At 67.0% G+C, this 227727-nt stretch carries 195 protein-coding genes, 11 tRNA genes and 1 pseudogene (2 of these 207 cut by a window edge); 129 read left to right on the top strand and 78 right to left on the bottom strand.

The genetic code is table 11. The features are described 5' to 3' along the window. A protein-coding gene (locus CFB39_RS12545; RefSeq protein ID WP_089473200.1) for a pirin family protein crosses the window boundary here: on the bottom strand, positions 1-833 show its 5' portion. The gene continues 40 nt to the left of window position 1, outside the view; the window shows 833 of its 873 coding nt (coding positions 1-833); its start codon is at positions 831-833; its stop codon lies beyond the left edge, outside the window. A gap of 122 nt (positions 834-955) precedes the next feature. Here CFB39_RS12545 and CFB39_RS12540 point away from each other — a divergent pair, with 122 nt between their 5' ends. Next, positions 956-1930 carry a LysR family transcriptional regulator gene (locus tag CFB39_RS12540; protein ID WP_069248441.1) on the top strand — a complete coding sequence of 325 codons (975 nt, stop codon included), beginning with the start codon at positions 956-958 and terminating at the stop codon, positions 1928-1930. A 415-nt stretch (positions 1931-2345) separates the two neighbouring features. Here CFB39_RS12540 and CFB39_RS12535 read toward each other — a convergent pair whose 3' ends face one another. From CFB39_RS12535 to CFB39_RS12495, 9 genes are all read right to left on the bottom strand, one after another. Next, on the bottom strand, positions 2346-2774 hold the full coding sequence (locus CFB39_RS12535; RefSeq protein ID WP_039370086.1) for a biopolymer transporter ExbD: 429 nt from the start codon (positions 2772-2774) through the stop codon (positions 2346-2348). Positions 2775-2787: 13 nt separating this feature from the next. Continuing rightward, on the bottom strand, positions 2788-3519 hold the full coding sequence (locus CFB39_RS12530) for a MotA/TolQ/ExbB proton channel family protein (protein WP_085043642.1): 732 nt from the start codon (positions 3517-3519) through the stop codon (positions 2788-2790). A gap of 36 nt (positions 3520-3555) precedes the next feature. Continuing rightward, complete coding sequence (locus CFB39_RS12525) at positions 3556-4287, bottom strand: energy transducer TonB (RefSeq protein ID WP_089473199.1); 732 nt, start codon at positions 4285-4287, stop codon at positions 3556-3558. Between the two features lie 218 nt (positions 4288-4505). Continuing rightward, positions 4506-4742 carry a bacterioferritin-associated ferredoxin gene (locus CFB39_RS12520; RefSeq protein WP_039370093.1) on the bottom strand — a complete coding sequence of 79 codons (237 nt, stop codon included), beginning with the start codon at positions 4740-4742 and terminating at the stop codon, positions 4506-4508. A gap of 150 nt (positions 4743-4892) precedes the next feature. After that, positions 4893-5753, bottom strand: coding sequence for a glutamate racemase (gene murI / locus CFB39_RS12515; protein ID WP_089473198.1), 861 nt, complete (start codon positions 5751-5753; stop codon positions 4893-4895). Positions 5754-5792: 39 nt separating this feature from the next. After that, positions 5793-6269 (bottom strand): bacterioferritin, encoded by a 477-nt coding sequence (gene bfr / locus CFB39_RS12510; RefSeq protein ID WP_011352652.1) that lies wholly within the window; start codon positions 6267-6269, stop codon positions 5793-5795. A gap of 194 nt (positions 6270-6463) precedes the next feature. Next, on the bottom strand, positions 6464-7987 hold the full coding sequence (locus CFB39_RS12505; RefSeq protein WP_069248436.1) for a fumarate hydratase: 1524 nt from the start codon (positions 7985-7987) through the stop codon (positions 6464-6466). A gap of 34 nt (positions 7988-8021) precedes the next feature. Continuing rightward, complete coding sequence (locus tag CFB39_RS12500) at positions 8022-8645, bottom strand: TIGR00645 family protein (RefSeq protein WP_089473197.1); 624 nt, start codon at positions 8643-8645, stop codon at positions 8022-8024. 113 nt (positions 8646-8758) lie between these two features. Then, a complete protein-coding gene (locus CFB39_RS12495; RefSeq protein ID WP_089473196.1) occupies positions 8759-9652 on the bottom strand; it encodes a DMT family transporter in 894 nt (297 codons plus the stop codon). Between the two features lie 317 nt (positions 9653-9969). Here CFB39_RS12495 and acs point away from each other — a divergent pair, with 317 nt between their 5' ends. From acs to CFB39_RS12475, 3 genes are all read left to right on the top strand, one after another. Then, entirely contained in the window at positions 9970-11952 is a 1983-nt protein-coding gene (gene acs / locus CFB39_RS12485; protein ID WP_069248434.1) for an acetate--CoA ligase, read from the top strand. Between the two features lie 83 nt (positions 11953-12035). After that, positions 12036-12380, top strand: coding sequence for a DUF4212 domain-containing protein (locus CFB39_RS12480; protein ID WP_089473195.1), 345 nt, complete (start codon positions 12036-12038; stop codon positions 12378-12380). A gap of 3 nt (positions 12381-12383) precedes the next feature. Beyond that, positions 12384-14399 (top strand): sodium:solute symporter family protein, encoded by a 2016-nt coding sequence (locus tag CFB39_RS12475; RefSeq protein ID WP_089473194.1) that lies wholly within the window; start codon positions 12384-12386, stop codon positions 14397-14399. A gap of 65 nt (positions 14400-14464) precedes the next feature. Here CFB39_RS12475 and CFB39_RS12470 read toward each other — a convergent pair whose 3' ends face one another. The 3 genes from CFB39_RS12470 to CFB39_RS12460 all read right to left on the bottom strand — a co-directional run bounded on the left by CFB39_RS12470 (position 14465) and on the right by CFB39_RS12460 (position 16415). Continuing rightward, entirely contained in the window at positions 14465-15067 is a 603-nt protein-coding gene (locus tag CFB39_RS12470; protein WP_089473193.1) for a hypothetical protein, read from the bottom strand. Positions 15068-15215: 148 nt separating this feature from the next. Continuing rightward, positions 15216-15824 carry a DUF2939 domain-containing protein gene (locus tag CFB39_RS12465; protein WP_089473192.1) on the bottom strand — a complete coding sequence of 203 codons (609 nt, stop codon included), beginning with the start codon at positions 15822-15824 and terminating at the stop codon, positions 15216-15218. A gap of 500 nt (positions 15825-16324) precedes the next feature. Continuing rightward, positions 16325-16415 (bottom strand) — tRNA-Ser (locus CFB39_RS12460). Positions 16416-16600: 185 nt separating this feature from the next. On the opposite strand from CFB39_RS12460, the gene CFB39_RS12455 reads away from it, so the two are divergent. From CFB39_RS12455 to CFB39_RS12420, 8 genes are all read left to right on the top strand, one after another. Continuing rightward, on the top strand, positions 16601-17230 hold the full coding sequence (locus CFB39_RS12455) for a LysE family translocator (RefSeq protein ID WP_069248425.1): 630 nt from the start codon (positions 16601-16603) through the stop codon (positions 17228-17230). Between the two features lie 45 nt (positions 17231-17275). Then, the gene (locus CFB39_RS12450; protein WP_089473191.1) at positions 17276-17692 is read left to right on the top strand and encodes a hypothetical protein; all 417 of its coding nucleotides are present in this window, start codon (positions 17276-17278) and stop codon (positions 17690-17692) included. A 347-nt stretch (positions 17693-18039) separates the two neighbouring features. After that, positions 18040-19149 (top strand): toxic anion resistance protein, encoded by a 1110-nt coding sequence (locus CFB39_RS12445; RefSeq protein WP_089473190.1) that lies wholly within the window; start codon positions 18040-18042, stop codon positions 19147-19149. A 20-nt stretch (positions 19150-19169) separates the two neighbouring features. Further along, positions 19170-19916 (top strand): VWA domain-containing protein, encoded by a 747-nt coding sequence (locus CFB39_RS12440; RefSeq protein WP_089473189.1) that lies wholly within the window; start codon positions 19170-19172, stop codon positions 19914-19916. Between the two features lie 44 nt (positions 19917-19960). Beyond that, positions 19961-20977 carry a DUF475 domain-containing protein gene (locus CFB39_RS12435; RefSeq protein ID WP_047852100.1) on the top strand — a complete coding sequence of 339 codons (1017 nt, stop codon included), beginning with the start codon at positions 19961-19963 and terminating at the stop codon, positions 20975-20977. A gap of 100 nt (positions 20978-21077) precedes the next feature. Next, positions 21078-21734: a TerD family protein gene (locus CFB39_RS12430; RefSeq protein WP_089473188.1), complete on the top strand. Its 657-nt coding sequence runs from the start codon at positions 21078-21080 to the stop codon at positions 21732-21734. A 51-nt stretch (positions 21735-21785) separates the two neighbouring features. After that, positions 21786-22658, top strand: coding sequence for a hypothetical protein (locus CFB39_RS12425; protein ID WP_089473187.1), 873 nt, complete (start codon positions 21786-21788; stop codon positions 22656-22658). A 142-nt stretch (positions 22659-22800) separates the two neighbouring features. Then, complete coding sequence (locus CFB39_RS12420) at positions 22801-23421, top strand: HAD family hydrolase (protein WP_089473186.1); 621 nt, start codon at positions 22801-22803, stop codon at positions 23419-23421. 9 nt (positions 23422-23430) lie between these two features. Here CFB39_RS12420 and CFB39_RS12415 read toward each other — a convergent pair whose 3' ends face one another. Then, positions 23431-24540 carry a fatty acid desaturase gene (locus tag CFB39_RS12415; RefSeq protein WP_089473185.1) on the bottom strand — a complete coding sequence of 370 codons (1110 nt, stop codon included), beginning with the start codon at positions 24538-24540 and terminating at the stop codon, positions 23431-23433. A 205-nt stretch (positions 24541-24745) separates the two neighbouring features. On the opposite strand from CFB39_RS12415, the gene CFB39_RS12410 reads away from it, so the two are divergent. Next, complete coding sequence (locus tag CFB39_RS12410; protein WP_089473184.1) at positions 24746-25783, top strand: AraC family transcriptional regulator; 1038 nt, start codon at positions 24746-24748, stop codon at positions 25781-25783. 61 nt (positions 25784-25844) lie between these two features. On the opposite strand, the gene CFB39_RS12405 is transcribed toward CFB39_RS12410, so the two are convergent. The 5 genes from CFB39_RS12405 to cysD form a co-directional block, all read right to left on the bottom strand. Continuing rightward, on the bottom strand, positions 25845-26894 hold the full coding sequence (locus tag CFB39_RS12405; RefSeq protein ID WP_089473183.1) for a beta-propeller fold lactonase family protein: 1050 nt from the start codon (positions 26892-26894) through the stop codon (positions 25845-25847). Next, a complete protein-coding gene (locus tag CFB39_RS12400) occupies positions 26881-28248 on the bottom strand; it encodes an MFS transporter (RefSeq protein WP_089473182.1) in 1368 nt (455 codons plus the stop codon). The genes CFB39_RS12405 and CFB39_RS12400 overlap by 14 nt, the downstream gene beginning before the upstream one ends. A gap of 302 nt (positions 28249-28550) precedes the next feature. Further along, entirely contained in the window at positions 28551-29738 is a 1188-nt protein-coding gene (locus CFB39_RS12390; protein WP_089473181.1) for a helix-turn-helix transcriptional regulator, read from the bottom strand. Positions 29739-29867: 129 nt separating this feature from the next. Further along, positions 29868-31790, bottom strand: a complete 1923-nt coding sequence (gene cysN / locus CFB39_RS12385) for a sulfate adenylyltransferase subunit CysN (RefSeq protein WP_089473180.1) — start codon at positions 31788-31790, stop codon at positions 29868-29870. Then, positions 31790-32770 carry a sulfate adenylyltransferase subunit CysD gene (gene cysD, locus CFB39_RS12380; protein ID WP_256991395.1) on the bottom strand — a complete coding sequence of 327 codons (981 nt, stop codon included), beginning with the start codon at positions 32768-32770 and terminating at the stop codon, positions 31790-31792. The genes cysN and cysD overlap by 1 nt, the downstream gene beginning before the upstream one ends. 130 nt (positions 32771-32900) lie before the next feature. Here cysD and CFB39_RS12375 point away from each other — a divergent pair, with 130 nt between their 5' ends. From CFB39_RS12375 to CFB39_RS12360, 4 genes are read left to right on the top strand one after another with little or no spacing between them, the layout of a single operon-like run. Then, positions 32901-34010, top strand: a complete 1110-nt coding sequence (locus tag CFB39_RS12375) for a DUF1214 domain-containing protein (RefSeq protein WP_089473178.1) — start codon at positions 32901-32903, stop codon at positions 34008-34010. Continuing rightward, positions 34007-35200 carry a sulfotransferase gene (locus tag CFB39_RS12370; protein ID WP_089473177.1) on the top strand — a complete coding sequence of 398 codons (1194 nt, stop codon included), beginning with the start codon at positions 34007-34009 and terminating at the stop codon, positions 35198-35200. Before CFB39_RS12375 ends, CFB39_RS12370 begins: the two co-directional genes overlap by 4 nt. Before the next feature lie 42 nt (positions 35201-35242). Then, complete coding sequence (locus CFB39_RS12365; protein WP_089473176.1) at positions 35243-36034, top strand: SDR family oxidoreductase; 792 nt, start codon at positions 35243-35245, stop codon at positions 36032-36034. 17 nt (positions 36035-36051) lie between these two features. Further along, the gene (locus CFB39_RS12360) at positions 36052-37032 is read left to right on the top strand and encodes an acetyltransferase (protein WP_089473175.1); all 981 of its coding nucleotides are present in this window, start codon (positions 36052-36054) and stop codon (positions 37030-37032) included. A 63-nt stretch (positions 37033-37095) separates the two neighbouring features. Here CFB39_RS12360 and CFB39_RS12355 read toward each other — a convergent pair whose 3' ends face one another. Beyond that, the gene (locus CFB39_RS12355; protein WP_089473174.1) at positions 37096-37548 is read right to left on the bottom strand and encodes a nuclear transport factor 2 family protein; all 453 of its coding nucleotides are present in this window, start codon (positions 37546-37548) and stop codon (positions 37096-37098) included. 13 nt (positions 37549-37561) lie between these two features. Continuing rightward, entirely contained in the window at positions 37562-38041 is a 480-nt protein-coding gene (locus tag CFB39_RS12350; RefSeq protein WP_089473173.1) for an SRPBCC domain-containing protein, read from the bottom strand. Between the two features lie 362 nt (positions 38042-38403). Here CFB39_RS12350 and CFB39_RS12345 point away from each other — a divergent pair, with 362 nt between their 5' ends. Next, a complete protein-coding gene (locus CFB39_RS12345; protein WP_089473172.1) occupies positions 38404-39882 on the top strand; it encodes a deoxyribodipyrimidine photo-lyase in 1479 nt (492 codons plus the stop codon). Between the two features lie 22 nt (positions 39883-39904). On the opposite strand, the gene CFB39_RS40795 is transcribed toward CFB39_RS12345, so the two are convergent. The 3 genes from CFB39_RS40795 to CFB39_RS12335 form a co-directional block, all read right to left on the bottom strand. Next, on the bottom strand, positions 39905-40027 hold the full coding sequence (locus tag CFB39_RS40795; protein ID WP_256991394.1) for a hypothetical protein: 123 nt from the start codon (positions 40025-40027) through the stop codon (positions 39905-39907). Beyond that, positions 40018-41247 carry an MFS transporter gene (locus CFB39_RS12340; protein ID WP_089473171.1) on the bottom strand — a complete coding sequence of 410 codons (1230 nt, stop codon included), beginning with the start codon at positions 41245-41247 and terminating at the stop codon, positions 40018-40020. The genes CFB39_RS40795 and CFB39_RS12340 overlap by 10 nt, the downstream gene beginning before the upstream one ends. A gap of 186 nt (positions 41248-41433) precedes the next feature. Further along, positions 41434-42375: a LysR substrate-binding domain-containing protein gene (locus tag CFB39_RS12335; RefSeq protein WP_089473170.1), complete on the bottom strand. Its 942-nt coding sequence runs from the start codon at positions 42373-42375 to the stop codon at positions 41434-41436. Positions 42376-42572: 197 nt separating this feature from the next. On the opposite strand from CFB39_RS12335, the gene CFB39_RS12330 reads away from it, so the two are divergent. Beyond that, complete coding sequence (locus tag CFB39_RS12330; RefSeq protein WP_089473169.1) at positions 42573-43616, top strand: alpha/beta fold hydrolase; 1044 nt, start codon at positions 42573-42575, stop codon at positions 43614-43616. 138 nt (positions 43617-43754) lie between these two features. After that, a complete protein-coding gene (locus CFB39_RS12325) occupies positions 43755-44510 on the top strand; it encodes a 4'-phosphopantetheinyl transferase superfamily protein (protein ID WP_089473168.1) in 756 nt (251 codons plus the stop codon). 21 nt (positions 44511-44531) lie between these two features. On the opposite strand, the gene CFB39_RS12320 is transcribed toward CFB39_RS12325, so the two are convergent. Further along, complete coding sequence (locus CFB39_RS12320; RefSeq protein ID WP_089473167.1) at positions 44532-45452, bottom strand: glutamate/aspartate ABC transporter substrate-binding protein; 921 nt, start codon at positions 45450-45452, stop codon at positions 44532-44534. A gap of 213 nt (positions 45453-45665) precedes the next feature. Between CFB39_RS12320 and hutH the strand changes: the two genes are divergently transcribed. The 11 genes from hutH to CFB39_RS12265 all read left to right on the top strand — a co-directional run bounded on the left by hutH (position 45666) and on the right by CFB39_RS12265 (position 58036). Then, a complete protein-coding gene (gene hutH / locus CFB39_RS12315) occupies positions 45666-47189 on the top strand; it encodes a histidine ammonia-lyase (RefSeq protein WP_089431278.1) in 1524 nt (507 codons plus the stop codon). A 4-nt stretch (positions 47190-47193) separates the two neighbouring features. After that, positions 47194-47889, top strand: a complete 696-nt coding sequence (hutC, locus tag CFB39_RS12310) for a histidine utilization repressor (RefSeq protein ID WP_069248398.1) — start codon at positions 47194-47196, stop codon at positions 47887-47889. A gap of 39 nt (positions 47890-47928) precedes the next feature. Next, complete coding sequence (gene hutU / locus CFB39_RS12305) at positions 47929-49617, top strand: urocanate hydratase (RefSeq protein ID WP_089425798.1); 1689 nt, start codon at positions 47929-47931, stop codon at positions 49615-49617. 2 nt (positions 49618-49619) lie between these two features. Further along, positions 49620-50231 (top strand): HutD family protein, encoded by a 612-nt coding sequence (locus tag CFB39_RS12300; RefSeq protein ID WP_089473166.1) that lies wholly within the window; start codon positions 49620-49622, stop codon positions 50229-50231. A gap of 4 nt (positions 50232-50235) precedes the next feature. Beyond that, on the top strand, positions 50236-51459 hold the full coding sequence (gene hutI / locus CFB39_RS12295; protein ID WP_011352606.1) for an imidazolonepropionase: 1224 nt from the start codon (positions 50236-50238) through the stop codon (positions 51457-51459). 4 nt (positions 51460-51463) lie between these two features. Further along, positions 51464-52840, top strand: coding sequence for a formimidoylglutamate deiminase (locus tag CFB39_RS12290; protein ID WP_089425796.1), 1377 nt, complete (start codon positions 51464-51466; stop codon positions 52838-52840). Between the two features lie 59 nt (positions 52841-52899). Next, positions 52900-53697, top strand: a complete 798-nt coding sequence (gene hutG / locus CFB39_RS12285) for an N-formylglutamate deformylase (RefSeq protein ID WP_089473165.1) — start codon at positions 52900-52902, stop codon at positions 53695-53697. Positions 53698-53741: 44 nt separating this feature from the next. Further along, entirely contained in the window at positions 53742-53897 is a 156-nt protein-coding gene (locus CFB39_RS40200; protein WP_179257671.1) for a hypothetical protein, read from the top strand. A gap of 559 nt (positions 53898-54456) precedes the next feature. Then, positions 54457-55263, top strand: a complete 807-nt coding sequence (locus CFB39_RS12275) for a gamma-glutamyl-gamma-aminobutyrate hydrolase family protein (RefSeq protein ID WP_089473164.1) — start codon at positions 54457-54459, stop codon at positions 55261-55263. A gap of 12 nt (positions 55264-55275) precedes the next feature. Next, positions 55276-56613 (top strand): glutamine synthetase family protein, encoded by a 1338-nt coding sequence (locus tag CFB39_RS12270; protein ID WP_089431274.1) that lies wholly within the window; start codon positions 55276-55278, stop codon positions 56611-56613. Positions 56614-56641: 28 nt separating this feature from the next. Continuing rightward, on the top strand, positions 56642-58036 hold the full coding sequence (locus CFB39_RS12265; RefSeq protein WP_089473163.1) for an aspartate aminotransferase family protein: 1395 nt from the start codon (positions 56642-56644) through the stop codon (positions 58034-58036). Between the two features lie 95 nt (positions 58037-58131). On the opposite strand, the gene CFB39_RS12260 is transcribed toward CFB39_RS12265, so the two are convergent. Further along, positions 58132-58206: transfer RNA gene (locus CFB39_RS12260), tRNA-Val, on the bottom strand. Positions 58207-58304: 98 nt separating this feature from the next. Next, entirely contained in the window at positions 58305-59207 is a 903-nt protein-coding gene (locus CFB39_RS12255) for a LysR family transcriptional regulator (RefSeq protein ID WP_089473162.1), read from the bottom strand. 173 nt (positions 59208-59380) lie between these two features. Between CFB39_RS12255 and CFB39_RS12250 the strand changes: the two genes are divergently transcribed. From CFB39_RS12250 to CFB39_RS12240, 3 genes are all read left to right on the top strand, one after another. After that, entirely contained in the window at positions 59381-61132 is a 1752-nt protein-coding gene (locus CFB39_RS12250; RefSeq protein WP_089473161.1) for an acyl-CoA dehydrogenase family protein, read from the top strand. Beyond that, a complete protein-coding gene (locus CFB39_RS12245; protein WP_089473160.1) occupies positions 61129-62331 on the top strand; it encodes a CaiB/BaiF CoA-transferase family protein in 1203 nt (400 codons plus the stop codon). Before CFB39_RS12250 ends, CFB39_RS12245 begins: the two co-directional genes overlap by 4 nt. Before the next feature lie 156 nt (positions 62332-62487). Then, complete coding sequence (locus CFB39_RS12240; RefSeq protein WP_089473159.1) at positions 62488-63906, top strand: MFS transporter; 1419 nt, start codon at positions 62488-62490, stop codon at positions 63904-63906. Positions 63907-64063: 157 nt separating this feature from the next. On the opposite strand, the gene CFB39_RS12235 is transcribed toward CFB39_RS12240, so the two are convergent. Further along, complete coding sequence (locus CFB39_RS12235) at positions 64064-64339, bottom strand: oxidative damage protection protein (RefSeq protein WP_006478357.1); 276 nt, start codon at positions 64337-64339, stop codon at positions 64064-64066. 49 nt (positions 64340-64388) lie between these two features. Beyond that, positions 64389-65768, bottom strand: coding sequence for an amino-acid N-acetyltransferase (gene argA / locus CFB39_RS12230; protein ID WP_039364826.1), 1380 nt, complete (start codon positions 65766-65768; stop codon positions 64389-64391). A gap of 23 nt (positions 65769-65791) precedes the next feature. Here argA and hrpA point away from each other — a divergent pair, with 23 nt between their 5' ends. The 5 genes from hrpA to CFB39_RS12205 all read left to right on the top strand — a co-directional run bounded on the left by hrpA (position 65792) and on the right by CFB39_RS12205 (position 73900). Beyond that, positions 65792-69988: an ATP-dependent RNA helicase HrpA gene (gene hrpA / locus CFB39_RS12225; protein ID WP_089473158.1), complete on the top strand. Its 4197-nt coding sequence runs from the start codon at positions 65792-65794 to the stop codon at positions 69986-69988. A 180-nt stretch (positions 69989-70168) separates the two neighbouring features. Further along, complete coding sequence (locus CFB39_RS12220) at positions 70169-71158, top strand: beta-propeller fold lactonase family protein (protein WP_089425787.1); 990 nt, start codon at positions 70169-70171, stop codon at positions 71156-71158. Between the two features lie 16 nt (positions 71159-71174). Continuing rightward, entirely contained in the window at positions 71175-72149 is a 975-nt protein-coding gene (locus tag CFB39_RS12215) for a sterol desaturase family protein (RefSeq protein WP_043190403.1), read from the top strand. A 111-nt stretch (positions 72150-72260) separates the two neighbouring features. After that, positions 72261-73088: an EI24 domain-containing protein gene (locus tag CFB39_RS12210; RefSeq protein ID WP_089425786.1), complete on the top strand. Its 828-nt coding sequence runs from the start codon at positions 72261-72263 to the stop codon at positions 73086-73088. Then, positions 73085-73900, top strand: a complete 816-nt coding sequence (locus CFB39_RS12205) for a molybdopterin-binding protein (RefSeq protein ID WP_089425785.1) — start codon at positions 73085-73087, stop codon at positions 73898-73900. The genes CFB39_RS12210 and CFB39_RS12205 overlap by 4 nt, the downstream gene beginning before the upstream one ends. A gap of 115 nt (positions 73901-74015) precedes the next feature. Here CFB39_RS12205 and CFB39_RS12200 read toward each other — a convergent pair whose 3' ends face one another. After that, complete coding sequence (locus CFB39_RS12200) at positions 74016-74480, bottom strand: rhodanese-like domain-containing protein (RefSeq protein WP_089425784.1); 465 nt, start codon at positions 74478-74480, stop codon at positions 74016-74018. A 405-nt stretch (positions 74481-74885) separates the two neighbouring features. Between CFB39_RS12200 and glnA the strand changes: the two genes are divergently transcribed. From glnA to CFB39_RS12180, 4 genes are all read left to right on the top strand, one after another. Next, positions 74886-76301, top strand: a complete 1416-nt coding sequence (gene glnA, locus CFB39_RS12195) for a type I glutamate--ammonia ligase (RefSeq protein ID WP_089425783.1) — start codon at positions 74886-74888, stop codon at positions 76299-76301. Between the two features lie 160 nt (positions 76302-76461). After that, positions 76462-77604 (top strand): nitrogen regulation protein NR(II), encoded by a 1143-nt coding sequence (glnL, locus tag CFB39_RS12190; protein ID WP_174975551.1) that lies wholly within the window; start codon positions 76462-76464, stop codon positions 77602-77604. Positions 77605-77650: 46 nt separating this feature from the next. Then, positions 77651-79168, top strand: coding sequence for a nitrogen regulation protein NR(I) (gene ntrC / locus CFB39_RS12185; protein WP_089473157.1), 1518 nt, complete (start codon positions 77651-77653; stop codon positions 79166-79168). A gap of 89 nt (positions 79169-79257) precedes the next feature. Continuing rightward, positions 79258-81372, top strand: a complete 2115-nt coding sequence (locus CFB39_RS12180) for a prolyl oligopeptidase family protein (protein WP_089473156.1) — start codon at positions 79258-79260, stop codon at positions 81370-81372. A 23-nt stretch (positions 81373-81395) separates the two neighbouring features. Here CFB39_RS12180 and xth read toward each other — a convergent pair whose 3' ends face one another. Further along, a complete protein-coding gene (xth, locus tag CFB39_RS12175; protein ID WP_089425780.1) occupies positions 81396-82172 on the bottom strand; it encodes an exodeoxyribonuclease III in 777 nt (258 codons plus the stop codon). A gap of 183 nt (positions 82173-82355) precedes the next feature. Between xth and CFB39_RS12170 the strand changes: the two genes are divergently transcribed. Next, positions 82356-82432 (top strand) — tRNA-Met (locus CFB39_RS12170). Positions 82433-82529: 97 nt separating this feature from the next. On the opposite strand, the gene CFB39_RS12165 is transcribed toward CFB39_RS12170, so the two are convergent. Then, complete coding sequence (locus CFB39_RS12165) at positions 82530-83222, bottom strand: aspartate/glutamate racemase family protein (RefSeq protein WP_089473155.1); 693 nt, start codon at positions 83220-83222, stop codon at positions 82530-82532. Between the two features lie 138 nt (positions 83223-83360). On the opposite strand from CFB39_RS12165, the gene dinB reads away from it, so the two are divergent. Then, positions 83361-84524 carry a DNA polymerase IV gene (gene dinB, locus CFB39_RS12160; protein ID WP_089473154.1) on the top strand — a complete coding sequence of 388 codons (1164 nt, stop codon included), beginning with the start codon at positions 83361-83363 and terminating at the stop codon, positions 84522-84524. 61 nt (positions 84525-84585) lie between these two features. On the opposite strand, the gene CFB39_RS12155 is transcribed toward dinB, so the two are convergent. The 4 genes from CFB39_RS12155 to fixL all read right to left on the bottom strand — a co-directional run bounded on the left by CFB39_RS12155 (position 84586) and on the right by fixL (position 91163). Then, a complete protein-coding gene (locus CFB39_RS12155) occupies positions 84586-86673 on the bottom strand; it encodes a M3 family metallopeptidase (RefSeq protein ID WP_089473153.1) in 2088 nt (695 codons plus the stop codon). Positions 86674-86912: 239 nt separating this feature from the next. Then, the gene (folD, locus tag CFB39_RS12150) at positions 86913-87773 is read right to left on the bottom strand and encodes a bifunctional methylenetetrahydrofolate dehydrogenase/methenyltetrahydrofolate cyclohydrolase FolD (RefSeq protein WP_089473152.1); all 861 of its coding nucleotides are present in this window, start codon (positions 87771-87773) and stop codon (positions 86913-86915) included. A gap of 238 nt (positions 87774-88011) precedes the next feature. Then, positions 88012-88650 carry an oxygen response regulator transcription factor FixJ gene (gene fixJ / locus CFB39_RS12145; RefSeq protein WP_006493245.1) on the bottom strand — a complete coding sequence of 213 codons (639 nt, stop codon included), beginning with the start codon at positions 88648-88650 and terminating at the stop codon, positions 88012-88014. Beyond that, positions 88647-91163, bottom strand: a complete 2517-nt coding sequence (gene fixL / locus CFB39_RS12140) for an oxygen sensor histidine kinase FixL (RefSeq protein ID WP_011352574.1) — start codon at positions 91161-91163, stop codon at positions 88647-88649. The genes fixJ and fixL overlap by 4 nt, the downstream gene beginning before the upstream one ends. 273 nt (positions 91164-91436) lie before the next feature. On the opposite strand from fixL, the gene aceE reads away from it, so the two are divergent. The 3 genes from aceE (at position 91437) to lpdA (ending at position 97881) form a co-directional block, all read left to right on the top strand. Further along, positions 91437-94133, top strand: coding sequence for a pyruvate dehydrogenase (acetyl-transferring), homodimeric type (gene aceE, locus CFB39_RS12135; RefSeq protein ID WP_089425765.1), 2697 nt, complete (start codon positions 91437-91439; stop codon positions 94131-94133). A 68-nt stretch (positions 94134-94201) separates the two neighbouring features. Beyond that, the gene (gene aceF, locus CFB39_RS12130) at positions 94202-95842 is read left to right on the top strand and encodes a dihydrolipoyllysine-residue acetyltransferase (protein WP_089473151.1); all 1641 of its coding nucleotides are present in this window, start codon (positions 94202-94204) and stop codon (positions 95840-95842) included. 278 nt (positions 95843-96120) lie between these two features. Then, positions 96121-97881, top strand: coding sequence for a dihydrolipoyl dehydrogenase (gene lpdA, locus CFB39_RS12125; protein ID WP_089473150.1), 1761 nt, complete (start codon positions 96121-96123; stop codon positions 97879-97881). A gap of 202 nt (positions 97882-98083) precedes the next feature. On the opposite strand, the gene CFB39_RS12120 is transcribed toward lpdA, so the two are convergent. Beyond that, positions 98084-98650 (bottom strand): phasin family protein, encoded by a 567-nt coding sequence (locus tag CFB39_RS12120; RefSeq protein ID WP_039364780.1) that lies wholly within the window; start codon positions 98648-98650, stop codon positions 98084-98086. 653 nt (positions 98651-99303) lie between these two features. On the opposite strand from CFB39_RS12120, the gene pbpG reads away from it, so the two are divergent. After that, on the top strand, positions 99304-100470 hold the full coding sequence (gene pbpG / locus CFB39_RS12115) for a D-alanyl-D-alanine endopeptidase (RefSeq protein WP_089473149.1): 1167 nt from the start codon (positions 99304-99306) through the stop codon (positions 100468-100470). Between the two features lie 92 nt (positions 100471-100562). Here pbpG and CFB39_RS12110 read toward each other — a convergent pair whose 3' ends face one another. Continuing rightward, positions 100563-101372, bottom strand: coding sequence for an IclR family transcriptional regulator (locus CFB39_RS12110; RefSeq protein WP_034183553.1), 810 nt, complete (start codon positions 101370-101372; stop codon positions 100563-100565). A gap of 183 nt (positions 101373-101555) precedes the next feature. Between CFB39_RS12110 and CFB39_RS12105 the strand changes: the two genes are divergently transcribed. The 12 genes from CFB39_RS12105 to iscX all read left to right on the top strand — a co-directional run bounded on the left by CFB39_RS12105 (position 101556) and on the right by iscX (position 110679). Further along, positions 101556-102278, top strand: a complete 723-nt coding sequence (locus tag CFB39_RS12105; RefSeq protein WP_069248359.1) for a (Fe-S)-binding protein — start codon at positions 101556-101558, stop codon at positions 102276-102278. 34 nt (positions 102279-102312) lie between these two features. Further along, a complete protein-coding gene (locus CFB39_RS12100; protein ID WP_089473148.1) occupies positions 102313-103725 on the top strand; it encodes a lactate utilization protein B in 1413 nt (470 codons plus the stop codon). Positions 103726-103854: 129 nt separating this feature from the next. Further along, on the top strand, positions 103855-104082 hold the full coding sequence (locus CFB39_RS12095; RefSeq protein ID WP_089425760.1) for a hypothetical protein: 228 nt from the start codon (positions 103855-103857) through the stop codon (positions 104080-104082). A 101-nt stretch (positions 104083-104183) separates the two neighbouring features. Next, complete coding sequence (locus CFB39_RS12090) at positions 104184-104666, top strand: low molecular weight protein-tyrosine-phosphatase (protein ID WP_089431262.1); 483 nt, start codon at positions 104184-104186, stop codon at positions 104664-104666. 114 nt (positions 104667-104780) lie between these two features. Then, positions 104781-105320 (top strand): Fe-S cluster assembly transcriptional regulator IscR, encoded by a 540-nt coding sequence (gene iscR, locus CFB39_RS12085; RefSeq protein WP_006401955.1) that lies wholly within the window; start codon positions 104781-104783, stop codon positions 105318-105320. Between the two features lie 64 nt (positions 105321-105384). Then, entirely contained in the window at positions 105385-106608 is a 1224-nt protein-coding gene (locus CFB39_RS12080) for an IscS subfamily cysteine desulfurase (RefSeq protein ID WP_046546057.1), read from the top strand. A gap of 68 nt (positions 106609-106676) precedes the next feature. Further along, the gene (gene iscU / locus CFB39_RS12075; protein ID WP_089425757.1) at positions 106677-107084 is read left to right on the top strand and encodes a Fe-S cluster assembly scaffold IscU; all 408 of its coding nucleotides are present in this window, start codon (positions 106677-106679) and stop codon (positions 107082-107084) included. 64 nt (positions 107085-107148) lie between these two features. After that, on the top strand, positions 107149-107472 hold the full coding sequence (iscA, locus tag CFB39_RS12070; RefSeq protein WP_012492710.1) for an iron-sulfur cluster assembly protein IscA: 324 nt from the start codon (positions 107149-107151) through the stop codon (positions 107470-107472). Between the two features lie 97 nt (positions 107473-107569). Next, positions 107570-108097, top strand: coding sequence for a Fe-S protein assembly co-chaperone HscB (hscB, locus tag CFB39_RS12065; protein ID WP_042973645.1), 528 nt, complete (start codon positions 107570-107572; stop codon positions 108095-108097). Between the two features lie 54 nt (positions 108098-108151). Further along, entirely contained in the window at positions 108152-110020 is a 1869-nt protein-coding gene (hscA, locus tag CFB39_RS12060) for a Fe-S protein assembly chaperone HscA (protein WP_089425756.1), read from the top strand. Positions 110021-110108: 88 nt separating this feature from the next. After that, complete coding sequence (gene fdx, locus CFB39_RS12055; protein ID WP_011352558.1) at positions 110109-110450, top strand: ISC system 2Fe-2S type ferredoxin; 342 nt, start codon at positions 110109-110111, stop codon at positions 110448-110450. 19 nt (positions 110451-110469) lie between these two features. Continuing rightward, a complete protein-coding gene (gene iscX / locus CFB39_RS12050) occupies positions 110470-110679 on the top strand; it encodes a Fe-S cluster assembly protein IscX (RefSeq protein WP_011352557.1) in 210 nt (69 codons plus the stop codon). Between the two features lie 130 nt (positions 110680-110809). Here iscX and CFB39_RS12045 read toward each other — a convergent pair whose 3' ends face one another. The 5 genes from CFB39_RS12045 to CFB39_RS12025 all read right to left on the bottom strand — a co-directional run bounded on the left by CFB39_RS12045 (position 110810) and on the right by CFB39_RS12025 (position 117544). Continuing rightward, positions 110810-111553 (bottom strand): glycine zipper 2TM domain-containing protein, encoded by a 744-nt coding sequence (locus CFB39_RS12045; RefSeq protein WP_089425755.1) that lies wholly within the window; start codon positions 111551-111553, stop codon positions 110810-110812. 347 nt (positions 111554-111900) lie between these two features. Then, positions 111901-113427 (bottom strand): lysine--tRNA ligase, encoded by a 1527-nt coding sequence (lysS, locus tag CFB39_RS12040; protein ID WP_089431260.1) that lies wholly within the window; start codon positions 113425-113427, stop codon positions 111901-111903. Between the two features lie 82 nt (positions 113428-113509). Continuing rightward, positions 113510-114614, bottom strand: a protein-coding gene (gene prfB, locus CFB39_RS12035; RefSeq protein ID WP_111941483.1) for a peptide chain release factor 2 whose coding sequence is annotated in 2 segments (ribosomal slippage) — positions 113510-114532 and positions 114534-114614 — 1104 coding nt in all. Because the reading frame shifts where the segments join, the coding sequence is not laid out codon by codon here. Between the two features lie 152 nt (positions 114615-114766). After that, complete coding sequence (gene recJ, locus CFB39_RS12030) at positions 114767-116464, bottom strand: single-stranded-DNA-specific exonuclease RecJ (protein WP_089425753.1); 1698 nt, start codon at positions 116462-116464, stop codon at positions 114767-114769. 15 nt (positions 116465-116479) lie between these two features. Beyond that, complete coding sequence (locus CFB39_RS12025; RefSeq protein ID WP_089473280.1) at positions 116480-117544, bottom strand: regulator; 1065 nt, start codon at positions 117542-117544, stop codon at positions 116480-116482. A gap of 162 nt (positions 117545-117706) precedes the next feature. Here CFB39_RS12025 and CFB39_RS12020 point away from each other — a divergent pair, with 162 nt between their 5' ends. The 9 genes from CFB39_RS12020 (at position 117707) to ftsB (ending at position 128829) form a co-directional block, all read left to right on the top strand. Further along, positions 117707-118960: a lipoprotein-releasing ABC transporter permease subunit gene (locus tag CFB39_RS12020; RefSeq protein WP_089425752.1), complete on the top strand. Its 1254-nt coding sequence runs from the start codon at positions 117707-117709 to the stop codon at positions 118958-118960. Next, on the top strand, positions 118953-119711 hold the full coding sequence (lolD, locus tag CFB39_RS12015) for a lipoprotein-releasing ABC transporter ATP-binding protein LolD (protein WP_372684011.1): 759 nt from the start codon (positions 118953-118955) through the stop codon (positions 119709-119711). Before CFB39_RS12020 ends, lolD begins: the two co-directional genes overlap by 8 nt. A 67-nt stretch (positions 119712-119778) precedes the next feature. Next, positions 119779-120567: a TatD family hydrolase gene (locus CFB39_RS12010; RefSeq protein ID WP_089473147.1), complete on the top strand. Its 789-nt coding sequence runs from the start codon at positions 119779-119781 to the stop codon at positions 120565-120567. Positions 120568-120624: 57 nt separating this feature from the next. Further along, entirely contained in the window at positions 120625-123108 is a 2484-nt protein-coding gene (locus CFB39_RS12005) for a DNA internalization-related competence protein ComEC/Rec2 (RefSeq protein WP_089473146.1), read from the top strand. 287 nt (positions 123109-123395) lie between these two features. Next, a complete protein-coding gene (locus CFB39_RS12000; RefSeq protein WP_089473145.1) occupies positions 123396-124241 on the top strand; it encodes an alpha/beta fold hydrolase in 846 nt (281 codons plus the stop codon). Between the two features lie 181 nt (positions 124242-124422). Next, positions 124423-126075, top strand: coding sequence for a CTP synthase (locus CFB39_RS11995; RefSeq protein ID WP_089431257.1), 1653 nt, complete (start codon positions 124423-124425; stop codon positions 126073-126075). A 2-nt stretch (positions 126076-126077) separates the two neighbouring features. Next, a complete protein-coding gene (gene kdsA, locus CFB39_RS11990; RefSeq protein WP_046546045.1) occupies positions 126078-126932 on the top strand; it encodes a 3-deoxy-8-phosphooctulonate synthase in 855 nt (284 codons plus the stop codon). A gap of 106 nt (positions 126933-127038) precedes the next feature. Continuing rightward, positions 127039-128322 carry a phosphopyruvate hydratase gene (eno, locus tag CFB39_RS11985; protein ID WP_011352544.1) on the top strand — a complete coding sequence of 428 codons (1284 nt, stop codon included), beginning with the start codon at positions 127039-127041 and terminating at the stop codon, positions 128320-128322. 81 nt (positions 128323-128403) lie between these two features. Beyond that, positions 128404-128829, top strand: a complete 426-nt coding sequence (gene ftsB / locus CFB39_RS11980; RefSeq protein WP_046546044.1) for a cell division protein FtsB — start codon at positions 128404-128406, stop codon at positions 128827-128829. A 90-nt stretch (positions 128830-128919) separates the two neighbouring features. Here the strand turns inward: ftsB and CFB39_RS11975 are convergent, their stop codons facing one another. The 3 genes from CFB39_RS11975 to CFB39_RS11965 all read right to left on the bottom strand — a co-directional run bounded on the left by CFB39_RS11975 (position 128920) and on the right by CFB39_RS11965 (position 130914). Further along, entirely contained in the window at positions 128920-129279 is a 360-nt protein-coding gene (locus tag CFB39_RS11975) for a hypothetical protein (RefSeq protein WP_089473144.1), read from the bottom strand. Positions 129280-129413: 134 nt separating this feature from the next. Further along, positions 129414-130364, bottom strand: coding sequence for an Hsp33 family molecular chaperone HslO (gene hslO / locus CFB39_RS11970; RefSeq protein ID WP_089425746.1), 951 nt, complete (start codon positions 130362-130364; stop codon positions 129414-129416). Between the two features lie 25 nt (positions 130365-130389). Beyond that, on the bottom strand, positions 130390-130914 hold the full coding sequence (locus tag CFB39_RS11965) for a gamma carbonic anhydrase family protein (protein ID WP_071334714.1): 525 nt from the start codon (positions 130912-130914) through the stop codon (positions 130390-130392). 149 nt (positions 130915-131063) lie between these two features. Here CFB39_RS11965 and CFB39_RS11960 point away from each other — a divergent pair, with 149 nt between their 5' ends. The 10 genes from CFB39_RS11960 (at position 131064) to CFB39_RS11915 (ending at position 140134) form a co-directional block, all read left to right on the top strand. Further along, positions 131064-131921, top strand: a complete 858-nt coding sequence (locus CFB39_RS11960; RefSeq protein WP_089473143.1) for a ferritin-like domain-containing protein — start codon at positions 131064-131066, stop codon at positions 131919-131921. A 179-nt stretch (positions 131922-132100) separates the two neighbouring features. After that, positions 132101-132991 (top strand): alpha/beta fold hydrolase, encoded by an 891-nt coding sequence (locus CFB39_RS11955; RefSeq protein ID WP_089473142.1) that lies wholly within the window; start codon positions 132101-132103, stop codon positions 132989-132991. Positions 132992-133072: 81 nt separating this feature from the next. Then, positions 133073-133903, top strand: coding sequence for a 3',5'-nucleoside bisphosphate phosphatase (locus CFB39_RS11950; RefSeq protein WP_179255063.1), 831 nt, complete (start codon positions 133073-133075; stop codon positions 133901-133903). Between the two features lie 72 nt (positions 133904-133975). Further along, positions 133976-134608 (top strand): L-threonylcarbamoyladenylate synthase, encoded by a 633-nt coding sequence (locus CFB39_RS11945; protein ID WP_089473141.1) that lies wholly within the window; start codon positions 133976-133978, stop codon positions 134606-134608. 49 nt (positions 134609-134657) lie between these two features. Next, on the top strand, positions 134658-135320 hold the full coding sequence (locus CFB39_RS11940; protein ID WP_069248339.1) for a site-2 protease family protein: 663 nt from the start codon (positions 134658-134660) through the stop codon (positions 135318-135320). An 8-nt stretch (positions 135321-135328) separates the two neighbouring features. Continuing rightward, positions 135329-136531 (top strand): tryptophan--tRNA ligase, encoded by a 1203-nt coding sequence (locus CFB39_RS11935; protein ID WP_011352534.1) that lies wholly within the window; start codon positions 135329-135331, stop codon positions 136529-136531. An 8-nt stretch (positions 136532-136539) separates the two neighbouring features. Continuing rightward, positions 136540-137142, top strand: a complete 603-nt coding sequence (locus CFB39_RS11930) for a bifunctional 2-polyprenyl-6-hydroxyphenol methylase/3-demethylubiquinol 3-O-methyltransferase UbiG (protein ID WP_089473140.1) — start codon at positions 136540-136542, stop codon at positions 137140-137142. A gap of 48 nt (positions 137143-137190) precedes the next feature. Further along, positions 137191-138096 carry a 4-hydroxy-tetrahydrodipicolinate synthase gene (dapA, locus tag CFB39_RS11925; RefSeq protein ID WP_011352532.1) on the top strand — a complete coding sequence of 302 codons (906 nt, stop codon included), beginning with the start codon at positions 137191-137193 and terminating at the stop codon, positions 138094-138096. Positions 138097-138207: 111 nt separating this feature from the next. Further along, on the top strand, positions 138208-139353 hold the full coding sequence (bamC, locus tag CFB39_RS11920; protein WP_089425741.1) for an outer membrane protein assembly factor BamC: 1146 nt from the start codon (positions 138208-138210) through the stop codon (positions 139351-139353). Between the two features lie 4 nt (positions 139354-139357). Continuing rightward, entirely contained in the window at positions 139358-140134 is a 777-nt protein-coding gene (locus CFB39_RS11915; protein WP_089473139.1) for an MBL fold metallo-hydrolase, read from the top strand. A 113-nt stretch (positions 140135-140247) separates the two neighbouring features. On the opposite strand, the gene CFB39_RS11910 is transcribed toward CFB39_RS11915, so the two are convergent. The 3 genes and pseudogenes from CFB39_RS11910 to CFB39_RS11900 form a co-directional block, all read right to left on the bottom strand. Further along, entirely contained in the window at positions 140248-140511 is a 264-nt protein-coding gene (locus CFB39_RS11910; protein ID WP_021162672.1) for a hypothetical protein, read from the bottom strand. Next, a pseudogene (locus tag CFB39_RS41150) lies at positions 140441-140687 on the bottom strand (hypothetical protein). The gene CFB39_RS11910 and the pseudogene CFB39_RS41150 overlap by 71 nt, the downstream one beginning before the upstream one ends. A gap of 56 nt (positions 140688-140743) precedes the next feature. After that, positions 140744-141964: a cupin domain-containing protein gene (locus CFB39_RS11900; RefSeq protein WP_089473138.1), complete on the bottom strand. Its 1221-nt coding sequence runs from the start codon at positions 141962-141964 to the stop codon at positions 140744-140746. A gap of 32 nt (positions 141965-141996) precedes the next feature. On the opposite strand from CFB39_RS11900, the gene CFB39_RS11895 reads away from it, so the two are divergent. Further along, a complete protein-coding gene (locus CFB39_RS11895; protein ID WP_059554208.1) occupies positions 141997-142539 on the top strand; it encodes a peptidylprolyl isomerase in 543 nt (180 codons plus the stop codon). On the opposite strand, the gene CFB39_RS11890 is transcribed toward CFB39_RS11895, so the two are convergent. Next, positions 142519-143790, bottom strand: a complete 1272-nt coding sequence (locus CFB39_RS11890) for a hypothetical protein (RefSeq protein ID WP_179257669.1) — start codon at positions 143788-143790, stop codon at positions 142519-142521. The two genes, CFB39_RS11895 and CFB39_RS11890, sit on opposite strands and share 21 nt — an antisense overlap. Next, positions 143771-146428: a DNA mismatch repair protein MutS gene (mutS, locus tag CFB39_RS11885; protein WP_089473137.1), complete on the bottom strand. Its 2658-nt coding sequence runs from the start codon at positions 146426-146428 to the stop codon at positions 143771-143773. Before mutS ends, CFB39_RS11890 begins: the two co-directional genes overlap by 20 nt. A gap of 483 nt (positions 146429-146911) precedes the next feature. On the opposite strand from mutS, the gene CFB39_RS11880 reads away from it, so the two are divergent. After that, positions 146912-148441, top strand: a complete 1530-nt coding sequence (locus CFB39_RS11880; protein ID WP_089473136.1) for a CYTH and CHAD domain-containing protein — start codon at positions 146912-146914, stop codon at positions 148439-148441. Between the two features lie 331 nt (positions 148442-148772). Here the strand turns inward: CFB39_RS11880 and CFB39_RS11875 are convergent, their stop codons facing one another. Together CFB39_RS11875 and CFB39_RS11870 are read right to left on the bottom strand one after the other, a co-directional pair. Then, entirely contained in the window at positions 148773-150395 is a 1623-nt protein-coding gene (locus CFB39_RS11875) for an NAD(P)/FAD-dependent oxidoreductase (RefSeq protein ID WP_089473135.1), read from the bottom strand. A 313-nt stretch (positions 150396-150708) separates the two neighbouring features. After that, positions 150709-151512: an inositol monophosphatase family protein gene (locus tag CFB39_RS11870; protein WP_089473134.1), complete on the bottom strand. Its 804-nt coding sequence runs from the start codon at positions 151510-151512 to the stop codon at positions 150709-150711. 280 nt (positions 151513-151792) lie between these two features. On the opposite strand from CFB39_RS11870, the gene CFB39_RS11865 reads away from it, so the two are divergent. Then, positions 151793-152617 carry an RNA methyltransferase gene (locus tag CFB39_RS11865; protein WP_089431252.1) on the top strand — a complete coding sequence of 275 codons (825 nt, stop codon included), beginning with the start codon at positions 151793-151795 and terminating at the stop codon, positions 152615-152617. 269 nt (positions 152618-152886) lie between these two features. Then, positions 152887-153690: a serine O-acetyltransferase gene (gene cysE / locus CFB39_RS11860; RefSeq protein WP_089473133.1), complete on the top strand. Its 804-nt coding sequence runs from the start codon at positions 152887-152889 to the stop codon at positions 153688-153690. A gap of 48 nt (positions 153691-153738) precedes the next feature. Here cysE and CFB39_RS11855 read toward each other — a convergent pair whose 3' ends face one another. The 4 genes from CFB39_RS11855 to CFB39_RS11840 all read right to left on the bottom strand — a co-directional run bounded on the left by CFB39_RS11855 (position 153739) and on the right by CFB39_RS11840 (position 156486). After that, positions 153739-154539: a UDP-2,3-diacylglucosamine diphosphatase gene (locus tag CFB39_RS11855; protein ID WP_089473132.1), complete on the bottom strand. Its 801-nt coding sequence runs from the start codon at positions 154537-154539 to the stop codon at positions 153739-153741. 23 nt (positions 154540-154562) lie between these two features. Then, positions 154563-155054 (bottom strand): peptidylprolyl isomerase, encoded by a 492-nt coding sequence (locus CFB39_RS11850; protein WP_006478428.1) that lies wholly within the window; start codon positions 155052-155054, stop codon positions 154563-154565. A gap of 88 nt (positions 155055-155142) precedes the next feature. Further along, positions 155143-155724: a peptidylprolyl isomerase gene (locus CFB39_RS11845; protein ID WP_011352517.1), complete on the bottom strand. Its 582-nt coding sequence runs from the start codon at positions 155722-155724 to the stop codon at positions 155143-155145. Positions 155725-155763: 39 nt separating this feature from the next. Next, positions 155764-156486: a tetratricopeptide repeat protein gene (locus tag CFB39_RS11840; RefSeq protein ID WP_174975570.1), complete on the bottom strand. Its 723-nt coding sequence runs from the start codon at positions 156484-156486 to the stop codon at positions 155764-155766. 234 nt (positions 156487-156720) lie between these two features. Between CFB39_RS11840 and cysS the strand changes: the two genes are divergently transcribed. From cysS to cyoD, 12 genes are all read left to right on the top strand, one after another. Next, positions 156721-158118 carry a cysteine--tRNA ligase gene (cysS, locus tag CFB39_RS11835; RefSeq protein ID WP_069248324.1) on the top strand — a complete coding sequence of 466 codons (1398 nt, stop codon included), beginning with the start codon at positions 156721-156723 and terminating at the stop codon, positions 158116-158118. Between the two features lie 43 nt (positions 158119-158161). Then, complete coding sequence (locus tag CFB39_RS11830; RefSeq protein WP_089425730.1) at positions 158162-158989, top strand: DNA-3-methyladenine glycosylase; 828 nt, start codon at positions 158162-158164, stop codon at positions 158987-158989. 103 nt (positions 158990-159092) lie between these two features. Continuing rightward, the gene (locus CFB39_RS11825; RefSeq protein WP_039364696.1) at positions 159093-160064 is read left to right on the top strand and encodes an acetyl-CoA carboxylase carboxyltransferase subunit alpha; all 972 of its coding nucleotides are present in this window, start codon (positions 159093-159095) and stop codon (positions 160062-160064) included. Positions 160065-160110: 46 nt separating this feature from the next. Then, positions 160111-161532: a tRNA lysidine(34) synthetase TilS gene (gene tilS / locus CFB39_RS11820; RefSeq protein ID WP_089473131.1), complete on the top strand. Its 1422-nt coding sequence runs from the start codon at positions 160111-160113 to the stop codon at positions 161530-161532. Positions 161533-161875: 343 nt separating this feature from the next. Then, positions 161876-163129: an aspartate kinase gene (locus CFB39_RS11815; RefSeq protein ID WP_039364692.1), complete on the top strand. Its 1254-nt coding sequence runs from the start codon at positions 161876-161878 to the stop codon at positions 163127-163129. Positions 163130-163239: 110 nt separating this feature from the next. After that, positions 163240-163333 (top strand) — tRNA-Ser (locus CFB39_RS11810). 163 nt (positions 163334-163496) lie between these two features. Further along, complete coding sequence (locus CFB39_RS11805; protein ID WP_089473130.1) at positions 163497-164885, top strand: hypothetical protein; 1389 nt, start codon at positions 163497-163499, stop codon at positions 164883-164885. Positions 164886-165342: 457 nt separating this feature from the next. Continuing rightward, positions 165343-166872, top strand: a complete 1530-nt coding sequence (locus CFB39_RS11800; protein ID WP_069248321.1) for a NuoM family protein — start codon at positions 165343-165345, stop codon at positions 166870-166872. Positions 166873-167148: 276 nt separating this feature from the next. Continuing rightward, positions 167149-168036 carry a ubiquinol oxidase subunit II gene (cyoA, locus tag CFB39_RS11795; protein WP_089425725.1) on the top strand — a complete coding sequence of 296 codons (888 nt, stop codon included), beginning with the start codon at positions 167149-167151 and terminating at the stop codon, positions 168034-168036. Positions 168037-168039: 3 nt separating this feature from the next. Next, on the top strand, positions 168040-170046 hold the full coding sequence (gene cyoB, locus CFB39_RS11790) for a cytochrome o ubiquinol oxidase subunit I (RefSeq protein WP_069248320.1): 2007 nt from the start codon (positions 168040-168042) through the stop codon (positions 170044-170046). Continuing rightward, entirely contained in the window at positions 170046-170654 is a 609-nt protein-coding gene (gene cyoC / locus CFB39_RS11785) for a cytochrome o ubiquinol oxidase subunit III (RefSeq protein ID WP_089425723.1), read from the top strand. The genes cyoB and cyoC overlap by 1 nt, the downstream gene beginning before the upstream one ends. Beyond that, positions 170655-170987: a cytochrome o ubiquinol oxidase subunit IV gene (gene cyoD, locus CFB39_RS11780; RefSeq protein ID WP_009692722.1), complete on the top strand. Its 333-nt coding sequence runs from the start codon at positions 170655-170657 to the stop codon at positions 170985-170987. Between the two features lie 107 nt (positions 170988-171094). On the opposite strand, the gene CFB39_RS11775 is transcribed toward cyoD, so the two are convergent. Continuing rightward, complete coding sequence (locus CFB39_RS11775) at positions 171095-171394, bottom strand: DUF4148 domain-containing protein (protein ID WP_039342572.1); 300 nt, start codon at positions 171392-171394, stop codon at positions 171095-171097. Positions 171395-171610: 216 nt separating this feature from the next. Between CFB39_RS11775 and CFB39_RS11770 the strand changes: the two genes are divergently transcribed. The 3 genes from CFB39_RS11770 to CFB39_RS11760 are packed head-to-tail and all read left to right on the top strand — an operon-like array spanning position 171611 to position 174372. Further along, complete coding sequence (locus CFB39_RS11770; protein WP_069248317.1) at positions 171611-172285, top strand: response regulator transcription factor; 675 nt, start codon at positions 171611-171613, stop codon at positions 172283-172285. A gap of 11 nt (positions 172286-172296) precedes the next feature. Further along, positions 172297-173688, top strand: coding sequence for a HAMP domain-containing sensor histidine kinase (locus CFB39_RS11765; RefSeq protein WP_089425950.1), 1392 nt, complete (start codon positions 172297-172299; stop codon positions 173686-173688). A gap of 18 nt (positions 173689-173706) precedes the next feature. Next, positions 173707-174372: a response regulator transcription factor gene (locus CFB39_RS11760; RefSeq protein ID WP_089473129.1), complete on the top strand. Its 666-nt coding sequence runs from the start codon at positions 173707-173709 to the stop codon at positions 174370-174372. Positions 174373-174445: 73 nt separating this feature from the next. Here the strand turns inward: CFB39_RS11760 and CFB39_RS11755 are convergent, their stop codons facing one another. The 4 genes from CFB39_RS11755 to CFB39_RS11740 all read right to left on the bottom strand — a co-directional run bounded on the left by CFB39_RS11755 (position 174446) and on the right by CFB39_RS11740 (position 180605). Further along, on the bottom strand, positions 174446-174703 hold the full coding sequence (locus CFB39_RS11755) for a DUF4148 domain-containing protein (RefSeq protein ID WP_089425721.1): 258 nt from the start codon (positions 174701-174703) through the stop codon (positions 174446-174448). A 110-nt stretch (positions 174704-174813) separates the two neighbouring features. Then, complete coding sequence (locus tag CFB39_RS11750) at positions 174814-176229, bottom strand: efflux transporter outer membrane subunit (RefSeq protein ID WP_089473128.1); 1416 nt, start codon at positions 176227-176229, stop codon at positions 174814-174816. After that, positions 176222-177397 (bottom strand): efflux RND transporter periplasmic adaptor subunit, encoded by a 1176-nt coding sequence (locus CFB39_RS11745; protein ID WP_089473127.1) that lies wholly within the window; start codon positions 177395-177397, stop codon positions 176222-176224. Before CFB39_RS11745 ends, CFB39_RS11750 begins: the two co-directional genes overlap by 8 nt. Then, positions 177387-180605, bottom strand: coding sequence for an efflux RND transporter permease subunit (locus CFB39_RS11740; RefSeq protein ID WP_089473126.1), 3219 nt, complete (start codon positions 180603-180605; stop codon positions 177387-177389). Before CFB39_RS11740 ends, CFB39_RS11745 begins: the two co-directional genes overlap by 11 nt. 297 nt (positions 180606-180902) lie before the next feature. Between CFB39_RS11740 and CFB39_RS11735 the strand changes: the two genes are divergently transcribed. From CFB39_RS11735 to CFB39_RS11710, 6 genes are all read left to right on the top strand, one after another. Beyond that, the gene (locus tag CFB39_RS11735) at positions 180903-181268 is read left to right on the top strand and encodes a hypothetical protein (RefSeq protein WP_089473125.1); all 366 of its coding nucleotides are present in this window, start codon (positions 180903-180905) and stop codon (positions 181266-181268) included. Positions 181269-181410: 142 nt separating this feature from the next. After that, complete coding sequence (locus CFB39_RS11730) at positions 181411-183282, top strand: extracellular solute-binding protein (RefSeq protein ID WP_089473124.1); 1872 nt, start codon at positions 181411-181413, stop codon at positions 183280-183282. Between the two features lie 52 nt (positions 183283-183334). Further along, positions 183335-184378: a microcin C ABC transporter permease YejB gene (locus tag CFB39_RS11725; protein ID WP_089425715.1), complete on the top strand. Its 1044-nt coding sequence runs from the start codon at positions 183335-183337 to the stop codon at positions 184376-184378. Between the two features lie 48 nt (positions 184379-184426). Beyond that, a complete protein-coding gene (locus CFB39_RS11720) occupies positions 184427-185524 on the top strand; it encodes an ABC transporter permease (RefSeq protein WP_011352500.1) in 1098 nt (365 codons plus the stop codon). Then, a complete protein-coding gene (locus CFB39_RS11715) occupies positions 185521-187143 on the top strand; it encodes an ABC transporter ATP-binding protein (protein WP_089473123.1) in 1623 nt (540 codons plus the stop codon). The genes CFB39_RS11720 and CFB39_RS11715 overlap by 4 nt, the downstream gene beginning before the upstream one ends. A 128-nt stretch (positions 187144-187271) precedes the next feature. Beyond that, positions 187272-187946, top strand: a complete 675-nt coding sequence (locus CFB39_RS11710) for a C40 family peptidase (protein ID WP_089425713.1) — start codon at positions 187272-187274, stop codon at positions 187944-187946. 148 nt (positions 187947-188094) lie between these two features. Here the strand turns inward: CFB39_RS11710 and CFB39_RS11705 are convergent, their stop codons facing one another. After that, a complete protein-coding gene (locus CFB39_RS11705; RefSeq protein ID WP_089425949.1) occupies positions 188095-189009 on the bottom strand; it encodes a patatin-like phospholipase family protein in 915 nt (304 codons plus the stop codon). Positions 189010-189288: 279 nt separating this feature from the next. Here CFB39_RS11705 and gltX point away from each other — a divergent pair, with 279 nt between their 5' ends. The 9 genes from gltX (at position 189289) to CFB39_RS11660 (ending at position 192673) form a co-directional block, all read left to right on the top strand. Beyond that, the gene (gltX, locus tag CFB39_RS11700; RefSeq protein WP_089473122.1) at positions 189289-190698 is read left to right on the top strand and encodes a glutamate--tRNA ligase; all 1410 of its coding nucleotides are present in this window, start codon (positions 189289-189291) and stop codon (positions 190696-190698) included. A 128-nt stretch (positions 190699-190826) separates the two neighbouring features. Beyond that, positions 190827-190902 (top strand) — tRNA-Ala (locus tag CFB39_RS11695). 138 nt (positions 190903-191040) lie between these two features. Further along, a tRNA-Glu gene (locus CFB39_RS11690) sits at positions 191041-191116 on the top strand. A gap of 79 nt (positions 191117-191195) precedes the next feature. Beyond that, positions 191196-191272, top strand: a tRNA-Asp gene (locus CFB39_RS11685). Positions 191273-191335: 63 nt separating this feature from the next. Next, positions 191336-191411, top strand: a tRNA-Glu gene (locus tag CFB39_RS11680). Positions 191412-191488: 77 nt separating this feature from the next. Then, positions 191489-191565, top strand: a tRNA-Asp gene (locus CFB39_RS11675). Positions 191566-191631: 66 nt separating this feature from the next. After that, positions 191632-191707 (top strand) — tRNA-Glu (locus CFB39_RS11670). A 73-nt stretch (positions 191708-191780) separates the two neighbouring features. After that, positions 191781-191857, top strand: a tRNA-Asp gene (locus CFB39_RS11665). Positions 191858-192208: 351 nt separating this feature from the next. Beyond that, positions 192209-192673, top strand: a complete 465-nt coding sequence (locus CFB39_RS11660; RefSeq protein ID WP_089473121.1) for a GNAT family N-acetyltransferase — start codon at positions 192209-192211, stop codon at positions 192671-192673. 26 nt (positions 192674-192699) lie between these two features. On the opposite strand, the gene CFB39_RS11655 is transcribed toward CFB39_RS11660, so the two are convergent. Further along, complete coding sequence (locus CFB39_RS11655) at positions 192700-193575, bottom strand: helix-turn-helix domain-containing protein (protein ID WP_089473278.1); 876 nt, start codon at positions 193573-193575, stop codon at positions 192700-192702. 258 nt (positions 193576-193833) lie between these two features. On the opposite strand from CFB39_RS11655, the gene CFB39_RS11650 reads away from it, so the two are divergent. Then, entirely contained in the window at positions 193834-194247 is a 414-nt protein-coding gene (locus CFB39_RS11650; protein ID WP_089473120.1) for a gamma-glutamylcyclotransferase, read from the top strand. A gap of 134 nt (positions 194248-194381) precedes the next feature. Here the strand turns inward: CFB39_RS11650 and aceB are convergent, their stop codons facing one another. Beyond that, on the bottom strand, positions 194382-195974 hold the full coding sequence (gene aceB, locus CFB39_RS11645; protein WP_089440461.1) for a malate synthase A: 1593 nt from the start codon (positions 195972-195974) through the stop codon (positions 194382-194384). Between the two features lie 67 nt (positions 195975-196041). Then, complete coding sequence (locus tag CFB39_RS11640; protein WP_089473119.1) at positions 196042-196803, bottom strand: haloacid dehalogenase type II; 762 nt, start codon at positions 196801-196803, stop codon at positions 196042-196044. Between the two features lie 154 nt (positions 196804-196957). Between CFB39_RS11640 and CFB39_RS11635 the strand changes: the two genes are divergently transcribed. Next, positions 196958-197863 (top strand): LysR family transcriptional regulator, encoded by a 906-nt coding sequence (locus CFB39_RS11635; RefSeq protein WP_089473118.1) that lies wholly within the window; start codon positions 196958-196960, stop codon positions 197861-197863. Between the two features lie 159 nt (positions 197864-198022). Then, complete coding sequence (locus CFB39_RS11630) at positions 198023-198457, top strand: universal stress protein (protein WP_089473117.1); 435 nt, start codon at positions 198023-198025, stop codon at positions 198455-198457. A gap of 199 nt (positions 198458-198656) precedes the next feature. Here CFB39_RS11630 and aceA read toward each other — a convergent pair whose 3' ends face one another. From aceA to CFB39_RS11615, 3 genes are all read right to left on the bottom strand, one after another. Further along, positions 198657-199964, bottom strand: a complete 1308-nt coding sequence (gene aceA / locus CFB39_RS11625; RefSeq protein ID WP_089473116.1) for an isocitrate lyase — start codon at positions 199962-199964, stop codon at positions 198657-198659. A gap of 411 nt (positions 199965-200375) precedes the next feature. Further along, the gene (locus tag CFB39_RS11620; RefSeq protein ID WP_089473115.1) at positions 200376-201926 is read right to left on the bottom strand and encodes a DEAD/DEAH box helicase; all 1551 of its coding nucleotides are present in this window, start codon (positions 201924-201926) and stop codon (positions 200376-200378) included. A 358-nt stretch (positions 201927-202284) separates the two neighbouring features. Further along, positions 202285-202554, bottom strand: coding sequence for an acyl-CoA-binding protein (locus CFB39_RS11615; RefSeq protein ID WP_089473114.1), 270 nt, complete (start codon positions 202552-202554; stop codon positions 202285-202287). 148 nt (positions 202555-202702) lie between these two features. Here CFB39_RS11615 and tsaB point away from each other — a divergent pair, with 148 nt between their 5' ends. The 4 genes from tsaB to CFB39_RS11595 are packed head-to-tail and all read left to right on the top strand — an operon-like array spanning position 202703 to position 205953. Next, positions 202703-203470, top strand: coding sequence for a tRNA (adenosine(37)-N6)-threonylcarbamoyltransferase complex dimerization subunit type 1 TsaB (tsaB, locus tag CFB39_RS11610; RefSeq protein ID WP_089425706.1), 768 nt, complete (start codon positions 202703-202705; stop codon positions 203468-203470). Then, a complete protein-coding gene (gene rimI, locus CFB39_RS11605; protein WP_089425705.1) occupies positions 203467-203967 on the top strand; it encodes a ribosomal protein S18-alanine N-acetyltransferase in 501 nt (166 codons plus the stop codon). The genes tsaB and rimI overlap by 4 nt, the downstream gene beginning before the upstream one ends. Next, positions 203954-204991: a uracil-DNA glycosylase gene (locus tag CFB39_RS11600; protein WP_089473113.1), complete on the top strand. Its 1038-nt coding sequence runs from the start codon at positions 203954-203956 to the stop codon at positions 204989-204991. The genes rimI and CFB39_RS11600 overlap by 14 nt, the downstream gene beginning before the upstream one ends. After that, a complete protein-coding gene (locus tag CFB39_RS11595; protein ID WP_089473112.1) occupies positions 204988-205953 on the top strand; it encodes a DUF1853 family protein in 966 nt (321 codons plus the stop codon). Before CFB39_RS11600 ends, CFB39_RS11595 begins: the two co-directional genes overlap by 4 nt. An 18-nt stretch (positions 205954-205971) precedes the next feature. Here CFB39_RS11595 and thiD read toward each other — a convergent pair whose 3' ends face one another. Together thiD and lplT are read right to left on the bottom strand one after the other, a co-directional pair. After that, positions 205972-206781: a bifunctional hydroxymethylpyrimidine kinase/phosphomethylpyrimidine kinase gene (gene thiD, locus CFB39_RS11590; RefSeq protein ID WP_089473111.1), complete on the bottom strand. Its 810-nt coding sequence runs from the start codon at positions 206779-206781 to the stop codon at positions 205972-205974. 58 nt (positions 206782-206839) lie between these two features. Next, on the bottom strand, positions 206840-208147 hold the full coding sequence (gene lplT / locus CFB39_RS11585) for a lysophospholipid transporter LplT (RefSeq protein WP_089425701.1): 1308 nt from the start codon (positions 208145-208147) through the stop codon (positions 206840-206842). Positions 208148-208365: 218 nt separating this feature from the next. On the opposite strand from lplT, the gene alr reads away from it, so the two are divergent. The 3 genes from alr (at position 208366) to CFB39_RS11570 (ending at position 211237) form a co-directional block, all read left to right on the top strand. Beyond that, the gene (alr, locus tag CFB39_RS11580; RefSeq protein WP_089473110.1) at positions 208366-209436 is read left to right on the top strand and encodes an alanine racemase; all 1071 of its coding nucleotides are present in this window, start codon (positions 208366-208368) and stop codon (positions 209434-209436) included. 11 nt (positions 209437-209447) lie between these two features. Next, positions 209448-210824: a DNA repair protein RadA gene (radA, locus tag CFB39_RS11575; protein ID WP_089473277.1), complete on the top strand. Its 1377-nt coding sequence runs from the start codon at positions 209448-209450 to the stop codon at positions 210822-210824. A 146-nt stretch (positions 210825-210970) separates the two neighbouring features. Beyond that, positions 210971-211237: a DUF2866 domain-containing protein gene (locus CFB39_RS11570; protein WP_039342663.1), complete on the top strand. Its 267-nt coding sequence runs from the start codon at positions 210971-210973 to the stop codon at positions 211235-211237. Between the two features lie 194 nt (positions 211238-211431). Here the strand turns inward: CFB39_RS11570 and CFB39_RS11565 are convergent, their stop codons facing one another. Next, positions 211432-213369 carry an ATP-binding cassette domain-containing protein gene (locus tag CFB39_RS11565; protein ID WP_089473109.1) on the bottom strand — a complete coding sequence of 646 codons (1938 nt, stop codon included), beginning with the start codon at positions 213367-213369 and terminating at the stop codon, positions 211432-211434. 136 nt (positions 213370-213505) lie between these two features. Here CFB39_RS11565 and CFB39_RS11560 point away from each other — a divergent pair, with 136 nt between their 5' ends. Then, positions 213506-213985, top strand: a complete 480-nt coding sequence (locus tag CFB39_RS11560) for a glutathione peroxidase (RefSeq protein WP_089473108.1) — start codon at positions 213506-213508, stop codon at positions 213983-213985. Between the two features lie 69 nt (positions 213986-214054). Here the strand turns inward: CFB39_RS11560 and cls are convergent, their stop codons facing one another. From cls to dapC, 6 genes are all read right to left on the bottom strand, one after another. Beyond that, positions 214055-215494, bottom strand: coding sequence for a cardiolipin synthase (gene cls, locus CFB39_RS11555; RefSeq protein WP_089473107.1), 1440 nt, complete (start codon positions 215492-215494; stop codon positions 214055-214057). 108 nt (positions 215495-215602) lie between these two features. Continuing rightward, complete coding sequence (gene prmB, locus CFB39_RS11550; RefSeq protein ID WP_089473106.1) at positions 215603-216511, bottom strand: 50S ribosomal protein L3 N(5)-glutamine methyltransferase; 909 nt, start codon at positions 216509-216511, stop codon at positions 215603-215605. A gap of 11 nt (positions 216512-216522) precedes the next feature. After that, positions 216523-217662: a succinyl-diaminopimelate desuccinylase gene (dapE, locus tag CFB39_RS11545; RefSeq protein ID WP_089473105.1), complete on the bottom strand. Its 1140-nt coding sequence runs from the start codon at positions 217660-217662 to the stop codon at positions 216523-216525. A gap of 90 nt (positions 217663-217752) precedes the next feature. Beyond that, a complete protein-coding gene (locus tag CFB39_RS11540; protein ID WP_039342680.1) occupies positions 217753-218121 on the bottom strand; it encodes an ArsC family reductase in 369 nt (122 codons plus the stop codon). Next, a complete protein-coding gene (dapD, locus tag CFB39_RS11535; protein WP_006478479.1) occupies positions 218121-218948 on the bottom strand; it encodes a 2,3,4,5-tetrahydropyridine-2,6-dicarboxylate N-succinyltransferase in 828 nt (275 codons plus the stop codon). Before dapD ends, CFB39_RS11540 begins: the two co-directional genes overlap by 1 nt. 43 nt (positions 218949-218991) lie before the next feature. Continuing rightward, the gene (dapC, locus tag CFB39_RS11530) at positions 218992-220224 is read right to left on the bottom strand and encodes a succinyldiaminopimelate transaminase (RefSeq protein ID WP_089425695.1); all 1233 of its coding nucleotides are present in this window, start codon (positions 220222-220224) and stop codon (positions 218992-218994) included. 157 nt (positions 220225-220381) lie between these two features. Here dapC and CFB39_RS11525 point away from each other — a divergent pair, with 157 nt between their 5' ends. The 4 genes from CFB39_RS11525 to ligA all read left to right on the top strand — a co-directional run. After that, positions 220382-221323 (top strand): DMT family transporter, encoded by a 942-nt coding sequence (locus CFB39_RS11525; RefSeq protein WP_089473104.1) that lies wholly within the window; start codon positions 220382-220384, stop codon positions 221321-221323. Between the two features lie 139 nt (positions 221324-221462). Then, on the top strand, positions 221463-224975 hold the full coding sequence (smc, locus tag CFB39_RS11520) for a chromosome segregation protein SMC (protein WP_089473276.1): 3513 nt from the start codon (positions 221463-221465) through the stop codon (positions 224973-224975). An 85-nt stretch (positions 224976-225060) separates the two neighbouring features. Further along, complete coding sequence (locus CFB39_RS11515) at positions 225061-226344, top strand: cell division protein ZipA C-terminal FtsZ-binding domain-containing protein (protein ID WP_089473103.1); 1284 nt, start codon at positions 225061-225063, stop codon at positions 226342-226344. Positions 226345-226510: 166 nt separating this feature from the next. Next, positions 226511-227727, top strand: the 5' portion of a protein-coding gene (ligA, locus tag CFB39_RS11510; RefSeq protein ID WP_089473102.1) for an NAD-dependent DNA ligase LigA. 859 nt of this gene lie beyond the right edge of the window; only the first 1217 of its 2076 coding nucleotides appear in the window; the start codon lies at positions 226511-226513; its stop codon lies off the right edge, out of view.

Below are 227727 nucleotides of genomic sequence, written 5' to 3'. Positions count from 1 at the left end.
ACGACCGCCTGCCGAATCTCTTCCTCGGTGTTCATCACGAACGGGCCGTAGCGGACGATCGGCTCGTTGAGCGGCACGCCGCCGATCAGCAGCAGGTCGAGCGACGTGTCGCCGGCGGCGAACGTGACGGTGTCGCCGTCATCGCAGTACACGACCATGTGTCGTGCGTCGACCGCCTGCCTGGCGGGCCCATAGAGGCCCGTTCCGTCGATCGGATAGGCGAACACACGATAGCCTGCCGGGACGGTCTGCGTGACCGTTGCGCCCGGTTGCAGCGTGAAATGCTGGTAGAGGATCGGTGTGCGTGTCTCGATCGCGGCGCGGACGCCGAACGCTTCGCCGGCGATCACGCGCACCCGTGCGCGGCCGTCAGGTGAGGTCGCGGTCGGGATGCGGTCGGCGGGGATCTCCTGGTAGCGCGGCGCGATCAGCTTGTCGCGGCGCGGCAGGTTGACCCACAGCTGGAAACCGTGCGAGCGGCCGCCCGTTTGCGCGAATTCCGGGTCCGGCATCTCGCTGTGCACGACGCCGGCGCCCGCCGTCATCCATTGCACGTCGCCCGGGCCGAGCGTGCCGGCATGGCCGGACGAGTCGCGATGGCGGAAGCGCCCGTCGAGCGCGTAGGTCACGGTCTCGAAGCCGCGATGCGGATGGTCGGGGGCGCCCTTGGCTTCGCCGGGCGCGTAGTCGACGGGGCCCATTTCGTCGAGCAGCAGGAACGGATCGAAATCCATCAGCAGTCGGGTCGGGAACGGGCGGTGAACCACGAAGCCGCCGCCTTCGGTCGTGCGAAGCGCGGGGAACGTACGGTCAAGCGAGCGAGCGGTCGTCATGCGGAAGCCCTCGAAATCAACGGAATAGCGTTATTTTTGAAACATAGCGCTATTATATTGGGCGTTTTACGGTTCAATTCGCGAAGGTTCGCAATGGATTGTTCTGAAATTGGAACGATGACATGAATATCGATGCACATAACCTGAACGACCTCATGTACTTTTCGCAGGTCGTCGAACATGGCGGTTTCTCGGCCGCGGAGCGCGTGCTGGGCATCTCGAAATCGCGCCTGTCGCGGCGCCTGACCGAACTCGAGGCGGCGCTCGGTGTGCGCCTGCTGCAGCGCTCCACACGCAAGCTCGCGCTGACCGAGGCGGGGGAGCTGTTCTACCAGCATTGCCAGGCGATGCTGGCCGAAGCGCAGGCGGCGATGAACGCGGTGCAGCAGTTGCGCTCATCGCCGCGCGGCTCGGTGCGCGTCAGCGTGCCCGTGACGCTGTCGCAGACGATGCTGTCGCGCATCCTGCCCGAATTCCTGCGTCGCTATCCCGAGGTGAAGGTGCACGTCCGCGTAACGAATCGCGTGATCGACCTGTTCGAGGATTCGATCGACGTCGCGTTGCGCGTGCGCTCGGAGCCGCCGCAGAACGCGAACATCGTCGTGCGGCCGCTGTGGCGCACCGAGCAGATGCTGGTCGGCGCACCGAGCCTGCTGAGCCAGAATGCGCCGCCGCTGGTACCGGACGACCTGAGCGGCTTCGAGACACTCGATACGCCGAGCGTCGACGGGCGGCACGTGTTCAACCTGATCGCGCCGGACGGAACGCGTCACGTGCACGAGCACGACCCGCGGCTCGTGACGGCCGACCTGATGACGATCCGTGAAGCCGTGCTCGATGGCCTCGGCATCGCGGCATTGCCGGAGATGATGTACGGCAACGCGCTGAGGGCGGGGCAACTGTCGCCGGTGATGCCGGGCTGGACGCTGCCGGTGCCGCAACTGTACGCGGTGTTCGTGTCGCGGCAGGGGATGCCGCCCGCGGTGCGTGCGTTCGTCGACTATCTGGTCGAGAAGCTCGATCATGGCGCCTACCAGGATCCGGGGTGCCCGGAACGCGCGAAGAAGGAAGCGGCGGCCGATGTTTCGGCGACCTGAACACGACGTGCACGGCGACGCAAATTTGTTTTGTCATTGAAGCGTCGCCTGCAATCGCAAGTTTCAATCGCCGGAACCTTGAATGCGCGTGCATGCGGGCCTATATTGAAATCCCATTTCGTGAAGGAAGTTCTGAGCGAAATCAGGTGGCCGCATATATTGTGAGCCAGATAGGGCAGAACGCGCAGTCCGTGCAGACCACGGCAGAGTCGCATTTGCGTTGCTCGAGGCGCAACCGATACCGCCAAAGAGCCCGCCGCCCGAAGGCGCCCGCGTGCGCATGAAAAAAGGCCTTCATCTGGCGATGAAGGCCTTTTACTTTGTGCGCGGCCGGCGAGGCGCGGCCGGCGAGGCGCGGCCGGCAAGGTGCGGCCGGCTAGGCGCCGGCGATGCGTTACCGCAAGACGTGCGCGCGTTACTTCGCTTTCGCGCCCGGCTCCGTCACGAAGCCGAGCTTCGTCAGGCCGCCTGCCTGCGCATCCGACATCACTTCCGCGACGTGTTCGTACGCGACCTTGCGATCCGCGCGAAGGTGCAACTCCGGCTGCGGCGTGCGCTTTGCCGCTTCCGCGATGCGTTCCTGCAATTGTGCGCGCGTGACCGTGTGGTCGTCCCACAGGATCGTGCCGTCACCCTGGATCGCGACGTCGACCGTCTGCGGCTTTTCGTCGACGGGCTGGCTGCTGGCGTGCGGCAGGTCGATCTTCACCGCATGCTGCATCGCCGGGATCGTCACGAGGAAAATGATCAGGAGTACGAGCATGACGTCGACGAGCGGCGTCATGTTGATCTCGCTCATCACTGCATCGTCGTCATCGTCGCTGAAACCGGTGTTCATTGCCATGGTTCACCCCGCCTCAGCTGGCGCGCGTCGCGAGACGCAGCCCGTCGCGCGTCGACGACGAGGCCAGGCTCGCGCCCGTCACGAAATACGCATGCAGACCGTGCGCGAAGCGACGCAGCTTGCTGACGACACCCTTGTTCGCGCGGGTGAGTGCGTTATAGCCGAGCACGGCCGGGATCGCGACGAACAGGCCGAAGGCGGTCATGATCAGCGATTCGCCGACCGGGCCCGCGACCTGGTCGATCGACGTCTGGCCGGATGCGCCGATCGCGAGCAGGGCGTGGTAGATCCCCCAGACCGTGCCGAACAGGCCGACGAACGGCGCCGTGCTGCCGATCGACGCGAGGATCGCGAGACCGCTCTGCATGCGCGAGATGCCTTCGTCCATCGTGTCCTTCAGGCAGCGCGTGACCCAGTCCGACACGTCCATGCGGTCGTGCAGGTGCGGTTGCGTCTGGTGGTGGTGATCGGCGGCTTCCTTGCCCGACAGCGCGAGCGCGAGGAACGGGTTGTCGTTCGGCGTCGATGCGGCGAGGCCGAGCTTCTTGACGCCGTCGTCGAAGTTGTCCGAATGCCAGAATGCCTGTTCGGCGTTCTTCGTCAGGCGGTTCAGGCGGATCACGTTCCAGCCCTTGATGACGATCACGATCCACGACAGGACCGACATCACGAGCAGCGTGATCGCGATGGCGCGCGTGACGAAATCACCTTGCGCCCAGACGTGCGCGATACCGTAGCTTTGCATTTTCTTGTTTCCTTTGAATCTACCGAATATGACGGGTTAGTCGTCAAGCGTGAAGTTGAAGGGCAGCGTATGGGCGGCGCGGATTGCCTGGCCGTTCTCGATATACGGCGGGCAGGTGCTGGCGCGCGTCGCGTCGAGCGCGGCTTCGTCGAGACGCGGGTAGCCGCTGCTCTTCTGCAGCTGGACGCTTTCGATCTTGCCCGTCACGCCGATGATGAAGTGAACATAGGCCGTGCCCGTTTCGCCGCGACGGCGCGACATCGACGGATAGGTCGGCTTGACGAAATTGCAGGTGAGCGCCGACACGTTCTTCGGCGCGCTGACCTGCATCGTCTCGCGCGCCGGGCCGGGTGCTGCAGCCGGTGCAGCGGGCGCCGGCGCGGCCGGAGCCGGTGTCGGGTCGGCCACTGCCGGCGCGGGCGTCGGCGATGGTGCCTGCGAGACGGGTTGAGGCGTCGGGACCGCCTTCTGCACCGGCTTCGGCTCGACCTTCGGCTTCACGCGCGGCGTGGGCTTGGGCGGCGTGGGCTGCTGCGCGGCCGACTGGACCGCGACCGGCTGGGCAGGAGGGGCAGGGGGAATGAGCTGCGCGGTGATCGACTGAACCTCGATCTCCTTCGGCGGCGGCGGCGCGTTGCGATGGAGCCAGGCGGCCGTCAGCATGATCGCATGTGCGGCAAGCACACCGACCGCGACGACGATCACTCGGGGATTCATACGTGGTGCAGCCGGCACGGCGCCGGCAGGAGCGAGATGCGAAGCCTGCATGTTAGCTTGAAAGAACGATGTCGCACCCGGGGCGCGGCGGGTGAATCGGCATCACTTGCGGAAGATCAGCAGCGAGATGCAAACGGTGGTCACAAATCCGATCAGCAATTCCATGACAGGCTCCTTGGCAGGTAAGCCGCTGGCTCGCGCAGACGGTGGCTTGCTGACGGTCAAAACAAAAAATGCGGCCTGGGCCGCATGCGCACACTCGGCGCCGGTCAGGCGGCCTTGCGTTCGTAGAACGTGACCGGGATCGGGTGAGCGTGATGCTCGACACCGCACCGGCTCGCGCAGACGCCTTGTTCGGCCATGAGGTCGCGTACGGACTCCTCGCACTTGCCGCAGCACGTGGCCACGCCAAGCTCGAACTGGAGTTCATCGAAAGAGTTCACGCCCTCTGCGAGGGACGCGCGAATCTTGCGATCGGAAACAGACTTGCACACGCAGACGATCATGATGAGTTGCGATAGCTAACGGTAATGCGAATTATTATCATTAAATTTGTGGACGTTGACAAGCCTGGGGCAGGCTTTTTTTAAGGGCATCGGACCCTTGAAACGTCGGGAGGGTGGAGCGGTACGCGGAAGAGGGCGTGCCGGGCGGTATCAGGCGGTCGCGCAGGCGCGCGCGTTCGGCGAGGAAATGGTGACGGATTCGACCGGCGCAGCGAGGCCGAGCAGCGTCGAGGCGAGCACCTGCAACTGGCGGCCGTCGCTGGTCGAGCAGAAGCGGGGCGGTGCCGCGCGCGTGCCGGCCGGTGCGCGCAGGTGGCGTTCGTCGAGCACCCGCACGAGCTGGCGCGCGATCGCGTCGCTGGTGTCGACGAGCGTCAGGCGGTCGCCCACAAGGTCACGAATCGTTTCCGTGAAGAACGGGTAATGCGTGCAGCCGAGTACCAGCGTATCGGCGCCGTCGTCGAGCATCGGCTGCAGGTAGCTGTCGAGCAACGCGCGCAACGCGGGCGAATTCGTATCGCCGCGCTCGATGGCCTCGACGAGCCCGTGGCCGGGCTGGCAGATGAAGCGGCGGCCGGCGCCGTAGCGGTCGAGCAGCGCCTGGAAGCGCGGGCTGTTCAGCGTCGACTGCGTGGCCAGGACACCCGCGACGCCGCTCGCGGACACGGCGGCGGCGGGCTTGATGCCCGGCTCGACGCCGACGAGCGGCATCGACAGATGTTCGCGGACCGTGGCGATCGCACGTGCGGTCGCCGTGTTGCACGCGATGACGAGCGCTTTCGCCCCTTCGCGGGCCAGCCACTCGCCGATTGCCAGCGTGCGTTCCGTAATGAACGCCTCGTCGCGCGGACCATACGGCGCATGGTGCGAATCGGCGACGTAGATGAACGATTCGTCGGGCAGCTGCGCGCGCACGGCGCGCAGCACCGACAGGCCGCCCAGCCCTGAATCGAAGATGCCGATGGGCGCGACGGTCGTGGCCGTCGCAGGAATAGCGGAAGGTGTCGACATGAACGGGCTGGGGGCGGTAACGGGAAGCGTGGAGCGAGTTTACTCCGGCGACCCCATCATCGTTTGCTGGTAGTTCTGCAGGCCGACCTTGCCGATCAGGTCGATCTGCGTTTCCAGCCAGTCGATGTGCTCTTCGGTGTCGTCGAGGATCTTTTCGAAGATCTCGCGCGACACGTAGTCACGCACCGATTCGCAGTAGGCGATCGCTTCCTTGCAGGTGGACTGCGAGATCTGTTCGAGCTTCAGGTCGCACTTCAGGATCTCTTCGGTTTCCTCGCCGACGAGCAGCTTGTGCAGGTCCTGCAGGTTCGGCAGGCCGTCGAGCATGAAGACGCGCTCGATCAGCCAGTCGGCGTGCTTCATTTCGCCGATCGACTCGTCGTACTCGTGCTTGCCGAGCTTCTCGAGGCCCCAGTGCTTGTACATGCGCGCATGCAGGAAGTACTGGTTGATCGCCGTGAGTTCATTCTTCAACTGGGCGTTCAGATATTCGATGACTTTCTTGTCGCCTTGCATGGCTTGTTCCTTGTTCAGTGGGGCTTCAGAAACCGAACGATAATCGCTCGAACGAGAAAAGCCAAGCCTCGAAGCCTTGCCGGGCCTGCCTTTTGCGTGTAATGAGAATCAGCCTCGAATAACCGGCTACGCACAATAATGAGAATGAGAAGTAAAAAGGCCGGACTCGCGTCCGGCCTTTCGTTCGATCGCGCTTAAGCGGCTGCGACCGGGATCTTGCCGATCTTCGCTTGCCACTCCTTCGGACCGGTCTGGTGCACCGACGTGCCCGACGAATCGACGGCGACCGTCACCGGCATGTCCTGCACGTCGAACTCGTAGATCGCTTCCATGCCGAGGTCTTCGAACGCGAGCACCTTCGCACCGCGGATCGCCTTCGACACGAGATAAGCCGCGCCGCCGACGGCCATCAGGTAGGCCGCCTTGTGCTTCTTGATCGCGTCGATCGCGACCGGGCCGCGCTCGGCCTTGCCGACCATCGAGATCAGGCCGGTTTGGGCGAGCATCGTCTCGGTGAACTTGTCCATGCGCGTGGCCGTCGTCGGGCCTGCCGGGCCGACCACTTCGTCGCGGACCGGATCGACCGGGCCGACGTAGTAGATCACGCGGTTCGTGAAGTCGACCGGCAGCTTCTCGCCCTTCGCGAGCATGTCGGCGATGCGCTTGTGCGCAGCGTCGCGGCCGGTGAGCATCTTGCCCGACAGCAGCAGCGTCTGGCCCGGCGTCCAGCTCGCGACTTCTTCCGGCGTCAGCGTGTTCAGGTCGACGCGCTTGCTGGTTTCCGTGTTCGGTTCCCAGTTGACCTTCGGCCATGCGTCGAGCGACGGCGCTTCAAGCTTGGCCGGGCCCGAGCCGTCGAGCACGAAGTGCGCGTGGCGCGTCGCCGCGCAGTTCGGGATCAGCGCGACCGGCTTCGATGCCGCGTGCGTCGGTGCCGCCATGATCTTCACGTCGAGCACGGTTGCCAGGCCGCCGAGGCCCTGCGCGCCGATGCCGAGCGCGTTGACCTTCTCGTGCAGCTCGACGCGCAGTTCCTCGACCCAGTCCTTCGGGCCGCGCGCGATGATTTCCTGGATGTCGATCGGCTCCATCAGCGATTCCTTCGCCATCAGCATCGCCTTTTCGGCGGTGCCGCCGATGCCGATCCCCAGCATGCCGGGCGGGCACCAGCCCGCGCCCATCGTCGGGACCGTCTTCAGCACCCAGTCGACGATCGAGTCGGACGGGTTCAGCATCACGAACTTCGACTTGTTCTCCGAGCCGCCGCCCTTCGCCGCGACCTGCACGTCGACCTTGTCGCCCGGCACGATCTCATAGTGGATCACGGCCGGCGTGTTGTCCTTCGTGTTCTTGCGGGCGCCTTCCGGCGGATTGACGATCGACGCGCGCAGCACGTTGTCCGGGTGCGTGTAACCGCGGCGCACGCCTTCGTTGATCATGTCGGTGAGGCCCATCGTCGCGCCGTCCCAGCGCACGTCCATGCCGACCTTCACGAAGATCGTGACGATGCCGGTGTCCTGGCAGATCGGGCGCTTGCCTTCCGCGCACATGCGGCTGTTCGTGAGGATCTGCGCGATCGCATCCTTCGCGGCCGGGCTCTCTTCCAGTTCGTACGCGCGGCCGAGGGCCTGGATGTAGTCGAGCGGATGGTAGTAGCTGATGTACTGCAGCGAATCCGCGATGCTCTGGATCAGGTCTTCCTGTTTGATGACGGTCATGGCTGAGACTCTGTGGGGACAGTGGGGAATGCGTTTATGCGTTGACGGCTGCGTCGGCCGGCTTGCGGGGCTCGTTCGCCGCGGGCGCGTGCGCGCCGTGGGCGTGCGGCTCGTGGAAATGGGCCGGGTGCGTGTGCGTCGTCAGGCGGTCGACCCACGCCATCACGAGCGCCGACACCAGGAACGACACGTGGATGATCACCTGCCACATGATCGCGTGCATCGTGTGCTGGTCGGGGTTGATGAACGTCTTCAGCAGGTGGATCGACGAAATGCTGATCAGCGCCATCGACAGCTTGACCTTCAGCACGCCCGCGTTCACGTGGTCGAGCCACTCGGGCTCGTCGGGGTGGCCCTCGATGCCGAGGCGCGACACGAACGTCTCGTAACCGCCGACGATCACCATGATCAGCAGGTTCGAGATCATCACCACGTCGATCAGGCCGAGCACCGCGAGCATCACGCTGATTTCGTCGAGGCTCGTCGCATGCGACAGCAGGTGCCAGACTTCCTTCAGGAACAGGAACACGTAAACGGCCTGCGCAACGATCAGGCCGAGGTAAAGCGGAACCTGGAGCCAGCGGCTCATGAAAATCAGCGCGGGAAGCGGGCGAAGCGGGCGACGCGTGGGGCGGCCGGGCGAATGCGGGGCAGACATGGTGGACAGTCGGGCGCGGTGCGCAGGTATCGGGGGTAATCTTGAAAAGGCGCGCTATTGTAACGCGTCGGCCGGCGCGACTGCAGTGACGCGCCGGCGCTGCCGGGGACGGATCAGGAGGCGGCGGCCGGCACGCGTTTCACGCGCAGGCTGGCCAGCACGATGCCGGTGACGACGCACGCGAGCGCGATGCCGTGGGCGAGCGTCGGGCGCTCGCCGAGGAACGCGATGCCATACGCGGCGGCCGCGACCGGCAGCACCGCGCTGAACACGCCGGCAAGGCTGCCCGGCACGTGCCGGATGCCTTTCATCCACAGCCAGAACGAGAAGATGCTGGCCGACAGGCCATACCAGACGACGAGCGCCCAGGTGCCGGCCGGCACGCTCGCGTAATCGAAATGCCACATGGCCGTCGCGCCGAGCGGCAGCATCAGGCACAGGCCGAACAGGTGCGTGTACGCGCAGATGTCGATCGGCGCGAGCGTCTGCGTGAGGCGGCGCGACAGGATCACGTAGATCGATTCGCAGCACACCGCGCCGAGGATCAGCAGGTTGCCGGTCAGCGACGACGTGCCGTGCCCGGCCGCGCTGGCGTTCGCGAGGTTGATCGTCACGACGCCGGCGATCGCGAGTGCGATCGACACGAGCGCACGGCCGTTCGGTTTTTCACGCAGGATCAGCCACGCGAACAGCGCGACGATCGCCGGGATCGTGCTGGTGATCACGCCGGCCGCGACCGCGCTCGTGCGCTGCACGCCGTTCAGCATCAGCAGCGTGAACATGAAGGTGCCGAAGAACGCCTGCAGGAACAGGTTCAGCCATTCGCCGCGCTTGACCGTGCGCATTTTCACCGGGCTGAACAGCGGCCACAGCACGGCGATCGCGATCACGAAGCGCAGCGTGGCGAGGATGGCGACGGGGACGAAGACGACGATCGATTTACCGATACCGACGTTGCTGCCGACGAACAGCATCGACAGCACGAGAAAGAAAGCGTAGCGATTCAAGCTGGAATCCGGAAGGCGAGTTCAGTTAGGATTGTAGGGTCGCGCTCGTTACAGCGTAAAGCTGCAAGCGGGCGCCGCCCGAAGGGCGAAACGGCCGTGCCGCGTAAGTGACGGGTAAGTTCGAGCGCTTATCGTGGAAACTGTCGGGTCGCCCGGTCGCCTTCGTGCGACGTGGTGCGGCGCAGCATCGCGCAGCGGCCTTCGGGCCGTGCGCGGGTGGTGGGTAGGAGACAGCGGCGCGCTTGCGCCGGCCAAGACGCGCGGCGCGCACGATCGCGCCGCCATGCAGAGGATTCATGTTCACCAAGGGGTAGTCGATGTCTGCGATTGAATCGGTTCTTCACGAAACCCGTCAGTTTGCGCCGCCCGCGGCGCTCGAACAGGCGGCGACCATTTCCGGCATGCCGGCCTATCGTGCGCTCGCCGCCGAAGCCGAAAACGATTACGAAGGATTCTGGGCGCGTCTCGCGCGCGAGGGTCTGGCGTGGCACAAGCCGTTCACGAAAGTGCTCGACGAGTCCAACGCGCCGTTCTACAAGTGGTTCGACGACGGCGAGCTGAACGCGTCGTACAACTGCCTCGACCGTCACGTCGAAGCCGGTAACGGCGAGCGCGTCGCGGTGATCTTCGAAGCCGACGACGGCACCGTGACGCGCGTCACCTATGCGGATCTCCTCGCACGCGTATCGCGGTTCGCGAATGCGCTCAAGAAGCGCGGGATCGGCAAGGGCGACCGCGTCGTCATCTATATCCCGATGTCGATCGAAGGCATCGTCGCGATGCAGGCCTGCGCGCGCATCGGCGCGACGCATTCGGTCGTGTTCGGCGGCTTCTCCGCGAAGTCGTTGAACGAGCGGCTCGTCGACGTCGGCGCGACGGCGCTCGTCACGGCCGACGAGCAGGCGCGCGGCGGCAAGACGCTGCCGCTGAAGAGCATCGCGGACGAAGCGATCGCGCTGGGCGGCTGCGAGGCCGTGAAGAGCGTGATCGTCTATCGCCGCACCGGCGGCAAGATCGACTGGCACGCCGAGCGCGACCTGTGGATGCACGAACTGACGGCCGGCGAATCCGACCAGTGCGAGCCGGAATGGGTCGGCGCCGAGCATCCGCTGTTCATCCTGTATACGTCGGGCTCGACCGGCAAGCCGAAGGGCGTGCAGCACAGCACGGGCGGCTATCTGCTGTGGGCCGCGCAGACGATGAAGTGGACCTTCGACTGGAAGCCCACCGACGTGTTCTGGTGCACGGCCGATATCGGCTGGGTCACCGGCCACACGTACATCACGTACGGCCCGCTCGCATGCGGCGGCACGCAGGTCGTGTTCGAAGGCGTGCCGACCTATCCGGACGCCGGGCGCTTCTGGAAGATGATCGGCGACCACAAGGTCACCGTGTTCTACACCGCGCCGACCGCGATCCGCTCGCTGATCAAGGCGGCCGAGGCCGACGACAAGGTGCATCCGAAGAGCTACGACCTGTCGAGCCTGCGCATCATCGGCACCGTCGGCGAGCCGATCAATCCGGAAGCATGGATGTGGTATCACAAGCACGTCGGCCAGGAGCGCTGCCCGATCGTCGACACGTGGTGGCAGACCGAGACGGGCGGCCACATGATCACGCCGTTGCCGGGTGCGACGCCGACCGTGCCCGGTTCGTGCACGCTGCCGCTGCCGGGCATCATGGCCGCGGTGGTCGACGAAACCGGCCAGGACGTGCCGAACGGGCAGGGCGGGATCCTCGTCGTCAAGCGCCCGTGGCCCGCGATGATCCGCACGATCTGGGGCGACCCGGAGCGTTTCAAGAAGAGCTACTACCCCGAAGAACTCGGCGGGCGCCTGTATCTGGCCGGCGACGGCACCGTGCGCGACAAGGACACCGGCTACTTCACGATCATGGGCCGGATCGACGACGTGCTGAACGTGTCGGGCCACCGGCTCGGCACGATGGAAATCGAATCGGCGCTGGTCTCGCACGAGCTCGTGGCCGAGGCGGCCGTGGTCGGCCGTCCGGACGATACGACGGGCGAGGCGGTGGTTGCGTTCGTGGTGCTGAAGCGTTCGCGTCCGGAAGGCGAGGAAGCGGCGGCGCTGGCGAAGACGCTGCGTGACTGGGTCGGCAAGCAGATCGGGCCGATCGCGAAGCCCAAGGACATCCGCTTCGGCGACAACCTGCCGAAGACGCGCTCGGGCAAGATCATGCGGCGCTTGCTGCGTTCGCTCGCGAAGGGCGAGGCGATCACGCAGGACACGTCCACGCTCGAGAACCCGGCCATCCTCGAGCAGCTCGCCGAAGTGCGCTGATCGTACCGGTTGCGCATCACGCGCACGAGCCCCTGCGCGGCAATCCCGATTGCCCGCGCAGGGGCTTTTTGTTACATAACGGCATGACCGTTCCGACCCGTCCCGCGCCTGCCGCGCCACCTCCCGTTCCCGCGCCGCTCGCGCGTGCCCACGCACGCTACTGGCGCTTCAACGTCGCGCTGATCGCGGTGCTGATGGTGATCGGCTTTTCGGTATCGTTCATCGTGCCGTTCTTCGGGCCCGCGCTCGCCGGGATCCGTTTCGCCGGGTTCAGCCTGCCGTTCTACGTCGGCGCACAGGGCGCGATTCTCGTGTACCTCGTGCTGATCGTCGTCTACATCGGGCTGATGCAACGCGCGGACCGCACGCTGCGCCGTGCGTACGACGATCATGCGGCACGCGCCGGCCACGCGAACGGTGGGCGCTGATCCATGCTGACGCGCCGACTGATCCGCGCCTACGCGCTCTACACGCTGGGGTTTCTCGGGTTCGTGCTGCTGATGTGGCGGATCGAGCGGGCCACCGGCTCCGGCGTCTGGATCGGCTACGTGTTCCTGTTCGTGCCGATCGCCGTGTATGCGGTGATCGGGCTGCTGTCGCGCACGTCCGATCTCGTCGAATACTACGTGGCCGGGCGGCGCGTGCCGTCTGCCTTCAACGGGATGGCGACCGCGGCCGACTGGCTGTCGGCCGCATCGTTCATCGGCCTGGCCGGATCGCTGTACGCGACCGGCTACGATGCGCTCGCCTACGTGATGGGCTGGACGGGCGGGTTCTGCCTCGTCGCGTTCCTGCTCGCGCCTTATGTGCGCAAGCTCGCGCGCTACACGATTCCCGATTTTCTCGGGACGCGCTTTTCGAGTACGGCCGTGCGCGCGCTGGCGGCCGGTGCGGCGATCCTGTGTTCGTTCGTGTACCTGGTCGCGCAGATCCAGGGGATCGGCCTGATCGCGACGCGCTTCATCGGCGTCGATTTCGCGATCGGGATTTTCTGCGGGCTCGCGGGCATTCTCGTGTGTTCGTTTCTCGGCGGGATGCGCGCGGTCACGTGGACGCAGGTCGCGCAGTACATCATCCTGATCAGCGCGATCCTGATTCCGGTTTCGCTGATCGCGATGAAGAACGGGCTCGGCCCCGTGCCGCAGTTCAATTACGGCAAGCTGATGGAGCGGGTCGCGGCGCGCGAGGCGCAGGTGCGCGATGCGTTCGACGAGCAGCAGGTGCGCGACACGTACCGCCGGCAGGCCGCGGATATCCAGACGCGGCTCGACCGGCTGCCGGCATCCCATGCGGACGCCCGCCGGCATCTCGCCGACCAGCTGGCCGACCTGCGGCGCCACAACGGGCCGCTGCGCGAGATCAGCCAGCGCGAGCGCGAACTGGCCGATTTCCCGCGCGATCCGGCGGCGGCGCGCGTCGCGTGGACGCAGGCGCGCGACGATCTGCTGGCCCGTGCCGAGCCGCCCGTGCCGATGCACGAGCCGTTTCCCGCCGCGAGCGAAGACGAACGCAAGCCGCGCGAGCGGAATTTCCTTGCGCTGCTGCTGTGCCTGTCGCTCGGCACCGCGAGCCTGCCGCACATCCTGACGCGCTACAACACGACCACGTCGGTCGCGTCCGCACGGCGCTCGGTCGGGTGGACCTTGTTCTTCATCGCGTTGTTCTACCTGAGCGTGCCGGTGCTCGCGGTGCTGATCAAGTACGAGATCCTCGCGAACCTCGTCGGGCGGCCGTTCGCCGAATTGCCGGCGTGGGTCACGCAATGGCATCACTTCGAGCCCGACCTGATCAGCGTCGTCGAGGTGATTCGCGACGGCATCGTGCACTGGTCGGAAATCCAGATGCAGCCGGACATGGTCGTGCTGGCCGCGCCGGAGATCGCTGGGCTGCCGTATGTCGTGTCGGGGCTGATCGCAGCCGGTGCGCTTGCCGCGGCGCTGTCGACCGCGGACGGGCTGCTGCTGACGATCGCGAACGCGCTGTCGCACGACGTTTACTACTGCATGGTCGCGCCCGATGCGTCGAGCCAGCGGCGCGTGACGATCTCGAAGGTGCTGCTGCTCGGGGTCGCGCTGTTCGCGTCGTATGTCGCGTCGCTCAATACCGGGAAGATCCTGTTTCTCGTCGGCGCCGCGTTCTCGCTGGCGGCCTCGAGCTTCTTTCCGGTGCTCGTGCTCGGCGTGTTCTGGAAGCGCACGACGACGCGTGGCGCGATCGCGGGGATGGTGACCGGGCTCGCGGTGTGCGTGTACTACATCGTGTCGACCTATCCGTACTTCACGCAGCTGACGGGGTTCGCGGGGAGTACGTGGTTCGGGATCGAGCCGATCAGTTCGGGAGTGTTCGGGGTGCCGGCGGGTTTTGCCGTGGCGATTGTGGTGAGTTTGTGCGATCGAAAGCCGGACGAATATACGCGGGCGCTGGTGGATTACATCCGGCATCCGTGACGCGAGTGTCGTTCGGCATTGCTCAAGTGCCGGGACCCGTCCGTGTTGGCGCCATGACGGGCGGGTCAGAGCGCTGAAATGCCGAGCTCGGCTCCCTTGGTCGTCTGCACCCGGCTGAAATCACAGCTTCCATCCGTCACGCCTTTGGCGTTCGGGATGGCGACGCAGACATAGGCACGGATGCCGTGCGGCAAGGCCACGTGGCGGAACTCGCCAACCTTGATCGTCGCGACCCGATCGACGGCAAATCGATCGTTGATCGGCGTTACGCCGGACGGGATCGACATGGTCACTTCCGACGTGGCGTTCCCGGTTTGCGATGTCAGGGTCTGGCTGCTGCCGATTTCTCCGTTGACCGAGAAGCGTATTGATGCCTGTCCCTCGGACACGCGCTGGACCGTGACCGCGAGCGTCGGCTTGGCAATTCCCGCTGCGCATTTGCCGGCGGCGCATTCGCGAACGGAAAGAAGCGTGCGGAATTGGGATGCGGGCTGACCGATGACCGACAGGTCGGTCGACGATCCGCCGTCGCGCAGCGATTTTTCGAGCGGCGGGGGAGCGGTCACCGCGATGGTGGTGCTGATCGACGCGGGCGAAAATGCCGTCGCGCAAGCTGACAGCATCGTCGCAGCAACAGCCAGCATGGCGAACCGTGGACTCAATCGCATGGATCTGACTCGCGGTGATGAAACCCTGGATATCGTCAGGAGAATACACATCTTTAGCGTGCGGTGTTCGGGGGTTGCGGTGCGCCGCACGCTCAGATCAAGCAGGGAAGCGGGCCGGCTGCGCAGGGCGGGGGCCGCTTCCTGGTGATCAGTTTGAACCGAATTTGTCGATCGGCAGATTAACTGCGCTCAGCTTCCAGGACCAGAGGCCGTCACGCTTGAGGATGAATGTCACCTCGTCGTCCGTTCCTTTTCGCGCAGTTGCGGTGACGGTCGACCAGTTCTTGTAGCCGGCCGAATAGTCGGCTTTCGGCTTGCTGTTCGATGTTTGCGGCGCGGTGCCGCCGTCGGACCCCGGTTGGGCCGTTTCCGATGGTTCGGGAGAGGAGGCCTGCACGCTGGAGCGTGCAGGCTTGGCTGCGCCCTGGGCCATCATGGTCATGACGCCCGCCGGCGTAACCATCGTGTCGATGGCTTGATTCACGAAACCCATCGCCATCACCATTCCCAGATCGGCGAATGGATTGCCGTTCATCTCGGGGGAATTCGCCATTTTCGCCTGCATCATGGTTATGAGTTGCGCACGCAGGCTTTCTCGCATCGATGGAAAATCGACATAGGAAGAAAACGAGTCGGCATCGTTGTCGGCCAAGGCCGATCGCATCTGATACAGGGTGATATACGGGCTCGCATAACTGGACGCCACGCCCGCGGCTATTGCGATCCCGGCGATCGCCAGCAGTTTCTTATTTTTCATGGTCTCTACACGCGTTCATATTGTTTATCGGGACGTTATTTTAACGGTCACATACCGGGAACTTGAGTGGCCGACAATCCGCGATGCGAATTTACGATCGTTATTCCATTTCGAATGACGGACTGAATGGGCGTCGTCGGGCCGAACAAGGCAATGCGGCGACGAGAAACGCATTGAATTGCCTGGCCGTCGCCCGCGCTTGATGCCTGATGACGGAATCGAGGTGAAGCGCCTGATGGCGAGCGTGTCTGCGTAGCGCGCATCGGGGGCGCGGCCAACGGTCGCCACACCGGCCGACGATCGGCGGACGCTTCAGCGTGCAGAAATGAAAAGCGGGCCAAGCGCCCGTTTTTGCGGATGTCCGGGGGATGCGCCCACACGAGCGCGGGCCGCGGGTTCGCTTGCAGGCGAATCCCTTCGAATCCCCCGTGCCAGCCGACCTGTCGGCTGGCTTCTCTCTGGAAACGAAAATGCCCGCTGGCGCGGGCATTTTTGAATACTGGCGGAGAGAGGGGGATTCGAACCCCCGATAGGCGATTAACCTATACACGCTTTCCAGGCGTGCGACTTAAACCACTCATCCATCTCTCCGGAAGACCGAGAGTATAGCAAACTCCGGGGACAGTCCGCCACCCCGTCCGACGAGCCACGCAAATCGGACGGAGCGCGAGGTCGGCGGCCCGCCAGACAACCGTCGAGCGGGCGGTCGCGCCATCATGCGATCATGCTCCGTCCGCCTGCATTTTCCAGCCCTTCGTTCAACAGGAACGCCCGCCATGTCGCTGTCCGCCTTGCTCGCATTTGCCCTGATCCTGTCCGTCGGCGTCGCGACGCCCGGCCCGACGGTGTTGCTCGCGATGAGCAACGGCTCGCGGTACGGGTTGCGTCACGCGATGGTCGGCATGCTGGGGGCTGTCACGGCCGATGTCGTGCTCGTTGCGCTGGTCGGGTGCGGTCTCGGGATGCTGCTCGACGCGTCGGAAACGGCATTCGTCACGCTGAAGCTGGCCGGCGCGGCGTGGCTCGCCTATGTCGGCGTGCGGATGCTGCTGTCATCCGGCGGTTCCGCCGCTGCGCAGGCGCTCGATCACGCGACGCCCGATCGCCGGACCGCGTTCCTGAAGAGCTTTTTCGTCGCGATGAGCAACCCGAAGTACTACCTGTTCATGTCCGCGCTGCTGCCGCAGTTCGTCGACCGGTCGCATGCGATCGCGCCGCAGTACGCGATCCTCGCGGCGACGATCGTCGCGATCGACGTTATCGGGATGACCGGCTATGCACTGCTCGGCGTGCATTCGGTGCGCGTGTGGAAAGCCGCGGGGGAGAAGTGGCTGAACCGCGTCAGCGGGTCGCTGCTGCTGATGCTCGCGGGCTACGTCGCGCTGTATCGCAAGGCCGCGAACTGACGCGGCGATGCATCGGGAACAAGACCTTCACCAACTGGCTCGGCGATGAAGCCGATCGAGCGCTTCACGCTCGAAACGCACGACGGTCCGTATGAAACGTGGCCGTCGCGCACGCATGTGCTCGTGAACGGCGAACGTTGCGGCCTCGCCGTTTCCGGCTATGTGCTGCTTCGCCAGTTCGAAACGCCGGCCGCCTATCTGCTCGTCACCGACTACGACTGCCTGTTCGAGGAGGCCGTCACGTTCACGCTCGTGTCGAAGGATCCGTTGGAGGAATTCGCGCGGCGCACGGTCGGCGCGATGTACGCGTCGTGCCATCTCGACGACATGACCTGGACCGACGACCGCCACTTCAGCGCGACGTTCGTGGACATCGAAGGACGGTGGGATTTCACGATTCGTGACCGATCGGTGCCGTTCCTCCTGCCTCGGCTCGGGATGAATCGCGTGCAGGATCGCTAGCGCGGCACTCGCGCGCGTCTCGTCCACGTAGGCGCGTCGTCTGAAACCCGCCGGAACAGGCGGTTTCATTTCTCTTTCACATTGATCTGACATGTAAGTTTCGACGCGCTCGAATCTTGCGTGACCTGCATGCATGACGGCAGAAGTGGCGGCGATCGGGCTTCGCGTCTACCCAGTACATTACAAAATGAATGGAAATTGAAAGAATTCCTTCCCTTGACGCAAGGCGCTCGGGCCATTTATTGTCCGTCTGCCGCACGTGAGAGAGCACGGCGGCAATCGCGGATGCGCGCCTCGCGCGCATGACAACACGCAGCAGAAAGCAGAAAAGGAAACGTGGTAGCCACATGAAGCCGCTCTTCGACGACAAGAATTCCGATGCGGTCAGCGATCGTCCTTCCACCCCGTCTTCGTCATCCGTTGCAGCGCCCGTCGCCGTGCCCGCCGCCGCCGTCGCCGTTGCCGTGCCGGCGGCACGCCCGACTGAGAACGTGCGCCTGATCACCGTCGACGAGATCGACCAGCTCGGCGCGACGCAGGGCACGCGGATCGCCGCCTTCTCCCAGCAGATTCTCGCCAGCGTCCGCGCGTCGGATGCCGACCAGTTCGGCGACAAGCTCAACGAACTGATCGCGACCGCGAAGGGGCTCGACCCGCGCGGCGCCGACAAGGGCGGGCTGCTCACGCAGGTCACGCGGCTGTTCCGCTCGACCAAGGGGAAGCTGCTGTCGCAATACGAGTCGGTGAGCAAGCGGATGGACACGCTCGTCGTCGAGCTCGAGAACCATGCGCAGCGCCAGAAGGCCGGCATCGACGAGCTCGAGCGGATGTACAACGACAACTACGCGCTGCACCAGGAGCTCGCGCAGTCGAAGGCGCACGGCGAAACGGCGCTCGCGGCGCTGCGTGCGCATCTCGCGGCCGGCCAGCAGCCGGTGGACGACGCGTTCGCCGCACAGCGCCTGCTCGACGTGAAGCGCAAGGTCGACGCGCTCGAAAGCAAGCTCGACGACCTCGACCGCGCGATGCTGATGTCGAAGCAGCTCGCGCCGCAGATCCGGATGGAGCAGGACCAGAAACGCACGCTGACGTCGAAGTTCATGACGATCAAGACCGTGCTGATCCCCGCGTGGACCAACGCGTTCGCGCTCTACCTGGAGCAGCTCAGCACGAAGCGCGCGGCGGCGCTCGCCAATGCGACGTACGACGCGGCCGACGAGGCGATCCGCGCGCAGGCCGACCTGAACCGCCAGAACGCGCAGGAAGTCGCGAAGCTGAGCCAGCGCCCGGTGATCTCGACCGACACGTTCGAACACGCGCAGCAGCAGCTGTTCGGCGCATTCGACGACATCACGCAGATCATCGCCGACGGCCGTCGCCAGCGTGAGCAGGACGCACCGCGCCTGCGCCAGCTCGAACAGGACCTGATCACCCGATTCGCTCCGAAGCACAACTGAAAGAACCGAGAGAACACCGCATGATTACGCTTGAGAAACGCGCGGCGAAGGTCGCGATCGTCCTCGAAAAACGCCAGATCCTGAAGCCGCCCGTCGTGCGCGTCGGGGCGGCGCTCGACATCTCCGGCTCCGCGAAGCCGCTGTACCAGTCGGGCGTGATCCAGGACACGCACGACCGGATTCTCGGCATCGCACTGAAGTTCGACGACAACGGCGAAGTCGATACGTGGACCTTCACCGAAGGCTACGACCGCCTGCCGACCGCAACGCCGGACAACTACGGTTCGTATATTTCCGACCACGTGCTCAACGCGCGGATCGACAAGTGGGGCGGCACGCAGTATGCGCCGGTGATGAACGACATCGTCGACTTCTTCTTCCGTGCGCCGGCGCCGTCGCCGAAGCGCGAAGAGAAGCGCGGCTTCCTGAGCCGGCTGTTCGGCGGCGCGGACGAGGCGCCCACGCCGGCCGCCGCCGCGCCGGTGAACGGCCATCTGCCCGCATGGGTGCTGTTCGTCACCGACGGCCAGAACCCGAAGAACGACCGCAAGCGCGTGCGCCAGCTGCTCGCCGAGTCGCAGCACTACCCGCTGTACTGGTCGCTCGTCGGCGTCGGCGATCCGAGCGAATTCGGCTTCCTCGCGGAAGTCGCGGACGAGATGCCGAACGTCGGCTTCCTGCATCTCGAATCGCTCGACGTCAGCGACGAACAGATCTACGAACAGCTGATCACGCAGGAATTCTGCAACTGGGTCCGCACGAAGTAAGCGCAGCCCGCCCGCCTCTTATCCCGAACTCGATTACCCCCATCATGTTGAAAGACTTCAAGATCCCGTTGTCGCTCACGGTGCTCGCGCTGATCGCGGCCTATCTCCTCGGCGGCGTGAAGGACATGCTGATCGTCGCGGTCCTGTCGGTGCTCGAAATTTCGTTGTCGCTCGACAACGCGGTCGTCAACGCCTCGGTGCTCAAGAACTGGTCGGAGAAGTGGCGCAACCGCTTCATGGTGTTCGGCCTGCCGGTCGCCGTGTTCGGCATGCGGCTCGTGTTCCCGCTGCTGATCGTCGCGGTGATCGGCCACATCGGCATGTGGGACGCGCTGAAGCTCGCGATCGAGTCGCCGGCGCAGTACGCGTCGATCCTCACGTCCGCGCATCACCAGGTCTCCGCATTCGGCGGCGCGTTCCTGCTGATGGTGTTCTTCAAGTTCATGCTCGACACCGGCAAGGACGAGCACTGGATCGGCTTCCTGGAAGGCCCGATGAGCCACCTCGGCCGCATCACGGCGCTGGAAGTGGCACTCACGCTCGCCATCGTCATCGTCGCGTCGCTCTACGTGCCGGCAGCCGAGCAGGTGGCCTTCCTGCTCGCGGGGGCGTTCGGCGTGATCAGCTTCGTGATCGCGCACGGCATCGGCGACCTGATCGGCGGCGAGGAGACGGGTACGCGCGTGGTGCGCGAGGGCGTCGCGGGTTTCATGTATCTCGAAGTGCTCGATTCGTCGTTCAGCTTCGACGGCGTGATCGGTGCCTTCGCGCTGTCGAACAACATTTTCCTGATCGCGCTCGGCCTCGGCGTCGGTGCGGCCTATATCCGGGAGATGACGCTCGTGCTGCTGAAGAAGGGCACGCTCGCGCAATACCGCTATCTCGAGCACGGCGCGTTCTGGGCAATCGGTGCGCTCGCAACGATCATGTTCCTCGGCGTGAAGTTCGAGGTGCCCGAGGTCATCACCGGCCTGGTCGGTGCGGCGATGATCGCGGCGGCCGTGTGGTCGTCGATCGTCGTGCAACGCAAGGAAGACCGCACGGCTGTAGCGGGCGAGTGACCCCGCGTCACGTGCAGATCGAACACCATCAACGAGGGGCCGCGCAGGGCGGCCCGGCATTGCCGCCGGCGCAACGGCGGTTCCAGCAGAAGAGGTTCAGATGATCAATTTGTCGAAAGGCGGTCGCGTCAACCTGTCGAAGGAAGCGCCTGGCACGCAGAAGTTCCGCATCGGTCTCGGTTGGGATGCGAACGCGACGGACACGGGTACGGACTTCGATCTCGACGTGTCGGTGTTCCTGTGCAAGTACGACGCGCAGAGCAATCCGAAGCTGATCTCGGATCAGCACTTCGTGTTCTACAACAGCGAAGTGCGCACGATGGAGCGCAAGGACACCTTCATCCAGCCGGGCGACGATTTCCCGAAGCGCGGGATGCCCGCGTCGAAGTGCCTGGGCGTCGTGCATAGCGGCGACAACCGCACGGGCAGCGGCGACGGCGACGACGAGGTGATCTTCATCGACATGACGAAGTTGGCCGCGGACATCGAGGAAATCTCGGTGGTCGTGACGATCGACCAGGCCGAAGCGCGTCGCCAGAATTTCGGCCAGGTGCGCAACAGCTACATCCAGATCGCCGACGAAGTGTCGGGCGCGGTGATCGCGAAGTACACGCTCGAGGAAGACTTCTCGATGGAGACGTCGGTGCAGGTCGGCAGCTTCTATCGCCGCGACGGCCACTTCATGTTCAAGGCGGTCGGCGCCGGCTACAACCGTGGCCTGGGCGACTTCGTGCGCGCGTACGGCGGCGCGGTCTGACTGGCGGCAGCCCGGCCGGCGGGATACCGCCGCGCCGGGCAGGAAGCAGCGATGACGAATCCGTCCGACGAGCCGAAGCGGCTCGAGTTCGATACGACGCCCGAGCGCACGCCCGGGCGTCTTGCGTTCGACGCGCCGCCCGCGGCCGCGGCGCCGGTTGCGCGCGGGCCCGAGCGGCCGGCGCCGCAGGCGCTCGACTTCGGGCCGGCGCCCGCGTCCGGCAAGACCGTGCGCACGGCGCCGGCCGAGGCGGTCGGCCGTGCGGTATTCGGCGAATCGAACCATCCGCAGCTCGAAGCGTGCTTCCGCGCCGCGCAGGCCAGCTTCCCGAATCTCTATCCCGACTACGCGCCGCGCATCGAGCGGCACATCCGGCAACTGGTGCCGCTCAAGTTCGCGACGATCGCGACGATCGGTGACGGCGCGCTGGAGACGGCGGGCAACCTCGTCGAAGCCGTGGCGGCCACGACGCGCGAATTCAACGAACTCGGCGCGGCCGACATGATGGCCGGCATGCTCGCGCAGGCGACGCGCAAGGCCGGCATGTTCGAACGCTGGTTCGGCGCGGCGACGGGCCATGTCGACTACCGCGCGGCGATCGGGGCGCTCAAGCAGTCGCTCGGCTTCTTCCCGCGCCGCACCGAAGAACTCGCCGCGAAGGTCCGCCATGCGGAAGAAAACCTCGTGGTCGTGCTCGCGGCGCTGAGCGCGGTGTCGGACGTCGTGCGCGCGCCGGACGACGCGGGTGTCGAGCGCACGCTGTTCGACCGCCGCAACATCGTCGGGCAGGCGGTGCAGCAGATCCGCATGCAACCCGCGCAATTGCGCGGGCTCGACGAGCGCGTGACCGATCTGCTGTCGCGCGCCGATCATCTGATGAACGTCGTGCTGCCGGCGGCGTTGGCTGCGCGGCCGCAGCGCTGAGCACACGGCGCGACGGGCACGAACGCGTGCGCTGCGGCGCGCGTGTTCGCTGCGCAGGCCACGCCGCGTCACGTCATTTCACGTGCGCTGGCCCGAGTCTGCTATCTTCCCGGGCATCTCATCGCTTTCCCGCCGATTCTCCATGACTGACCGCATCGTTGCCGCATTCGATTTCGACGGCACCATCACGACCACCGACAGCTTTCGCCATTTCGTCCGCTATGCGGTCGGCACGCCGCGCTTCGCGTGGGCCGGATTGCGCGCGCTGCCGTGGATCATTGCGATGAAGGCCGGGCTGCTGTCGCGTGGCGACGCGAAAGCGAAATTCGCATCGTTCGCGTTCGGGCCGGTGCGCGAGGATGCGCTCGATGCGCAGGCGCGCACGTTCGTCGACACCTATCTGCCGAGCCTCGTGCGCCCGGAAATGCTCGAACGCATCCGCGAGCATCGGGCACGCGGGCACGAAGTCGTGCTGGTGAGCGCGTCGCCGTCGCTGTATCTGGAGAAGTGGGCGAAGACGGCCGGCTTCGATGCGGTGCTCGCGACGCGGCTGGCGTTCGAGCGCGGTGCCTTCGCCGGTCGGCTCGACGGCGAGAACTGCTGGGGGCCGCAGAAGGTCGTGCGGCTGCGCGGGTGGTGGGGCGACCGGCCGCCGAAACAATTGTTCGCGTACGGCGACAGCCGTGGCGACAAGGAAATGGCCGAGCTCGCGAACTGGTCGTGGATCCGCGGGCAAGGGCCGATGCCGCCGATCGGCGGTTGAGGTGGTGCGTTACGCGTCGGCCTGAGCCTGGCGCGTGCCGCGCGCCGGACGATAACTGCCCCAGCGATTCGCCCGCGCGAACGTGCCGACGTCGTTGAAGCGCACGCCGACTTCACGCAGCGCCGCATGCGCGGTGCGTGCGGTCAGCTGGCGGATGTAGAACGGGTCGCGCACCACGAAGTGATGGATCGCATGCGTGCTGCCGAAGTTGAAGCAGAACAGCTGGAACGGCAGCATCCACCACGGGTTGAGCACCTGCGTCTGCTGGATCACGTTGCGTGAATCGATATCGCCGAAGTAATGCATGTTCGAGCTGACGAAGTTGATGCAGAAGCTGCGCACGAAGTTCGGCCCGAGCCACACCACGGCCAGGAAATCGACGACGCTCATCACGCGCTCGACCATGGCCGGCACCGTCACCGGGTAGCCGAACGCATGCAGCGCGAACAGGCCGACGTGATAGACGATGAACGCGTGCCACAGCACGTAATACAGGTGACCGACCGGCATGTACGACGACACCTGCTCGACGCGCAACTGCAGGCGTTCGGACGGATCCTGCACCGGCTGCGCGGCCACGTACTGCTTCACCTTGCGGCGCATCGCGGTGGGCCGCAGCACGACGGCGAGCATGCCGTCCGCGATCATCAGCAGGCGCTTCACGCCCCAGCGCTCGCCATTGGTGATGCCGAATTCCTCGAGATCCGATTCGCCGCCCGACACCTTGTGGTGATGCAGGTGCATGCGCCGCCGCGTCCACGGGTTGATCGTGCCGGGCCGCGTGAGCCAGCACAGCGCCATCATCAGGTGATAGGCCCACGGTGTCTTCTTGAAGTACATCAGGTGGATCAGATCGTGCTCGAGCTCGTGGATCAGCGACGTGACGAACGCGGCGAGCGGCAGCGCGACGTACCACGCGATCGCTCCGCGCGCATAGAGCCACGCGATCGCGAGCATCGCGCTCACCGAGACGGCCATCACGGTCGCGCCGACGAGGTTCTGGTTGTCGAGCAGCGGAAAGCGCGCGCGGATCGCGTCGCTCGCGGCGTTGACCTCGCGGCGGACGTACGCGACCTTGTCCGCGTCGTGGCGAAAGGCGGTTCGTGCGGGTTGGCTCATCGACCGGGATTCCTGCGGAAAGGGTGGGGCGCAATGCCGATGTGACAAGCATAGGCGCGCACCGGACCGCACGCGAGGGCCGCCGGTGCCAATGGGGGTGTCATTTCGGGCCACGATGGCCGGCCGGCGCGGCTAGAGTCACGCCCCGGTGTCATTGCGGGCCAGCGACGCTACAATCCGCCGAAACCGCTCCGGAGTCCGCCGCATGGTCCTGTCCGTCCCGGATGCCGCCCGCCAGCTGAACAAGGCGACGGTGTCGTCCGCGTATGCGCTGTTCATGCTGATGCTGGCCGAGGAGCGCGGCATCGACGGCGGCCGCGTGCTGGCCGGTTCGGGCGTCGAGCGCGACCGGCTCGCGCAGCCCGATGCGCGCATCACGCCGCTGCAACAGGCGGCGATCGTGTTCAACCTGCTCGACGCGACGGACGACCCGTCGATCGCGATCGAGATCGGCCTGCGCAGCAGCCTGACGAAAGCGGGACTGATCGGCTTCGGGCTGATGAGCTGCGCGACGCTCGGCGAGGCGATCTCGCTCGGCATCCGCTATCTGCCGACGCGCGTGCCGTTCTTCTCGGTGCGGCTCGCGCAACTCGATGGAATCGTCGACATCGACGTGTTCGAAGCGTTTCCGCTTGGCCGGCTGCGCCAGTTCGCGGTCGAGAACTTCCTGGTCGAGACGGCGATCCTGTTCAACTCGCTGCTGCATCCGGTGCCGGGGCGCACGCTGCAGTCGCGTGCCGAACTCCATTTCGAATGGCCGGAGCCGCCGTGGTTCGAGCGTTATCGCGCGCGGCTGCCGCGCTGTCATTTCGACGCGAGCGCGAACCGCATCCGCTGCGATGCCGCGTTGCTCGACGAGCCGATCGGCACCGCGAACGCGCATACCGCGCAGATGATCGTGCAGCAGTGCGAGGCCGAGCTCGCGCGGCTCGGCTATGCGGAAAGCATCGTCGAGCGCGTGCGCAACCTGCTGATCTGCGGCGAAGGCGGCTATCCGTCGGTTGACGACGTCGCCCGCGAGCTGCATGTGTCGGCGCGCACGCTCAAGCGCAAGCTCGCCGAGTACGGCGCGACCTATTCGACGCTGCTCGACGAGATCCGGTTGCGCGACGCGCTGCGGCTGCTCGAAGGCACGCGGCTGCCGGTCGACGAGATCGCCGCGCGCGTCGGCTATACGGATCGCGCCAATTTCACGCGCGCGTTCAAGCGCTGGACGGGCGTCGCGCCGAGCGAGCGGCGCTGAACGCGGTTATGCACCGGCCTGCGTGGCGGGCCTGCCGCGTCATGCGCCGCGTGTCACGGCTTCAGACGATCGCGACCCAGTTCGCCCCGCGTCCGCCCGGCACGCGTGCGTGCGGCGACAGTGCGCCGTCGTCCGGCGCGATCGCATACACCGACACGAATTCAGACTGTTCGCCGCAGGCGACGAGCCAGCGTCCCGAGGGGTCGATCGCGAACCCGCGCGGCTGCGTTTCGGTGGCGGTCGCGTGCGCGGGTTCGAACGTGCCGTCTTCGCTGCGGCGATAGCAGAGCAGGCGGCTCGATGTGCGTTCGCTGACGTAGGCGAAACGCTCGTCGGGCGTCAGGTGCAGGTCGGCGGCCCAGACGGACGGTTCGGTGGGCGCGGGCGGCCGCGCATGGCCTTGCGCGAGTTCGGCGACGGCCGGATGGCGCGCGCTCACGCGAGCATCACCGAGCCGGCCGGTTTCAGGGTCGCGCGCGAACGTCGCGAGCGTGGCCTGGAATTCGCTGACGCAGACGAGCGTGCGGCCGTCATCCGCGAATTGCAGGTGACGCGGGCCGAACCCGGCCGGCACGCGCGTTTCGCCATGTTCGAGCGCGCGCAGGCCGGCCGCGTCCTCGACGAGCGCGAAGCTGAACACGCGATCCGAGCCGAGCGAGCTGACGTACGCGAAACGGTTGTCCGGCGACACGATCACCGCGTGCGCGTTCGCGATGCCGCCCGTGACCTGCAGCGGCGTGCCGTCGCCGTCGCGCACGCGCGCGGCGTCGTAGAGGCTCAGCGAATTCCCGCCGTACGACGCGCCGAGCAGCCAGCGGCCGCTGCGGTCGAGCGACAGGTACGCATGGCTCGCGTCGATCGCGGTGGTGCCGATGCGCACGAGCGCGCCGGTGGCGGGCACGACGCGGAACGCGACGATCGTCGGTTGTTCGCCGCGCGTCGCGACGTAGAGCCGCGCACGGTCGGCCGGCACGGCGATCGGCATCGCGACGTCGGCCGCGGGATAGCGGGTGAGCGGCGCAAGCGTGCCGTCGGCCGCGAGCGAGAAGGTGGCGAGGTCGCCGTCGGCGGCATTCGAGACGACGACGGTCAGGCGGTCAGTGTTCGGCATGGCGGAGCATCGCAGCGTTCGTGAAGGATTCGTCGGCCGGCAGGCCGCGCGGCGGATCGCTGCGCCGGTGCGTGCGCGCGAACAGCGCGGCGACCGCGGCGACGAGCGAAGCGATCGCGAGCGCGTACAGTCCGCCCGTGATCGAACCCGTATGTTGCTTCAGATAGCCGAACGCCGTCGGTGCGACGAAGCCGCCGAGGTTGCCGACCGAGTTGATCAGCGCGATCACGGCCGCGGCCACGCGCGTGTCGAGATAGCCCTGCGGGATCGGCCAGAACAGCGACGAGGCGGCCTTGAAGCCGAGCGCGGCGAAGCAGATCGACGCGAACGACCATGCCGGATCGTGCGACGTCGACGCAAACAGCCCGCACGCGGCGAGCACCAGCGCGACCGCGAGCCAGCGCTGCGGATGCTTCCACTTCGACGACAGCACCGCGAAGCCGTACATCGCGCCGATCGCGATCATCCACGGAATCGTGTTGTACAGGCCGACCTGGAAATCGGTGAGCCCGCCCATTTTGCGGATGATCGTCGGCAGCCAGAACGTGGCCGCGTAGATCGTCAACTGGATCGAGAAATACAGGAAGCAGAACAGCATGATCTGCGGGTCGCGCAGCAGCGCGGTGGCGCGCACCGGCACGTTCGAGCGGACGTCGCGCGTCGCGCGCTCGTCGTCGAGCGCGTTCTGGAGCGCCGTGCGTTCTTCGGCCGTGAGCCAGGTCGCGTCGCGGATGTGCGATTTCAGCAGCAGCCAGCTCGCGCCGCACAGAGCGACCGAGAACAGCCCTTCGATCAGGAACATCCATTGCCAGCCTTCGAGGCCGAAACCGCGGATCGACAGCAGCGCGCCGGTAACGGGCCCGGACAGCACCGACGCGAACGCGGAGCCGCCGAGGAAGATCGCCATCGCCTTGCCGCGCTCCTGCGGCGGCAGCCATTGCGACAGGTACAGCACGACGCCGGGGAAGAAGCCGGCCTCGGCCGCGCCGAGCAGGAAGCGCAGCGCGTAGAACGACGTGTCGTTCCACACGAACGCCATCGCGGCCGCGACGATGCCCCAGGTCGCCATGATCCGGGCCAGCCAGATGCGTGCGCCGTAGCGCTGCATCAGCAGGTTCGACGGCACCTCGAACAGCGCGTAGCCGACGAAGAACAGCCCGGCGCCGAGGCCGTACGCGGCCGCGCCGATGCCGATCGACGCCTCGAGGTGGCGATCGACGAAGCCGACGTTCACGCGGTCGATGTAGTTCGCGATGAACATGATCAGCACGAGCGGCAGCACGTGCCACTTCACTTTCGAGACGGCGGACGCGAGCGGGTCGCGTCCGGGCAGAGTGTGCGAGGGCGGGTTCAAGCGTGTCTCCGGTCGGGCGGCGGCGGACGGGGCGGTGGCCCGCGTCGGCATCCGGGTGGCGGTCTATGTAGTATGTCGTCGTATGACATGGTACGCCTGAGCGTCGATGAAGACGTCGCGGGTTTACCCGGAAATTTCCCAGAAATTGGGGAATTTCATGAGGAGCGCCAGTGATTTTTCATGTCTGATGACGTATGACATGAGACGGGTAGGCGCCAATTGCCGCGTCTTCGGTCGCGGCCCGCGCTGCGTGCGCGGGGGGCATCGGCCGGCAGCCCGTCCGGCGGCTGCCGTCGCCTCTGCTACGCCATCGATACGACGCTGTTGAGCAGCGTCTTCACGAGCACGGCCTGCCGTGTCGCGCCCGTCTTCGCGAAGATGCCGCGCAGGTGCGCGCGCGCGGTGTTCTTCGTGATGCCCGTCGCGGCGGCCGCTTCGTCGAGCGTCAGCCCGTCGACGAGCAGCAGCGCGATTTCGGTTTCCATCGGCGTGAGCCGGAACAGCCGGTGCAGCATGTCGCGCGACGTTTGCGGCGACGACGCAGGATCGCGCACGAACACGGCGACGGCCGGCCGGTGCTGCCGGTCCTCGGCGCCGCGGTAGGGCGCGAGCGGGCGCAGCAGCACGCTCAACGGCAGCGCGCCGCCGGGGCGCGACAGCGTGGTGGCTTCGATGCGCGCAAGCGCGCCCGCGCGGAAATGCTCGAGCGTGGCCTGCAGCGCCTTCTGCAGCCGGCGTTCGTCGAGCGGGCACGATGCGTGGAGCCGCTCCTGGCGCACGCACAGCCCGTCCTGCTGCTCGATCAGCCGCTCGGCGATGCGGTTGCGCTTGATCACGCGGCCGTCCTCGTCGACGATCGCGGTGCCGACGTCGAGCCGGTCGACGGTGCCCGCATACAGCGCACGTTCGGCATCGAGCACGTCGAACGCCGCGTGCAGCTCGACTGCCCGCTGCAGGTGCGGCAGTAGCGTCGCGACCTGCGCGCGCTCGGCCGCGTCGAAATCGTGGCCGCCGTGCGCGCGGCTCACGAAGAACGCGCATTCGACGCCACGTTCGCCACGCAGGTTCGCGCCGAGGATGTAGCGCAGGTCGAGCGGCTGCAGGTACTGCCGGTAGAAATCGTGCGCGCGCCACGCGGTTTCGCCGAACAGCCGGTCGGCCGTGAAGACCTGGCCGGGCGGCTGGTCGAGAAACGGGCACAGCGCGTAGAACTGCTCGCTGTATGACGGCTCGCCGGGCAGCAGCGGGCCATGCGCCGACGCGTTGATGATGAGCCCGTGCCGTGCGCCGCCGGGGTTGCGCAGCACCAGCGTCGTGAAGCGCGCGTCGAGCCGCGCGCGGACCGCTTCGAGGAAGCCGGCCCACGGGGTGGGCTCCGACGGGCCCTGATAGACGAGCCCGAGCCACGCGCTGAGTTCGCGCGCCGTCCACGCCGCGTCGTCGAAACCGTCGTGCGCGGCCGGGTCGCCGGGCGCCAGCGCGATGGGCATGCTCGTGTTCTCCTGGTCGGGATGAAGGATTCCCGGACCAGCATACCGGCCGCCCGGCGGCCCGCGTCATCCGAACGGAGTAGGCGACGCGGGCAGTCGGCCAACTGCCGGGCTGCCCGCCTGCCGCGCTTACGCCGCGCGCTCGCGCAGCAGGTACGCGACGATCCGATCGGCCGCTTCTTCCGGCGACTCGGCGACCGTGTCGACGCGCAGTTCGGGCTGCGCGGGCGGTTCGTACGGCGAATCGATGCCCGTGAAGTGCTTCAGCTCGCCGCGCCGCGCCTTCTTGTACAGGCCCTTCGGATCACGCTCCTCGGCCACCGCGAGCGGCGTGTCGACGAATACCTCGACGAACTCGTCCTGGCCGACCCGCGCGCGCGCCATGTCGCGCTCCGCGCGGAACGGCGAGATGAACGACACGAGCGTGATGAGCCCCGCATCGAGCATCAGCCGCGCGACTTCGGCGACGCGCCGGATGTTCTCCACGCGATCGGCCTCGGTGAAGCCGAGATCGCGATTGAGCCCGTGCCGCACGTTGTCGCCGTCGAGCAGGTACGTGTGCTTGCCGAGTGCATGCAGGCGCTTCTCGACGAGATTCGCGATCGTCGACTTGCCGGCGCCCGACAGGCCCGTCAGCCATACGATGCGCGGCGTCTGCGCCTTCTGCGCGGCACGCGCGGCGCGGTCGACGTCGACCGCCTGCCAGTGCACGTTGTGCGCGCGGCGCAGCGCGAAGTGCAGCATCCCGGCGCCGACCGTGTCGTTGGTGACGCGATCGATCACGATGAAGCCGCCCGTGTGGCGGTTGCGGTCGTATGGGTCGAACGCGACCGGCCGGTCGAGGCTCAGGTTGCACACGCCGATCTCGTTGAGCGCGAGCGTGCGCGCCGCGAGATGCTCGCGCGTGTTCACGTCGATCTTGTACTTCGGCGTCGCGCAGGTCGCGCCGACTGTCTGCGTGCCGAGTTTCACGAGATACGGGCGGCCGGGCAGCAGCGGCGCGTCGTGCATCCACACGAGCGTCGCCTCGAACTGGTCGGCCACTTCAGGCGGCGCGTCCGCGCGCGCGATCATGTCGCCGCGGCTGATGTCGATCTCGTCGGCGAGCGTGAGCGTCACCGCGTCGCCGGCGCGCGCGAGGTCGCTTTCGCCGCGTTGCGTGATGACCGACGCGACGCGGCTCTCCTTGCCGGACGGCAGCACGCGCACGCGCTCGCCGACGCGGATCTCGCCCGATGCGATGCTGCCCGCGTAACCGCGGAAGTTCAGGTGCGGGCGGTTGACCCACTGCACCGGCAGCCGGAACGGCTCGTCGCGCGTCACGCGCGCGGCGAGCGGCAGCGTGTCGAGATGCTGCATCAGCGTCGGGCCCGCGTACCACGGCATCCGCGCGCTTGGCGTGATCACGTTGTCGCCGCGCAGCGCCGACATCGGGATGCTGACGATCTCCGCCAGCCCGAGCTCGGCCGCGAACGCGCGATAGTCGGCGTCGATGCGCTCGAACACGGCGCGGTCGTAGTCGACGAGATCCATCTTGTTGATCGCGAGCACCACGCGCCTGATGCCGATCAGTGCGACGAGATGACTGTGGCGGCGCGTCTGCGTGAGCACCCCCTTGCGCGCATCGATCAGGATCACGGCGAGATCGGCGGTCGACGCGCCGGTGATCATGTTGCGCGTGTACTGCTCGTGGCCGGGCGTGTCGGCGACGATGAACTTGCGTCGCGCGGTCGCGAAGAAGCGGTACGCGACGTCGATCGTGATCCCTTGCTCGCGCTCGGCCGACAGGCCGTCGACGAGCAGTGCGAAATCGAGTTCGCCGCCCTGCGTGCCGACCTTCTTCGAATCGGCCTCGAGCTGCGTGAGCTGGTCGTCGAACAGCATGTTCGATTCGTAGAGCAGGCGGCCGATCAGCGTGCTCTTGCCGTCGTCGACGCTGCCGCACGTGATGAAGCGCAGCAGGTCCTGGGCTGGTGCGTGCGCTTCGTCGGCGGCGCTTGCCTCGGGTGCGTGGTGCGCGAGCGCCTCGGGCGCGGTGAGAACGTGTGCCATCAGAAATATCCCTCCTGTTTCTTCTTTTCCATCGAACCGGCCGAATCGCTGTCGATCAGTCGTCCTTGCCGTTCGGACGTGCGCGTCTCGCGCATCTCCTGCAGGATGTCGTCGAGCGAGCTCGCGTCGCTGTCGATCGCGCCCGTCAGCGGATAGCAGCCGAGCGTGCGAAAGCGCACCTTGCGCATCTGCGGCACTTCGCCTTCGCGCAGCGGCAGGCGTTCGTCGTCGACCATGATCAGCGCGCCGTCGCGTTCGACCACGGGCCGTTCCTTCGCGAAGTAGAGCGGCACGATCGGGATGTCGTGAAGCTGGATGTACTGCCAGATGTCGAGCTCGGTCCAGTTGGAGATCGGGAACACGCGCAGGCTTTCGCCCTTGCGCTTGCGCGCGTTGTACAGCGACCAGAGCTCGGGGCGCTGGCGCTTCGGGTCCCAGCGGTGCTGTTCCGAGCGCAGCGACACGATGCGCTCCTTCGCGCGCGACTTCTCCTCGTCGCGGCGCGCGCCGCCGAACGCGGCGTCGAAGCCGTAACGATCGAGCGCCTGCTTGAGCCCCTGCGTCTTCCACACGTCGGTGTGCACGGCCGAGCCGTGCGTGAACGGATCGATACCGTTCGCGATGCCTTCGGGGTTGATGTGCACACGCAGGTCGAGGCCGAGGCGCGTGGCTGTCTCGTCGCGAAACGCGATCATCTCGCGGAATTTCCAGGTCGTATCGACGTGCAGCAGCGGAAAGGGCGGCTTCGCCGGGTAGAACGCCTTCATCGCGAGATGCAGCATGACCGAGCTGTCCTTGCCGATCGAATACAGCATCACCGGGTTCTCGCTCTCGGCGACCACCTCGCGCATGATGTGGATGCTTTCGGCCTCCAGCCGCTCCAAGTGGGTCAACATCGTTCGTCTCCTTGTTTCATGCCGGCGCCGCGCGACATGTGCGGCGTTTCGTGCATGACACCGACGGTATCGGGCGAGCGGCATGCCGCTCTTCGTCCGGGTGGACTAAGCCGCGGGATGGCGGTGGCGCGGATCTTTCCTTAGTCCACCCGGACGAAGTGGCGCGCGACGGCGACGCTTAAGGTGAGCGCTCGACCATCGGCGGAGACGACACATGACGGACGACACACGTGCCACGCAATTGCTTTCAGGCCAGACCTGGGCCGACTTCTGCGACACCCTGAAACGCAGCGGAGAGCAGATCCTGCGCGCCGAGGCGCCGGACGATCCGCTGACGCGCGCGGAAGGATTTCGCTACCTGAGCCGGCTGATGCGCATCGCGCTCGAAATGCACGTCGAGTTCGCGGACGGTGCATGGCCGGGCTTTTTCTCGCCGTCGCACGAGACCGCGAAGATCGGTGCCGACAATCCCGACAACCTGTACCAGTACGCGCGTCTCGACGGCCGCTGCGAATATCGCGTGACGGGGCGGCGCGGCACGGTGGCCTATCTGAGCTTCGGCACGCAGAAGGGCGGCTACGAGACCGACGGCAAGATGCTGCAGACGGGCTTTCTCGACGCGAAGCAGCTCGAGATCGCACCGGACGGCAGCTTCGATATCGTGCTGAGCGAGACGCCGCGTGCGGGCAACTGGGTGCGCATGGAGCCGGGCACCAACGCGTTGCTGGTACGCCAGACCTTCCTCGACCGGCGCGCGGAAACGCCGGCACAACTGAAGATCGAGCGCATCGGCAGCGACGATCGCCCGGCGCCCCTCGACCCGCTCGTGCTGCAGGGTGGTCTCACGCGCGCCGCGCAGTTCGTCGAGCAGACGTCGAAGCTGTTCGCGGACTGGGCCGCGAGCTACCGGTCGCACGTGAATGCGCTGCCGCCCGCCGACCAGGCGCTGTGCCAGTCGGTCGGCGGCGATCCGAACATCTATTACTACCACTCGTGCTGGTCGCTGGCCGACGACGAAGCACTCGTGATCGACGTCGACACGGTGCCCGACTGCGATTTCTGGAACGTGCAGCTCAACAACTACTGGATGGAATCGCTCGATTACCGGCACTTCGATATCTGCGTGAACAAGCACAGCGCGCGGCGGAATGCGGACGGCGGCGTGACGGTGGTCGTCGCGGCCGCGCGGCCGGGCGATGCGAACTGGCTCGATACGGCCGGGCATCGCACCGGCACGATCTGCTGGCGCTGGGTGGGCGCCGCGCAGCCGGTGCATCCGCGCACGCGGGTGGTGAAGCTCGCGACGCTGAAGGAGGCCGCATGAACGCGCCGCTGGATCGAACCCGCACGCTGCTCGCGCCCGACGGGTTGATCGCCGAAGCCGTGTCGCGCGCGGGCGGACTGACCGCATTCGGTGACGGGCCGTATCGCGAAGCGCTCGACGTGATGTGCGCGTCGCTGATCGACGAAGCGAAGCTGTCCGCACGCGGCGCGGAGATGATGCGCGAGAAGCTCGTCGGCCAGCTCGTGAACCGGCTCGTCATCGAGGATTACTTCCGGCGTCATCCGGAAATCGCGGAGATCGCGATCGACGATCCGCTCGTGATCGTCGGCCTGCCGCGCACGGGTACGACGCTGCTGCAGCGCCTGCTGGCCGTCGACCCGCGCTTCCATGCTGCGGCGTGGTGGGAAACCCGCTACCCGGCGCCGCTTGCAGGCGAGACGCTCGCCGAGCCGACGGTGCGCATCGCGCGTGCGCAGGCCGAGGTCGCGACGATGATCGACTGCATTCCGCAGATCCTGACGATCCATCCGCTCGATGCGATGCTCGCCGACGAGGAGTTCATGCTGATGGAGCATGCGTTCGTGTGCGCGATGGATTCGTATGCGAACGTGCCGCGCTACACGGCGTGGCTCGCGCGGCAGGATCTCACGCCGGTCTATACGTACCTGAAGCGGATGCTGCAGTTCCTGCAATGGCAGAAGGCGCAGCGCGGCGTCGCGCCGGCCGCGCGCTGGCTGCTTAAGACGCCGCAGCACCTGCATGCGCTCGACGTGCTGTGCCGGGTGTTTCCGCGTGCGCAGGTCGTGCTCACGCACCGCGATCCGGCGCAGACGATTCCGTCGATGGCGAGCATGGCGCACACGTTGTGGCAGATGTATGCGGACGATCCCGATCCGCTTGCCGTCGGCGCGCAGTGGAACGCGGGGATGGCACGCGCGATCGGTGCGGCGATGGCCGCGCGCGACGCGTTGCCGGCCGACCGCTTCCTCGACGTGCGCTTCGAGGACACGGTGTCGAATCCGCTCGGCGTTGCCGAGGCCGTGTACGCGTTTGCCGGGATGCCGCTCGATGCGCGGCAGCGCGCGGCGATGACGGCCTGGATGGCGCGCAACGGCCGCGACAAGCGTGCCCCGCACGACTATTCGATCGCGCGCTTCGGCTTCACCGATGCACAGCTCGCGCGCGACTTCGCCGCGTATCGTGCGCGGCACCTGCGGGTGGCCGGCTGACGGCCATTGCTCGCGAGAGCAACGACAACCAGGAGACAACCCATGTTGCTGAAGGACAAGATCGTCGTGATTTCCGGAATCGGGCCGGGACTCGGCGTGAAGCTCGCCGTCGAGGCCGCGCGCGAGGGGGCGCGCGGCGTGGTCGTCGCGGCGCGCACGCTGGAAAAGCTCGACGACGCCGAAGCGCGAATCCATGCACTCGGCGTCGACTGCGACGTGCTGAAGGTGCAGACCGACATCACCGACCGTGCACAATGCCGCCAACTCGCGACGCAGGCCGTCGAGCGCTTCGGCCGGATCGACGCGCTCGTGAACAGCGCATTCGTGCACGGGACGTTTCCGGAACCGGTGGAGGAGGCTGACCTCGACGGCTGGCGCGCGGTGTTCGACACCAACGTGTTCGGCACGATGGCGCTCACGCAGGAAGTCGTGCCGCACATGAAGCGGCACCAGCGCGGCGCGATCGTGATGATCAACACGCAGGCGACCCGCAAGCCGTTTGCAGGGGAAGGCGGCTACGCTGTATCGAAGGGGGCGCTCGCGGTTGCGGCAAAATACCTGGCGCGCGAACTCGGCGTGCACGGCATTCGCGCGAACAGCATCCACATGGGGTGGATGTGGGGCGTGCCGACCCAGACGTATTTCCGGCAGGCGGCTGCCGAGTACGGCATGACGGAAGAGCAGGTCATCGCGCCGATCGCGTCGAACATCGCGCTCGCGAAGCTGCCGACCGACGACGACTGCGCGCGCGCTGCGCTGTTCCTCGCGTCGGACTATGCGAATGCGGTGACGGGCGCGACGCTCGACGCGAATGGCGGCGATTTCATGCCCTGACGATGGAGCGAAGGATCATGCAGGACAACCACGACACACACCACTTCTTTGCCTTCAACGGCGACGCGGACGGGCTGTGCGCGCTTCAGCAACTGCGGCTTGCGGAGGGCGTGCACGGCACGCTCGTGACCGGCGTGAAACGCGACATCAAGCTGCTCGAGCGGATCGACGCGCGGGCGGGCGACATCGTCACCGTGCTCGACGTGTCGCACGACCAGAATCGCGACGCGTGTGCGCGGCTGCTGCGCGACGGCGTGACGGTCCGCTATTTCGACCATCACTTCGCGGGTGAACTGCCCGACGATCCGCGCTTCGACGCGCATATCGACACGGCGGCCGACGTCTGCACGAGCGCGATCGTGAACCGCTATCTCGACGGCCGGCACGTGCGCTGGGCGATCGTCGCGGCGTTCGGCGACGAGTTGCCGGCGCTCGGCCACGCGCTGGCGAGTGAGCACGGGATCGACGAGGCGCAACGCGACACGCTCGCCGAACTCGGGCTCTACCTGAACTACAACGCGTACGGCGAATGTGTCGGCGATCTGCATTTCGCCCCGGCCGCGCTCGCCGATGCGATGCTGCCGTGCGTCGACCCGCTCGATTTCGTGCGCGAGACACCCGTGTTCGCCGCGCTGCGCGACGGCTACCGCGACGACATGGCGCGCGCGTGCGCACTCGCGCCGCTGCGCGAGGTGCCCGGTGCGACGCTGGTCCGGATGCCTGATCATCCGTGGGCGCGGCGCGCGACCGGCATGCTCGCGAACGAACGGATGCGCAACGCGCCGCATGCGGCGCTCGCGGTGCTGTCGCCGCGCGCGGACGGCGGGCTCGTCGTCAGCGTGCGCGTGCCCGATGGCCGGCCGCTCGGCGCCGACGAATTCTGTCGCGGCTTTCCGACCGGCGGCGGGCGCAAGCGCGCGGGCGGCATCAACCATCTGCCGGAAACCGAGTTCGACGCGTTCGCCGAGCGATTCGAGGCCGCGTTCAGGCTCGATTGACGCAGCGGGCTGCGACGATGCGTGCGCCGTGCACCTTCGCACGACGCGCGCATCGCGAATGGATCAACCGGTCGCGCCCGCCAGCACGGCCGGCACGTTGTGACCGTAGCAGCGTTCCTCGACGCGCTCGGCGATGCGCCAACCTTGCGCAGTGCGCGCGAATCGGTCGACGTACCAGAGCCCGAGAAACATCACCTGCGTGCCGCCGTCCGGCAGCGCGACTTCCATCGGATTGAAGCAGATCGTGCGGCCGCGTGCGGTATCGCCGTCGAGCCGGATCGACAGGTTGCCGACCATGTGCTGGTATTGCGGAAACTGCGGCAGCACGGTGCGCAGCCAGGCCTTCACCTCCGGATAGCGGCCTGCGACGCCGCCCATCGCGCGATAGTCGATCGCGGCATCGGGTGTGAACACCGCGTCGAGCGCGTCGAAGTCGCGCGTATCGATCGCGCTCGAATACGCGACGATCAGCTCGCGGATGTCGTGATGGTCGGACAGCGTTTGCAGATCGGGCATCGGCGTCTCCCGGTCACGCGCCGTTGCGCCGGCGTGCCGCGTGGAGCGCCTCGGCGCGCTGCTTCACGTCGCGTGCGCACTGGTCGAAACCCTGTTTCACCCAAGCACCGTGGTTCTGCATGATCGTGTCCGCGTTGACGCCGAGGAACTGGTCGGTCGTGAAATAGCGGCAGCGCTCCGCGCCGATCGCGTCGATGTACTGGTCGCGGCGCGCGGCGTCCTTGTTGTCGTCGGTCGGGCGCTGCTCCCACGACAGCAGGCGTTCGGGTTCGTACGCGACGAGGATCTCGTTGACGGGAATCACGGTTTCCGTGCCCGGGATGCGCACCTGCATGTGCACGAAATCGCCGAGCCTGCCGGTCGTTTCGAAGCCGATGCAGAACGTGTTCCATTCGCCGTAGCGCGGGAAGTCGGTCAGCACGTCCCAGACGACGGAGGCCGGTGCGTCGATGTCGACGGTGATCGAGGTGACGAGATTCGAGGGTTTGGTCATGGCGATGTATCGGATCGGATGAAACCGCGCCTACCCGGGTGGCGGGACGCGTCGCGGCAGTCGCAAGGAGTCGCGCCGGTATCGGTAGGCGCGCGTGACGGGTGTGGCTCGGGACGTGCGGGGGCGTTTTCGCCGGCACGTGCCGCGCAGCGCAGCGCACCCGACATCGAGCGTAGGCCGGCACACGCGGCGAAGAATCGTCGGAATGGACTAAGGCGTTTCACCGGGGCGGCAGGGGGGTGCGATCGCCGCGACGGTCGGCGGCAGGGGCGCGCCGGCGCATCATGCACGCAGAACGTCGACATCACGCAGCGCAGCCGCGACAATACGGGTCTCTTTCCGCTTTCGTCATCGAGGTGCCTGTGTCCGCCAAGTCGTCCGTTGCTCCCGCGATCGTCTGGTTCCGCGACGATCTACGCGTGACCGACCAGCCCGCGCTGACGCGCGCGATGGAATCGGGCCGGCCGCTCATTTGCGTATTCGTCGACGACACGGGCGACGGCGCCGGGCGCGCGCTCGGTGGTGCAGCGCGCTGGTGGCTGCACGGGTCGCTGGCCGGGCTCGACGCGGCGCTCGCGCGTCATGGCGGGCGCCTGCTGCTGTTGCGCGGCGACGCGCCGCGCGAGATCGACCGCATCGTGCACGACACGGGCGCGCAAGCCGTGTACTGGAACCGTCGCTACGCGCAACCGCAGCGCGACGCCGACGCGGCGCTGAAGGCGTCGCTCAAGGCGCGCGGTGTCACGGTCGAGAGCAGCAACGGCAGCCTGCTGAACGAGCCGTGGGAGGTGCTGACGGGCGGTGGCACCCCGTATCAGGTGTTCACTGCGTACTGGCGTGCGGCGCGACGGGATCGCACGGTCGCCGCGCCGCTGCCGGAACCCGAGCGGATCGCGTTTCATCCGTGGCCGAAAACCCTGCGTGACCGCGCGCTGGCGCTCGACGCGCTTGCGTTGCGGCCGCATTCGCCGGATTGGGCCGGCGGCCTGCGCGATGCGTGGCCCATGCCCGACGAAGCCGGCGCGCACGCGCAACTCGACGCGTTCCTGACGACATCGCTCGCCGGCTATGCGGACGCGCGCGATCTTCCCGACCGTCCCGCGACGAGCCGGCTGTCGCCGTTCCTGCGCTTTGGCAACGTGTCGCCGCGACAGGTGTGGCACGCGGTGCAGGGTGCCGCGAGCGCAGGCGGCGCGGCGGTTGCCGCGGACGCCGACAAATTCCTGAGCGAACTCGGCTGGCGCGAATTCAGCTACGCGCTGCTGTACCACTTCCCGGCGCTCGCGACCGACAACTTCCGCGCGCAGTTCGACGCGATGCCGTGGCGTGACGATCCCGCCGCGCTGCGCGCATGGCAGCGCGGGCTGACCGGCTATCCGCTCGTCGATGCGGGCCTGCGCGAACTGTGGACGACCGGCTGGATGCACAACCGCGTGCGGATGGTCGTCGCGTCGTTCCTCATCAAGCATCTGCTGATCGACTGGCGTGCGGGCGAAGCGTGGTTCTGGGACACGCTGGTCGACGCCGATCCCGCGAACAACGCGGCGAGCTGGCAGTGGGTGGCCGGCTGCGGCGCCGACGCCGCGCCGTATTTCCGCATCTTCAATCCGGTCGCGCAGGGGCAGAAGTTCGATCCGGACGGCGCGTACGTGCGGCGCTGGGTGCCCGAGCTTGCCGGCCTCGACAACGCATCGATCCACGCGCCGTGGGAAGCGTCGCCGCTGGCACTCGACGCGGCCGGCGTGCGGCTCGGCGTCGATTACCCGGCGCCGCTCGTCGAGCATGCGGCCGCGCGTGCCCGTGCGCTCGATGCGCTGGCGGCGTTGCCGAAGCGCCGCTGACCGTACGCTCCGGATGGCCGCATCAATTGCAGAGCGCGACGTGTTCGAGCAGCGCGTACGCGACGCCCGAGCTGAAATAAGCGGCGCCGCACCACGCGACGAACGCGAGCGTGCCGGCGGCCAGCGCCGCGCGGATCATGCCCATGCCGCGTTGCCCGATGCCGGGCGCGCGACGCGCGCGTCGTTGATCGGCAGATGCAGCAACGCCGCGAGCACGCCGAGCGCGATCGAGCCGATCCACAGCGGCAGGTACGAATGCGTCGCGTCGTACACCACCGCGCCGAGCCAGACGCCGAAGAAGCTGCCGAGCTGGTGCCCGAAGAACACGAAGCCGAACAGCGTCGCGATGTAGCGCACGCCGAACACCTGCGAGATCACGCCGTTCGTCAGCGGCACGGTGCCGAGCCACGTGAATCCCATCACGGCCGCGAACACGTAGACGCTCGCGGGCGACAGGGGGGCTGCGACGAACGCGGCCATCGTGAGCGCCCGCACGAGGTACAGCACCGACAGCACGTACTTGCGCCGCAGCAGCCCGCCGAGATGGCCGCACGCATAGGTGCCGGCCACGTTGGTCAGCGCGATCAGCGCGAGCGCGACGCTCGCGTGGCGTGCCGGCAGCCCGTGGTCGAGCAGGTACGCGGGAAGATGCGTCGCGATGAACGCGAGCTGGAAGCCGCATGCGAAGAAACCCGCGTTCAGCAGCCAGAAGCCGCGATGCGCGAACGCCTCGCGCACGGCCTCGCCGATCGACTGGTCGGGGCCGGCGGCGCCGGCAGCCTGCGTGGGTCGGTCGCGTAGCAGCAGGGCGAGCGGTGCAAGCAGCGCCGCGACGAGCGCCAGTGCGATGAACGCGTGCCGCCAGCCGATGCCGCCGATCAGCGTCTGCGCGACGGGCACCATGCAGAACTGGCCGAGCCCGCCGATCGCGCCCGCGACGCCGAGCGCCCAGCCGCGCCGGTCGGGCGGAAACAGGCGGCTCAGCGCGCCATAGATCGACGCGAACGCCGAGCCCGACAGCGCGATGCCGATCACGAGCCCGGCGCCGACCGTGAACATGCCGGTCGTCGCCGCATGCGCCATCGTGACGAGCCCGGCCGCATACAGCAGCATCCCGGCGACGATCACGCGCAGCGAGCCGAAGCGATCGGCGACCATCCCGGTGAACGGCTGCGCGACGCCCCAGATCAGGTTCTGCAGCGCGAGGGCGAGCCCGAACGCTTCGCGCGACCAGCCGTGGTCGAGCGACACCGGCGCGAGGAACAGGCCCTGCACGTGGCGGATGCCGAGCGCGGCGCCCATGATCAGGCCGCCGGCCAGGACGGGCAGCCAGCGGCGGCGGACTTCCTGCTCGATCGGGGTCATGCGTGTCTCCGGATGAACGCGCGCGGCAACACGGCCGCGCTCGATCCGATTAGACGACCGGGCCCGTCGTCGCTCAAGCGATCATTCGGTCAGGTTGGCATGCGTGGCAGGAATGCGATGTGGGGCGCGCGGAGTGGGGCGGAGCGCCCGCCACAGGTCGGGATCGTTTGCTGACGCCGTGCTGGCTTAAACCGACGCGGTGCCGTGCGCACGCATCGCGGTATCGCATTCGGCCGCTTCGGCGAGCATCCAGTCGCGCACGTCGGCGACTTCGCGGCGCGGGGCCGGATCGTGCTGGAACAGCCAGTAGCCGTACGCATCCGTCAGCGCCTGCGTATGCGGCCCGAGCACCGCGAGCCGCCCGTCCGCGAGCATCGGCGCGACGAGCGCGAGCCGGCCGAGTGCGACGCCCTGGCCCGCGATCGCCGCCTGGATCACCTGGTCGTACTGGTTGAAGCGCAGCACGCCTTTCGGGCGCACGTCGCCGAGCCCGGCCGCGTGCAGGTGCGCGCGCCACTGCAATTGCGGCTGCGGTGGCCCGTCGAATTCGAGCAGCACGTGGTCGGCGATCGCGGCCGCGTTCGTGACGGGCCGCGCGGCGAGCGCCGGATGCGCGACCGGCACGACGATCTCGTCGAACAGGCGCAGCGCGCCGGCCGGCGCGCGGTCGCGCGGACAATAGCGGATGCCGAGGTCAATGCTTTCGGCGCGCAAATCGAGTACCTTGTCGTTCGCGGCGACGCGCAGGTCGATCTCCGGCAGGCGCGCCTGCAGCCGCCCGAGCCGCGGCAGCAGCCACAGCGCGGTGACGCCGATGCTCGCGGTGATCGTGACGGGCTGGCGCTCGCGCGTGGCCGCGAGCGAGGCGACGGTGTCCTGCAGCCCGTGCAGTGCCGCATCCGCGACGCGAAACAGCCGCTCGCCTTCCGGCGTGAACGCGATCTTCCGGTAGCCGCGCTGCAGCAATGTGACGCCGAGGTGCGCTTCGAGCGCGTGTACCTGGCGACTGACCGCCGATTGCGTGACGCAGAGGTCCCGCGCGGCGAGCGTGATGCTCATGCGGCGGCCGACGGCGACGAAACCGCGGACGAGGTCGAGCGACGGGAGGCGGACGAGCGGCGTTGACATGCGCGTGACTCATGCGAACGGAGCAGCAAGATTGGTTGAGAACGCGGGGCGCGTCAAGTTCAATGGAGGCTGGCGCGGGCGGTGAAGGGGGCGCAGGCGCACGTGCGTTGACGCCCCGGCCGGCTGCGAAGCATGGACGTGGGCAGGCACTGACGCGCTCACCCGGACGGACCGCGAAGCATGGGACCGGAGACACGATGACGATTTCGAACGAAGGCAGCGAAAAGACGCAGGGCACCCGCGCGGCGGACGCATTGCCGCCCGAGCCGGTGACGCTGCGCGCGGCCGACGGTTACGCATTGCGCGGCCATGTATGGCGCCATCGCGGCGGCAGTGTCGTGCGGCCGGTGACGGTCATCAATTGCGCGACGTCGGTGCGTTGCGACTACTACTTCCGTTTCGCGGCCTGGCTGTTCGCCCAGGGGCGCGACGTGCTCGTCTACGACTATCGCGGCATCGGCGGGTCGCGCCCGGCGCGGCTCGCGAAGCTGCGCGCGAACTGGCTCGACTGGGGGCGGCTCGATTGCGAAGCCGCGCTGCACTACGCACGCGACGCGTTTCCGGGCCAGCCGATCGACGTCGTCGCGCATAGCATCGGCGGGTTCGCGCTCGGGCTCGCCGCATCGAACGTCCACGTGCGGCATGCGGTGACGGTCGGCGCGCAGTATGCGTACTGGCGCGATTACCGGCCGGCCGAACGGCGCCGCATGTGGTGGAAGTGGCACGTCGCGATGCCGGTGCTCGCGGCCGTGTTCGGCTACGTGCCCGCGAAGCGGCTCGGCTGGATGGAGGACACGCCGCGTGGCGTCGCGTTGTCGTGGGTGCGCTCGCAGGCACGCTTCGAGGAGGGCTATACGAGCGGCCTGCTCGCCGAACCCGCCGCGAACCGCGCCGCGTTGCCCGTCCGCTTCGCGGGGCTGTCGGCGCCGATGCTCGCGATTGGCCTCGACGACGACGGGTTCGGCACGGTCGCGGCGATCGAGCGGCTGGTCGGCTACTACACGGGCAGCGACGTCACGCATCTGCGGATCGCGCCGGCCGACATCGGTGTCGACGCGATCGGCCATTTCGCGTTTTTCCACAGCCGCTTCACCGAAACACTGTGGCCGCTCGCGCTCTACTGGCTGCAACATGGCGTGCTGCCGGCCGATGCGCCGGGCAACGTGCATGCGATTCACCCGGCATCGCGCGGGCGTGGGCCCGGCAGCGGCGTGCCGGGCGTTGCCGCGAACGGGCGATAGGGCGGCCTCGTCATGCTTGGCACATGCCGAGAGGACAAGCGCCGGCGCTCGGCATCGACGCCGGCGGGCCGCAACGGTTCGCCATATCGCCTGATCGATTAACATCGGACGTTTCCTTCTACAGGCTGCCGCACGTCGATGCTCGTCCCGCCCGATTCCGTTTTTCCGTCTGAAAGCCCCAGCGCCTGGCGCATGCAGCGGCTCGACGTGCCGGCCGCCGCGGCCCGCGCCGGCGTGCGGCTCGCGCGCGTCGATTTCGACTGGCGCGTGCCGCTTGTGTCGCCCGCATATGCGGCACTGAGCGACGGCGAGCGCGCGCGGGCCGCACGTTTCATGCGGCATGAGGATGCGGTGCGCAGCGCCGCGACGCGTGCCGCGCTGCGCGACGTGCTCGGCACGGCCCTCGGCATCGCGCCGCGGGCGGTGGCGATCGTCGTCGACGCATCAGGTCGGCCGTCGCTGGACGGCGCGCATCGCGCGTCGCTCGACTTCAACGTGTCGCATGCCGGCGATCATGCGTTGATTGCGTGGGCCCCCGCGGGGCGCGTGGGCGTCGATATCGAGTGCTGCAACCGCGCGACCGACTGGCGCGCGCTGACGCGCGAAGTCTGCGCGCCCGCCGAGGCCGCCTATCTCGACAGCCTGCCGCCGGCCGAACGGGCCGGCGCATTCATGCGCGTCTGGAGTGCGAAGGAGGCGCTGCTCAAGGCGCTCGGCACGGGCATCGTCGGCGGGCTGAGCGCGTTCGCGGTCATGCCGCCGCGCGATGGCGCGACCCCCGCGACGACGATCGTCGAGCCGGCCGCGCCCGCCGCCGGCGTCGCGACGTTCGATGCGGCGTGGCTCGACGCGGCGCCCGGCTATGCGGCATGCGTCGCGTGGACGCGTGCGTGAGCCGCGGTCAGCGCGCGGCGCTCATTCGAGCGGCGCGTCGTTCGGCGCTGCATAGCGCGCCTTGATCACGTCGCTCATCGCGAAGTCGAACGACAGCCCCTTCGGCGGCACCGGCTTCATGAACCACTTGTCGTACAGCGCGTCGATCTCGCCGCGCTTCATCAACTGCACGAGCACGTCGTCGACGAGCGCCTTGAACTGCGGATCGTCCTTGCGCAGCATGAAGCCGTAGGCTTCCGACGATTGCGGCGTGCCGACGATCCGCCAGTCGGCCGGCTTCGCGGCGAGCTGGCGCACGCCCGCGAGCAGCACGTCGTCCATCATGTACGCGGCCGCGCGGCCCGATTCGAGCGTGAGGCGTCCTTCGCCGTAGTCCTTCGCGCTGATGATCTGCATGTTCATCTTCTTTTCCTCGTTCATCTTGCGCAGCAGGCGCTCGGACGTCGTGCCCTGGTTCGTCACGACCGTCTTGCCGGCGAGATCGGGGAAGTCGCGGATGCCCGACGTCGTGCGCGTGAGCAGGCGCGTCGTCGCGACGAAGAAGGTGGTCGAGAACGCGACCTGCGCGTGACGCGCGGCGAGGTTGGTCGTCACGCCGCATTCGAGATCGACGGTGCCGTTCTGCACGAGCGGAATGCGGTTCTGCGACGTGACCGGGATGAAGCGCACCTGCAGGTCGGGCTTGCCGGTGCGCGCCTTCACCGCGGCGATCACGCGGTCGCACAGATCCTGCGAGAAGCCGATGACCTTGCCGTTCGCGTCGGCGTAGGAGAACGGCACCGACGTTTCGCGGTGGCCGATCGAGATCAGGTTGCTCTGCCGGATCTTCTCGAGCGTGCCGGACAGCGGCTCCGCGGCGAGCGACGCGCCGCACGCGAGTGCGCACGCGGCGAACAGCAGGGGGCGGCCGAACCGGATGGCGAGTCGTGACGGGAAGGACATGGCGGTCTCCGCGGCGAATGGTGATCCGTATGTTGCCAAAAACAAAATAATTGCAACAACTGTTAAGCGCCGGATCACACGGGCCGATGCGGCGGGCCGCGCCGGGTATCAGGGAAACTCCCGAGTCGAAATCGGTGAAAAACGGGTTGTCTAGACAAGTTGGCGTGGCTACACTTCAATCCATTCCGAACTTGTCTAGACAGGATTGCTCACATGATTACGTTGACCCCCGGCCATCTGACCCTCCCGCAACTGCGCCAGATCGCACGCGAATCCGTGCAGCTCGCGCTCGACCCGGCCAGCTTCGCGAAGATCGACGCCGGCGCGAAGGCCGTCGCCGACATCGCCGCGAAGGGCGAGCCGGCCTACGGCATCAACACGGGCTTCGGCCGCCTGGCCAGCACGCACATCCCGCACGACCAGCTCGAACTGCTGCAGAAGAACCTTGTGCTGTCGCACGCGGTCGGCGTGGGCGAGCCGATGGCACGCTCGTCGGTGCGCCTGCTGATGGCGCTGAAGCTGTCGAGCCTCGGCCGCGGCCACTCGGGCATCCGTCGCGAAGTGATGGACGCGCTGATCAAGCTGTTCAACGCGGACGTGCTGCCGCTGATCCCGGTGAAGGGCTCGGTCGGCGCATCGGGCGACCTCGCGCCGCTCGCGCACATGTCGGCCGTGCTGCTGGGCGTCGGCGAAGTGTTCATTCGCGGCGAGCGTGCGAGCGCGCTCGACGGTCTGCGCGTCGCGGGCCTCGCGCCGCTGACGCTGCAGGCGAAGGAAGGCCTGGCGCTGCTGAACGGCACGCAGGCATCGACCGCGCTGGCGCTCGACAACATGTTCGCGATCGAAGACCTGTACCGCACCGCGCTCGTCGCCGGCGCGCTGTCGGTCGACGCGGCTGCCGGCTCGGTGAAGCCGTTCGACGCACGCATTCATGAGCTGCGCGGCCACCAAGGCCAGATCGACGCGGCCGCGTCGTATCGCGACCTGCTCGAAGGCTCGCCGATCAACCAGTCGCACCGCGACTGCGACAAGGTGCAGGACCCGTACAGCCTGCGCTGCCAGCCGCAGGTGATGGGCGCGTGCCTGGACCAGATGCGCCATGCGGCCGACGTGCTGCTGGTCGAAGCGAACGCCGTGTCGGACAACCCGCTGATCTTCCCGGATACCGGCGAAGTGCTGTCGGGCGGCAACTTCCACGCCGAACCCGTCGCATTCGCGGCCGACAATCTCGCGCTCGCCGCAGCGGAAATCGGCGCACTGGCCGAACGCCGCATCGCGCTGCTGATCGATGCGACGCTGTCGGGCCTGCCCCCGTTCCTCGTGCGGGACGGCGGCGTGAACTCGGGCTTCATGATCGCGCACGTGACGGCGGCCGCACTCGCATCGGAAAACAAGACGCTCGCGCACCCGGCGTCGGTCGACTCGCTGCCGACCTCGGCGAACCAGGAAGACCACGTGTCGATGGCGACGTTTGCCGCGCGCAAGCTCGCCGACATCGCGGACAACACGAAGCACATCCTCGCGATCGAACTGCTGGCCGCCGCACAAGGCGTCGACCTGCGCGCGCCGTACCACACGAGCCCGAAGCTGGCGCCGGTGATGGAAACGATCCGCGCCAAGGTCGCGCACTACGAGCTCGATCACTACTTCGCACCGGACATCGCCGTGATCGCCAAGCTGGTCGGCGAGCGGGCGTTCGCGAAGGTCGCGCCGTTCTCGTTCGCGTCGGAACAGTAAGCCCATGAGCGCGCCGGTCTACCAGGAGATCAAGGATTTCATCCTGGCCCGCATCCACGCAGGCGAGTGGGAGGAGGGCGATCAGGTGCCGTCCGAGAACGAGCTGGCGCGCGAATTCAAGGTGGCGCGCATGACCGTCAACCGCGCGCTGCGCGAGTTGACGGCCGAGCAGGTGCTCACGCGCATGAAGGGGGCGGGCACCTACGTCGCGCGGCCGAAGTACGAGTCGACGCTGGTGGCGATCCGCAGCATCTCGGAGGAAGTCGGCGCACGCGGGCATGCGTATCACGCCAGCGTGCTCGGCCTCGACACGATCCGCGCCGACGACGCGCTCGCCGACGAGATGCAGGTCGCCGTGCGCACGAAGCTGTTTCATTCGCAGGTGCTGCACTTCGAGAACGACGAGCCCGTGCAGCTCGAAGAACGATGGGTGAATCCGGCGGTCGCGCCGGATTACGCCGAGCAGGATTTCACGAACACGACGCCGAACCTGTACCTGATGCGCGCGGCTCCGCTGCAGCGCGTCGAGTACCGGATCGAAGCGGCGGCCCCGGCGCCGGAGCGGCGCGAGCAGCTGCGGATGGACGACGTCGAGCCGTGTCTGGTTTTACATCGACGCACCTGGTCGCAGGGCGTCGTCGCCTCGGTGGCGAATCTGTGGCATCCCGGCAGCCGTTATCGCTTCACCGGGCATTTCTGATTCCTATTTGATAGTCATTTTCCTTCGGGAGCAGTCGTCATGAACCATCCGAAACACATCGATCCCCGTCTCGATCCGACGCGCACGATCCGCGCGCCGCGCGGCAGCGAGAAAGTCTGCAAGACCTGGCTGGCCGAAGCGGCCTACCGGATGATCCAGAACAACCTCGACCCGGAAGTCGCCGAGCACCCGCATGCGCTCGTCGTGTACGGCGGCATCGGCCGCGCGGCACGCAACTGGGAATGCTACGACCAGATCCTCGCATCGCTGAAGGATCTCGAAGAGAACGAGACGCTGCTGATCCAGTCGGGCAAGCCGGTCGGTGTGTTCCGCACGCACAAGGATGCGCCGCGCGTGCTGCTCGCGAATTCGAACCTCGTGCCGCACTGGGCGAACTGGGATCACTTCCACGAGCTCGACCGCAAGGGCCTGATGATGTACGGCCAGATGACGGCAGGCAGCTGGATCTACATCGGCAGCCAGGGCATCGTTCAGGGCACCTATGAAACGTTCTTCTCGGTCGCGAACCAGCACTTCAACGGCGATCCGTCGGGCCGCTGGATCCTGACGGGCGGCCTGGGCGGCATGGGCGGCGCGCAGCCGCTGGCCGCGACGATGGCCGGCTTCTCGATGATCGCGGTCGAATGCGACGAGACCCGCATCGACTTCCGCCTGAAGACGCGCTACGTCGACAAGAAGGCGACGACGCTCGACGAGGCGCTCGGCATGATCGAGGAAGCGAAGCGCACCGGCAAGCCGGTGTCGATCGGCCTGCTCGGCAACGCGGCCGACGTGTTCGCGGAACTCGTCACGCGCGGCATCACGCCGGATTGCGTGACCGACCAGACGAGCGCACACGACCCGATCAACGGCTACCTGCCGCAAGGCTGGACCGTCGCGCAATGGCGCGAGGCGCAGAAGGTCGATCCGCAGAGCATCGTGAAGGTCGCGAAGCAGTCGATGGCCGTCCAGGTGCGCGCGATGCTCGCGCTGCAGGAACGCGGCGCGGCGACGCTCGACTACGGCAACAACATCCGCCAGATGGCGCTGGAAATGGGCGTCGAGAACGCGTTCGACTTCCCGGGCTTCGTGCCGGCCTACATCCGCCCGCTGTTCTGCGAAGGCAAGGGCCCGTTCCGCTGGGTCGCGCTGTCGGGCGATCCGGAAGACATCTACAAGACCGACCAGAAGGTGAAGGAGCTGATCCCCGACGATCCGCACCTGCACAACTGGCTCGACATGGCGCGTGAGCGCATTGCGTTCCAGGGCCTGCCGGCACGGATCTGCTGGGTCGGCGTGAAGGATCGCTATCGCCTCGGCCAGGCGTTCAACGAGATGGTCAAGAACGGCGAGCTGAAGGCGCCGATCGTGATCGGCCGCGACCACCTCGACACCGGCTCGGTCGCGAGCCCGAACCGCGAGACGGAATCGATGAAGGACGGTTCGGACGCCGTGAGCGACTGGCCGCTCTTGAACGCCCTGCTGAACACCGCAGGCGGCGCATCGTGGGTGTCGCTGCACCATGGCGGCGGCGTGGGCATGGGCTTCTCGCAGCACTCGGGCGTCGTGATCGTCGCCGACGGTACCGCCGAAGCGCACGAGCGTCTCGGCCGCGTGCTGCTGAACGACCCGGCGACGGGCGTGATGCGCCATGCGGATGCCGGCTACGAACTCGCGCAGCAGACGGCCCGCGAAGCCGGCCTGAAGCTGCCGATGCTCGGCCGCTGAGCATGACGGCGCTCCACCCGGCGCCGGCGATTGCGACGATGATCCGCGCAGCGGATCTCGTCGCGTCGCCCTGGAAGAACGGCGGCGGCGTGACGCGCGAGATCGGCGCGTTTCCGCCGGGGGCCGCACTTGACGCGTTCGCGTGGCGCGTGAGCGTCGCCGACGTCGGCACGGCCGGGCCGTTCTCGCGTTTCGACGGGATCGACCGCACGCTGGTGCTGCTGTCCGGCGCGGGCATGACGCTCGCCGAGGCAGGCGGCGCCCGCCACGTGCTCGACGCACCGCTGGCCCGCGCGGATTTCGCGGGGGAAGCGGCGATCGACGCGACGCTGCACGACGGCGCGACGCGCGACTTCAACCTGATGACGCGCCGTTCGGCCGCGCGCGGCGCGCTCGACGTATGGCGCGCAGGCGCGCACCGCATCGAGCATGCCGATACCGTGCTGCTGTATTGCGCGGCCGGCGACGCCGCAGTCGAAATCGACGGCACACGCTACACCCTGGAAGAAATGGACACGCTGCGGCTCGACGGGCCGCGGCGTGCGTTTGACGTCGTCGTGAGCGGTAGCGGCGCGTTGCTCGCCGTGTCGCTCGCCATCGGCGAACGAGACTGAACGCATGAAACCGACTGTCTGGCATCACCTGAGGCTGTGTCCGCACGGCCATCCTGACGAGACGATCGACGACGCGGCGATCGCCGTCGACGAAACCGGCACGATCGTCTGGCTCGGCGCGATGTCCGCGCTGCCGCACGGTTACGCCCACTGGCAGCGCGAGGATCTGCACGGCGCGTGGGTGACGCCGGGCCTCGTCGACTGCCATACGCACCTCGTGTACGGCGGCACGCGTGCCGACGAATTCGCGCAGCGCCTCGCGGGCGTGAGCTACGAGGAAATCGCGCGGCAGGGCGGCGGGATCGTGTCGACGGTGCGCGCGACGCGCGCGGCCGACGAGACGACGCTGTTCGTGCAGGCTGCAGCCCGCCTGCAGCCGCTGCTCGCCGAAGGCGTGACCGCGATCGAGATCAAGTCGGGCTACGGGCTCGACCTCGCGAGCGAACGCAAGATGCTGCGCGTTGCACGCCAGCTCGGCGAACGCTTTCCGGTCACCGTCTACACGACTTTCCTCGGCGCGCACGCGCTGCCGCCCGAATATGCGGGCCGTGCGGATGCGTACATCGACGAAGTGTGCGACCGGATGCTGCCGGCGCTGGCCGACGAAGGGCTCGTCGACGCGGTCGACGTGTTCTGCGAACGCATCGGCTTTTCGCTCGCGCAGACCGAGCGCGTGTTCGAGGCCGCGACGCGGCGCGGGCTGCCCGTGAAGCTGCATGCGGAGCAACTGTCGAATGCGGGCGGCACGGCGCTTGCCGCGCGCTATCGCGCGCTGTCCGCCGATCACCTCGAATTTCTCGACGAAGCCGGCATCGAGGCGATGAAGGCAGCCGGCACGGTTGCCGTGCTGCTGCCCGGCGCGTACTACTTCATCCGCGAGACGCAACTGCCGCCGATCGAGCTGCTGCGCAAGCACGGCGTGCCGATCGCGCTCGCGACCGATCACAACCCCGGCACGTCGCCGCTCGAATCGCTGCTGCTGACGTTGAACATGGGCTGCACGCTGTTCCGCATGACGGTGCCCGAAGTGCTGCAGGGCGTCACGCGCCATGCGGCCGCGGCACTCGGCCGCGCGGATCGCCACGGCGCGCTCGAGGTCGGTCGCCAGGCCGACTTCGCCGCGTGGTCGGTCGGCTCGCTGGCGGAGCTCGCCTACTGGATCGGCCGGCCGCTGTGCGAGCAGGTCGTACGCGGCGGCACGACCGTGTTTCGCCGGATGAATGGATAGCCTCATGACCGACACCACGTTGTTCGCAGACCATGCGTACCTGCCCGATGGCTGGCGCCGTAACGTCCTGCTGCGCTGGGACGCGGCCGGCACGCTGACCGGCGTGACGCCCGACACCGACGCACCCGCGGGCGTCGCACGCGCGGCCGGGCCAGTGCTGCCCGGCATGCCGAACCTGCACTCGCACGCGTTCCAGCGCGCGATGGCGGGGCTCACCGAATACCGCGCGAATCCGTCCGACAGCTTCTGGAGCTGGCGCGACCTGATGTACCGCTTCGCGCTGAAGATCACGCCCGACGCGCTCGCCGCGATCGCGCGCTGGCTGTATGTCGAGATGCTCAAGTGCGGCTACACGTCGGTGTGCGAATTCCACTACGTGCATCACACGCAGGACGGCTCGCGCTATCCGCAGATCGCCGAGCTCGGCACGCGCGTGATCGACGCCGCGCGCGCGGCCGGCATCGGCATCACGATGCTGCCGGTGTCGTACCAGTTCGCCGGTTTCGGCGACAAGCCGCCGCGTGACGACCAGCGCCGCTTCATCAATACGCCCGACGGCCTGCTCGAGCTGCTCGACGCGATGCGCCGCGTGGCGCCGGAGCACGGCGGGCTGCGCTACGGCGTCGCACCGCACTCGCTGCGGGCGGTATCCGAGAACGGCTTGCGCGTGCTGCTCGCAGGGCTGCCCGACGATGCCCCCGTGCATATCCATATCGCCGAGCAGACGGCCGAAGTCGACGACTGCGTGCGTGCGTACGGCGCGCGCCCCGTGCAATGGCTGCTCGATCGCTTCGACGTCGATGCGCGTTGGTGTCTCGTGCACGCGACGCACGTCGACGCGGCCGAAACGGCGGCGCTCGCGAAGCGTCGCGCGGTCGCCGGCCTGTGCCTGACGACCGAAGCGAACCTCGGCGACGGCGTGTTCCCCGCTGTCGACTATCTCGCGCAGGGCGGCGTGATCGGCGTCGGCTCGGACAGCCACGCGTCGGTCGACTGGCGCTCGGAGTTGCGCCTGCTCGAATACGGGCAACGGCTCGTGCATCGCGCGCGCAACGTGCTGGCGAGCGAGTCGCAGGCGCATGTCGCCGATCGCCTGTTCGACGCGTCGCTCGCGGGCGGCGCACAGGCCAGCGGGCGGCGCGTCGGTGCGCTGCGTGAAGGGTGCCGCGCCGACTGGCTCGTGCTCGATCCCGATCATCCGGCGATCGCCGAACACGACAGCACGTCGTGGTTGTCGGGTATCGTGTTCGCGGAGCACGGCGACACGCCGGTGCTCGACGTCTACACGGGCGGCGAGCGCGTCGTGAGCGGCCGCCGTCATCGCGACGAAGCCGTCGCGTATGCCGACTACCGCGCCGCGCTGGCGCAACTGCTGCGCTGACGCGCGCAACCGGCGCACGCCGCAAGCGTGCGCCGGCAGACCTCCAACGGTGATGCGACATGACTGAACAACCGGCTGTATTCACGCTGAAGCAGGGCACGCTGCCGCTGCTGATCTCGATTCCGCACGCAGGCACGTACATTCCCGACGACATCGCCGCGACGATGACGGCCGACGCGCGCTTCGTCGACGATTGCGACTGGCATCTCGAACGGCTGTATGGATTCGCGGCCGACCTCGGCGCATCGATCCTCGTACCGTCGCATGCGCGTTACGTCGTCGACCTGAACCGTCCGCCCGACAACGAGAACCTGTACCCGGGGCAGGACACGACGGGGCTCGTGCCGGTCGATACGTTCGACAAGGCGCCGCTGTATCCGGCGAACGCGCTGCCCGGCAACGACGAGATCATGCGTCGCCGCGATCGCTACTGGCTGCCGTATCACGAGGCGCTGCAAGGCGAGGTGGCACGCCTGAAGCGCGAGCACGGCCGCGTGCTCGTGTGGGAAGCGCATTCGATCCGCTCGCACGTGCCGCGCTTCTTCGACGGCCGCCTGCCTGACTTCAACTTCGGCACGTCGAGCGGCGCGAGTGCCGCGCCGGGCCTGGCCGAGGCGCTGGCCGCGCGCGTGCTCGAACAGGGCGGCTATACGGCGGTCGCGAACGGGCGCTTCAAGGGCGGCTACATTACGCGTCACTACGGCGTGCCCGCTACCGGCGTCGAGGCCGTGCAGCTCGAGCTCTCGCAGATCACCTACATGGAAGAGACGCGTCCTTACGCGTATGACGAAGCGCGTGCGGCGCGGATTGTGCCGCTATTGCAGTCGCTCGTCGAAACCGCGCTCGCGCATCGTTGAACGCGGGCCGCACGGATGCGGCAGCGCGGCGGAGCAGGCGCGTCATGACCCGCCTGCACACAGCATGCCGCACCGATGCAGTGCACAACACGGCATCGATCCACGGGATCGATGCCGTTTTTTTTCGCATGGCTTTCGTCTGTTCGATGACGTCATCGGCACCTGAAAATTTGACGCAATTTTTAGGTGATATAAGCTGAATGTCAGGAAGTCGTCACGCCCGCACGTGCGGCGGGGCCATCGATCGTGGCCGCAACTCGCCGGAATGCGTTGCGAGACACCTTGCCGACGTGTCGCCGCGCGGCATTGCCGCATGCGCTTGATCGCGACACGTGTCCTGCCTTCATCAGTCAGTCGAGTACGATCGTGAAAGCCGCCAGCCCTTCGATACGCCGGACGCGAAGTCCGTCGGCGGGCGCGCCGCCTCAGGCCGGGCCGTCCCGGCATGCTGATCGCGGCACGCGTGCCGCCTTTTTGCGCGAGCCTCGTTTCTTCGCCGTTTCCCATCGCGGCCTGCGCCGCTTCAATCTCGTGTCCGCGCATGTGTTCAGCGCGGTGCAGTGCGACGGCAGCGCATCGTTGTTGCCCTAGCGTCGTTTTCCGTTTCCGTTCCGGGTCGCACCGCCTGTTGCCGCATCGTCCGCGCGGCAGGATCGCGCATGGACATGCGCCGCGTCATGGTGCGCGCGTGCGGCGCCGGCGCGAACCGTCAACGTCCCGCGTGCGAACGAGTCGCGCGCGATTACCGGAGAGCCGCCCATGCGTGCGCGCCCGATCGTAGCCGTCACCGCCGACCGCATCCTGCGCGGTGCGCATCCGAACCACACGGCGGGGGAGAAGTACCTGGCCGCGCTCGTCGACGGCGCCGGTGCGCTTGCGTTCGTGCTGCCCGCGCTCGGCGCGCGCCAGCCGGCCGATGCGATCGTCGCGGCAGTCGACGGCTTGCTGTTCACCGGCAGCTATTCGAACGTCGAACCGCATCACTACGGCGGCGCCGCGAGCGCGCCCGACACGTTGCACGACCCCGCGCGCGACGCGACCGCGCTGCCGCTGATCCGTGCGGCGATCGACGCGGGCGTGCCCGTGCTGGCGATCTGTCGCGGCATGCAGGAGCTGAACGTCGCCTACGGCGGCACGCTGCATCAGCGGCTGCACGCGACCACCGGCTTCGACGATCACCGCGAGCGGGCCGCCGATCCGCTCGAACGGCAGTACGGCCCCGCGCACGTCGTGCAGTTCGCGCCGGGCGGCCTGCTGCAGCGGGTCACGCGCGGCGCGCACGAAGCGACGGTCAATTCGCTGCACGACCAGGGCATCGCGCAACTCGGCGCGGGGCTCGTCGTCGAAGCCAGTGCGCCCGACGGGCTGGTCGAGGCCGTCAGCGTGCGCGGCGCGCGCGCGTTCGCGCTCGGCGTGCAGTGGCATCCCGAATGGCGCTACGCGGAGCAGCCGCTGTCGCGCGACATCTTCGCGGCATTCGGCGCGGCGTGCCGCGCGCGCATGACGCATCGCGTTCATGCGGCCGGCGGCGCGATGCCGTCGCCGGCCGCATCCGACGTCGACTGATAGAGGCCGATCATGCAACCCGAACTGAGCGAATTCTTGCGACAGCACCGCATCACCGAGGTCGAGGCGATCATTCCCGACATGGCCGGCATTGCGCGCGGCAAGATCATTCCACGCAACAAGTTCGAATCCGGCGAATCGATGCGCCTGCCGCAGGCCGTGATGGTGCAGACCGTCACCGGCGACTATCCGGAGGATGGCACGCTCACCGGCGTGACCGACCCCGACATGGTGTGCGTGCCCGATCCGTCGACGATCTGCCTGATTCCGTGGGCCGTCGACCCGACCGCGCAGGTGATCCACGACTGCGTGCACTTCGACGGCTCGCCGGTCGAGATCTCGCCGCGCTACGTGCTGCGCCGCGTGCTCGACCTGTACAAGGCGAAGGGCTGGCAGCCGGTCGTTGCACCCGAGCTCGAGTTCTATCTCGTCGACATGAACGCCGATCCCGACTTGCCGCTGCGTCCGCCCGTCGGCCGCACCGGGCGTGCGGAGACCGGCCGACAGTCGTATTCGATCGAGGCCGTGAACGAGTTCGATTCGCTGTTCGAGGACATCTACGAATACTGCGAGATGCAGGGGCTCGATATCGAGACGCTGATCCACGAGGTCGGCGCCGCGCAAATGGAGATCAACTTCGTGCATGGCGATGCGCTGTCGCTCGCCGACCAGGTGTTCCTGTTCAAGCGCACCGTGCGCGAGGCGGCGCTGCGCCACAACATGTACGCGACCTTCATGGCGAAGCCGATGCAGGACGAGCCGGGCTCGGCGATGCACATCCACCAGAGCCTGGCCGACGCGCGCACCGGGCGCAACCTGTTCTCCAACGAGGACGGTACGGTGTCGCCGATGTTCCACAGCTATCTCGCGGGGCTGCAGAAGTACACGCCCGCACTGATGCCGATCTTCGCGCCGTACATCAACTCGTATCGCCGCCTGTCGCGCTTCATGGCCGCGCCGATCAACGTGCAGTGGGGCTACGACAACCGCACGGTCGGTTTCCGCATTCCGCAGTCGGGCGCGTCGGCGCGCCGCATCGAGAACCGGATTCCGGGCGTCGACTGCAATCCGTACCTCGCGTTCGCCGCGACGCTCGCAGCCGGCTATCTCGGCTTGACCCAGCAGCTCGCACCGACCGAGCCGATCGCGTCGGACGGCTACAACCTGCCGTACCAGCTGCCGCGCAATCTCGAGGAGGGCATCTCGCTGATGGCGGCCTGCACGCCGCTGGCCGGCATTCTCGGCGACAAGTTCGTGAAAGCGTACCTGGCGCTGAAGGACACCGAATACGAAGCGTTCTTCCGCGTGATCAGCTCGTGGGAGCGCAGGCATTTGCTGCTGCACGTCTGAGCGTGCGGCACGGTTATCCGGAGGAAACATGACCGATAGAAATGACGCTGTATCGCCGCAATCGACCGCGGATTATCGTGCGCTCGACGCCGCGCACCACATCCACCCGTTCTCCGACATGGGCGCGCTGAATCGTGCAGGCAGCCGCGTGATCGTGAAGGCCGACGGCGTCTACCTGTGGGACTCGGACGGCAACAAGGTGATCGACGGGATGGCCGGCCTCTGGTGCGTGAACGTCGGCTACGGCCGCAAGGAACTCGCCGACGCCGCGTATCGCCAGATCCAGGAGCTGCCGTTCTACAACACGTTCTTCAAGACCACGCACCCGCCGGTGATCGAACTCTCCGCGATGCTCGCGGAAGTCACGCCGGCCGGCTTCAACCACTTCTTCTATTGCAACAGCGGCTCGGAAGGCAACGACACCGTGCTGCGCCTCGTGCACCAGTACTGGCGCGTGCAGGGCCAGCCGCAGAAGAAATACGTGATCTCGCGCAAGAACGGCTATCACGGCTCGACGATCGCCGGCGGCACGCTTGGCGGGATGGGCTACATGCACGAGCAGATGCCGTCGAAGGTCGAGCACATCGTGCACATCGACCAGCCGTATTTCTTCGGTGAAGCGGCGGCCGGCGAAACGCCGGAAGCGTTCGGCCTGGCGCGCGCGCAGCAGCTCGAAGCGAAGATCCTCGAACTCGGCGCGGAGAACGTCGCCGCGTTCATCGGCGAGCCGTTCCAGGGCGCGGGCGGCGTGATCTTCCCGCCGTCGACGTACTGGCCGGAAATCCAGCGGATCTGCCGCAAGTACGACATCCTGCTGGTGGCCGACGAAGTGATCGGCGGCTTCGGCCGCACCGGCGAATGGTTCGCACACCAGCACTTCGGTTTCGAACCCGATCTCATCACGATGGCCAAGGGCCTCACGTCGGGCTACGTGCCGATGGGGGCGGTCGGCATTCGCGAGCGCGTCGCGCGGCCGATCATCGACAACGGCGAATTCAACCACGGCCTCACGTACTCGGGCCACCCGGTCGCGGCGGCCGTCGCGGTCGCGAACCTGAAGCTGCTGCGTGACGAAGGGATCGTCGAGCGCGTGAAGAACGATATCGGGCCGTATTTCCAGCGCCGGCTGCGCGATGCGCTGGGCGACCATCCGATCGTCGGGGAGATTGCGGGAGCGGGGCTGGTCGCGGGTGTTCAGCTTGCGCGCGACCGGGAGCGGCGCGAGCGGTTCGGTGCGAACGTCGATATCGGCACGATCTGCCGCGACTTCTGCTTCAACGGCAACCTGATCATGCGCGCGACCGGCGACCGCATGCTGCTGTCGCCGCCGCTCGTGATTCGCGAGGCGGAGGTCGACGAGATCGTCGACAAGGCGAAGCGCGCGTTCGATGCGACGGCGGAGCGGGTGGGGCGCGCGGAGTAAGTAAGTCGGCGCAGCATCGCGTGCTGCGCCGAGGAGCAAGCGCGGCACCAAAACGAAAAGGCCCTGCGTCGTGAGACGCAGGGCCTTGAATTCTTTGGTGGGCGGTACTGGGATCGAACCAGTGACCCCTGCCGTGTGAAGGCAGTGCTCTACCGCTGAGCTAACCGCCCAAAGAAGCTGAAATTATGTCAGGGCTTTGAGGGTCTGTAAAGCACTTTCTGCAAATATTTTTCAGATACCCGCACATACCTGCCAGCCGGGCGTTCGCTCAGCCTGCGAGCGCGGGCAGCGCGTCGATCGACGCGCGCACGTAATCCGCGAAGCGCAGCGCAACCGGCTCGGCGGTGCCGCTACGCTTCAGCGCGAGCGTGCGCGATTCGAGCGACGCATCCTTCAGCGGCCGGAACGCGAGCCGCTCGCTCTTTACCTGCTGCAGCACGCGCGGCACGAGCGCGATGCCCATCCCGAACTCGATCATCGACAGGATCGTCTGCCACAGCCGTGCCTCATGGCGGATCAGCGGGCTGAAGCCGGCATTCACGCACTGCGCGATGATCAGGTCGTGGTAGTGCGGCGCCGCTTCGCGCGGGAACAGGATGAACGGTTCCGCGGCCAATGCGGCGAGCGCGACCTGCTTGCGCTTTGCGAGCGGATGCGCGGCCGGCAGGCAGCACACGAACGGTTCCGCATAGACGGGCGTCGATTCGACCTCGGGCGGGAAGTGGCCCCAGTGCGCGTAGCCGAGATCGATCTGGCCGCGCTGGATCGCCTGCACCTGCGCCTGCGTATTCATTTCGCTCAGCACGACTTCGACACCGGGATAGTCGGCCTCGAAGCGTCGCACCGCATCGGGCAGCCCGCGATACAGCATCGAATGAACGAAGCCGATCCGCAGCCGGCCCGCGAGCCCCGACGCGGAGCGCACCGTCAGGCGTTCGGCCTCGGCCGCCTGCAGCAGCAGCCGGCGCGCTTCGCCGAGCAGCACCTCGCCCGCGTTGGTCAGCGCGACGGTCTTGTTGGTGCGCGAGAACAACTGCACGCCGAGCGCGTCCTCGAACTTGCGGATGTCGAAGCTCAGCGCCGGCTGCGAGATGAACAGGCGTTTCGCCGCGCGCCCGAAATGCAACTCCTCGGCGACCGCCACGAAGTAGCGCAACTGCCTCAGTTCCATCGTGTCTCCTCGCGGCGTCGGCATCGATAAGCGATATCTATCGTACCGGATAAATCCTGTATTGGACGCTTATCGATCGCGCGCCTACGCTCTGCGGAAGGCTTTGCACGGGACTGGCCGGGCGCCGCGGCGCCGCGCCCAGCCGACGTGCGGGCAACCCAGGAGACGCACGCATGAACGACACCGCTCGCACGCCGGAGCCCGGCGCATCCAATATTCCCGACAGCCGGGGCATCAATTTCTTCACCGTCGATCCCGATCTCGGCGCGTTGCTGAAGCTGCATCTCGGCGATGCCCGCTATGCCGAGCTCGAGCCGCAATTGCGCGCGCTCGGCGCACGCGTGTCGGGCGAACTCGACGAATGGGCGTCGCGTGCAGACAAGCACCCGCCCGTGCTCGAGCATCGCAACCGGCGCGGCGAGGCCGTGCAGCGGATCGACAAGGATCCCGCGTATGTCGCGCTCGAACGCGTCGCGTATTCCGAGCTCGGGCTCGCGTCGCTGAGCCACGGATCCGACTCGGTGCCGCCGCTCGTCAAGTACGCGCTGACGTTCCTGTTCGTGCAGGCGGAATTCGGGCTGTGCTGCCCGGTCAGCATGACCGATTCGCTGACACGCACGCTGCGCCGTTTCGGCGATCCGGCGCTCGTCGCGCGTTACCTGCCGATGCTTGCGTCACGCGACTTCGACACGCTGTACCAGGGCGCGATGTTCATGACCGAGCAGGCGGCGGGTTCCGACGTCGGCCGGATCACGACGCGGGCGACGCGCGAGACCGGCGCGCATGGCGAGACCATCTGGCGCCTGACCGGCGACAAGTGGTTCTGCTCGAACGCGGATGCCGAGCTCGCGATGGTGCTCGCGCGGCCCGACGGCGCGCCGGACGGCATCAAGGGCCTCGCGCTGTTCATGCTGCCGAAGACGCTGCCGGACGGCACGCGCAACCGCTACCGGATCGTGCGCCTGAAGGACAAGCTCGGCAGCCGTTCGATGGCGAGCGGCGAGATCGCGCTGGAAGGTGCACAGGCGTACCTGATCGGCGAGATCGGCCGCGGCTTTCACCAGATGGCCGACATGATCAACATGTCGCGGCTGTCGAATGGCGTGCGCGCGGCGGGACTGATGCGGCGCGCGCTGAACGAGGCGCTGCACGTCGCCGCGCACCGCGAGGCCTTCGGCCGCAAGCTGATCGAGATGCCGCTGATGCAGCGCCAGTTGCTGAAGATGCTGCTGCCGGCCGAGGCCGCGCGCGCGATGTTCATGCAGATCGCGCTGCTGCTGCCGCAGGCCGATGCGGGCGACGAGCAGGCCGCGCGCTGCGTGCGGATCCTGACGCCGCTGATCAAGTTCCGCGCGTGCCGCGATGCGCGGCGCGTGACGGGCGATGCGATGGAAGTGCGTGGCGGCACCGGCTACATTGAGGAGTGGAGCGACGCGCGCATCGTGCGCGATGCGCATCTCGGCTCGATCTGGGAGGGCACGAGCAACATCGTCGCGCTCGACGTCGCGCGGGCCGCGCAGCGCGAGCACGCGCTCGATGCGCTGCGTGCGTACCTTGGCGACCGCCTCGGCGCGGCGCCGCTGCCCGATGCGAGCCGCGCGGCGCTGCGGCGCATCCTCGCGCGTGCCTGCGACGCGCTCGCGCGGGTCGCTGACGAAGGTGACGACGCGCGCGTGCGGCAGGCCGCGTCCGCGCTGTACTACGCGAGTGCGGCCGTGCTGATGGCGTGCGAGGGCGTGCGGCTCGCGCCGGATTTCCGGCGGCTCGCGCTCGCGCATCTGGTCGTGCGCCACAAGCTGCTGCCGGTCGATCCGCTCGCACCGGCGTCACGCGACGACGAGTCGCCCGCATACGCAGCGCTGCTGCGCGGCACGCCGATCGCGCTCGATACCGCGCTCGACCTGCTGCCGGAGGTCGAACGATGAGCACGACGCGTGGCGCACTGGACGGCCTGAAGGTCGTCGACCTGAGCCGCGTGCTTGGCGGCCCGTACTGCACACAGGCGCTCGCCGACCATGGGGCGACGGTGGTCAAGATCGAGCCGCCGGACGGCGACGAGACGCGCGGCTGGGGGCCGCCGTTCCTCGGCGATACCGCGTGGTATTTCATGGGCGTGAACCGCAACAAGGAAGGGCTCGCGCTCGACCTGTCGCGCGACGAGGGGCGCGCGATCCTGTGGCGGCTGCTTGAAGAGGCCGACGTGCTCGTCGAGAACTTCAAGCCCGGCACGCTCGCGCGCTGGGGGATGGACTACACGCGCGACCTGCAGCCGCGCTTCCCGCGCCTCATCCACTGCGCGGTGACGGGCTTCGGTGAAGGCGGCCCGCTCGGCGGGCTGCCCGGCTACGACGCGGTGATCCAGGCGATGGCGGGGCTGATGAGCGTCAACGGCGAGCGCGACGGCGATGCGACACGCATCGGTCTGCCGATCGTCGACATGGTCACGGGCCTCAACGCACTGGCCGGCATCCTGCTGGCGCTCGCCGAGCGCGAGAAGAGCGGGCGCGGGCAATCGATCGACATCGCGCTATACGACTGCGGCGTGTCGCTGCTGCATCCGCACCTGCCGAACTTCTTTGGTTCCGGGCGCGTGCCGGCGCGCAGCGGCAATGCACATCCGAACATCGCGCCGTACGACAGCTATCGCACCGCGACCGTGCCGATCTTCCTCGCGGTCGGCAACGACCGGCAGTTCGCGCGGCTCGTCGCGCATCTCGGCGTGCCGGCGCTCGCCGGCGATCCGCGCTTCGTCGACAACCGCAGCCGCTGCGCGCACCGGCCCGAACTGAAAGCCGAACTGGAAGCACGGCTCGCCGAGCATGCCTGCGAGCCGCTCGCGCGTGAGCTGATGGCGGCCGGCGTGCCGTGCGGGCCGGTGCGAACGGTCGCCGACGTCGCGCACGATCCGCATGCGCTGCACCGGAACCTGTTCGTCGAGATCGGTGCGTATCGCGGCACGGCGTCGCCGGTGAAGCTGTCGCGCACGCCGGCCACCTATCGTTCGCCGCCGCCCGCGCTGGGCGGCGACACGCGCGCGGTGCTCGAGCGCCTAGGCGTCGATCCCGCGCTCCAGCAGCAACTGCTCGACGCCGGCGTGCTGAAGATCGCACCCGACGAGACGTGACCGACCGACGCGCGCGCCGGTGAGCAAGGCCGGCCGACGAAACGGAACGTCAAGCAACGCAACGTCAAGCAACGCCGCCGGCCGGCGGCGCGATGCCGGCCACCCGGAAAAGGCGCGCGACAGTCGCGCCTCCGACACACCAACATGGAGACATCGATGAGCCGCCAGCAATCCCCGACCGCCGCGCCGCAACTGCGGCCCGGCCGCGCCGCCTTCGCGGCGTTCGTCGGCACCACGATCGAGTGGTACGACTTCTACATCTACGGCACGGCCGCTGCGCTCGTGTTCGGCAAGGTGTTCTTTTCGAGCACGATGGATCCTGGCGTCGCGACGCTGCTCGCGTTCGTCACGTTCTGGGCCGGCTTCGCCGCGCGGCCGCTCGGCGGCATCGTGTTCGGGCATCTCGGCGACCGCGTCGGCCGCAAGACCGCGCTCGTGATCACGCTGGTGATGATGGGGCTGGCGACGACCGGCATCGGCCTGTTGCCCGGCTATGCGCAGATCGGCGTCTGGGCGCCGGCTGGCCTCGTCGTGCTGCGCGTGCTGCAGGGCATCGCGGTCGGCGGCGAGTGGGGCGGCGCGGTGCTGATCGCGAGCGAGAACGCGCCGAAGCATCGCAGCATCCTGTATGCGGCGTTCGCGCAGCAGGGCTCGCCCACCGGCAACCTGCTGGCCACGGCCGCGTTCTTCGCGCTGAGCGCGCTGCCCACCCCGTCGTTCCTGATGTGGGGCTGGCGCATTCCGTTCCTGCTGTCGGCCGTGCTCGTGATCATCGGCATGGTGATCCGGCTGAAGCTCGAGGAGTCGGCCGACATGCAGCGCGTGCTCGCGCGCAAGCGCACCGTGAAGCTGCCGCTGCGCGACGTCGTGCGCGATCACTGGATCGTCGTGCTGCTCGCGGCCGGCACGCTGCCGGTGATCAACGTCACGTACTTCCGCAGCACGTTCGCGCTGTCGTGGGCGACCAAGGAGCTCGGTTACGCGCAGGGCACGTTCCTCGGCATCCTGTCGATCTCGCTCGTCGTGCAGTTCCTGATGCAGCCGGTCGGCGCGTGGTTCGTGTCGAAGGTCGACATGCGCCGCGCGATGTGCTGGATCCTGATTCCGGAAATCGTGCTGATGCCCGTGATGTTCCATGCGCTCGCAACGCGCTCGTACTGGGTGGCCGTCGCGGGCATGTGCATCTCGACGATTCCGTCGGCGATGTTCTATGGCGCGGTCGGCGGCGTGCTCGCGCGCGTGTTTCCGGCCAACATCCGCTACACGGGCCTGTCGCTCGCGTACCAGTTGAGCGCGCTCGTCGTCGGCGGCGGCACGCCGGTGCTCGCGCAGGCGATCCTCAATTCGACCGGCAGCATCGTCGGCGTCGCGATCGCATCGGGGCTTTACGCGCTCGTGTCGCTCGTGTGCATGCTGGCGCTGCTGAATCGCACCGGGTATCGCGCGGACGAACTGTCGACGGCCGAACGCAGCGACGCGGCCGAATGGGGTACGGAAGGCGCCGCCGTTGACACCTCGGCCGGGGGTGTGGTCCCGCCGCCGGAGGATCGCGGCACGCTGAAGCCGGTGGCTTGAATCGGTCGGTGTGACCCGGCGGTATCGAATGCCCCGGCCGTGTCGCATCGCATCGGTTCGGATGCGCCAAAAGCAAACGGCACCGTGCGATGACACGGTGCCGTTTGTCGTTTCCCGCGAAGTGACCGGCGCGGCCGGCCGTCGCGAATGATGCCGGTCAGCCTTCCGTCGGCGGCACGTAGCCGGACGCCTGGTCCGCGCCGTCGCCGAAGAAGTACTTTTCGGTCTGCTTCATCAGGTACTGGCGCGCACGCGGGTCGGCCATGTTCAGGCGGTTTTCATTGATCAGCATCGTCTGCTGCTTGAGCCAGCCTTGCCACGCTTCCTTCGAGACGCTCTCGTAAATGCGCTTGCCGAGTTCGCCCGGCAGCGGCGGGAAATCGAGGCCTTCGGCTTCCTTGCCGAGCTTCGCGCATTGGATCATTCGAGCCATCGTGTACTTCTCCTGTAATCGGACTGGGGGAGGGCAGTCGTGCCTGCGCTCAGAGCTGTTTCATCAGCACGAGCGACTTGCGCTGCCAGTTATAGAGTTTGCGGCGGTCTTCCGGCAGGTCGTCGACGCTGACCTTGACGAAGCCGCGCTTGAGGAACCAGTGCTCGGTGCGCGTCGTGAGCACGAAGATATGCGTGAGGCCGCGCGCGCGGGCACGCTGCTCGATGCGCTTGAGCAGGCGTTCGCCGTCGCCCGAGCCCTGCGCTTCCGGCGCGACCGTCAGGCACGCCATCTCGCCGATCTTCTCCTGCTGGTACGGATACAGCGCCGCGCAGCCGAACAGCACGCCATCGTGCTCGATCACCGAGAAGTGGTCGATGTCGCGTTCGATCTGGTGGCGGCCGCGCCGCACCAGCGTGCCGTCCGACTCGAGCGGCTCGATCAGCGACAGGATGCCGCCGACGTCGTCCGGTGTCGCTTCACGCAGGCTCTCGAGGTTCTCGTACGAGATCATCGTGCCGACGCCGTCGTGCAGGAACAGTTCGAGCAGCATGCTGCCGTCGAGCGATTGCGGGATCAGGTGCGCCCGGGTCACGCCGCCGCGGCACGCGCGGATCGAATGCTTCAGGAAGAACGCGTCGTCGCCCTGGACGTTGCCGGAATCGAGCAGCTCGGCCGCCGCGTCGAGCGACATTTCACGCACCAGCTCGCCTTCGTCGTCGACGATGCCGGGCGCTTCGGTCAGGAAGATGATCTTGTCGGCGCGCAGCGCGATCGCGGCGGCCGACGCGACATCTTCCATCGACAGGTTGAACGCTTCGCCGGTCGGCGAGAAGCCGAGCGGCGACAGCAGCACGAGCTTGCGGCTCGCGAGCGAATGACGGATCGATTCGGCGTCGATCTTGCGCACGATGCCCGTATGCGCGAAATCGACCCCGTCGAGAATCCCCACCGGCCGTGCGGTCACGAAGTTGCCCGACACGACGCTGATGTGCGCGTGCGCCATCGGCGAGTTCGGCAGACCCTGGCTGATCGCGGCCTCGATGTCGAGACGCACTTCACCGGCCGCTTCCTTCGCGGATTCGAGCGCGCGCGCATCGGTGATGCGCAGACCGTGCGAAAACTCGGATTCGACACCGTGCAGGCTCAGCTGCTCCTCGACCTGCGGGCGCGAGCCGTGCACCAGCACGATCTGGATACCCATCGCCTGCAGCAGCGCGATGTCGGACACGAGCGCATTCAGCAGCCCCTGCTGCACCACCTCGCCGCCAAACCCCACGACGAACGTGCTGTTGCGGAACTTGTGGATATAGGGCGCGACGGAGCGCATCCAGTCGACGAACTGCGCGTGGCTGGCGGCCGAGTCGTCGGCAGCCGGCGGCGTCGTGGCGCCGGTCTGGGCGGGAGGGAGGTCGGTTTGGGAATTCATGGGCGGGATTATAATGCGCCCCCATGTCGAATGTACCTAAAAGTCCCGCGCCGACGCGGGCCAAAGCGCCGTCGGCCCGGCACCCGGATGGTGCGGCCGATGCACGCCAGCAGCAGGGCCAGCCGCCGCGCCGGCCGCAGGAACAGCAGGCGGGCAAGCCTGCACACGCGCCGCGCGGCGACGCATCGCGCGACGCGCGCCAGCCGGCCGCGAAGGATGCGTCCGCTGCGACGGGCGAGCGCGCGCCGCGCCGCGAGCGTCCGCCGCGCGCGGTCGTCGCGCCGAACCCGGTCCCGCCGATCACGTACCCCGAAAGCCTGCCGGTGTCGGGCAAGCGCGACGAAATCGCGCGCGCGATCGCCGGTCATCAGGTTGTCATCGTCTGCGGCGAAACCGGCTCGGGCAAGACCACGCAGTTGCCGAAGATCTGTCTCGATCTCGGCCGCGGCCTCGGCGCCGGCGGCACGGGCCTGATCGGCCATACGCAGCCGCGCCGCCTCGCCGCGTCGTCCACCGGCCGGCGGATCGCCGAGGAACTCGGCACGCCGTTCGGCGAAGTGGTCGGCTACAAGGTGCGCTTTACCGACAATCTCGCGCCGGGCGCGTCCGTGAAGCTGATGACGGACGGGATCCTCCTCGCCGAGACGCAGACCGACCCGTTGCTGAAGGCGTACGACACGCTGATCATCGACGAGGCGCACGAGCGCAGCCTGAACATCGACTTCCTGCTCGGCTACCTGAAGGAAATCCTGCCGAGGCGGCCGGACCTGAAGCTGATCGTCACGTCCGCGACGATCGACGCCGATCGCTTCGCGCGCCATTTCGGCACCGACGAGCGCCCGGCGCCCGTGATCGAGGTGAGTGGGCGGCTGTATCCGGTCGAGATGCGCTACCGGCCGGTGGCCGAGGATCGCCCGGCAGTCAAGCACGCCGAAGGCACGGGCGGCCGCGACCGCGTGAAGACCGCGCGCGAAGCCGAGCGCGACCTGATGGACGCAATCGTCGACGCGGTCGACGAGCTGTGCCGCGAAGGCCCCGGCGACGTGCTGGTGTTCCTGCCCGGCGAGCGCGAGATCCGCGAAGCGGCCGAGGCGCTGCGCAAGCACCATCCGCCGCACACCGAGATCCTGCCGCTGTTCGCGCGGCTCTCGGCGGCCGACCAGGACAAGGTGTTCAAGGCGTCGAACGCGCGCCGGATCGTGCTCGCGACCAACGTGGCCGAAACCTCGCTGACGGTGCCGGGCATCCGCTACGTCGTCGACACCGGCCTTGCGCGCGTGAAGCGCTATTCGTACCGGAACAAGGTCGAGCAGCTGCAGGTCGAGTCGATCTCGCAGGCGGCCGCGAACCAGCGCGCGGGCCGTTGCGGCCGCGTGGCCGACGGTGTCTGCATCCGCTTGTACGAGGAAAGCGATTACCAGGCGCGCGCGCGCTTCACCGATCCGGAAATCCTGCGCTCGTCGCTCGCGTCGGTGATCCTGCGGATGAAGTCGCTGCACCTGACGGCGATCGAATCGTTCCCGTTCCTCGAGCCGCCGCCCGGTCGCGCGATCGCGGACGGCTACCAGTTGCTCAACGAGCTCGGCGCGGTCGACGACGACAATGCGCTGACGCCGCTCGGTCGCGAACTCGCGCGGCTGCCGCTCGACCCGCGCGTCGGCCGGATGATTCTCGCCGCGCGCGACCAGCAGTCGCTGCGCGAGGTGCTGATCATCGCGAGCGCGCTGTCCGTGCAGGACCCGCGCGACCGCCCGATCGAAGCGCAGGAGCAGGCCGACCAGGCGCACCGCCGGTTCGCCGACGAGCGCTCCGAATTCCTGCAGTGGCTGAAGATCTGGGCGTGGTTCGAAGAGGCGGTCGCGCACAAGAAGTCGAACCGCCAGCTGGTCGACGCGTGCCGGCAGAACTTCCTGTCGCACCTGCGGCTGCGCGAGTGGCGCGACGTCCATTCGCAGCTGCTGACCGTCGTGCGCGAGCACGGCTGGCGGCTGAACGAAGTCGAGGCGACCTACGAACAGGTCCATCTGGCCCTGTTGACGGGCCTGCTCGGCAACCTTGGCCTGAAGGCCGACGACGATCCGCACTATCTCGGCGCGCGCGGGATCAAGTTCTACCTGTGGCCGGGCTCCGTGCTCGCGAAGAAGGCCGGCCGCTGGGTGATGGCGGCCGAGCTCGTCGAGACGAGCCGGCTGTACGCGCGCTGCCTCGCGAAGATCGAGCCCGAATGGGTCGAGAAGATCGGCGCGCACCTGCTGAAGAAATCGCTGTCGGAGCCGCACTGGGAAAAGCGCCCGGCGCAGGTCAGCGCGTACGAGCGCGCGACGCTGTACGGGCTGCCGATCTACCACCGCCGGCGCGTCGCGTTCGGCAAGCAGGATCCGGCGCGGGCGCGCGAGCTGTTCATCCGCGGCGCGCTGGTCGAGGGCGAATTCGACACGAAGCTCGCGTTCTTCGCGCACAACCGCAAGCTGCTCGCCGACATCGAGCAGCTCGAGCACAAGTCGCGCCGGCAGGACGTGCTGGTCGACGACGAGCTGATCTACGCGTACTACGATCAGGCGATTCCGGAAGGGATTCACACGGGCGCCGCGTTCGAGCGCTGGTATCGCGACGAGGTGAAGAAGGGCGGCCAGCCCGAGGACAAGCTGCGGCTGCTGTACCTGTCGCGCGACGACCTGATGCGCCACGAGGCGGCCGGCGTGACGACCGAGCTGTTCCCGAAGCGGGCGACGATGGCCGGCGTCGAGATGGCGCTCACGTATCACTTCGAGCCCGGCACGCCGCGCGACGGCGTGACGCTCGCGGTGCCGCTGTATGCGCTGAACCAGGTCGATGCGCGCCGCTGCGAGTGGCTCGTGCCGGGGATGCTGAAGGAAAAGGTGCAGTTGCTGCTGAAGTCGCTGCCGCAGAAGCTGCGCCGGCATTGCGTGCCGCTGCCCGAGTACGCGGCCGGCTTCGTCGAGCGGATGGGCCGCGAGCGCTTCGGCGCGGGCGGGCTCGTCGAGGCGCTGATCGCCGACGTGCGGGGTGAAACGCAAATCGCGATGAAAACGGCCGACTTCAAGCTGGAAACGCTGCCCGCGCACCTGTTCATGAACTTCAAGGTGATCGACGAGCACGGCCGCCAGCTCGCGATGGGGCGCAATCTCGCGCAGCTTCGCCAGGAGCTGGGCGCGCAGGCGCAGCAGCAGTTCCAGAAGATCGCGGCGGCGTCGACGATCGCGGCCGGTGGCGATGCCGACGGCGGCGAGCCGATCGGTCAGGCGCCGGCCACGGCCGCGACGACGGGTGCCGCCGGCCGCCACGCGAAGGCTGGCAAGGGCGCGGCGCCGCAGACGGCCGCGCCGGCGGAAGCCGGTGCGACCGCGCTGTACGAGAACCTGACGACGTGGAATTTCGGCAAGCTGCCCGAGCTGCTGGAGATCCGCCGGCGGGGCCAGACGCTGTACGGCTACCCGGCGCTCGTCGATCGCGGCACGCATTGCGACGTCGAGGTGTTCGATTCGCCGGAGGAGGCCGCGCGCATCCACCGGGCCGGCCTGCGGCGACTGTTCGCGCTGCAGCTGAAGGAGCCGATCAAGTTCCTCGAGAAGAACCTGCCGGGCCTGCGCGAGATGGCGATGCAGTACATGTCGCTCGGCACGCAGGACGAGCTGCGCGACCAGCTGATCGACACGGCGCTCGACCGCGCGTGCCTGCAGGACCCACTGCCCGACGACGACGCGAGCTTCCACGCGCGCCGCGACGAGGGCCGGAGCCGCCTGAACCTGCTCGCGCAGGAAATCGCGCGGCTGGTCGGGCAGATCCTGGCCGAATACGCGGGGCTCGTGAAGAAGCTCGCGCAGGCGAAGCCGTTCGCGCAGGCGCATGCGGACCTGCAGCAGCAGCTCGCCGCGCTGGTCGGCAAACGCTTCGTGATCGATACGCCGTACGCGCAACTGGCGCACTTCCCGCGCTACCTGAAGGGCATCGCGCTGCGGATCGACAAGCTGAAGGCCGACCCGGCGCGCGACGCGAAGCAGTCGGCCGACCTGTTGCCGCTCGCCCAGCAGTACCAGCGCGCGGTGTCGCAGCGCGGCGGCGTCGCCGATGCGCGGCTCGCGGAATTCCGCTGGCTGCTCGAGGAACTGCGGATTTCGCTGTTCGCGCAGGAACTGCGCACACCGATGCCTGTCTCTGTCAAGCGTCTGCACAAGGTCTGGGAGTCGATGCAGCGCTAGCGCAACATCGGTTTCCCGGGCCCGCACCGGTGGCCGGCCCCGGCCGGCCGCGCGGCGCCTGCCGCGCGGGCCGACCGGGCCGCCCCGGCGTGCGTCGAAGTGGCGCAATGCCGGCTTCGGTCAACCGGCGGGGCCGGTTGAACGTTTTACAATGACGGTTGTTCCTCGACGTGAGTCTTCATGCGCACTTTCCTTTCCCTCGGCCGCACGCTCGCGCTGGCCGCCGCCGTGCTGGCGCCCGCCGCACACGCGAATAACGTCATCATCCTCAATTCGGCCGAAGCGACGCTTTCCCTGATCGACCAGCAGACCCGCGAAGTCGTCAGCACGATGCCGACCGGCAAGGAACCGCATCACCTGATGGCGACGCCCGACAATTCGTCGCTGATCGTTGCAAATTCGGTCTCGAACAGCCTGATGTTCCTCGATCCGAAGACGGGCAAGCTGCAGCGCACCGTCGAGGGGATCGACGATCCTTACCAGCTCGGCTTCTCGCCCGACCGCAAATGGTTCGCGGCGGCCGGCCTGCGGCTCGACCGCGTCGACATCTACGGCTACGACGGCCGCGACCTGAAGCTCGTGAAGCGCGTGCCGCTCGCGGTGATGCCGAGCCACCTCGCGTTCACGAAGGACAGCAAGACGCTGCTCGTGTCGCTGCAGGTCTCCGGCGAGATCGCGGCGATCGACCTGCCGACGCAGACGGTCAAGTGGAAGATGAAGGTCGGCAAGGTGCCGGCCGGCCTGTGGCTCACGCCGGACGACAAGTACCTGCTCGTCGGGATGACCGGCGCGGATTACGTCGCGGTGGTCGACTGGCGCAACCAGAAGGTCGTCAAGCAGATCTACACGGGCAAGGGCGCGCACAACTTCCGCTCGCTCGCCGACGGCACGCACGTCGCGGTCACGAACCGGGTCGCGAACACGATCAGCATCATCGACGAGAACACGCTCACCAACGTCGGCGACATCACCGGGCTGCTGCCGGGCCCGGACGACATGGAGCTGTCCGCCGACAAGAAGACGCTGTGGGTGACGTTCCGCTTCGCGAAGAAGGTCGGGATCATCGACCTGGCGTCGCGCAAGCTGGTGCAGACGATCGCCGTCGGCCGCTCGCCGCACGGCATCTATTTCTACGACCGCGCGCCGTGGCGCGCCGCGAACGGCGCGTGACGGGCGGGGGAGAACGATGCTGCACCTGATCGATGCATTCGTCTCGGACATCCAGACCTGGCTGTACGTCGACGTCGTGCAGCCGCTCCTCTTCAAGTTCAACCTGATGGACTATGACGAGGACACCTACGACGCGCTGTACTGGGTGATCGTCGGGGCGCTGCAGATGGTGCTGATGTTCGTGCTGCTGCGCCCGCTCGAGGCGCTGCTGCCCGTCGAGCGCTGGACGAACCGCCGGGCCGTGCGGGTCGACGTGATCTACACGGCGATCGCGAAGCTCGGCATCTACTCGCTGTTCTTCTTCTTCGCGCTGCAGCCGCTGTTCGACAACTTCCAGGCGTGGCTGCGCCTGCACGGCGTCGCGAACCTGAACCTCGACTACCTGTGGCCGGGCGTGACCTCGAAGCCGATCGTCACGTTCGCGATCTATCTCGTCGTGCTCGATTTCGCCGGCTACTGGTATCACCGCTGGCAGCACAAGTTCGGCATCTGGTGGGAGCTGCACGCGGTGCATCACAGCCAGCGCCAGATGTCGCTGTGGTGCGACGACCGCAACCACGTGCTCGACGACGTGATCCAGTCGTGCTTCTTCGCGGCGATCGCGCTCGTGATCGGCGTGACGCCGTCGCAGTTCGTCGTGCTGACCGCGTTCACGAACTTCATGCAGAGCATTCAGCACACGAATGCACGGCTGCCGTTCGGCTGGCTCGGCGAGCGCCTGCTCGTGAGCCCGATCTTCCACCGCCGCCACCACGCGGTCGGCTATGGCCACGAAGGCACGAAGTACGGCTGCAACTTCGGCGTGCTGTTCCCGTGGTGGGACATGATGTTCGGCACCGCGTCGTGGAACCGCACGGTCGAGCCGACCGGCATCCGCGACCAGGTCGAGGGCGTGTCCTACGGCGAAGGCTTCTGGGCGCAGCACGGCCTCGCGTTCGTGCGGATCTTCCGGCGCCTGTTCCCCGCCAAGCGCGGCGCGGCATCGGCCTGACCCGGCCATTCCCACGTTGAGCGGCTCTCCCACGCGGCCCGCATGTGCTTTGGCGCATGCGGGCCGCGTGGTTTATCCTTTCCCCGTTTTTCTCCGTCGATACAGGCTCGCATGAACGACTTGCTGCGTTCCTTCGTCCGGGCATTGGCGAGTGCACTGCATCCGCGCATGCTGTGGCTCACCCTGATGCCGTTTCTCGTCTCGGCCGTCCTGTGGGGCGTCGTGCTGTGGTTCTCGTGGCAGTCGCTGCTGGACCTCGCACGCGGCGCGCTCGACGGTTTCGTGCTGACGGCCATGCTGTACCGTGCGTTCGACGCGATCGGCATGTCGCAGCTGCATGCCGTCGTCGCGCCGTTCGTGGTCGTGTCGCTCGCGATTCCGCTGATCGTGCTGACCGTGCTGCTGCTGATCGCGACGATTTCGATGCCGGTCGTGATCAAGCACCTCGCGAACCGGCAGTTCGCGGCGCTCGAGGCGAAGCGGGGCGGCACCTTCTTCGGCAGCGTGTTCAATTCGCTGTGGGCGGCGCTGGCCGGCGTCGTCGTGCTGGTCGTCACGATCCCGCTGTGGTTGATTCCGCCGTTCTTCGCGCTGTTGCCGCCGGTGATCTGGGGCTGGCTCACCTACCGCGTGATGACCTACGACGCGCTTGCGCTGCACGCGAGCCGCGACGAGCGCCGGGCGCTCGTGCGGCAGCACCGCTGGCCGCTGATCGGCATCGGCGTCGCGACCGGGCTGCTCGGCACCGTGCCGACCTTCGTGTGGGTATCGTCGGTCTGGATGATGGTGCTGTTCCCGTTCGTCGCGGCGGCCATGATCTGGGTATACGCTTTCATCCTCGTCTTCTCGGCGCTGTGGTTCGGGCATTACTGCCTGCGCGCGCTGGAGGACCTGCGTGCGAGTTCGCGCGCCACCGCAATCGACATGGGGCAGGCATGAGCATCGGCATCATCATCATCGGCGACGAAATCCTTTCGGGCCGCCGGCAGGACAAGCATCTGGCGAAGGTCATCGAGCTGCTCGGCGCGCGCGGCCTCACGCTCGACTGGGCCGAATACGTCGGCGACGATCCGGCGCGCATCACGGCGACCCTCGCCCGCGCGATCGCGTCGGGCGACATCGTGTTCTCGACGGGCGGCATCGGCGCGACGCCGGACGACCACACGCGCCAGTGCGCGGCCGCCGCGCTCGGCGTGCCGCTCGAGCTGCATCCGGAAGCGAAGGTGCTGATTTCCGAGCGGATTCGCGAAACGCACACCGATCCGGCCAAGCCGGTCGATTTCGAGTCGCCGGAGAACCAGCACCGCTTCAACATGGGCGTGTTCCCGGTGGGCGCGACGATCATCCCGAACGGCTACAACCGGATTCCCGGCTTCTCGGTCGGCGACCTGCACTTCGTGCCGGGCTTCCCGGTGATGGCGTGGCCGATGATCGAATGGGTGCTCGACACGAAGTACGCGCACCTGCATCACGCGACGCCGCACGCGGAGCGCTCGCTGTACGTGTTCGAGCTGCCGGAATCGACGCTCACGCCGTTGATGGAGCGCATCGAGCGCGATTTCCCGGGCGTGCGCGTGTTCAGCCTGCCGAGCGTCGGCGATGCGGAGCGCGGCGGGATCTACGCGCGCCGCCACATCGACCTCGGCGTGAAGGGGGAGCCCGAAGCGGTCGCGGCTGCATACGTGAAGCTGCGCGAAGGCGTGCACCTGCTCGGCGGCGACGTCGTCGAACCCGATACGCCGCGCGCCTGAGCGGCCCCTCGATCAGCCGCACAAAAACCACGGGCCGCGCAACGCGGCCCGTCATCGGCATGTCATCGCCCGGCTCGACGATGGGGTTGTCGCAACCGGCGGGCGCGGCGTGCCGTCAGGCGCCGATCCACGGCAGTTTCCGGAAGCACCAGCCTTCGACCGTCTTGCGGTGGCCTTCGGCGTCCTTCGCGCCCTCGAAGCCTTCGAGCAGGTCGAACGCCTTCGTGAAGCCGGCCTGCGTGGAGGCGACCGCGGCGAGCTTCGAGCGCGCGGCGCTGCGGCACAGGAACAGGATGGGCGTATCGGCCGGGAGGGCCGCCTTCAGTTCGTTGACGAATTCGGCGTTCGGCACGCCGCCCGGGTAGCGCGTCCATTCGAGGTGCAGGTACTGGCCGTCGCCGACGAGCGGGCGGCCGATCCAGTCGAGTTCGGCGCGGGTGCGCACGTCGACGAGGCGCGCCGACGGATCGAGCTGCAGCAGTTCGAAGGCCTCGGCCGGCAGCAGCGCCCCGGCGTAGTTGAGCGCGGCTTGTGCGCGGCGTTCGTCGGCCTTCGCGTAAAGCTGGTCGAGCGTACTCATGGCAGGGAGTCTCCTATCGGTCAAACGAACATTCTAGCGCGGCGTCGCGGCACGGATGTCCGCGTGGGGTGCGGTGTGCGCACCCCACACGCGTTCACCAAAAGCGTGCAGAATGGCGCGCATGCACCAAGATGATTCCGTGGACGGAGCACACTGCGATGATTGCACCATCGCGGTGCTTCCGGTTGGCAGGCGGTGGGCAGCCGAGCCCCGGAATTGCGCAGCACAGCCCCGTCGCGACGAGCGCTGGCGCGATTCGCGCCAATCTCGCGCATAGGTGGCACGGAAGCTGCTTTATAGGATTCGGTCGAATCGGGGCGCGCTGCGCCAAAGCAAGACCCCGGTCAGCTCGATAAACGAGGCGGTTCCCAGTCCGCCGGAATTGTTCAATCAGGAGAAGAGGTTATGAGTAAAACCGTCGCCGACGTCATGCAGCTCGTGAAGGACGAGGACGTCAAGTTTGTCGATTTCCGCTTCACGGATACGCGCGGCAAGGAACAGCACGTGTCGGTGCCGGTTTCGGCGTTTGACGAAGACAAGTTCGAAAGCGGCCATGCATTCGACGGCTCGTCGATCGCGGGCTGGAAGGGCATCGAGGCGTCGGACATGCTGCTCATGCCGGACCCGACCGCTGCCTTCGTCGACCCGTTCTATGAAGAGTCGACCCTGGTGCTGACCTGCGACGTGGTCGAGCCGGCCGACGGCAAGGGCTACGAGCGCGACCCGCGTTCGCTCGCGAAGCGCGCGGAAGCGTACCTGAAGAGCACGGGCATCGGTGACACGGCCTACTTCGGTCCGGAACCGGAATTCTTCATTTTCGACTCGGTCCAGTGGAACACGGACATGTCGGGCTGCTTCGTGAAGATCAACTCGGAAGAAGCACCGTGGTCGGCTGGCAAGGAATTCGAAGGCGGCAACACGGGCCACCGTCCGGGCACGAAGGGCGGCTACTTCCCGGTCGCGCCGGTCGACACGTTCCAGGACATGCGTTCGGAAATGTGCCTGCTGCTCGAACAGCTCGGCATCCCGGTCGAAGTGCACCACCACGAAGTGGCGGGCCAGGGCCAGAACGAAATCGGCACGAAGTTCTCGACGCTGGTCCAGCGCGCCGACTGGACGCAATGGTCGAAGTACATCATCCATAACGTCGCGCACTCGTACGGCAAGACGGCAACCTTCATGCCGAAGCCGGTCGTCGGCGACAACGGTTCGGGCATGCACGTTCACCAGTCGATCTGGAAGGACGGCCAGAACCTGTTCGCGGGCAACGGCTACGCCGGCCTGTCGGAACTGGCGCTGTTCTACATCGGCGGCATCATCAAGCACGCCCGTGCACTGAACGCGATCACGAACCCGACGACGAACTCGTACAAGCGTCTGGTCCCGCACTTCGAAGCACCGGTCAAGCTCGCCTACTCGGCACGCAACCGTTCGGCATCGATCCGCATTCCGCACGTGTCGAACCCGAAGGGCCGCCGTATCGAAACGCGCTTCCCGGATCCGATGGCGAACCCGTACCTGTTGTTCTCGGCGCTGATGATGGCCGGCCTCGACGGGATCCAGAACAAGATCCATCCGGGCGAAGCCGCGGACAAGAACCTGTACGACCTGCCGCCGGAAGAGGATGCAAAGATCCCGACCGTCTGCGCGGGCCTCGACCAGGCAATCGAAGCGCTCGACAAGGATCGCGAGTTCCTGACCCGTGGCGGCGTGTTCACGGACGGCATGCTCGACGCGTACCTCGCGCTGAAGGAGCAGGAGCTGGCGAAGTTCCGCATGACGACGCACCCGATCGAGTTCGAGATGTACTACTCGCTCTAATCGGCGATGGCGCTTCGATTCAGCGCCGTCATGCCGGTTCGTTCCCGTCGCGCGGCCTGCGGCGGGAACGGCGGAGTCTGAAAGGGGCGGCGTCCAGCCGTCCCTTTTTTGTTCCCGTGATTTTCCTTTTCTGGCCCGTTGAGGCGCGACAAGCACGCAGATGGTTCTGAAGAATCTGATCAAGGCGAGAACGGGGCAGCCCGAGCGACTGACGGACGACGAGCGGCTCGCACGCTCGGGCCTGCTGGCGGGGCTGGAAGCGCTGCCGACGGTCGTGATCGTGCTCGACCGCAAGACGCTGCGGATCGCGTTCGCGAATCCGTCTGCCGAGGCGATGCTCGACATCTCGCGCCGGCAGCTCGCGCAGCGGCCGTGGGGCGAGATTTTTCCCAATGCGAACGAGCTGGCATCGACGATCACCGCGATCGGCGAGGAACGCTTTCACGCGACGCACCTCGATACCGTGCTCGACCGGCCCGGCCGCGAACCGCTGCATGTGCACGCGATCGTCGGCTTTCTCGAGACCGCGCCCGATTTCGTGCTCGTCGAGCTGTTCGAGAACGAGCGGCAGTCGCGCACCGATCGCGAGGAACGCATCCACGACCTGACCGCGGTCAACAAGCAACTGATCCGCAACCTCGCGCACGAGATCAAGAACCCGCTCGGCGGCATTCGCGGCGCAGCCCAACTGCTCGAATTCGAGCTCGGCGAGCGCGAGCGCGGCGAGTTGCGCGAATACACGCAGGTGATCATCAAGGAGTCCGATCGCCTGCAGACGCTCGTCGACCGGTTGCTGGAGCCGCACCGGCACCCGCACATCGTCGGCGACGTGAACATTCATGAAGTATGCGAACGCGTGCGCGCGGTGATGCTCGCGGAATTCCCGCGCGGGCTGACGATCGAGCGCGACTACGACGTGAGCGTGCCGGACCTGCGCGGCGACAAGGAGCAACTGATCCAGGCGCTGCTCAACATCGTGCGCAACGCCGCGCAGGCGCTGCGCGAACGCATCGCGCAGGGCGACGCGAAGATCGAGCTGCGCACGCGCATCGCGCGCAAGGTGACGATCGCGAAGCGCCTGTACCGGCTGGCACTGGACTTGCACGTGATCGACAACGGGCCCGGCATTCCGGAGGAAATCCGCGACCGGATCTTCTACCCGCTCGTGTCCGGGCGCGACGACGGCAGCGGCCTCGGCTTGACGCTCGCGCAGACGTTCGTGCAGCAGCATGACGGGACGATCGAGGTCGAAAGCCGGCCCGGACGTACCGAATTTCAGATCCTGCTGCCGCTCGACCATTGAGCGGCGGCATGGCGATTCACCAGATTTACCCATATCTGACCGACCTATGAAGCCGATCTGGATAGTAGACGACGACCAATCGATCCGCTGGGTGCTCGAAAAGGCGCTCGCCCGGGACAGCTTCGCGACGAAGAGCTTCGCGAACGTGCGTGACGCGCTGGCCGCGCTCGACCACGAGACCCCGCAGGTGCTCGTATCCGACATCCGGATGCCGGGCGGCTCGGGCCTCGAGTTGCTGCAGGCGATGCACGAGCGCCTGCCGGGCCTGCCCGTCATCATCATGACGGCGTTCTCCGATCTAGACAGCGCCGTCGCGGCGTTCCAGGGCGGCGCGTTCGAATATCTCGCGAAGCCGTTCGACGTCGACAAGGCGGTCGAACTGATTCGCCGCGCGGTGGAAGAAAGCCTGCGCGGCGGCGCGCCGCAGGACGAGCGCGTGGCCGAGGCGCCCGAGATGCTCGGCCAGGCGCCCGCGATGCAGGACATGTTCCGCGCGATCGGCCGCCTGTCGCACTCGGCCGCGACCGTGCTGATCACCGGCGAATCGGGCACCGGCAAGGAGCTCGTCGCGCGTGCGCTGCACCGTCACAGCCCGCGTGCGAACGGGCCGTTCATCGCGCTGAACACCGCGGCGATTCCGAAGGACCTGCTCGAATCCGAGCTGTTCGGCCACGAGCGCGGCGCGTTCACCGGCGCGCAGACGACGCGGCAGGGCCGCTTCGAGCAGGCCGAGAACGGCACGCTGTTCCTCGACGAAATCGGCGACATGCCGTTCGACCTGCAGACGCGCCTGTTGCGCGTGCTGTCGGACGGGCAGTTCTATCGGGTCGGTGGCCACAACCCGCTGCGCGCGAACGTGCGCGTGATCGCCGCGACGCACCAGAATCTCGAATCGCGCGTGCGGCAGGGGCTGTTCCGCGAGGACCTTTACCACCGGCTCAACGTGATCCGGCTGCGCCTGCCGCCGCTGCGCGAACGCAGCGAGGACATCGCGCTGCTCACGCGCCACTTCCTGCAGAAGAGCGCGCGCGATCTCGGCGTCGAGCCGAAGCGCGTGTCCGACGAAGCGCTGGCTTACCTCACGTCGCTGGCGTTTCCCGGCAACGTGCGCCAGCTCGAGAACCTCGCGAACTGGCTGACCGTGATGGCGCCCGCGCAGACGGTCGAGATCAAGGATCTGCCGCCCGACCTCGTGCCGGCCGGCGCGCCGGTCGCTGCAACGGGCGATGGTGCGGATGCGCACGGCAGCGGTGGCGAGACGGCGCTCGCGCAACCGGCGACCGGTGTGGCAACGGTGGCGTCCGCGCCCGTCGGGGCGGCGCCGAACGGCGGTGTGCCGGCCGGTTATCCGCTGTGGGAGCATGGCCTGCGCACCGAGGTCGCACGGCTGTTGCGCGAGAACTCGGCCGATGTGATGGACGAACTCGCACGCCGCTTCGAGGCGGCCGTGATCCGCGAGGCGCTCGACTTCACGCGCGGCCGCAAGGTCGAGGCCGCGGAGCGGCTCGGCATCGGCCGCAACACCATCACGCGCAAGATCCAGGAACTCCATCTGGAGCCCTGAGCACGATTTGCGGCATGCGCGGGCGTCGCGCATGCCGCGATCGGACATAATCGCGGTTTGCACGCCGTTTGCCATTCCGCCGATCCTCAATGTCCGATTCCTTCCGCTGGCCCGCCGGGGCCGACCCGTTCCGTTTCCTCGAATCACTCGACAGCAAGCGCGCCCGCACGTGGGTCGACGAGCAGAATGCGCGCACGCGCGCCGCGCTGCGTGACGACGACGCGTATCGCGCGCTGACGGCGCGCCTCGCCAAAGCGTACCTGCCGCGCGAGCGCCCGGTGATTCCGACGCGCTGGCGCGACTGGGCCTACGACCTGTGGCAGGACGATCTCCATCCGAAGGGGCTGTGGCGCCGCACGCGCTGGGACGACTGGCGCGCGGGAAAACCGGCGTGGGAAACGCTGCTCGACGTCGACGCGCTCGGTGCGGAGGAGGGCGAGTCGTGGGTGTTCGAGCAGGACGCGATCCTGTACCCGGACGGCGATCGCGCGCTGCTGTCGCTGTCGCCGGGCGGGGCCGACGCGGTCGTCGTGCGCGAATTCGATCTCGTCGAACGCCGTTTCGTCGACGGCGGTTTCACGATCGACGAGCCGGGACATCACACGGTCGGCTGGATCGATCGCGATACCGTCTACGTGAGCTGGGATCGCGGCGAAGCGCATGCGACCGCGGCCGGCTATCCGTATGAAGCGCGGCGCTGGGTGCGTGGCACCGCGCTGGCCGACGCGCCCGTCGTCTTCCGCGGCGAACCCGACGACATCAGCGCGGGTGCGGGGTTCGATCCGATCGACAACCGTCACGTCGCGTGGCGCAGCGTCGATTTCTTCGACGCACACGCGTACCGCTTGACGGAGGCAGGCGAGTGGGTGCGCTACGACGTACCGACCCACGTCGAGGTCGGGTTCTGGGAAGGCTGGCTCATGCTGGAGCCGCGCCTCGACTGGGATTGCGACGGCGTGCGCCATGCGGGTGGTTCGCTGCTCGCGATCCGCGAGCAGGCGTTCCTGGCCGGGTCGCGCGAACTCACGACGCTGTTCGCGCCGCAACCGTCGACGTCCGCATGCACGTGGACGCACACGCGCACGACGCTGATCGCGAGCTGGCTCGACGACGTGCACAACCGCACGATGCTGTGGCAGCCGAGCCAGGCCGATGACGGTACGTGGACGTGGGACGCGCGGCCGTTCGAGTGGCCGGGGCCGGGCGATACGCAGATCGACGTCGAGCCCGTCGAATCGACGCTGAACGACGAGATTTACGTGGACGTCGACACCTATATCGATCCGCCCGAATGCTGGCTGGCCGACCTTGCGGATCGCGCGGACGATGCGCCGTCGCGTCGCGTGCTGCTCGACCGGCCGCCGGTGCAGTTCGGCGCGGCCGGGCTCGTCGTGCGCCGCGCGAGCGCACGCTCGCAAGACGGCACGATCGTGCCGTACACGCTGATCGGGCCGCGCGATGCACTCGACGTGGCCGACGGTGCCGCGCGTGTCGCGCGGCCGTGCCTGCTGTCGGGCTATGGCGGCTTCGCGATCCCGAACCTGCCGGGCTACAGCGATGCGTTCGGTATCGGGTGGCTCGAGCGCGGCGGCGTGATGGCGTTCGCGCACATCCGCGGCGGTGGCGAGTTCGGGCCGCGCTGGCACGTCGATGCGCAGCGCGAACATCGCCAGCGTTCCTTCGACGATTTCATCGCGGTGGCCGAGGATCTGGTCGCGACCGGCGTGACGACCGCCGCGCAGCTCGGCATCGAAGGCGGCAGCAACGGCGGGCTGCTGGTCGCCGCGTGCATGGTGCAGCGGCCGGAGTTGTTCGGCGCGGTGCTCTGCCGCGTGCCGCTGCTCGACATGCAGCGTTATCCGAAGCTGCACGCGGGCGCCGCATGGCTCGACGAATACGGTGACCCGGACGATCCGCACGAAGGTGCGGCGCTAGCCGCGTACTCGCCGTATCACCGTGTGCGCGAAGGCGTCGCGTATCCGCCGCTGTTGCTGACGACGTCGACGCGCGACGACCGCGTGCATCCGGCGCACGCACGCAAGATGGCCGCGCGCATGCACGCGCTCGGTCATGAACGGGTGTGGTACTGGGAGAACACCGACGGCGGCCACGGCAGCGCCGACGATCTGGAACGCGCGGAGGCCGATGCGGCCGAATTCGGGTTCCTGTGGGCTCATCTCGGGCCGGCGCCCGCGCGGCGCTGAACGCGCGCGGGCTGCCCGGAAGATCAGCCGACGACCGCGACGACGGGCGTGTGGTCGGACGGCTGTTCCCACGTGCGCGGCGTGCGATCGACTTCGCACGACGTGCAGGTTTCCGCGAGCGCCGGCGACAGCAGCACGTGGTCGATGCGCAGCCCCGCGTTGCGGCGGAACGCCATCATCCGGTAGTCCCACCACGTGAAGGTCTTCTCCGGCTGTTCGAAGCGGCGGAACGCGTCGACGAAGCCCAGCTCGATCAGCTGCGCGAAGTGGGCGCGCTCCTGCGGCGACACGAGGTTCTGGCCTTCCCATTTCGCCGGGTCGTGCACGTCGCGGTCTTCCGGCGCGATGTTGTAGTCGCCGAGCAGCGCGAGCTTCGGGTAGCGCTGCAGCTCGGTGCGCAGCCATGCCTGCAGCGCGTCGAGCCATTGCATCTTGTAGACGAACTTGTCGGAGTCGGGCGCCTGGCCGTTCGGGAAATAGGCGGACACGATGCGCACGCCGTCGACCGTCGCGGCGACCACGCGCTGCTGCGGGTCGTCGAAGCCCGGGATGTTGCGCACGACGTCCGATTCGTCGACGGACAGCGTGTCGCGCGCGAGGATCGCGACGCCGTTGTAGGTCTTCTGGCCGGTGAACCAGCTGCGGTAGCCGACCGCCTCGAGATCGGCGCGCGGGAATTTCTCGTCCGGCAGCTTCAGTTCCTGCAGGCACAGCACGTCGGTTCCACTTTGCGCGAGCCAGTCGAGCACGTGCTGCTTGCGGACGTTGAGCGAGTTGACGTTCCAGGTGGCGATTTTCATGAACGGGAGTGTGCGTGCGGGGTGAATGCGAAGGCCGCCATCTTACCGCGAGCACGGGGCGCGAACGCGCGCTTCGTGCGGGGCGGGGGAGGCGCCGCGCGCGGCCGTTTCGATGAATCGAGAAGAAATTGTGACAAAAGTATTGACGTGAGTACTCCCTCACCCTATAATTTATTTCTCTGACGCGGGGTGGAGCAGTCTGGCAGCTCGTCGGGCTCATAACCCGAAGGTCGTAGGTTCAAATCCTACCCCCGCAACCAAGCACACCAGACGATGTGCAGCGCAAGTGACCGATGCGCGCTTCGTCGACAGGAACCCGGCCCCGTGCCGGGTTTTTTGTTTTCCGCGCGGCAGCGATCAGCGCGCCGCCCACTCGACCGCCGCCTTCGCATGCAGCGCGGTCGTATCGAACACCGGCAGCGGCGAGTCGTCCGCGCCGATCAGCAGCGTGATTTCCGTGCAGCCGAGGATCACGGCCTGCGCACCGCGCCGGGCCAGTTCCTCGATGATCGTCACGTACGTCGCGCGCGATTCCGGCGAGACGATGCCGTGGCACAGCTCGTCGTAGATGATCCGGTGCACGTCGTCGCGCCCGCGTTCGTCCGGCACGAGCACCTCCATCCCGAACTTCCCGCGCAGCCGCTCCGCATAGAACGGCAGCTCCATCGTGTAGCGCGTGCCGAGCAGCGCGACGCGCTCGACGCCGGCATCGCGCAGCGCGGTGCCGGTCGGATCGACGATGTGCAGGAACGGCAACTTCACCGCGGCTTCGATCGCATCGCATACGCGATGCATCGTATTGGTGGTCAGCACGACCAGATCGGCGCCGGCCGCTTCGAGCTGTCGTGCGGCGCCGGCCATCCGTTCGCCGAGCGCGGCCCAGTCGTGCGTGCGCTGCAGCGCTTCGATCTCCGCGAAATCGACCGTGACCAGCACGCTCTTCGCGTTGTGGTGCCCGCCGTGCAACGCCTTCGAATGGCGATTGATCATCCGGTAGTACTCGGCCGACGATTCCCAGCTCATCCCGCCGATCAGTCCGATCGTCTTCATCTGTCACCTTTTGCGTTTCGTGTTTTGCGGCAGACGAGTATAGGCGCCGCTGTTCGTGCCCGGCCGGTACGATCCGCGCAAGGCGGGCCAGTACGGCGCCGCCGGCTACGGCCGCACGCGACAGTTGAAACCGGCACTGTGTTTTTGTACAGTATCGGCACCGTGAACCCGACCATCATTCCGCCTGCCGATCCGCACGTGCCGCCGCCCGGCGACGCGCAGCCGCGCATGCGCAAGATCATTCACTGCGACTGCGACTGCTTCTACGCGTCGGTCGAGATGCGCGACGACCCGTCGCTGCGCAACCGGCCGCTCGCGGTCGGCGGCCGGCCCGATCAGCGTGGCGTGATCGCGACCTGCAACTACGAGGCGCGGCGCTACGGCGTGCATTCTGCGATGTCGTCGGCGCTGGCGATGCGCAAGTGCCCGGACCTGCTGATCCTGCCGACCGCGATGGACAAGTACCGCGCGGCATCGCGGCAGATCATGGCGATCTATCGCGACTACACGCCCGACGTCGAGCCGCTGTCGCTCGACGAGGCGTACCTCGACGTCAGCGGGTCGGAGCGGTGCCAGGGGAGTGCCACGCTGATTGCGCGGGAGATCCGCCAGCGCGTGTTCGACACGGTCGGCGTGACCGTGTCGGCCGGCGTTGCGCCGAACAAGTTCATCGCGAAGATCGCGTCCGACTGGAACAAGCCCGACGGGCTGTTCGTCGTGCGGCCGCACGAGATCGACGCGTTCGTCGCGGCGCTGCCGGTGCGCAAGCTGCACGGCGTCGGCAAGGTGACGGCCACGCGGCTCGACCGGCTCGGCATCCAGACCTGCGCGCAGTTGCGCGACTGGCCGCTGATCGACCTGCACCGCGAATTCGGCGCGTTCGGGCGGCGGTTGTACGAACTGTCGCGCGGGATCGACGAGCGGCGCGTGCAGGCCGACCAGGAGCGCAAGTCGGTCAGTGTCGAGACGACCTACGTGACCGACCTGACGACGCTCGAGCAGTGCGCGGAGGAAATCCGCCGCCTCGTCGTGCAACTCGACGCGCGAATCGAACGGGCGGGCGCCGCGCGCTCGATCCGCAAGCTGTACGTGAAGATCCGCTTCGCCGATTTCCAGCGCACGACGGTCGAGTGCGTAGCCGATGCGACGAATGCGGACACGGCCGTCACGCTGCTCGCGAAGGGCCTGCAACGGCGGGCGCAGGCGGTGCGGCTGCTCGGCGTCGGCGTGCGTATCGACGAAGATACCGCCGAGCGCCACGGGCAGTTCTCGCTGTTCGACGACGAGTCGCCCGCGCCATGAAAAAAGGCACCGCCGAAGCGGTGCCTTTGCTCACATGCAGCCGAAAGCGCTGGCGGCCCGCTTAGTGCGCGGGCGCGGCCATCCCGTTGTGGCGCAGCAGCGCATCGATCTGCGGCTCGCGGCCGCGGAATGCCTTGAACGAATCCATCGCCGGGCGGCTGCCGCCGACCTCGAGGATTTCGCGGCGATAGCGCGTGCCGGTCGCCGCATCGAGCACGCTGCCGCTCGTGGCCGCCGCTTCCTCGAACGCCGCGTACGCATCGGCCGACAGCACCTCGGCCCACTTGTAGCTGTAGTAGCCGGCCGCGTAGCCGCCCGCGAAGATGTGGCTGAACGTGTTCGGCCAGCGCGAGAACGCGGCTTGCGGGATCACGTGATAGCGCTCGTTGATCTCGCGCGCGAACGCGGTCACGCCGGTGGCGCCCGCCGGGTCGAAGTCGACGTGCAGCAGCATGTCGAACATCGAGAACACGATCTGGCGCAGCGTGCCGAGCCCGCTCTGGAAGTTCTTCGCCGCGATCATCTTGTCGAACAGCTCGCGCGGCAGCGCGGCGCCCGTGTCGACGTGCGATGACATCGACGACAGCACGTCCCATTCCCAGCAGAAGTTTTCCATGAACTGCGACGGCAGCTCGACGGCATCCCATTCGACGCCGTTGATGCCCGACACGCCGAGTTCGTCGACGCGCGTGAGCATGTGGTGCAGCCCGTGGCCGAATTCATGGAACAGCGTGATGACTTCGTCGTGCGTGAAGCACGCGGGCTTGCCGCCGACCGGCGCCGAGAAGTTGCAGGTGAGATAGGCGACCGGCGTCTGCACGGAGCTGCCGCGCTTCGCGCGCGAACGCGCGTCGTCCATCCATGCGCCGCCGCGCTTGCCTTCGCGCGCGTACAGGTCGAGATAGAACTGCGCGACGAGCGAGCCGTCGCGATTCTCGACGCGGAAGAAACGCACGTCCTTGTGCCACACCGGCGCGTCGTCCGGCTTGATCTGCACGCCGAACAGCGTCTCGGTGACGGTGAACAGGCCCTTCAGCGCGGCCGGCTCCGGGAAGTACTGCTTGACCTCGTTTTCCGAGAACGCATAGCGCTGCTGGCGCAGCTTTTCGGCCGCGAATGCGACGTCCCACGGCGCGAGTTCGGCGAGGCCGAGTTCCTTCGCGGCGAACGTGCGCAGCTCGTCCCAGTCCTTGTCGGCGTGCGGGCGCGCGCGCGTCGCGAGATCCTCGAGGAACGCGATCACCTGCTGCGGCGATTCGGCCATCTTCGGCGCGAGCGATACTTCGGCGAAGTTGCGGAAGCCGAGCATCAGCGCCTCTTCGCGGCGCAGCTTCAGCGCATCGGCGACGATCGCCGTGTTGTCCCATTCGGCCTTGCCGTCACCGTACTGCGGCCCGAGTTCCGACGCGCGCGTCGCATAGGCGCGGTAGAGCGTCTCGCGCAGTGCGCGGTTGTCCGCGTATTGCAGCACCGGGAAGTACGACGGGAAGTGCAGCGTGAATTTCCAGCCTTCCTTGGCATCCTTTTGCGCGGCTTCGCGGGCGGCCTCGATCGCGTCGCCGGGCAGGCCGGCCAGGTCGGCCTCATCCTGCACGAAATATGCGTACGCGTTGGTCGCGTCGAGCACGTGATCGGAGAAGGCCTTCGACAGCGCGGCCTGCTGTTCCTGCAGTTCGGCGAAGCGCGGCTTCTGGTCCTCGGGCAGCTCGGCGCCCGACAGGCGGAAATCGCGCAGCGCGTTGTCGAGGATCTTCTTGCGTTCGGTGGACAGCGTCGCGTATTCGGCGCTTGCGGCGATCGCCTTGTACTTCTCGTATAGCGCGAGGTTCTGGCCGACGCTCGACCAGAATTCGGTCACGCGCGGCAGATTCTCGCCATAGGCGGCCCGCAGTTCGGGCGTATCGGCAACCGCGTTCAGGTGGCCGACGATGCCCCACGCGCGACCGAGCGGCTCCGTCGCTTGCTCGACCGTCTCGACGACGGCTGCCCAGGTTGCCGGCGTCGCGGCCGCGCTTGCCGTCTCGACCGCGCGGTTGGCGTCATCGAGCAGCGTGTCGAGCGCGGGCGTCACGTGTTCCGGGCGGATCTCGCCGAAGCGGGGCAGGCCCGAGAAATCGAGCAGCGGGTTGGTGTTGGCGCTGGCGGACATAAGACTCCCTGTCTGTGGCCGGATGAACCGGAGTGAAAAGGGTAAGGCGCGCAAGGCAACGCGGCGCCCGATATCGACATTATTGGGGCGCATCGCGCGCTTTCCAATCGTTAGTTTCTAACGACGCGATTGACGCGGGGTCGGATGCGGGGTGGAGGCGTCGGGTGGCGCGGCCGACAGAATGCGGCCGGCAAGGCGCCGGCGTGCGGAACCGCACGCCGGCTGAACGGGGCAAGCGCTCAGGCTGCCGCGTCGGCGGCGCGCTCGGCGGCTTCGATCGTGTTGATCAGCAGCATCGTGATAGTCATCGGGCCGACACCGCCCGGCACCGGCGTGATGTGGCCGGCCACTTCCTTCACGCCAGCGAAGTCGACGTCGCCGCACAGCTTGCCCGCGTCGTCGCGGTTCATGCCGACGTCGATCACCGTCGCGCCGGGCTTCACCATGTCGGCGGTCAGGATGTTGCGCTTGCCGACCGCGGCGACCACGATGTCGGCCTGCCGCGTGTGCGCGGCGAGGTCGCGCGTCTTGCTGTGGCAGATCGTCACGGTCGCGCCGGCGTCGAGCAGCATCATCGCCATCGGCTTGCCGACGATGTTCGAGCGGCCGATCACGACCGCGTTCGCGCCCTGCAGCGGGATGTCATGCGCCTCGAACATCTTCATCACGCCGTACGGCGTGCACGGGCGGAACAGCGGCTTGCCGGTCATCAGCGCGCCGGCGTTCGCGACGTGGAAGCCGTCGACGTCCTTTTCCGGTGCGATTGCCTCGATCACCTTGTGGCTGTCGATGTGCTTGGGCAGCGGCAGCTGGACGAGGATGCCGTGGATCTTCGGATCGCGGTTCAGCGCGTCGATGTGCGCGAGCAGGTCGGCTTCCGACAGCGTGTCCGGGTACGCGTCCTTCAGCGAGAAGAAACCGTTGTCCTCGCACGCCTTGATCTTGTTGCGCACGTAGACTTCGCTTGCCGGGTTGGCGCCGACGAGGATCACCGCGAGACCGGGCTGGTGGCCGCGTGCGGTCAGGGCGGCGGTGCGTTCGGCGGCCTGGGCGCGCAGGGTCTTCGAAAGGGCGTTGCCGTCGATGAGGAGGGCTGTCATGGTGGTGGTCCTGCCGGGAAGTTGGAATGCGGTCGTGCGGCGCCCGAAGCGTCGCAGCAAAGCACGCGATTATACCGTTCGCCTGCCGCCGTCCGACAGCGAATAAGCAGGAAGCGTCATGGCCGCGGCGCTCGCGCGCCGGGAGAAAGGCCGCCGCCGCGCGAGTGGGCCGCATCGCGCGGGGCGGCCAGGGCTGGCTGAGGGCCGGGCGGGCAGTGCCGCCGCGGCCGGCGCTCGCTCAGGCCTGCTTCTTCGACAGCGCGAGGCGCAGCAGGTCAGCCACCGTGTTGACGTTGAGCTTTTCCATGATGTTCGCGCGGTGCGCTTCGACCGTCTTGATGCTGATGCCGAGATCGTCGGCGATCTGCTTGTTCAGGCGGCCCGCGATGATCCGTTCGAGCACCTGCTGCTCGCGCGCGGTCAGCTTCGACAGGCGTTCGCTCGCGGCACGCTGTTCCTGGACGCTCTTGCTTTCGCTTCGGGCCTTGTCGAGCATCCGCTCGACGAGCTTGCGCAGCTCGGCTTCGTCGAACGGTTTCTCGATAAAGTCCATCGCACCCTTTTTCATCGTCGAGACGGCCATCGGCACGTCGCCGTGACCCGTGACGAAGATGATCGGCAGCGCGGCATTGTCGGCAATCAGGCGCTCCTGCAGTTCGAGGCCGCTCATGCCCGACATCCGGACGTCGAGGATCAGGCACGCGATCTGGCCGGCCTGCTGGGCAGGCTGGTAGGCATCGAGGAACTGCTCGGCGCTCGAGAAGCATTGCACGCGATAGCCGTTCGCCTCCAGCAGCCAGCGCAGCGAGTCCCGTACGGCCTCGTCGTCGTCAACGACAAAGACGGTTTCCTGAGTGGTGGTGACAGGGCTATTCATAGTTCTCCCGTAACGGTATGTGATGCCGATGCCTCGCGCCCCCCTTGGCCGAGATCAGCGGGTTCCCCAATGGGCAGGCTGCAGTGGAACGTTGCGCCGGATATGCGGCCATCCGGCTCGACGTTGTTGACCACCCACAGACGCCCCCGATGCGATTCGATGATCGAACGGCAGATGTTCAGCCCCATGCCCATGCCATCGGACTTGGTGCTGTAAAACGGTTCAAACAGGCGCTCGGCGGTCGCTTCGTCGACGCCCGGGCCCTGGTCGATCACGCGGATGTCGACGAAGCCCGCCTCGATGTCGGCGACGACGCGGATCACGCCGTCCACCGACGCCGGCTTCACGTCGGCCATCGCTTCGGCCGCGTTCTTCATCAGGTTCACGAGCACCTGCTCGATCAGCACGGGGTCGACATAAATAATAGGCATTCTTGCGAGGATTTCCGTGACGATCCGGATCCTGCGCTTCCTGGCCTCGATTTCGGCGAGCCCGACCGCGTCGGCGACGATGTCCGCGACCCGCGCCGGCTGGCGCTTCGGCTCGCTGCGCTTCACGAATTCGCGGATCCGCTTGACGATCATCCCCGCACGCAGCGCCTGCTGCGCGGTCTTTTCCAGCGCGGGCTGCAGCGTCTCCGGCGTGCCGCGGCCGCTCTTCACGAGCGCGAGCGTGCCCGAGCAATAGTTGTTGATCGCGGCGAGCGGCTGGTTCAATTCGTGAGCAATCGACGACGCCATTTCACCCATCGTCATCAATCGGCTCGTGAACTGCAGCTTCTCTTCCTGCTGGTGCGCGAGTTCCTGCGCTTTCTTGCGGGTCGTGATGTCGGTCGCGATCTGCATCTGCGCGAGGTGGCCGTCCACCCACTGGATGTACTGGCGGCGCACCTCGAACCACTTCTGGATGCTCTCGACGTACACCTCCTGCGCGTCCGCCGTGCTGCTCGTCAGCGCGGCGGCCGGCAGGCCCGCGAACGCGTCGACCATGTCGATCGAGTCGGATGAGGCCTGCGCGCGGTCGAAGCCGCCGCCCGACAGCTCGAGATGGCCGTCCGGACGAATGCCGAACAGGTGGCGGTAGTAGCGGTTCGCGAACAGCAGCTCGGCTTCGTCGGCGGCCAGCACCGACACCGCGGCGTCGAGGCTTTCGAGCACCGTCGTGAAGCGCTCGTGCGCGGCCGCGAGTTCCTCGCGCGCGCGCTTCGGCTCGGTGATGTCGGTCATCGACGACATCCAGCCGGTCTGGCGGCCCGAGCTGTCGATCAGCGGCGACACGTACAGGCGCGCATGGAACAGCGTGCCGTTCTTGCGCCGCACGCGCAGCTCGAAGCCCGAGCTCGGCGCCTTGCCGCGCAGCGTCATGTCGAGCTGGCGCTGCATTTCCGGGTACGCGTCGCGCGGCCAGTACGGGAACGGCGCGACCTTGCCGACGAGGTCGGTTTCGTCCCAGCCGGTCATCCGGCAGAACGCGGGGTTCACGTGCGTGATGCGGCCGTGCATGTCGAGCACGCGCATGCCGATCAGCACCGAGTTTTCCATCGCGCGGCGGAAGAACGCTTCCGCGTACAGCGCCTGCTGCGCCTCGAAGCGCTGGCGCGTGTGCTTCCACAGGCTCCAGAGGCTCCACAGCACGAAGCACGACAGGCCCGCGACGAGCCATACGAGCGTATTGTTGGTCAGGTTCGTGAGCTGCGGGAATGCGTACACGCGCACGGTCAGCCCCTGGCCGGGCGGATCGAGCGGCAGGTCGTAGTGCGAGTCGCGCGGCAGGCGCGGGCGCGTCGACGTGGACGACAGCTCGCGGTTGTTCGCGTCGGTGATCGAGATCTTGTACTTCGACGACAACTCCTGCGGGATGTCGTGCTTCAGGATGCCTTCGACCGAGAACACCGCGGCGATCGAGCCGAGGTACTCGCGGTCGCCGCGCATCACCGGTGTCTGCAGCGTGATGAAGCCGTTGCCGAAGTCGTCGTAGATCAGCGGTGAATAGGCCTGACGGCGCGTGCTGCGCGCCTCGTCGTACGCGCCGCGCACGGCGTCCTGCATCTGCGCTTCGCCGGGCTTCGCGAGCCGCTGGCCGAGCAGCGGCGGATGCACGGTCGGCCAGCGCTGCACGCCGGGCGACGTGTACCAGTTCAGGTAGAGGATTTCCGGATGCGTTTGCATCACGTCCGCGACCGCCATCTGGAACGCGTTCTGGTCGAGGCGGCCGGAGGCAAGATCGCGCGACAGCGCCTGGAGCTGTTCCTGCGCGCCCGTCATCGACAGGCGGATCTGCTGCTGCGCCCATGCGACGTTACGGAAGAGGGTGTCTTCCTGCTGCTGCTGTTCGCGGCGATTGAGGCTCCACAGGATGAGGCTCATCACCACCAGGAACACCAGGATCGACAGCAGGGGCGTCAGCAAATAGGAATTGGACCACCACGGTCCGTGGTGCCAACGGGACGGCTGCGACTCCGCCGGCGGGCCCGACGGTCGCGCCGAGCGTGCGAAAAGCCGATCGGTCAACATGGCAGGATTGTAGCGCAGCGCAATACATGGAAAACCTATACCGGATATGTTGAACGGAAACGGATTTGTTCAGCCGCGACGCGCCGGAGAGCCCCGAAATATGGGTGCAGCGCAGCAATATTCCGCATTGCGAGAAAAGATCTCACAATTCGAAAATTTTGTTGCGCATGCCCGCGCACGCTCATTACAATCCGTCGGAGCTTGCCCGCAGCCGGTCGCGTCGCGTCGTCTGCACGAGAGCGATCCTCACATTCCAGGACCCAGGAGACGAGAATGTCCGCTGTACCGAACGAAGTGATGAAATATGTCGCCGCCGAACATGACGACGACCCGCAGGAAACCGTCGAATGGCTCGAGTCGCTCGACGGCGTAATCTCCTCCGTGGGCACTGGCCGCGCGCACTACCTGATCGAAAAGCAGATCGAATTCGCCCGCATGCACGGCGAACACCTGCCGTTTTCCGCGAATACCCCGTACATCAACACGATCCCGGTCGCCGCGCAGGCGAAGATCCCGGGTGACCAGGACATCGAGCACCGCATCCGTTCGTACACGCGCTGGAACGCGCTGGCGATGGTGCTGCGCGCAGGCAAGGACACGAACGTCGGCGGCCACATCGCATCGTTCGCATCGGCCGCGACGCTCTATGACGTCGGCTACAACCACTTCTGGCACGCAGCGTCCGAGCAGCATGGCGGCGATCTCGTGTTCGTGCAGGGCCACTCGTCGCCGGGCGTCTACTCGCGCGCGTTCCTGCTCGGCCGCCTGAAGGAAGAGCAGCTCGACAACTTCCGCCAGGAAGTCGACGGCAACGGCATTTCGTCGTACCCGCACCCGTGGCTGATGCCGGACTTCTGGCAGTTCCCGACCGTGTCGATGGGCCTCGGCCCGATCATGGCGATTTACCAGGCCCGCTTCATGAAGTACCTGGAAGCGCGCGGCATCACGAAGACGGAAGGCCGCAAGGTGTGGGCATTCCTCGGCGACGGCGAGACGGACGAACCGGAATCGCTCGGCGCGATCGGGATGGCGAGCCGCGAGAAGCTCGACAACCTCGTGTTCGTGATCAACTGCAACCTGCAGCGTCTCGACGGCCCGGTGCGCGGCAACGGCAAGATCATCCAGGAACTCGAATCGGAGTTCCGCGGTGCCGGCTGGAACGTGATCAAGGTCATCTGGGGCAGCCGTTGGGACGCGCTGTTCGCACGCGACAAGTCGGGCGCGCTGATGCGCCGCATGATGGAAGTCGTCGACGGCGAGTACCAGACGTACAAGTCGGAATCCGGTGCGTTCGTGCGCGAGCACTTCTTCAACACGCCTGAGCTGAAGGCGCTCGTCGCCGACTGGTCGGACGACGACATCTGGGCGCTGAACCGCGGCGGCCACGATCCGCACAAGATCTACGCGGCTTTCCACGAAGCCACGAACACGAAGGGCGCGCCGACCGTCATCCTCGCGAAGACCATCAAGGGCTACGGGATGGGCGAGTCGGGCCAGGCGATGAACATCACGCACCAGCAGAAGAAGCTGCCGGTCGAGCAACTGAAGAAGTTCCGTGACCAGTTCCGCCTGCCGATCACCGACGAGCAGATCGCCGACGTGCCGTACCTGAAGTTCGAGGAAGGCTCGAAGGAACTCGAATACATGCGCAAGCAGCGCATGGACCTCGGCGGCTACCTGCCGCACCGCCGCGAGAAGGCGACGTCGCTGCCGGTGCCGGCGCTCGACGCGTTCGAGCCGCTGCTGAAGGGCACGGGCGAAGGCCGCGAGATCTCGACGACGATGGCGTTCGTGCGGATCCTGAACATCCTGCTGAAGGACAAGGCGCTCGGCAAGCGCGTCGTGCCGATCGTCCCGGACGAATCGCGTACGTTCGGCATGGAAGGCCTGTTCCGCCAGATCGGCATCTGGAACCAGCAGGGCCAGAAGTACGTGCCGGAAGATTCCGACCAGCTGATGTTCTACAAGGAATCGGAAACCGGCCAGATCCTGCAGGAAGGCATCAACGAAGCGGGCGGCATGTGCGACTGGATCGCGGCGGCGACGTCGTACTCGACGCACGGCGAGATCATGGTGCCGTTCTACATCTTCTACTCGATGTTCGGCTTCCAGCGGATCGGCGATCTGGCATGGGCCGCGGGCGACATGCGTTCGCGCGGCTTCCTGCTCGGCGGTACCGCGGGCCGCACGACGCTGAACGGCGAAGGCCTGCAGCACGAAGACGGCCACTCGCTCCTGTGGGCGGCATCGGTGCCGAACTGCGTGAGCTACGACCCGACCTTCGGCTACGAGCTCGCGGTGATCGTCCAGGACGGCCTGCGCCGCATGGTGGCGGACCAGGAAGACGTGTACTACTACATCACGGTGATGAACGAGAACTACGAGCACCCGGCGATTCCGCAGGGCGAGCACGTGGCGGCCGACATCATCAAGGGCATGTACGCGTTCAAGAAGGCCGACGCCGACAAGAAGGCGCCGCGCGTCCAGCTGCTCGGCGCGGGCACGATCTTCAACGAAGTGATCGCTGCCGCCGACCTGCTGAAGAACGACTGGGGCGTCGCCGCCGACCTGTGGAGCGTGCCGAGCTTCACCGAGCTCGCGCGTGAAGGCCACCAGGTCGAACGCTGGAACCTGCTCCATCCGACCGAAGAGCGTCGTCTGTCGCACGTGCAGAAGTGCCTGAAGGACACGCAGGGCCCGGTCATCGCATCGACCGACTACGTCCGTGCGCTGGTCGACCAGATCCGTGGCCAGATCGATCGCCGCTTCGTCGTGCTGGGCACGGATGGCTTCGGCCGCTCGGATACCCGCGAGAAGCTGCGTCACTTCTTCGAAGTCGACCGTCACTGGGTCACCGTCGCCGCGCTCAACGCGCTGGCCGACGAGGGCACGATCGAGCGCAAGGTGGTCGCTGACGCGATCGCCAAGTACAACCTCGATCCGTCGAAGCCCAACCCGATGACCGTTTAACGCACACGCCGTGTGATGCCGCGCGCCGCTCCCGCGAGGGGCGCGCGCGGCCATGGAGACAGAAACAGATGAGTCAAGCGATCGAAGTGAAGGTGCCGGATATCGGCGATTACAAGGACGTGCCGGTGATCGAGATCGGCGTGAAGGTCGGCGATACCGTCGAACCGGAGCAGTCGCTCGTCACGCTCGAGTCGGACAAGGCGACGATGGACGTGCCGAGCCCGGTCGGCGGCGTCGTGAAGGAAATCAAGGTCAAGGTGGGCGATTCCGTGTCGGAAGGCTCGCTGATCGTCCTGCTCGAAGGCGGCGCCGCGGCGCAGGCGAACGGCGCGGCCGCGCCCGCAGCTGCTCCGGCGGCAGCACCGGCACCGGCTGCTGCAGCACCGGCGGCCGCACCGGCAGCAGCCGGCGGCACGCTCGAAGTGAAGGTCCCCGACATCGGCGACTACAAGGATGTGCCGGTGATCGAGATCGGCGTGAAGGTCGGCGACACGGTCGAGAAGGAGCAGTCGCTCGTCACGCTCGAGTCGGACAAGGCGACGATGGACGTGCCGAGCCCGGCCGCCGGCGTCGTGAAAGAGATCAAGGTGAAGGTGGGCGATTCGGTGTCGGAAGGCACGCTGATCGTGCTGCTCGAAGCCGCAGGCGCAGCGGCTGCCGCACCGCAGGCGAGCGCACCGGCTCCGGCCGCCGCCGCGCCGGCTCCGGCACCTGCCGCCGCACCGGCGAAGGCCGCCCCGGCCCCGGCTGCTGCTGCGCCGGCTCCGGCCGCCGCGTCGGGCGAATACCGCGCGAGCCACGCGTCGCCGTCGGTGCGCAAGTTCGCACGTGAGCTCGGCGTCGAAGTTGCACGCGTGCAGGGCTCGGGTCCGAAGGGCCGCATTACGAAGGAAGACGTCACGGGCTTCGTGAAGGGCGTGATGACCGGCCAGCGCGCAGCACCGGCCGCGGCAGCCGCGCCGGCAGGCGGCGGCGAGCTGAACCTGCTGCCGTGGCCGAAGGTCGACTTCTCGAAGTTCGGCCCGTTCGAGGCGAAGCCGCTGTCGCGCATCAAGAAGATCTCGGGCGCGAACCTGCATCGCAACTGGGTGATGATCCCGCACGTCACGAACAACGACGAAGCGGACATCACCGAGCTCGAAGCACTGCGCGTGCAGCTGAACAAGGAGCACGAGAAGGCGGGCGTGAAGTTCACGATGCTCGCGTTCGTGATCAAGGCGGTCGTCGCCGCGCTGAAGAAATTCCCGACGTTCAACGCGAGCCTCGACGGCGACAACCTGGTGTTCAAGCAGTACTACCACATCGGGTTTGCCGCCGACACGCCGAACGGTCTCGTCGTGCCGGTGATCCGCGATGCGGACAAGAAGGGGCTCGTCGACATCGCGAAGGAAATGGCCGAGCTGTCGAAGGCCGCACGCGACGGCAAGCTGAAGCCGGACCAGATGCAGGGCGGTTGCTTCTCGATCTCGTCGCTCGGCGGGATCGGCGGCACGAACTTCACGCCGATCATCAACGCGCCGGAAGTGGCGATCCTCGGGTTGTCGCGCGGCCAGATGAAGCCGGTGTGGGACGGCAAGCAGTTCGTGCCGCGGCTTACGCTGCCGCTGTCGCTGTCGTATGACCATCGTGTGATCGATGGCGCCGAAGCCGCGCGGTTCAATGCGTATCTCGGTGCGTTGCTCGCCGATTTCCGTCGCATCATTCTTTGATGAGCGGGGGGGCTCGCGGGGGCGTGGTTTTTTTGTTTGTTATCCATGCCCTGTCGTTGAACCTGTTTTGCTAACGGTCTATTAGCGTCGCCCCTGCGCGGGGCGGCGGTCACTTTTCTTTGTCTTCCAAAGAAAAGTAACCAAAAGAAAGGCGCGTCCTTGGGCGGACGGCAAAGGTGGTCCTGCCCAGGTTCGCGTTCTCTTGTCAGGCCGTAGTCTTGGGTTCTTTTGCGGGTTTCTCCCCCCTCTGTCTGCAGCTAATCAAGAAGGGGACAGTAATGAGTCTCATCGAAGTCAAGGTTCCGGATATCGGCGATTTCAGCGGCGTCGATGTCATCGAAGTCAACGTCAAACCCGGCGACGTGATCGAAAAAGAGCAGACGCTCATCACGCTCGAATCCGATAAAGCCTCCATGGAGGTGCCCAGCGACGTCGCCGGCACCGTCAAGGAAATCAAGGTCAAGGCCGGCGAGAAAGTCTCGCAAGGCACCGTCATCGCCATCGTCGAAGCATCAGCTGGCGCCGCCGCACCCGAAGCGGCCAAGCCCGCAGCTGCTGCACCGGCACCGGCACCGGCCGCCGCCGCTCCGGCACCCGCGCCGCAAGCCGGCAGCTACGCCGGTGCAGCCGACATCGAATGCGACATGCTCGTGCTCGGCGCCGGCCCCGGCGGCTACTCGGCCGCGTTCCGCGCCGCCGACCTCGGCATGAAGACGGTGCTCGTCGAACGCTACTCGACGCTCGGCGGCGTGTGCCTGAACGTGGGCTGCATCCCGTCGAAGGCGCTGCTGCATACGTCGCTGGTCGTCGAGGAAGCCGCGGCGCTCGCGTCGCACGGCATCACGTTCGGCAAGCCGGAAGTCGATCTCGACAAGCTGCGCGACTTCAAGGGCGGCGTCGTCAAGAAGCTGACGACGGGCCTCGCCGGCATGGCAAAGGCACGCAAGGTCGAAGTGGTCACGGGCGTCGGCGCATTCGTCGATCCGTTCCACATGGAAGTGCAGGGCGAAAACGGCAAGAAGGTCGTCAAGTTCAAGCAGGCGATCATCGCCGCGGGCTCGCAGGCCGTGAAGCTGCCGTTCATGCCGGAAGACCCGCGCGTCGTCGATTCGACCGGCGCACTCGAACTGCGCCAGCTGCCGAAGCGCATGCTCGTGATCGGCGGCGGCATCATCGGCCTCGAAATGGCCACGGTCTACTCGACGCTCGGCGCCGAGATCGACGTCGTCGAAATGATGGACGGCCTGATGATGGGCGCGGACCGCGATCTGGTGAAGGTCTGGGAAAAGTACAACGCGAAGCGCTTCGGCAACGTGATGCTGAAGACCAAGACGGTCGGCGCGGAAGCGAAGGAAGACGGCATCTACGTGAAGTTCGAGGGCGAGAAGGCCCCGGCGGAAGCGCAGCGCTACGACCTCGTGCTCGTCGCGGTGGGCCGCAGCCCGAACGGCAAGAAGATCGGCGCCGACAAGGCGGGTGTCGCGGTCACGGATCGCGGCTTCATCGACGTCGACAAGCAGATGCGCACGAACGTCCCGCACATCTTCGCGATCGGCGATATCGTCGGCCAGCCGATGCTCGCGCACAAGGCCGTGCATGAAGGCCACGTCGCAGCGGAAGCCGCACACGGCGAGAAGGCGTACTTCGACGCACTGCAGATCCCGTCGGTGGCGTACACCGATCCGGAAGTGGCGTGGGCCGGCAAGACGGAAGACCAGTGCAAGGCCGAAGGCATCAAGTACGGCAAGGCCGTGTTCCCGTGGGCCGCATCGGGCCGCGCGATCGCGAACGGCCGTGACGAAGGCTTCACGAAGCTGATCTTCGACGAGGAAACCCATCGCGTGATCGGTGGTGCCATCGTCGGCCTGAACGCGGGCGACCTGATCAGCGAAGTGTGCCTCGCCGTCGAGATGGGCGCGGACGCGGAAGACATCGGCAAGACGATCCATCCGCACCCGACGCTCGGCGAATCGGTCGGCATGGCCGCCGAGCTGTACGAAGGCGTCTGTACCGACCTGCCGCCGCAACGCAAGAAGTAACGCGACCGGCTCGGCCGGCAGTGTGCCGGCCATGAAAAAACGCCGCCTCCCGGGCCATCCGGGCGGCGGCGTTTTCTTTTATGCGCGGCCGATGCTCAAACGACCGTTCGAGAATGGTTGGCAACGTGCCGGTTCCAGCATGTTCCGGCGCCAGAAACGAAAAAGCCGCGCTGGGCGCGGCTCTTTCAGGAGCAGGGGACGCTTACGCGGCCGGCTTGCTCGTACGACGTGCAGCAGCGGCGGTAGCAGCCTTCGTTGCGACGGCAGCAGCAGCGTTGAAGTTCGTTTCAGCGATTTCGACGGCTTGCTTCGTGGCCTTCTGAACCGTTTCGTACGTGGTGTTCGCAGCGTTCAGTGCCGACTTCAGTGCAGCGACAGCCGTTTCCGAACCGGCCGGGGCGTTCTTCGCGACGTTGTCGACGAGTGCCTGGACCTTCTTGTTCTGCTCTTCGAATTGCGCTTCGGCAACCTTCGCGAACTCGGCTTGCGTCGACGATGCGATTTCATACAGGTGACGGCCGTACGACAGCACCTTTTCCGCGACCGGCTGCGACAGGCTGGCTTGCAGCGCGATCAGTTCCTGTGCGTCCTTCACCGACAGCAGGCGCTGCGCGTTTTCCTGGCCTTCGGCCAGCGTCGACTTCACGACCTGCAGGTTGAGTTCGATCAGCTTTTCGACGCCTTCGAACGCCTTGGTCGTCAGACCGAACAGGCTTTCGAGGTTGGCTTTCTGGGCGGCGGCGATTTGCTCGGGGGTCAGCAAGGACATGTCAAGCTCCTGAAAAGCGATCGCGTCGATCGCAGGGTAAAGGGCACTACGCTGGGGAACCTCGGATGCGCGTGCTTTGTGCAACGCAGCAATGAGGCTTATTTTAGGGCAGAGAAAACCAATGTCAAGTATTTTTTGTGCGTTGCACAATCGTGACAAATTATCGATAAAACAACGAGTTATCGTGCCTGTTCGGAATCGGTTTCATGCCGCGATCCCAGATGGTGCGCACGGCTGAGGGGCAGGCGCGGCGCACCATGATCATGCACAGGTAAACCTGACAGGCCTGTGGAACGTTATCCTTCTGTTCCTGTCGAAAACGCGCCGTTTCGATGCGCGTCCCGTGGCGACGTGCCGCCGCCACGGCCGAGACCGGCGCCCCTGGCACCCCGAGCGCCGGATACGTAGTTTCCCCGCTTTAAATCGCCTCCGAAGTGACGTTATCTCAATTAACCGTGTGTAATCGGGAGACGGGTACTGTCGGGCAGCGCGTCCCATGGATTTTTTCGATGGGAGCGGGAGGGTTCATTGGTCAGAGGTTGGCCGACCCTTACATTCCGGTTTAACGACGATCGGTAAGTGCCTAATATTGCTCTTTTTTTCAGCTTTAACTACACTTGCGGAAACCTCCCGCCCGCTTTGTCCAGACCCCAATGAAAGCCGAATCGTTTTCACCGCGCAGATTGTTGCAGAGCATGACGCTCGGCACGGCTGTGTCGGTCGCAGTCGCCTTGCTGGCGACCACCGCGTCCGTCGCGCCTGCTGACGCCTTTGCCGCCACTGCGAAGACCCAACAAGCCGCCAAGAAAAAGGCTGTCGCTCCTGCTTCGTCCGCGAAGAAGAAGTCGGCCAAGGCCAGCTCCGACAAATCCGCGAAGGTCGCGGCCGCCGACGCGCCGCGCGTGAAGGCGTCGCGCAAGCGCGTGACGCTCGCGTCGAACGTTCATGGCGTCCATCACGGCGCGGTCCGCAAGGTCGCGTTCCAGCCGCGCCGGCCGACCGTCGGCCAGGCGTTCGGCCTGCACGACACGCCGGACGCGCTCGCGCTGCGTTCGAGCGTCGCGTACGTCGTCGACCAGAACTCGGGCGAGCCGCTGTTCGACAAGAATTCGCACGCCGTCGTGCCGATCGCGTCGATCTCGAAGCTGATGACGGCGATGGTCGTGCTCGACTCGAAGACGCCGATGACCGACCAGCTCGAAGTCACGGACGAAGACCGCGACTACGAGAAGGGCACGGGCTCACGCCTGTCGGTCGGTTCGGTGCTGTCGCGTGAAGACATGCTGCACATCGCGCTGATGGCGTCGGAAAACCGCGCGGCCGCCGCGCTGTCGCGTTACTACCCGGGCGGCCGTCCGGCGTTCATCGCCGCGATGAACGCGAAGGCGAAGTCGCTCGGCATGACCGACACGCACTTTGAGAATTCGACGGGTCTGTCGAGCTCGAACGTGTCGAGCGCACGCGACCTCGTGAAGATGGTCAATGCGGCGTACCAGTACCCGATGATTCGTCAGTTCTCGACCGATCGCACCTACGAGGTGTACACGGGCAAGCGCAACCTGGTCTACAACAGCACGAACGCGCTGATTCGCGGCAATGGCTCGTGGGACATCGGTCTGCAGAAGACGGGTTTCATCAACGAAGCGGGCGAGTGCCTCGTGATGCAGGCGACGATCCACGGCAAGCCGATGGTGATGGTGCTGCTCGATTCGTTCGGCAAGTATTCGCGCTTCGCCGATGCGGCGCGCCTGCGCAACTGGCTCGATGCCGGCGGCGGCGAGCGCCTGACGGCGGCCAACACGCCGAGCGGCGGGACCTGATCGCACGATGGCGTGGCGGTTCGCCGCCGCGCCGATGGCTGAAAAAAAGCCCCGCAATCGCGGGGCTTTTTCATTGGGCGCGCGGGAGCGGCTTACGCCTGCCGCTGCAGCCCGTCCGCATCCTTCGCGGGCGCCGGCCGGTAGCCGAGCGATTCCGAAATGGTGAGGGCCGTACGGCTCAACTGGCCGAGCCACGCATCCTGGAGGCGATCGGCCGGCGCCGACAGCGACAGGCCCGCGACGAGCTTGCCCGAATCGTCGTAGATGCCGGCCGCGATACAGCGCACGCCGAGCTCCAGCTCCTCGTTGTCGCGCGCGCACGATTGCTGGCGCACGATCGTCAGCTCGCGCTCGAGCTTCGCGATGTCGGTGATGCTGTTCTGCGTATGGCCGGACAGCCCCGTACGCGTCGCATACGCGCGCACGCGTGACGTTTCGTCGGCCGCGAGGAACAGCTTGCCGACCGACGTGAGGTGCAGCGGCGCGCGGCCACCGATTGCGCGGACGACCTGCATCCCCGAGCGCTCCGAATACGCACGCTCGATGTAGACGATCTCGTCGCCCTGGCGTACCGACAGGTTCACGGTCTGCCCGGTGAGGCGGTGCAGTTCGCGCATCGGCATCAGCGCCGCGTCGCGTACCGACAGGCGCGCCTTCACGAGGTTGCCGAGCTCCAGCAGCCGCATGCCGAGGCGGTACGTGCCGGGATCGGAGCGGTCGACGAGACGGCAGGTCACCATGTCGTTGAGGATGCGGTGCGCGGTCGACGGGTGCAGCTCCGTCCGCTGCGCAAGCTCCTTCAGGCTGACAGGGTCGCTGTGCGCGGCGAGCGCGTCCAGCAACCGCATCATGCGTTCGATCACCTGGATCGACGTTTTGGAATCCGGGGTGGGTTGGCTCATGTCGGGGGAGAAATCGGTTGACGCGTCAAGCGGTGTTGGAACGATTGTATCTCGTATTGTGAAAAAAGCGAACGCCGTTCGAGGAAATCCTCGTTTCGCGCCGTGCGGGCTTGCGTGAGCGCCGGCGTTGGTCTTGCTGGCCAAACGGCGGATAATGAGAGCCGTTTTCTCGAAGGAGCACGTATGCGAGTCGGTTTGTTCGTGACCTGCCTGGTCGATCTGATGCGCCCCGAAATCGGTTTTTCGGCGCTCAAGCTGATTCGCGACGCCGGCTACGAGGTGATCGTGCCGCCGGCGCAGACTTGCTGCGGCCAGCCGGCCTACAACTCGGGCGACCGTGCGCTCGCGCGTGATCTCGCGGAAAAGACGCTGCGCGAGTTCGAGCAGTTCGATTACGTCGTCGCGCCGTCGGGTTCGTGCGGCGGGATGATTCGCGCCCACTATGGCGACCTGTTCCGCGACGACCCCGAACTGATGGGGCGCTACACGCGGTTCCAGCAGAAAGTCTACGAACTGACCGATTTCCTGGCGAACGTCGCGAAGGTGTCGCTCGCGCCGGGCGAATTCACGGGGCCCGTCACCTATCACGATTCGTGCTCGGGCCTGCGCGAACTCGGCGTGAAGGCGCAGCCACGCGCGCTGCTCGCGCAGCGCGGCATCGCGGTCACCGAAATGAAGGACTGCGAGCACTGCTGCGGCTTCGGCGGCACGTTCGCGGTCAAGTACGGCGACATTTCGGCGGCCATTGCGGACGAGAAGTGCGCGAACGTGCGCGCGTCCGGCACGGGCGCCGTCGTGCTCGGCGATCTCGGCTGCATGCTGAACATCGAAGGGCGGTTGCGCCGCACCGGCGACCGCGACACGCGCGTGCTGCACGTCGCGCAGGTGCTGGCGGGCGACGTCTGACGCCCGGTTCCGCTCACTTTTCCCCGATACCGCGATGCAAGTCCAATCGATGCATTTCAAGGCGCGCGCCGGCCAGAAGCTGGCCGACCAGCGCCTGCAGCAGAACCTGAAGAAGCTGTCGACGAAGTTCGTGTCCGCGCGCGCCGACGCGATGACCGCGATCGACTTCCCGGCCACGCGCGCCGCGCTGAAGGATCGCCGCAACCGCGCGCTGGAGAACCTCGACGTGTGGCTCGAGGCGTTCGAGCGCGAGGCGACGCGGCGCGGCACGACGGTGCTGTTCGCCGAAACGACCGAGGATGCCGCGCGGCTCGTGGCCGACATCGCGCGCCGTCACGACGTGAAGAAGGTCATCAAGACCAAGTCGATGGTGTCCGAGGAAATGCGCCTGAACGCGGTGCTCGCCGAAATGGGCGTGCAGTCGATCGAGACGGATCTCGGCGAATACATCCTGCAGATCAACGACAACGAGCCGCCGAGCCACATCATCGCGCCCGTCGTGCACAAGGACAAGGACGAGATCGCCGACCTGTTCGCGCGCACGCACCATCGCGAGCGGCTCACCGAGATTCCGGACATGACGCGCGAGGCGCGCGAGGTGCTGCGCCCGCATTTCATGTCGGCCGACATGGGCGTGACGGGCGGCAACTTCGTGATCGCCGAGACCGGTTCGGTCGCGATCGTGACGAACGAAGGGAACGAGGGGATGTGCACCGTGATGCCGCGCGTGCATGTGGCGGTGACGGGCATCGAGAAGGTGCTGCCGACGCTCGAGGATCTCGCGACCGCGATGCGCCTGCTGCCGCGCTCCGCGACCGGGCAGAAGACGTCGAACTATTTCTCGCTGCTGACCGGGCCGCGCGGGCCGGACGACGAGGACGGCCCCGAGCACAACTACGTGGTGCTCGTCGACGGCGGCCGCACGGGGCTGATCGGCGGCGAATTCCAGGAGATGCTGCGCTGCATCCGTTGCGGTGCATGCATGAACCATTGCCCGGTATATCAGAAGGTCGGCGGCCACGCGTACGGCTGGGTCTACCCGGGGCCGATGGGATCCGTGCTGACGCCGAGCTACGTCGGGCTCGACCGCTCACTCGACCTGCCGCAGGCCGCGACACTTTGCGGGGAATGCGACAGCGTGTGCCCGGCCGGGATTCCGTTGTCGCACCTGTTGCGCACGCTGCGCGAGAAGCAGGTCGAGCGGCACCTGCGGCCGTGGCGCGAGCGGGCGGCGCTCGCCGCATGGGGTTTCTTCGCGCGCCGGCCGATGCTGTACGCGCTCACGACCAAGCTCGCTGTGCGCATCCTCGAGCGGCTGGGCGGCAACGGGGGTACGCTGCGACGCCTGCCGATGATGGGCGGCTGGATGGACACACGCGATATGCCGACGCCGACCGGGCGCACGTTCCGCGAGCTGTACGCGGCGTCGCAAAGCCACCTCGGCTGACGACTGTTCATCGGGCGACAACAGTGCGTTCGCTATTTGTATATTTATCTCGATAGATGCGGTCTATAGAATCCTGTCTGTAGTCCCCGGAATTGGGTTTCGGGGTACGAGGTCAAGGAGGTCCGCATCATGAAAAAGACAATATCGATGTACTGGCCGCTGGCAATCGTCGTTCCGCTGGCCGCGGCTGCCTATCTGCATGCGATGGCCGAGGCGCCGTCGCGTGGCCCGCTCGCCGTTCACCAGGCATCCGCCGAGCTGGCGCGTGCGGTGTCGTTCGGGCTGGTCGACGATGCGGCGAAGCCGCTGCCGGCGGCGTCCGGCGACGTCGTGCTCGCCGTGCCGAAGGCGCTGTAAGGCATGGCGCCGTCGCTTTGCGCGGCGGCGCGATTTCGGCCGCCTTTGTATAATGGTGGGCTGTTCTCCCACGCGGTTCGCCGCGGCTTTCCGATAGTGCGATGACCCGCGTTTCGATCTGTTTCGTCTGTCTCGGCAACATCTGCCGTTCGCCCACCGCGGAAGGCGTGATGCGTCACCAGGTCGACGCGGCCGCGCTGGCGGACCGGATCGCGATCGATTCGGCCGGTACCGGCGACTGGCATGTCGGCGAGCCGCCGGATACGCGTGCGCAGGCGGCTGCTCGCGGCCGCGGCTACGACCTGTCGGCGCTGCGCGCACGACAGGTGAGCGCGGCGGATTTCGAGCGCTTCGACCTGTTGCTCGCGATGGACGAGGCGAATCTCGCAGAGCTGCGCCGCCGCTGTCCGCCGCAGCATCGCGACAAGGTGCGCCTGCTGATGGAATTCGCGCCGGATTCGGCCGAGACCGAGGTAGCCGACCCCTATTTCGGCGGTACGCAGGGCTTCGAGCAGGTGCTCGATCAGGTCGAGCGCGCGTGCGCGGGCCTGCTGGAGACGCTCAGGGCCCGTACGGAGCGCTGATCGCGCGGTTTTCAGCGATCTGCGAATACCCTTTCAAAGACATGGATACTTGACTAAAAACGTCAAATATTTATACTTGACCAAAATCGTCAAGATTGCAGTCCCCTAGACACCATGAGACTCACCACCAAAGGCCGTTTCGCCGTCACGGCGATGATTGACTTGGCACTGCGCCAGGAGCAGGGCCCGGTGACGCTTGCAGGCATCAGCCAGCGCCAGCGGATTTCGCTCTCGTATCTCGAACAGCTGTTCGGCAAGCTGCGCAGGCATGAAATCGTCGAATCCGTGCGCGGCCCGGGCGGCGGCTACAACCTCGCGCGTCGCGCGCAGGACGTCACCGTTGCCGACATCATCATCGCGGTCGATGAACCGCTCGACGCCACGCAGTGCGGCGGCAAAGGCACGTGCGACGGCTCGAAGCAGCCCGACGGCCATTGCATGACGCACGAGCTGTGGTCGACGCTGAACCAGAAGATGGTCGAATACCTCGATTCGGTGTCGCTGCAGGATCTCGTCGATCAGCAGCGCGCTCGCGAGGGCGCACCTGCGGTGCTGCGCGACCGGCGCGCGCCGGAGCCCGTTGCGGCGCCGGCCGAGCCGGTTCGCACGATGCCGCTCGGCCCCAATTCGGTGTTCAACATCGCGAGTTCGTGAGCGCGAAGGCGCCGCCATACCCCATAACGCACATAGTCCCTGCACAGAATTCCCGGAGCGACAGATGACCCAAGACACTCTCCACCTGCCCATCTATATGGATTACAGCGCGACGACGCCGGTCGACCCGCGCGTGGTCGACAAGATGGTGCCGTACCTGCGCGAGCAGTTCGGCAACCCGGCGTCGCGCAGCCACGCGTATGGCTGGGACGCGGAGCGTGCGGTCGAGGAAGCGCGCGAGAACGTGGCCGCGCTCGTGAACGCGGATCCGCGCGAGATCATCTGGACGTCCGGCGCAACGGAATCGGACAACCTCGCGATCAAGGGTGCCGCGAACTTCTACAAGGGCAAGGGCAAGCACATCATCACGGTGAAGACCGAGCACAAGGCCGTGCTCGACACCTGCCGCGAACTCGAGCGCGACGGTTTCGAAGTCACCTACCTCGACGTGAAGGATGACGGCCTGATCGACCTCGACGTGTTCAAGGCCGCACTGCGCCCGGACACGATCCTCGTGTCGGTGATGCACGTGAACAACGAGATCGGCGTGATCCAGGACATCGAGACGATCGGTGAGATCTGCCGCGAGAAGGGCATCGTGTTCCACGTCGACGCCGCACAGTCGACCGGCAAGGTCGCGATCGACCTCGCGAAGCTGAAGGTCGACCTGATGTCGTTCTCGGCGCACAAGACCTACGGCCCGAAGGGCATCGGCGCGCTGTACGTGCGCCGCAAGCCGCGTGTACGCATCGAAGCGCAGATGCACGGTGGCGGCCACGAGCGCGGCATGCGTTCGGGCACGCTGGCGACGCACCAGATCGTCGGCATGGGCGAAGCGTTCCGTATCGCACGTGAAGAAATGGCGACGGAAAACGAGCGCATCCGCATGCTGCGCGACAAGCTGCTGCGCGGCCTGTCGCAAATCGAGGAAACGTACGTGAACGGCGACATGGAGCGTCGTGTCCCGCACAACCTCAACATCAGTTTCAACTTCGTCGAAGGCGAGTCGCTGATCATGGCGATCAAGGACGTCGCGGTGTCGTCGGGCTCCGCATGCACGTCGGCGTCGCTGGAGCCGTCGTACGTGCTGCGTGCGCTCGGCCGCAACGACGAGCTGGCCCACAGCTCGATCCGCTTCACGGTCGGCCGCTTCACGACGGAGCAGGAAGTCGACTTCGTGATCAACCTGCTGAACAGCAAGATCGCGAAGCTGCGCGAACTCTCGCCGCTCTGGGAAATGCACCAGGAAGGCATCGATCTGTCGACGATCGAATGGGCCGCACACTGAGCGCCGGATTGAACATACCCGCGGGCGGATTCGCGCACGCAGACGTAACGAGTCAAGGAGTCTGAGTCATGTCTTACAGCAACAAGGTTCTGGATCACTACGAAAACCCGCGCAACGTCGGTTCGTTCGCGAAGGACGACGACACGGTCGGCACGGGCATGGTCGGCGCGCCGGCCTGCGGCGACGTGATGAAGCTGCAGATCCGCGTCGGCGCGGACGGCGTGATCGAAGACGCGAAGTTCAAGACCTACGGTTGCGGTTCGGCGATCGCATCGAGCTCGCTCGTCACCGAATGGGTGAAGGGCAAGACGCTCGACGAAGCACTGTCGATCAAGAACACGCAGATCGCGGAAGAACTCGCGCTGCCGCCGGTGAAGATTCACTGCTCGATCCTCGCGGAAGACGCGATCAAGGCAGCCGTGGCCGACTACAAGAAGCGTCACGACACCACGGCAGGCGATCAGGCAGCAGCCTGAGCGGCATCGAGCGGCTTCAGAAGGAACGCGGCGGGCCCCGGTGGCGCGCCGCGGCAAGGACATCATGGCAATTACACTGACCGAAAAAGCAGCACAGCACGTCCAGAAATACCTCGTCCGTCGCGGCAAGGGCATGGGCCTGCGGCTTGGCGTTCGCACGACCGGGTGCTCGGGGCTCGCGTACAAGCTCGAGTATGTCGACGAGCTCGCTCCCGAGGATCAGGTGTTCGAGAGCCATGGCGTGAAGGTGATCGTCGATCCGAAGAGCCTGGCCTACATCGACGGCACCGAGCTCGACTTCGCACGCGAAGGCCTGAACGAAGGGTTCAAGTTCAACAACCCGAACGTGAAGGACGAGTGCGGCTGCGGCGAATCGTTCCGCGTGTGACCACGCGGATCTCCGCGCGATGCGGGCAAGAGGCGGCACGGGCCGCCTTTTTAATGTGCGGCGTTTGCCGCGCGACGAACCGGAATTGAACGCGACGATGGTCTCGCTGAAAGACAGCCACTTCGACCTGTTTCACCTGCCGGCGCAATTCGCGCTCGACGAGACGGCGCTCGACGCCGCGTATCGGACGGTGCAGACGCAGGTGCACCCGGACCGCTTCGCGGCGGCCGGCGACGCGCAGAAGCGCATCGCGATGCAATGGGCCACCCGCGCGAACGAGGCGTATCGCACGCTGCGCGATCCGCTGAAGCGCGCGTCGTATCTGCTGTCGCTGCGCGGTGTCGACATCGGCGCGGAAAACAACACCGCGATGGAGCCCGCGTTCCTGATGCAGCAGATGGAGTGGCGCGAGGGCATCGAGGATGCCGCGGCCGCCCGCAACGTCGACGCGCTCGACGCGCTGCTCGCCGAGTTGCGCGAAGAGCGGCGCGTGCGGGTGGAGCGCCTCGGCACGTTGCTCGACAGCGGCGCCGATCAGGCGGCCGCCGAGGCCGTGCGCCAGCTGATGTTCATCGAACGGGTCGCGTCGGAAGTGGGCGCGCAGATCGAGCGCCTCGAAACTTAACCGCGTGCCTTGCGGCACGCGCAGCAAACGGGCCGAGCGCCCGAACGAACCAAGATGGCTTTACTGCAAATTTCCGAACCGGGCATGGCGCCGGCGCCGCATCAGCGGCGACTCGCCGTCGGGATCGATCTCGGCACGACGAATTCGCTCGTCGCGGCCGTGCGCAACAGCGTGCCTGAAGTCCTGCCGGACGAAACGGGCCGCGTGCTGCTGCCGTCGGTGGTCCGCTATCTCGAGAAGGGCGGCCGACGCATCGGCCACGAGGCGAAAGAGCAGGCCGCCACCGATCCGCGCAACACGATCGTGTCGGTCAAGCGCTTCATGGGCCGCGGCAAGGCCGAGGTCGAAGGCGCGGCGAACGCGCCGTACGAATTCGTCGATGCGCCGGGCATGGTGCAGATCCGTACCATCGACGGCGTGAAGAGCCCGGTCGAAGTGTCGGCCGAGATTCTCGCGACGCTGCGTTATCGCGCGGAAGATTCGCTTGGCGACGACCTGGTTGGCGCGGTGATCACGGTGCCCGCGTATTTCGACGAAGCGCAACGCCAGGCGACCAAGGATGCCGCGCGCCTCGCGGGCCTCAACGTGCTGCGCCTGCTGAACGAACCGACCGCCGCGGCGATCGCCTACGGTCTCGACAACGGGGCCGAAGGCCTCTATGCGGTGTATGACCTCGGCGGCGGCACGTTCGACCTGTCGATCCTGAAGCTGACGAAGGGCGTGTTCGAAGTGCTGGCCGCGGGCGGCGATTCCGCGCTCGGCGGCGACGATTTCGACCATGCGCTGTTCGATCACGTGCTCGCGCAAGCCGGCATCGACGCGAAGACGCTCGCGCCCGAAGATGTGCGCCTGCTGCTCGACCGTGTGCGCGTGCTGAAGGAAGCGCTGTCGTCCGCCCCGGAGGCGTCGCTCGACGTCACGCTGTCGGGTGGCGCGCACCTCGTGCAGACGATCTCGCACGACACGTTCGCGTCGCTCGTCGAGCCGCTCGTGCAGCGCACGCTCACGCCGACCCGCAAGGCGCTGCGCGACGCGCAGGTCACGCCGGCCGACATCAAGGGTGTCGTGCTCGTCGGCGGCGCGACGCGCATGCCGGTGATCCGCGACGCGGTCGCGAAGTATTTCGGCCAGCCGCCGCTCGTGAACCTCGATCCGGATCAGGTTGTCGCGCTCGGCGCGGCGATCCAGGCCGACCTGCTCGCAGGCAATCGCGGCACCGGCGACGACTGGCTGCTGCTCGACGTGATTCCGCTGTCGCTCGGTGTCGAGACGATGGGCGGCCTCGTCGAGAAGATCATTCCGCGCAACTCGACGATTCCGATCGCGCGCGCGCAGGAATTCACGACCTTCAAGGACGGCCAGACCGCGATGGCGATCCACGTCGTGCAGGGCGAGCGCGAGCTCGTCGCCGACTGCCGGTCGCTCGCGCGCTTCGAGCTGCGCGGCATTCCGCCGATGACGGCCGGCGCCGCACGCATTCGCGTGACCTATCAGGTCGACGCGGACGGCCTGCTGTCGGTGTTCGCCCGCGAGCAGCTGTCGGGCGTCGAGGCGTCGGTCGTCGTGAAGCCGTCGTACGGTCTTGCCGACGACGACATCGCGAAGATGCTCGAGGACAGCTTCAAGACCGCCGAGATCGACATGCGCGCCCGCGCGCTGCGTGAAGCGCAAGTCGAGGCCGAGCGGATGCTCGAGGCGACGCAGGCCGCGCTGGCGGCCGACGGCGAACTGCTCGACGCGGACGAGCGCGCGCAAGTCGACACGCTGGCCGCGGCGCTGCGCGCGGTGGCGCAAGGCGACGATACGAACGCGATCGAAGCGGCGACCAAGGCGCTGGCCGACGGCACCGACGAATTCGCGGCGCGCCGGATGGACAAGAGCATCAAGCGCGCGCTGTCGGGCCGCCGGCTCGACGAGATCTGAACTTACGAACTGCGCATCGGCCGGCAACGGCCCGCGCGACAATGAACCGTGCGGCGCCTGGCGCCGCACCCTGACTGACGGAACGGACATGCCTCAACTGGTGGTGCTGCCTCACGTCGAACTGTGCCCGGATGGCGCAGTGATCGACGCGACGCCCGGCAAGAGTATCTGCGACAACCTGCTCGAACACGGGATCGAGATCGAGCATGCATGCGAGAAGTCGTGCGCGTGCACGACGTGCCACGTGGTGATCCGCGAAGGCTTCAACGATCTGACGCCGTCCGAGGAGGACGAGGACGATCTGCTGGACAAGGCGTGGGGCCTCGAGCCGACGTCGCGCCTGTCGTGCCAGGCGATCGTGAAGGAAGATTCGGACCTGGTGGTCGAGATTCCGAAGTACTCGATCAACCACGCGAAGGAAAACCACTGACAGGAACCGGAGGCAGGCGATGAAATGGACCGATTCGCGTGAAATAGCCATTGCGCTGGCGGACAAGCACCCGGACATCGACCCGCAGCGGATCAACTTCGTCGACCTGCGCCAGTGGGTGCTCGAGCTCGACGGCTTCAACGACGATCCGACGCACTCCGGCGAGAAGATCCTCGAAGCGATCCAGGCCCACTGGATCGACGAATCTGACTTCGACGACGAAGACTGAACCCCGCGTGCGCCGCAACGGCGCAGACGGCGGTCAATGAAAAAACGGCTCGTGAGCGATTGCACACGAGCCGTTTTTCGTTTTCAGGCCGCTTGCCCGCGCACGTTGCGCGGGCAGGGGAGTCACGCGATCACGCGCCGACCAGCGTGCCGTTCTGGATCCGCACGCGCTGGCCCTGGCCGAACGGCGGCGGGTTGCGGTACGTGAACGTGCGCGTCGCGCCGCTTTCCATCTGCACTTGCACCTGGTAGTCGGTTTCCGCGCGCACCTGCTTCTCGACCTGGTTGCCGGCGAGACCGCCGCCCAGTGCGCCGATGATCGTCATCGCCGTGCGGCCGTTGCCGTTGCCGAACTGGTTGCCGAGCAGGCCGCCGGCTGCTGCGCCACCCACGGCGCCGATCCCCGAACTTTGGCCCGGCGTGCGCGTCTGCGTGATCGCGACGACCGTGCCGCAGCTCTGGCAGTACGACTGCGCGGGCGCCGACGGCTGCTGTGCGTATTGCGGCGGCTGCGGTGCCGTGGTGTGACGGCGATGCGGTGCAGCCGGACGCGGCGCGGGCTTCGGTTCAGCCTGCGCGACGGCAGCCTTCTGCTCGGCGGCCTTCTGCTGCGCGGCGGCCTGTTCGGCCGCCTGCTGCTGGGCCTGCGCGGCCAGTGCGGCGCTGGCGGCCGCTGCCGTATCGACCGCCGGCTGCGACGCGATCAGCGCGGCCTGGGTCTGGCCGTTCTGTTCGTTGCTGCTGGTGGCTTTCGGGAAGACGCCCGTGATCGCTGCCGTCGCCGCGAGGCTGGCGACGATGACGGCGCCGGCCGCGGTGGCGATCAGCGGGTGGAGGCGTTGCTTTTGCGGCGTGGTCTGATTCTGGTTGTCCATTTTGTTCTCCAATGTCGATCCGGATCGGCGCGCTGCGCCGGAGCAGGATCCCACGCTCGGGAGCGAGCAGACTCGGCGTTCCGGCGCCTCGTTCTGGTCCCGTGGTCATGCGTGGTGACGCAACAGGAGTGTCGTCCACGGCCCAGCGGCGCGCCGTATCAAGGTGTAACGAATTGCAGCGGAGCACCGGCAGCCATGACAGGGAAAACCCGGAAAAGGCCGTCGCGACGAGGGGATAAAACGGGGGAGGATCGAAAGCCGGCGGACGCCGGCTGGCGGGATTTACGCGTCGTTACAAAGCTGACGCGTGCGCGCCGCAGGGCGCGGCGCACACGCGGGCGCAGCGATCAGTCTTCGCGGCGCAGGTGCGGGAACAGCAGCACGTCGCGGATCGTCGGGCTGTCGGTCAGCAGCATCACGAGGCGGTCGATGCCGATCCCGCAGCCGCCGGTCGGAGGCATCCCGTACTCGAGCGCGCGGATGTAGTCGGCGTCGAAGAACATCGCTTCCTCGTCGCCCGCATCCTTCTGCTCGACCTGCTTCTTGAAGCGCGCGGCCTGGTCTTCCGGATCGTTCAGCTCCGAGAAGCCGTTCGCGATTTCGCGGCCGGTCATGAACAGCTCGAAACGCTCGGTGATGCCCGGCACCGTATCCGATGCGCGTGCGAGCGGCGACACCTCGACCGGGTAGTCGATGATGAAGGTCGGCTCCCACAGCTGCGCTTCGGCCGTTTCCTCGAACAGCGCAAGCTGCAGCGCGCCGATGCCCGCGTTCAGGAACGCCGGCTGCGACACGTCGACGCCGAAGCGCTTCAGTTCGGTGCGCAGGAACGCGTCGTCGGACAGCTGGCCGTCGGTGTAGTCCGGTGCGTACTTCTGGATTGCCTGCGTGATCGTCAGGCGGTGGAACGGCTTCGCAAGGTCGAGCTCGCGGCCCTGGTACTGGATCGTCGCGGTGCCGAGCGCATCGATCGCCGCCTGGCGGATCAGCTGCTCGGTGAAGTCCATCAGCCAGCGGTAGTCGGTGTACGCGGCGTAGAACTCCATCATCGTGAATTCCGGGTTGTGACGCGGCGACACGCCTTCGTTCCGGAAGTTACGGTTGATTTCGAACACGCGTTCGAAGCCGCCGACGATCAGGCGCTTCAGGTAGAGCTCCGGCGCGATGCGCAGGAACATCTGCATGTCGAGCGCGTTGTGATGCGTGACGAACGGCTTCGCGGCCGCGCCGCCCGGGATCGGGTGCAGCATCGGCGTCTCGACTTCCATGAACTCGGCGTTGTCCATGAACTTGCGGATCGACGCGATCGTCTTGGTGCGGGCGCGGAACGTGTCGCGCGTTTCCGGCGTGACGATCAGGTCGACGTAGCGCTGGCGGTAGCGCATTTCCTGGTCCGACAGGCCGTGGAACTTGTCCGGCAGCGGGCGCAGCGCCTTCGACAGCAGGCGCAGTTCCTTGCACTGGACCGACAGCTCGCCCTTGTTGGTGCGGAACAGCACGCCGCGCGCGGCGACGATGTCGCCGAGGTCCCACTTCTTGAATGCGTCGTAGGTTTCCGCGCCGACGTCGTTCGGCGTCACGAAGAACTGGATCTGGCCCGAACCGTCCTGCACCGTCGCGAAGCTTGCCTTGCCCATCACGCGCTTGAGCATCATGCGGCCGGCGACCGACACCTCGACCGGGTTCGCTTCGAGCGCGGCCTTGTCCGAGTCGGCGAATTTCGTCTGCAGATCGGCTGCGTGATGTTCCGGGCGGAAATCGTTCGGGTAGGCGACGCCTTGCTCGCGCAGGGCGCGCAGCTTCTCGCGGCGCTCGGCGATGATCTGGTTTTCGTCCGCGGTGACGGCGGGCTGCGTTTGGGTCGGTTCGGTCATGATGGTCGGAATTCGGAGTGGGTGCGGCAACGCAAACGGGAAGGGCAAGGGGGCGCGACCCGGCAGGGTCGCGCCGCGGCGCTTACACGCCCTGTTTGAGGCTCGCGCTGATGAAGTCGTCGAGGTCGCCGTCGAGGACGGCTCGCGTGTTGCTCATTTCGACGTTCGTGCGCAGGTCCTTCACGCGGCTCTGGTCGAGCACGTACGAACGGATCTGGTGGCCCCAGCCCACATCGGTCTTGCTCGATTCGAGCTTGTCCTGTTCGGCCTGGCGCTTGCGCATTTCAACTTCGTACAGGCGCGATTTCAGCATCGCCATCGCTTCGGCGCGGTTGCGGTGCTGCGAGCGGTCGTTCTGGCACTGCACGACGATACCGGTCGGCATGTGCGTGATCCGCACCGCGGAGTCGGTCTTGTTGATGTGCTGACCGCCCGCGCCCGATGCGCGGTACGTGTCGATGCGCAGATCGGCCGGGTTGATCTCGACTTCGATCGAATCGTCGATTTCCGGGTAGACGAACACCGACGAGAACGACGTGTGGCGGCCGCCCGACGAGTCGAACGGCGACTTGCGCACGAGGCGGTGGATGCCCGTTTCGGTGCGCAGGAAGCCGTACGCGTATTCGCCCGAGACCTTGACCGTCGCGTTCTTGATGCCGGCGACGTCGCCGTCGGACTCTTCGAGCACTTCGGCCTTGAAGCCCTTGCGTTCGCAGTAGCGCAGGTACTGGCGCAGCAGCATCGATGCCCAGTCGCACGCCTCGGTGCCGCCGGCGCCGGCCTGGATGTCGATGAAGCAGTTGTTCGGGTCGGCCGGGTTCGAGAACATCCGGCGGAACTCGATGTCGCCCACGCGTGCCTCGAGCTTCGCGGCGTCTTCTTCCGACGCAACGAGCGTGTCCTCGTCACCTTCCTCGCGGGCCAGCTCGAACAGGTCGAGCGCGTCGCGCAGGTCGCCATCGAGCGCGGTGAGCGTCGTGACGACGCCCTCGAGCAGCTTCTTCTCGCGGCCGAGCGCCTGGGCGTTCTTCGAATCGTTCCAGACGTTCGGGTCTTCGAGTTCCTTGTTGACTTCGGTCAGACGCGCAGCTTTGGCGTCGTAGTCAAAGATACCCCCGAAGCTCGCCCGCGCGATTGCGCAGGTCGAGCAGGGAGCTTTCGATCGCGTTGAGACGTTCCGCTTCCATGATCGTTCGCTGTTCCGGCTTCGTAAAAAAGCGGAATTATAGCCGATCGGCAGGGTTGCCCGGTGACGCAAACGGTGCTTGCACGTGTGTCGACGGCCCTGTCCGGCGCGGCGCGCATGCGTGCGGCGGCGCGTCGTGGGACGGTCGGCCGCTCAGCCGGCCGCGTGTTCGACGATCAGTTGGACGCGCGTGACGCCGTTCCACGTGTCAGCGACGAGGCGGTAGGCGACCAGTGCGCGCTCCGGCAGCGGCTCCGTGTGGTTGAACCAGATCGCGTTGAAGCGCTGGCGGCCGCGCGCCAGTTGCAGCTTCAGGTGCTTTTCCTTAACGAGCGACTGCGACACGACGTCGAATTCGCCGGAGAAAAGCGGGGCCGGAAAGCCTTGCCCCCAGACGGCCTCGTCGAGCAGCCCGACGAACTGCGGCGTGAAGTACGCATCCTCGAGTTCGCCGTCGGTCTCGATCACGCGGGCCAGCGCGTCGTCGGACAGCCATTCGCGCGCGACGGCCTCGAACGCGGCCGCGAAGCGCGGCACGTTCTCGGTGTCGAGCGTGAGGCCGGCCGCCATCGCGTGGCCGCCGAACGCGACGATCAGGTCCGGTTCGCGTTTCGACACGAGGTCGAGCGCGTCGCGCAGGTGGAAGCCGGGAATCGAGCGGCCCGAGCCCTTGACCCGCTTGCCTTCGTCGTCCGCGTGCGCAAACGTGAACGACGGGCGGTGGAATTTTTCCTTGAGCCGGCCGGCGACGATGCCGATCACGCCCTGGTGCCACTCGGGGTTGAAGAGGGTGATCGTGCACGCGTCGGCCGGATCGACGTCGGCGAGATCGGCGAGCGCCTGCTGCTGCATGCCGGCCTCGATCTCGCGGCGTTCGCGGTTCATCACGTCGAGCTGCTGCGCGAGATCCCACGCGCGGCCGATGTCGTCGGTGATCAGGCACTCGATGCCGAGCGACATGTCGGACAGCCGTCCGGCGGCATTCAGGCGCGGGCCGAGGCCGAAGCCGAGGTCGAAGCCCGATGCCGTACGCGCTTCGCGCGCGGCCGCGCGGAACAGCGCGGCGACGCCCGGCTGCATGCGGCCGTTGCGGATGCGCTGCAGCCCCTGCGCGACCAGCACGCGATTGTTGCCGTCGAGCCGCACGACGTCGGCGACGGTGCCGAGCGCGACGAGGTCGAGCAGGCCGTCGAGGCGCGGCTCGGCTTCCTTGCTCGCGAACGCGCCGCGGCGGCGCAGCTCGGCGCGCAGCGCGAGCAGCACGTAGAACATCACGCCGACGCCGGCGAGGTGCTTGCTCGGGAACGCGCAGCCGGGCTGGTTCGGGTTGACGATCGCGCGCGCGGCGGGCAGCGCGTCGCCGGGCAGGTGGTGGTCGGTCACGAGCACGTCGATGCCGCGCGCGTTCGCGGCTTCGACGCCCGTGACGCTCGCGATCCCGTTGTCGACGGTGATCAGCAGGTCGGGCTTGCGCGCGGCGGCGAGTTCGACGATCTCGGGCGTGAGGCCGTAGCCGTATTCGAATCGGTTCGGCACCAGGTAGTCGATCTGCGCGCCGAACATCCGCAGGCCGCGCACCGCGACCGCGCATGCGGTCGCACCGTCGCAGTCGTAGTCGGCGACGACGAGCAGGCGCCGCTTGTCGGCGATCGCGTCGGCGAGCAGCGATGCAGCGTCGGCGCAGCCTTTCAGCTCGGTGGGCGGAACGAGTCGCGCCAGCGCGGTTTCGATGTCGGCGGGGGACTGCACGCCGCGCGACGCGTACAGGCGCGCAAGGACGGGATGCAGGCCGTGGCGCGCGAGCACTTCGGCGTCGGCGGGCGCGACGGGGCGGGTAACGATCCGGGTCATACGGGGTCTGCTTTGTTATTCGAACAGGGAGGCCAGCGCGCGGCGGCGCCAGAACTTGCGCAGGTCGCCGCGCGTCGCGTGCAGCGTCACGGAACTCGTGTCGCCGCACAGCGTGAAATCGACGCTCGCGAGCTCGCCGTTCTGCACCGCGGCAAGGGCCGGCGCGAACCAGTCGCGCTCGAGCGCGGCGAGTCCGTCGTGCCAGCGCGCCCAGTCCTGCTCGATGAATGGGGTGGTCAGCGCGGGCAGTTCGACGAGCGTCGCGCCATCGGCGGCGGGCAGCATGCCGAACGCGGCCGGCGGCGCGCCGGCGTCGGCGTGCGCGGCGCGCGCGAGGCCGAGCGCCGCGGGCGACGCGGACAGCACGCGCGCGAACGGCTTGCCGACCGGCTTCAGCGTGCCCTGCGCATGGAACCAGATCGAATTGACGGCCGGCAGGCCACGCGCCTCGCGGGCCTCGTTGACCGGATGCTGGAACCACGCCATCTGCACTTCGTTCTGCAGCTTCATCCACATCCGCGAGCGCTCGCCCGTATGCGCTTCGTGCGGCAGCCAGATCTCGATGTTGCGGCCGCTCGCGCGCAGCGGCGCGGCGCCGGCGAGGCGGGCGAGCTGCTCGCTCGACAGGTACCAGCGTGACGGGTTCGGCGCCTCGAGCCGGACGCCGAGCTCCTCGATCAGCGGCCGCGCGACTGCGAGCAGCGCGGCGGCGTCGCCTTCGTCGAGCGCGAGGGCCGCCGGATCGACGAGCACCAGGTGATCGTGCGCGATTTCGACGTGGACGGGCTCGACGCAGGCCCACGCTTGCGCGCCGGGGTCGCCGCCGTCCGCCAGCAGCATGTAGGGCGCGAGCGGCGCCTCGTCCGCGGCGTTGCCCTGGGTGGCGCCGAACTGGCGGGCCAGCCAGCGTTCGTGCGGCAGCGTGCGCTGGAAGTCCTCGCCGGCCACGCGCTCGACGAGGCTGGCGCGGGCGAGCAACTTTTCGAGCGCGGGGCTGTCCAGCGTGTGCAGGGACGAGGCCGCATCGGCCGCCGACGGCAGCGCGAACGGAACGAGAAAATGGAGGCGTCGGTCGTGCATGATGGTGCGCATTGTATGGCAAACTGCGCGCGTGATCGGGCCGGCTGACGGCCCGTTCGCGTCCGGCGGCCGTTTTTCGACCGTGCCCGGGCCGGTGGCCGCCACCGGGCGGCGGTCCGGCCGCGGGGCGCCTCCCCGCCGTAACCAGCAGAAAGGATTCGCTTGAAACTTCCGTACGAATGGCAGATCGGCTGGCGCTACACGCGCGCCGGCAAACGCACGACCGGTAACGGCTTCATTTCCTTCATCGCGCTCGTGTCGATGCTCGGGATCGCGCTCGGCGTCGCGGCGCTGATCGTCGTGCTGTCGGTGATGAACGGCTTCCAGAAGGAAGTGCGCGACCGCATGCTGTCGGTGCTCGCGCACGTCGAGGTGTTCTCGCCGACGGGCTCGATGCCCGACTGGCAACTGACCGCGCAGGAAGCGCGCCGCAATCCGTCGGTGATCGGCGCGGCGCCGTACGTCGACGCGCAGGCGCTGCTCACCCGCCAGGACGCGGTGAGCGGCGTGATGCTGCGCGGCGTCGAGCCGGCGCTCGAGCCGCAAGTGTCGGATATCGGCAAGGACATGAAGGCGGGCCAGCTCGGCGCGCTGGTGCCGGGCCAGTTCGGCATCGTGCTCGGCAATGCGCTCGCGGGCAATCTCGGCGTGACGGTCGGCGACAAGGTCACGCTGGTCGCGCCGGAAGGATCGATCACGCCGGCCGGCATGATGCCGCGGCTGAAGCAGTTCACGGTCGTCGGCGTGTTCGAGTCCGGGCACTACGAATACGACAGCACGCTCGCGATGATCAACATCCGCGACGCCGAGGCGCTGTTCCGGATGGCCGCGCCGACCGGCGTGCGGCTGCGGCTGAAGGACATGCAGAAGGCGCCGGACGTGGCGGTGGAGCTGTCGCATACGCTGTCGGGCAGCCTGTACATCCGCGACTGGACCCAGCAGAACAAGACGTGGTTCTCGGCCGTGCAGATCGAGAAGCGGATGATGTTCATCATCCTCACGCTGATCATCGCGGTGGCCGCGTTCAACCTCGTGTCGTCGCTCGTGATGACGGTGACCAACAAGCAGGCCGACATCGCGATCCTGCGCACGCTCGGCGCGCAGCCGGGGTCGATCATGAAGATCTTCGTCGTGCAGGGCGTGACGATCGGCTTCGTCGGCACGGCGTCGGGCGTCGCGCTCGGCTGCCTGATCGCGTGGAGCATCCCGTGGCTGATCCCGATGATCGAGCACCTGTTCGGCGTGCAGTTCCTGCCGCCGTCCGTGTACTTCATCAGCGAGCTGCCGTCCGAACTCGTCGCGAGCGACGTGATTCGGATCGGCCTGATCGCGTTCGCGCTGTCGGCGGTCGCGACGCTCTATCCGAGCTGGCGCGGCGCGAAGGTGAAGCCCGCGGAGGCGCTCCGCTATGAATGACCGCGCGACCGCATTCGCGGATGCAAAACAACACAACAGACAGGATTCGGCAGGTATGCAGGAATACGTGCTTCAGGCGCGCGGGATCACGAAGGCGTTCGTGCAGGGCGGCTTCAACGTGCAGGTGCTCAACAATACCGAGCTGACGGTGCGGCGCGGCGAGAAGCTCGCGGTCGTCGGCGCGTCGGGCTCCGGCAAGAGCACGCTGCTGCACGTGCTGGGCGGGCTCGACGAGCCGAGCGCGGGCGAGGTGTCGTTGCTCGGCAAGCCGTTTACGCAACTCGCCGAGCGCGAGCGCAACGAGCTGCGCAACCGTGCGCTCGGCTTCGTCTACCAGTTCCATCACCTGCTGCCCGAGTTCACCGCGCTCGACAACGTCGCGATGCCGCTGCGCATTCGCCGGATGACGACCGAGGACGCGCGCGAGCAGGCGCAGGCGATGCTCGAACGCGTCGGTCTCGGCCCGCGGGCGAAGCACCGGCCGGGCGAGCTGTCGGGCGGCGAGCGGCAGCGCGTCGCGATCGCGCGCGCGCTGGTCACGAAGCCCGCGTGCGTGCTCGCCGACGAGCCGACCGGCAACCTCGACGGCACGACGGCCGATACGGTGTTCAACCTGATGCTCGAGCTGTCCGAGACGCTCGAAACGAGCTTCGTGATCGTCACGCACGATCCCGATCTCGCCGCGCGCTGCGACCGCATCATGCGGCTGCGCGACGGCGTGCTGCACGAGGAGCCGGCGCTGCCGGTGTAAGAAGCGAACGCGCTTGGCCTGCTGCCGGGATGGTCCCGGTGCGGCGCCGGGGCGCAGGACTGCCGCCATGTGGATCGACACGCACTGCCATCTCGATGCCGCCGAGTTCGACGCCGACCGCGATGCGGTCGCGCACGCGGCGCGCGCGGCCGGCGTGTCGCGCATCGTGATCCCGAGCGTCGGGCGCGATAACTTCACGACGGTGCGCGAACTCGCGCAACGCACGCCGGGCGCGGTCTACGCGCTCGGCATCCATCCGATGTTTACGCCACGTGCACGTGACGAGGATCTCGACCGGCTGCGCATGGAGATCGAGGCGAGCCTCGACGATCCGCGCTTCGTCGCGATCGGCGAGATCGGTCTCGACTATTTCGTGCCGGGGCTCGACGAAGACCGGCAACAGTTCTTCTACCAGGGGCAACTGAAGCTCGCGCGCGAATTCGACCTGCCCGTGCTGTGCCACGTGCGCAAGTCGCAGGATCGCGTGCTCGCCGGGCTGCGCCGTTTTGGCGTGCGGCACGGTATCGCGCATGCGTTCAACGGCAGCTTCCAGCAGGCTGAAGCGTATCTCGCGCATGGGCTGCATCTCGGCTTCGGCGGCAACGTGACCTTCACGCGCGCGCTGCAGATCCGCCGGCTCGCGGCGCAGCTGCCGCTCGAGGCGATCGTCGTCGAGACGGACGCACCCGACATCGCGCCCGAATGGGCGTACAAATCCCGCAACACGCCCGACCAGGTGCCGCGCATCGGCGACGTGCTCGCCGAATTGCGCGGGATCGACGCCGGCGCGGTGTCCCTATGCACTTCGGCTAACGCGCTCGCCGCGCTGCCGCGACTCGCACTTTCATCCGCATAATCGTTGCCCTGAGGCGCTGCATGCTCGATGGTGGCGCCGGGTCGACGAGGAGGGGCGATGCGCGTGTGGTGGATCGCGTTCGCGCTCGGCGTGGTCGTACTGCAGCGGCAGGCGGCGCTGCCGGGTGCGCTCGCATGGACGATCGGTGTGGCCGTGCTCGCGGGCTGCGCGGGGCTGAGCGTGTGGTGCATGCGTCGCCAGCGTACGCGCAAGACCGCCATGTTCGGATGGTTGCTGTGTGCGCTCGCGGCCTGCGATGCAGGGTTCGGCTATGCGGCCGCGCGGGCCGAATGGCGGCTGCGCGACAGCCTGCCCGTCGAGTGGGAGGGGCGCGACATCGTCGTCACCGGCGTGATCCGCGGGCTGCCCGTGATCGACGAGACAGGCGCGCGGCTGCTGTTCGCGGTCGAGTCGAACGATGCGGGGCTGGCCCGCTTTCCGCCGTTGATCCGGCTGTCGTGGCGCGCCTATGGTGCGTCGGCGACACGCGATCCACTTCCCGATCTGCGCGCCGCGCAGCGCTGGCGTTTCGTCGTGCGCCTGAAGCGCCCGCATGCCGAGGCCAATCCCGGTGTGCGCGACAGCGAGGCGGCGTGGCTGGCCGCAGGCATTCGCGCGATCGGTTATGTGAGCGCGCCCCGGCGGGCGGAATTGCTCGATGCGCGCGCAGCGGGATGGCGTGCGTCGATCGATCGGCTGCGCGACGCGCTGCGCGCGCGTATCGACGCGTCGCTCGGCAGCGACGCCGGCCATCGCGGCATCGTCGCCGCACTGGCGATCGGCGACCAGTCGGGCATCGGCGACGATGACTGGCACGTGCTGCGCAGCACGGGTACGAGCCACCTCGTCGCGATTTCCGGCCTGCATGTCGGGCTCGTCGGCGCGATCGCGGGCGGGCTCGTGTCGATGGTCTGGCGCCGCCTGCGCTGGCGCACTCGGGCCGCAACGCTCATGTTTCCGGCGCCGTACGCGGCAGCGCTCGCCGCGCTGGCAGCCGCGGCCGGCTATGCGGCGCTTGCCGGCTTCAACGTGCCGGCGCAGCGCGCATGGTGGATGATCGCGGCCGGCGGCATTGCGTACCTGGCCGGGCGCAGCGTGCCGACTTCCGCGGTGCTGTGCGCGGCGCTCGGCGGCGTGCTGCTTGCCGATCCGTGGGCCGTGCTGTCGGCCGGGTTCTGGCTGTCGTTCGGGGCGGTCGCCGTGATCCTGATGGCCGTCGCCGGCTGGCGTGGCGTGCGTGAGGTTGATACGGAAAACGAGGAGGGCGACGGCACGGCCGGCTTGTCGAGCCGGTTGCGCGCGTGGGGTGCCCGCGCCGGGCGCCGGATCGCCGAGGCCACGCGCGTGCAGTACGCGGTGACGATCGGTCTCGCACCGCTCACGGCCGCCTGGTTCGCGCAGATATCCCTGTCGGGCCCGTTCGGCAATGCGTTCGCGATTCCGTGGGTCAGCTCGGTCGTGACGCCCGTCGTGCTGGCCGGCATCGCGCTGCCCGCGCCGCTCGATGCGTACGCGTTCCGGCTTGCGCACGCGGCGCTCGAACCGATGATGGCGCTGCTCGGATACCTTGCCGACTGGCCGGCCGGCGTGTTCTGGCTGCGCATGCCCGACTGGCCGGTGCTGGTGCTGGCCTGCGTGGGCGTCGCATGGGCGCTGATGCCGCGCGGCTGGCCGCTGCGCTGGGCGGCCCCGCTCACGTGGCTGCCGCTCGTCGCGCCGGCATCTGATGCGCCGCCGCCGGGCGGCTTCCGGCTGACCGTTTTTGACGTCGGGCAGGGCGCGTCGGTACTGGTGGAGACCGCGCGGCGTACCTTGCTGTTCGATGCGGGGCCGGGCGCGGAGTCGACCCACGCCGGCGCGCGGATCGTCGCGCCGGCGTTGCGTGCACGCGGCATCGCGGTGATCGATTCGCTCGTGCTCAGTCACGCGGATGCCGATCACGCGGGCGGTGCACCGGCCGTCTATGCGGCAGTCGACGTGCGCCAGCTGCTGGCCGGCATCGTGCCGAACAGCCGGCTGTGGCGCGATGCGGCCGCCGCCGGCGTCGCCGACCGGCTGCCGTGCGCGGCCGGGCAGCGCTGGACCTGGGACGGCGTCGCGTTCACGATGCTGTGGCCGCAAGGCGGCCCGGGCGCGGGCTCGTCGAACGGGCGGTCGTGCGTGCTGCGCATCGACGCGGGCGAGACGTCCGCGCTGCTGACGGGTGATGTCGATGCGCGCGGCGAACGCCGGCTCGTGGACGCTGCACGCGACGCGCTGGCCGCACAGATCCTGGTCGTTCCGCACCATGGCAGCCGTACGTCGTCGGTCGAGCCTTTCCTCGATTCGGTCGGGCCGCGCGTCGCGGTATTTCCTGTAGGCTATCGCAATCGTTTCGGTCATCCGCACCGGACGGTGCTCGCCCGTTACGAGGCGCGCGGGATCCCGCTGCCGCGCACCGATCGCGACGGCGCCGTGCGGTTCGACGTCGCGCCGACCGACGGCGGGTTTGCCTTCGAGCGTCATCGCGACGTTTGGCGACGGTACTGGATGGATCGGTGAGCGCGGCGAAAGCCGGCGTATCAATAAAGATGGCCCGGATCCGCGCTCAATGCCGAAGCGTGGGCCCGGCAGAAGGCGAAGCATGGGGCGAGAGCAAGCGCTAAAGCACTCACTCTCGTCGACTGCGAAGCACGGGACCGGAGTAGGCGCTGAAGCGCCAACTCGGGTCGACCGCGAAGCATGGGACCGGAGTAAGCGCTGAAGCGCCAACTCGGGTCGACCGCGAAGCATGGGACCGGAGTAAGTGCTAAAGCACTAACTCCGGTCGACAAAGGAGACATCGGCGTTTGAAGGACATCCTCCACTTCTCGCATGCGAACGGCTTTCCGGCATCGACGTACCGCACGATCTTCGCCGAACTGGCCGACGACTACGAGCTGCGCTACATCGAACGGATCGGCCACGACCGCCGCTACCCGGTGACGCGCGACTGGCCGCATCTCGTCGAGCAACTGCTCGACGACATCGGCAGCCGCTACGAGCGTCCCGTCTGGCTTGTCGGCCATTCGCTCGGCGGCTACCTGTCGCTGATGGCCGCGCTGAAGAAGCCGCAGTGGGTGCGCGGCGTCGTGATGATCGATTCGCCGATCATCGCGGGCTGGCGCGCCGGCGCATTGCGCGCGAGCCAGTGGGCGGGGCTCGACGAGCGGCTGTCGCCGGCCGCCGCGACGCGCAACCGGCGTACGCACTGGGTCAGCCGTGACGAAGTCTGGCGGCACTTCCGCGAAAAGCCGGCGTTCGCCCGCTGGGACGAACGGATGCTGGCCGACTACATCGACTACGGGATTCCGCAGGTCGGCGCCGACGGCGAGCGCTCGCTCGCGTTCGACCGGCAGGTCGAATACCTGATCTACCGGACGCTGCCGCATACGCTCGGCCCGCGGCTCGCGCACGGCGCGCCGGTGCCGCTCGGCTTTCTCGCCGGTACGCGTTCGCGCGAGGTGCGCCAGGTCGGGCTCGATGCGACACGCCGCGCGGCGCGCGGCCGCGTCGAATGGCTGGAAGGCAGCCACCTGTTTCCGATGGAGCGGCCGCTCGAGACCGCCCGCGCATTGCAGCGGATGCTGAATTCGCTGAAGGCGGCGGAGGGCGATGTGTCGCAGGGCGTCACCCCGCTCGCGAGGCGCGCCTGACGCAGGGTTTGGCGGCCGGGGCGCCGCCTCCGGCACGCGCGGTTTCACCGGCCGGCGGGCGGTTGCGTCCCGGCGCGCACGGCCGGTGCGGGGCGGCGCGAAAGGGCGCGATCATCGAGTCAATTGCTGAGAGAAGGGCGGGCTTTACGGTATAATCCGTTTTTCCCGCGAGCATCCAGCGATGACCAAATATGTTTTCGTCACCGGCGGCGTAGTTTCTTCCCTTGGCAAGGGTATTGCCGCCGCTTCCCTCGCCGCGATCCTTGAATCGCGCGGTCTGAAAGTCACCCTCCTCAAACTCGATCCGTACATCAACGTCGACCCCGGCACGATGAGCCCGTTCCAGCACGGCGAAGTGTTCGTGACGGAAGACGGAGCGGAGACCGACCTCGACCTCGGCCACTACGAGCGCTTCATCAGCACGAAGATGCGCAAGGCCAACAACTTCACGACCGGCCAGATCTACGAATCGGTGATCCGCAAGGAGCGCCGCGGCGACTATCTCGGCAAGACCGTGCAGGTCATTCCGCACATCACGAACGAAATCCAGGCGTTCATCGAGCGCGGGGCCGCGTCGGCCACCTGCGGTGAGCCGGATGTCGCGATCGTCGAGATCGGCGGCACGGTCGGCGACATCGAATCGCTGCCGTTCCTCGAAGCCGCGCGCCAGATGAGCCTGCGCCTCGGCCGCAACAGCGCGTGCTTCGTGCACCTGACGCTGGTGCCGTACGTCGCGACGGCCGGCGAGCTGAAGACGAAGCCGACCCAGCACAGCGTGCAGAAGCTGCGCGAGATCGGCATCCTGCCGCACGTGCTGCTGTGCCGTGCGGACCGCCGCATTCCGGACGACGAATCGAAGAAGATCTCGATGTTCTCGAACGTGCCGGAAGACGCCGTGATCTCGGTGTGGGACGCCGACAGCATCTACAAGATTCCGCAGATGCTGCACGACCAGGGCCTCGACCGCATCATCTGCGAGGAACTGAAGCTGTCGCCGAAGGACGCGGACCTGACCATGTGGTCGGAGCTGGTCGAGAAGCTCGAGAACCCGAAGCACGAAGTGACGATCGGCATGGTCGGCAAGTACGTCGACCTGACCGAGTCGTACAAGTCGCTGATCGAGGCGCTGCGCCACGCATCGCTGCACACGTCGACCAAGGTCAACATCGAATACATCGACTCGGAAGAGATCGAGACGAACGGTGTCGACAGCCTGAAGCATCTCGACGCCGTGCTGGTGCCGGGCGGTTTCGGCCGTCGCGGCACGGAAGGCAAGATCGCGGCGATCCGCTATGCGCGTGAAGCCAAGGTGCCGTATCTCGGCATCTGCCTCGGCATGCAGCTCGCGGTGATCGAATTCGCGCGCGACGTCGTCGGCCTGAAGCAGGCGAACAGCACGGAATTCGAGCCGGACACGCCGGAACGCGTGGTCGCGCTGATCACCGAGTGGTACGACCGCGACGGCAAGGTCGAGACGCGCACCGAGGAGTCCGATCTCGGCGGCACGATGCGCCTGGGTTCGCAGCGCTGCCCGATCAAGCCGGGCACGATGGCGGAAGAGATCTATGGCAAGGACGTGAACGAGCGCCATCGCCACCGTTATGAAGTCAATAACCGCTTCGTGCCCCAGCTCGAAGCCGGCGGCCTTATCATCAGCGCCCGTACCCCGAGCGAGGATCTGCCGGAAATGATGGAACTGCCGCGTTCGATGCACCCGTGGTTCGTCGGCGTCCAGTTCCACCCGGAATTCACGTCCACGCCGCGTGACGGTCACCCCCTCTTCAAGTCGTTCGTCGAAGCTGCGCTTGCCAACAAGCAAGCGCGCGGAGTGTAAGCATGAAGCTGTGCGATTTCGAGGTCGGTCTCGACAAGCCTTTCTTCCTGATCGCGGGTACCTGCGTCGTCGAATCGGAGCAAATGACGATCGACACGGCGGGCCGCCTGAAGGAGATCTGCGCGAAGCTGAACATTCCGTTCATCTACAAGTCGTCCTACGACAAGGCGAACCGCAGCTCGGGCAAGTCGTTCCGTGGCCTCGGAATGGACGAGGGCCTGCGGATCCTGTCCGAGGTGAAGCGCCAGCTCGGCCTGCCGGTGCTGACCGACGTGCATTCGATCGAAGAGATCGAGCAGGTCGCGTCGGTCGTCGACGTGCTGCAGACGCCGGCGTTCCTGTGCCGCCAGACCGATTTCATCCATGCGTGCGCGCGCTCGGGCAAGCCCGTCAACATCAAGAAGGGCCAGTTCCTCGCGCCGCACGACATGAAGAACGTGATCGACAAGGCGCGCGAAGCGGCCCGTGAAGCGGGGCTGTCGGAAGACCGTTTCATGGCGTGCGAGCGCGGTGTCTCGTTCGGCTACAACAATCTGGTGTCGGACATGCGTTCGCTCGCGATCATGCGCGAGACGAGCGCCCCGGTCGTGTTCGATGCGACCCACTCGGTGCAGCTGCCGGGCGGGCAGGGCACGAGCTCGGGCGGCCAGCGCGAATTCGTGCCGGTGCTCGCGCGTGCGGCGGTCGCGACGGGCGTCGCGGGCCTGTTCATGGAGACGCACCCGAATCCGGCCGAAGCAAAGTCGGATGGCCCGAACGCGGTGCCGCTGAACCGGATGAGTGCGCTGCTGGAGACCCTCGTCACGCTCGACCAGGCGGTGAAGCGCAATCCGTTCCTGGAAAACGATTTCAATTAAAGATCGAATGAACCTTGCGACGGCTTCGCGCGTCAGTAGCGAAAGCGGTTCAGGCGCGCGCGCCGTCGCAGTTTGAAGAATCCATCGTCATTCTCAGAGGAAACCCATGAGTGCAATCGTAGATATCATCGGCCGCGAGATTCTGGATTCGCGCGGCAACCCCACCGTCGAATGCGACGTGCTGCTCGAATCGGGCACGATGGGCCGCGCGGCGGTGCCGTCGGGCGCGTCCACCGGCTCGCGTGAAGCGATCGAACTGCGCGACGGCGAAGCCGGCCGCTACAACGGCAAGGGCGTGCTGAAGGCAGTCGAGCATATCAACACCGAAATCTCCGAAGCCATCATGGGCCTCGACGCGTCGGAACAGGCGTTCCTCGACAAGACGCTGCTCGAGCTGGACGGTACCGACAACAAGTCGCGTCTCGGCGCGAACGCGATGCTGGCCGTGTCGATGGCCGTCGCGAAGGCAGCCGCCGAAGAGGCCGGCCTGCCGCTGTACCGCTATTTCGGCGGTTCGGGCGCGATGCAACTGCCGGTGCCGATGATGAACATCGTCAACGGCGGCGCGCACGCGAACAACAGCCTCGACATCCAGGAATTCATGATCGTCCCGGTGAGCCAGCCGACGTTCCGTGAAGCCCTGCGTTGCGGCGCGGAAGTGTTCCACGCACTGAAGAAGATCCTGAGCGACCGCGGCATGAGCACGGCAGTCGGCGACGAAGGCGGCTTCGCGCCGAACTTCGGCAGCAACGACGAGTGCCTGTCGACGATCCTGCAGGCGATCGAGAAGGCCGGCTACCGTGCCGGTGAAGACGTGCTGCTCGCGCTCGACTGCGCGGCATCCGAGTTCTACCACGACGGCAAGTACCAGCTCGCGGGCGAAGGCCTGCAACTGTCGTCGGCCGAATTCACCGACTACCTCGCGACGCTCGCCGACAAGTTCCCGATCGTGTCGATCGAGGACGGCATGCACGAAAGCGACTGGGAAGGCTGGAAGCTGCTGACCGATCGCCTCGGCAAGAAGGTGCAGCTGGTCGGCGACGACCTGTTCGTCACGAACACGCGCATCCTGAAGGAAGGCATCGAGAAGGGCATCGCGAACTCGATCCTCATCAAGATCAACCAGATCGGTACGCTGACCGAAACGTTCGCGGCAATCGAAATGGCGAAGCGCGCGGGCTACACGGCCGTGATCTCGCACCGCTCGGGCGAAACGGAAGATTCGACGATCGCGGACATCGCGGTCGGCCTGAACGCCGGTCAGATCAAGACGGGTTCGCTGTCGCGCAGCGACCGCATCTCGAAGTACAACCAGCTGCTGCGCATCGAGGAAGATCTCGGCGACATCGCAAGCTACCCGGGTAAATCGGCTTTCTATAACCTGCGCTAACGCGCTACTATCGGGTTCGTCATATCGACGCCGCTCTGTGCATGTGCGCGGAGCGGCGCTTCTTATATCTGCGGTTCTTACATGCGGCTTGTCACTGTCGTCCTGATTGCCTTGCTGGCGCTCATTCAGTACCCCCTATGGTGGGGACACGGCGGCTGGCTGCGGGTGCATGAATTGCGTCAGCAGCTCGACGACCAGCTCCAGAAGAACGCGGACGAGAAGCTGCGCAACGAGCGCACCGCAGGCGAAGTACAGGATCTGCAGGGCGGCACCGCGGCCATCGAGGAGCGCGCGCGCTACGAGATGGGCATGGTGAAGGACGGCGAGGTATTCGTGCAGTTCGTGTCGCCGAATGCGCCTGCCGTCCCGCTGAACAACACGCCGTCGAATACATCGACGCGCGGCGCCGTCTCCGCGGCACCGGTGCGTGTCGTGCCGAATCCGCAGTCGATCGCGAAGCCGTCGCGGCATCATGGCGGCGACAAGGGCAAGGCCGCGCATCACTGATGCACGATTGCTCGAACCCATTGAAAAAGCGCGGGAAATGCCGCGCTTTTTTATTTCCTGCCGGTAGTCAATTGGCTGAGCGATGCACGCTCACCACCACCATCCCGGGTAGCCGTAGCTGATGCCCGAGCCCCAGCGATTGCCCCATCCGCCGTAATACCCGCCGTAGACCGTCACCGGCGGCGGCGAGTAATAGGCCCATGCGCGCGCGGCGGCCTCGGCTGCCATCGCGCTGTTCTGTTCGCGCAGCACCTGCTGGTCGATCTCGTCATAGCGCTTGCGTTCGGCGCTCGACAGCGCGGGCGGCTGGCCGCCCGATGCACCGGGTTCGGGCAGGCGGCTCAGGATCGTGGAAGTCGGCGGCGGCATCGCGCAGCCGGCCAGCGCGAGCGTGCCGGCGGCAACGCTCGTCAGGACGATGGTGCGGAACGGACGATGAAGCGGGCTCATGTGTTTCTCCTGCTGCGCGCCGACGACGGGAAGCGGCTTGCGCCGAAGTGCGTGACCTCGGCGCCGGAGCCTTGCGTGCGACGCTTGTGCGTCATTATGCGCCCGTGCCCGGATGGCGGGCATCGGGCCACTGATCAGTGACGCTGCTCGGTCGCGGGCGCAATGCCCGTCTCGACGCCGGGTGCCGCGAACAGCTGCGCGACATCGACCGGATCGAATTCATAGCGCTGGTTGCAGAACTCGCAATGAATCTCGACATGGCCGCGCTCGACGATCACGCTGTCGACTTCTTCACGGCCGAGCATGCGCAGCATCGCGCCGACCTTCTCGCGCGAGCACGAGCACTGGAAACGCGTGCCGGCCGGTTCGAAGTGCTGCACGTTTTCCTGCCAGAACAGCCGGCGGAACACGACTTCCGGTTCGACCTCGAGCAGTTCCTGCGCGGACAGCGTGCCGCCGAGCGTGCAGACGCGCTCCCACGTATCGGTATCGGTTTCGGCGTTACGCGGCACGATGCCGCCGTCGCCCGGCAGCTTCTGCAGCAGCATGCCGACCGCGCGGTCGCGATCGGCCGCGAGCCACATCCGCGTGTCGAGCTGTTCCGAGTGATGCATGTAATGCTCGAGCACCTGCGAGACGGATTCAAGCGGGCCTTCGACGCCGTTCAGCGGCACGATGCCCTGGTACGGCTGCTGGCCCGGCAGCTTGTCGGCCGGGTCGAGCGTGATCACGCAGCGGCCGTGGCCGCTCGCGTTGACGAGCGACGCGAAGCGCGTGTCGTCGCCGATCGTCTGGGCGGAGTCGCCGGCGAACTTCGCGGTGGCCCGCATCGACAGATCCGAACCGCACTGGACGACCAGCATCTGGACCGGCCCGTCGCCGAAGATCTGCATGATCAGGGTGCCGTTGAATTTCAGGTTCGCGGACAGCAGCGCGCACGCGGCCATCATCTCGCCGAGCACCGTGCGCACCGGGGCAGGGTAGTCGCGGCGGGCGAGCACTTCCTGCCACGTATTGCGCAGCGAAACGATCTCGCCGCGCACGGGCGCCGCATTGAACATGAATTTCTGTAACTGGTCGCTCACTCTTCTTCCTTGAAATCCGTGCGAATCACCCGATCCGCACGAGTTGCTCCTTGAAATGCGCACGCCGCTCGACGTATGTCTTCGCGTTCGTGCGCAGCCGCGCAATGTCTTCCGCCGACAGCTCGCGCACGACTTTCGCCGGTGCGCCGAGAATCAGCGAGTTGTCCGGGAACGTCTTGCCTTCCGTCACGACCGCGCCGGCACCAACCAGACAGTTGCGGCCGATTACCGCGCCATTCAAGACCACCGCCTGGATACCGACCAGCGAACCCTCGCCGATCGTGCAGCCGTGCAGCATGGCCTGGTGCCCGATCGTCACGTTTTCGGCAATCGTCAGCGGAAAGCCGGGGTCCGTGTGCAGGACCGCGCCTTCCTGGACGTTGCTGCCAGCGCCGACGGTGATCGTCTCGTTGTCGCCGCGAATCGTCGCGCCGAACCAGACGCTCGCGTTCTCCTCGAGCACGACCTTGCCGATGATGGCCGCCGTATCGGCGACGAATACGCTTTCGTGGATCGTCGGGGCCGTATCGCCCAGCTTGTAGATCGTCACGGAGTCTCCTTGTCTCTTCGATAATGGGCGCCGGTAGAATGGCGCGTCTGGTTTGCCCGGCGCATGCGCATTGCGCCGCGGAACAATCGCCTATTGTAAACCGTCGCGTGCGTGCGCTCCCGCGATGCGCACGCAGGGTGTCCCCGTTTATGAGCATGGAGTCTTCTTCTTTCGGCAATGCGTCTGCCTGTGTGCGCCGCACCGCGCTTGCCGCGCTGCGTGACGCCGAACCCGTGGCGAAGGCCGCCCAGGTGCGCGCGCTCTACGATGCGCTGCGGGCCGGGCAGGGGGCGATCGCGCCGTCGCTCGAATTGCCCGAGCCGGCCGATCTGCCCGGCCGGCCGGCGCGCCCGCCGCTCGTCGAGCCGCGCCAGCTCGAGCGACGCAGCATGCGTTCGCCCGAAGGGCGCGCGGTGCTGCTGCACGCGCTTGCCCATATCGAGTTCAATGCGATCAACCTGGCCCTCGACGCGGTCTGGCGCTTCGCGGGCCTGCCGGCTCCGTTCTATGCGGACTGGCTGAAGGTGGCGGCCGAGGAGGCCTATCACTTCACGCTGCTGTCCGAGCGCCTGGCGGCGTTCGGGCATGCGTACGGCGATTTTCCCGCGCACAACGGCCTGTGGGAGATGTGCGAGCGGACCAAGGGCGACGTGCTGGCGCGCATGGCACTCGTGCCGCGCACGCTCGAGGCCCGCGGGCTCGACGCATCGCCGCCGATCCGCGCGCGGCTCGTGCAGGCGGGCGACGATGCGTCGGCCGCGATCCTCGATGTGATCCTGCGCGACGAAATCGGCCATGTCGCGATCGGCAACCGCTGGTTCCGGCATCTGTGCGACGAAGCCGGCCGCGATCCGGTGCCCACCTACCGGCAGCTCGCCGAGCAATACCACGCGCCGCGGCTGCGCGGCCCGTTCAATTTCGATGCGCGCCGCGATGCCGGATTCGAGCAGGCCGAACTCGACGAACTGGCCGCGCAGGACGTGGCGGACGGCAACGCGCCACGCTAGCCGGCGCGCGTTCGGCCGCGCTTCGACGTGCCGCCCGCCGTCCCGGGGGCCCGGGACATGGTGCTTCACCGCGGCCCTGGGCTTACGCGCGCCGCTAGAGCGGCACCTCGATTGCCAGACGCCGGAAAGAGTGCGGCGCCGCTATAATCGAACGATCATTCTTTTTTCTGGCGGCTGCAATGAGTGCATCGAGTTCTGTTTCCGATTTCGTCACGGTGCGCGGCGTCCAGCTGCATGTCCGGCGCTGGGGCCGGCCCGATGCGCCGACGCTGTTCATGCTGCATGGCTGGATGGACGTCTCGGCATCGTTCCAGTTCGTTGTCGATGCGCTCGCGGGCGACTGGCAGGTGATCGCGCCCGATGCGCGCGGTTTCGGGCTGTCCGGCTGGCCGGTCGCGCGGCAGGGCGGCGGTCATTACTGGTTCCACGAGTACCTGGGCGACCTCGATGCGCTCGTCGACCACTATGCGCCGGCCGGCGAAGTCAACCTGGTCGGGCACAGCATGGGCGCGAACGTCGTGTGCCTGTATGCCGGCGCGCGGCCGGAGCGCGTGCGGCGCGTGGTCGATCTCGAGGGTTTCGGGCTGGCGCCCGCGCGGGCCGAGCAAGCGCCGCGCCGGTTGCGCGGCTGGCTGGACGAGTTGCGCGAACCGCCCGTGCTGCGCCCTTACGCGTCCCTCGACGACGTGGCGGCGCGCCTGATCAAGACCAATCCGCGGCTCGACCCGCGCCGTGCGGCGTTCCTCGCCGCGCACTGGTCGAAGCGCGGCGACGACGGCCAGTACCACCTGCTGGCCGACCCCGCGCACAAGATGCCGGGCCCGCAGCTGTACCGGCTCGACGAAGTGATGGCCACCTGGGCGCAGGTGCGCGCGAAGGTGCTGCACGTCGAAGCCGTCAATTCGCCGACGCTGGCCCACATCGCCGGTGACATCCCGTTGCCGGAATTCAAGGCGCGCTTCAACGCGTTCCCCGACTGGCGCGAGAAGCTCGTCGAGGACGCCGGACACATGGTGCATCACGACCAGCCCGAGCAGATCGCGGCGCTGATCGAGGCGTTCTGCGCGTAAGCGCGCGGCGGCAGCGGCGGGGCACGCGGGCGGCGCATTGCCGCGTTGCAGTAGAATGAAGCCTTACCTGCCATGCCGACAATGAACGCCGATCTCCACTGCCATTCGAATGTTTCCGACGGGTTGCTGCCGCCTGCCGACGTCGCGCGCCGCGCTCATGCCGGCGGCGTGACCCTGTGGGCGCTGACCGACCACGACGAGATCGGCGGCCAGGCAGCGGCGCGCAGCGAAGCGGAAGCGCTCGGCATGCGCTACCTGAGCGGCGTCGAGATTTCGGTCACGTGGGCGTCGCGCACCGTGCACATCGTCGGCCTGAATGTCGATCCCGCGAATCCGGTGCTGGTCGACGGCCTGTACCGCACGCGCCACGGCCGCGCGGCGCGCGCGGTGGCGATCGGCGAGCAGCTCGCCACGCTCGGCATTCCCGGTGCGTACGACGGCGCGTTGAAGTATGTGTCGAATCCCGACCTGATCTCGCGCACGCACTTCGCCCGCTTCCTCGTTGAAAACGGTCACGCCACGTCGACATCCGATGTGTTCGATCGGCTGCTCGGCGACGGCAAGCCCGGATTCGTCCCGCACCGCTGGGCGACGCTGCCCGACGCCGTTGCGTGGATTCGCGCGGCCGGCGGCGAAGCGGTGGTCGCGCATCCGGGCCGCTATCGCTATACGCCCGTCGAATTCGACGCGTTCTTCGGCGAGTTCATCGATCTGGGCGGCCGCGCGATCGAGGTCGTCACGGGCAGCCACACACCCGACCAGTACCGCGAATATGCGGACGTCGCACGCCGCTTCGGCTTCGAAGCGTCGCGCGGCTCGGATTTCCATGCGCCAGGCGAGGGCCGTGTCGAGCTCGGCAGCCTGCCGCCGTTGCCGCCCGACCTGACACCGGTCTGGGAGCGCTGGCTCTGACACCGGGCGGCGGCCTGCCACCTGCGTTGCTGCCGGCCGCGCGCATCCGATTTCTCCCCCTTTACGCCCCCCATGTCCCAGTTCTTCAGGATTCACCCGGATAATCCGCAGCCGCGCCTGATCAAGCAGGCCGTGGAAATCGTCAGCAAGGGCGGCGTGATCGCGATGCCGACCGATTCGAGCTATGCGCTCGCGTGCCATCTCGACGACAAGGACGCGGTCGAGCGCGTGCGCCGGATTCGCGGCCTCGACGAGAAGCAGCACCTGTCGCTGCTCGTGCGCGACCTGTCGGAGCTTGCCAACTTCGCGATGGTCGACAACCGCCAGTACCGGCAGATCAAGTCGGTGACGCCGGGCCCGTACGTCTTCATCCTGCAGGCGACGAAGGAAGTGCCGCGCCGGCTGTCGCACCCGTCGCGCAAGACGATCGGCCTGCGCGTGCCCGATCACGCGATCACGCTCGCGTTGCTCGAATCGCTCGGCCAGCCGCTGCTCGGCACGACGCTGATCCTGCCGCCGGACGACGAGCCGCTGAACGACCCCGACGAAATCCGCGAGCGGCTCGAGAAGCAGGTCGACCTCGTGATCGACGGTGGCGCGTGCCCGCGCGAGCCGTCGACGGTGATCGACCTGACCGGCGACGAGCCCGAGCTCGTGCGCGCGGGGCGCGGCGCGCTCGAACCGTTCGGACTCTCGGCCGCGTAAGCGCGCCGTTCCATTTTTTGCGCGAGTGCGCTTGTTACAATAACGCGATATGGATGCTTCCCTGATACAGACCATCGCCGTCTACGCGCTGCCCGTGATCTTCGCGATCACGCTGCACGAGGCCGCGCATGGCTACGCCGCCCGCCTGCTCGGCGACAACACTGCCTACATGATGGGGCGCGTGTCGTTCAACCCGATGCGTCACATCGATCCGCTCGGCACGATCGCGATCCCGCTCGCGATGTATTTCCTGACGGGCGGCGCGTTCCTGTTCGGCTATGCGAAGCCGGTGCCGGTGTCGTTCGGCAACCTGCGCGATCCGCGCTGGGGCAGCCTGTGGGTATCGCTCGCGGGCCCGGCCTGCAACTTCGTGCAGGCGCTGATCTGGGGCGTGCTGACCCTCGTGCTGCCCGCCGTCGGCGTCGACGAGCCGTTCTTCACGCGGATGGCGTTTGCCGGCGTCAGCGCGAACCTCGTGCTCGGCGTGCTGAACCTGTTTCCGTTGCCGCCGCTCGACGGCGGCCGCATCCTGGCGGCGCTGCTGCCGACGAAGCAATCGATCGCGCTGTCGCGCATCGAGCCGTACGGTTTCATCATCGTCCTCGTGCTGGTCGCGACGGGCGTGCTGACGAACTTCTGGCTGCGCCCGCTCGTCAACGTCGGCTATGCCGTCCTGAGCGCCATCCTGTCCCCATTCGCCTCGCTTCTCTAACGACAATCATGTTCCCTGAACGTATTTTCTCCGGCATGCGACCCACCGGGTCGCTGCACCTCGGTCACTACCACGGCGTGCTGAAAAACTGGGTGAAGCTGCAGTCCGAGTACCCGTGCTTCTTCTGCGTCGTCGACTGGCATGCGCTGACGACGCACTACGAGACTCCCGAGGTCATCGAGAAGAACGTGTGGGACGTGCTGATCGACTGGCTCGCATCCGGCATCGATCCGGCGCAGGCCACGCTGTTCATCCAGAGCAAGGTGCCGGAGCACGCCGAACTCGCGCTGCTGCTCGGCATGAGCACGCCGCTCGGCTGGCTCGAACGCGTGCCGACCTACAAGGAGCAGATGGAGAAGCTGAAGGACAAGGATCTGTCGACCTACGGCTTCCTCGGCTATCCGGTGCTGATGGCGGCCGACATCCTGCTGTATCGCGGCTCGCTCGTGCCGGTCGGTGAAGACCAGGTGCCGCACGTCGAGATGACGCGCGAGATCGCGCGCCGCTTCAACTACCTGTACGGCCGCGAGCCGGGTTTCGAGGAGAAGGCGCTCGATGCCGCGAAGAAGCTCGGCGGCAAGCGCGCGAAGCTCTATCACGAGCTGCGCAACGCGTATCAGCAGGAGGGCGACGACGAGGCGCTCGAACAGGCGCGCGCGATGCTGCAGGAATCGCAGAGCCTGTCGATGAGCGACCGCGAGCGCCTGTTCGGCTATCTCGAAGGCGCGCGCAAGATCATCCTGGTCGAGCCGCAGGCGCTGCTGACCGAAGCATCGCGGATGCCGGGCCTCGACGGGCAGAAGATGTCCAAGTCGTACGGCAACACGATCGGCCTGCGGGAAGACGCCGAGACGATCACGAAGAAGGTCCGCACGATGCCGACCGATCCCGCGCGCGTGCGCCGCACCGATCCGGGCGATCCCGACAAGTGCCCGGTGTGGCAGCTGCATCAGGTCTATACGGACGAAGCGACGCACGACTGGGTGCAGAAGGGTTGCCGCTCGGCGGGCATCGGCTGCCTCGACTGCAAGCAGCCGGTCGTCGAAGGCATCCTGCGCGAACAGCAGCCGATGCTCGAGCGCGCGCAGAAGTACATGGACGACCCGTCGCTGCTGCGCGCGATCGTCGCGGACGGTTGCGACAAGGCGCGCAAGTACGCGACCGAAACGATGCGCGACGTGCGTGACGCGATGGGCCTGTCGTACAACTGATCGGCCGCATGAGCGCATCCGTCATTGCCGCCGCGGGCGGCCACGTCGCCCAGGCCGAGCCGTCGCGCTGGGTCGCGCAATGGTCGCGGCTCGTGTCGCCGGGCGGCGCGGTGCTGGATGTCGCCGCGGGCGGCGGCCGCCATGCGCGCTGGTTCGCGTCGCACGGCCATCCGGTCGTCGCACTCGACCGCGACCCGGCCGCGCTGGCCGCGTTGCGTTCGATTCCGGGCGTCGATGCCCGTGACGCCGATCTCGAAGGCGCGCCGTGGCCGTTGCCGGCCGGCGAGCAGTTTGCGGCGGTGGTGGTCACGAATTATCTGCATCGTCCGCTCTGGCCCCATCTGCTCGATGCGGTGGCGCCGGGCGGCGTGCTGATCTACGAAACCTTCGCGCAAGGAAACGAAACGATCGGGAAACCGTCCAACCCCGCGTTCCTGCTCGCCCCGGGCGAGCTGCTGGACGCCGTGCACGGCCGCCTGCGGGTGGTCGCGTACGAGGACGGGTTCGTCGCCGCGCCGCGCGAGGCATTCGTCCAGCGTCTCTGCGCAGTGCGCGAGGGCGCGACCCCGAAGGCGGGGGCGGGAATTCCACGTTACGAACTGCCCGGCTAATCCGCTACAATCTCAATGTTTACCGGTACATAATCTCATTCGCGTTTCATGGCTAACGGCACCCAAGACGGCATTCAAATCCGCGGCAGCATCCCCGCGATCGTCACCCCGATGCTCGAAGACGGCAGTCTCGACCTGCCGGCGTTTCGCAAACTGATCGACTGGCACATCGCGGAAGGCACCGATGCGCTGGTCGTGGTCGGTACGAGCGGCGAGTCGGCAACGCTCAACGTCGAAGAGCACATCCTGATGATCCGCACGGCGGTCGAGCATGCGGCGAAACGCATCCCGATCATCGCGGGCGCGGGCGGCAACTCGACCGCCGAGGCGATCGAGCTGACGAAGCACGCGAAGGCTGTCGGCGCGGACGCGACGCTGCAGGTCGTGCCGTACTACAACAAGCCGACGCAGGAAGGCATGTACCGTCACTTCAAGACGATCGCCGAAGCGGTCGACCTGCCGGTGATCCTGTACAACGTGCCGGGTCGCACGGTCGCCGACATGGCGAACGAGACGACGCTGCGCCTCGCGGAAGTCCCGGGCATCATCGGCGTGAAGGAAGCGACCGGCAACATCGATCGCGCCGCGCACCTGATCAAGGCCGCGCCGAAGCATTTCGCGATCTACAGCGGCGACGATCCGACCGCGATCGCACTGATGCTGCTCGGCGGCCACGGCAACATCTCGGTCACGGCGAACGTCGCACCGCGCGCGATGAGCGACCTGTGCCGCGCGGCGCTGGCCGGCGACGTACAGACGGCTCGCGCGCTGCACATGAAGCTGCTGTCGCTGCACAAGAACCTGTTCATCGAAGCGAACCCGATTCCGGTGAAGTGGGCGCTGCAGGCGATGGGCAAGATGCAGGGCGGCATCCGGCTGCCGCTCACGGCGCTCGACGAGCGCTGCCACGAAGCCGTGCGTTCGGCCCTCGTCGAGGCCGGCGTCCTCGCCTGATGCCGAGGCGGCCGCGTCCTGCGGCCGCCGGCTCGAACCCTGATCAACCCGCACCGGCCGGCTCCGTCCGGCGCCGCTCCTGACGAGCGTTCTAGCAAGACGAAGGATTTCATGAAACGTTTCGCCTTTTCCTCTCGCGCCATCCAGATGTCGGTGATGGCGCTGGCGCTGGGCGCGCTCGCCGGCTGCGATACGCTGAACGACTACCTGGCCCCTGACCGGGTCAACTACAAGAACACCGGTTCGGCGCCGCCGCTCGCGGTGCCGAGCGACCTGAAGCCGGTGCCGACGACGCAGCAGTTCGTCGCGCCGCCGAGCAACGCCGGCCTCGGCACGCTGCCGCCGCGGGTCACGACGCAGGCGGGCAACGCGACCGACGGCATCCCGAGCGCGCAGGATCCGCTCGGCATGCACATCGAGCGCGACGGCGATCGCCGCTGGCTCGTCGTCGATGGCCGCACGCCCGAGCAGCTGTGGCCGATCCTGAAGGAGTTCTGGCAGGAGAACGGCTTCTCGCTGAAGACCGATGCGCCGTCGACGGGCATCATGGCCACCGACTGGGCTGAAAACCGCGCGAACATCCCCGACGACTGGTTCCGCCGTACGATCGGCAAGGTCATCGACTTCGCGTACTCGTCCGGCACGCGCGACCGCTTCCGTACGCTCGTGAACCGCACGTCGGACGGCAACACCGATATCTCGATCACGCACAGCGCGATGGAAGAAATGATGGTCGGCCCGCAGGGCGGCACGTCGTCGCGCTGGGAAGAGCGTCCGCGCAACCCGGTGCTCGAAGCCGTATTCCTGTCGAAGCTGATGCAGAAGTTCGGCCTGACCGATGCGCAGGCGAAGCAACTGCTGACCGATGCCCGTCCCGCGACGGCGCCGGCGCAGGTCAGCGACACGAGCAGCGGCGGGGCGACGCTGCAACTGGCCGAGTCGTTCGATCGCGCATGGCTGCGCGTGGGCCTGGCGCTCGATCGCACCAACTTCGCGGTCGACAATCGTGATCGCGAGAAGGGCGTGTACACCGTGCGCTATGCGAACACGATGGAAGAGCTCAAGCGCGACGGCCTGTTCGGCAAGCTGTTCTATGGCGGTCCGTCGGCCGCGAAGCCGGGCAAGGAGTACCTCGTCAACGTGCGCGCGCAGGGCAACGGCAGCACGCTGGTTGCGGTGGTCGGCGCAAACGGCCAGGTCGACAACTCGTCGGACGCTCAGCGGATCATTTCGCTGCTCCACGCGCAGCTGAACTAAGCGCGTGCGATTCTCCAGCCTCGGAAGCGGCAGCGAAGGCAACGCGCTGGTCGTCGAGGCCTCGAGCGGCACGACGACCACCCGCGTGCTGCTCGACTGCGGCTTTTCCGCCAAGGAGGTCGAGCGCCGGCTCGGCCGACTGAATCTCAGCATCGGCGATCTTGATGCGATTCTCATTACCCACGAACACAGCGACCACGTCGGCAGCGCTTTGACGCTCGCCCGCCGCGGATCGCTGCCGCTCTACATGAGCTGGGGTACCGCGCGCGCGGTCGGCGCGGACGAGGCCGATGTCGATCTCCACGTGCTGTGGGGCGACGAGACGGCCGCGATCCGCGATCTGGCCGTGATGCCCTATACCGTCCCACACGACGCGCGTGAGCCGCTCCAGTTCGTCTTTATGGACGGCGCCAGCCGGCTCGGTGTGCTGACGGACGTCGGGATGGCCACGCCGCACATCACGGCCGTCCTGAGCGGCTGTGACGCGCTGGTGCTCGAATCCAACCACGATACCGCGATGCTGGCCTCGAGCCGCTATCCGCAGTCGCTGAAGGCGCGTATCGGCGGCAACCACGGCCACCTGAGCAATGACGCGGCAGCGGACATCCTCGCGTCGCTGGAGCGCAGCCGCCTCAAGCACCTGGTCGCGGCGCACCTGAGCCAGCAGAACAACCTGCCGGAACTGGTCCGCCAGGCGTTTGGCGGTGTACTGGGGACGAGCGGGGACGACGTGGTCGTGGCCACGCAGGATGCGGGCTTCGACTGGCTGGCGCTCGGATGAGCGGGGCAGGGCCGCCGCGGCGGCCCGGTGCGACTGCCGTGCGATAGACGCAGAAACGACAGACGTAAAAAAACCGGCCCTCGGGCCGGTTTTTTTTCAGCTGACGCTGAGGCTTACTGGCTTGCGCCCGAAGCCGGAGCAGCCGTCGCTGCCGAAGCAGCCGACGCCACTGCAGCAGCAGCGTCGCTCGCAGCAGCCGTTGCCGACGAAGCAGCAGCCGAAGCGTCGCTCGCAGCACCAGCAACTGCCGAAGCAGCCGACGAAGCAGCAGCAGCCGCGTCGCTTGCAGCCGACGAAGCAGCTTGATCAGCGCTCTTGTTGCAAGCAGCCAGTGCAACAGCAGCCAACAGGGAAGCTACGAGGAGGGATTTCTTCATGATCACGTCCTTTTATGGTTAAAGGTAAGCAACAGCGCGAAACAATACCGGTAATGTGCTCCAACACCGACCTGGGCCGCTGGTGGAGATGCACTTCTTAGAGCGTGAATCTTCCCTACGGCTTGGGCGGAAATTATATGCACTTTCCTATCGACCGTCGACAAATGCGGGGTCAATACGTTGTCTTTCCCATACAGAATTTGATCCGTACGGGCATACGGGGCGACTCACACTAAATCCGGTTTCCGACCCGTATCCAGCCCGCACGATACCACTCGTGCAACAAGGCTGTCATCGAGGGAACCCGGGATAGTGTTACAAACCGTTTCGCCTCCATCTGGCGTTGATTGGCCAGTTCGGGCAGCCATTCGCCGGCCTGCTCGAGCGGTCCTTCTTCACCATTAATGAAGTACGAGCGCGCGTTATACATCAATGCGGCCCTTCTGTCGAGACACACGCCACGGCGTGACGCTTGCGTGACGAACGCGGCCTCGGACAGCGGGCGCGCGGGCGGGTCGAAAACGACGTTCGGCTTGGGCTCGCTCAGGTAGCAGCCGAGGAATTCGGCGACGTCCCGCTTGCGCCAGCGGATCGCGTCCACGATCTCGGCCACGCGCTCGACCATCGCCGGAGGCAGCTGGGCGGGCGTGTCGACGGCCGGCTGCTTCGGATCGCGGTAAAGATCATCGCCGCAACCGTCGCGCAGGCCGCCACGCTCCGCGAGATAGTACAGGAACTGGGCGCCCAGCTCGCCGGCGGACGGGGCACGGAAGCCGATCGAGCAGGTCATGCATTCGCCTTCGGCGACGCCATCGTGCGCGATGTGCGGCGGCAGGTAGAGCATGTCGCCGGGTTCCAGCACCCATTCGTCGCTCGGCTCGAAATTTTCGAGGATCTTCAGCGGCACGTCCGGTTGCAGCGACAGGTCTTTCTGCGCGCCGACGCGCCAGCGGCGCCGGCCTTCGACTTGCAGCAGGAATACGTCATACGAATCGAAGTGCGGACCGACGCCGCCGCCGTCCGTCGCATAGGAGATCATCAGGTCGTCCAGACGCGCATCGGGGATGAAGCGGAAGCGGTCGAGCAGTGCGCGCGCGGCATCGACGTGCAGGTCGAGCCCCTGCACGAGCAGGGTCCAGGCCTTGCGCGTGACGGCCGGCAGCGAGCCGGGCTCGAACGGGCCCTGCTCCAGTTGCCACTTGTTACGAAAATGGGTGATCAGTCGCGATTCCGCGTCATAGTCCGCTGCGAGCTCGAACAACGCGTCGCGCGAGACCGGCGATGCGACGCCGGGGATGGCCTGGCGGATCAGGAGCGGCTTCTTCTGCCAGTAGCCGCGCATGAATTGCGCCGGCGTAAGACCGCCGAGCAGCGGTGTGGGAAGATCGGAAGGCGGCGCGCCGAACGGGGCGGCAGCGGCATCCCGCGGTTCGGCTTGAGACCGGTTGCGCATCGTATAATGAGATTTGTATTTGGGAGAATTGGATGAAAATCGCAAAAAACACCGTCGTGTCGGTCACTTACAAGCTGTCCGATGCACAGGGCAATCTGATCGAGGAAAGCGACGAGCCGATGGTCTATCTGCACGGCGGCTATGATGGCACGTTCCCCAAGATCGAGGAACAGCTCGACGGCCATGAGCCGGGCTACGAGGCGCAGGTTCAGCTCGAGCCGCAGGACGCGTTCGGCGACTACGATCCCGAACTCGTGAAGATCGAGCCGCGCGATCGTTTTCCCGAGCCGCTCGAAGTGGGCATGCAGTTCGAAGGCACGCCGGAAGACGGCGACGAGGAAGTCGATTCGCTGATCTACACGGTCACCGACGTCGCCGAAGACAAGGTTGTGCTCGACGGCAATCACCCGCTGGCCGGCATGGCGCTGCGTTTCGCGCTCACCGTGAAGGACGTTCGCGAAGCCACCGAAGACGAAATCGAGCATGAGCACGCACATGGCGCGGAAGGGCTCGAGATCGTCGACGAGGACGACGACGAAGACGGCGAAGCGCCGTCAGGGCGTACCCTGCACTGAGCTCGCAGGCAAGCCGGGTGCCGGCCCCGACGCAGGGGCGGGCGCCGGCCACGACGCGCCGCCCGGTGCGGCGCCGTCACCCTGCAATGGCGGCGCGACCGACGACGAGTCGGGCAGCGCCGGCAACGCAGGGATTTCCGGCATCTGCGGCAGCGGCACGTCGTCACGCGGCACGAGCGGCAGCGCGGGTGGCACGGGCAGGTTCTTCGGCACCTCCTGCAGGCTCACGTTGAAGATCGTCTGCCGTGCCGGCGACACGCTCACCTTGACCCACTGATTCGTCGGATGGCGCGGTCCGATCGCGACGCGCGTCACATTACCCACCAGTTCACCGTCGTCTGCCCGCAGCGGGCGGTCGATCAGAAAACCGTTCGCAAGCGGCTCACCGCTCGCGTGCATCACGAGTATCGGGCCGCGGAACGTCGCCGCCGCCTTCACCAGCGTTCGTTTCAGCTCACGGAAGCCGTCGCGCACACGCGGCCGGTTGAAACGCAGCCAAGCGAAACGTTCCGCGCGTTCATAGCGTTCGAACTGCGGATCGCCTTCGAACATCACCACCATCGCGCGTGCCTCACGCCGCTTCGCGTATTCGGCCGCGTGGTCGATCCAGAAACCGTTCGCGATGATGCGGTCCTCGAATTCGCCGTTGCGGCCGCCGGCCGTCAGGTAATGGTTGTTCGGCGCCGGCGCGTTGAGCGCGACGTAGACGATGTCGTCGCGCATCCAGCGGGCGTTCTCCCGATACGGTCGGAACCGTGCGACTTCGCTTTCCCGCGTGATCTGCAGCGCGCCGGGGTCGGGCAGTGCCGAATCGGCGAGCAGCGTCTGCCGCAGGAAGTCGAGCCGCTCGACCGGATCGTAGCCGCCGCCGGCCGCGGTGTTGCACGTTACCCAGTCGTCGTGGCCGGGAATGAACACGAGCGGCACGCGTGCCGCATCCAGGATCGCGCCCCGCTGCGAATACAGTGCATCGCGGCACGCTTCCTTCGAACCCTTGAGATCGCCCGCATACACGACGAACGCGAGGTTGCGCTCGCGCGCGATCGCATCGAGCAGCCGCTGGGCGGCCGGTTCGTCGCCAGGGGCGTTGATCACGCCCGACACGACCGCGAACGAGTAGGGCGTGGTGCTGCGCTTCGGCGGCGCGGCCAGCGCGGTGGCCTGCGCGAGCGCGAGCGCCGCCGCGACGAGCATGGCGGCCGTGCGAGCCGGCAGGCCGCACAGGATGCGCTTACGCGTGTCCGTCGACATCGTGCGACCGGACCAGCGTGCGCAGTTCGTACAGCAGGTCGAGCGCCTCGCGCGGCTTGAGATCGTCAGGATCGATATCGCGCAGTTTTTCGAGCGCCGGATGCGGTGTGTCGGGCAGCGCCGGCGCGTCCGCGCATTCGAGATCGTCGGCGGGCGCCGGCGGCGCGCTGAACAGGTCGAGCTGCGGCGTGTGCTGCGACGCCGACTGCTGTTCGAGATACGCGAGGTGCTTGCGCGCGGCGCGGATCACGGGCGCCGGAACGCCTGCGAGCTGCGCGACCTGCAAGCCGTAGCTCTGGTTGGCCGGGCCTTCGTTGACCGCGTGCAGGAACACGATGCCGTTGCCGTGCTCGACGGCCGACAGGTGGACGTTGGCCGCTTGCGGGAATTCGGCCGGCAGTTGCGTCAGCTCGAAGTAGTGCGTCGCGAACAGCGTGTAGCACGCGTTGTGCGCCAGCAGGTGGCGCGCGATGGCCCACGCGAGCGCGAGGCCGTCGAACGTCGACGTGCCGCGGCCGATCTCGTCCATCAGCACGAGGCTTTGCGGCGTCGCGTCGTTGAGAATCGCTGCGGCTTCGGTCATCTCGACCATGAACGTCGAGCGGCCGCCCGCGAGATCGTCCGCCGCGCCGATCCGTGTGAAGATCCGGTCGATCGGGCCGAAGCATGCCGACTTGGCCGGCACGTAGCTGCCCACGTAGGCCATCAGCGCGATCAATGCGGTCTGCCGCATGAACGTCGACTTACCGCCCATGTTCGGGCCGGTGATCAGCAGCAGCTTGCGCTCGGTGCCGAAGCGGCAGTCGTTCGCGATGAACTGTTCGACCTGCGCTTCGACGACCGGGTGGCGGCCCTGTTCGATTTCGATGCCAATTTCGTCGGTGAAGGTCGGTGCGACCCAGTCGAGCGCGCGGGCGCGTTCGGCGAATGCGGCGAGCAGGTCGAGCTCGGCGAGCGCCGATGCGACGCGCTGGCACTCCGGGATGAACGGCAGCAGCGCCTGCAGCACCGCGTCGTACAGCGCGCGCTCGCGCGCCAGTGCGCGTTCCTGCGCGGACAACGCCTTGTCCTCGAAGGTCTTCAGCTCGGGCGTGATGTAGCGCTCGGCGTTCTTCAGCGTCTGGCGCCGACGGTAGTCGTCGGGCACCTTGTCGGTCTGGCCGCGCGTGACCTCGATGTAGAAGCCGTGCACCTTGTTGTATTCGACGCGCAGGTTCGCGATGCCGGTGCGCGTGCGCTCGCGCGCTTCGAGATCGATCAGGAACTGCCCGCAGTTCTCCGAGATGTCGCGCAGCTCGTCGAGCTCGGCGTCGTAGCCGCGCGCGATGACGCCGCCGTCGCGCACCATCGCGGCCGGCTCGGGCGCAATCGCGCTCGTCAGCAGGTCGAGACATTCGGCAGGCGGTGCGAGTGCTGCGTCGACGCGGGTGAGTGCGTCCGCGTTCGCGACGATCGCGCTGATGCGCTCGCGCAGTGCCGGCAGCGCGGCGAACGTGTCGCGCAGGCTCGACAGGTCGCGCGGGCGCGCGGACAGCAGCGCGAGACGCCCGGTGATCCGTTCGACGTCGGCGATCTGGCGCAGCGCGCTGCGCAGCGCATCGAGGCTTGCGTTTGCCGGTGCATCGAGCAATGCACCGATTGCCTGCTGGCGCGACTGCGCGGCGACCGACGCGCGCGGCGGGTGATGCAGCCAGTGCCGCAGCAGGCGGCTGCCCATCGTCGTGCAGCACGTGTCGAGCAGCGAATACAGCGTCGGCGACTCGGTGCCGCGCAACGTCTCGGTCAGTTCGAGGTTGCGGCGCGTGGCCGGATCGAGACCGATGTACTCCGTTTCGTTCTCGACCTTCAGGCTGCGCACGTGTCGCAGTTGCTGGCCCTGCGTGGCGGCCGCATAGAGCAGCAGCGCGCCGGCTGCGCCGCACGCGCTCGTGAGCGAATGCGCACCGAAACCGTCGAGGCTCGCGACATCGAGCTGGTCGCACAGGCGCTGCGTGCCCGACGCGATGTCGAAGTGCCATGCCGGTACGCGCTTGCTTGCGCCCGCGCTGGCCGGCACGGCATCGGTCGCGCCGTCCGGCGTCAGGATCTCGGCCGGCCGGATGCGTTCGAGCGCGGCCGCGAGCTGGTCGGGTTCGATTTCGGCGAGCCGCAGTGCGCCGCTGGCGAGGTTCAGCCATGCAAGGCCGACGTTCACCGCGACGCCGCGCTTGTTGTGGCCCGTGCACATCGCGAGCAGGTAGACGTCGTTCTTGTCGGACAGCAGCGCGGCATCGGTCAGCGTGCCGGGCGTGACGACGCGCACGACCTTGCGCTCGACGGGGCCCTTCGACGTGGCGGGATCGCCGATCTGCTCGCAGATCGCGACCGATTCGCCCATCTTCACGAGCTTCGCAAGATACTGCTCGACCGCGTGATGCGGTACGCCGGCCATCTTGATCGGCGTGCCGGCGGTGGCACCGCGTTGCGTGAGGGTCAGGTCGAGCAGGCGTGCGGCTTTCTCCGCGTCTTCGAAGAACAGCTCGTAGAAGTCGCCCATCCGGTAGAAGACAAGCGTGTCGGGATGGTCGGCCTTGATGCGCAGGTACTGCTGCATCATTGGAGTGTGGCCGGCGAAGGCGTCGGGCGACAGCGTGGTCATAAGTCAGGCGTGAAGTTGTTGCTTTGGTTGCCCGAGTTTACCAGTGGCTTCACGTGCGAGCGCGAAGTTGGCCGTTTGGCCGGTTACGGGTGATGGCGTGGGGAGGCGAAGCGTCTCCCAACCCTCGCTGCAACAGACGCCGAATATGGAATCACAAATCGGAGACGGACCATCAGTACACACCTTCGCGCCGCTCGCAGCAGGGCAAAGGTATCGAGGGCATCGTAAATGTCACACCGCCTGCTTGATCCCGGCCCGATGGATATACGAGCCTTGCGTCTGGGCCGAAACCAAAGACGACAAACCACCGAGCGTCCGATGCGGTGGAGCGGGATTTACCGCCCCTGGAGGACTAAAAGAAAGTGGCTGTCGACAATCGCCTATGCTCAACACGTACGGTGCCAAGACGTGGTTCCACGCTCGAAGTTCGGACTGAAACTTGCTAGACCCAGAGCACGGGTGACATCCCGAACGGAGGCAGCCATGGAACAGGAGTTGAAGTTACGAATCCCCCCCGAGCACCTTGGCAAGCTTCGTCGCGCGCCTCTGCTTGTGCATGGTCGCACTGAGGCTAATCCATCGAAACTCCTGACCAGCACCTATTTCGACACGCCGGATCTGGCTCTACACGGGTACGGCGCGTCGCTGCGTGTGCGGGCCGACGGCCGGCGGCGGATCCAGACATTGAAGCTCGGGGGCGCTATTGATGCGGGGGTTTTCGACAGGAGTGAGTTCGAAATGCCAATCAATGGCGACGCGCCTGACCTCACGCTGCTGCATGAGGCGATACCCGCCGACACGGATTGCGGAAAGCTGATTCGTGATCAGGCTGTTGCCGCGTGCCTCGCTCCCGTTTTCGTCACGCGCATGAATCGAACCGCGATCCCGATACATCTTGCGTCGGAAGACGAAATCGAAGTAGCCGTAGATGAGGGAACCATCGAGGCGAAAACGGGCTCCGTGTCCCTTGCAGCAGTCGAACTCGAACTCAAGCAGGGCAACCGGCAAGCCCTCCATGCGACGGCGCTCGAACTCCTGAAGGCTGCACCGTTGCGAATCGACCATCGCAGCAAGGCCGATGTCGGTTACGAATTGCTTGTCGCGGAGCATGTGGAAGCCGTAAGAGCAAAGCCCGTCCGCCTCGGCAAGAGTGCTTCAATTGAAGATGCGTTCTGCACGATCCTGCGTAACTGCCTTGATCAGGTTCACGCCAACGCGCGCGGGGTCGTTTCCGGTCACGATCCGTCATGCGTGCATCAGATGCGGGTGGGACTCCGGCGTTTGCGTTCGGCGTTGGACTTGTTCGCCAAGGTGCTTCCCGCATACTCCGGACTCGACGACGAACTGCGCTGGATTGCGGCAGAACTCGGTGCGGCGCGCGATTGGGGAGTCCTGGCCGGGGCCACGCTCGATCATGCCGGAGCTGATAGCAATGAAGAAGAGCTGGGGCCGATTCGGCGGGCTTGCACGCAGATGGCAGTGGCCAACCGCAAACGAGCGGCGACCGCGGTCGAGTCGGTTCGCTACACGCGGCTGATACTGGAGTTCACGCTATGGCTGGAAGTCAAAAGATGGCGCGACGCGATGACCGACGAACAGCGCGCGGCGATCGAAGGTTCCGCGAGGAAGTTCGCCGTTGAAGTGCTGCACAGTCGGCACCGGAAGCTGATCAAGCGTGGCAAGAAGCTTGCCGATCTGGACAACCACCATCGGCACCGCGCCCGTATCGCGGCGAAGAAGGTTCGCTACGCGACGGAGTTTTTTCAGTCATTGGTTTCCAAAAGGGCCGTGCGTCACTACGTCGATGCACTGACGGACCTTCAGGACGATCTTGGGTGGCGCAACGATGCGGTTGTAGCGGATAAACTCCTGCGCATCGTGTCGCGGAAGTCGACCGAAGCCGATCGTGGCGCGGCTTTCGTCAGAGGCTATCTGGCTTCACGCGTTGCCGCCGATCATCGAAGGCTAAGTAAGGTGTGGAAGCGTTTTGAAGGCATATCGCCACCGCACTAAATCGGATCGGGATTGGGTTGGCGATCGGATGCAAACATGTCCCACACGCCAGATAAGCCGCAGGTACTGCTGCATCATTGGAGTATGACCGGCGAAGGCGTTGGGCGACAGCGTGGTCATAAGTCAGGCGTGAAGTTGTTGCTTTGGTTGCCCGAGCTGACCAGTGGCTTCGGCATGCACGCGCGACGTTTGCCATTCGGCCAGATTGCCGGAGATTGTGCGACCGGCGGCGGTCGTTCTCACGCCGCCGTCCGACCGCGCTCCTGGCCGGCCATGCGAAAGTCGGCGCCGCTCAGGTCGAGAACCTTCGCGTGCCGACTCGTTTCGTACCTCAGGCCGCTTGCCCCGACGTCATGCTGAGCGCCACCGCCTGCGCGACTTCGATCCCGTCGATGGCCGCCGAATAGATGCCACCCGCATACCCCGCACCTTCACCCGCCGGATACAGCCCCTCGACGTTCATGCTCTGGTAATCGTCCTTGCGTCGAATCCGGATCGGCGACGAAGTGCGCGTCTCGACACCGGTGAGCACCGCATCGTGCATCGCGAAGCCGGCGATCTTCTTGTCGATCTCGGGGAGCGCTTCGCGGATCGCTTCGATCACGTAATCCGGCAGCGCGGTGCTGAGATCGGTCGGGTTCACGCCCGGCTTGTACGACGGCTCCACGGAGCCGAGCGACGTCGACGGCCGGCCTGCGATGAAATCGCCGACCAACTGGCCCGGCGCACGGTAATCGCCGCCGCCGAGTTCGAACGCGCGCTCTTCCCATTTGCGCTGGAACGCGATGCCCGCCAGCGGGCCGCCGGGATAGTCGTCCGGCGTGATGCCGACGACGATGCCCGCATTCGCGTTGCGCTCGGCCCGCGAATACTGGCTCATGCCGTTGGTGACCACGCGGCCCGGCTCGGAGGTCGCCGCGACCACCGTGCCGCCCGGGCACATGCAGAAGCTGTAGACGGCGCGGCCATTGCTGCAGTGGTGGACCACCTTGTAGTCCGCCGCGCCGAGCTGCTTGTGGCCCGCGAACTTGCCGAAGCGGCTGCGATCGATCAGCCCCTGCGGATGTTCGATACGGAAGCCGAGCGAGAACGGCTTGGCTTCGATATAGACGCCGCGATCGTGCAGCATCTGGAAGGTGTCGCGCGCGCTGTGGCCCACGGCCAGCACCACGTGGTCGCACTGCAGCGTTTCGCCGTTCGAGAGCTTCAGCGAGCGTACCTTGCCCTGATCGATCTCGATATCGTCGACCCGCGTTTCGAAACGCACTTCACCACCCAGTTCGTGGATGGACGCGCGCATCTTTTCCACCATGCTGACGAGGCGGAACGTGCCGATGTGCGGCCGGCTCAGATACAGGATGTCGTCTGGCGCACCGGCCTTGACGAATTCGTCCAGCACCTTGCGGCCATAGTGGTTCGGGTCCTTGATCTGGCTGTACAGCTTGCCGTCGGAAAACGTCCCGGCACCGCCTTCGCCGAACTGCACGTTGGATTCGGGGTTGAGCACGCTCTTGCGCCACAGGCCGAAGGTGTCCTTGGTGCGCTCGCGCACGGCCTTGCCGCGTTCGAGGATGATGGGGCGGAAACCCATCTGCGCGAGGATCAGCCCCGCGAACAGGCCGCACGGCCCCATGCCGATCACGACCGGGCGCAGGAAATTGCCGTGCTCGGGCGCCTTCGTGACGAAGTGGTACGCCATGTCGGGCGTCACGCCGCAATGCGGCTTGCCGGCGAGGCGCTTGATCGCGGCTGCCTCATCCGTGACTTCGACATCGACGATATACGTGAGCTTGATGTCGGCGCGCTTGCGCGCATCGTGCGCACGGCGGAACACGGTGTAACGGAGGAGCCCGTCCGCGGCCACGCCAAGCTCCGCGAGGCGCGCGCGAATCGCGGTCTCGAGCGCGCTTTCGGGGTGGTCGAGGGGGAGTTTAATTTCGCTTAGCCGTAACATGGGGACTCGGATGCGATTGCCACGGCGTCGTGGCGGTGTTGATACGGTCGGGGGCCGGCTGGCCGGCGGTGTTGTCCGCCGTGCGGGCATGCCGGACGCAAACCCATCATTGTCATTGCGGGAAGGGCCGTGCAAGCGGCAGTACGCTGACCGGCCCGTACAACTCAGGCAACTTCAGGATAGGCGCACGAAGCGACCCTTGTGCGGGAAGATTGTCTCGCCTCCCGGCAACCGGGAGGCGAACGGTGCGCCGTCATGACGATGCCCGCGAGCGGCGTGCGCGCAAGCCGCGCCATGCAGGCGCGGCCGGGGCTTACTCCGCTGCCGGATGCACGCGGGTGTAACCCTTCAGGATCGGGATCATCTGCGCGTAGATCTTCGGGTTCGCGGCGACGATTTCATGGCGATGCAGGAAGTCGGCGTCGCCCGTGTAGTTGCCGACGAGGCCGCCGGCCTCGGTGATCAGCAGGCTGCCCGCTGCCATGTCCCACACGTTGATGCCTTGCTCGAAGAACGCGTCGAGGCGGCCGGCCGCGACGTTCGCGAGATCGAGTGCGGCCGCGCCCGGACGGCGCAGGCCCGTGCAGGCCTGCGTCATTTCGGTGAAGAGGCGCGCGTAGGCATCGACGCCGTCCTTTTCGCGGAACGGGAAGCCCGTGCCGACCAGTGCGTCCGACAGGCGGTCGCGGCGGCCGACGCGGATGCGGCGGTCGTTCAGGTACGCGCCGCGGCCGCGGGTGGCCGTGAACAGGTCGTTCTTGTTCGGGTCGTAGACGACAGCCTGCGTGACGACGCCCTTGTGCTCGAGCGCGATCGATACGCAGTAGTACGGGAAGCCGTGGATGAAGTTGGTCGTGCCGTCGAGCGGATCGATGATCCACTTGAATTCGGATTCGTTCTCCGATTCGCCCGATTCTTCCGCGAGGATCGCGTGGTCGGGGTAGGCGGTCTTCAGCGTCTCGATGATCGCGTCTTCGGCGGCCTTGTCCACTTCGGTGACGAAGTCGTTCTGCTGCTTCTTGCGGATCTCGATCAGGTCGAGATCGAGGGACGCGCGATTGATGATCTGTCCGGCGCGGCGCGCAGCCTTGACAGCAATGTTGAGCATGGGATGCATGAGCCTGGATCCTGTAGCTGGCGGCACGGGCCGCCACGAAGTGGAACAACCGCCCGGCACGGCGCAAGCGTGGCAGGCGAGATGAGACGCGAATTGACAAAGAACGGGGTACGACCCGCGCCGCACGGAGTGCGACGCGTAAAGGCATGATTTTACCCGATTTTTGTCGGTTTCAGGCGACCGGCGTACGGGGAAACCCCCACTATCCGTCCGGACGAGTGGGTTTGCCGCGGCGATGGCGATACCATACTGCCATTCTGATGAACCGAGTCGTATCGTAGTGGAAACCCCGCAGATCACCGCCGCGCCGTCCGAGCCGGGCGCGGCCTCGTCCCAGCCGCCGTCCGGCGGGTTCACGTCCACCCGTTTCGTGCTCGTCGAGCCGAGCCATCCCGGCAATGTCGGGGCGGCCGCCCGCGCGCTGAAGACGATGGGCTTCTCGCGTCTCGTGCTGGTCGCGCCCCGCGTGCCGCACGTGCAGAGCGATCCCGAGGCGATCGCGATGGCCAGCGGCGCGGACGACGTCCTCGCGTCCGCCCATGTCGTGCCGACGCTCGGCGACGCGCTGTCCGGTGTTCACTGGTCGATCGCGCTGACCGCGCGCACGCGCGAATACGGGCCGCCGCGCCTGGCGCCGCGTGCCGCCGCCACGCAGGCGTGCGCGCAGGTCGGCACGGGCGACATCGCGCTCGTGTTCGGCAACGAGCGCACGGGCCTCGCGAACGAGCATGTCGAGCAGTGCAGTGCGCTGGCGCACATCCCGGCGAACCCGGCCTACAGTTCGCTGAATCTCGCACAGGCCGTGCAGGTGCTTGCGTACGAGCTGCGTGTCGCGTTGCTCGAGCAGGCGAGCGAGCCGTCGGCGCAACCGTCGGCCGAAGCCGGCACGCTTGCGCAGAGCGACGAGATCGAGCGGATGTACGTGCACCTCGAGAACGCGCTGATCGCGCTCGATTTCCTCGATCCGCGCAACCCGAAGAAGCTGATGCCGCGGCTGCGGCGCCTGTTCGCGCGCACGGGCCTCGAGCGCGAGGAGGTCAACATCCTGCGCGGCGTCGCGAAGCACATCCTGCTGAAATCGGGCAAGCCCGACGGCGACGCGTAAGCGGTCGGCGCACGGGGTGGCGGATGCGTCGGCGCCTGGGGCAACCACCCCGTCGGCAGGTGCCGGGTCGGCCGCCGAACGCGCCGAGGCCGATCACTTCACTTGGTCGATCACCCCGCCAACCCGGTAACAGCAGGCGTTCCGCCCGAATACCCGTGCCGGCGGCGGGGTGAACTGGCGAGCGCGTGCGGCCGTTCGTGACTCGCCCTACAATCGCCGAACGTCATAAGTAAATTACCGGGCGCGATAACGGCCGGTCATTGCCGGCGATGCGCGCCGGCCTTTCCCCAGACCACATCATGTTCACGAGACTGCGCGAAGACGTTGCAACGATTCGCGAGCGGGATCCCGCCGCTCGCAGTGCATGGGAAGTGCTGACCTGTTATCCGGGGTTGCATGCGCTCGTGCTGCATCGCTTCGCGCACGCATGCTGGCGCGCGAAGCGCTACTGGCTCGCGCGTTTCGCGTCGCAGGCCGGCCGGTTCCTGACGGGGATCGAGATTCACCCCGGCGCGACGATCGGCCGGCGCGTGTTCATCGATCACGGGATGGGCGTCGTGATCGGCGAGACGGCGATCGTCGGCGACGACTGCACGATCTATCAGGGCGTGACGCTGGGCGGCACGTCGCTTACGCGCGGCGCCAAGCGTCACCCGACGCTCGAGGCCGGCGTGATCGTCGGCGCGGGCGCGAAGGTGCTCGGCGGCTTCACGGTCGGTGCGGGCGCGAAGATCGGTTCGAACGCGGTCGTCGTGAAGCCGGTGCCGGCAGGCGGCACGGCGGTCGGCAATCCGGCGCGCGTCGTGATGCCGGCGCAGCCGAAGCCGCAGCCCGAGCGCGCGGCGTTCTGCGCATACGGGATCACGCCGAATGCCGATGATCCGATGTCGCTCGCGATTCACGGGCTGATCGATCACGCGGCGAAGGAAAGCCGCCGCGTCGACGAGATCGTCGCGGCGCTCGAACGGCTCGGCACGCATCTGGAAACACTGCAGGGCGCCGACGCGGCGCGCCTCGATCTGCGCCGGCTGTCGGCCGTGCTGGAAGGCAAGTCGGTCGAACGCCAGGCGTAATTCAATGGATGCACGCCGCTGCCGGTTGTTGCGACGGCAGCGGCGGTGTCAGTCGAGCGGCATCGCGTGGATGCCTTCTGCGTCGACGCGCAGGTAGCCGCCGCGCGGCTTGCCGTGGTCGAGATCCCAGTCGGGCAACACCCAGCGGATGCCACCCGGTTCCATGTGCCGGGCAGGGCGGTGCGTATGGCCGTGAATGATCACGCTCGCGCGGCTTTTCCGGAACAGCGCGGCCACGCCTTCACGCGTGACATCGTAGATCGCCGAAGCAGGGCGCATCCGGCCCGCTTCGCTGTTCGCGCGCATGCGCTGCGCGAGCGCACGGCGCCAACGGAACGGCCATGCGAGAAACAGCCATTGCGCAGCGCGGTTGCGGGCGAAGCGACGGAATACCTGGTAACCGCGGTCGGCCGTGCATTGCGCGTCGCCATGTGCGAGCACGATGCGCTGGCCGAACGCCATGATCAGCGAAGGATCGGGCAGCAGCATCGCGCCGGCTGCCTTCATGAAGCGCCGGCCGAGCAGGAAATCGCGGTTGCCGTGCATCACGTAGAGCGCAATGCCGCGCTCCGAGAACGTGTGCATCAGCGCGGCCATGCGGGCCGCGAACGGATCGTCGTCGAGGATGTCGTCGCCGATCCAGTATTCGAACAGGTCGCCGAGGATGAACACCGAGTCGGCGCTGTCGGCGGTGTATTTCACGAAATGCTCGAACGCGGCGACCGTCTTCGGGATCGCTTCGCTCAGGTGCAGATCGGAGAGAAACAGGAACGGGCGTGCGGCTTGCGCGTATTCGCGCTCGCCCGGCACGCCCGCGGAGACGCTTCGCGGCGGACTCTCCTGCAACATCGAAGTGCCTCCGTAACTGCGCGTCAGACCACGACGGCCTTCTCGATCACGACGTCGTCAGTCGGCACGTCCTGGTGGAAACCAGCGTTGCCCGTCTTGACGCCCTTGATCTTGTCGACCACGTCCTGGCCTTCGACGACCTTGCCGAACACCGCGTAGCCCCAGCCTTGCGGCGTCGGCGACGAGTGGTTCAGGAAGTCGTTGTCGTTCACGTTGATGAAGAACTGGGCGGTCGCCGAGTGCGGATCGTTCGTGCGTGCCATCGCGACCGTGTAGTTGTCGTTCTTCAGGCCGTTGTTCGCCTCGTTGTCGATCGGCGCATCGGTCGGCTTCTGCTTCAGGCCCGGCTCGAAGCCGCCGCCCTGGATCATGAAGCCGTTGATCACGCGATGGAACACGGTGCCGTCGTAGTGGCCCTTCTTCACGTAGTTCAGGAAGTTCTCGACCGTCTTCGGTGCCTTCGCGGCGTCGAGCTCGAGCTTGATCACGCCGTGGTTCGTATGCAGTTCAACCATGATGAATTCCTTCGGTGAGGCGGTTTAAATGGCACGCGGCCGGTCGTGCGACGCGGCCGCGTGAGGCGCCGGACGTGCCGGCAGGTTCTTACTTCGAGACGATGCTGGCCGATTCGATCACGATCGGTTGCGCGGGCACGTCCTGCATCGGGCCGCGCGAGGTCGTCGCGACGCCTTCGATCTTCTTCACGACGTCGAGACCCGACACGACCTTGCCGAACACCGCATAGCCGTTGCCGTCCGGGTTCGGGTAGTCGAGGCCGCTGTTGTCGACGGTGTTGATGAAGAACTGCGCGGTGGCCGAATTCGGATCGCTCGTGCGTGCCATCGCGATCGTGCCCGTCAGGTTCTTCAGACCATTGCGGCTCTCCAGCGGGATCGGCGCGCGGGTCGGCTTCTCCTCGAAGTTGGTCTTGTAGCCGCCGCCCTGGATCATGAAGCCCTTGATCACGCGATGGAAGATCGTGCCGTTGTACTGGCCGGCCTTCACGTAATCGAGGAAGTTGGCGACGGACTTCGGCGCCTTCTCCGGGTAGAGCTCGACGCGGATGTCGCCCTGCGAGGTCTTCAGCTGCACGACGGGGTGCGCGGTAGCCGATTGCGCGAACGCAGGTGCGGTCGCGGTCGCGAGAAGGGCGGCGCCGCCAAGCGCCAGCAACAGACGTTTCATTGCGATCCTCAGGTTGGGAGGGAAAGAAGGCCGCGCCGCTTATTGCGACGGCGCGACGTACGGCGCCGCCAGTGCGCCCGACGGACCGCTGAACTGGAACGTCGGCGACATCGGCAGCGTGGTGGTGCTCACGTTCGCGGCTGCGCGGTCGGAGTAGTCGCGCGTGGCCGGTGTGGCAGCGCGGGCATTCGGCGCGGCCTTCGGCGGCGACACGATCTTCTGGAGATCGGCGAGGCGCTGCGCGGTCGCGCCGCTCGTGCGGCCGAGCGACTGCGCGCGCTTGTACGACTCGGCCGCGAGGCGCAGGTAGAGATCGCCGAGGTTCTCGTAGGCGAGCGAGTAGCCGGGGTTCGATTGCGTCGCCGTGACGAGCGCGGTGCGCGCCTCGTCGTAGCGGCCATGCTTCGCGTAAAGCGCCGCAAGGTTGTTGTACGGCTCGGGCAGTTCGGGGTACGCCTGCGTGATCGCGACGAACTGCTGGATCGCGTCGTCATCGCGGTTCAGGCGCGCGAGCACGGTGCCGCGCTTGAACTGCGCCTGCACGTCGCGCGGGTTCGATGCGATGCGCGCGTCGAGCTGCGCGAGCGCCTGCTTCCACTGCTTGCCGGCGATCGACGCGTCGATTTCGGGCGTGCCGTCGGCGGTGGCCGGGGCCTTCTGCGCATGCGCCGCGGGAGCCGCGAAAAGCGTCAGCGCGACGCCCATGACGGTGGTCGCAACGAGGGTCGCAGCGCTCTGCGCGCGGCCGCGATGAGGTTTCATAGGCGTAAATCGGAATGTTATACTCCGAGCCATTCTAACAAAACGTCTGCGCGTTCCGGCGAGCGTCAGACAGTCTTTCTTTGCCTCTCGTGGCCGTCACCGCTGTGCTTGCAGCCTGACCGCCCCATGTGATATCGAGGACGCTCGGCCTGGTGCCGCAGCAGATGGTCCGTCCGTTTCGCATGCTGGGCGAGCTTCGCCAGGGCGGTTTCCTTCGGCTCACGGTTCATCTCTATGGAATCACTGCGCATCTACAACACGCTCGCGCGTGACAAGCAAGTCTTCGTGCCGCGCCAGGCTGGCGAAGTGCGGATGTACGTATGCGGAATCACCGTATACGACTATTGTCACGTGGGCCACGCGCGCATGCTGGTCGTGTTCGACCTCGTCCAGCGCTGGTTGCGTGCGATCGGCTACCGGGTCACGTATGTGCGCAACATTACCGACATCGACGACAAGATCATCCGCCGCGCGGTCGAGAACGGCGAGACGATCAAGTCGCTGACCGACCGGTTCATCGGCGCGATGCACGACGATGAAAGCGCGCTCGGCATCCAGCGGCCCGACATCGAGCCGCGCGCGACCGAGTTCATCCCGCAGATGCTCGGCATGATCGAGACGCTCGAGACGAACGGCTACGCGTATCAGGCGACCGACGGCGACGTCAATTACTCGGTGCGCAAGTTCGCGAACTACGGGAAGCTGTCGGGCAAGTCGCTCGACGACCTGCGCGCGGGCGAGCGCGTCGCCGCGAACGACGCGAAGGAGGATCCGCTCGATTTCGTGCTGTGGAAACGCGCGAAGCCGGAAGATCCGGAAGGCACGTCGTGGGCGTCGAAGTACGGGATGGGGCGCCCGGGCTGGCACATCGAGTGCTCGGCGATGGGCTGCACGCTGCTCGGCGAGCATTTCGACATCCACGGCGGCGGGCAGGATCTGCAATTCCCGCACCACGAGAACGAGATCGCGCAGAGCGAAGGCGCAACCGGCCAGACGTTCGTCAATTACTGGATGCACAACGGCTTCGTGCAGGTCGACAACGAGAAGATGTCGAAATCGCTCGGCAACTTCTTCACGATCCGCGAAGTGCTCGAACGCTACGATGCGGAAGTCATGCGCTTCTTCATCGTGCGCACGCACTACCGTTCGCCGCTCAATTACAGCGACGTGCATCTCGACGATGCGCGCGCGTCGCTCACGCGTCTCTATACCGCGCTGAAAGATGTTGAAGCCGACACGCTCGCGCTCGACTGGAACGAGCCGCACGCGCAGCGTTTCGCTGCCGCGATGAACGACGACTTCAACACGCCGGTCGCGGTGGCTACGCTGTTCGAACTGGCGGGCGAGGTGAATCGCACGGGCGACGCATCGCTCGCGCGGCAACTGAAACAGCTGGCGGGCCTGCTCGGCCTGCTGGGCCGCGAACCGCGCGCGTTCCTGCAGCAGGCGTCCGGCGCCGCGCAGGCGGGCGGACTCGCCGCCGACGAGATCGAAGCGAAGATCGCCGCGCGTGTCGCGGCGAAGCAAGCGAAGGACTATGCCGAAGCGGACCGGATCCGGGCGGAACTGCTCGAGACCGGTATCGCACTTGAAGACAAACCGGGCGGATCGACCGAATGGCGTCGCGTATGAGCGCGGTGCGTTCCACTGACCGATCCGTCAGGTAGGAGGCAAGATGGCAACGGCCAGAAAAGCGCCGGTCAGGCGCGCGACCCCGGTCGCCGCGCGTCCGGCAGCCAAGCGCGTGCCGCCGGCGAAGACGGACGCGACGCGCGCCGTGCCGAACGGCGCGCTCAACGGTCATGCGCAACCGGCGGCGGTGCCGCCGGCCGCCGACGCGGCCCGCAAGGCCCGTGCGTCCGAAGCGGACGGCGAGGAGGTGGTCGTGCGTCCTGCTTACTGGGACAAGGCATGCGCCGACCTCGTCAAGCGCGACCGGATCCTGAAGAAACTGATTCCGAAGTTCGGTCCCGCGCATCTCGTGAAGCGCGGCGACCCGTTCGTCACGCTCGCGCGCTCGGTCGTCGGCCAGCAGATTTCGGTGCCGTCGGCGCAGTCGCTGTGGGCGCGCATCGGGGATGCCTGTCCGAAACTCGCGCCGCAGCCGGTGATCCGGCTCGGCGCGGACAAGCTGATCGCGTGCGGGCTGTCGAAGCGCAAGACGGAATACATCCTCGATCTCGCGCAGCATTTCGTGTCGGGCGCGCTGCACGTCGACAAATGGACGTCGATGGACGACGAGGACGTGATCGCGGAACTCACGCAGATCCGCGGCATCAGCCGCTGGACGGCCGAGATGTTCCTGATCTTCAACCTGTCGCGGCCGGACGTCCTGCCGCTCGACGACCCGGGCCTGATCCGCGCGATCAGCGTCAATTACTTCAGCGGGGAACCCGTCACGCGCAGCGAGGCGCGCGAAGTTGCCGCCAACTGGGAGCCGTGGCGTACCGTCGCGACCTGGTACATGTGGCGCAGCCTCGATGCGCCGGACGCCGACGCCTGAGCGGCGGCTATCGGGTTTTAAACATCAATAGTTGAGAGCCGGTTTTGAGCGTCGCCCGCGCGGGTAGAATACGCGCTGCCGCAAGACCCAAGGATTCGAACACATGAAGACCACGTTTCTGGATTTCGAACAGCCGATCGCCGAACTCGAGGCCAAGATCGAAGAGCTGCGATTCGTGCAGGACGACTCGGCTGTCGACATTTCGGAAGAAATCGAGCGGTTGTCGAAGAAAAGCCAGCAACTGACGAAAGACCTCTACGCGAACCTGTCGCCGTGGCAGGTCTCGCAGATCGCGCGGCATCCGCAGCGTCCGTACACGCTCGATTACGTTGCGGAACTGTTTACCGATTTTCACGAGCTGCACGGCGACCGCGCATTCGCGGACGACGTGTCGATCGTCGGCGGCCTCGCGCGCTTCGGCGGCCATCCGTGCATGGTGATCGGTCACCAGAAGGGCCGTGACACGAAGGAGCGCGCCGCGCGCAACTTCGGGATGCCGCGTCCGGAAGGCTATCGCAAGGCCGAGCGCCTGATGCGTCTCGCCGAGAAGTTCGGTCTGCCGATCTTCACGTTCGTCGACACGCCGGGCGCGTACCCGGGCATCGGCGCGGAAGAGCGCGGCCAGTCGGAGGCGATCGGTCGCAACCTTTACGTGATGGCCGAGCTGAAGACGCCGATCATCACGACGGTGATCGGCGAGGGCGGTTCGGGCGGCGCGCTCGCGATCGCGGTGGCCGACACCGTGATGATGCTGCAATTCTCGACCTACTCGGTGATCTCGCCGGAAGGCTGCGCGTCGATCCTGTGGAAGAGCGCCGCGAAGGCGCCGGAAGCAGCGGAAGCGCTGGGCCTGACCGCGCACCGCCTGAAGGCGCTCGGCCTGATCGACAAGATCATCAACGAGCCGCTCGGCGGCGCGCATCGCGATCCGAAGGGCATGGCTGCGTTGCTGCGCCGTGCGCTGGCCGATTCGCTGCGCCAGTTCCAGGGGATGAGCATCGATGCGCTGCGCGAGCGCCGCTTCGAGCGCCTGATGGCCTACGGCAAGTTCAAGGAAACCACGCCGGGCGCATGACCGGCTGCGTCCTCCAATCGCGCGCCGCTGCGCGCGCGTTCCTCTCGTGATTCCGCCCACCGAATTCTCCGCCGACCGCGTCGTTCTCGACGCGGTCGGCGTTGCGCTTTCCGGCATGCCGCCCGATGCACGCATCGCGATCGCGTACAGCGGCGGCCTCGACTCGACGGTGTTGCTCGATGCGGCCGTGCGCGTCGCGGGCGCGTCGCGCTGCGTCGCGCTGCACGTGCATCACGGGCTGAGTGCGAATGCCGACGCGTGGGTTGCGCACGCCGAGGCGAGCGCCGCAGGGCTCGGTGTCGCGTTCGAATCGATGCGCGTCGACGTGCCGCGCGACAGCGGCCTCGGTGTCGAGGCAACGGCGCGCGAGCGGCGCTATGCGGCGCTCGACGAGATGTGCGAGCGCCACGGCGCGGCCGCGCTGTGGCTCGCACAGCATGCGGACGACCAGGCCGAGACCGTATTGCTGCAGTTGTTGCGCGGCGCGGGGATCGCGGGGCTGGCCGCCATGGCGCCGCGTTACCGCCCTGACGGCGTGAGCGTCGAGCGGGTGCGCCCACTGTTGCGATTGTTGCGTGCGCAACTCGAGCGCTATGCGACGCAGCGCGATCTGGCATGGATCGACGACGAATCGAACAACGACACGCGTTACGCGCGCAATGCGCTGCGCATCGACGTGCTGCCGGCGCTGGCCGTGCATTTCCCGGGCTTTCGCGATGCGCTCGGCCGCGCGGCCCAGCATGCGGCGGCCGCGCAGCGACTGCTCGACGATCTGGCCGAACTCGACTTCGCCGTTGCCGCGCGCGATGACGGGCAGGCACTGTCGCGCGACGCATTGGTCGCGTTCGACGACACGCGCGGCGCGAACCTGCTGCGCTTCTGGATGCGCCGGCTCGGCTTGCCGGGCGCGTCGGCAGCCCGGCTCGCCAACATGATGCGGCAGTTGCGTGCCACGCATGTCGCCCATGCGCTGCGCGTCGATCACGCGGGGCAATGCCTGCGCCTGTATCGCGATGTCGTCTACTGGGAAGCGGGCGACAGCAGCGAACCGGCCGATGACGGCACCGGGAGCCCGCATCCGGAAGCGATGCTCGCGTGGGACGGGCAGGAAGTCTGGCACCTGCCGGGGTGGCGCGGCACGTTCGTGTTCGCGCCGGCCGAGGCGGGAAGCGCCGACGCGGTGCCGGAGGCGCTGCTGCGCGGCGCGCGGCTGGCGGCGCGTGCCCGCGCGGGCGGTGAGCGGATGCGCACGTCGCCGGGCGGCCCGGGCCGTACGCTGAAGAACCTGTTCCAGGAGCGCGGCGTGCCCGCCTGGCAGCGCGACGTGCCGCTGCTGTTCGCTGGCGACTTGCTGATCTACGTGCCGCGCCTCGGCGTGAATCGCGATGCCGGCTTGTGCGGCGGCGGGGCGCCCGGTGACGGCGCGTGGCGCCGGATCGAGTGGCGCGCCGACTTGCTGATCGCATAGCGTCGGCGGGCCGCCTGGCGGCGCGATGGCACGCGCATTTTCACCATTTGGTAAACAGCGCCGGAACGGCCCCGGACGCGGCGAGCGGCTTGTCAAGCGGGCCTCTATCGGGTACGCTCGGTCGTTTGCTCGGCTCGATTTTTGAGCGATTTGTGCAGGTTTTCCGCGTGACGTACCCGGTTTGCGCGGCCTGATCGGCCTTCCGGGCAAAATCCGTCACGCTTGCGTGTTGCGTCCCAGCCGTCCCCCTCGTCGTCCGTCCACAGCCACAAGCCGCGTGACCGAACGGCTACGCGGCCTGCCCAGCGCGCCCGTGCGGTTTCTCCTCCAGTTCAGAACGACAATGGCACTCATCGTACACAAATACGGCGGCACTTCGATGGGCTCGGTCGAGCGCATCAAGAACGTCGCGAAACGCGTCGCAAAATGGCATCAGGCCGGGCACCAGATGGTGGTCGTGCCTTCGGCGATGTCCGGCGAAACCAACCGTCTGCTCGGTCTTGCGAAAGAGATTTCGAGCCAGCCGAGCCCGCGCGAGCTCGACATGATCGCGTCGACCGGCGAGCAGGTCAGCGTCGGCCTGCTGTCGATCGCGCTGCAGGAAATCGGCGTCGAGGCCGTGAGCTACGCCGGCTGGCAAGTGCCGATCAAGACCGACAGCGCGTTCACGAAGGCGCGCATTCACTCGATCGACGATGAACGCGTGAAGGCCGATCTGAATGCCGGCAAGGTCGTGATCATCACGGGCTTCCAGGGCGTCGATCCGGACGGCCACATCACGACGCTGGGCCGTGGCGGCTCGGATACGTCGGCGGTGGCGGTTGCAGCTGCGCTGGGTGCCGAAGAGTGCCTGATTTATACGGACGTCGACGGCGTCTACACGACCGATCCGCGCGTTGTCGAAGAGGCGCGCCGCCTCGATCGCGTGACGTTCGAGGAAATGCTGGAAATGGCCAGCCTCGGCTCGAAGGTCCTGCAGATCCGCTCGGTCGAATTCGCCGGCAAATACCAGGTGAAGACGCGTGTGCTGTCGAGCCTGACCGATCCGCTGATTGCGCTCGACGAAGAAATGCGCTCGGGCACCCTGATTACTTTTGAAGAAGACGAGACCATGGAAAAGGCAGTCATTTCCGGCATCGCGTTCCAGCGCGACGAAGCACGCATTGCTGTGATGGGCGTGCCCGACAAGCCGGGCATCGCGTATCAGATCCTCGGCCCGGTCGCGGATGCGAATGTCGACGTCGACATGATCATCCAGAACCAGAGCGTCCAGGGCAAGACCGACTTCACGTTCACGGTCGGCCGCGGCGACTACCAGAAGGCGATGGACATCCTCACCAACCAGGTGAAGGGCCACGTGAGCGCCGAGCACGTGCAGGGCGACCCGAAGGTGTCGAAGGTGTCGGTCGTCGGCGTCGGCATGCGTTCGCACGTGGGCGTCGCGAGCAAGATGTTCCGCACGCTGTCGGAAGAGGGCATCAACATCCAGATGATCTCGACGTCCGAAATCAAGATTTCGGTGCTGATCGACGAGAAATACATGGAGCTGGCCGTCCGCGCGCTGCACAAGGCATTCGAACTCGACCAGGCATCGTGAATTTTTCGTGATGCATTGAAGAAAATGCATCACGGAAATTGACGCGCGGTTCGAAACCCTATATTATTTCGTTCTCGTCGCACTGCCTCCCTGGTGCGAGCGAAAGTTTGGGAGACGTGGCCGAGAGGTCGAAGGCACTCCCCTGCTAAGGGAGCATCTGGGCCAAAACCTGGATCGAGGGTTCGAATCCCTCCGTCTCCGCCAAAAGCGGTGACAAAGCCCCGCAAGTTCTCGGACTTGCGGGGCTTTTTCTTTTTCGGGCCCGTCAAGCGCCGGGCACACGATGCGGCCGGTCACGCCATGAGTACTCGACTTGAGCGGTGATAGTGGGTTACATATCGCCTATCGTTTGATGCGACTTGGGGTGATGCGCTTGGCCAGCCCGCATTCTGTTCTGACTTTCCTTTCTCATCGGCCTGTCGACGGACTTGTCGACAACCACGCGCGCTATGCGCAGTTGCACGGCTACCGGCATGTGACGGTCGACGGCACGCACGTGTATGGCGAGCGCCAGCCGATCCTGCACAAGTACCACGTGATCGTCGCGCAGCTCGTCGCGATGGAGCCCGACGCGTTGCTGCTCGTGCTCGACCCGTTTTCCGTCGTGTTCGATCCGCACGCGCTGCAGGATGTCGCGCAGGGTTACGATGCAATCGTCACGACGCAGACGCCGAAGTCGGCGCTGCCCGCTGCGAGCGGCATGATCTTCCGCAACGTGCCCGGCGTGCGTGAGCAGTTGCGCAAGCTGGTGGTCGAGCTGGGCAAATGGGCGATGTACCTTCCGGAGCGGCGGCACGCGTGCGAGGCGACTCTGCTGGCAGAGCACTTTGCGCCGCTGCCGTTCGATATGCCGCTCGCGAACGGTCATTTCGCATCGGTCCAGACGATCTGGAGCGACGGGCTCGCGATCGATTCGATCGCAGGCGCCCGGCCGCTCGTGGCGCACCAGGCGCCCGAGTGGCGGCAAGTGGAGGACGTCTGGGCGCCGACTGCCGACTACGATTTCCGCTATGTGGCGGCGCTCGTCGACGATGCCGAGCGATACCAGCACGGCGATCGCCCGCACGCAATGGACGACTGGCGTGCCGCGCAGCAGAGTGAGCGCGATGCGGAGCGGCACGTGAATCCGCAGGCCCCGATTGCGTTCGTGAGCCTGCATACGTCGCATATCGCGGGATATGGCGATCTGCACGAGGAGAATTTTGCTCGCTACTGCACGCGGCATGGTTACGCGTATCACACGTATCGCGAACCTCCCGCATTTCTGCCGGACGGCATCGGTGCGAACTGGGCGAAGCTGCATCTGATTCGCGAACATCTGCCGCATCACGCGTTCGTCTTCTGGGTCGACGCGGACATTCTGGCGATCGACCAGAGTCAGGCCATCGACAGTACGATCGACGGCCGCGATTTCGTGATCGGTACCGATCACACGGCATGGGCGATCAATTCGTGCATGATCGGCGTGCGCAACGTGGCGCCGATGCGCGACCTGGTCGAGCGCATCTGCGCCCGCATCGAGAGTTTCGGCGATCGTTCGTCGGTCTATGCGAGCGGCGGCGACCAGCAGGCGATCTATGTGGAGTTGCTGCAGTCCGGCATGATCGACGCACGCCATATCGTCGATGCGATGACACTCGCGGCGTCGCCGGTCTACGCCACACGCGACAGCCGCTTCGTCCATTTTCCCGCGCAACACAATCACTATCGCGCGGTGACGATGCGCATCTGGGATCGCCTGAGCCGTCAGCGGTAGGGGCGAGCCGGTCTGCCCGTCGTACGGCCTGCGCAAGGCAAGGCCGTTTGTATTGAAAATGAAAGGTGTAGTGTAAGGATGGAGGGCCACTCGTTCACAGCCCTGCCATGCTTCAATTAGCGCCCTACGACCCTCCGAAACAACAAGCCGACGTCAAAAATGCGGCACTGCGTCGATTTTTACGATCGGCCTCATCGGGCAATACAAAAAATTACGCATAAAAATCAGTGGCATAGGATCGCGCTGAAAAACGACGCTCTGCTGCGCTGCAGAAAATAATCAATCGTCTTATGCTGGTTAACCCGATCGCATTTGAGCGGCGTCAAGTTTTCCGGTGATGCCGCTTTACATTTTGCCAACACTGGCGATTCACGAAATCTACCTGTCGATTTGATTTCGTTCCTTTCGTCTCGCCTGTCCCCGATGCAGTGCGCGACTTCATCAAGGCCTCGTTGACATGCATGATTTTCCCTTCCTGAGCCTGGCCATCTGGGCTCCGATCCTGTTCGGCGCGTGCCTGCTGCGCGCCGGTTCCGATCATCATCCACGCCGTACGCGGCTGATCGCGCTCGTCGGCGCGCTGGTGGGGCTTGCGGCGGTCGTGCCGCTGGTTGCCGGTTTCGATGCGCACTCGGCCGCGATGCAGTTCGTCGAAAGCCGCAACTGGCTGGCGGCGTTCAATTCCGGATGGCGGGTCGGCATCGACGGCGCGTCGCTGTGGCTCGTCGTGCTGACCGCGTTCACGACGCTCGTGGTCGTGGTGGCGTCGTGGGAGTCGGTCACGGTACGCGTCGCGCAGTACTACGCGTCGTTCCTGATCCTCTCGGGGCTGATGGTCGGCGTGTTCGTCGCACAGGACGGGCTGCTGTTCTTCATCTTCTTCGAGGCGACGCTGATCCCGCTGTACCTGCTGATCGGCACGTGGGGGCGCGAGCGTCGTGTGTACGCGGCCGTGAAGTTCTTCTTCATCTCGTTCGCCGGCTCGCTGCTGCTGCTGATGGCGATGCTGTACCTGTACGCGCAGTCGCATACGTTCGACATGGCCGTATGGCGCACGCTGCAGCTCGGCTTCGCGCCGCAGTTGCTGGTGTTCCTCGGCTTCTTCGCCGCCTTCGCGGTCAAGGTGCCGATGTGGCCGGTCCACACGTGGCTGAGCGACGTCTACACCGACGGCCCGACCGGCGCCGCGCTGATGCTCGCGATGCTCAAGCTCGGCGGCTACGGGTTCCTGCGCTTCGCGCTGCCGGTCACGCCCGATGCGAGCCACTTCTTCGCGCCGGCCGTGATCGCGCTGTCGCTGTTCGCGATCGTCTACGCGAGCCTGATCGCGCTCGCGCAGACCGATCTCGGCAAGCTGCTCGCGTATTCGACGGTCGCGCACATGGGGATCGTCACGCTCGGGCTGTTCCTGTTCAACCGGATCGGCGTCGAAGGCGCGATCGTCCAGCTCGTGTCGTACGGCTTCGTCGCGGGCGCGATGCTGTTGTGCGTGAACGTGCTCGTCGATCGCACGAAGCAGCGCGAGATTGCCGCTTACGGCGGCGTCGCGGGCGTGATGCCGCGTTTCGCGACCTTCACGGTGCTGTTCGCGATGGCCAACGTCGGCCTGCCGGGCACGTCGGGGTTCGTCGGCGAGTTCATGGTCATCATGGGCGCGATCCGCTTCAACTTCTGGATCGGCGCCATCGCGGCGCTGACGCTGATCCTCAGCGCGTCGTACACGCTGTGGATGCTCAAGCGCGTCGTGTTCGGCAAGGTCGCGAGCCAGCGGATCGCGAAGCTCGCCGACCTGAACCGTCGCGAGATCGTGATGTTCGCGTCGCTCGCACTGGTGGTGCTGGCGGTCGGCATCGATCCCAAGCCGTTCACCGACGCGATCGATCCGACCGTCGGACGGCTGATCGAAGACGCGAGCCATTCGAAGCTGCCGACAGGGGACGGCCCTGCGCAGCCGCAGCCGTCGTACATGGCATCGACGCGCGGCTGATCGCGGCACGTCGCGCGGAGTGGGGCGCACCGCACGGCGGTGCGGTCGTTGCACGCGCATCGATTCCGTCGCGGTCCGGCGCAGGCAGCGCCGGGCCGGCTTCCGGCTGCGTGAAATTGCCCCGCGACAATCTGTCTCACGGCAGATTCTGCAATGATGATTATCCGCATTAGCTGGTTTTTCATCGCACTCGCGCGACGTATGATTCGGCCACTTTCGTGGATCGAATGCGCATCGGGCATACGCAAACGGATTCAATGACCCTCGGGCTGTGTGATGAAAAGAAAAGCTTCAAAAGGCGGAGTGGCGCTGATGTCGATCGGCGCGGCTTTGAGCCTGTCAGGCTGTAATTTAGATGTACTAAATCCGAAAGGAAGCGTGGGCGCTGCCGAAAAGGCGCTGATCGCGACGTCCACCTGGGCGATGCTGATCGTCGTCGTACCGGTGATCCTGCTCACGCTGTGGTTCGCGTGGCGTTACCGCGCGTCGAACCGCAACGCCACCTACGCGCCGAACTGGTCGCACTCGACCGCGATCGAGGTCGTGATCTGGACGGTGCCGACCCTGATCATCTTGTTCCTCGGCGTGCTCACGTGGAAGACCACGCACGAGCTCGACCCGTACAAGCCGCTCGAGTCGTCGGTGAAGCCGATCGACGTCGAGGTCGTCGCGCTCGACTGGAAGTGGCTGTTCATCTATCCGGAACTCGGCATCGCGTCGGTGAACCAGCTCGCGATTCCGGTCGGCACGCCGGTGAACTTCCGCATCACGTCGGATTCGGTGATGAACTCGTTCTTCATCCCGCAGCTCGGCGGCCAGGTCTACGCGATGGCCGGCATGCAGACGCGCCTGCACCTGATCGCCGACGAGCCCGGCAACTATGCGGGCACGTCCGCCAACTTCAGCGGCCGCGGCTTCTCCGACATGAAGTTCCGCACGCTCGCCGAGCCGCGCGAACAGTTCGATGCATGGGTGCAGAAGGTGAAGGCGTCGCCGGAGCGGCTCGACGCGACCGTGTACGGCACCGTCGCGCAGCCGAGCGAGAAGGCGCCCGTGCGCTACTTCTCGTCGGTCGATCCGCGGCTCTTCCACAACATCATCGCGAAATACAACGATGGCCACGTCCTCGACCTGAAGGACGCCGCCTGCGGCACGAAGGGGTAACGCATGTTCGGCAAACTCACACTCTCGGCGATCCCGTTCGATCAGCCCATCATCATGGGGGCCGGCGCCTTCATGGGGCTGGTCGTGCTGGGCATCCTCGCCGCGCTGACGATCACCGGCCGGTGGAAATGGCTGTGGACGCAATGGCTGACCACGGTCGACCACAAGAAACTCGGCGTGATGTACATCATCGTCGCGCTGATCATGCTGCTGCGCGGCTTCGCGGACGCGATCATGATGCGCATGCAGCTCGCGCTCTCGTACAACGGGCCCGGCTACCTGCCGCCGCACCACTATGACCAGGTCTTCACGGCACACGGCGTGATCATGATCTTCTTCATGGCGATGGTGTTCATGGTCGGCCTGATGAACCTGATCGTGCCGCTGCAGATCGGCGCGCGCGACGTCGCGTTCCCGTTCATCAACTCGCTGTCGTTCTGGATGACGGCCGTCAGCGCGATCCTGATCAACATCTCGCTCGTGATCGGCGAATTCGCCCAGACGGGCTGGCTTGCGTATCCGCCACTGTCGGAGCTGCAGTTCAGTCCGGGGGTAGGGGTCGACTACTACCTGTGGGCGCTGCAGATCTCGGGCGTCGGCACGCTGCTGACCGGCGTGAACTTCTTCGTGACGATCATCAAGATGCGCGCGCCGGGCATGACGCTGATGAAGATGCCGGTGTTCACGTGGACCGCGCTCTGCACGAACGTGCTGATCATGGCGTCGTTCCCGATCCTGACCGCGACGCTCGCGCTGCTCGGCCTCGACCGTTACCTCGGCATGCACTTCTTCACGAACGAAGCCGGCGGCAACGCGATGCTGTACCTGAACCTGATCTGGGCATGGGGTCACCCCGAGGTGTACATCCTGATCCTGCCCGCGTTCGGCATTTTCTCGGAAGTCATCTCGACGTTCGCGAAGAAGCCGCTGTTCGGCTACAAGACGATGGTGTACGCGACCTGCGCGATCATGGTGCTGTCGTTCCTCGTGTGGCTGCACCACTTCTTCACGATGGGCTCGGGTGCGAACGTGAACGCGTTCTTCGGCATCATGACGATGATCATCGCGATCCCGACCGGCGTGAAGGTGTTCAACTGGCTGTTCACGATGTATCGCGGCCGGATCGAATTCACGACGCCCGTGCTGTGGACGATCGGCTTCATGGTCACGTTCACGCTCGGCGGCATGACCGGCGTGATGATGGCGATCCCCGGCGCGGACTTCGTGCTGCACAACAGCCTGTTCCTGATCGCGCACTTCCACAACGTGATCATCGGCGGCGTGCTGTTCGGCTATCTCGCGGGCTTCAACTACTGGTTCCCGAAGGCGTTCGGCTTCAAGCTGAACGAGAAGCTCGGCAAGGCGGCGTTCTGGTTCTGGCAGATCGGTTTCTACGTGGCGTTCGTGCCGCTCTACGTGCTCGGCTTCATGGGTATGACGCGCCGGATCAACCATTACGACAACCCGGCCTGGCATCCGTGGCTGCTGGTCGCCGCATTCGGCGCCGTGCTGATCGCGATCGGCATTGCATGCCAGCTGCTGCAACTGGTGGTCAGCATCCGCAACCGCAACCTGCCCGAGTACCGCGACACGACGGGCGATCCGTGGGGCGGCCGCACGCTGGAGTGGGCGACCTCGTCGCCGCCGGCCGACTACAACTTCGCGGTGATCCCGCACGTGCGCACGCTCGACGCGTATGCGGACATGAAGGCACACGGCGAAGGCCGGCCGAACCCGGCGGCGATTCGCGACATCCACATGCCGTCGAATACCTGCGCGGGCCTCGTGGTCGCGATCTTCAGCCTGGTGCTCGGCTTCGCGCTGGTGTGGCACATCTGGTGGATGGCGATCGGCGGGCTGGTCGGGATCGTCGCGACGCTCGTGATCTACAGCTCGCGTGACAACGACGGCTATTACATCCCCGCGTCGACGGTGCGGAAGATCGAAGACAAGCAGCCGACGAAGCGCGTGGCTGCGCGCGTCGACGACGTGGAACTGGAGGCCAACTGATGTTGCAGAAAACCTTGAGCGCAACCCTGCTCGAGCACGACGACCATCCGCCGTCGCATTCGGTGTTCGGGTTCTGGCTGTACCTGATGACCGACTGCGTGATCTTCGCGGCGCTGTTCGCGACGTTCGCGGTGCTCGGCCAGCAGTATGCGGGCGGGCCGACCGCGAAAGACCTGTTCGACATTCCGGGCGTCGCGGTGGAAACCGCCGCGCTGCTGCTGTCGAGCATCACGTACGGCTTCGCGATGCTCGCCGCGTACAAGCAGCGGCGCGGCGCGCTGCTCGCGTGGCTCGCGGTGACGTTCGTGCTCGGCGCGGCGTTTCTCGTGATGGAACTGCGCGAGTTCTCGCACCTGATCGCGGAGGGCGCAGGCCCGCAGCGCAGCGCGTTCCTGTCGGCGTTCTTCACGCTGGTCGGCACGCACGGGCTGCACGTGACGGCCGGCCTGCTGTGGATGATCGTGCTCGCCGGGCAGATCGTGTTGCGCGGCGGCGACCTGACCGATCGCGACCTGCGACGCCTGACGTGCCTGAGCCTCTTCTGGCACTTCCTCGACATCGTGTGGATCTGCGTGTTTTCCTTTGTCTATCTCGCGAGCGTGATCTAAATGGCCCATTCGCATTCGTCTCAACTCGAAGAAGGGCACGGCAGTGTCGGCGGCTACGTCGCCGGTTTCATCCTGTCGGTGCTGCTCACGGCCGCGTCGTTCGGCCTCGTGATGGGCGGCGTGCTGTCGCCGCACGCGTCGCTGGTCGCGCTGGCCGTGCTCGCGTTCGTGCAGATCGTCGTGCACCTCGTGTACTTCCTGCACATGAACGGCTCGTCGGGCCAGCGCTGGAACGTGATGGCGTTCAGCTACACGGTGCTGACCGCGGCGATCCTGATCGTCGGCACGCTGTGGGTGATGCACAACGTCAGCATGAACATGATGTCGCGCTGAGCGGCAGCCCAGCGCAGCGGTCGAGATCCATGCGCGTTCATGAACAAAAGGCGGCACGCGAGTGCCGCCTTTTGTTTTTCCCGGCCGTGTTGCGCCGGGCAGCGGAATCAGTGCCGTGCGCCCGCATCCGCCGTCAGCGCGTGCGTGCAGTCGGCGCGGTACTCGGCGGCAAGCCGATCTTTCGCACCATCGAGATCGTCGGGGTAATACGGGCTCGCATGCGCCGGCTCGTAGCCGACCTGTTCGAGTTCGGTCAGCTCGCGCACGAGGTCGGCATGCGTGACGTCGTGGCCGGTGTGGACGAACGGATACGCGTTGCATTCCTGCGGCGTCAGGTGCGGTGCCGCGAACGCGGCGGTGCTGGCGCATGCGAGCAGCATGCAGGCGACGGTAGTCGACAGTTTCATCCGGTAGCTCCTGGTTGCGCGGCCCGATGCCGCATGACGTCAGCGTAGGCCGCGTGCACGACGGGGCGGGCGACGCACGGATGAAACATGTTTCACCCGTGCGCCACGGCGCCGGATGAAGCATTTTTCATGTAACGCCGCACGGCGATCGGGGCGTCTACGATAGTCGCGGGCGCCTCGCGTGCGCCCGTCATGAGGTTCATTGCGAGGGCAACCATGCGAGTACTGACGGTCGAGGATGATGCTGTGACCGCGAACGAAATCGTCGGCGAGCTGACCGCGCGCGGGTTCGAGGTCGACTGGATCGACAACGGCCGCGAAGGCATGCTGCGCGCGATGAGCGCGTCGTACGACGCGATCACGCTCGACCGGATGCTGCCGGGCGCGGACGGCCTCGCGATCCTGACCGCGATGCGCACGGTCGGCATCGATACGCCGGTGCTGATGCTGAGCGCGCTCGGTGATGTCGACGAACGCATCCGCGGGCTGCGCGCGGGCGGCGACGATTACCTGACGAAGCCGTTCGATTCCGGCGAGCTGAGCGCCCGCATCGAGGTGCTGCTGCGTCGCCGGCAGGCGTCGGGCGTGCCGCAGCAGACGCTGTTGAAGGTCGGCGCGCTCGAGCTCGATCTCATTTCGCGCTGCGCGCGTCGCGGCGCCGACGAGATTCCGCTGCTGCCGACCGAGTTCCGCGTGCTTGAATTCATGATGCGCAATGCGGGGCAGACGATCACGCGCACGATGCTGTTCGAGACCGTGTGGGGCTATCACTTCGATCCCGGCACCAACCTGATCGACGTCCACATGGGCCGGTTGCGCAAGAAGATCGACCCGCCCGGCGCGACCCCGATGATCCAGACGGTGCGCGGCTCGGGCTACATGCTCGCATGACGGAGGCCCGGATGGATGCGGCTCGCGCGGCGAACTTCACGCGCCGCTGGCACACGACGACGTTTCGCTGGCTGTGCGCGTATGCGGCGATCTTCTCGGTTTCGCTGCTCGTGCTCGCGGGCGTGATCAGCGTGGCCGCGACGCACACGATGGCGCGCGACACCGACGAGGTGCTCGCGTGGCAACTGATCTATTTTGATTCGATTCCCGATGCCGAGCTGCCGCTCGCGATTCACCGGCGGCTCGAGCACGAGCACATGCATACCAGTTTCTACGGGCTGTTCGACGCAAACGGGCGCCGCGTGGCCGGGGACATCGCGACGCCGCCCGCGCTGCGCACGGATCGCCACGGACGCACGCTGAACCGCACGCTTGCGCCGCTCGACGGCCAGCCCGCGCCGATCACGCGCGCGATGGCGGTACGCCGCGACAACGGGATGACGCTAGTGGTGGCGCGCGACCTGTCGCATTTCATCCAGATCCGCGATGTCGCGATCCGCGGGCTCGTGATCGGCGGCGTGATGATCCTGATCGCGGGCATCGCGGGCGGCAGCATGCTCGGCATGCGGCAGATGCGCCGCGTCGCCGCGATCCGGCGCGTTACGCGGCAGATCGCCGAGGGCGATCTCGGCAAGCGGCTGCCGGTCGGACGCTACGACGAACTGGACCTGCTCGCGCATCTCGTGAACCACATGCTCGACGAAGTCGAGCGGCTGATGGGCGAGGTCCGTCACACCTGCGACGGCATCGCGCACGATCTGCGCACGCCGCTCGCACGCGTGCACACGATGCTGGCCCGGCTCGCGGAGCAGCCGTTTTGCGCGGACGACCCGGCGTCGTCGGCATTGCTCGCGTCGGCGCGCGACGAGACTGACCGCTTGCTCGAGCGCTTTCGCGCGATGCTGCGCATCTCCGAGATCGGTACGCTGAGCCGGCGTGGCGGCTTTGCCGCGGTCGACGTCACGGCCTTGTTGCGCGACGTTTGCGAGCTCTATGAGCCGTTGGCCGAAGCCGTCGACGTGTCGTTCGAACTCGCCGCGACATCGGTCGACCGCATTCACGGCGATCGCGCGTTGCTGTTCGAGGCATTCAGCAATCTCGCGGACAACGCGATCAAGTTCACACCGCCGGGCGGCCGCGTGCGCGTCGCGCTCCATTCAACGCCGAGCGGGCCGCTCGTGCGGATCGAGGACACCGGGCCCGGCATCCCGCCCGGCGAACGCGACGCGGTGCTCGAGCGTTTCTATCGCGGAGAGCGCACGCGCCATGTGAGCGGCTCGGGGCTTGGGCTGAGCATCGTCTCGGCGGTGATGCGCGTGCACGGCTTTGCGCTGCGGATCGGCGATGCGCCGCGGGCCGGTGCGGCGATCACGGTCGAATGCTGGCCGCGCTCGCTCGCATGACGGCGTCGGGGACGAGCGATGCGCATCCTGCTGATTTCCCCGCCGAACCCGGAGGCGGCGCGGCTCGACAAGGCCTTTCGCGAGAGCACGCATGGTGTCGAGCGCGTCGACGGATGGCGCGACGGCTGCTTCGTGGCGACCGAGGACCGGTTCGATGCCATCGTGATCATTGCGCCCGACACGGTTGCCGACCCGGCGATGCTCGAGGCATTGCCGCGACTCGCCGCATCGGCCGGCGGCGCGACGCTTGCCGCGATCGTGGCCGGCACGACACCTGCGCAGCGCGCGCGGATGTTGCTGGCCGGCTGCGATGTGTGCCTTGCCCATCCCTGTTCGTTCGTGGAACTGCACGAGCGGTTGCGCGCGCTGTGGCGCCGCAACGGTGTCATCGCGATGCGCGAGTCGGTCCGGCTCGACGTGGCCGCGCGCGCACTCGAGGAGCGGGGCCGGAGGCTGGCGCTCAGCATGCGGGAATTTCGTCTCGTCGAATGCCTGCTGCGCGAAGCGGGGCGACCGGTCGGGCGCGATGCCGTGCTGCGTTATGCATGGGGTGATGCCGACGTCGAACCCGAGACGGTCAATGCGCTGGTCGTGCGGTTGCGGCGCAAACTGGCCGCACACGCGTTTTCCGCGCGCATCGAAACGGTCGCGCGATTCGGGTTCAGGTTCGACGCGGGCGGGTGACGATGCGGGATCGCGCCGTGCTGGTGGAGGGTGCGCATGCCGCGCGTCGCGCGGCATGTCCGATTGCGTGCGTTCAGTGCGAATAGAGTTCGCGGTTGAGCTGCGCGAGCTGGCCGTCGCGTTCGGCGCGGACGAGTTGGCGATACACCTGCGCGCGTGTCAGCGGCGTGGCCGGTCGCGCGTTCCATGCCGGTTGCGACGACAACGATGCGGAAGCGGTCGCGGCGTACGTCTGCGGCGCAGTCGCGGTGTCGGGCTGCGTCGCGCTGGCCCGGCCGGGCAGCGCGACACACAGCGCGGAGAGCAGGGTGGCGAACATCAATGTCTTCATGGCGTGATCCTTTTCAAGTGACGGTGGCCGGTGCTGCGATGGCGATGCCGGCAGGATCGACGTTATCGAATGCGCCCGTGCGGGCACCGGGCGCGCCGATGAAGAAACGTTCATGAACGCGCGTCGTGCCAGCCGCCGCCGAGCGCGCGCACGAGCCCGACGGATGCCTGCAGGCGGCGGGCGTCGACGTCGAGCGCCGCGATCTGCGTATCGAGTTCGGTGGTCTGCGCGGTGACCACGTCGAGATAGCTGACCGCGCCGTCGCGATAGCGCGACATCGCCAGCGCAAGCGAATGCCGCGCCGCGACGAGCGCCGCGTCGTCCTGGTCCGATTCATCGCCGAGGCGGTGCAACTGCGCGAGATCGTCCTCGACGTCGCGGAATGCCTGCAGCACGACCGCGCGGTAACGCGCGCCCTGTTCGTCGAACTGCGCGCGCGCATGGCGTACGCCGGCGGCACGCCGGCCCCCGTCGAACAGCGTCATCGCGAGACGCGGCCCGATCGACCAGATCTCGTTGGGCGCGGCGAGCCACGGCGAAAACGTATCGCTCTGGAACCCGGCATCGAGGCCGAGCGACAGGTCGGGAAAGTACGCGGCACGTGCGACGCCGATCCGCGCGTTCGCGGCCGCGACGCGGCGTTCGGCGGCGGCGACGTCAGGCCTGCGTTCGAGCAGCGTCGACGCGAGTCCCGTCGGAATCGACGGCACGCCCGGCAGCGCCGCAACGAGCGGCAGCGAGAACGTCGACGCGGATTCCCCGACGAGTGCCGCGATCGCATGCTCGTCGAGCGCGCGGCGCGCGGCGATGTCGGAAGCACGCGCCTGGGCGAGCGCGAGTTGCGTTTGCGCACGCGAAACGTCGAGCCCCGATGCGAGGCCGCCGCGATGGCGACTGACCGTCAGTTGCCATGCACGGCGGAACGTGTCGATCGTTTGCGCGAGCGTGTCCGCTTCACGGTCGAGCCCCGCCAGGTCGAAGTAGGTGCTGGCGACGGTGGCCTGCAAGCTGAGCCGGACCGACGCGAGGTCATCGTCGGCCGCCTGCGCGTCGTCGCGGCCGGCCGCGACCGCGTTGCGGACCTTGCCCCACAGATCGACGTCGTAGCCGAATCCCGCTTCGAGCGTGTTCGACTCATAGGTATCCGGCTGACCGCTGCCGCGCAGCGGCCGGCGCGCGGACTGACGGTCGCGGTCGGTCTCGGCATCGATGCCCACGGTCGGCAGCAACGCCGCATGGGCCTCGTCGAACAGCGCGGCGGCTTCGTCGTGCCGCGCGACGGCGGCGGCCAGGTCGGGATTCGCGCGCGCGACGAGCGGTTCGAGCCGGTCGAGTGTCGCGTCGCCGTACACGCGCCACCAGCCGTCACGCGGCAGGCGATCGGCTGGTACGGCATCGACCCACGCGCCCGTTTCGCGAAACGCGGTCGGCACCGGAACGGCTGGCGCGCGATAGGCCGGCGCCAGCGAGCAGCCGGCGAGCAGCGCGACGCTGCCCAGCCATACAGCGAGCAGACGGTCAGCCATGCGCACGCTCCGTCGCCGTAGTGCCGGCGATACGCACGGGGTCGCCGTCCGCGAGTGAATCGGGCGGATTGTCGATCACGCGGTCGGTGGCCGCGAGCCCCGATGCGATCTCGACACGCGTGCCGAGATCGGTCGCGATCGATACGTTGCGCAGGTGCGCATGCCCGGTTGCATCGAGCACGGCGACTTGCAACCCGTCGTGGCGGAAGATCAGCGTGCTTGCCGGAATCGACAGCGCATGCGCGGCGCCGGGCATCGCGATCCGCACTTGCGCATACTCGCCCGGGAACAGCGTGCCTGCCGGGTTGGCGATCGAAAACTGCGCGAGCAGCGTGCCGGAAGCCGGATCGATCGATTGGGCGGAATCCGCGAGCGTGGCGTCGAACGTCATGCCGGGACGCTCGGGCACGGTCAGCGCGACACGCATGCCTGCGCGGATCGCGGCCGCGTCGTCTTGCGGAACGTGGACGTATAGCCGCAGCCGCCGCGCGTCCGAGACGGTGAAGAGTTCGGCGCCGTTGCCGCTGCCCGCGTCGATCAGCGCGCCGACATCGGTCTTGCGGGCCGTCACGATGCCGTCGAACGGCGCGGTGAGCCGCTTGAACGATTCGAGTGCTTCGAGCCGTCGCACGTTGGCGGTGCTCGCCGCGACGGCCGCGCGTTTCGCGTCGAGGTCGCTGCGTTTCTCGTCGGCCTCCTGCTGCGAGACGGAATCCTGCGCGAGCATCTCGGCCCAGCGAGCGGCCGTGACGGCGGCAAGCCGTTCGTTCGCGCTCGCACTTTGAAGGTCGGCGCGCGCCTGCTGCAACTGCTGGTCGAGATCGGGCGTATCGATCGACGCGAGCAACTGCCCGGCTTTCACATGCGCGCCGATGTCGGCGTACCACGCGTGGAGGTAGCCGGGCACGCGCGCGTAGATCGGCGCGTCGACGTACGCGTCGAGCCGGCCGGGCAGCACCAGCGCGTCGGCCGCGGCCGGCTGCGGCGCAACCGTCGCGACGGTCGGGATCGCCTGTTGCACGGTCCAGGCGGCGACCGCGTGCGCATCGTGCATGCGGGCGACAAGGCCGGCCGCCGCGACGGCGAGCGCGGCGATGGCGCCCGCGATCGCGAGCGGTTTCAGGTAGCGCGGCGTGCCAGGAGGGCGGACTTCGAATTCAGTGGACATGCTGTTCTCCCGGAGTGAGGGGCAGGGATTCGGAACGAGGCGCGCGATCGCGCCGGTGGACGAGGCTGAACACGACGGGCACGAACACGAGCGTCGCGACGGTCGCGCACAGCAGGCCGCCGATGACCGCACGGCCGAGCGGCGCGTTCTGCTCGCCGCCGTCGCCGAGACCGAGGGCCATCGGCGCCATGCCGATGATCATCGCGAGTGCGGTCATCATCACGGGCCGAAAGCGCGTGAAGCCGGCTTCGAGCGCGGCGACGGCAGCATCAGCGGTATGCGCGAGCCGTTCGCGCGCGAAGGTCACGACGAGGATGCTGTTCGCGGTCGCGACGCCCATGCACAGGATCGCGCCGGTCAAGGCCGGCACCGACAGCGGCGTGCGCGTGACGAACAGCATCCAGACGATGCCGGCGAGCGCCGCGGGCAGGCCGCTCACGATCACGAATGCGTCGCGCCACGAATGGAAGTTGACGACGATCAGCAGGTAGATCAGCAGGACCGCGCCGGCGAGGCCCGCGAGCAGCCCGCCGAATGCGCCGTTCATCGTCTGCACCTGGCCGCGCACGGTCACGCGCGATCCCTTGGGCAAGCCGGCCGCGCTCGTGTGCAGGACGCGTTCGATGTCGGCGCTGACCGCACCGAGATCGCGGTCCTGCGTCGTCGCGAAGATGTCGTACAGCGGGGCGATGTCGTAGTGCGACACGACCGCGTCGGTCTGTCCGCGCACGATCGTCGCGAGCCCGCCGAGCAGTTGCGGCGCGCCCGAGCGGCCCGTGACGGGCAGCGCGCGCAGGTCCGCCAGCGACGTCATCCGGTACTGGGGCGTCTGCGCGACGATCGGATACGACACGCCGTTGTGCGGATCGAGCCAGTAGGTCGGCGACACCTGGCTTGTGCCGGACAGGCTGGCGACCACCGCATTGGTGACGTCCTGCTCGGTGATGCCGAGTTGTGCGGCCCGCGTGCGGTCGACCGACACGGTGAACTGCGGATAGGTCGACGCCTGCTGCACGCGCGCATCGGCCACCCCCGGCACGCCGCGGATGCGCCGCAAAAGCTCGGTCGCATAGGCGCGGTTGGCGGCGCGATCGGGGCCCGTCACCTGCACGTCGATCGGCGCGGGCGCACCGAAGTTGAGGATCTGGCTCACGATGTCGGCGGGCAGGAACGAGAACGTCACGCCGGGAAACGCACGCGGCAGCCGCGTACGCAACTGCTTGACGTAGTCGGCGGTCGGCGCGTGGTCGCCCGAGAGCGACACGAGGATGTCGCCGTCCTGCGGGCCGATCGTGCCGCTGTTGCTGTACGTGAGGTTGATCCCGCTGTTCGGCAGCCCCATGTTGTCGACGATGCTCGCGATCGCGTGCGGCGGCACGCCGCCGCGCACCGTCTGCTCGACGTGGTCGAACAGCGCGGCCGTTTCCTCGATGCGCGTGCCGATCGGTGCGCGCACGTGGATCGCGATTTCGCCCGCGTCGACCGACGGGAAGAAATTGCGGCCAAGCCACGGGACCAGCACGAACGACACGGCCACCGCCGCGAGGAACAGCGCAACGAAACGTGCGCGGTGGACGAGTGCGAGACCGAGCACGACGCGGTAGCCGGCGCGCAGTGCCGCGAAGCGGCGCTCGAACCCCCGCTGGAACGCGACGAGCGGATTGCGTGCGCGTGGCGGCGGGAACGGCGCACCATGCGGCGCGAGCGCGGCCGCCGGATGCGCGGCATGCGGCTTCAACAGGTAGCGGGCCATCATCGGCACGAACGTGCGCGACAGCACGAACGACGCGATCATCGCGAAGATCACGGCTTCGGCCATCGGCACGAACAGGAAGCGGGCCACGCCGTCGAGCAGCAGCATCGGCACGAACACGATGCAGATGCAAAGCAGCGACACGAAGGCCGGCGCGACGATCTGCGACGCGCCGTCGAGGATCGCATCGCGCACCGCCTTGCCCTGTTCGAGGTGCCAGTTCACGTTCTCGATCGTGACGGTGGCATCGTCGACGAGAATGCCGACCGCGAGCGCGAGCCCGCCGAGCGTCATCACGTTGAGCGTCTCGCCCGCGGCCGCGAGCGCCGCGATCGCGGCGAGCACGGCGAGCGGAATGGACGCGGCGATGATCAGCGTCGAGCGCCAGCTGCCGAGGAACAGCAGGATCATCGCGGACGTGAGCGCGGCGGCGATCAGGCCTTCGCGCGCCACGCCGCTGACGGCGCCCTTGACGAACACGGACTGGTCGCCCATCACGACGAGCCTGAGCGACGGCGGCAGGGTCGCCTCGATGCGCGGCAACTGCGCCTTGACGCCCGAGATGATGTCGAGCGTCGACGCCGAGCCGCTTTTCAGCACGCTCATCAGCACCGCGCGCCGGCCGTCGACGCGCACGACGTTGCCCTGCGGCGGATAACCGTCGCGCACGTGCGCGACGTCGCGCATGAAGATCACCGCGCCATTCACGCTCCGGATCGGCAGCGCATTGAGCTGGTCGATGGTCAGCGGGCTGTCGTTGAGCCGGATGTTGTACTCGAAGCCGCCGATCTTCTGCGTGCCGGCCGGGATGATCTGGTTCTGCTGCGCCAGCGCGGTCGCGACATCCTGCGCGGACAGCCCCTTGGCCTGCAGCGCCTGCGGATCGAGATCGATCTGCACCTGGCGCACCTTGCCGCCGTACGGCGACGGAATCGCGACTCCCGCGACGGACAGCAGCTGCGGCCGGATCACGTTGGTCGCGTAGTCGCCGAGCTGTTGTTCGTTCAGCGTGTCGCTCGTCAGCGCCAGTTGCAGCACGGGCACGGTCGATGCGTTGTAGTTGAGGATCTGCGGCGGCGTGGTGCCCGGCGGCATCTGCTTGAGCACGGTCTGCGAAATCGACGTGACCTGCGCGGTCGCGGTGCGGATGTCGACGCTCGGCTGGAAGAAGATCTTGACGATCCCGAAGCTGCGGAACGATTGCGACTCGATGTGCGCAACGTCGTTGACCGTCGTGCCGAGCGTGCGCTCGTAGTAGGTGACGATGCGTCCGGCCATGTCGGCCGGCTGCAGGCCCGCGTAGTTCCACACCACGCTGATGACCGGAATCCGGATGTCGGGGAAGATGTCGGTCGGCGTGCGCAGCGCCGCGAGCGGCCCCGCGATCAGGATCAGCAGTGCGAGGACGATGAACGTGTAGGGGCGCGCGAGCGCGAGTCGGACGAGTTTCAGCATCGGCGAGGTCTCCGCCGGCGCGGGGCGCCGGCCTGTCAGCGAAGTGCCGAAGCGCGGCGGGAGCCCGGTTCGGCTCGCGCAGTGTGCGTGGCGCCGCTTAACGCGGGGCGCGGCGCAGGATGAAAGATGTTTTAGGAATGGGGCGTGAGGGGGCTGGGCGGGCGTCGATTGTTACAAGACGTTAGCGCGGGCTTACCGTTGCGACGCGGCGCATCAGTTCTTACAAAGTGGAAATATGCGGAGACGGCGCTTGCCGTTATAGTCGAATCACACATGAAACAACCAGAAGAGGAATCCATGAAGACCTTGCGTGTTGCCTCGCTCTTGACCGGTATGACGGCCTTGCTCGTGTCGGGCGCAGCAATGGCGGGAGTCAATGTCGGGATCAATCTCGGCGTTCCGGCGCCGGTCTACGTCGCGCCCGCACCCGTGTATGCGCCGCCGCCTCCGCCGCCGGTCGTCTATCAGCCTGCGCCGGTCTACGCGCCCGCCCCGGTGTACGCACCGGGACCGGCCATCGTGATCGGCTGGCACGGCGACCGCTACTGGGACGGCCGTCGCTACTGGGGCCGTGACGAGTGGTACCGCCGTCACGGCCGCGGCTGGGGCGATCGTGGCGATCGCGGCCACTGGGACAACGGCCGCCACAACGGCTGGCACTGATCGGCAGGGCGCGCCCGCCCGATGCGCGCCCCCGATCCCGCTCGTGAAGAAACCGCCCGCGTGGCGGTTTTCTTTTGGCTCGCCGGCTTGAATGGGTAGAATCGTCCCTCGTTACTCCCCTCATTCGACCGACAGGGCCTCTATGACGAAGGGTTCGCCCCGGGCCGCCGCCGCGCGCGTCCGCCGTGCGGTACGAACTGCCGGCCGCACGGCCGCGGTGTTCGTGCTGCAAGCGGTGCTGGCCGCGACTGCTGCGCACGCGGCCTACGCCATTGCGCAGTACGGCGAGCCGAAGTATCCGCCGGGCTTCAAGCATTTCGACTACGTCAACCCCGATGCGCCGAAGGGCGGCACGCTCGTGCTGGCGAACCCGAACCGGCTGACCTCGTTCGACAAGTTCAACCCGTTCACGATGCGCGGCAACCCGGCGCCGGGCATCGACATGCTGTTCGAGAGCCTCGCGACCGGCAGCTCGGACGAGCCGGCCTCGGCGTACGGGCTGCTCGCCGACGACATCGACATCGCGCTGGACCGCCGGTCGGTCACGTTCCACCTGAATCCGCGCGCGCGCTTCTCGAACGGCGAGCGCGTCACCGCCGACGACGTCAAGTTCTCGTTCGACACGCTGAAGAGCAAGCAGGCCGCGCCGCAGTTCGCCGCGTATTTCGCGGAGATCGCGAAGGCCGTGGTCGTCGATCCGGCCACCGTGCGCTTCGAGTTCCGCAGCGCGAACCGCGAATTGCCGCTGATCGCCGGCGGTGTGCCGGTGTTTTCCCGCAAGTGGGGATTGCGCGCGGACGGCTCGCGCATCCCGTTCGACCAGCTCGCGTTCGAGCAGCCGATCGGCAGCGGCCCGTACCTGATCGACCAGTACGACAACGGCCGGACGATCACTTACCGACGCAACCCGAGGTACTGGGGCGCCGACCTGCCGGTGCGGGTGGGCACCAACAACTTCGAGCGGATCGTCTACAAGCTGTACGGCGACGGCGTCGCGCGGCTCGAGGCGTTCAAGGCCGGCGAATACGACGTGCTCGTCGAGTACATCGCGCGCAACTGGACGCGCCGCGACGTCGGCAAGCGCTTCGACAACGGCGAGCTCGTCAAGCGTGAATTCCGCCAGCATAACGGCGCCGGCATGCAGGGTTTCTTCATGAACCTGCGCCGGCCGCTGTTTCGCGACGTGCGCGTGCGCCAGGCGCTCGACCTCGCGTTCGACTTCGAATGGCTGAACCGCCAGCTGTTTTACAGCGCCTACACGCGTATGAACAGCTACTTCGCCGACACCGACCTGCAGGCGACCGGCACGCCGGGCCCCGGCGAGCTGAAGCTGCTGGAGCCGCTGCGCGCGCAGCTCGACCCGGCCGTGTTCGGTCCGGTGGTCACGCAGCCGAACACGAATCCGCCGGGCTCGCTGCGCGCGAACCTGCTGAAGGCGCGCGCGCTGCTCGCACAGGCGGGCTGGACCTATCGAGACGGCGCGTTGCGCAACGCGAAGGGCGAGCCGTTCACGTTCGAAATCCTCGACGATTCCGGCGCGTCGATGGAAGGGATCGTGGCGGCGTACCAGCGCAACCTGGCGAAGCTCGGCATCGATGCACGTTTTCGCACGGCCGATTACGCGCTGCTGCAAAAGCGTCTCGATGCGTTCGACTACGACATGACGACGATCCGCCTGCCGGGCGTGCAGGTGCCGGGCGCCGAGCAATACTCGCGTTACGCGAGCAAGTTCGCCGACGAGCCAGGCTCCGACAACTTCATCGGGCTGAAGTCGCCGGCCGTCGACGCGCTGCTGCACGCGCTCGGTACCGCGCAGACGCGCGAAGACCTGCTCGACGCGACGCACGCGCTCGACCGTGTGCTGATGCACGGCTACTACGCGGTCCCGCAGTGGTACAGCACGACGCACCGGGTCGCGTACAAGCGCACGCTTGCCTATCCGCAGACGCTGCCGCTGTACTATTCGGCCGAGGGCTGGGTCGTGTCGACCTGGTGGGCGAAGCCCGATCACTGAGCCACGCCGCCCCAACGTCCCATCCCGCCTACCGATCGCGAGTCGACGCCCTATGTGGAGCTACATCCTCAAACGCCTGCTGCTGATGATCCCGACGCTCATCGGCGTGCTGACCCTCACGTTCGCGGTGATCCAGTTCGTGCCGGGCGGCCCCGTCGAACAGGCCGTGCAGGAATTGCGCAAGGGCGCGACGGAGCAGGGCGCGGTGCCGTTCGGGTTGCGTGCGCACACCGGCGTCGACGCGCAGCAGCTCGCGCAGCTCAAGGCGCTGTACGGCTTCGACAAACCACCGCTCGAACGCTACTGGCTGATGCTCAAGCGCTTCGCGCGCTTCGATCTCGGCGAAAGCTACTTTCGCCACCAGAGCGTGTGGTCGCTGGTCGTGCAGAAGCTGCCCGTGTCGATCAGCATCGGGCTGTGGACGTTCTTCCTCACGTACCTGATATCGGTGCCGCTCGGCATCGCGAAGGCGGTGCGCAACGGCTCGCCGTTCGACGTCGCGACGAGCCTCGTCGTGCTCGTCGGCTATGCGATTCCGGGCTTCGTGCTCGGCGTGCTGCTGCTCGTGCTGTTCGGCGGCGGCTCGTTCTGGCAGCTGTTCCCGCTGCGCGGGCTCACGTCGGACAACTTCGCGCAGCTGTCGCTCGTCGGCAAGGTGCTCGACTATCTGTGGCACATCGCGCTGCCGATCACGGCGTCGGTCGTCGGCAGCTTCGCGGTCGTCACGATGCTCACGAAGAACGCGTTCCTCGACCAGATCCGCCGGCAATACGTGCTGACCGCGCGTGCGAAGGGGCTCTCCGAGCGCAACGTGCTGTGGAAGCACGTGTTCCGCAATGCGATGCTGCCGCTGATCGTCGGTTTTCCGGCTGCGTTCATCGGCGCGTTCTTCACCGGCAGCCTGCTGATCGAGACGCTGTTCTCGCTCGACGGCCTCGGGCTGCTGTCGTACGAGTCGGTCGTGCGGCGCGACTATCCGGTCGTGCTCGGCACGCTGTACCTGTTCACGCTGATCGGGCTCGCGACCAAGCTGATCTCCGATCTCTGCTATGTGTGGGTCGATCCGCGCATTCAATTCGACACCCTGGAGCGCTGACATGAAACCGTCCGTCTGCATGCCCGGCGTCACCGGGCGAGGTGCGCGATGAACCGGGCCGTCGTGTCCTCCCGCATCGATGCGGCGCGCGCCCGCGTGTCGCCGTCGCCCGCGCGCCGCGTATGGCAGCGCTTCAGGCAGCAGCGCCTCGGCTACTGGAGCTTCGTGATCTTTTTCGTGGCCTTCGCCGCGAGCGTGGCGGCGCCGCTGTGGTCGAACGACAAGCCGCTCGTCGTGCGTTATGACGGCCAGTACTATTTCCCGCTGTTCCACGCGTATCCGGAGACGACCTTCGGCGGCGATTTCCCGACGCCGGCCGACTATCTCGATCCGTACGTGCGCAAGCGGCTCGAGGCGCCCGGCAACTTCGTCGTCTACCCGCCGAACCGCTACTACTACGACACGTTGAACTACTTCTCGAACGTGCCGAACCCCGCGCCGCCGTCGCGCGCGAACTGGCTCGGCACCGACGCGCAGGGGCGCGACCTGCTCGCGCGGCTCGTGTACGGGTTCCGCGTGTCGGTCGAGTTCGGGTTGATCCTGACCGTGATCGGCACGCTGCTCGGGATCGCCGCGGGCGCCGTGCAGGGCTTCTTCGGCGGACGCATCGACATCGTCGGGCAGCGGCTGATCGAGATCTGGAGCTCGTTGCCGGAGCTGTACCTGCTGATCATCTTCGCGTCGATCTTCGAGCCGAGCTTCCTGCTGCTGATCGTGCTGCTGTCGCTGTTCGGCTGGATCGGGCTCGCCGACTACGTGCGCGCGGAATTCCTCCGCAACCGCACGCAGGACTACGTGCGCGCGGCACGCGCGATGGGCCTCACGAACTGGCAGATCATCTGGCGCCACGTGCTGCCGAACAGTCTCACGCCGGTGATCACGTTCCTGCCGTTCCGGATGAGCGGCTCGATCCTCGCGCTCACGAGCCTCGATTTCCTCGGGCTCGGCGTGCCGCCGCCGACCCCGAGCCTCGGCGAGCTGCTCGCGCAAGGCAAGGGCAACCTCGACGCGTGGTGGATCTCGCTGTCGACCTTCGGCGTGCTGGTCGCGACGCTGCTGCTGCTGACCTTCATGGGCGATGCGCTGCGCAACGCACTCGACACGCGAATCGCCGATTCGGTGCGCGCGGCGGGAGGCCAGCGATGAACGAACCGGTCGTATCGACGCGGCACGAGCCGTTGCTGGCGCTCGAGCATCTGCATGTGCGCTTCGGCGACACGGTCGCGGTGGACGACGTGACGCTCGCGATCGGCCGCGGCGAGCGCGTCGCGCTGGTCGGCGAGTCGGGCTCGGGCAAGAGCGTGACCGCGCTGTCGATCCTGCGGCTGTTGCGCGACGCCGACGTGAGCGGCGCGATCCGCTTCGCCGGGCAGGACCTGGTGGCCAAGAGCGAGCGCGAGATGCGCGGGCTGCGCGGCTCGGACATCGCGATGATCTTCCAGGAGCCGATGACCGCGCTCAACCCGCTGTATACGATCGGCGTGCAGATCGGCGAGACGATCGTGCTGCACGACGGCGTGTCGGCGGTCGAGGCGCGCAAGCGCGCGATCGCGTTGCTCGCGCGCACGGGCATCGCGGAGCCGGAGAAGCGCGTCGACAGCTATCCGCACCAGTTGTCGGGCGGACAGCGTCAGCGCGCGATGATCGCGATGGCGCTCGCCTGCCGGCCGCGGCTGCTGCTGGCCGACGAGCCGACCACCGCGCTCGACGTGACGATCCGCGCGCAGATCGTCGACCTGCTGCTGGAACTGCAGCGCGAGGAGGCGGAAAAGCGCGGGATGGCGATCCTGCTGATCACGCACGACCTGAATCTCGTGCGGCACTTCGCGGATCGCGTCGCGGTGATGGAGCACGGCCGGCTCGTCGAGAGCGGGCCGGTCGAACGGATCTTCGCGGAACCCGAGCATCCGTACACGCAGCGGCTGCTGAACAGCCGGCCGCAACGCGCGGTCACCCCGGTGATGCCGATCGCGCCCGTCGTGCTCGACGCGCAGCACGTGAGCGTGCAGTTCGCACGCAAGCGGCCGGGCATCGCGGGCTGGTTCGGCTCGGTGCCGGTGACGGCCGTCGCGGACGTGTCGGTGTCGGTGCGGCAGGGCGAGACGCTCGGCATCGTCGGCGAATCGGGGTCGGGGAAGTCGACGCTCGCGATGGCGCTGCTCGGCCTGCAGAAGACGGTCGGCGGCACGATCGAATTCCAGGGGCGCGCGCTGTCGACCTATCGCGGCCGTGAACAGACCGCGCTGCGCTCGAACATGCAGGTCGTCTTTCAGGATCCGTTCAGTTCGCTTTCGCCGCGTCATACGATCGAGCGGATCGTCGGCGAGGGGCTCGAGCTGCATCGCCCGGACATGACGCCCGACGCACGGCGTGCGAAGTCGCTGGCGGTGCTGCGCGAAGTCGGCCTCGACCGCACGGTGCTGCACCGTTATCCGCATGAATTCTCGGGCGGGCAGCGCCAGCGGATCGCGATCGCGCGGGCGCTGGTGCTGGAGCCGCGCATTCTGATCCTCGACGAGCCGACGTCCGCGCTCGACGTGTCGATCCAGCAGCAGGTGCTGAAGCTGCTCGCGAATTTGCAACAGAAATACAACCTCGGCTATGTCTTCATCAGCCATGACCTGGAGGTGATCGGGGCGATGGCGCACCGCGTCGCGGTGATGCAGGACGGGGCCATCGTCGAGTCGGGAGAGGTGGCCGACATCTTCACCAGACCGTCACATCCTTACACACAAAAGTTGTTGAAAGCGGTCTGGAAAGCGTGATAGGCGGCCAATGGTCTGACCATCTCGATTGTATTTATTAATTTGTTTTGACAAACGATTACGCGCTGGCTAGTATCGACCGAAATTTTCCGCCAATCAGCTGATTTTTAAGCACATTCCATCGACCAATGCAGCATCGATCCCTGACCCAGGCATGCGCGCGCACCATCGCCGGGCTGTTCATCGGCGCCCTGTTCGCAGCAGCACCCGGCGCGTTCGCCGACGAAGTCAGCAGTTTTAACCAGAATGTCACGAATTCGACGCAGAACGCGTCGAATGCCTCCCTCCAGCAGACCAGCGCGCAGCCGTCGAGCGGCGGCGCGAAGTCGTTCCTCGCGGGCATGGCCGGCAAGGCAGGCGACGTGGTCGTCGGCGCGCTGAACATGATCGGCGTGCGTTATCGCTGGGGCGGCAACTCGCCGGATTCGGGCCTCGACTGCAGCGGCTTCGTGCGCTACGTGTTCCAGGACACCCTCGGCATGTCGCTGCCGCGTCGTGCGGAAGAGATGAGCCGCGTCGGCGAGAAGGTGAGCATGAGCAACCTCAAGCCGGGCGACCTCGTGTTCTTCAACACGATGCGCCGTACGTTCTCGCACGTCGGCATCTATATCGGCGACAACAAGTTCGTGCATTCGCCGTCGACGGGCAGCACGATCCGCGTCGACGATCTCGACAGCGGCTACTGGGAAAAGCGTTTCACCGGCGCGCGCCGGCTCGAATCGGAGTTCCCGATGAAGCCGGAAGACCTGCGTCAGCGCGTGCGCGCGACGATCGGCGACGATTCCGCGAACGGCAACAACTGACGTTCGACGGCCGGCCCGGCCGGATCGAGAAAACCCTGTCACCGAAAGGCGGCAGGGTTTTTTGTTTTGGGGCGGTGCAAACGGCGGGCTGAAAACCGTCGCGCCGTTGGCGGGCCGGCGGCGCGCGCCGGCCTGCGCCTCGTGCGCTTTACGCGGCGGCCACGCCGCGCGCTGCCGCGAGCTTGCGCTGCAGTTCCGGCATGATGCGCGCGACGGCTTCCTCGCCCGCGAGAATCGCCGCGTTGCGCTGGTTGAAGTCGCTGCCGCCCATCGCGTTCAGGTTCGGGCGGATCACGACGTCCGCGTACTTGTCGAGCTCGTAGGTCTTGATCGTCTGGCCCATGATCGTGAAGGTCTGCAGCAGCATCTCGATCGGGTTGTTGGTTGCCGCGCCGTCCGGCCGGGACGAGATGTCGACCGCGATCACGAAGCTCGCGCCCATCTTGCGCGCATACGACGCGGGCACCGGGCTCACGAGGCCGCCATCCACATACTCGCGGTTGCCGATCTTCACCGGCTCGAACACCGACGGCACGCTGCACGATGCGCGCACCGCGAGCCCCGTGTTGCCTTGCTGGAACAGGATCGGCTGGCCGTTCTGCAGATCGGTCGCGACGATGCCGAGCGGCTTCGCCATCTTCTCGATCGGCCGGTTGTTGAGGGTCTTGTTCAGGAAGTTCTGCAGCGCCACGCCTTGCAGCAGCCCGCGCGAGCGGAACGGCAGCGCCCAGTCGCTGATCGCCGCCTGGTCCATGTCGAGCGCGATCTTGTTGATCTGAAGGGCGCTCATGCCCGATGCATAGAGTGCGCCGACCACCGAGCCCGCGCTCGTGCCCGCGACGATCTCGATCGGGATGCCACGCGCCTCGAGCGCCTTCAGCACGCCGATGTGCGAGAAGCCGCGCGCGGCGCCGCCGCCGAGGGCGATGCCGATTTTCACCGGCTTTTCCTGCGGCAGTGCGGCGCCGGGGCGGGATTTGTCGCCGAACGACGTGCAGGCGGCGAGGCTGGCGGACGCGGCGGCGATCGTGAAGTGGCGGCGCGACAGGCGAGGGGACGACATCGAATGGTTCTCCGGCGGCTTGGCGGCGGGTGTCACGGCCCGCGGCGGCGATAGGTTCCGAGCGGCCGCGCAGGGGTTCCGTGCGGCCGGCGCCGCGCCGGCTGGCGGCCGCGGCGCGCACATCATAAAGCAAGCGGCGCGCTTGGCGCGATGTCCGGCGCGAGTATAATTCCGGCTTCTTTCCCGTTCCGGGCGTCGCCGGCCCCGTTGCTGTCCGGGCTGCCGCCGTCGATCCCGCGTCGAATCATTCATGCGCCCCAGGCGTTCGAGTTACCGTTTATGACCCGTCCTGTCCGTACCCGCTTCGCGCCGAGTCCCACCGGCTTCATCCACCTCGGCAACATCCGCTCCGCGCTCTATCCGTGGGCGTTCGCCCGCAAGATGAAGGGCACGTTCGTGCTGCGCATCGAGGATACCGACGTCGAGCGTTCGTCGCAGGAAGCGGTCGACGCGATCCTCGAAGGGATGCAATGGCTCGGCCTGGATTTCGACGAAGGCCCGATCTACCAGATGCAGCGGATGGACCGCTATCGCGAGGTGCTCGCGCAGATGCTCGAGAAGGGCCTCGCGTACCCGTGCTACATGTCGGCCGAGGAACTCGACGCGCTGCGCGAACGCCAGCGCGAGGCCGGCCTGAAGCCGCGCTACGACGGCACGTGGCGGCCGGAGCCCGGCAAGGTGCTGCCGGAGCCGCCGGCCGGCGTGAAGCCGGTGCTGCGCTTCCGCAATCCGTTGACCGGCACGGTCGTGTGGGACGACGCCGTGAAGGGGCGTGTCGAGATCTCGAACGAGGAACTCGACGACCTCGTGATCGCGCGCCCGGACGGCACGCCGATCTACAACTTCTGCGTGGTGGTGGACGACATGGACATGGGCATCACGCACGTGATCCGTGGCGACGACCACGTGAACAACACGCCGCGCCAGATCAACATCCTGAATGCGCTCGGCGGCGAGCCGCCCGTCTACGCGCACCTGCCGACCGTGCTGAACGAGCAGGGCGAGAAGATGAGCAAGCGGCATGGCGCGATGAGCGTGATGGCGTACCGCGACGCAGGCTTCCTGCCCGAAGCCGTCGTCAACTATCTCGCGCGCCTCGGCTGGTCGCACGGCGACGCGGAGATCTTCTCGCGCGAGCAGTTCGTCGAATGGTTCGATCTCGAGCATCTCGGCAAGTCGCCCGCGCAGTACGACCACAGCAAGCTGAGCTGGCTGAACGCGCATTACATCAAGGAAGCCGACAACGCGCGCCTCGCCGAGCTGGCGAAGCCGTTCCTCTCCGCCCTCGGCATCGACGATGCGGCGATCGCGACGGGCCCGGCGCTCGAGGCGGTGGTCGGGCTGATGAAGGATCGTGCGACGACGGTCAAGGAGATCGCGGAAGGCGCCGCGATGTTCTACCGTGTGCCGGCACCGGAAGCCGATGCGCTTGCGCAGCACGTGACCGATGCGGTGCGTCCGGCGCTGGCCGATCTCGCCGCTGCGCTGAAGGCGGCCGACTGGACGAAGGAGGCCGTGTCCGCCGCGCTGAAGTCGACGCTCGGCACGCACAAGCTGAAGATGCCGCAACTGGCGATGCCGGTGCGCCTGCTGGTGGCGGGCACGACGCATACGCCGTCGATCGATGCGGTGCTCGTGCTGTTCGGTCGCGATGTCGTGGTGTCGCGCATCGAGGCGGCGCTGGCCTGAGGTTCGACGATGAGCGAAGCTGCCCGTGCGTGACATCGCGGCAGCTTCGCAAAAAATTTCGCTCGAATCGCAAAAAGGGTATTTACAAGTTCAAAGTAGCTCCATATAATCTCATTTCTGTTCTGCAAGGGGGTATAGCTCAGCTGGGAGAGCGCTTGCATGGCATGCAAGAGGTCAGCGGTTCGATCCCGCTTACCTCCACCATCAGAACAAGCTGAGTTGATTTGCGAAGCACGGGTAGTAATAAATGCTTCACAAAATGATTCAAAGCAGTTAGAATTTCGGCCTTCGCTGTTGATTGAAAAGTGAATAGCGAAAGTCAGACAGATCTGAAAAGATTTTGTCCCCTTCGTCTAGAGGCCTAGGACATCACCCTTTCACGGTGAGTACAGGGGTTCGAATCCCCTAGGGGACGCCAGATTCAGCGGCGTTTCGTAGAAATGTTGCAACGCTTGCAGGAACGTAACCGACGTCCTGCGGGTGAGGGTAAGAAAGCTGGAGCGGTAGTTCAGTCGGTTAGAATACCGGCCTGTCACGCCGGGGGTCGCGGGTTCGAGTCCCGTCCGCTCCGCCAGAACGAAGCCCGTTCAAGACGTTTTTGAGCGGGCTTTTGTATTAAGGATGTAAGCAGTACGTTGTCCCCTTCGTCTAGAGGCCTAGGACATCACCCTTTCACGGTGAGTACAGGGGTTCGAATCCCCTAGGGGACGCCAGATTCAGCGGCGTTTCATGGAAGTGTCGCAACATCTGCAGGAACGTGACGGTGCCTGCAGATGCGAGCAAGAAAGCTGGAGCGGTAGTTCAGTTGGTTAGAATACCGGCCTGTCACGCCGGGGGTCGCGGGTTCGAGCCCCGTCCGCTCCGCCAGAACGAAGCCCGTTCAAAGAACGATTTTTGAACGGGCTTTTGCATTAAAGATGTAAGCAGTACGTTGTCCCCTTCGTCTAGAGGCCTAGGACATCACCCTTTCACGGTGAGTACAGGGGTTCGAATCCCCTAGGGGACGCCAGATTTCGGCGTCGTTCGAACAAACGATGCGCCGGCAGGAAGCAACCGACGCCTGCCAGGCAAGTAGCAAGACTGGAGCGGTAGTTCAGTCGGTTAGAATACCGGCCTGTCACGCCGGGGGTCGCGGGTTCGAGTCCCGTCCGCTCCGCCAAAAAATGAAGAAGCCCGCCTTGCGCGGGCTTTTTCATTTGCGTTTCCGGTTGCGCCCGCTGGCGGGCGCGTGACTGCGGAGCGGAGGAAGCCGCCTGCGCGGCTTCCGGCGGGACTCGAAGGGCTGCGCTTGCAAGCGCAGCCGCGGCCTGCAGGATGTAGGCGAGTCCCGTCCGCTCCGCCAAAAAATGAAGAAGCCCGCCTTGCGCGGGCTTTTTCATTTGCGTCTTCGGTTGCGCCCGCTGGCCGCGTAACCTCCGGTCATCCGGCGTCGAGCCGCTACGAGAAATCCGCGATTGCATCCGCACGCGACTGCGCTATCGTGGCGGGATGCGTTCTTGACCCCTGCGCGATGCTCGATCCGACCGACCTGCGACTCCTGTATCAGCTCCGGCCCGCGGAGGCTAGCGATTTTCCGTTTGCCGAAGCGCTGACGCACGGCAACATGGGCGGCTACTACAAGCGCCATGGGCTCGTGTGGCGCAGCGACCTGTTCTACGCGAGCTGGCGCGAATCCGAGAACTTCATCCTTGAGGCCGATGGCGAGCGCATCGGCGTGCTGCGCGTGACCGAGGAAGGCGACTCGCTGCACATCCGCGACGTGCAGATCGCGGCCGGTCATCGCGGGCAGGGCGCCGGCACCTACATGCTCGACATGTCGCACCGCTGGGCGCGTGCGCGCGGGCTGCACGAACTGCAACTGCGCGTGTTCGTCGACAATCCGGCCGCGCGTCTCTACCTGCGCATGGGCTATCAGGTTGCCGGGTCGCGGCTCGCGCAACTGGGCTCGATCCGCCACATGGTGCGACCGGTCTGAAGTCCTGACGGCCTGAAGCGACGCGTTCAGCGGGCAGCGTCGATCGCGTCGTCGTCCGGCATTTCGTCGTCCGCGCGGCTGCCTTCCGGGCCGCGGTGCTCGTAGCCGCGCAGCATGAATGCACGCGGGCTTTCGCCGAATGCACGCCTGAACATCGCCGAAAACGCGCTCTGGCTCTGGTAGCCGAGTTCGCGCGCGATATGCGACAGCGGGCGTCCCTGGTTCAGCAGCGGAATGGCCCGCGCCAGCAGCGCCTGCTGGCGCCACTGCGAAAAGCTCACGCCCAGTTCCTGCTTGAAGAGCCGCGAAATCGTGCGCGTGCTGGCGCCGACCTCGCTGGCCCAATGCTCGAGCGACTCCGCGTGGGCCGGGTGCGCGAGGACCGATTCGCACAGCATGCGCAGCCTTTTTTCGTCGGGCATCGGCACCGCGAGCGGCAGCGGCTCGGCGTGACTCAGCTCATCGAGCACGAGCCCGCACAGCAGGCGCTCGCGCGTGGTGCTCAGGTCACGCGCGTCGAGTGCGACGATCAGTTCGCGCAGGAGTCCCGTCACCTCGACGACGCGGCACGCGTCGAGCCCGTCCGGCACGATCGACTCGTCGATATACAGCGTGCGCAAATACGCCTCTTCGACGATCACGACCTCGTGCGTCACGCGCGGCGGCACCCAGATCGCGCGGGACGGCGGCACCATCCAGGTCGTGCCGGTCGTCGCGACGCGCAGCACGCCGCGCGACGCGTACGCGAGCTGCGCCCACGCATGCGTATGCAGCGGGATGCGGTGGCCGGTATTGACCTGCCGTGCGCGCACGCGCATCGGATGGCCGGCGGTCGGCGCGAATTCGGGCGGAATGTCGATGACGTACGGGTTCGGTACGTCGGCTTGGAACGGCGGGTTCATGGACGATTCGGGCAGCGCGGCGGCGATGCCGTTATTGTAGAAGGCGCCGCGAACGTGCATGCGGCGGTTTGTCGGGCGATCATGCCGCGTTCAAATGAACTTTGTGTGGGGCTCCGGCGATTTCCGGACTGCCCCGGGGCCGGGCGCGCTGGCGGGTTCGAACCATCCGGCCGGTATCGTGGTCTATCGAGGCGCGGGCGATTTCGCCACGAATCGCGTGCGGACACGGCACCATACGAAACAAAGAGGAGAACCACGATGCGCTACGTATTCGTCTACGGCACCCTGAGAAACGGGGAGGTCAACGACATCGGCCACGCGGCCGCCAGGCACGGGATTGCCGCACCGACGCTGCTCGGCGCCGCCGCGCTGCCGGGCGAACTGTACGATTTCGGTACCTATCCGGGAATGATTGCCGGGTCGGCCGACAAGTCGCTGGTGTGGGGCGACGTCTACGAGGTCGACGACCGGCTCGTTCCCGTGCTCGACGAGATCGAGCGCGTGTATCCGGGCGTCGACTCGCTGTTCAAGCCGGAAGACGTGAACGTCGAGCTCGGCGGCCGGCAATATTCCTGCCTTTACTATCCGGTCGCCGCGCACGCGATTGCGGGGCGTCCGCGCATTGCGTCGGGCGACTGGGTTCAGCATCGGCGCGAGCGGGAAGCCGTGTGACCGGTTGCGCGGCAGCCGCGGTAGCGGATCCTGTCGCAAAAGAAAAAGCGCCCCGAGGGGCGCTTTTTTGATGCCGTCATCGCACGCGACCGGCGCCGACGCAGGGCCGGCCCCGGTCGAGGCGGGCGGCGACGTCAGATTTCCTCGTACAGCGGCAGCGTCAGGAATTCGGTGAAGCCTTCCGACGTCGACATCTGCTCGAAGATCGCCGCGGCGCGCTCGTACGGCTGCGTGTTGCCGCCGACCGAGCGCTTCACGTTGTCGAGTTCGGCCTTCGAGAGTTCACGCACGAGTTCGGCGGTAACCTTACGGCCGTCGTCGAGCACGCCCTTCGGCGAGCGGATCCATTGCCACACCTGCGAACGGGAGATTTCGGCCGTGGCCGCGTCTTCCATCAAGTTGTGGATCGGCACGCAGCCGTTGCCGTCGAGCCAGGCGCCGAGGTAGTGGATGCCGACGTTGATGTTGTTGCGCAGGCCGGCTTCCGTGATCGGCGCTTCCGGCTGGAAGTCGAGCAGGTTCTTGCCTTCGACCTGCACGTCGTCGCGCTGCTTCGCGATCTGGTTCGGCTTGTCGCCGAGCACCTTGACGAACTCTTCCATCGCGATCGGCACGAGGCCCGGATGGGCCACCCAGCCGCCGTCGTAGCCGTCGGTCGCGTCGCGCTGCTTGTCCGAGCGCACGCCGCCCATCGCCTTGTCGTTCGCTTCCGGATCGTTCTTGATCGGGATCAGCGCGCTCATCCCGCCGATCGCCGGCGCGTTGCGCTTGTGGCAGGTCTTCAGCAGCAGCAGCGCGTACGCGCGCATGAACGGCACCGTCATCGTGATCTTCGAACGCTCGGCGAGGCAGAAGTCGCGGTCGTTCTTGAACTTCTTGATGGCCGAGAAGATGTAGTCCCAGCGGCCGGCGTTCAGGCCCGAGCTGTGTTCGCGCAGTTCGTACAGGATTTCGTCCATCTCGAACGCGGCGAGGATCGTCTCGATCAGCACCGTCGCGCGGATCGTGCCGCGCGGCACGCCGACGCCTTCCTGCGCGGCGACGAAGATGTCGTTCCACAGGCGCGCCTCGAGATGGCTTTCCATCTTCGGCAGGTAGAAGTACGGGCCCGAGCCGCGCGCGAGCAGTTCCTTCGCGTTGTGGAACAGGAACAGCGCGAAATCGAAGATGCCGCCGGACACGCGCTGGCCGTCGACCGTCACGTGCTTCTCGTCGAGGTGCCAGCCGCGCGGACGCACGATCAGCGTCGCGACCTTGTCGTTCAGCCGGTACGACTTGCCGTTCTGCTCGAGCGAGATCGTGCGGCGCACCGCGTCCTTCAGGTTGATCTGGCCGTCGATCTGGTTCGTCCAGCTCGGCGCGTTCGAATCCTCGAAGTCCGTCATGTACGAATCCGCGCCCGAGTTCAGCGCGTTGATGATCATCTTGCGCTCGACGGGGCCCGTGATCTCGACACGGCGGCATTGCAGGTCGGCCGGCAGCGGCGCGACTTTCCAGTCGCCTTCGCGGATCGCCTTCGTCTCGGCCAGGAAGTCGGGGCGCTCGCCCGCGTCGAGGCGTTTAGTGCGCTCGACGCGCGCCTGCAGCAGCGCCTGGCGGCGCGGTTCGAACGTGCGGTGCAGCGCTGCGACGAGTGCGAGCGCTTCAGGCGTCAGGATTGCTTCGTAACCCGGCTTGATTTCGCCGGTGATCGCCATGCCTTGCGGCAGCGTGATCGGGGTGCTCATGAGTCTCATCTCCTTGGTCGGTCAGTTGCGGTTTCGGTGAAGGGGGAAGGCGGCAGCGCTGCGAACGTCATGCACCCGGGCTGGGGCGCGTGCGGTTTGCGGGTCTGCCGGACGGAGCCGGGGTGGCGAGGAATGCGAGCAGGTCGGCCATGTCGGTGCCGGTGCCGTCGGGCGGCGCGCCGAGTTCCTCGGCGGGCGCGCCCGTGCGGTTGAGCCAGAACGTCGTGTAGCCGAACCAGACGGCGCCGGCGACGTCCCACGCGTTCGACGACACGAACACGATGCCGCGCCGGTTCGGACCGAACGCGTCGGTGCCGAGCGCGTACGCGGCCGGGCTCGGCTTGTACGCACGCACGGTGTCGGCCGACAGCACGCGATCGAACAGCCCGGACATGCCGGCGCTCTTGATCGCGATGTCGAGCATCTGCGGCGTGCCGTTCGACAGGATCCCGAGCGGCGGGCGCGGGTCGAGCGCGCGCAGCTTGCGCAGCGCGGGCACCGTATCGGGATAGGTGGACAGGCACGCGTATTCGTCCATCAGCCGCTTCTCGGCCGCGCTGTTCAGCGCGAGCCCGAGCCGGCGCGCGGCGAACCGCAGCGCGTCGAGCGTGATGTCCCGGAACGGGCGATAGCGGGCGCCGGCCGGATCGGCGAGCGTGCGCAGTTGCGAGTATTCGATTTGCTTGCGTCGCCACAACTGCGACAACCGTTCCCCGTGACCGGGAAACATCTGCTCCGCCGCGGCCAGGACCGCACGCACGTCGAACAACGTGCCGAATGCGTCGAAGAGGATTGCGTCGGGAGAGGAGAGTGTCGTTGTGGCCGACATAGCCTTGCGCTCCAGTTTCAGAGGTCAGGTGAATTCTATTCGTGATCGTATGTGCTAAAAAAGACGCTAAACATCACTTGATCTTTTACTTTCATCTACCTAATCTTGAGCGGTTTAAGCTATTTGAAGGGCGGCGGCGCCGTCCCTGCGAGTCATGGACCGGTTCAAGCAGATCGAAACGTTCGCCGCGGTCGCGGCAAAGGGCAGCCTGTCGGCGGCCGCGCACGCGGAAGGGGTCGCGCCGGCGATCATCGGCCGCCGGCTCGACGCGCTGGAGGAGCGGCTTGGCGTGAAGCTGCTGGTGCGCACGACGCGCAAGCTCACGCTGACGTTCGAGGGCTCGGCGTTCCTCGAGGATTGCCAGCGCGTCATCAACGACATGCAGAACGCGGAGGCGAGCGTGTCCGCCGGCGGCGTCAAGGCGAGCGGCCACCTGCGCATCTCGGCGCCGGCCGGCTTCGGCCGGCGGCACGTCGCGCCGCTCGTGCCCGAATTCAGCGTCGGGCATCCGGATGTCTCGGTCACGCTCGACCTGTCCGACCGGATGGTCGACCTCGTCAACGAGGGGTTCGATTGCGCGGTGCGGCTCGGCGAGCTGCCCGACTCGTCGCTCGTGTCGCTGAAGCTGGGCGAGAACCGTCGCGTGTGCGTCGCTTCGCCCGAGTATTTGGCTCGACGCGGCACGCCGGTCACGCTTGCCGAGCTGGCGCGGCACAACTGCCTCGCGCTCGCGGCAAACGCGAACCAGCAACGCGGCTGGACATTCCAGGAGGACGGCAAGGTCGTGTCGATCCGCGTGAACGGCACGATGGAGTGCTCGGACGGTGCGGTGCTGCACGAGTGGTGCCTCGAAGGCCACGGCCTGGCGTGGCGCTCGTGGTGGGAGGTCGGCGAGGACATCGCGGCCGGCCGGCTCGTCAGCGTGCTCGACGCATTCGCCGCCCCGCCGATCGGTATCCACGCGGTGTTTCCGCAACGTCGGCATCTGCCGCTGCGCGTGCGGCTGTTTCTCGATTACCTGAAGCACACGTACGAGCGGCCCGGTTATTGGGGCGAGTAGGCGGCGGCCAGCCGCGCGTTTCCGATATGAGGGCGAACCCGCTGCGCGGCCCGGCCGCGTGCTTTCACGTCCTACAATCGAAACAGGCATGCCCCACGCGACGCAGCCGGACCGCCCGGACGCGCGGCGCGCGGAGTGCGATTGACGAAGGAGGGCGCGATGTTCCGGCACATCCTCGTTCCAACCGACGGTTCCGAACTGTCGCAGAAGGCGATCGACGGCGCGATCGACCTGGCGCGCGCGGTCGGTGCGCGGGTCACGGCCTACGCGTGCCTGCCGCAGTATCCGTACTCGCCGTTTTCCGAAGTGATCATCGAGCCGCCCGCCGATTTCCGGGCGCGCAGCGAGCGCGAGGCGCGTGCACACCTCGACGAGGTCGAATCGGCTGCGAAGGCGGCCGGTGTCCAGTGCGACACCTGGACGAGCGTGCATCCGTCGCCGTATCTCGGCATCATCGAGGCGGCCGAACGCGGCGGCTGCGACGTGATCTTCATGGCGTCCCACGGACGCCGCGGGCTCGGCAGCTTGCTGATCGGCAGCGAGACGCAGCGCGTGCTGACCCATACGAAAATTCCGGTGATCGTGTATCGGTAGGGCGGCGCCCTGGAAAAAGGGCGCGCCGGACGAAGCCGGCGCGCGTCGTTGCTGGCGGCCCGCAGGCCGCGCGGCCGGTCGCGCGATCGGGATCGTGCGCCTGCCGTCTCCTCCCTGATTGTTGTCCGGTGGCCGATGCCGAGCCGCCGCGAGACGCGGCGGGCATCGGCACGACGCGTGGCGCGTCGTGCTTTTCGGCTTACGCGACCTTCTTGCCGTCGAAGAACTGCTCGTCTTCGGTCGAGCCGTGCAATGCGGTGGTCGATGCTTCGCGCTCGACCGTCTGCGTCACGGCGTCGAAGTAGCCGGTGCCGACTTCGCGCTGGTGCTTGACGGCCGTGAAGCCCTTGTCCGCGGCTGCGAACTCGGCCTGCTGCAGTTCGACGAACGCGCTCATCTGCGTGCGGGCATAGCCGTGTGCGAGGTTGAACATCGAGTAGTTCAGCGCATGGAAGCCGGCCAGCGTGATGAACTGGAACTTGTAGCCCATCGCGCCGAGTTCCTTCTGGAACTTCGCGATCGTCGCGTCGTCGAGGTTCTTCTTCCAGTTGAACGACGGCGAGCAGTTGTACGACAGCAGCTTGCCCGGGAACTGCTTGTGGATCGCTTCCGCGAACTTCTTCGCGTACTCGAGATCCGGCTTGCCCGTTTCGCACCAGACCAGGTCGGCGTACGGCGCGTACGCCAGACCGCGCGAGATCGCCTGCTCGATGCCCGGCTTGGTGCGGAAGAAGCCTTCCACCGTGCGCTCGCCCGTCAGGAACGGCTTGTCGTTGTCGTCGACGTCGGACGTGATCAGGTCGGCTGCTTCCGCGTCGGTGCGGGCGACCAGCAAGGTCGACGTGCCCATTACGTCGGCCGCGAGACGCGCAGCCGACAGCTTCGCGACGGCCTCGCGCGTCGGCACGAGCACCTTGCCGCCCATGTGGCCGCACTTCTTCACCGAAGCGAGCTGGTCCTCGAAGTGGACGCCCGACGCGCCGGCTTCGATCATCGCCTTCATCAGTTCGAACGCGTTCAGCACGCCGCCGAAACCGGCTTCCGCGTCGGCGACGATCGGTGCGAAGAAGTCAACATAGCCTTCGTCACCCGGGTTCTTGCCTTCCGACCACTGGATCTGGTCGGCGCGCGTCAGCGTGTTGTTGATGCGCTTCACGACGAGCGGCACCGAGTTTGCCGGGTACAGCGACTGGTCCGGGTACATTTCGCCCGCGACGTTCGCGTCGCCGGCCACTTGCCAGCCGGACAGGTAGATCGCCTTCAGGCCGGCCTTCACCTGCTGCATCGCCTGGTTGCCGGTCAGTGCGCCGAGTGCGTTGACGAACGGCTCGTTGTTGACGAGGCTCCACAGCTTTTCGGCGCCGCGCTTGGCGAGCGTGTGCTCGATCGGGATCGAACCACGCAGGCGGACCACGTCCTCAGCCGAGTAGCTGCGCTTGATACCCTTCCAGCGCGGATCGGTTTCCCATTGCTTTTGCAGTTCCTGTGCCTGTTGCTGTCGCGACATGATGAGCTCCTTGATGCGGTGCGATGCCTGATGGGTTGACTTTGACGGTGTTGAGGCTGTTCTCGAAGCCGGGAGCGGTGCGTTCCGGTTCGTGAGGTCTTGTATAAGAGTCTAGGCAAATCGACTGGGGCAGGACAGGGGGCCGGCTGAGGAGTGGGGTAAATTTTTAGTTGTTTTGAATCAATATCTTGAAATCATTATTTCATGATAAGAAATGCTTTTTTCCATCCCGCAATCGCCCGGGTTGTGCCGCGCAGCATGATTTTTTACGACGCAAAAAAATTTTCCGCATCGTGAAATGTGGGGCGGGGCGAAAAAAAACCGGCGCGGATGCGCCGGTTGGCTGGATGGGCAGGGCGGTGTTCCGCAGGTCTGCCCTCCGTGGGGCGGCCGATGGCCGCCCGTGCGTCCTTACGACGCGGAGTTGCTGCGACGCGGGCCGCCGCTGCGCTGGCCGTCGCGACGCGGGCCGCCGTCACGGCTGCCGCCCGGCTTGCCGCTCCAGCCGCCGCCATTGCCGCCGCCGTAGCTGCGGCCGTTGCCGTTACCGCTGCCGCCATAACCGCCGCCGGGCTTGCCGCCGAAACGACGACCGCCGTTACCGCCGCCCGGACGGCCACGGCCGCCGTTGCCGCCGTTACGCGGGGGCGCCTTGCGCGGCTCGAAGCCTTCGATCACGTTGACCGGCAGCGGCGCGCGCACGAAGCGCTCGATGCGCTTGAGCGCGCCTTGCTCGGCGTGGTGCACGAGGCTCACTGCCGTGCCCGAACGGCCTGCACGGCCCGTACGGCCGATACGGTGCACGTAGTCTTCGGCGAACTTCGGCAGGTCGTAGTTGAACACGTGCGTGATGCCCGGGATGTCGATGCCGCGTGCCGCGACGTCGGTGGCCACCAGCACGCGCACACGGCGCTCGCGCAGCGCACGGATCGTGCGGTTACGCGCGCCCTGCGGCAGGTCGCCGTGCAGCGCGGCCGATTCGAAGCCTGCGTCGGCGAGACGGCCGGCGAGCTGGTCGGCGTCGATCTTGGTCGCCGTGAAGATGATCGCCTGGTCGAGCGCGTCGTCGCGCAGCAGGTGATCGAGCAGGCGATCCTTGTGGTCGCGGTCGTCGACGTAGTGCACGGTCTGCGCGATGTTCGCGCGCGACTCGAGGCGCTGCTGGATCTCGATGCGTTCCGGATCCTTCAGCAGGCGGCTCGTCAGCGAACCGATCTTGCCGTCGAGCGTGGCCGAGAACAGCATCGTCTGGCGCGACTCGGGGGTGGCGGCGACGATCGTTTCGATGTCGTCGATGAAGCCCATGTCGAGCATGCGGTCGGCTTCGTCCAGCACGAGCATCTTCAGCTCGGACAGGTCGATGCGGCCACGCTCGAGGTGGTCGAGCAGACGGCCCGGCGTGGCGACCAGGATTTCCGGGTTCTTCGCGAGCAGCATCAGCTGCTGGCCGTAGGCGACGCCGCCGAGGATGCTGACCGTGCGCAGGCGCTTCAGGTGCTTGCCGTAGGTCGTTGCGGCCGTGGTGACCTGCATCGCGAGTTCACGGGTCGGCGTCAGCACGAGCAGGCCCGGGCGCGCGACGGGTTGCGGGCGGCGCGCGCGGCGGTCGCCCTGGTTCGGTTCGCGCGGCGCGCGCGGTTGCTGCGCCTGCGCCTTCTGGAGCTGCGCGAAACGTTCGATCGCGGGCAGCATGAATGCGGCGGTCTTGCCCGAACCGGTCGGGCTCGAGACCAGCAGGTCACGGCCGGCGATGCCGGCCGGAATCGCGCGCTGCTGGACCGGCGTCGGCTTCACATAGCCGGCGGCCTGCAGCGCGGAGACGATCTCCGGCGACAACCCGAGCGACGCGAAGTTCGGCTCGTCCGACGCCGGTTCGACCGCGGCCGGTGCGGCGGCGTCGTCGAGACCGAGCGCCTGGTCGGCGATCGCGTTGAGCGGGCTGGAGTTGATGCTCGAAGTCATAACAATCCTTGAAACACAGTGGGTGAAACGTCGGCGCCAATCGCGCATACCCAAGTCGTCGGATTCAGCGAGCAAATCGGGAAACGGGTGCAATCCGCCGAACCGTCGGCGGATGAGGCATTAGAAGCTGTTTTGGGTGCGGCGCGCTTCAGGAGCGGGGCCGCCAGCCTAGTTGACGACCGCAAGGGTCGAAGCAGGAGGGGACAGGTTCTAAACCGGATTGGAGCTTAACGCTACGAGGCGTCAGGCCGGAACGGCTTGCGAGCCGAGCGCGGAAGATGACGCAGGCAGCATTATAAAGAGATTTGCTGCGCTGCGCCACTGATTTGATTGCCTATTGCGGCAGGGGGCGATTCGGTCAGGAAGCCGTGCCGTTCTTCAGCGATTCGACCAGTTCGATGTACTGCTGCTTCGCCGCATCCTGCGACGTGCCCTTCAGCGCATCCCAGGCGTCGTACTTGTATTTGCCGACGATGTCGGTGAAGCCCGGCTTGTCGCCATGGGCGTCGCCGTCGGTCGCCTGCTTGAAGAGGGCGTAAAGGCGCAGCAGGGTCAGGTTGCCCGGACGTTCCGTCAGTTGCTTGACGTCGATCTGGGCCTGGTCGAATTGGACGGTAAGTTCGCTCATCGGGTGTCTCCGTAAGGGTTTCAGGTCGGGCGATCTTAACAAGCGGACCGCCGCGCGGGGTCGAGCGATTCTTCCAAACCGCCGCCCGGTGCGGCGCACGCGCACGGATCGGGCCCGATCGCCCGTGGGAGCGGGGCGTCGCATTACAATGTCGCCCATGACGCAAACAGTGCTCCTCGCCATCGATACGTCGACCGAATACTGCTCGGTCGCGCTGCTGCGCTCGGCCCATGCCGATGACGCCGTTTCCACCCCGCAAACCTGGGTTCGCCACGAACTGACGGGCGCCGTGTCGAGCACGCGCGTGCTGCCGGCCATCCAGGACCTTTTCGCCGAATCGGGGCTGACGCTCGCCGATTGCGACGCGATCGCGTTCGGCGCAGGCCCCGGCTCGTTCACGGGCCTACGTACCGCGACGGGCATCACCCAGGGGCTCGCGTTCGGGCGCGGGCTGCCGGTCGTGCCGATCGGCACGCTGCTCGCGTGCGCCGAGCACGCGCGGCTGCGCGCGCCTGGCACGACCCGCGTGCTGGCCGCGCTGGATGCGCGGATGGATGAAGCCTACTGGGCGGATTTCGCGTGGGACGACAGCACCGGCGACTGGCGCACGCTGCATCCGGCCTCGCTCGATGCGCCGGGCGCCGTCGGCGTGCCCGATGTGCCGTTCACGCTCGCGGGCAATGCGGCCGCCGCGTTCGGCGCGCAGTTGCCGGCTGCGGCGCGTGCGGCCGTGATCGACGGCGACGCGATGCCGCACGCGCTGGCGGTCGCCCATGCCGCCCTGCGTGCGTTCCGCGCCGGCCGCGCGGTGCCGGCCGATCAGGCGGCGCCGGAGTACGTGCGCGACAAGGTCGCGCAGACCACTGCCGAGCGCGTCGCGGCACGGGCCGCGCAGACGGGCGGAGCGAAGGGATGACGGGCGTACTGCTGAGCGACCGCTATCTGGCGCCGATGACGGATGCCGATCTCGACGAGGTCGTCGCGATCGAGCACGTCGCGTACGAATTCCCGTGGAGCCGCGGCAATTTCGAGGATTCGTTGCGCAACGGCTATCTGGGCGTGTGCCTGCGGCACGTGACGGGTTCGTTGATCGGCTATTGCGTGCTGATGCCCGTGGTCGACGAGATGCACCTGCTGAACCTGTGCGTCGCGCCGGCCGCGCAGTGCGCGGGCGCGGGCCTGGCGCTGCTGCGCGAGGCCGTGCGCATTTCGCGCGCGGAAGGGCTCGACGGCGTGCTGCTCGAGGTGCGGCCGTCCAATCCGCGCGCGATCCATCTGTATGAGCGTTTCGGCTTCTTGACGATCGGCCGGCGCAAGAATTATTACCCGGCGAAGCATCGCAGCCGGGAGGACGCGATCGTGATGCGTCTGACGCTGAACAAGGACGAAGGGGACGCGCATGGCATGGGCTGAAGCGGCGCTCGAGGAAATGGGCCTCGCGCAGATCTGGGTGCGGCGCGGGCAAGGCGCGGATGAAGGCACGGACGAGGGCGCGGCAGCCGAAGCGCACGCCGCCGCGCAAACCGGTGCGGTGGACGCCGCACCGGCCGTCGCGACCGGGCGGCCTGCGCGGACCGCGCGTACGCCGGTGCGGGACGACGCACCGCCGGCAGCGGCGCGGAGCGCCGATGCTTCGCCGGCTCGCGAGCCGGCCGCCGCCCCGTCGCGCCGCGTCGACGACGGCGATCGCGCGCCTGCACCGGTTACGCCGGTCGCGTCGCCCGACACGATGCCGCCGATGGACGACATGCCGCCTGCCGGACCCGACGATTTCGCGTGGTTCGATGCGGCGCCGCCGGGCGATCCCGTGCCGATGGCCGAAGCGCGGCCCGTCGGTACGCCGGTTGCCGCGCTCGACTGGGATGCGCTGGCCGCGCGCGTGGCCGACTGCACGCTGTGCGGTCTGTGCGAGAAGCGGACCAACACCGTGTTCGGCGTCGGCGACCGCGAAGCGGACTGGATGCTGATCGGCGAAGCGCCGGGCGAGAACGAGGACAAGCAGGGCGAGCCGTTCGTCGGCCAGGCCGGCAAGCTGCTCGACAACATGCTGCATTCGCTGTCGCTCAAGCGCGGCGACAACGTGTACATCGCGAACGTGATCAAGTGCCGGCCGCCCGGCAACCGCAATCCTGAGCCGGACGAGGTCGCGAGCTGCGAGCCGTATCTGCAGCGCCAGGTCGCGCTCGTGAAGCCGAAGCTGATCGTCGCGCTCGGCCGCTTCGCCGCGCAGACGCTGCTGAAGACGGACGCGAGCATTGCGTCGCTGCGCGGCCGCGTGCATGCGTACGAAGGTGTGCCGGTGATCGTGACCTACCATCCGGCGTACTTGTTGCGCAGCCTGCAGGACAAGTCGAAGGCGTGGGCCGACCTGTGCCTCGCGCGCGACACGTTCCGGCGCGCAGAAGGCGGCGACGCGAACGGGCCGGCCGGACAATGACGACCGGCGCGGCGTGCGCATTCGTCGATACGCTGCACGACGTCGCGGTTCGGGATCTGGGCTGGCTGCTGGCCAGCCCGAGCCTGCTGACCGCGGTGCCGGACGCGCCGCTGGCGCGCCCGTGGCTGGATGCGGTGGGACAGTCGGCCGTCGAAGCATGGCTCGCCGCGCTCGATGCGCAGCCCGAGCCGCTGCATCGCGCGCTCGACGGTTTCCGGCCCACCCGCCTCGGCCGCTACGCCGAATGCCTGCTCGAGTATTTCCTGACGCACGGGCCGTCGCTGCGGCTCGTCGCGGCCAATCTGCCGCTGCGCAGCAACGGCAAGACGCTCGGCGAAGTCGATTTTCTCGTCGACGCACCGGACGGGCGGCGCCTGCACTGGGAACTCGCGGTGAAGTGCTACCTGTGCGCGCCGGTGCAAGCCGGCGCATCGCTTGCCGATTTCGTTGGCCCCAACCTCGTCGACCGGTTCGACCGCAAGCGCACTCGGTTACTCGAGCATCAACTGCGGCTCGGCGATCGCGACGGGTTTGCGCGGCTCGGCTACGGCGCGCCGTCCGATGCGCAGATGTTCATCAAGGGCTGGTTGTTCTATCCGCACGGCGCACCGTTGCCACCGGTGTCCGCGGAAATCGCGCCGGATCACCCGCACGGTTTCTGGCTCACGCACGCGCAGTGGCCGGCCTGGGCGGCCGCTCAGCGTGCCGGCGTCGCATGGAGCGTGTTGCCGCGGCTTGCGTGGCTGGCGCCGCGACGGACTGCCGCCGGTAGCGGATTCGAACCCGAAACGCTGGCGGCCACGCCGGAACTGCCGCCGGTGTTGACGACGCGCGAGGCGCCTGCGCTGATCGGCATCCATGAAAAGGGCAGTGACGGCACGTGGCGCGAAACGGCGCGCGGCTTCGTCGTGCCGGACGACTGGCCGGTGCGAGCCCAGGCGTTCGCGGCGCAGGATCACTGACGCCGCGTCAGCCGGCGCTCACCACCAGCGATGGAAGTGATGGACGGGGCCGACGCCGTGGCCGACGTCGAGGCGGCCGCTCGCGGCGATCGCGCCGGTCAGGTAGGTCTTGGCTTCGCGCACCGCGCTTTCGAGGTCGGGCTGCTGCGGCAGCAGCGCGGCGATCGCCGACGACAGCGTGCAGCCGGTACCGTGCGTGTTGCTCACCGGCACGCGTGCGCCGTCGAGCCGCACGGTGCGGGTCGCTTCCACCAGCCAGTCGGGGCTCGCGGAAGCGTCCGGCAGGTGGCCGCCCTTCATCAGCACGGCGCGCGCACCCGTCTGTAACAGTGCCTGACCTTGCCGGACCATGTCGTCTTCGGTGGTTGCGGGCACATCGTTCAGCAGCGCGGCCGCTTCGGGCAGGTTCGGCGTCACGACCGTCGCGAGCGGCAGCAGCGCATCGCGCAACGCGTCGACGGCATCGGGTGCGAGCAGCGCGTGCGAGCTCTTCGAGATCATCACCGTGTCGAGCACGACGAAGCGTGGTGTGTAGCGCCGCAGCGCGTCGGCGACCGCGTGCACGATCGCCGCGTTCGCGAGCATCCCGATCTTGACCGCATCGATACGGATATCGCCGAACACCGCGTCGAGTTGCGCGGTCACGAACGCCGCGTCCGGCGCATGCACGCCCGTCACGCCGCGCGTGTTCTGGGCGGTCAGCGCGGTGATCACGCTCGCGCCATACGTGCCGAGCGCGGAAAAGGTCTTCAGGTCGGCCTGGATGCCTGCGCCGCCGCCCGAATCGGAGCCGGCGATCGTCAGGATGTTGGGTATCGGGTGCGTCATGAGGGCAACGCGCCGGTTCGAGGACCGGCGCCGGCGGACGGAAACGGGAAGTGTAGCGTCAGTGCCGCGATTCGCCGATCAGCGCGACCGAGTCGAACTGGCGCTGGTTCGCCTGGTGGCGGCGCATCACGAGCCACATCGTCAGGCAGACGAACGTGCCGAACAGCACGATCACGACGCCGACCGGCACGTCGAGCCACACCAGCACCGCATACAGGCACAGCATCACGAGCACCGACAGGTTCTCGTTGAAGTTCTGCACCGCGATCGAGTGGCCGGCCGACAGCAGTACGTGGCCGCGGTGCTGCAGCAGCGCGTTCATCGGAACGACGAAGTAGCCGGACAATGCGCCGACGCACATCAGGAAGATGTACGCGATGATCAGGTACACGGGCATGCGCAGGTGGCCGATGTGCACGGCCCAGTGCGACGGGAACAGGTCGCGCGTGTAGAACGCCATCAGCATCACCGCGATGCCCATGATGATGCCGACGGGCAGCACGGTCAGCGACTTCTTCAACGGGATTCGGGCGGCGGCGGCGATTGCGCCGGCCGCGACGCCCACGGCGACCACGGCCTGCAGGATCGCGCCTTCCGACAGCGACATGCCGAGCGACACTTCAGCCCACTTCAGCACGATGAACTGCAGCGTCGCGCCGGCGCCCCAGAACAGCGTCGTGACCGCCAGCGAGATCTGGCCGAGCTTGTCGCGCCACAGCACCATGAAGCAGTCGGCGAAATCCGTGAGGAGCTTGACCGGGCCGCGTTCCTGCTTCGGGTAGCGGGCGCCCGTATCGGGGATGCGCAGGTTGAACAGCGCGGCGATCACGTAGATCGCCATGATGATCGCCATCGCCGCTTCGGCGGGCGTGCCGATCCAGGCGGGCGTGTGCGCGATCACGTGCGATGCGATGTGCGGGCTGATCAGCGCACCGCCCAGCACGGTGCCGAGGATGATCGAGCTGACGGTCGTGCCTTCGATCCAGCCGTTCGCGGCGACCAGCCGGTCGGCCGGCAGCAGCTCGGTGAGGATGCCGTATTTCGCGGGCGAGTAGGCCGCGGCGCCGAAGCCGACGATCCCGTACGCAATCAACGGGTGCGCGCCGAACAGCATGATCATGCAGCCGACGACCTTGATCGAGTTGGTGATGAACATCACGCGGCCCTTCGGGCGCGAATCCGCGAAGGCGCCGACATAGGCCGCCAGCACCACATAGGACAACACGAAGAACAGCTTCAACAGCGGTGTCATCCAGTTGGGGGCGTGGAGGTCTTTCAGCAGGGCGATGGCGGCGATGAGGAGCGCATTGTCGGCCAGCGACGAGAAAAACTGCGCGGCCATGATGGTGTAAAAACCTTTTTTCATCTGATGCGATGCTTTCGTCGCTGCGGCAGGGCCGCGTAGGCCGCCTGGTATGCGATCGGCTTATTCCGTTCGAAATGGGTTGTGCGCACGGCTTTATAACATGAAAATACGCCAATTCGGACTAGCAAGATTCCCCGATCGTTCCGCAAATTGTCGGCTTCAGTGCTCAAAAGGCGCGGTAAGCTGATGATTCGCAAGCGTCTTTACGTAAATTTCCCATGCCGCGCCCGATCTCCGCCACCATCCATACCGCCGCTCTCGCGAACAATCTCTCCGTCGTCCGCCGCTTTGCCGGCCCGTCCAAGGTCTGGGCGGTCGTCAAGGCCAACGCGTACGGTCACGGGCTCGCGCGTGTGTTTCCCGGCCTGCGCGGCACCGACGGCTTCGGCCTGCTCGACCTCGACGAGGCCGTCAAGCTGCGCGAGCTCGGCTGGGCCGGCCCGATCCTGCTGCTCGAAGGGTTCTTCCGCTCGACCGACATCGACGTGATCGACCGCTACAGCCTGACGACGACCGTCCACAACGACGAGCAGATGCGGATGCTGGAAACGGCGCGGCTGTCGAAGCCCGTCAACGTGCAGCTCAAGATGAACAGCGGGATGAACCGGCTCGGCTACCTGCCGGAAAAATACCGTGCCGCATGGGAGCGCGCCCGCGCGTGCCCCGGCATCGGCCAGATCACGTTGATGACCCATTTTTCGGATGCGGACAACGAGCGCGGCGTCGCCGAGCAGCTCGCGACGTTCGAGCGCGGCGCGGAAAGCATTGCCGGCGCGCGCAGCCTCGCGAACTCCGCTGCCGTGCTGTGGCATCCGGATACCCACTTCGACTGGGTGCGCCCGGGGATCGTGCTGTACGGCGCGTCGCCGTCCGGGCTGTCGTCCGACATCGCCGATACCGGGCTGAAGCCCGCGATGACGCTCGCATCCGAGCTGATCGCGGTGCAGACGATCGGGAAGGGCCAGGCCATCGGCTATGGCTCGACGTTCTCCGCGCAGGCGCCGATGCGGATCGGCGTGGTCGCGTGCGGTTATGCGGACGGCTATCCGCGGGTCGCGCCCGAAGGCACGCCGGTGATCGTCGACGGCATCCGCACGCGGATCGTCGGTCGCGTATCGATGGACATGATCACCGTCGACCTGACCCCGTGCCCGCAGGCCGGCGTCGGCGCGCGCGTCGAGCTGTGGGGCAACGCGCTGCCGATCGACGACGTCGCCCGCCATTGCGGCACGATCGGCTACGAGCTGATGTGCGCGGTCGCCGGCCGCGTGCCCGTGCGCGCGGAATAAGGGCGTTGCGCGTGGCCAAACAGAAAACCGTGTACGTCTGCAGCGAGTGCGGCGGACAGACCCCGAAGTGGCAGGGCCAATGCCCGTCGTGCCAGGCCTGGAACACGCTGGTTGAATCGGTCGCCGAGTCGCCCGCTGCCCATCGTTTCCAGTCGCTCGCGAAGCGGGCGCCCGTCCAGCGTCTCGTCGACATCGAAGCGGCCGACGTGCCGCGCTTCTCGACCGGCATCGGCGAATTCGACCGCGTGCTCGGCGGTGGGCTGGTTCCGGGCGGCGTCGTGCTGATCGGCGGCGATCCCGGCATCGGCAAGTCGACGCTGCTGCTGCAGTCGCTCGCGGATATCGCGAGCGAGCGGCGCGCGCTTTATATCAGCGGTGAGGAATCGGCCGCGCAGATCGCGTTGCGCGCGCAACGGCTTGCGCTGCTCGACGGCGGTGCGCCGGCGGATGAGCTGAAGCTGCTCGCCGAGATCCAGCTCGAGAAGATCCAGGCCGCGATCGACACGGAACGGCCGGACGTGGCCGTGATCGACTCGATCCAGACCGTCTATTCGGAAGCGCTCACGTCGGCGCCAGGCTCGGTCGCGCAGGTGCGCGAGTGCGCGGCGCAGCTCACGCGTATCGCGAAGCAGTCGGGCACCGCGATCATCATGGTCGGGCACGTGACGAAGGAGGGCAACCTGGCCGGCCCGCGCGTGCTCGAGCACATCGTCGACACGGTGCTGTACTTCGAAGGCGACACGCATTCGTCGTTCCGGCTCGTGCGCGCGTTCAAGAACCGCTTCGGCGCGGTCAACGAGCTCGGCGTGTTCGCGATGACCGAGCGCGGGCTGCGCGGCGTCGCGAATCCGTCCGCGCTGTTCCTGTCGCAGCACGAGCAGGTCGTGCCCGGCTCGTGCGTGCTCGTCACGCAGGAAGGCACGCGCCCGCTGCTCGTCGAAATCCAGGCGCTCGTCGATACGGCGCACGTGCCGAACCCGCGCCGGCTCGCGGTCGGCCTCGAGCAGAACCGGCTCGCGATGCTGCTCGCGGTGCTGCACCGGCACGCGGGCATCGCGGCCTTCGACCAGGACGTGTTCCTCAATGCCGTGGGCGGCGTGAAGATCACCGAGCCGGCCGCCGACCTCGCGGTGCTGCTGGCGATCCATTCGTCGATGCGCAACAAGGCGCTGCCGAAGGGGCTGATCGTGTTCGGCGAAGTCGGGCTGGCGGGCGAGATCCGGCCGTCCCCGCGCGGGCAGGAACGGCTGCGCGAGGCGGCGAAGCTCGGTTTCACGTCCGCGCTGATCCCGAAGGCGAATGCGCCGAAGCAGCCGATCGAAGGGCTGAACGTGATGGCCGTCGATCGGCTCGAACAGGCGATCGACCGCGTGCGCGATCTCGAGTGACCGGCCCGGCAGCCGCCCGGGCCATGCAAGCGGGCGATCTGTCGCGTAATTCGCTGTAAAGAAGATGTAGGGTTCTGTAACCCGCCGGACATCGCTTTTCCCTATCCTTTGCCGGATTGTCGAACCGCGCAATGCGAAGGGATCCTATGTTGAAATCGTATGGGGAAGCGCCGAGCGGACGCCTTTACAACCTGCGTGGCTGCCGCGTGTCGGAGCCGATTCGCCAGCCCTGGGGCGGCGGATGCCGGATCGTCGAATGGATCGACGACGAGGGGCGCCTGGCGCGCAAGGTCGTGTCCGAGGACGTGACGGAAGCGGAAGTCGCCGCGGCGATCCGGCGGCCGACCGAAGGGCGCCGGCACCTGATGGGCGACGACGAGCAGATGCCGCGCGACACGTTGCCGCGACGTTGAGCCGGCAACTCGGCGAATTGGGTGATTGCGGTAATGAATGAACAGGCCGGGCCGGCGCGCCCGGCCTTGTCGTATCTGGGGCCGCCAAGGGCCGGATGGTCTGTCGAGGTGCTGCGATGCCGAGGGGGCGCGGCGCGGAGCCAGCCGGCACGCCGGGCTGGCCGGCGTATCGGCCGGTCGCACCGCGACGGCGGTCAGCCGATCTGCTCGAGTTCTTCCTGCGCGGCGAGCCAGTCGGCCTCGACCGTTTCGAGACGCGAGTTGACGTCCCCGAGCTTGCGGATCGCCTCGGTCAGTTCCGTCTTGCGCTCGGCCTCGTAGCTCGCCGGATCGGCGACGAATGCGTCGAGGCGCGCCTTCTCCGCGTGCAGCGTCTCCATTTCCTTTTCGAGCTTCGTGATGCGCGTCTGCAGCGGCTTCTTCAGCACCGACAGGCGCTGCCGCTCCTCGGCCGCTTGACGCTTCTGGTCCTTGCGGTTGGCTGCCGCACCCGTACCCGCGCCCGAAGACGCCGCACTATCGGCCTTCGCGGCCGCGCGCTGCTCGGCCGCGTGCTGCAGCAGCCAGTCGCGGTAGTCGTCGAGGTCGCCGTCGAACGGCTGCAGCCGGTGCTTCGCGACCAGCATGAACTGGTCGGTCGTCGCGCGCAGCAGGTGACGGTCGTGCGAGACGAGGATCAGCGTGCCTTCGAACTGCGCGAGCGCCATCGTCAGCGCATGGCGCGTTTCGAGGTCGAGGTGGTTGGTCGGTTCGTCGAGCAGCAGCAGGTTCGGCTTCTGCCAGATGATCAGCGCGAGCGCGAGGCGTGCCTTTTCGCCGCCCGAAAACGGCCCGACCGGGGTGGTCGCCATGTCGCCCGAGAAGTTGAAGCCGCCGAGGAAGTCGCGCAGTTCCTGCTCGCGCGTGTCGGGCGCGAGCCGCGCCAGATGCGCGAGCGGGGAATCATCTTCGCGCAGCGTTTCGAGCTGGTGCTGCGCGAAATAGCCGATCGTCAGCCCCTTGCCGTCGCGGACGTGCCCCGACAGCGGCGCGAGCGTGCCGGCCAGCGTCTTGATCAGCGTCGACTTGCCCTGGCCGTTCGCGCCGAGCAGGCCGATGCGCTGGCCGTTCTGGATCGACAGCGCGACACGCTCGACGATCGGGATTTCCGCTCCGCCGTCGGCGTGGTAGCCGCAGCGGACGTCTTCCATCACCATCATCGGGTTCGGTGCGGCATCGGGCGTGCGGAATTCGAACGTGAACGGCGACGCGATGTGCGCGGGCGCGATCAGCTCCATCTTCTCGAGCGCCTTCATCCGGCTCTGCGCCTGCTTGGCCTTGGTCGCCTTGGCCTTGAAGCGGTCGACGAAGCTCTGCAGGTGCTCGATCGTCTTCTGCTGCTTTTCGTAGGCGCTTTGCTGCAGCGCCAGTTGCTGCGCGCGCAGCACTTCGAACTGCGAGTAGTTGCCGCCGTAGCGCTTCACCTGGCGGTTTTCCAGGTGCAGCGTGACATTGCAGATCGAATCGAGGAATTCGCGGTCGTGCGAGATCACGACGAGCGTGCCGGGGTAGCGGTGCAGCCAGTCTTCGAGCCAGACGATCGCGTCGAGGTCGAGGTGGTTCGTCGGTTCGTCGAGCAGCAGCAGGTCGGAACGGCACATCAGCGCCTGCGCGAGGTTCAGGCGCATGCGCCAGCCGCCGGAGAAGCTGGCGACGGATTCGCGCGTCTGCGCGAGCGTGAAGCCGAGGCCGAGCAGCAGCGCCTCGGCGCGGGCAGGCGCGGTGTAGCCGTCGGCGTCGGCAAACGCCGCGTGCGCGTCGGCTTCGGCGGCGCCGTCATGCGCGGCGGAGGCGGCGGCGATACGGGCCTCGATCTCGCGCAGCGCGGCGTCGCCGTCGAGCGTGTAGTCGAGCGCCGAGCGGTCGACCGCGGGCGTTTCCTGCGACACATGGGCGATCCGCCACGACGGCGGCATCGAGAAATCGCCGCCGTCCGAGTGCAGCTCGCCGCGCAGGACCGAGAACAGGGTCGACTTGCCGGCGCCGTTCGCGCCGATCAGGCCGGCTTTCTCGCCGGGATTGAGCACGAAGGAGGTCGACTCGAACAGCGGCTTGGTGCCGCGCGCAAGGCTGAACTGATTGAAACGGATCACGGCGGAAATGACTGGCCAAAACCGCTATTCTAGACTGCGCGCCGCTCGCGCCGGGCATTGGCCGTTCGGCGGATGCCGCAACGGGGCAATTTCGCCTAGACTCCACGTCGATCCGGTTTCGTAAAAGGAGTGCCCGATGTCCACCCTGTATTCGTTCAGCGCAGAGACGCTTGCCGGCGCGCCGGCCTCGCTCGACGCATATCGCGGCAAGGTGCTGCTGATCGTCAACACCGCGAGCGAGTGCGGTTTCACGCCGCAGTACGCGGGCCTGCAGAAGCTGTACGACCAGTACGCGGCGCGCGGCTTCTATGTGCTCGGCTTCCCGTGCAACCAGTTCGGCAAGCAGGAGCCCGGCGACGCCACGCAGATCGGTGCGTTCTGCGAGCGCAATTACGGCGTCACGTTCCCGATGTTCGCGAAGATCGACGTGAAGGGCGACCATGCGCATCCGCTGTACCGCTACCTGACCGACGAGGCGCCCGGCATTCTCGGTCTCAAGGCGATCAAGTGGAATTTCACGAAGTTCCTGGTCGATCGTGAAGGGCGCATCGTCAAGCGCTACGCGCCGTCGACCAAGCCGGACGAAATCGCCGCGGATATCGAGAAGCTGCTGTGACGGCTGCCGGCGGCGTTCGCGGCGCCGGTGCAGATCGCGCGGGCGCCGCCGCCGCCGTCGTCTAGGCCGCTAGAGGATCGGGGCGAACAGCCGCGCGACGTGCATCGCGATGCGCCGCCAGGCGGGCGATTGGCGGTATTCGCTCGCGTCGACCTCGTACGCCTGCGCGAAATCGGCATCGAGCATCGTCTCGACTTCGTCGGCGAACGTGCGGTCGACGGTCAGCACCATGATCTCGAAATTGAGGCGGAACGAGCGGTTGTCGAGATTCGCGCTGCCGATCGCCGCCGCGATGCGGTCGATCAGCACGACCTTCTGGTGCAGGAAGCCGGGCCGGTAGCGGAACACCTTGACGCCCGCATCGACCAGGTCGCGCGCGTACAGCTTCGACGCTTCGAATACCACATAGTGGTCGCGCCGGCTCGGGATCAGGATGCGCACGTCGACGCCGCGCATCACGGCGAGCTTCAGTGCGGAAATCACGGCTTCGTCTGGGACGAGGTACGGCGTGGTGATCCAGACCCGCTCGCGCGCGGCGTTGATCGCCTCGACGAAGAACAGCGAGCCCGTCTCCTGCTTGTCGGCCGGCCCCATCGGCACCGCGAGGCAATGCATGTGGTCGCCGGGCTGCGCGGGCGGCGGCAACGCGAGCGGCGGCAGCTTCTGCGTTGCCCAGTGCCAGTCTTCGGCGAACACGTACTGGATGCTCGCGACCACCGGGCCGCGAATCTCGATGTGCGTGTCGCGCCACGGCGACAGGCGCGGCTTCGCGCCGAGATACTCGACGCCGACGTTGTGGCCGCCGACGAACGCCCGATTGCCGTCGACGACGACGATCTTGCGGTGGTTGCGGAAGTTGAGCTGGAAGCGGTTGACGAACTTCCGGTTGGTCGCGAACGGATGAACCTCGACGCCGCCCCTGCGCAACGTGTCGACGTAGCTGTGCGGGAGGTCGAAGCTGCCGATGCTGTCGTACAGCAGGCAGCAGCGCACGCCGGCCGCCGCGCGCGCGAGCAGCGAGTCGCGCAGCATCCGGCCGAGCGCGTCGTCGCGCACGATGAAGAACTGCACCACCACGTAGTCGCGCGCGGCGTCGATGGCCGCCAGGATCGCCGAGAACGTCGCGTCGCCGTTCACGAGCGTGCGCACCGAATTGCCGCCGAGGAACGGCATGCCGCCGAGCCGCGTGAGCGCGAGCACCGCGGCCTGGCCGATTGCGTCGGCGGCCGGTCCGTCGGTCGCGTCGGTGGTGAGCCAGGGCGAGCGCGGTGTGTGCATGCGCAACATTTCCAGCTCGTGGCGCCGGGCGTCGACATAGCCGGAGAACTTGCTGCGGCCGAGGAACAGGTACGGAATGAGCGTCAGGTACGGCATGGCCGCGAGCGAGACGGCCCACGCGATCGCGCCTTGCGACGTGCGCGTATTCATGATCGCGTGGAACGCCGCGACGATCCCGAGCACGTGGATGGTCAGGATCAGGGTGCCGAGATGTAGCCAGTCGAGGGTCATGGGCGCGTGTCGGACTCCTGAGGTCGCGCGGCCGGGCGGCCGCCTACGCGCATCTTACCCAACCGTGCGGCGCAACGGTGCACCGCACGGTGGGCGAGCCGGGAAGGCTCAGGCCTTGCGGGGCAGGTCCGACGCCTGGATCAGGAATACGGCGTCGTCGCCCGCGCTGGTGGGCAGCCACGTGAGCTCGAGGCCGCCGAACGCGGCTTCGACGTGCTCGCGCTCGTTGCCGATCTCGACGACGAGCACGCCGTCGTCGTGCAGCCAGCGATGGGCCTCGGCGACGATGCGTCGCACGATGTCCATGCCGTCATCGCCGCCCGCGAGCGCCATCTCCGGCTCGTGCCGGTACTCGGGCGGCAGCGCGGCCATCGACGACGCGTTCACGTACGGCGGGTTCGTCAGGATCACGTCGTAGCACGAGCCCGGGTCGGTGCGGAACGTGGGCAGCGGCGCGTAGAGGTCACCGTGGTGCAGCGTGACGCGGTCTTCGAGGCCGTAGTCACGCACGTTGATCTCGGCGACTTCGAGCGCCTTGTCAGACAGGTCGACCGCGTCGATCTCGGCGTTCGGGAACGCGCTCGCCGCGAGGATCGCGAGGCAGCCGGAGCCCGTGCACAGCTCGAGCACCGCGCCGACCTGCTCGGGGTCGGCGACGTACGGCTGCAGCCCGTCGTCGAGCAGTTCGCCGATGAACGAGCGCGGCACGATCACGCGTTCGTCGACGTAGAAGCGGTGGCCGTGCATCCACGCTTCATGCGTGAGGTACGCGGCCGGCACGCGGTCGGTCGCGCGCCGTTCGATCACCGCGAGCACGGCCGCGATTTCGTCGGGCAGCAGCCGCGCGTCGAGGAACGGCTCGAGCGTGTCGAGCGGCAGGTCGAGCGTGCGCAGCACGAGGTAGGCCGCTTCGTCGTACGCGTTGTCGGAGCCGTGGCCGAACGCGAGCTTCGCCTTCGAGAAGCGCGTGACCGCATAGCGCAGCAGGTCGCGAACAGTGGCAAAAGGTGTCGTCATGCGAGGCTCCATCAGGCGATCAGTTGTTCGAGCACGCGGCGGTACACGTTCTTCAGCGGGTCGACGAAGCGCACTTCGATGTGCTCGTCGATCTTGTGGATGCTGCCGTTAGGCGGGCCGAACTCGATCACCTGCGGGCAGATGCGCGCGATGAAACGGCCGTCCGACGTGCCGCCCGTGGTCGACAGCTCGGTCGTGATGCCGGTCTCGGTGCGGATCGCGTTTTCCAGCGCGCCCGACAGCTCGCCGCGCGGCGTGAGGAACGGCAGGCCGCTCACCGACCACTTCAGCGTGTATTCGAGGCCATGCTTGTCGAGGATCGCGTGCACGCGTGCCTGCAGGCCTTCGACCGTGCTGGCGGTCGAGAAGCGGAAGTTGAACAGCAGGTCGGCGTGGCCAGGGATCACGTTGGTCGCGCCGGTGCCGGCATGCAGGTTCGACACCTGCCAGGTGGTCGGCGGGAAGTATTCGTTGCCTGCGTCCCACTGCTCGGCGGCGAGCTCGGCGAGCGCCGGCGCGAGCAGGTGGATCGGGTTCTTCGCGAGGTGCGGATACGCGATGTGGCCCTGCACGCCCTTGACGACGAGTTCGCCCGACATCGAGCCGCGGCGGCCGTTCTTCACGACATCGCCGAGCTCGGTGGTCGACGTCGGCTCGCCGACGATGCAGTAGTCCATGCGTTCGCCGCGCGCTTCGAGCAGCTCGACGACCTTCACGGTGCCGTCGGTGGCGGGGCCTTCCTCGTCGCTCGTGATCAGGAACGCGATCGCGCCGCGGTGGCCGGGATGGGCAGCGACGAATTCCTCGGACGCGACGACGAATGCCGCGAGCGACGTTTTCATGTCGGCCGCGCCGCGGCCGTACAGCTTGCCGTCGCGATGGGCGGGGATGAATGGCGGCGAGCTCCACTGCTCGAGCGGGCCGGTCGGCACGACGTCGGTGTGGCCCGCGAACGCGAGCAGCTTGCCGTCGCGGCCGTCGGTGCCGCGCTTGACGGCCCACAGGTTGGTCACGCCGTGCGACGCGATGGTCTCGCATTCGAAGCCGAGCGCGGCGAGGCGCTCGGTCATGATCTGCTGGCAATGCTGGTCGTCGGGCGTCACGGACGCGCGGGCGATCAGCTGTTCGGTAAGGGCTAGGGTGGCGGACATGGTTCGGACCACTTTCGATAAAAAATGCCGGCGCGGTGGCCGGCAGCGACAAGACGTCGGGCTGCGCCGACAGGCGCAGCGCGGGCAGCCCTATGCGGCAAACAGCGCCGCGTATTGATCGGCCACGAAGCCGAGCGATTTCACGCGGCCGTTGATCACCAGCACGGGGCGCTTGATGACCGACGGCTTGTGGATCATCAGCGCGACCGCGCCGGCCTTCGTTTCGGCGGCCGCCTTCATCGCGTCGTCCAGGCCGCGCCACGTCGTGCCGCGCTTGTTGACGAGCGCGTCGAGCGACACGTCCTTCAGCCAGTCCTCGACGAGCGGTGCGCTGACACCGAGCTTCTTGAAGTCGTGAAACTCGAATTCGACGCCGTGATCGTCGAGCCACACGCGGGCCTTCTTCACGGTGTCGCAGTTCGGAATGCCGTAGACGACCACGGTGTGCGGCTTCGCCATCAGTCGCCTCGCAGCAGCTCGTTCAGGCCGACCTTCGCGCGGGTCTTCGCGTCGACCTTCTTGACGATCACCGCGCAGTACAGGCTGTGCGAGCCGTCCTTCGACGGCAGGTTGCCGGCGACGACGACCGAGCCGGCCGGGATGCGGCCGTAGCTGACTTCGCCCGTCTCGCGGTCGTAGATCTTCGTGCTTTGGCCGAGGTACACGCCCATCGAGATCACCGAGTTTTCCTCGACGATCACGCCTTCGACGACTTCCGAGCGCGCGCCGATGAAGCAGTTGTCTTCGATGATGACCGGGTTCGCCTGCAGCGGCTCGAGCACGCCGCCGATGCCGACGCCGCCCGACAGGTGCACGTTCTTGCCGATCTGTGCGCACGAACCGACCGTGGCCCACGTGTCGACCATCGTGCCTTCGTCGACGTACGCGCCGATGTTGGTGTACGACGGCATCAGCACGACGTTCTTTGCGATGAACGAGCCGCGGCGCGCGATGGCCGGCGGCACGACGCGGAAGCCGCCCGCGGCGAAATCTTCAGCGGTGTAGTTCGCGAACTTCGACGGCACCTTGTCGTAGAACTGCGAGTAGCCGCCGGCGGGCATCGGCGCGTTGTCCTCCAGGCGGAACGACAGCAGCACGGCCTTCTTCAGCCACTGGTGCACGGTCCAGTTGCCGTCGATCTTCTCGGCCACGCGCAGCGCGCCTTTGTCGAGCTGCTCGATCGCGTGCGCGACGGCTTCGCGGACGTCGGCCGGTGCGGCCTTCGGCGACAGCTCGGCGCGGTTTTCCCAGGCGGTATCGATGATTTGCTGAAGTTGTTGCGACATGTTCGTTTTCGCAGGAGATGGATGGAATTGATCGGATGGACGATTACCGCGCGAGAGAGCGGCAGAAATCGACGATGCGTTGCGCGCCCTCGACGCATTCGGGGGTGCCCGCGACGAGCGCGATCCGGATGAAATCGCGGCCCGGATTCGTGCCGTGCGCATCACGCGCGAGGTACGAGCCGGGCAGAACCGTCACATTATAGTCGGCGTACAGGCGGCGGGCGAACTCGGTGTCCGACAGCCCGGTGCGCGACACGTTGGCCCACAGGTAGAACGCCGCGTCGGGCAGCTTCACGTCGATCACGTCGGCAAGCATCGGCGTGACGGTATTGAACTTCTGCAGGTACAGCGCGCGGTTCTCGCGCACGTGCGCCTCGTCGTTCCACGCGGCGATGCTCGCGTGCTGCCAGACCGGCGACAGCGCCGCGCCGTGGTACGTGCGGTACAGCAGGAATTTCTTCAGCAGCGCCGCGTCGCCGGCGACGAAGCCCGAGCGCATGCCCGGCACGTTCGAGCGCTTCGACAGGCTCGACAGCATCACGAGCCGCTCGAAGCCGCGGCCGAGGCGGTGCGCGGCCTCGAGGCCGCCGAGCGGCGGCGCCGCTTCGTCGAAATAGATTTCCGAATAGCACTCGTCGGACGCGATCACGAAACCGTGGCGGTCGGACAGCGCGAACAGCTCGCGCCAGTCGTCGAGCGTCAGCACGGCGCCCGTCGGGTTGCCCGGCGAGCACACGTACAGCAGTTGCGTGCGCGCCCAGACTGCGTCCGGCACGGACGCGTAGTCGCACGCGAAGTTGCGGGCCGGGTCGCTGTTCGCGAAATAGGGTTCGGCACCGGCCAGCAGCGCCGCGCCCTCGTAAATTTGATAGAAAGGATTCGGACAGAGTACGATCGCCTTCTCGCCCTGTTCGGCCGGGCGGGCGTCGATCACCGTCTGCGCGAGCGAGAACAGCGCCTCGCGCGACCCCGACACGGGCAGCACCTGCGTGGCCGGATCGATGGCCGGCAGCCCGTAGCGGCGCTCGAGCCAGTGCGCGATCGACGTGCGCAACGCGTCCGAGCCGGCGGTGGCCGGGTACGACGCGAGACCGTCGAGCGCGGCCACCACGGCGTCGCGGATCAGCGCCGGGGTCGCATGTTTGGGCTCGCCGATGCCGAAGCTGATCGGTTTGAGGGCGCCGGAGGGCGTCACGTCCTTGAACAGGGCGCGCAGCTTTTCGAAGGGATAGGGCTGGAGCGAGTCGAGTCGAGGGTTCACGGGCGAAGCGGCCATCGCGGCCGGTTGGAGCGAAAGAAGCGGCGGGCGCGCCGCGCGGCTGCGAACGGCGCCGATGGCGCGCGGGTCGCAACGGACGATTATAGCGTGACGGAATGCGGTCACGGCCTGCCGGAACGGCGGCCGGGCCGGTCGAATGAAGGGTATTGAACCAATGAATAACGCGGTACGCGGCAGCCTGCCGACGCTGGCCATCCTGATCGGCGCATCGGTATGGGGCCTGATCTGGTATCCGCTGCGGATCCTGGCGTCGCTCGGTGTGACGGGCACGCTGGCGAGCGCGTTGACGAGCCTCGTTGCCTTCCTGTTCGTGATCGTCGCGCGCCACCGCACGATCGCGACGCTGCGCTGGCACTGGGTGCTGCCCGGCATCGCGGTGACGGCCGGCGTGACGAACCTCGGGTTCGTGTGGGGCACGATCCACGGCGAGGTGCTGCGCGTGATGCTGCTGTTCTACCTGACCCCCGCGTGGACCGCGATCTATGCGCACTTCCTGCTGCGCGAGCGGCTGACCTGGGCCGGCGCGGGGCTCGCGGCGCTATCGATCGGCGGCGCGATGCTGATGCTGTGGTCGCCGACGCTCGGCCTGCCGTTGCCGGCCACCGCGGCCGAATGGGCCGGTCTCGCGGCCGGATTGAGCTTCGCGATGAGCAACGTGCTCGTGATCAAGGCGAGCCGCGAGTTGCCGGAGATGCGCGCCGAGATGCGTACCGCGACGCTGTTCGGCGGCGCGGCGGTGTTCGGCGCGATCGCGTCGCTGTTCGAGGGGATACCGGCTGCGCCGGCGGGCGGCCACCTCGGCACGGCCGCGCTGATCATCGTCGCGATCGGCGTGACGATGGCGTCGAACAACCTGCTCGTGCAATACGGGCTGGCGCGCGTGCCGGCGAACCGTGCGTCGATCATCATGCTGTTCGAGATCGTGATCACCGCGCTGTCGGCCTGGGTGTTCGCGAACGAGCTGCCCAGCGCGCGCGAGTGGGCGGGCGGCGCGTGCATCGTGCTGGCGACGCTGCTGTCGAGCCGGGTCCATCGTGCCGCGCCGGCACCGGACAAACCCGGCGACGGTCGGGACGGCGCACGCGCGATGGTATGATGGAAGCCGTTTGCGGGGCCCAACGCTGTATGCGCGCGGCCCCGCTTTTGAATTCCGGAGCGCATCGCGCGCATGGGCCGTCCGGCCTCGCGCAGTGCGGCTCCGTCCGTTTCACACCTTCTTCACATCCGATACCGCCGTGCGTCTGAGCTCGATCAAACTCGCTGGCTTCAAATCCTTTGTCGATCCCACGCATTTCCAGGTTCCGGGCCAGCTTGTCGGCGTGGTGGGCCCGAACGGGTGCGGCAAGTCCAACATCATCGATGCCGTGCGCTGGGTGCTCGGCGAGTCGCGCGCTTCCGAGCTGCGCGGCGAATCGATGCAGGACGTGATCTTCAACGGCTCGACCGCCCGCAAGCCCGGCAGCCGGGCCAGCGTCGAACTGATCTTCGACAACTCCGACGGCCGCGCGGCCGGCCAGTGGGGCCAGTACGGCGAGATCGCCGTGAAGCGCGTGCTGACGCGCGACGGCACGTCGAGTTACTACATCAACAACCTGCCGGCGCGTCGCCGCGACATCCAGGACATCTTCCTCGGCACCGGCCTCGGGCCGCGTGCGTACGCGATCATCGGGCAGGGCATGATCGCCCGGATCATCGAGGCGAAGCCGGAAGAGCTGCGCGTGTTCCTCGAGGAAGCCGCGGGCGTGTCGAAGTACAAGGAACGCCGCCGCGAGACCGAGAACCGCCTGCACGACACGCGCGAGAACCTGACCCGCGTCGAGGACATCGTCCGCGAACTCGGCGCGAACCTCGAGAAGCTCGAGGCGCAGGCCGTCGTTGCCACCAAGTACAAGGAACTCGTCGCCGACGGCGAGGAGAAGCAGCGCCTGTTGTGGCTGCTGCGCAAGAACGAGGCCGCCGGCGAGCAGCAGAAGCAGCAGCGCGCGATCGAACAGGCGCAGATCGACCTCGAGGCGCAAACGGCGAAGCTGCGCGAGGTCGAAGTGCAGCTCGAGACGCTGCGCGTCGCGCATTACTCCGCAAGCGACGCGATGCAGGGCGCGCAGGGCTCACTCTACGAAGCGAACGCCGAGGTGAGCCGCCTCGAAGCCGAGATCAAGTTCATCGTCGAATCGCGCAACCGCGTGCAGGCGCAGATCGCCGCACTGAATGCGCAGCGCGAGCAATGGCGCGCGCAGGCCGAGAAGGCGCAGGACGAGCTCGAGGAAGCCGAGGAAGCGCGCGCGATGGCCGACGAGAAGGCCGCGCTCGCCGAAGACAACGCCGCCGCGAAGCACGATGCGCTGCCGGCGCTCGAAGCGAAGTTCCGCGATGCGCAGGCGCAGCTCAACGACGAGCGCGCGCGGATCGCGCAGACCGAACAGTCGCTGAAGCTCGAAGCCGCGCACCAGCGCAACGCCGACCAGCAGCTCCAGCAGCTGCAGCAGCGCCATGAGCGCCTGAAGAGCGAAGCGGGCGGGCTCGACGCGCCGGACGAGGCACAGCTCGAGGAGCTGCGCATGCAGCTCGCCGAGCAGGAAGAGATCCTGGCCGAAGCGCAGGCGCGCCTCGCCGACGCGCAGGAAACGGTGCCGCGCCTCGATGGCGAACGCCGTGCCGCGCAGGAGCGCGTGCAGGCCGAAGCCGCGCAGATCCACCAGCTCGAGGCGCGTCTCGCCGCGCTGAAGCAGCTGCAGGAAAATGTTCAGACCGAAGGCAAGGTGCAGCCGTGGCTCGACAAGCACGAGCTCGGCGCGCTGCCGCGTCTGTGGAAGAAGCTGCATGTCGAAGCCGGCTGGGAAGCCGCGCTCGAGGCCGTGCTGCGCGAGCGCCTCGCCGCGCTCGAAGTGTCGAATCTCGACTGGGTGAAGGCTTTTGCCACCGACGCACCGCCCGCGAAGCTCGCGTTCTACGCGCCGCCCGCGGCCGGCGAACCGCCGGCGGCCGTGGCCGGCCTGCGTCCGGTGCTGTCGCTCGTGCGCATCGACGATGCGGGCATCCGCGCGGTGCTGAACGACTGGCTCGGCAACGTGTACGTCGCCGACGACGTCGCGCAGGCGCTTGCGACGCGCACGCAGTTGCCGGCAGGCGGCGCGTTCGTCGTCAAGGCCGGCCATATCGTCACGCGCGTCGGCGTGCAGCTGTATGCGGCCGATTCGGAGCAGGCCGGGATGCTGGCCCGCCAGCAGGAAATCGAAAACCTGACGCGCCAGGTGCGTGCGCAGGCGCTGCTCGCCGACGAGGCGCGCACGGCCGCGGTTCGCGCGGAAGCCGCGCACACGCAGGCCACGCAGGCGCTCGGCGACGTGCGCGCACAGGCCGAGCGTGCGACGCAGCGCGTGCATGCGCTGCAGATGGACGTGCTGAAGCTTGCGCAGGCGCACGAACGTTACACGCAGCGCAGCACGCAGATCCGCGAGGAACTCGAGGAAATCGGCGCGCAGATCGAAGAGCAGCGTGCGATGCGCGCGGAGTCGGAAGCGAATTTCGAGCGTTTCGACGGCGAACTGGCCGAACTGCAGGCGCGCTTCGAGGACAACCAGCTTGCATTCGAAGCGCTCGACGAATCGCTGACGCAGGCGCGTCAGGAAGCGCGTGACCTGGAGCGCGGCGCGAATGACGCGCGGTTCGCCGCACGCAATGCCGTGACGCGGATCGACGAGCTCAAGCGCAGCATCCAGGTTGCACACGAGCAGAGCGAGCGTGTCGCCGCGTCGCTGGAAGACGCACGCGCCGAGCTTGAGACGATCAACGAGCAGACCGCGCACACGGGCCTGCAGGACGCGCTCGAGATTCGGGCGGTGAAGGAAGAGGCGCTGCAGGCCGCGCGGATCGAACTCGACGACCTGACCGCGAAGCTGCGCGCGTCGGACGAGCAGCGCCTCGTCGCCGAGCGCTCGCTGCAGCCGTTGCGCGACCGCATCACCGAATTGCAGTTGAAGGAGCAGGCCGCGCGCCTGTCGGTCGAGCAGTTCGCCGAGCAACTGACGACGGCCGAGGTCGACGAGGAAGCGCTGCGCGAGAAGCTCACGCCGGATCTGAAGCCCTCGTACCTGCAGGGCGAGGTCACGCGCCTGAACAACGCGATCAACGCGCTCGGCCCGGTGAACATGGCCGCGCTCGACGAGCTGAAGGCCGCGAGTGAGCGCAAGGTGTTCCTCGATGCGCAGTCGGCCGACCTGATCGACGCGATCACGACGCTCGAGGACGCGATCCATAAGATCGACCAGGAAACCCGCACGCTGCTGCAGGGCACCTTCGACGAGGTCAACCGTCACTTCAGCGACCTGTTCCCGCGCCTGTTCGGCGGCGGCCAGGCGAAGCTGATCATGACGGGCGATGAAATCCTCGACGCCGGCGTGCAGGTGATGGCGCAGCCGCCGGGCAAGAAGAACGCGACGATCCACCTGCTGTCGGGCGGCGAGAAGGCGCTGACCGCGACCGCACTGGTGTTCGCGATGTTCCAGCTGAACCCGGCGCCATTCTGTCTGCTCGACGAGGTCGACGCGCCGCTCGACGACGCGAACACCGAGCGTTTCGCGAATCTCGTGCGCGCGATGTCCGACAAGACGCAGTTCCTGTTCATCTCGCACAACAAGATCGCGATGGAAATGGCGCAGCAGCTGATCGGCGTGACGATGCAGGAGCAGGGCGTGTCGCGGATCGTTGCGGTGGACATGGAAACCGCCGCGGGTTTTGCCCAGAATTGACGTTTGACGAAACCGGACCGCGTTCGCGCGGCGCATGGGCGCCCGTTCGCGGTTCCGACGAACAAGAATTGCTGATGGAGCGTGCATGGACGAGTTGACACTCGGTTTGATCGGCGCGGGCGCCGTCGTGGTGGGCGGCGTCGTGGTCTACAACGCATGGCAGGGCGCGAAGGTGCGGCGCAGGATGCCGCGCCCGATGCCGGAGGAAGCGGCCGAGGCGATGAGCCGCCCCGAACGCGAGGAAGAATTGCCGTTCATCGAGCCGGTGCGCCAGCCGGTGCGGCGCGAGCCCGCGGCACCGGCCCCGGCGGCCGCCACGGGCGGCACGCCGGCCGAAGTCGCGCGCGTCGAGCCGACGTTCGGTGGCGCGGCACCTGCCGATACGCCGGCCGATCTGCAGGCCGAGGCGACCGGTATCGATGCACCGGCCGAGTCGGTCGAGCCGGTTGCCGGCGAGGCAGCCGCACCGGCTTCCGCGCACGACACGCACGCTGAACCGGCAGAGCCGGCCGAACCCGTGCTGCCGGCCGCCACGACGATCTCGTCGGCTCCGCCGGCGGTCGTCGACCGCCGGATCGACTGCATCGTGCCGATCCGCCTCGGCGGGTCGCTGCCGGGCGACAAGATCCTGCCGGCCGCGCAGCGGCTGCGCCGCGCGGGCAGCAAGCCCGTGCACATCGAAGGCAAGCCGGAAGGCGGCCAGTGGGAGTTGCTGCAGAACGGCGTGCGCTACGAGGAGCTGCGCGCGGCCGCGCAGCTCGCGAACCGCAGCGGTGCGCTGAACGAGCTCGAGTTCTCCGAATTCGTGACGGGCGTCCAGCAGTTCGCCGACGCGATCGACGGCGCGCCGGAATTCCCGGACATGATGGAAACGGTCGCGATGGCGCGCGAGCTCGACGCGTTTGCCGCGCAGTGCGACGCGCAGCTGTCGATCAACGTGATGTCGGACGGCGCGCCGTGGTCGGCGAACTACGTGCAGGCGGTCGCGTCGCAGGACGGGCTGCTGCTGTCGCGCGACGGCACGCGTTTCGTGAAGCTCGACGCGAAGCAGAACCCCGTGTTCATGCTGCAGTTCGGCGACACGAACTTCCTGCGCGACGACCTCACGTACAAGGGCGGCAACATGATCACGCTGGTGCTCGACGTGCCGGTCGCCGAAGAGGACATCCTGCCGTTCCGGCTGATGTGCGACTACGCGAAGTCGCTGTCCGAGCGGATCGGCGCGCGGGTCGTCGACGATTCGCGGCGGCCGCTGCCCGAATCGACGCTGGTCGCGATCGATCAGCAACTGATGAAGCTGTACGCGAAGCTCGAGGAAGCCGGCATCCCGGCCGGTTCGCCGGTCACGCGCCGCCTCTTCAGCCAGTAACGCGCGCCCGGCGGGCGGCGGCTTTCGGTGCCGTCGCCCGTCGCTGCAATGCATCGTGCTTGTGTGCACTGCAGCGGGCCCGCGCGGCTCGCATCGCGTGCCCCCGCTGCGGCGTCAAACTGAGATAATCGGAATTCCGATTTTTCAGAACGACTCTGCCGCCAGCATGGCCCGAACCCAAGCCGAACCGCCAGCCAGCCAGCCCGACGCGCGTGCCGCGTGGCTGCGCGATCAACTCGAGCGGGCGAACTACGCCTACTACGTGCTCGACCAGCCGGATCTGCCCGACGCCGAATACGACCGGCTGTTCCGCGAACTGCAGCAGCTCGAAGCCGACCATCCGGAACTCGTGACGCCCGATTCGCCGACGCAGCGTGTCGGCGGCGAGGCGGCCGGCGGCTTCACGCCGGTCGTCCATGATGCGCCGATGCTGTCGCTGAACAACGGTTTCGCGGACGAGGACATCGTCGCATTCGACAAGCGTGTCGCCGACGCGCTCGACAAGACGACCGATCTCGCCGGCTCGGTGACGGAGCCCGTCGAGTACGCATGCGAACTGAAGTTCGACGGTCTCGCGATTTCGCTGCGCTACGAGCAGGGCGTATTCGTCCAGGCGTCGACGCGCGGCGACGGGACGACAGGCGAGGACGTGACCGAGAACGTGCGCACGATCCGTTCGATTCCGCTGAAGCTGAAGGGCAAGAACGTGCCGGCCGTGCTCGACGTGCGCGGCGAGGTGCTGATGTTCAAGCGCGATTTCGCACGCCTGAACGAACGCCAGCGCGCGGCCGAGCAGCGCGAATTCGCGAACCCGCGCAACGCGGCGGCCGGCAGCCTGCGCCAGCTCGACTCGAAGATCACCGCGCAGCGCCCGCTGTCGTTCTTCGCGTACGGGATCGGCGTGCTCGACGGGATGCCGATGCCCGATACGCACAGCGCGCTGCTCGACTGGTACGAGTCGCTCGGCCTGCCCGTGAACCGCGAGCGCGCGGTCGTGCACGGCGCCGAAGGCTTGCTCGACTTCTTCCGCAAGGTCGGCGAGAAGCGCGAGTCGCTGCCGTACGACATCGACGGCGTCGTCTACAAGGTCAACCGGCGCGACGAACAGGAGCGCCTCGGCTTCGTGTCGCGCGCGCCGCGCTTCGCGCTCGCGCACAAGTTCCCCGCACAGGAAGCGCTGACCAGGCTCGTCGCGATCGACGTGCAGGTCGGCCGCACCGGCGCGATCACGCCGGTTGCGCGCCTCGAGCCCGTATTCGTCGGCGGCGCGACCGTGACGAACGCGACGTTGCACAACGAGGACGAGGTGCGCCGCAAGGACATCCGGATCGGCGATACCGTGATCGTGCGCCGCGCGGGCGACGTGATCCCCGAGGTGGTCGG

It is taken from the genome of Burkholderia sp. AU6039 (assembly GCF_002223365.1).
Lineage (GTDB): Bacteria > Pseudomonadota > Gammaproteobacteria > Burkholderiales > Burkholderiaceae > Burkholderia.
Note: the sequence above shows the minus strand (reverse complement) of the source record. Positions and strands in the feature narration are given on the sequence as shown.

What these genes read in the sequence shown, in the direction of transcription:
- CFB39_RS12540 (WP_069248441.1), top strand. Translation starts at nt 956, where the DNA reads ATGAATATCGATGCACATAACCTGAACGACCTCATGTACTTTTCGCAG.
- CFB39_RS12535 (WP_039370086.1), bottom strand. Translation starts at nt 2,774, where the DNA reads ATGGCAATGAACACCGGTTTCAGCGACGATGACGACGATGCAGTGATG.
- CFB39_RS12530 (WP_085043642.1), bottom strand. Translation starts at nt 3,519, where the DNA reads ATGCAAAGCTACGGTATCGCGCACGTCTGGGCGCAAGGTGATTTCGTC.
- CFB39_RS12525 (WP_089473199.1), bottom strand. Translation starts at nt 4,287, where the DNA reads ATGCAGGCTTCGCATCTCGCTCCTGCCGGCGCCGTGCCGGCTGCACCA.
- CFB39_RS12520 (WP_039370093.1), bottom strand. Translation starts at nt 4,742, where the DNA reads ATGATCGTCTGCGTGTGCAAGTCTGTTTCCGATCGCAAGATTCGCGCG.
- murI (WP_089473198.1), bottom strand. Translation starts at nt 5,753, where the DNA reads ATGTCGACACCTTCCGCTATTCCTGCGACGGCCACGACCGTCGCGCCC.
- bfr (WP_011352652.1), bottom strand. Translation starts at nt 6,269, where the DNA reads ATGCAAGGCGACAAGAAAGTCATCGAATATCTGAACGCCCAGTTGAAG.
- CFB39_RS12505 (WP_069248436.1), bottom strand. Translation starts at nt 7,987, where the DNA reads ATGACCGTCATCAAACAGGAAGACCTGATCCAGAGCATCGCGGATTCG.
- CFB39_RS12500 (WP_089473197.1), bottom strand. Translation starts at nt 8,645, where the DNA reads ATGTCTGCCCCGCATTCGCCCGGCCGCCCCACGCGTCGCCCGCTTCGC.
- acs (WP_069248434.1), top strand. Translation starts at nt 9,970, where the DNA reads ATGTCTGCGATTGAATCGGTTCTTCACGAAACCCGTCAGTTTGCGCCG.
- CFB39_RS12480 (WP_089473195.1), top strand. Translation starts at nt 12,036, where the DNA reads ATGACCGTTCCGACCCGTCCCGCGCCTGCCGCGCCACCTCCCGTTCCC.
- CFB39_RS12475 (WP_089473194.1), top strand. Translation starts at nt 12,384, where the DNA reads ATGCTGACGCGCCGACTGATCCGCGCCTACGCGCTCTACACGCTGGGG.
- CFB39_RS12470 (WP_089473193.1), bottom strand. Translation starts at nt 15,067, where the DNA reads ATGCGATTGAGTCCACGGTTCGCCATGCTGGCTGTTGCTGCGACGATG.
- CFB39_RS12465 (WP_089473192.1), bottom strand. Translation starts at nt 15,824, where the DNA reads ATGAAAAATAAGAAACTGCTGGCGATCGCCGGGATCGCAATAGCCGCG.
- CFB39_RS12455 (WP_069248425.1), top strand. Translation starts at nt 16,601, where the DNA reads ATGTCGCTGTCCGCCTTGCTCGCATTTGCCCTGATCCTGTCCGTCGGC.
- CFB39_RS12450 (WP_089473191.1), top strand. Translation starts at nt 17,276, where the DNA reads ATGAAGCCGATCGAGCGCTTCACGCTCGAAACGCACGACGGTCCGTAT.
- CFB39_RS12445 (WP_089473190.1), top strand. Translation starts at nt 18,040, where the DNA reads ATGAAGCCGCTCTTCGACGACAAGAATTCCGATGCGGTCAGCGATCGT.
- CFB39_RS12440 (WP_089473189.1), top strand. Translation starts at nt 19,170, where the DNA reads ATGATTACGCTTGAGAAACGCGCGGCGAAGGTCGCGATCGTCCTCGAA.
- CFB39_RS12435 (WP_047852100.1), top strand. Translation starts at nt 19,961, where the DNA reads ATGTTGAAAGACTTCAAGATCCCGTTGTCGCTCACGGTGCTCGCGCTG.
- CFB39_RS12430 (WP_089473188.1), top strand. Translation starts at nt 21,078, where the DNA reads ATGATCAATTTGTCGAAAGGCGGTCGCGTCAACCTGTCGAAGGAAGCG.
- CFB39_RS12425 (WP_089473187.1), top strand. Translation starts at nt 21,786, where the DNA reads ATGACGAATCCGTCCGACGAGCCGAAGCGGCTCGAGTTCGATACGACG.
- CFB39_RS12420 (WP_089473186.1), top strand. Translation starts at nt 22,801, where the DNA reads ATGACTGACCGCATCGTTGCCGCATTCGATTTCGACGGCACCATCACG.
- CFB39_RS12415 (WP_089473185.1), bottom strand. Translation starts at nt 24,540, where the DNA reads ATGAGCCAACCCGCACGAACCGCCTTTCGCCACGACGCGGACAAGGTC.
- CFB39_RS12410 (WP_089473184.1), top strand. Translation starts at nt 24,746, where the DNA reads ATGGTCCTGTCCGTCCCGGATGCCGCCCGCCAGCTGAACAAGGCGACG.
- CFB39_RS12405 (WP_089473183.1), bottom strand. Translation starts at nt 26,894, where the DNA reads ATGCCGAACACTGACCGCCTGACCGTCGTCGTCTCGAATGCCGCCGAC.
- CFB39_RS12390 (WP_089473181.1), bottom strand. Translation starts at nt 29,738, where the DNA reads ATGCCCATCGCGCTGGCGCCCGGCGACCCGGCCGCGCACGACGGTTTC.
- cysN (WP_089473180.1), bottom strand. Translation starts at nt 31,790, where the DNA reads ATGGCACACGTTCTCACCGCGCCCGAGGCGCTCGCGCACCACGCACCC.
- cysD (WP_256991395.1), bottom strand. Translation starts at nt 32,770, where the DNA reads ATGCCGCTCGCCCGATACCGTCGGTGTCATGCACGAAACGCCGCACAT.
- CFB39_RS12375 (WP_089473178.1), top strand. Translation starts at nt 32,901, where the DNA reads ATGACGGACGACACACGTGCCACGCAATTGCTTTCAGGCCAGACCTGG.
- CFB39_RS12370 (WP_089473177.1), top strand. Translation starts at nt 34,007, where the DNA reads ATGAACGCGCCGCTGGATCGAACCCGCACGCTGCTCGCGCCCGACGGG.
- CFB39_RS12365 (WP_089473176.1), top strand. Translation starts at nt 35,243, where the DNA reads ATGTTGCTGAAGGACAAGATCGTCGTGATTTCCGGAATCGGGCCGGGA.
- CFB39_RS12360 (WP_089473175.1), top strand. Translation starts at nt 36,052, where the DNA reads ATGCAGGACAACCACGACACACACCACTTCTTTGCCTTCAACGGCGAC.
- CFB39_RS12355 (WP_089473174.1), bottom strand. Translation starts at nt 37,548, where the DNA reads ATGCCCGATCTGCAAACGCTGTCCGACCATCACGACATCCGCGAGCTG.
- CFB39_RS12350 (WP_089473173.1), bottom strand. Translation starts at nt 38,041, where the DNA reads ATGACCAAACCCTCGAATCTCGTCACCTCGATCACCGTCGACATCGAC.
- CFB39_RS40795 (WP_256991394.1), bottom strand. Translation starts at nt 40,027, where the DNA reads ATGGGCATGATCCGCGCGGCGCTGGCCGCCGGCACGCTCGCGTTCGTC.
- CFB39_RS12340 (WP_089473171.1), bottom strand. Translation starts at nt 41,247, where the DNA reads ATGACCCCGATCGAGCAGGAAGTCCGCCGCCGCTGGCTGCCCGTCCTG.
- CFB39_RS12335 (WP_089473170.1), bottom strand. Translation starts at nt 42,375, where the DNA reads ATGTCAACGCCGCTCGTCCGCCTCCCGTCGCTCGACCTCGTCCGCGGT.
- CFB39_RS12330 (WP_089473169.1), top strand. Translation starts at nt 42,573, where the DNA reads ATGACGATTTCGAACGAAGGCAGCGAAAAGACGCAGGGCACCCGCGCG.
- CFB39_RS12325 (WP_089473168.1), top strand. Translation starts at nt 43,755, where the DNA reads ATGCTCGTCCCGCCCGATTCCGTTTTTCCGTCTGAAAGCCCCAGCGCC.
- CFB39_RS12320 (WP_089473167.1), bottom strand. Translation starts at nt 45,452, where the DNA reads ATGTCCTTCCCGTCACGACTCGCCATCCGGTTCGGCCGCCCCCTGCTG.
- hutH (WP_089431278.1), top strand. Translation starts at nt 45,666, where the DNA reads ATGATTACGTTGACCCCCGGCCATCTGACCCTCCCGCAACTGCGCCAG.
- hutC (WP_069248398.1), top strand. Translation starts at nt 47,194, where the DNA reads ATGAGCGCGCCGGTCTACCAGGAGATCAAGGATTTCATCCTGGCCCGC.
- hutU (WP_089425798.1), top strand. Translation starts at nt 47,929, where the DNA reads ATGAACCATCCGAAACACATCGATCCCCGTCTCGATCCGACGCGCACG.
- CFB39_RS12300 (WP_089473166.1), top strand. Translation starts at nt 49,620, where the DNA reads ATGACGGCGCTCCACCCGGCGCCGGCGATTGCGACGATGATCCGCGCA.
- hutI (WP_011352606.1), top strand. Translation starts at nt 50,236, where the DNA reads ATGAAACCGACTGTCTGGCATCACCTGAGGCTGTGTCCGCACGGCCAT.
- CFB39_RS12290 (WP_089425796.1), top strand. Translation starts at nt 51,464, where the DNA reads ATGACCGACACCACGTTGTTCGCAGACCATGCGTACCTGCCCGATGGC.
- hutG (WP_089473165.1), top strand. Translation starts at nt 52,900, where the DNA reads ATGACTGAACAACCGGCTGTATTCACGCTGAAGCAGGGCACGCTGCCG.
- CFB39_RS40200 (WP_179257671.1), top strand. Translation starts at nt 53,742, where the DNA reads ATGACCCGCCTGCACACAGCATGCCGCACCGATGCAGTGCACAACACG.
- CFB39_RS12275 (WP_089473164.1), top strand. Translation starts at nt 54,457, where the DNA reads ATGCGTGCGCGCCCGATCGTAGCCGTCACCGCCGACCGCATCCTGCGC.
- CFB39_RS12270 (WP_089431274.1), top strand. Translation starts at nt 55,276, where the DNA reads ATGCAACCCGAACTGAGCGAATTCTTGCGACAGCACCGCATCACCGAG.
- CFB39_RS12265 (WP_089473163.1), top strand. Translation starts at nt 56,642, where the DNA reads ATGACCGATAGAAATGACGCTGTATCGCCGCAATCGACCGCGGATTAT.
- CFB39_RS12255 (WP_089473162.1), bottom strand. Translation starts at nt 59,207, where the DNA reads ATGGAACTGAGGCAGTTGCGCTACTTCGTGGCGGTCGCCGAGGAGTTG.
- CFB39_RS12250 (WP_089473161.1), top strand. Translation starts at nt 59,381, where the DNA reads ATGAACGACACCGCTCGCACGCCGGAGCCCGGCGCATCCAATATTCCC.
- CFB39_RS12245 (WP_089473160.1), top strand. Translation starts at nt 61,129, where the DNA reads ATGAGCACGACGCGTGGCGCACTGGACGGCCTGAAGGTCGTCGACCTG.
- CFB39_RS12240 (WP_089473159.1), top strand. Translation starts at nt 62,488, where the DNA reads ATGAGCCGCCAGCAATCCCCGACCGCCGCGCCGCAACTGCGGCCCGGC.
- CFB39_RS12235 (WP_006478357.1), bottom strand. Translation starts at nt 64,339, where the DNA reads ATGGCTCGAATGATCCAATGCGCGAAGCTCGGCAAGGAAGCCGAAGGC.
- argA (WP_039364826.1), bottom strand. Translation starts at nt 65,768, where the DNA reads ATGAATTCCCAAACCGACCTCCCTCCCGCCCAGACCGGCGCCACGACG.
- hrpA (WP_089473158.1), top strand. Translation starts at nt 65,792, where the DNA reads ATGTCGAATGTACCTAAAAGTCCCGCGCCGACGCGGGCCAAAGCGCCG.
- CFB39_RS12220 (WP_089425787.1), top strand. Translation starts at nt 70,169, where the DNA reads ATGCGCACTTTCCTTTCCCTCGGCCGCACGCTCGCGCTGGCCGCCGCC.
- CFB39_RS12215 (WP_043190403.1), top strand. Translation starts at nt 71,175, where the DNA reads ATGCTGCACCTGATCGATGCATTCGTCTCGGACATCCAGACCTGGCTG.
- CFB39_RS12210 (WP_089425786.1), top strand. Translation starts at nt 72,261, where the DNA reads ATGAACGACTTGCTGCGTTCCTTCGTCCGGGCATTGGCGAGTGCACTG.
- CFB39_RS12205 (WP_089425785.1), top strand. Translation starts at nt 73,085, where the DNA reads ATGAGCATCGGCATCATCATCATCGGCGACGAAATCCTTTCGGGCCGC.
- CFB39_RS12200 (WP_089425784.1), bottom strand. Translation starts at nt 74,480, where the DNA reads ATGAGTACGCTCGACCAGCTTTACGCGAAGGCCGACGAACGCCGCGCA.
- glnA (WP_089425783.1), top strand. Translation starts at nt 74,886, where the DNA reads ATGAGTAAAACCGTCGCCGACGTCATGCAGCTCGTGAAGGACGAGGAC.
- glnL (WP_174975551.1), top strand. Translation starts at nt 76,462, where the DNA reads ATGGTTCTGAAGAATCTGATCAAGGCGAGAACGGGGCAGCCCGAGCGA.
- ntrC (WP_089473157.1), top strand. Translation starts at nt 77,651, where the DNA reads ATGAAGCCGATCTGGATAGTAGACGACGACCAATCGATCCGCTGGGTG.
- CFB39_RS12180 (WP_089473156.1), top strand. Translation starts at nt 79,258, where the DNA reads ATGTCCGATTCCTTCCGCTGGCCCGCCGGGGCCGACCCGTTCCGTTTC.
- xth (WP_089425780.1), bottom strand. Translation starts at nt 82,172, where the DNA reads ATGAAAATCGCCACCTGGAACGTCAACTCGCTCAACGTCCGCAAGCAG.
- CFB39_RS12165 (WP_089473155.1), bottom strand. Translation starts at nt 83,222, where the DNA reads ATGAAGACGATCGGACTGATCGGCGGGATGAGCTGGGAATCGTCGGCC.
- CFB39_RS12155 (WP_089473153.1), bottom strand. Translation starts at nt 86,673, where the DNA reads ATGTCCGCCAGCGCCAACACCAACCCGCTGCTCGATTTCTCGGGCCTG.
- folD (WP_089473152.1), bottom strand. Translation starts at nt 87,773, where the DNA reads ATGACAGCCCTCCTCATCGACGGCAACGCCCTTTCGAAGACCCTGCGC.
- fixJ (WP_006493245.1), bottom strand. Translation starts at nt 88,650, where the DNA reads ATGAATAGCCCTGTCACCACCACTCAGGAAACCGTCTTTGTCGTTGAC.
- fixL (WP_011352574.1), bottom strand. Translation starts at nt 91,163, where the DNA reads ATGTTGACCGATCGGCTTTTCGCACGCTCGGCGCGACCGTCGGGCCCG.
- aceE (WP_089425765.1), top strand. Translation starts at nt 91,437, where the DNA reads ATGTCCGCTGTACCGAACGAAGTGATGAAATATGTCGCCGCCGAACAT.
- aceF (WP_089473151.1), top strand. Translation starts at nt 94,202, where the DNA reads ATGAGTCAAGCGATCGAAGTGAAGGTGCCGGATATCGGCGATTACAAG.
- lpdA (WP_089473150.1), top strand. Translation starts at nt 96,121, where the DNA reads ATGAGTCTCATCGAAGTCAAGGTTCCGGATATCGGCGATTTCAGCGGC.
- CFB39_RS12120 (WP_039364780.1), bottom strand. Translation starts at nt 98,650, where the DNA reads ATGTCCTTGCTGACCCCCGAGCAAATCGCCGCCGCCCAGAAAGCCAAC.
- pbpG (WP_089473149.1), top strand. Translation starts at nt 99,304, where the DNA reads ATGAAAGCCGAATCGTTTTCACCGCGCAGATTGTTGCAGAGCATGACG.
- CFB39_RS12110 (WP_034183553.1), bottom strand. Translation starts at nt 101,372, where the DNA reads ATGAGCCAACCCACCCCGGATTCCAAAACGTCGATCCAGGTGATCGAA.
- CFB39_RS12105 (WP_069248359.1), top strand. Translation starts at nt 101,556, where the DNA reads ATGCGAGTCGGTTTGTTCGTGACCTGCCTGGTCGATCTGATGCGCCCC.
- CFB39_RS12100 (WP_089473148.1), top strand. Translation starts at nt 102,313, where the DNA reads ATGCAAGTCCAATCGATGCATTTCAAGGCGCGCGCCGGCCAGAAGCTG.
- CFB39_RS12095 (WP_089425760.1), top strand. Translation starts at nt 103,855, where the DNA reads ATGAAAAAGACAATATCGATGTACTGGCCGCTGGCAATCGTCGTTCCG.
- CFB39_RS12090 (WP_089431262.1), top strand. Translation starts at nt 104,184, where the DNA reads ATGACCCGCGTTTCGATCTGTTTCGTCTGTCTCGGCAACATCTGCCGT.
- iscR (WP_006401955.1), top strand. Translation starts at nt 104,781, where the DNA reads ATGAGACTCACCACCAAAGGCCGTTTCGCCGTCACGGCGATGATTGAC.
- CFB39_RS12080 (WP_046546057.1), top strand. Translation starts at nt 105,385, where the DNA reads ATGACCCAAGACACTCTCCACCTGCCCATCTATATGGATTACAGCGCG.
- iscU (WP_089425757.1), top strand. Translation starts at nt 106,677, where the DNA reads ATGTCTTACAGCAACAAGGTTCTGGATCACTACGAAAACCCGCGCAAC.
- iscA (WP_012492710.1), top strand. Translation starts at nt 107,149, where the DNA reads ATGGCAATTACACTGACCGAAAAAGCAGCACAGCACGTCCAGAAATAC.
- hscB (WP_042973645.1), top strand. Translation starts at nt 107,570, where the DNA reads ATGGTCTCGCTGAAAGACAGCCACTTCGACCTGTTTCACCTGCCGGCG.
- hscA (WP_089425756.1), top strand. Translation starts at nt 108,152, where the DNA reads ATGGCTTTACTGCAAATTTCCGAACCGGGCATGGCGCCGGCGCCGCAT.
- fdx (WP_011352558.1), top strand. Translation starts at nt 110,109, where the DNA reads ATGCCTCAACTGGTGGTGCTGCCTCACGTCGAACTGTGCCCGGATGGC.
- iscX (WP_011352557.1), top strand. Translation starts at nt 110,470, where the DNA reads ATGAAATGGACCGATTCGCGTGAAATAGCCATTGCGCTGGCGGACAAG.
- CFB39_RS12045 (WP_089425755.1), bottom strand. Translation starts at nt 111,553, where the DNA reads ATGGACAACCAGAATCAGACCACGCCGCAAAAGCAACGCCTCCACCCG.
- lysS (WP_089431260.1), bottom strand. Translation starts at nt 113,427, where the DNA reads ATGACCGAACCGACCCAAACGCAGCCCGCCGTCACCGCGGACGAAAAC.
- recJ (WP_089425753.1), bottom strand. Translation starts at nt 116,464, where the DNA reads ATGACCCGGATCGTTACCCGCCCCGTCGCGCCCGCCGACGCCGAAGTG.
- CFB39_RS12025 (WP_089473280.1), bottom strand. Translation starts at nt 117,544, where the DNA reads ATGCACGACCGACGCCTCCATTTTCTCGTTCCGTTCGCGCTGCCGTCG.
- lolD (WP_372684011.1), top strand. Translation starts at nt 118,953, where the DNA reads ATGAATGACCGCGCGACCGCATTCGCGGATGCAAAACAACACAACAGA.
- CFB39_RS12010 (WP_089473147.1), top strand. Translation starts at nt 119,779, where the DNA reads ATGTGGATCGACACGCACTGCCATCTCGATGCCGCCGAGTTCGACGCC.
- CFB39_RS12005 (WP_089473146.1), top strand. Translation starts at nt 120,625, where the DNA reads ATGCGCGTGTGGTGGATCGCGTTCGCGCTCGGCGTGGTCGTACTGCAG.
- CFB39_RS11995 (WP_089431257.1), top strand. Translation starts at nt 124,423, where the DNA reads ATGACCAAATATGTTTTCGTCACCGGCGGCGTAGTTTCTTCCCTTGGC.
- kdsA (WP_046546045.1), top strand. Translation starts at nt 126,078, where the DNA reads ATGAAGCTGTGCGATTTCGAGGTCGGTCTCGACAAGCCTTTCTTCCTG.
- eno (WP_011352544.1), top strand. Translation starts at nt 127,039, where the DNA reads ATGAGTGCAATCGTAGATATCATCGGCCGCGAGATTCTGGATTCGCGC.
- ftsB (WP_046546044.1), top strand. Translation starts at nt 128,404, where the DNA reads ATGCGGCTTGTCACTGTCGTCCTGATTGCCTTGCTGGCGCTCATTCAG.
- CFB39_RS11975 (WP_089473144.1), bottom strand. Translation starts at nt 129,279, where the DNA reads ATGAGCCCGCTTCATCGTCCGTTCCGCACCATCGTCCTGACGAGCGTT.
- CFB39_RS11960 (WP_089473143.1), top strand. Translation starts at nt 131,064, where the DNA reads ATGAGCATGGAGTCTTCTTCTTTCGGCAATGCGTCTGCCTGTGTGCGC.
- CFB39_RS11955 (WP_089473142.1), top strand. Translation starts at nt 132,101, where the DNA reads ATGAGTGCATCGAGTTCTGTTTCCGATTTCGTCACGGTGCGCGGCGTC.
- CFB39_RS11950 (WP_179255063.1), top strand. Translation starts at nt 133,073, where the DNA reads ATGAACGCCGATCTCCACTGCCATTCGAATGTTTCCGACGGGTTGCTG.
- CFB39_RS11945 (WP_089473141.1), top strand. Translation starts at nt 133,976, where the DNA reads ATGTCCCAGTTCTTCAGGATTCACCCGGATAATCCGCAGCCGCGCCTG.
- CFB39_RS11940 (WP_069248339.1), top strand. Translation starts at nt 134,658, where the DNA reads ATGGATGCTTCCCTGATACAGACCATCGCCGTCTACGCGCTGCCCGTG.
- CFB39_RS11935 (WP_011352534.1), top strand. Translation starts at nt 135,329, where the DNA reads ATGTTCCCTGAACGTATTTTCTCCGGCATGCGACCCACCGGGTCGCTG.
- CFB39_RS11930 (WP_089473140.1), top strand. Translation starts at nt 136,540, where the DNA reads ATGAGCGCATCCGTCATTGCCGCCGCGGGCGGCCACGTCGCCCAGGCC.
- dapA (WP_011352532.1), top strand. Translation starts at nt 137,191, where the DNA reads ATGGCTAACGGCACCCAAGACGGCATTCAAATCCGCGGCAGCATCCCC.
- bamC (WP_089425741.1), top strand. Translation starts at nt 138,208, where the DNA reads ATGAAACGTTTCGCCTTTTCCTCTCGCGCCATCCAGATGTCGGTGATG.
- CFB39_RS11910 (WP_021162672.1), bottom strand. Translation starts at nt 140,511, where the DNA reads ATGAAGAAATCCCTCCTCGTAGCTTCCCTGTTGGCTGCTGTTGCACTG.
- CFB39_RS11900 (WP_089473138.1), bottom strand. Translation starts at nt 141,964, where the DNA reads ATGCGCAACCGGTCTCAAGCCGAACCGCGGGATGCCGCTGCCGCCCCG.
- CFB39_RS11895 (WP_059554208.1), top strand. Translation starts at nt 141,997, where the DNA reads ATGAAAATCGCAAAAAACACCGTCGTGTCGGTCACTTACAAGCTGTCC.
- CFB39_RS11890 (WP_179257669.1), bottom strand. Translation starts at nt 143,790, where the DNA reads ATGTCGACGGACACGCGTAAGCGCATCCTGTGCGGCCTGCCGGCTCGC.
- mutS (WP_089473137.1), bottom strand. Translation starts at nt 146,428, where the DNA reads ATGACCACGCTGTCGCCCGACGCCTTCGCCGGCCACACTCCAATGATG.
- CFB39_RS11880 (WP_089473136.1), top strand. Translation starts at nt 146,912, where the DNA reads ATGGAACAGGAGTTGAAGTTACGAATCCCCCCCGAGCACCTTGGCAAG.
- CFB39_RS11875 (WP_089473135.1), bottom strand. Translation starts at nt 150,395, where the DNA reads ATGTTACGGCTAAGCGAAATTAAACTCCCCCTCGACCACCCCGAAAGC.
- CFB39_RS11870 (WP_089473134.1), bottom strand. Translation starts at nt 151,512, where the DNA reads ATGCATCCCATGCTCAACATTGCTGTCAAGGCTGCGCGCCGCGCCGGA.
- cysE (WP_089473133.1), top strand. Translation starts at nt 152,887, where the DNA reads ATGCGCGCCGGCCTTTCCCCAGACCACATCATGTTCACGAGACTGCGC.
- CFB39_RS11855 (WP_089473132.1), bottom strand. Translation starts at nt 154,539, where the DNA reads ATGTTGCAGGAGAGTCCGCCGCGAAGCGTCTCCGCGGGCGTGCCGGGC.
- CFB39_RS11850 (WP_006478428.1), bottom strand. Translation starts at nt 155,054, where the DNA reads ATGGTTGAACTGCATACGAACCACGGCGTGATCAAGCTCGAGCTCGAC.
- CFB39_RS11845 (WP_011352517.1), bottom strand. Translation starts at nt 155,724, where the DNA reads ATGAAACGTCTGTTGCTGGCGCTTGGCGGCGCCGCCCTTCTCGCGACC.
- CFB39_RS11840 (WP_174975570.1), bottom strand. Translation starts at nt 156,486, where the DNA reads ATGAAACCTCATCGCGGCCGCGCGCAGAGCGCTGCGACCCTCGTTGCG.
- cysS (WP_069248324.1), top strand. Translation starts at nt 156,721, where the DNA reads ATGGAATCACTGCGCATCTACAACACGCTCGCGCGTGACAAGCAAGTC.
- CFB39_RS11830 (WP_089425730.1), top strand. Translation starts at nt 158,162, where the DNA reads ATGGCAACGGCCAGAAAAGCGCCGGTCAGGCGCGCGACCCCGGTCGCC.
- CFB39_RS11825 (WP_039364696.1), top strand. Translation starts at nt 159,093, where the DNA reads ATGAAGACCACGTTTCTGGATTTCGAACAGCCGATCGCCGAACTCGAG.
- CFB39_RS11815 (WP_039364692.1), top strand. Translation starts at nt 161,876, where the DNA reads ATGGCACTCATCGTACACAAATACGGCGGCACTTCGATGGGCTCGGTC.
- CFB39_RS11805 (WP_089473130.1), top strand. Translation starts at nt 163,497, where the DNA reads ATGCGCTTGGCCAGCCCGCATTCTGTTCTGACTTTCCTTTCTCATCGG.
- CFB39_RS11800 (WP_069248321.1), top strand. Translation starts at nt 165,343, where the DNA reads ATGCATGATTTTCCCTTCCTGAGCCTGGCCATCTGGGCTCCGATCCTG.
- cyoA (WP_089425725.1), top strand. Translation starts at nt 167,149, where the DNA reads ATGAAAAGAAAAGCTTCAAAAGGCGGAGTGGCGCTGATGTCGATCGGC.
- cyoB (WP_069248320.1), top strand. Translation starts at nt 168,040, where the DNA reads ATGTTCGGCAAACTCACACTCTCGGCGATCCCGTTCGATCAGCCCATC.
- cyoC (WP_089425723.1), top strand. Translation starts at nt 170,046, where the DNA reads ATGTTGCAGAAAACCTTGAGCGCAACCCTGCTCGAGCACGACGACCAT.
- cyoD (WP_009692722.1), top strand. Translation starts at nt 170,655, where the DNA reads ATGGCCCATTCGCATTCGTCTCAACTCGAAGAAGGGCACGGCAGTGTC.
- CFB39_RS11775 (WP_039342572.1), bottom strand. Translation starts at nt 171,394, where the DNA reads ATGAAACTGTCGACTACCGTCGCCTGCATGCTGCTCGCATGCGCCAGC.
- CFB39_RS11770 (WP_069248317.1), top strand. Translation starts at nt 171,611, where the DNA reads ATGCGAGTACTGACGGTCGAGGATGATGCTGTGACCGCGAACGAAATC.
- CFB39_RS11765 (WP_089425950.1), top strand. Translation starts at nt 172,297, where the DNA reads ATGGATGCGGCTCGCGCGGCGAACTTCACGCGCCGCTGGCACACGACG.
- CFB39_RS11760 (WP_089473129.1), top strand. Translation starts at nt 173,707, where the DNA reads ATGCGCATCCTGCTGATTTCCCCGCCGAACCCGGAGGCGGCGCGGCTC.
- CFB39_RS11755 (WP_089425721.1), bottom strand. Translation starts at nt 174,703, where the DNA reads ATGAAGACATTGATGTTCGCCACCCTGCTCTCCGCGCTGTGTGTCGCG.
- CFB39_RS11750 (WP_089473128.1), bottom strand. Translation starts at nt 176,229, where the DNA reads ATGGCTGACCGTCTGCTCGCTGTATGGCTGGGCAGCGTCGCGCTGCTC.
- CFB39_RS11745 (WP_089473127.1), bottom strand. Translation starts at nt 177,397, where the DNA reads ATGTCCACTGAATTCGAAGTCCGCCCTCCTGGCACGCCGCGCTACCTG.
- CFB39_RS11740 (WP_089473126.1), bottom strand. Translation starts at nt 180,605, where the DNA reads ATGCTGAAACTCGTCCGACTCGCGCTCGCGCGCCCCTACACGTTCATC.
- CFB39_RS11735 (WP_089473125.1), top strand. Translation starts at nt 180,903, where the DNA reads ATGAAGACCTTGCGTGTTGCCTCGCTCTTGACCGGTATGACGGCCTTG.
- CFB39_RS11730 (WP_089473124.1), top strand. Translation starts at nt 181,411, where the DNA reads ATGACGAAGGGTTCGCCCCGGGCCGCCGCCGCGCGCGTCCGCCGTGCG.
- CFB39_RS11725 (WP_089425715.1), top strand. Translation starts at nt 183,335, where the DNA reads ATGTGGAGCTACATCCTCAAACGCCTGCTGCTGATGATCCCGACGCTC.
- CFB39_RS11720 (WP_011352500.1), top strand. Translation starts at nt 184,427, where the DNA reads ATGAACCGGGCCGTCGTGTCCTCCCGCATCGATGCGGCGCGCGCCCGC.
- CFB39_RS11715 (WP_089473123.1), top strand. Translation starts at nt 185,521, where the DNA reads ATGAACGAACCGGTCGTATCGACGCGGCACGAGCCGTTGCTGGCGCTC.
- CFB39_RS11710 (WP_089425713.1), top strand. Translation starts at nt 187,272, where the DNA reads ATGCAGCATCGATCCCTGACCCAGGCATGCGCGCGCACCATCGCCGGG.
- CFB39_RS11705 (WP_089425949.1), bottom strand. Translation starts at nt 189,009, where the DNA reads ATGTCGTCCCCTCGCCTGTCGCGCCGCCACTTCACGATCGCCGCCGCG.
- gltX (WP_089473122.1), top strand. Translation starts at nt 189,289, where the DNA reads ATGACCCGTCCTGTCCGTACCCGCTTCGCGCCGAGTCCCACCGGCTTC.
- CFB39_RS11660 (WP_089473121.1), top strand. Translation starts at nt 192,209, where the DNA reads ATGCTCGATCCGACCGACCTGCGACTCCTGTATCAGCTCCGGCCCGCG.
- CFB39_RS11655 (WP_089473278.1), bottom strand. Translation starts at nt 193,575, where the DNA reads ATGAACCCGCCGTTCCAAGCCGACGTACCGAACCCGTACGTCATCGAC.
- CFB39_RS11650 (WP_089473120.1), top strand. Translation starts at nt 193,834, where the DNA reads ATGCGCTACGTATTCGTCTACGGCACCCTGAGAAACGGGGAGGTCAAC.
- aceB (WP_089440461.1), bottom strand. Translation starts at nt 195,974, where the DNA reads ATGAGCACCCCGATCACGCTGCCGCAAGGCATGGCGATCACCGGCGAA.
- CFB39_RS11640 (WP_089473119.1), bottom strand. Translation starts at nt 196,803, where the DNA reads ATGTCGGCCACAACGACACTCTCCTCTCCCGACGCAATCCTCTTCGAC.
- CFB39_RS11635 (WP_089473118.1), top strand. Translation starts at nt 196,958, where the DNA reads ATGGACCGGTTCAAGCAGATCGAAACGTTCGCCGCGGTCGCGGCAAAG.
- CFB39_RS11630 (WP_089473117.1), top strand. Translation starts at nt 198,023, where the DNA reads ATGTTCCGGCACATCCTCGTTCCAACCGACGGTTCCGAACTGTCGCAG.
- aceA (WP_089473116.1), bottom strand. Translation starts at nt 199,964, where the DNA reads ATGTCGCGACAGCAACAGGCACAGGAACTGCAAAAGCAATGGGAAACC.
- CFB39_RS11620 (WP_089473115.1), bottom strand. Translation starts at nt 201,926, where the DNA reads ATGACTTCGAGCATCAACTCCAGCCCGCTCAACGCGATCGCCGACCAG.
- CFB39_RS11615 (WP_089473114.1), bottom strand. Translation starts at nt 202,554, where the DNA reads ATGAGCGAACTTACCGTCCAATTCGACCAGGCCCAGATCGACGTCAAG.
- tsaB (WP_089425706.1), top strand. Translation starts at nt 202,703, where the DNA reads ATGTCGCCCATGACGCAAACAGTGCTCCTCGCCATCGATACGTCGACC.
- rimI (WP_089425705.1), top strand. Translation starts at nt 203,467, where the DNA reads ATGACGGGCGTACTGCTGAGCGACCGCTATCTGGCGCCGATGACGGAT.
- CFB39_RS11600 (WP_089473113.1), top strand. Translation starts at nt 203,954, where the DNA reads ATGGCATGGGCTGAAGCGGCGCTCGAGGAAATGGGCCTCGCGCAGATC.
- CFB39_RS11595 (WP_089473112.1), top strand. Translation starts at nt 204,988, where the DNA reads ATGACGACCGGCGCGGCGTGCGCATTCGTCGATACGCTGCACGACGTC.
- thiD (WP_089473111.1), bottom strand. Translation starts at nt 206,781, where the DNA reads ATGACGCACCCGATACCCAACATCCTGACGATCGCCGGCTCCGATTCG.
- lplT (WP_089425701.1), bottom strand. Translation starts at nt 208,147, where the DNA reads ATGAAAAAAGGTTTTTACACCATCATGGCCGCGCAGTTTTTCTCGTCG.
- alr (WP_089473110.1), top strand. Translation starts at nt 208,366, where the DNA reads ATGCCGCGCCCGATCTCCGCCACCATCCATACCGCCGCTCTCGCGAAC.
- CFB39_RS11570 (WP_039342663.1), top strand. Translation starts at nt 210,971, where the DNA reads ATGTTGAAATCGTATGGGGAAGCGCCGAGCGGACGCCTTTACAACCTG.
- CFB39_RS11560 (WP_089473108.1), top strand. Translation starts at nt 213,506, where the DNA reads ATGTCCACCCTGTATTCGTTCAGCGCAGAGACGCTTGCCGGCGCGCCG.
- cls (WP_089473107.1), bottom strand. Translation starts at nt 215,494, where the DNA reads ATGACCCTCGACTGGCTACATCTCGGCACCCTGATCCTGACCATCCAC.
- prmB (WP_089473106.1), bottom strand. Translation starts at nt 216,511, where the DNA reads ATGACGACACCTTTTGCCACTGTTCGCGACCTGCTGCGCTATGCGGTC.
- dapE (WP_089473105.1), bottom strand. Translation starts at nt 217,662, where the DNA reads ATGTCCGCCACCCTAGCCCTTACCGAACAGCTGATCGCCCGCGCGTCC.
- CFB39_RS11540 (WP_039342680.1), bottom strand. Translation starts at nt 218,121, where the DNA reads ATGGCGAAGCCGCACACCGTGGTCGTCTACGGCATTCCGAACTGCGAC.
- dapD (WP_006478479.1), bottom strand. Translation starts at nt 218,948, where the DNA reads ATGTCGCAACAACTTCAGCAAATCATCGATACCGCCTGGGAAAACCGC.
- dapC (WP_089425695.1), bottom strand. Translation starts at nt 220,224, where the DNA reads ATGGCCGCTTCGCCCGTGAACCCTCGACTCGACTCGCTCCAGCCCTAT.
- CFB39_RS11525 (WP_089473104.1), top strand. Translation starts at nt 220,382, where the DNA reads ATGAATAACGCGGTACGCGGCAGCCTGCCGACGCTGGCCATCCTGATC.
- CFB39_RS11515 (WP_089473103.1), top strand. Translation starts at nt 225,061, where the DNA reads ATGGACGAGTTGACACTCGGTTTGATCGGCGCGGGCGCCGTCGTGGTG.